At 63.9% G+C, this 220,958-nt stretch carries 220 protein-coding genes, 2 tRNA genes and 3 pseudogenes (2 of these 225 running past the window's edge); 95 read left to right on the top strand and 130 right to left on the bottom strand.

What is annotated here, in order from left to right:
- Together AC07Y0_RS11935 and AC07Y0_RS11930 are read right to left on the bottom strand one after the other, a co-directional pair.
- A protein-coding gene (locus tag AC07Y0_RS11935) for an ArnT family glycosyltransferase (RefSeq protein ID WP_498677465.1) crosses the window boundary here: on the bottom strand, positions 1-374 show its 5' portion. The gene continues 1,123 nt to the left of window position 1, outside the view; 374 of the gene's 1,497 nt are visible here — the first part of the coding sequence; its start codon is at positions 372-374; the stop codon falls past the left edge of the window.
- A 1-nt stretch (position 375) separates the two neighbouring features.
- Positions 376-1,380 (bottom strand): glycosyltransferase family 2 protein, encoded by a 1,005-nt coding sequence (locus AC07Y0_RS11930; RefSeq protein ID WP_498677463.1) that lies wholly within the window; start codon positions 1,378-1,380, stop codon positions 376-378.
- Between the two features lie 90 nt (positions 1,381-1,470).
- Here AC07Y0_RS11930 and AC07Y0_RS11925 point away from each other — a divergent pair, with 90 nt between their 5' ends.
- Complete coding sequence (locus tag AC07Y0_RS11925; protein WP_498677461.1) at positions 1,471-2,445, top strand: lysylphosphatidylglycerol synthase domain-containing protein; 975 nt, start codon at positions 1,471-1,473, stop codon at positions 2,443-2,445.
- A 65-nt stretch (positions 2,446-2,510) separates the two neighbouring features.
- Here AC07Y0_RS11925 and AC07Y0_RS11920 read toward each other — a convergent pair whose 3' ends face one another.
- The 3 genes from AC07Y0_RS11920 to AC07Y0_RS11910 all read right to left on the bottom strand — a co-directional run bounded on the left by AC07Y0_RS11920 (position 2,511) and on the right by AC07Y0_RS11910 (position 4,499).
- A complete protein-coding gene (locus AC07Y0_RS11920; protein WP_498677459.1) occupies positions 2,511-4,013 on the bottom strand; it encodes an AMP nucleosidase in 1,503 nt (500 codons plus the stop codon).
- 118 nt (positions 4,014-4,131) lie between these two features.
- The gene (locus AC07Y0_RS11915; protein WP_498677457.1) at positions 4,132-4,308 is read right to left on the bottom strand and encodes a hypothetical protein; all 177 of its coding nucleotides are present in this window, start codon (positions 4,306-4,308) and stop codon (positions 4,132-4,134) included.
- A gap of 23 nt (positions 4,309-4,331) precedes the next feature.
- Complete coding sequence (locus AC07Y0_RS11910; protein WP_498677453.1) at positions 4,332-4,499, bottom strand: hypothetical protein; 168 nt, start codon at positions 4,497-4,499, stop codon at positions 4,332-4,334.
- A gap of 185 nt (positions 4,500-4,684) precedes the next feature.
- Between AC07Y0_RS11910 and AC07Y0_RS11905 the strand changes: the two genes are divergently transcribed.
- Positions 4,685-5,377 (top strand): glutathione S-transferase family protein, encoded by a 693-nt coding sequence (locus AC07Y0_RS11905; protein WP_498677452.1) that lies wholly within the window; start codon positions 4,685-4,687, stop codon positions 5,375-5,377.
- 75 nt (positions 5,378-5,452) lie between these two features.
- On the opposite strand, the gene AC07Y0_RS11900 is transcribed toward AC07Y0_RS11905, so the two are convergent.
- Positions 5,453-5,794, bottom strand: coding sequence for a DUF2147 domain-containing protein (locus tag AC07Y0_RS11900; RefSeq protein ID WP_498677450.1), 342 nt, complete (start codon positions 5,792-5,794; stop codon positions 5,453-5,455).
- Between the two features lie 538 nt (positions 5,795-6,332).
- Here AC07Y0_RS11900 and AC07Y0_RS11895 point away from each other — a divergent pair.
- Positions 6,333-6,599, top strand: a complete 267-nt coding sequence (locus AC07Y0_RS11895) for an SEL1-like repeat protein (protein WP_115670620.1) — start codon at positions 6,333-6,335, stop codon at positions 6,597-6,599.
- Between the two features lie 172 nt (positions 6,600-6,771).
- On the opposite strand, the gene AC07Y0_RS11890 is transcribed toward AC07Y0_RS11895, so the two are convergent.
- Together AC07Y0_RS11890 and AC07Y0_RS11885 are read right to left on the bottom strand one after the other, a co-directional pair.
- Positions 6,772-7,881 (bottom strand): pyridoxal phosphate-dependent aminotransferase, encoded by a 1,110-nt coding sequence (locus AC07Y0_RS11890; RefSeq protein ID WP_498677448.1) that lies wholly within the window; start codon positions 7,879-7,881, stop codon positions 6,772-6,774.
- Positions 7,882-8,010: 129 nt separating this feature from the next.
- On the bottom strand, positions 8,011-8,394 hold the full coding sequence (locus AC07Y0_RS11885) for a PilZ domain-containing protein (protein ID WP_498677446.1): 384 nt from the start codon (positions 8,392-8,394) through the stop codon (positions 8,011-8,013).
- Positions 8,395-8,642: 248 nt separating this feature from the next.
- On the opposite strand from AC07Y0_RS11885, the gene AC07Y0_RS11880 reads away from it, so the two are divergent.
- Together AC07Y0_RS11880 and AC07Y0_RS11875 are read left to right on the top strand one after the other, a co-directional pair.
- Positions 8,643-10,196 (top strand): right-handed parallel beta-helix repeat-containing protein, encoded by a 1,554-nt coding sequence (locus tag AC07Y0_RS11880; RefSeq protein WP_498677445.1) that lies wholly within the window; start codon positions 8,643-8,645, stop codon positions 10,194-10,196.
- 97 nt (positions 10,197-10,293) lie between these two features.
- Positions 10,294-10,746, top strand: a complete 453-nt coding sequence (locus tag AC07Y0_RS11875; protein ID WP_498677443.1) for a host attachment protein — start codon at positions 10,294-10,296, stop codon at positions 10,744-10,746.
- 80 nt (positions 10,747-10,826) lie between these two features.
- Here the strand turns inward: AC07Y0_RS11875 and AC07Y0_RS11870 are convergent, their stop codons facing one another.
- Positions 10,827-11,174: a hypothetical protein gene (locus AC07Y0_RS11870; RefSeq protein WP_498677441.1), complete on the bottom strand. Its 348-nt coding sequence runs from the start codon at positions 11,172-11,174 to the stop codon at positions 10,827-10,829.
- A gap of 338 nt (positions 11,175-11,512) precedes the next feature.
- Between AC07Y0_RS11870 and AC07Y0_RS11865 the strand changes: the two genes are divergently transcribed.
- Complete coding sequence (locus AC07Y0_RS11865) at positions 11,513-11,953, top strand: glyoxalase superfamily protein (RefSeq protein WP_028736192.1); 441 nt, start codon at positions 11,513-11,515, stop codon at positions 11,951-11,953.
- A gap of 27 nt (positions 11,954-11,980) precedes the next feature.
- Here AC07Y0_RS11865 and AC07Y0_RS11860 read toward each other — a convergent pair whose 3' ends face one another.
- Positions 11,981-12,136 (bottom strand): hypothetical protein, encoded by a 156-nt coding sequence (locus AC07Y0_RS11860; protein ID WP_498677439.1) that lies wholly within the window; start codon positions 12,134-12,136, stop codon positions 11,981-11,983.
- A 12-nt stretch (positions 12,137-12,148) separates the two neighbouring features.
- Here AC07Y0_RS11860 and AC07Y0_RS11855 point away from each other — a divergent pair, with 12 nt between their 5' ends.
- Positions 12,149-13,366: an NAD(P)/FAD-dependent oxidoreductase gene (locus AC07Y0_RS11855; protein WP_498677438.1), complete on the top strand. Its 1,218-nt coding sequence runs from the start codon at positions 12,149-12,151 to the stop codon at positions 13,364-13,366.
- A gap of 13 nt (positions 13,367-13,379) precedes the next feature.
- On the opposite strand, the gene AC07Y0_RS11850 is transcribed toward AC07Y0_RS11855, so the two are convergent.
- The 3 genes from AC07Y0_RS11850 to AC07Y0_RS11840 all read right to left on the bottom strand — a co-directional run bounded on the left by AC07Y0_RS11850 (position 13,380) and on the right by AC07Y0_RS11840 (position 17,948).
- Positions 13,380-15,218: a methyl-accepting chemotaxis protein gene (locus tag AC07Y0_RS11850; RefSeq protein WP_498677435.1), complete on the bottom strand. Its 1,839-nt coding sequence runs from the start codon at positions 15,216-15,218 to the stop codon at positions 13,380-13,382.
- Positions 15,219-15,702: 484 nt separating this feature from the next.
- Entirely contained in the window at positions 15,703-16,632 is a 930-nt protein-coding gene (locus AC07Y0_RS11845) for a tyrosine-type recombinase/integrase (RefSeq protein WP_498680222.1), read from the bottom strand.
- Positions 16,633-16,913: 281 nt separating this feature from the next.
- Complete coding sequence (locus tag AC07Y0_RS11840; RefSeq protein WP_498677433.1) at positions 16,914-17,948, bottom strand: porin; 1,035 nt, start codon at positions 17,946-17,948, stop codon at positions 16,914-16,916.
- Between the two features lie 649 nt (positions 17,949-18,597).
- On the opposite strand from AC07Y0_RS11840, the gene AC07Y0_RS11835 reads away from it, so the two are divergent.
- Positions 18,598-18,688 (top strand) — tRNA-Ser (locus tag AC07Y0_RS11835).
- A 217-nt stretch (positions 18,689-18,905) separates the two neighbouring features.
- Positions 18,906-19,901 carry a porin gene (locus AC07Y0_RS11830; RefSeq protein WP_498677431.1) on the top strand — a complete coding sequence of 332 codons (996 nt, stop codon included), beginning with the start codon at positions 18,906-18,908 and terminating at the stop codon, positions 19,899-19,901.
- 152 nt (positions 19,902-20,053) lie between these two features.
- Here AC07Y0_RS11830 and AC07Y0_RS11825 read toward each other — a convergent pair whose 3' ends face one another.
- Both AC07Y0_RS11825 and AC07Y0_RS11820 read right to left on the bottom strand, forming a co-directional pair.
- Positions 20,054-20,938, bottom strand: coding sequence for an alpha/beta fold hydrolase (locus tag AC07Y0_RS11825; RefSeq protein ID WP_498677429.1), 885 nt, complete (start codon positions 20,936-20,938; stop codon positions 20,054-20,056).
- A 78-nt stretch (positions 20,939-21,016) separates the two neighbouring features.
- Complete coding sequence (locus tag AC07Y0_RS11820; RefSeq protein WP_498677426.1) at positions 21,017-23,083, bottom strand: lytic transglycosylase domain-containing protein; 2,067 nt, start codon at positions 23,081-23,083, stop codon at positions 21,017-21,019.
- A 222-nt stretch (positions 23,084-23,305) separates the two neighbouring features.
- Here AC07Y0_RS11820 and dapA point away from each other — a divergent pair, with 222 nt between their 5' ends.
- The 3 genes from dapA to AC07Y0_RS11805 all read left to right on the top strand — a co-directional run bounded on the left by dapA (position 23,306) and on the right by AC07Y0_RS11805 (position 25,239).
- The gene (gene dapA, locus AC07Y0_RS11815; protein ID WP_454745285.1) at positions 23,306-24,190 is read left to right on the top strand and encodes a 4-hydroxy-tetrahydrodipicolinate synthase; all 885 of its coding nucleotides are present in this window, start codon (positions 23,306-23,308) and stop codon (positions 24,188-24,190) included.
- 150 nt (positions 24,191-24,340) lie between these two features.
- Positions 24,341-24,820, top strand: a complete 480-nt coding sequence (gene smpB / locus AC07Y0_RS11810) for an SsrA-binding protein SmpB (RefSeq protein WP_454745286.1) — start codon at positions 24,341-24,343, stop codon at positions 24,818-24,820.
- 2 nt (positions 24,821-24,822) lie between these two features.
- On the top strand, positions 24,823-25,239 hold the full coding sequence (locus AC07Y0_RS11805; protein WP_498677422.1) for a DUF3830 family protein: 417 nt from the start codon (positions 24,823-24,825) through the stop codon (positions 25,237-25,239).
- A 73-nt stretch (positions 25,240-25,312) separates the two neighbouring features.
- Here AC07Y0_RS11805 and AC07Y0_RS11800 read toward each other — a convergent pair whose 3' ends face one another.
- On the bottom strand, positions 25,313-26,827 hold the full coding sequence (locus AC07Y0_RS11800; RefSeq protein ID WP_498677420.1) for a methyl-accepting chemotaxis protein: 1,515 nt from the start codon (positions 26,825-26,827) through the stop codon (positions 25,313-25,315).
- Between the two features lie 366 nt (positions 26,828-27,193).
- The gene (locus AC07Y0_RS11795) at positions 27,194-27,775 is read right to left on the bottom strand and encodes a LabA-like NYN domain-containing protein (RefSeq protein ID WP_498677418.1); all 582 of its coding nucleotides are present in this window, start codon (positions 27,773-27,775) and stop codon (positions 27,194-27,196) included.
- A gap of 298 nt (positions 27,776-28,073) precedes the next feature.
- Here AC07Y0_RS11795 and rpoZ point away from each other — a divergent pair, with 298 nt between their 5' ends.
- The 9 genes from rpoZ (at position 28,074) to era (ending at position 35,471) form a co-directional block, all read left to right on the top strand.
- Positions 28,074-28,475 carry a DNA-directed RNA polymerase subunit omega gene (gene rpoZ, locus AC07Y0_RS11790; RefSeq protein ID WP_454745289.1) on the top strand — a complete coding sequence of 134 codons (402 nt, stop codon included), beginning with the start codon at positions 28,074-28,076 and terminating at the stop codon, positions 28,473-28,475.
- A 94-nt stretch (positions 28,476-28,569) separates the two neighbouring features.
- Complete coding sequence (locus AC07Y0_RS11785) at positions 28,570-30,792, top strand: RelA/SpoT family protein (RefSeq protein WP_498677415.1); 2,223 nt, start codon at positions 28,570-28,572, stop codon at positions 30,790-30,792.
- Between the two features lie 140 nt (positions 30,793-30,932).
- Positions 30,933-31,505, top strand: a complete 573-nt coding sequence (locus tag AC07Y0_RS11780) for a hypothetical protein (RefSeq protein ID WP_498677414.1) — start codon at positions 30,933-30,935, stop codon at positions 31,503-31,505.
- A gap of 156 nt (positions 31,506-31,661) precedes the next feature.
- The gene (locus AC07Y0_RS11775; RefSeq protein ID WP_498677411.1) at positions 31,662-31,814 is read left to right on the top strand and encodes a DUF3563 family protein; all 153 of its coding nucleotides are present in this window, start codon (positions 31,662-31,664) and stop codon (positions 31,812-31,814) included.
- A 131-nt stretch (positions 31,815-31,945) separates the two neighbouring features.
- On the top strand, positions 31,946-32,524 hold the full coding sequence (locus AC07Y0_RS11770; protein ID WP_498677409.1) for a DUF2062 domain-containing protein: 579 nt from the start codon (positions 31,946-31,948) through the stop codon (positions 32,522-32,524).
- Between the two features lie 32 nt (positions 32,525-32,556).
- On the top strand, positions 32,557-32,961 hold the full coding sequence (gene acpS, locus AC07Y0_RS11765) for a holo-ACP synthase (RefSeq protein ID WP_498677408.1): 405 nt from the start codon (positions 32,557-32,559) through the stop codon (positions 32,959-32,961).
- A gap of 99 nt (positions 32,962-33,060) precedes the next feature.
- Complete coding sequence (gene lepB / locus AC07Y0_RS11760; protein ID WP_498677406.1) at positions 33,061-33,798, top strand: signal peptidase I; 738 nt, start codon at positions 33,061-33,063, stop codon at positions 33,796-33,798.
- Entirely contained in the window at positions 33,795-34,517 is a 723-nt protein-coding gene (gene rnc, locus AC07Y0_RS11755; protein WP_498677404.1) for a ribonuclease III, read from the top strand. The genes lepB and rnc overlap by 4 nt, the downstream gene beginning before the upstream one ends.
- A 9-nt stretch (positions 34,518-34,526) precedes the next feature.
- A complete protein-coding gene (era, locus tag AC07Y0_RS11750) occupies positions 34,527-35,471 on the top strand; it encodes a GTPase Era (RefSeq protein ID WP_498677401.1) in 945 nt (314 codons plus the stop codon).
- Positions 35,472-35,478: 7 nt separating this feature from the next.
- Here era and AC07Y0_RS11745 read toward each other — a convergent pair whose 3' ends face one another.
- Positions 35,479-36,579 carry an AbrB family transcriptional regulator gene (locus AC07Y0_RS11745; protein WP_498677399.1) on the bottom strand — a complete coding sequence of 367 codons (1,101 nt, stop codon included), beginning with the start codon at positions 36,577-36,579 and terminating at the stop codon, positions 35,479-35,481.
- A gap of 184 nt (positions 36,580-36,763) precedes the next feature.
- Here AC07Y0_RS11745 and recO point away from each other — a divergent pair, with 184 nt between their 5' ends.
- The gene (recO, locus tag AC07Y0_RS11740; RefSeq protein ID WP_498677396.1) at positions 36,764-37,537 is read left to right on the top strand and encodes a DNA repair protein RecO; all 774 of its coding nucleotides are present in this window, start codon (positions 36,764-36,766) and stop codon (positions 37,535-37,537) included.
- Here recO and AC07Y0_RS11735 read toward each other — a convergent pair.
- The 6 genes from AC07Y0_RS11735 to AC07Y0_RS11710 all read right to left on the bottom strand — a co-directional run bounded on the left by AC07Y0_RS11735 (position 37,465) and on the right by AC07Y0_RS11710 (position 45,080).
- Complete coding sequence (locus tag AC07Y0_RS11735; RefSeq protein WP_498680337.1) at positions 37,465-37,716, bottom strand: hypothetical protein; 252 nt, start codon at positions 37,714-37,716, stop codon at positions 37,465-37,467. The genes recO and AC07Y0_RS11735 overlap by 73 nt on opposite strands.
- A 400-nt stretch (positions 37,717-38,116) precedes the next feature.
- Positions 38,117-39,337, bottom strand: a complete 1,221-nt coding sequence (locus tag AC07Y0_RS11730) for an MFS transporter (protein WP_498677394.1) — start codon at positions 39,335-39,337, stop codon at positions 38,117-38,119.
- 176 nt (positions 39,338-39,513) lie between these two features.
- Entirely contained in the window at positions 39,514-40,521 is a 1,008-nt protein-coding gene (locus AC07Y0_RS11725; protein WP_498677390.1) for a flagellin N-terminal helical domain-containing protein, read from the bottom strand.
- Positions 40,522-40,732: 211 nt separating this feature from the next.
- On the bottom strand, positions 40,733-41,581 hold the full coding sequence (locus AC07Y0_RS11720) for an MOSC domain-containing protein (protein WP_498677389.1): 849 nt from the start codon (positions 41,579-41,581) through the stop codon (positions 40,733-40,735).
- 10 nt (positions 41,582-41,591) lie between these two features.
- Positions 41,592-42,245: an HD domain-containing protein gene (locus tag AC07Y0_RS11715; protein WP_498677387.1), complete on the bottom strand. Its 654-nt coding sequence runs from the start codon at positions 42,243-42,245 to the stop codon at positions 41,592-41,594.
- Between the two features lie 69 nt (positions 42,246-42,314).
- Positions 42,315-45,080, bottom strand: a complete 2,766-nt coding sequence (locus tag AC07Y0_RS11710; protein WP_498677386.1) for a DUF2339 domain-containing protein — start codon at positions 45,078-45,080, stop codon at positions 42,315-42,317.
- A 231-nt stretch (positions 45,081-45,311) separates the two neighbouring features.
- Here AC07Y0_RS11710 and nadA point away from each other — a divergent pair, with 231 nt between their 5' ends.
- The 4 genes from nadA (at position 45,312) to AC07Y0_RS11690 (ending at position 49,819) form a co-directional block, all read left to right on the top strand.
- On the top strand, positions 45,312-46,391 hold the full coding sequence (nadA, locus tag AC07Y0_RS11705; RefSeq protein ID WP_498677385.1) for a quinolinate synthase NadA: 1,080 nt from the start codon (positions 45,312-45,314) through the stop codon (positions 46,389-46,391).
- A 35-nt stretch (positions 46,392-46,426) separates the two neighbouring features.
- Positions 46,427-48,019: an L-aspartate oxidase gene (locus tag AC07Y0_RS11700; RefSeq protein WP_498677383.1), complete on the top strand. Its 1,593-nt coding sequence runs from the start codon at positions 46,427-46,429 to the stop codon at positions 48,017-48,019.
- Positions 48,020-48,041: 22 nt separating this feature from the next.
- Positions 48,042-48,947 carry a carboxylating nicotinate-nucleotide diphosphorylase gene (gene nadC, locus AC07Y0_RS11695; RefSeq protein WP_498677382.1) on the top strand — a complete coding sequence of 302 codons (906 nt, stop codon included), beginning with the start codon at positions 48,042-48,044 and terminating at the stop codon, positions 48,945-48,947.
- 245 nt (positions 48,948-49,192) lie between these two features.
- Positions 49,193-49,819: an EF-hand domain-containing protein gene (locus AC07Y0_RS11690; protein WP_498677380.1), complete on the top strand. Its 627-nt coding sequence runs from the start codon at positions 49,193-49,195 to the stop codon at positions 49,817-49,819.
- Between the two features lie 31 nt (positions 49,820-49,850).
- Here the strand turns inward: AC07Y0_RS11690 and AC07Y0_RS11685 are convergent, their stop codons facing one another.
- The 9 genes from AC07Y0_RS11685 to AC07Y0_RS11645 form a co-directional block, all read right to left on the bottom strand.
- Positions 49,851-50,735, bottom strand: coding sequence for a mechanosensitive ion channel family protein (locus tag AC07Y0_RS11685; RefSeq protein ID WP_498677379.1), 885 nt, complete (start codon positions 50,733-50,735; stop codon positions 49,851-49,853).
- Positions 50,736-50,840: 105 nt separating this feature from the next.
- Entirely contained in the window at positions 50,841-51,812 is a 972-nt protein-coding gene (locus AC07Y0_RS11680; RefSeq protein ID WP_498677378.1) for an NUDIX hydrolase, read from the bottom strand.
- The gene (locus tag AC07Y0_RS11675; protein WP_498677376.1) at positions 51,809-52,342 is read right to left on the bottom strand and encodes a tyrosine phosphatase family protein; all 534 of its coding nucleotides are present in this window, start codon (positions 52,340-52,342) and stop codon (positions 51,809-51,811) included. The genes AC07Y0_RS11680 and AC07Y0_RS11675 overlap by 4 nt, the downstream gene beginning before the upstream one ends.
- Entirely contained in the window at positions 52,339-52,968 is a 630-nt protein-coding gene (locus tag AC07Y0_RS11670) for an HD domain-containing protein (protein WP_498677375.1), read from the bottom strand. Before AC07Y0_RS11670 ends, AC07Y0_RS11675 begins: the two co-directional genes overlap by 4 nt.
- A 3-nt stretch (positions 52,969-52,971) precedes the next feature.
- Complete coding sequence (gene ygfZ, locus AC07Y0_RS11665) at positions 52,972-53,811, bottom strand: CAF17-like 4Fe-4S cluster assembly/insertion protein YgfZ (protein WP_498677374.1); 840 nt, start codon at positions 53,809-53,811, stop codon at positions 52,972-52,974.
- A 120-nt stretch (positions 53,812-53,931) separates the two neighbouring features.
- Positions 53,932-54,690 (bottom strand): hypothetical protein, encoded by a 759-nt coding sequence (locus AC07Y0_RS11660; protein WP_498677373.1) that lies wholly within the window; start codon positions 54,688-54,690, stop codon positions 53,932-53,934.
- Positions 54,691-54,710: 20 nt separating this feature from the next.
- Positions 54,711-54,968, bottom strand: coding sequence for a hypothetical protein (locus tag AC07Y0_RS11655; protein ID WP_028736157.1), 258 nt, complete (start codon positions 54,966-54,968; stop codon positions 54,711-54,713).
- 99 nt (positions 54,969-55,067) lie between these two features.
- The gene (locus AC07Y0_RS11650) at positions 55,068-55,505 is read right to left on the bottom strand and encodes a TIGR02301 family protein (protein ID WP_498677371.1); all 438 of its coding nucleotides are present in this window, start codon (positions 55,503-55,505) and stop codon (positions 55,068-55,070) included.
- A 58-nt stretch (positions 55,506-55,563) separates the two neighbouring features.
- Positions 55,564-55,983 carry an NUDIX hydrolase gene (locus tag AC07Y0_RS11645; RefSeq protein ID WP_498677370.1) on the bottom strand — a complete coding sequence of 140 codons (420 nt, stop codon included), beginning with the start codon at positions 55,981-55,983 and terminating at the stop codon, positions 55,564-55,566.
- Positions 55,984-56,134: 151 nt separating this feature from the next.
- On the opposite strand from AC07Y0_RS11645, the gene AC07Y0_RS11640 reads away from it, so the two are divergent.
- Positions 56,135-56,899, top strand: coding sequence for an SOS response-associated peptidase (locus AC07Y0_RS11640; RefSeq protein ID WP_498677368.1), 765 nt, complete (start codon positions 56,135-56,137; stop codon positions 56,897-56,899).
- Positions 56,900-56,902: 3 nt separating this feature from the next.
- On the opposite strand, the gene AC07Y0_RS11635 is transcribed toward AC07Y0_RS11640, so the two are convergent.
- The 3 genes from AC07Y0_RS11635 to AC07Y0_RS11625 all read right to left on the bottom strand — a co-directional run bounded on the left by AC07Y0_RS11635 (position 56,903) and on the right by AC07Y0_RS11625 (position 58,797).
- The gene (locus AC07Y0_RS11635; RefSeq protein ID WP_498677366.1) at positions 56,903-57,040 is read right to left on the bottom strand and encodes a hypothetical protein; all 138 of its coding nucleotides are present in this window, start codon (positions 57,038-57,040) and stop codon (positions 56,903-56,905) included.
- A 186-nt stretch (positions 57,041-57,226) separates the two neighbouring features.
- Positions 57,227-58,078, bottom strand: a complete 852-nt coding sequence (pssA, locus tag AC07Y0_RS11630; protein ID WP_498677364.1) for a CDP-diacylglycerol--serine O-phosphatidyltransferase — start codon at positions 58,076-58,078, stop codon at positions 57,227-57,229.
- A gap of 20 nt (positions 58,079-58,098) precedes the next feature.
- Positions 58,099-58,797, bottom strand: a complete 699-nt coding sequence (locus AC07Y0_RS11625) for a phosphatidylserine decarboxylase (RefSeq protein ID WP_498677363.1) — start codon at positions 58,795-58,797, stop codon at positions 58,099-58,101.
- A 238-nt stretch (positions 58,798-59,035) separates the two neighbouring features.
- Here AC07Y0_RS11625 and AC07Y0_RS11620 point away from each other — a divergent pair, with 238 nt between their 5' ends.
- Positions 59,036-60,322 carry a sensor domain-containing diguanylate cyclase gene (locus AC07Y0_RS11620; RefSeq protein WP_498677362.1) on the top strand — a complete coding sequence of 429 codons (1,287 nt, stop codon included), beginning with the start codon at positions 59,036-59,038 and terminating at the stop codon, positions 60,320-60,322.
- Between the two features lie 33 nt (positions 60,323-60,355).
- Here the strand turns inward: AC07Y0_RS11620 and AC07Y0_RS11615 are convergent, their stop codons facing one another.
- Both AC07Y0_RS11615 and AC07Y0_RS11610 read right to left on the bottom strand, forming a co-directional pair.
- Entirely contained in the window at positions 60,356-62,251 is a 1,896-nt protein-coding gene (locus tag AC07Y0_RS11615; RefSeq protein WP_498677359.1) for an ABCB family ABC transporter ATP-binding protein/permease, read from the bottom strand.
- Between the two features lie 129 nt (positions 62,252-62,380).
- On the bottom strand, positions 62,381-64,408 hold the full coding sequence (locus tag AC07Y0_RS11610) for a LysM peptidoglycan-binding domain-containing protein (RefSeq protein WP_498677357.1): 2,028 nt from the start codon (positions 64,406-64,408) through the stop codon (positions 62,381-62,383).
- A 155-nt stretch (positions 64,409-64,563) separates the two neighbouring features.
- Between AC07Y0_RS11610 and AC07Y0_RS11605 the strand changes: the two genes are divergently transcribed.
- Positions 64,564-65,184: an LOG family protein gene (locus AC07Y0_RS11605; protein WP_498677355.1), complete on the top strand. Its 621-nt coding sequence runs from the start codon at positions 64,564-64,566 to the stop codon at positions 65,182-65,184.
- A 12-nt stretch (positions 65,185-65,196) separates the two neighbouring features.
- Here the strand turns inward: AC07Y0_RS11605 and AC07Y0_RS11600 are convergent, their stop codons facing one another.
- The gene (locus tag AC07Y0_RS11600) at positions 65,197-65,526 is read right to left on the bottom strand and encodes a DHCW motif cupin fold protein (protein ID WP_498677354.1); all 330 of its coding nucleotides are present in this window, start codon (positions 65,524-65,526) and stop codon (positions 65,197-65,199) included.
- Between the two features lie 49 nt (positions 65,527-65,575).
- Positions 65,576-66,490, bottom strand: coding sequence for an EamA family transporter RarD (gene rarD, locus AC07Y0_RS11595; protein ID WP_498680221.1), 915 nt, complete (start codon positions 66,488-66,490; stop codon positions 65,576-65,578).
- A 146-nt stretch (positions 66,491-66,636) separates the two neighbouring features.
- Here rarD and AC07Y0_RS11590 point away from each other — a divergent pair, with 146 nt between their 5' ends.
- Positions 66,637-67,527 (top strand): protein-L-isoaspartate O-methyltransferase family protein, encoded by an 891-nt coding sequence (locus tag AC07Y0_RS11590; protein ID WP_498677352.1) that lies wholly within the window; start codon positions 66,637-66,639, stop codon positions 67,525-67,527.
- A 37-nt stretch (positions 67,528-67,564) separates the two neighbouring features.
- Here the strand turns inward: AC07Y0_RS11590 and AC07Y0_RS11585 are convergent, their stop codons facing one another.
- The gene (locus AC07Y0_RS11585; protein WP_498677347.1) at positions 67,565-68,470 is read right to left on the bottom strand and encodes a LysR family transcriptional regulator; all 906 of its coding nucleotides are present in this window, start codon (positions 68,468-68,470) and stop codon (positions 67,565-67,567) included.
- Positions 68,471-68,576: 106 nt separating this feature from the next.
- On the opposite strand from AC07Y0_RS11585, the gene AC07Y0_RS11580 reads away from it, so the two are divergent.
- Together AC07Y0_RS11580 and AC07Y0_RS11575 are read left to right on the top strand one after the other, a co-directional pair.
- Positions 68,577-69,752, top strand: coding sequence for an MFS transporter (locus AC07Y0_RS11580; protein ID WP_498677345.1), 1,176 nt, complete (start codon positions 68,577-68,579; stop codon positions 69,750-69,752).
- A 42-nt stretch (positions 69,753-69,794) separates the two neighbouring features.
- Positions 69,795-70,829, top strand: coding sequence for an aldo/keto reductase (locus AC07Y0_RS11575; protein WP_498677343.1), 1,035 nt, complete (start codon positions 69,795-69,797; stop codon positions 70,827-70,829).
- A 25-nt stretch (positions 70,830-70,854) separates the two neighbouring features.
- Here AC07Y0_RS11575 and cimA read toward each other — a convergent pair whose 3' ends face one another.
- The 9 genes and pseudogenes from cimA to AC07Y0_RS11530 all read right to left on the bottom strand — a co-directional run bounded on the left by cimA (position 70,855) and on the right by AC07Y0_RS11530 (position 78,188).
- A complete protein-coding gene (gene cimA, locus AC07Y0_RS11570; RefSeq protein ID WP_498677341.1) occupies positions 70,855-72,471 on the bottom strand; it encodes a citramalate synthase in 1,617 nt (538 codons plus the stop codon).
- A 156-nt stretch (positions 72,472-72,627) separates the two neighbouring features.
- The gene (gene pip, locus AC07Y0_RS11565) at positions 72,628-73,587 is read right to left on the bottom strand and encodes a prolyl aminopeptidase (protein WP_498677339.1); all 960 of its coding nucleotides are present in this window, start codon (positions 73,585-73,587) and stop codon (positions 72,628-72,630) included.
- A gap of 2 nt (positions 73,588-73,589) precedes the next feature.
- On the bottom strand, positions 73,590-74,081 hold the full coding sequence (locus AC07Y0_RS11560; RefSeq protein WP_498677338.1) for a GFA family protein: 492 nt from the start codon (positions 74,079-74,081) through the stop codon (positions 73,590-73,592).
- Positions 74,082-74,084: 3 nt separating this feature from the next.
- Positions 74,085-74,549, bottom strand: a complete 465-nt coding sequence (locus tag AC07Y0_RS11555; protein WP_498677335.1) for a GFA family protein — start codon at positions 74,547-74,549, stop codon at positions 74,085-74,087.
- A 127-nt stretch (positions 74,550-74,676) separates the two neighbouring features.
- Positions 74,677-75,162, bottom strand: coding sequence for a GFA family protein (locus AC07Y0_RS11550; RefSeq protein ID WP_498677333.1), 486 nt, complete (start codon positions 75,160-75,162; stop codon positions 74,677-74,679).
- A 441-nt stretch (positions 75,163-75,603) separates the two neighbouring features.
- Positions 75,604-75,777, bottom strand: a pseudogene (locus tag AC07Y0_RS11545) (CysS/YqeB C-terminal domain-containing protein); the annotation flags it as partial.
- 8 nt (positions 75,778-75,785) lie between these two features.
- Positions 75,786-75,929 (bottom strand): annotated as a pseudogene (locus tag AC07Y0_RS11540) (cysteine--tRNA ligase); the annotation flags it as partial.
- A gap of 309 nt (positions 75,930-76,238) precedes the next feature.
- Positions 76,239-77,564: pseudogene (cysS, locus tag AC07Y0_RS11535) on the bottom strand (cysteine--tRNA ligase); the annotation flags it as partial.
- Between the two features lie 222 nt (positions 77,565-77,786).
- The gene (locus AC07Y0_RS11530) at positions 77,787-78,188 is read right to left on the bottom strand and encodes a hypothetical protein (RefSeq protein ID WP_498677332.1); all 402 of its coding nucleotides are present in this window, start codon (positions 78,186-78,188) and stop codon (positions 77,787-77,789) included.
- Positions 78,189-78,509: 321 nt separating this feature from the next.
- Here AC07Y0_RS11530 and AC07Y0_RS11525 point away from each other — a divergent pair, with 321 nt between their 5' ends.
- Both AC07Y0_RS11525 and AC07Y0_RS11520 read left to right on the top strand, forming a co-directional pair.
- Positions 78,510-79,766 carry a GGDEF domain-containing protein gene (locus AC07Y0_RS11525; protein ID WP_498677330.1) on the top strand — a complete coding sequence of 419 codons (1,257 nt, stop codon included), beginning with the start codon at positions 78,510-78,512 and terminating at the stop codon, positions 79,764-79,766.
- A gap of 126 nt (positions 79,767-79,892) precedes the next feature.
- Positions 79,893-80,606, top strand: a complete 714-nt coding sequence (locus tag AC07Y0_RS11520; RefSeq protein ID WP_498680220.1) for a glycoside hydrolase family 25 protein — start codon at positions 79,893-79,895, stop codon at positions 80,604-80,606.
- A 9-nt stretch (positions 80,607-80,615) separates the two neighbouring features.
- Here the strand turns inward: AC07Y0_RS11520 and AC07Y0_RS11515 are convergent, their stop codons facing one another.
- The 5 genes from AC07Y0_RS11515 to alr all read right to left on the bottom strand — a co-directional run bounded on the left by AC07Y0_RS11515 (position 80,616) and on the right by alr (position 86,362).
- On the bottom strand, positions 80,616-81,356 hold the full coding sequence (locus tag AC07Y0_RS11515) for an SDR family NAD(P)-dependent oxidoreductase (protein WP_498677328.1): 741 nt from the start codon (positions 81,354-81,356) through the stop codon (positions 80,616-80,618).
- An 18-nt stretch (positions 81,357-81,374) separates the two neighbouring features.
- On the bottom strand, positions 81,375-82,865 hold the full coding sequence (gene purF / locus AC07Y0_RS11510; RefSeq protein ID WP_454745339.1) for an amidophosphoribosyltransferase: 1,491 nt from the start codon (positions 82,863-82,865) through the stop codon (positions 81,375-81,377).
- 127 nt (positions 82,866-82,992) lie between these two features.
- Positions 82,993-83,604: a CvpA family protein gene (locus AC07Y0_RS11505; RefSeq protein ID WP_498677326.1), complete on the bottom strand. Its 612-nt coding sequence runs from the start codon at positions 83,602-83,604 to the stop codon at positions 82,993-82,995.
- A gap of 87 nt (positions 83,605-83,691) precedes the next feature.
- Positions 83,692-85,095, bottom strand: coding sequence for a DNA repair protein RadA (gene radA / locus AC07Y0_RS11500; RefSeq protein ID WP_498677324.1), 1,404 nt, complete (start codon positions 85,093-85,095; stop codon positions 83,692-83,694).
- A gap of 103 nt (positions 85,096-85,198) precedes the next feature.
- Complete coding sequence (gene alr, locus AC07Y0_RS11495; protein WP_498677322.1) at positions 85,199-86,362, bottom strand: alanine racemase; 1,164 nt, start codon at positions 86,360-86,362, stop codon at positions 85,199-85,201.
- A 93-nt stretch (positions 86,363-86,455) separates the two neighbouring features.
- On the opposite strand from alr, the gene AC07Y0_RS11490 reads away from it, so the two are divergent.
- The 3 genes from AC07Y0_RS11490 (at position 86,456) to AC07Y0_RS11480 (ending at position 88,388) form a co-directional block, all read left to right on the top strand.
- On the top strand, positions 86,456-87,313 hold the full coding sequence (locus tag AC07Y0_RS11490; RefSeq protein ID WP_498677320.1) for an AraC family transcriptional regulator: 858 nt from the start codon (positions 86,456-86,458) through the stop codon (positions 87,311-87,313).
- Positions 87,314-87,384: 71 nt separating this feature from the next.
- Positions 87,385-88,089 (top strand): AzlC family ABC transporter permease, encoded by a 705-nt coding sequence (locus tag AC07Y0_RS11485; protein WP_498677317.1) that lies wholly within the window; start codon positions 87,385-87,387, stop codon positions 88,087-88,089.
- Positions 88,086-88,388, top strand: a complete 303-nt coding sequence (locus AC07Y0_RS11480) for an AzlD family protein (RefSeq protein ID WP_498677315.1) — start codon at positions 88,086-88,088, stop codon at positions 88,386-88,388. The genes AC07Y0_RS11485 and AC07Y0_RS11480 overlap by 4 nt, the downstream gene beginning before the upstream one ends.
- 6 nt (positions 88,389-88,394) lie before the next feature.
- Here the strand turns inward: AC07Y0_RS11480 and AC07Y0_RS11475 are convergent, their stop codons facing one another.
- The 7 genes from AC07Y0_RS11475 to AC07Y0_RS11445 all read right to left on the bottom strand — a co-directional run bounded on the left by AC07Y0_RS11475 (position 88,395) and on the right by AC07Y0_RS11445 (position 94,553).
- Complete coding sequence (locus AC07Y0_RS11475) at positions 88,395-89,891, bottom strand: replicative DNA helicase (protein ID WP_498677313.1); 1,497 nt, start codon at positions 89,889-89,891, stop codon at positions 88,395-88,397.
- Positions 89,892-90,219: 328 nt separating this feature from the next.
- Positions 90,220-90,795, bottom strand: coding sequence for a 50S ribosomal protein L9 (rplI, locus tag AC07Y0_RS11470; RefSeq protein WP_454745346.1), 576 nt, complete (start codon positions 90,793-90,795; stop codon positions 90,220-90,222).
- A 24-nt stretch (positions 90,796-90,819) separates the two neighbouring features.
- On the bottom strand, positions 90,820-91,791 hold the full coding sequence (locus tag AC07Y0_RS11465) for a DUF2232 domain-containing protein (protein WP_498677311.1): 972 nt from the start codon (positions 91,789-91,791) through the stop codon (positions 90,820-90,822).
- Between the two features lie 195 nt (positions 91,792-91,986).
- Positions 91,987-92,235 carry a 30S ribosomal protein S18 gene (gene rpsR / locus AC07Y0_RS11460; RefSeq protein WP_028736123.1) on the bottom strand — a complete coding sequence of 83 codons (249 nt, stop codon included), beginning with the start codon at positions 92,233-92,235 and terminating at the stop codon, positions 91,987-91,989.
- 24 nt (positions 92,236-92,259) lie between these two features.
- Positions 92,260-92,715, bottom strand: coding sequence for a 30S ribosomal protein S6 (gene rpsF, locus AC07Y0_RS11455; RefSeq protein ID WP_028736122.1), 456 nt, complete (start codon positions 92,713-92,715; stop codon positions 92,260-92,262).
- Positions 92,716-92,988: 273 nt separating this feature from the next.
- The gene (locus AC07Y0_RS11450; RefSeq protein WP_498677309.1) at positions 92,989-93,501 is read right to left on the bottom strand and encodes a ClbS/DfsB family four-helix bundle protein; all 513 of its coding nucleotides are present in this window, start codon (positions 93,499-93,501) and stop codon (positions 92,989-92,991) included.
- An 8-nt stretch (positions 93,502-93,509) separates the two neighbouring features.
- Complete coding sequence (locus AC07Y0_RS11445) at positions 93,510-94,553, bottom strand: aldo/keto reductase (protein ID WP_498677307.1); 1,044 nt, start codon at positions 94,551-94,553, stop codon at positions 93,510-93,512.
- Positions 94,554-94,780: 227 nt separating this feature from the next.
- Here AC07Y0_RS11445 and AC07Y0_RS11440 point away from each other — a divergent pair, with 227 nt between their 5' ends.
- The 8 genes from AC07Y0_RS11440 (at position 94,781) to gmk (ending at position 101,908) form a co-directional block, all read left to right on the top strand.
- Positions 94,781-95,266 carry a DUF3592 domain-containing protein gene (locus AC07Y0_RS11440; protein WP_498677306.1) on the top strand — a complete coding sequence of 162 codons (486 nt, stop codon included), beginning with the start codon at positions 94,781-94,783 and terminating at the stop codon, positions 95,264-95,266.
- A gap of 116 nt (positions 95,267-95,382) precedes the next feature.
- Entirely contained in the window at positions 95,383-96,327 is a 945-nt protein-coding gene (fabD, locus tag AC07Y0_RS11435; protein WP_498677304.1) for an ACP S-malonyltransferase, read from the top strand.
- A gap of 34 nt (positions 96,328-96,361) precedes the next feature.
- Positions 96,362-97,099 (top strand): 3-oxoacyl-[acyl-carrier-protein] reductase, encoded by a 738-nt coding sequence (gene fabG, locus AC07Y0_RS11430; protein WP_028736117.1) that lies wholly within the window; start codon positions 96,362-96,364, stop codon positions 97,097-97,099.
- Positions 97,100-97,379: 280 nt separating this feature from the next.
- Positions 97,380-97,616, top strand: coding sequence for an acyl carrier protein (locus AC07Y0_RS11425; protein WP_028736116.1), 237 nt, complete (start codon positions 97,380-97,382; stop codon positions 97,614-97,616).
- Positions 97,617-97,734: 118 nt separating this feature from the next.
- The gene (fabF, locus tag AC07Y0_RS11420; protein WP_498677303.1) at positions 97,735-98,994 is read left to right on the top strand and encodes a beta-ketoacyl-ACP synthase II; all 1,260 of its coding nucleotides are present in this window, start codon (positions 97,735-97,737) and stop codon (positions 98,992-98,994) included.
- Positions 98,995-99,110: 116 nt separating this feature from the next.
- Positions 99,111-100,331, top strand: coding sequence for an endolytic transglycosylase MltG (gene mltG, locus AC07Y0_RS11415; protein ID WP_498677301.1), 1,221 nt, complete (start codon positions 99,111-99,113; stop codon positions 100,329-100,331).
- A gap of 22 nt (positions 100,332-100,353) precedes the next feature.
- Positions 100,354-101,244: a YicC/YloC family endoribonuclease gene (locus AC07Y0_RS11410; protein WP_498677299.1), complete on the top strand. Its 891-nt coding sequence runs from the start codon at positions 100,354-100,356 to the stop codon at positions 101,242-101,244.
- Positions 101,245-101,248: 4 nt separating this feature from the next.
- On the top strand, positions 101,249-101,908 hold the full coding sequence (gene gmk / locus AC07Y0_RS11405) for a guanylate kinase (RefSeq protein ID WP_498677297.1): 660 nt from the start codon (positions 101,249-101,251) through the stop codon (positions 101,906-101,908).
- Positions 101,909-102,061: 153 nt separating this feature from the next.
- Here gmk and betC read toward each other — a convergent pair whose 3' ends face one another.
- Together betC and AC07Y0_RS11395 are read right to left on the bottom strand one after the other, a co-directional pair.
- Positions 102,062-103,549 carry a choline-sulfatase gene (gene betC / locus AC07Y0_RS11400; protein ID WP_498680219.1) on the bottom strand — a complete coding sequence of 496 codons (1,488 nt, stop codon included), beginning with the start codon at positions 103,547-103,549 and terminating at the stop codon, positions 102,062-102,064.
- A gap of 43 nt (positions 103,550-103,592) precedes the next feature.
- The gene (locus AC07Y0_RS11395) at positions 103,593-104,489 is read right to left on the bottom strand and encodes a choline ABC transporter substrate-binding protein (RefSeq protein ID WP_498680218.1); all 897 of its coding nucleotides are present in this window, start codon (positions 104,487-104,489) and stop codon (positions 103,593-103,595) included.
- A gap of 162 nt (positions 104,490-104,651) precedes the next feature.
- Here AC07Y0_RS11395 and AC07Y0_RS11390 point away from each other — a divergent pair, with 162 nt between their 5' ends.
- Positions 104,652-105,602 (top strand): choline sulfate utilization transcriptional regulator, encoded by a 951-nt coding sequence (locus AC07Y0_RS11390; protein WP_498677295.1) that lies wholly within the window; start codon positions 104,652-104,654, stop codon positions 105,600-105,602.
- An 18-nt stretch (positions 105,603-105,620) separates the two neighbouring features.
- On the opposite strand, the gene rsmA is transcribed toward AC07Y0_RS11390, so the two are convergent.
- The 7 genes from rsmA to AC07Y0_RS11355 form a co-directional block, all read right to left on the bottom strand.
- Positions 105,621-106,448 carry a 16S rRNA (adenine(1518)-N(6)/adenine(1519)-N(6))-dimethyltransferase RsmA gene (rsmA, locus tag AC07Y0_RS11385; protein ID WP_498677293.1) on the bottom strand — a complete coding sequence of 276 codons (828 nt, stop codon included), beginning with the start codon at positions 106,446-106,448 and terminating at the stop codon, positions 105,621-105,623.
- A complete protein-coding gene (gene pdxA / locus AC07Y0_RS11380) occupies positions 106,448-107,473 on the bottom strand; it encodes a 4-hydroxythreonine-4-phosphate dehydrogenase PdxA (RefSeq protein ID WP_498677291.1) in 1,026 nt (341 codons plus the stop codon). The genes rsmA and pdxA overlap by 1 nt, the downstream gene beginning before the upstream one ends.
- A 12-nt stretch (positions 107,474-107,485) precedes the next feature.
- The gene (locus AC07Y0_RS11375) at positions 107,486-108,424 is read right to left on the bottom strand and encodes a SurA N-terminal domain-containing protein (protein ID WP_498680217.1); all 939 of its coding nucleotides are present in this window, start codon (positions 108,422-108,424) and stop codon (positions 107,486-107,488) included.
- A gap of 150 nt (positions 108,425-108,574) precedes the next feature.
- Complete coding sequence (locus AC07Y0_RS11370) at positions 108,575-110,932, bottom strand: LPS-assembly protein LptD (RefSeq protein ID WP_498677289.1); 2,358 nt, start codon at positions 110,930-110,932, stop codon at positions 108,575-108,577.
- Positions 110,932-112,014 carry an LPS export ABC transporter permease LptG gene (lptG, locus tag AC07Y0_RS11365; RefSeq protein ID WP_498680216.1) on the bottom strand — a complete coding sequence of 361 codons (1,083 nt, stop codon included), beginning with the start codon at positions 112,012-112,014 and terminating at the stop codon, positions 110,932-110,934. The genes AC07Y0_RS11370 and lptG overlap by 1 nt, the downstream gene beginning before the upstream one ends.
- Positions 112,011-113,189, bottom strand: a complete 1,179-nt coding sequence (locus AC07Y0_RS11360; protein ID WP_498677287.1) for an LptF/LptG family permease — start codon at positions 113,187-113,189, stop codon at positions 112,011-112,013. The genes lptG and AC07Y0_RS11360 overlap by 4 nt, the downstream gene beginning before the upstream one ends.
- Positions 113,190-113,298: 109 nt before the next feature.
- Positions 113,299-114,075, bottom strand: a complete 777-nt coding sequence (locus AC07Y0_RS11355; RefSeq protein WP_498677285.1) for a phosphatase PAP2 family protein — start codon at positions 114,073-114,075, stop codon at positions 113,299-113,301.
- Positions 114,076-114,292: 217 nt separating this feature from the next.
- On the opposite strand from AC07Y0_RS11355, the gene AC07Y0_RS11350 reads away from it, so the two are divergent.
- Positions 114,293-115,801 carry a leucyl aminopeptidase gene (locus tag AC07Y0_RS11350; protein WP_498677283.1) on the top strand — a complete coding sequence of 503 codons (1,509 nt, stop codon included), beginning with the start codon at positions 114,293-114,295 and terminating at the stop codon, positions 115,799-115,801.
- Between the two features lie 20 nt (positions 115,802-115,821).
- Complete coding sequence (locus AC07Y0_RS11345; protein WP_498677281.1) at positions 115,822-116,271, top strand: DNA polymerase III subunit chi; 450 nt, start codon at positions 115,822-115,824, stop codon at positions 116,269-116,271.
- A 49-nt stretch (positions 116,272-116,320) separates the two neighbouring features.
- On the opposite strand, the gene AC07Y0_RS11340 is transcribed toward AC07Y0_RS11345, so the two are convergent.
- The 5 genes from AC07Y0_RS11340 to AC07Y0_RS11320 form a co-directional block, all read right to left on the bottom strand.
- Positions 116,321-116,920, bottom strand: coding sequence for a TadE/TadG family type IV pilus assembly protein (locus AC07Y0_RS11340; RefSeq protein WP_498677279.1), 600 nt, complete (start codon positions 116,918-116,920; stop codon positions 116,321-116,323).
- Positions 116,917-117,429 (bottom strand): TadE/TadG family type IV pilus assembly protein, encoded by a 513-nt coding sequence (locus AC07Y0_RS11335; protein WP_498677278.1) that lies wholly within the window; start codon positions 117,427-117,429, stop codon positions 116,917-116,919. The genes AC07Y0_RS11340 and AC07Y0_RS11335 overlap by 4 nt, the downstream gene beginning before the upstream one ends.
- Positions 117,430-117,439: 10 nt before the next feature.
- Complete coding sequence (locus AC07Y0_RS11330) at positions 117,440-118,783, bottom strand: TadE/TadG family type IV pilus assembly protein (RefSeq protein WP_498677276.1); 1,344 nt, start codon at positions 118,781-118,783, stop codon at positions 117,440-117,442.
- A 297-nt stretch (positions 118,784-119,080) separates the two neighbouring features.
- Positions 119,081-120,970, bottom strand: coding sequence for an ABC-F family ATP-binding cassette domain-containing protein (locus AC07Y0_RS11325; RefSeq protein WP_498677273.1), 1,890 nt, complete (start codon positions 120,968-120,970; stop codon positions 119,081-119,083).
- A 131-nt stretch (positions 120,971-121,101) separates the two neighbouring features.
- Positions 121,102-122,190, bottom strand: coding sequence for a GGDEF domain-containing protein (locus AC07Y0_RS11320; protein WP_498677271.1), 1,089 nt, complete (start codon positions 122,188-122,190; stop codon positions 121,102-121,104).
- A 349-nt stretch (positions 122,191-122,539) separates the two neighbouring features.
- On the opposite strand from AC07Y0_RS11320, the gene AC07Y0_RS11315 reads away from it, so the two are divergent.
- A complete protein-coding gene (locus AC07Y0_RS11315; RefSeq protein WP_498677269.1) occupies positions 122,540-122,839 on the top strand; it encodes a hypothetical protein in 300 nt (99 codons plus the stop codon).
- 1 nt (position 122,840) lies between these two features.
- Positions 122,841-124,436: a methyl-accepting chemotaxis protein gene (locus tag AC07Y0_RS11310; RefSeq protein WP_498677267.1), complete on the top strand. Its 1,596-nt coding sequence runs from the start codon at positions 122,841-122,843 to the stop codon at positions 124,434-124,436.
- An 82-nt stretch (positions 124,437-124,518) separates the two neighbouring features.
- On the opposite strand, the gene AC07Y0_RS11305 is transcribed toward AC07Y0_RS11310, so the two are convergent.
- On the bottom strand, positions 124,519-125,028 hold the full coding sequence (locus AC07Y0_RS11305; RefSeq protein ID WP_498677265.1) for a DinB family protein: 510 nt from the start codon (positions 125,026-125,028) through the stop codon (positions 124,519-124,521).
- A 150-nt stretch (positions 125,029-125,178) separates the two neighbouring features.
- On the opposite strand from AC07Y0_RS11305, the gene AC07Y0_RS11300 reads away from it, so the two are divergent.
- Positions 125,179-125,862 carry a glutathione S-transferase family protein gene (locus AC07Y0_RS11300; protein WP_498677263.1) on the top strand — a complete coding sequence of 228 codons (684 nt, stop codon included), beginning with the start codon at positions 125,179-125,181 and terminating at the stop codon, positions 125,860-125,862.
- A gap of 22 nt (positions 125,863-125,884) precedes the next feature.
- Here the strand turns inward: AC07Y0_RS11300 and AC07Y0_RS11295 are convergent, their stop codons facing one another.
- On the bottom strand, positions 125,885-126,433 hold the full coding sequence (locus AC07Y0_RS11295) for a YbhB/YbcL family Raf kinase inhibitor-like protein (protein ID WP_498677261.1): 549 nt from the start codon (positions 126,431-126,433) through the stop codon (positions 125,885-125,887).
- 44 nt (positions 126,434-126,477) lie between these two features.
- Complete coding sequence (locus AC07Y0_RS11290; protein ID WP_498677259.1) at positions 126,478-127,344, bottom strand: AraC family transcriptional regulator; 867 nt, start codon at positions 127,342-127,344, stop codon at positions 126,478-126,480.
- 172 nt (positions 127,345-127,516) lie between these two features.
- On the opposite strand from AC07Y0_RS11290, the gene ndk reads away from it, so the two are divergent.
- On the top strand, positions 127,517-127,939 hold the full coding sequence (gene ndk / locus AC07Y0_RS11285; protein WP_115670708.1) for a nucleoside-diphosphate kinase: 423 nt from the start codon (positions 127,517-127,519) through the stop codon (positions 127,937-127,939).
- 72 nt (positions 127,940-128,011) lie between these two features.
- On the opposite strand, the gene AC07Y0_RS11280 is transcribed toward ndk, so the two are convergent.
- Together AC07Y0_RS11280 and AC07Y0_RS11275 are read right to left on the bottom strand one after the other, a co-directional pair.
- Positions 128,012-128,521 carry a hypothetical protein gene (locus tag AC07Y0_RS11280; protein ID WP_498677258.1) on the bottom strand — a complete coding sequence of 170 codons (510 nt, stop codon included), beginning with the start codon at positions 128,519-128,521 and terminating at the stop codon, positions 128,012-128,014.
- Complete coding sequence (locus AC07Y0_RS11275) at positions 128,518-129,069, bottom strand: CGNR zinc finger domain-containing protein (protein ID WP_498677256.1); 552 nt, start codon at positions 129,067-129,069, stop codon at positions 128,518-128,520. Before AC07Y0_RS11275 ends, AC07Y0_RS11280 begins: the two co-directional genes overlap by 4 nt.
- A gap of 58 nt (positions 129,070-129,127) precedes the next feature.
- On the opposite strand from AC07Y0_RS11275, the gene AC07Y0_RS11270 reads away from it, so the two are divergent.
- Both AC07Y0_RS11270 and AC07Y0_RS11265 read left to right on the top strand, forming a co-directional pair.
- The gene (locus AC07Y0_RS11270) at positions 129,128-130,021 is read left to right on the top strand and encodes a branched-chain amino acid ABC transporter permease (protein WP_498677254.1); all 894 of its coding nucleotides are present in this window, start codon (positions 129,128-129,130) and stop codon (positions 130,019-130,021) included.
- A gap of 152 nt (positions 130,022-130,173) precedes the next feature.
- Entirely contained in the window at positions 130,174-130,923 is a 750-nt protein-coding gene (locus AC07Y0_RS11265) for a class I SAM-dependent methyltransferase (protein WP_498677252.1), read from the top strand.
- A 9-nt stretch (positions 130,924-130,932) separates the two neighbouring features.
- Here the strand turns inward: AC07Y0_RS11265 and AC07Y0_RS11260 are convergent, their stop codons facing one another.
- The 5 genes from AC07Y0_RS11260 to AC07Y0_RS11240 all read right to left on the bottom strand — a co-directional run bounded on the left by AC07Y0_RS11260 (position 130,933) and on the right by AC07Y0_RS11240 (position 135,179).
- Positions 130,933-131,391 (bottom strand): molybdenum cofactor biosynthesis protein MoaE, encoded by a 459-nt coding sequence (locus AC07Y0_RS11260; RefSeq protein WP_498677251.1) that lies wholly within the window; start codon positions 131,389-131,391, stop codon positions 130,933-130,935.
- Positions 131,392-131,433: 42 nt separating this feature from the next.
- Positions 131,434-131,688, bottom strand: a complete 255-nt coding sequence (gene moaD, locus AC07Y0_RS11255; RefSeq protein ID WP_028736085.1) for a molybdopterin converting factor subunit 1 — start codon at positions 131,686-131,688, stop codon at positions 131,434-131,436.
- Between the two features lie 2 nt (positions 131,689-131,690).
- Positions 131,691-132,272, bottom strand: coding sequence for a CDP-diacylglycerol--glycerol-3-phosphate 3-phosphatidyltransferase (gene pgsA, locus AC07Y0_RS11250; protein ID WP_028736084.1), 582 nt, complete (start codon positions 132,270-132,272; stop codon positions 131,691-131,693).
- Positions 132,273-132,390: 118 nt separating this feature from the next.
- Complete coding sequence (gene uvrC / locus AC07Y0_RS11245) at positions 132,391-134,415, bottom strand: excinuclease ABC subunit UvrC (RefSeq protein ID WP_498677250.1); 2,025 nt, start codon at positions 134,413-134,415, stop codon at positions 132,391-132,393.
- Positions 134,412-135,179, bottom strand: coding sequence for an SDR family oxidoreductase (locus AC07Y0_RS11240; protein WP_498677249.1), 768 nt, complete (start codon positions 135,177-135,179; stop codon positions 134,412-134,414). Before AC07Y0_RS11240 ends, uvrC begins: the two co-directional genes overlap by 4 nt.
- Positions 135,180-135,543: 364 nt before the next feature.
- On the opposite strand from AC07Y0_RS11240, the gene AC07Y0_RS11235 reads away from it, so the two are divergent.
- On the top strand, positions 135,544-136,185 hold the full coding sequence (locus tag AC07Y0_RS11235; protein WP_498677247.1) for an outer membrane protein: 642 nt from the start codon (positions 135,544-135,546) through the stop codon (positions 136,183-136,185).
- Positions 136,186-136,263: 78 nt separating this feature from the next.
- Here AC07Y0_RS11235 and AC07Y0_RS11230 read toward each other — a convergent pair whose 3' ends face one another.
- Positions 136,264-136,860, bottom strand: a complete 597-nt coding sequence (locus AC07Y0_RS11230) for a glutathione S-transferase (protein WP_498677246.1) — start codon at positions 136,858-136,860, stop codon at positions 136,264-136,266.
- A gap of 51 nt (positions 136,861-136,911) precedes the next feature.
- Positions 136,912-137,571, bottom strand: coding sequence for a ribonuclease T2 family protein (locus AC07Y0_RS11225; protein WP_498677245.1), 660 nt, complete (start codon positions 137,569-137,571; stop codon positions 136,912-136,914).
- Positions 137,572-137,657: 86 nt separating this feature from the next.
- Between AC07Y0_RS11225 and AC07Y0_RS11220 the strand changes: the two genes are divergently transcribed.
- Positions 137,658-138,611 (top strand): lysylphosphatidylglycerol synthase domain-containing protein, encoded by a 954-nt coding sequence (locus AC07Y0_RS11220; protein ID WP_498677244.1) that lies wholly within the window; start codon positions 137,658-137,660, stop codon positions 138,609-138,611.
- Between the two features lies 1 nt (position 138,612).
- Here AC07Y0_RS11220 and AC07Y0_RS11215 read toward each other — a convergent pair whose 3' ends face one another.
- Positions 138,613-139,017 (bottom strand): hypothetical protein, encoded by a 405-nt coding sequence (locus AC07Y0_RS11215; protein ID WP_498677242.1) that lies wholly within the window; start codon positions 139,015-139,017, stop codon positions 138,613-138,615.
- A gap of 80 nt (positions 139,018-139,097) precedes the next feature.
- The gene (locus AC07Y0_RS11210) at positions 139,098-139,973 is read right to left on the bottom strand and encodes a 23S rRNA (adenine(2030)-N(6))-methyltransferase RlmJ (RefSeq protein ID WP_498677240.1); all 876 of its coding nucleotides are present in this window, start codon (positions 139,971-139,973) and stop codon (positions 139,098-139,100) included.
- Positions 139,974-140,048: 75 nt separating this feature from the next.
- Here AC07Y0_RS11210 and AC07Y0_RS11205 point away from each other — a divergent pair, with 75 nt between their 5' ends.
- Both AC07Y0_RS11205 and AC07Y0_RS11200 read left to right on the top strand, forming a co-directional pair.
- Positions 140,049-142,163, top strand: coding sequence for a molybdopterin-containing oxidoreductase family protein (locus AC07Y0_RS11205; RefSeq protein ID WP_498680215.1), 2,115 nt, complete (start codon positions 140,049-140,051; stop codon positions 142,161-142,163).
- Positions 142,160-142,759, top strand: a complete 600-nt coding sequence (locus AC07Y0_RS11200; RefSeq protein ID WP_498677238.1) for an NUDIX domain-containing protein — start codon at positions 142,160-142,162, stop codon at positions 142,757-142,759. Before AC07Y0_RS11205 ends, AC07Y0_RS11200 begins: the two co-directional genes overlap by 4 nt.
- Before the next feature lie 89 nt (positions 142,760-142,848).
- Here AC07Y0_RS11200 and AC07Y0_RS11195 read toward each other — a convergent pair whose 3' ends face one another.
- A complete protein-coding gene (locus AC07Y0_RS11195) occupies positions 142,849-143,790 on the bottom strand; it encodes an omptin family outer membrane protease (protein WP_498677236.1) in 942 nt (313 codons plus the stop codon).
- A 240-nt stretch (positions 143,791-144,030) separates the two neighbouring features.
- On the opposite strand from AC07Y0_RS11195, the gene AC07Y0_RS11190 reads away from it, so the two are divergent.
- The gene (locus AC07Y0_RS11190; RefSeq protein ID WP_498677234.1) at positions 144,031-144,816 is read left to right on the top strand and encodes an SDR family NAD(P)-dependent oxidoreductase; all 786 of its coding nucleotides are present in this window, start codon (positions 144,031-144,033) and stop codon (positions 144,814-144,816) included.
- 3 nt (positions 144,817-144,819) lie between these two features.
- Here the strand turns inward: AC07Y0_RS11190 and purN are convergent, their stop codons facing one another.
- Both purN and purM read right to left on the bottom strand, forming a co-directional pair.
- A complete protein-coding gene (gene purN / locus AC07Y0_RS11185; protein WP_498677232.1) occupies positions 144,820-145,476 on the bottom strand; it encodes a phosphoribosylglycinamide formyltransferase in 657 nt (218 codons plus the stop codon).
- On the bottom strand, positions 145,473-146,546 hold the full coding sequence (gene purM, locus AC07Y0_RS11180) for a phosphoribosylformylglycinamidine cyclo-ligase (protein WP_498677230.1): 1,074 nt from the start codon (positions 146,544-146,546) through the stop codon (positions 145,473-145,475). Before purM ends, purN begins: the two co-directional genes overlap by 4 nt.
- Before the next feature lie 224 nt (positions 146,547-146,770).
- Between purM and AC07Y0_RS11175 the strand changes: the two genes are divergently transcribed.
- The 5 genes from AC07Y0_RS11175 to AC07Y0_RS11155 all read left to right on the top strand — a co-directional run bounded on the left by AC07Y0_RS11175 (position 146,771) and on the right by AC07Y0_RS11155 (position 152,888).
- On the top strand, positions 146,771-147,895 hold the full coding sequence (locus tag AC07Y0_RS11175; protein ID WP_498677229.1) for an AI-2E family transporter: 1,125 nt from the start codon (positions 146,771-146,773) through the stop codon (positions 147,893-147,895).
- Positions 147,896-148,609, top strand: a complete 714-nt coding sequence (gene hdaA / locus AC07Y0_RS11170) for a DnaA regulatory inactivator HdaA (RefSeq protein WP_498677226.1) — start codon at positions 147,896-147,898, stop codon at positions 148,607-148,609. It begins immediately after the preceding gene.
- Between the two features lie 63 nt (positions 148,610-148,672).
- Entirely contained in the window at positions 148,673-150,865 is a 2,193-nt protein-coding gene (locus tag AC07Y0_RS11165; protein WP_498677225.1) for an RNA degradosome polyphosphate kinase, read from the top strand.
- A 12-nt stretch (positions 150,866-150,877) separates the two neighbouring features.
- Entirely contained in the window at positions 150,878-152,398 is a 1,521-nt protein-coding gene (gene ppx, locus AC07Y0_RS11160; RefSeq protein ID WP_498677223.1) for an exopolyphosphatase, read from the top strand.
- Between the two features lie 184 nt (positions 152,399-152,582).
- Entirely contained in the window at positions 152,583-152,888 is a 306-nt protein-coding gene (locus AC07Y0_RS11155) for a RhiA family protein (protein WP_498677222.1), read from the top strand.
- Positions 152,889-152,960: 72 nt separating this feature from the next.
- Here AC07Y0_RS11155 and AC07Y0_RS11150 read toward each other — a convergent pair whose 3' ends face one another.
- From AC07Y0_RS11150 to AC07Y0_RS11105, 10 genes are all read right to left on the bottom strand, one after another.
- Positions 152,961-154,316, bottom strand: coding sequence for an esterase-like activity of phytase family protein (locus AC07Y0_RS11150; protein WP_498677219.1), 1,356 nt, complete (start codon positions 154,314-154,316; stop codon positions 152,961-152,963).
- A gap of 141 nt (positions 154,317-154,457) precedes the next feature.
- Positions 154,458-155,462, bottom strand: a complete 1,005-nt coding sequence (locus AC07Y0_RS11145) for a DUF2891 domain-containing protein (protein ID WP_498677217.1) — start codon at positions 155,460-155,462, stop codon at positions 154,458-154,460.
- Entirely contained in the window at positions 155,446-156,444 is a 999-nt protein-coding gene (locus tag AC07Y0_RS11140) for a small ribosomal subunit Rsm22 family protein (RefSeq protein ID WP_498677215.1), read from the bottom strand. Before AC07Y0_RS11140 ends, AC07Y0_RS11145 begins: the two co-directional genes overlap by 17 nt.
- A 10-nt stretch (positions 156,445-156,454) precedes the next feature.
- Complete coding sequence (locus AC07Y0_RS11135; RefSeq protein WP_498677214.1) at positions 156,455-156,949, bottom strand: GNAT family N-acetyltransferase; 495 nt, start codon at positions 156,947-156,949, stop codon at positions 156,455-156,457.
- A gap of 4 nt (positions 156,950-156,953) precedes the next feature.
- Positions 156,954-158,099, bottom strand: coding sequence for a ribonuclease D (gene rnd, locus AC07Y0_RS11130; protein ID WP_498677212.1), 1,146 nt, complete (start codon positions 158,097-158,099; stop codon positions 156,954-156,956).
- 127 nt (positions 158,100-158,226) lie between these two features.
- Positions 158,227-159,132: an MBL fold metallo-hydrolase gene (locus AC07Y0_RS11125; RefSeq protein WP_498677210.1), complete on the bottom strand. Its 906-nt coding sequence runs from the start codon at positions 159,130-159,132 to the stop codon at positions 158,227-158,229.
- 100 nt (positions 159,133-159,232) lie between these two features.
- On the bottom strand, positions 159,233-160,636 hold the full coding sequence (locus AC07Y0_RS11120) for a multicopper oxidase family protein (protein WP_498677208.1): 1,404 nt from the start codon (positions 160,634-160,636) through the stop codon (positions 159,233-159,235).
- A gap of 92 nt (positions 160,637-160,728) precedes the next feature.
- The gene (locus AC07Y0_RS11115) at positions 160,729-161,964 is read right to left on the bottom strand and encodes an MFS transporter (RefSeq protein ID WP_498677207.1); all 1,236 of its coding nucleotides are present in this window, start codon (positions 161,962-161,964) and stop codon (positions 160,729-160,731) included.
- A 195-nt stretch (positions 161,965-162,159) separates the two neighbouring features.
- Positions 162,160-162,615, bottom strand: a complete 456-nt coding sequence (locus tag AC07Y0_RS11110; RefSeq protein ID WP_498677204.1) for a cupin domain-containing protein — start codon at positions 162,613-162,615, stop codon at positions 162,160-162,162.
- A gap of 17 nt (positions 162,616-162,632) precedes the next feature.
- Positions 162,633-163,310 (bottom strand): TetR/AcrR family transcriptional regulator, encoded by a 678-nt coding sequence (locus AC07Y0_RS11105; protein WP_498677201.1) that lies wholly within the window; start codon positions 163,308-163,310, stop codon positions 162,633-162,635.
- Between the two features lie 282 nt (positions 163,311-163,592).
- Here AC07Y0_RS11105 and aspS point away from each other — a divergent pair, with 282 nt between their 5' ends.
- Entirely contained in the window at positions 163,593-165,383 is a 1,791-nt protein-coding gene (aspS, locus tag AC07Y0_RS11100; RefSeq protein ID WP_498677199.1) for an aspartate--tRNA ligase, read from the top strand.
- Positions 165,384-165,456: 73 nt separating this feature from the next.
- Here aspS and AC07Y0_RS11095 read toward each other — a convergent pair whose 3' ends face one another.
- From AC07Y0_RS11095 to AC07Y0_RS11085, 3 genes are all read right to left on the bottom strand, one after another.
- A complete protein-coding gene (locus tag AC07Y0_RS11095; protein ID WP_498677197.1) occupies positions 165,457-166,464 on the bottom strand; it encodes a lysophospholipid acyltransferase family protein in 1,008 nt (335 codons plus the stop codon).
- Positions 166,465-166,470: 6 nt separating this feature from the next.
- A complete protein-coding gene (locus tag AC07Y0_RS11090; RefSeq protein ID WP_498677195.1) occupies positions 166,471-167,886 on the bottom strand; it encodes a cytochrome P450 in 1,416 nt (471 codons plus the stop codon).
- A 158-nt stretch (positions 167,887-168,044) separates the two neighbouring features.
- Positions 168,045-169,247, bottom strand: a complete 1,203-nt coding sequence (locus AC07Y0_RS11085) for an aq_1923 C-terminal domain (RefSeq protein ID WP_498677193.1) — start codon at positions 169,245-169,247, stop codon at positions 168,045-168,047.
- A 206-nt stretch (positions 169,248-169,453) separates the two neighbouring features.
- Here AC07Y0_RS11085 and parC point away from each other — a divergent pair, with 206 nt between their 5' ends.
- Positions 169,454-171,730, top strand: a complete 2,277-nt coding sequence (gene parC, locus AC07Y0_RS11080; protein ID WP_498677189.1) for a DNA topoisomerase IV subunit A — start codon at positions 169,454-169,456, stop codon at positions 171,728-171,730.
- Positions 171,731-171,741: 11 nt separating this feature from the next.
- Here parC and AC07Y0_RS11075 read toward each other — a convergent pair whose 3' ends face one another.
- Together AC07Y0_RS11075 and AC07Y0_RS11070 are read right to left on the bottom strand one after the other, a co-directional pair.
- On the bottom strand, positions 171,742-172,131 hold the full coding sequence (locus AC07Y0_RS11075) for a type II toxin-antitoxin system death-on-curing family toxin (protein WP_498677187.1): 390 nt from the start codon (positions 172,129-172,131) through the stop codon (positions 171,742-171,744).
- Positions 172,128-172,349, bottom strand: a complete 222-nt coding sequence (locus tag AC07Y0_RS11070) for an AbrB/MazE/SpoVT family DNA-binding domain-containing protein (RefSeq protein ID WP_028736053.1) — start codon at positions 172,347-172,349, stop codon at positions 172,128-172,130. The genes AC07Y0_RS11075 and AC07Y0_RS11070 overlap by 4 nt, the downstream gene beginning before the upstream one ends.
- A 231-nt stretch (positions 172,350-172,580) precedes the next feature.
- On the opposite strand from AC07Y0_RS11070, the gene AC07Y0_RS11065 reads away from it, so the two are divergent.
- Positions 172,581-173,615 carry an Acg family FMN-binding oxidoreductase gene (locus AC07Y0_RS11065; protein WP_498680214.1) on the top strand — a complete coding sequence of 345 codons (1,035 nt, stop codon included), beginning with the start codon at positions 172,581-172,583 and terminating at the stop codon, positions 173,613-173,615.
- Here the strand turns inward: AC07Y0_RS11065 and AC07Y0_RS11060 are convergent.
- The 4 genes from AC07Y0_RS11060 to hemB all read right to left on the bottom strand — a co-directional run bounded on the left by AC07Y0_RS11060 (position 173,605) and on the right by hemB (position 176,972).
- The gene (locus AC07Y0_RS11060; protein WP_498677184.1) at positions 173,605-174,510 is read right to left on the bottom strand and encodes a DMT family transporter; all 906 of its coding nucleotides are present in this window, start codon (positions 174,508-174,510) and stop codon (positions 173,605-173,607) included. The two genes, AC07Y0_RS11065 and AC07Y0_RS11060, sit on opposite strands and share 11 nt — an antisense overlap.
- The gene (locus AC07Y0_RS11055) at positions 174,507-175,286 is read right to left on the bottom strand and encodes an arginyltransferase (RefSeq protein WP_498677181.1); all 780 of its coding nucleotides are present in this window, start codon (positions 175,284-175,286) and stop codon (positions 174,507-174,509) included. The genes AC07Y0_RS11060 and AC07Y0_RS11055 overlap by 4 nt, the downstream gene beginning before the upstream one ends.
- 137 nt (positions 175,287-175,423) lie before the next feature.
- The gene (locus AC07Y0_RS11050; RefSeq protein ID WP_498677179.1) at positions 175,424-175,882 is read right to left on the bottom strand and encodes an RDD family protein; all 459 of its coding nucleotides are present in this window, start codon (positions 175,880-175,882) and stop codon (positions 175,424-175,426) included.
- 73 nt (positions 175,883-175,955) lie between these two features.
- Positions 175,956-176,972 carry a porphobilinogen synthase gene (gene hemB / locus AC07Y0_RS11045; RefSeq protein ID WP_498677178.1) on the bottom strand — a complete coding sequence of 339 codons (1,017 nt, stop codon included), beginning with the start codon at positions 176,970-176,972 and terminating at the stop codon, positions 175,956-175,958.
- A gap of 132 nt (positions 176,973-177,104) precedes the next feature.
- Here hemB and AC07Y0_RS11040 point away from each other — a divergent pair, with 132 nt between their 5' ends.
- The 10 genes from AC07Y0_RS11040 to ribD all read left to right on the top strand — a co-directional run bounded on the left by AC07Y0_RS11040 (position 177,105) and on the right by ribD (position 186,374).
- Positions 177,105-177,542, top strand: coding sequence for a DUF6163 family protein (locus AC07Y0_RS11040; RefSeq protein WP_498677176.1), 438 nt, complete (start codon positions 177,105-177,107; stop codon positions 177,540-177,542).
- Positions 177,543-177,671: 129 nt separating this feature from the next.
- Positions 177,672-178,181: a transcriptional regulator LdtR gene (gene ldtR / locus AC07Y0_RS11035; RefSeq protein WP_498677173.1), complete on the top strand. Its 510-nt coding sequence runs from the start codon at positions 177,672-177,674 to the stop codon at positions 178,179-178,181.
- A gap of 370 nt (positions 178,182-178,551) precedes the next feature.
- On the top strand, positions 178,552-179,877 hold the full coding sequence (locus AC07Y0_RS11030; protein ID WP_498677171.1) for a L,D-transpeptidase family protein: 1,326 nt from the start codon (positions 178,552-178,554) through the stop codon (positions 179,875-179,877).
- 155 nt (positions 179,878-180,032) lie between these two features.
- A complete protein-coding gene (locus AC07Y0_RS11025; protein WP_498677163.1) occupies positions 180,033-181,526 on the top strand; it encodes an FAD-binding protein in 1,494 nt (497 codons plus the stop codon).
- A 15-nt stretch (positions 181,527-181,541) separates the two neighbouring features.
- Positions 181,542-181,946, top strand: coding sequence for a DUF4383 domain-containing protein (locus AC07Y0_RS11020; RefSeq protein WP_498677162.1), 405 nt, complete (start codon positions 181,542-181,544; stop codon positions 181,944-181,946).
- A gap of 3 nt (positions 181,947-181,949) precedes the next feature.
- Complete coding sequence (locus AC07Y0_RS11015) at positions 181,950-183,023, top strand: hypothetical protein (protein ID WP_498677160.1); 1,074 nt, start codon at positions 181,950-181,952, stop codon at positions 183,021-183,023.
- Positions 183,007-183,342: a hypothetical protein gene (locus tag AC07Y0_RS11010; RefSeq protein WP_498677159.1), complete on the top strand. Its 336-nt coding sequence runs from the start codon at positions 183,007-183,009 to the stop codon at positions 183,340-183,342. Before AC07Y0_RS11015 ends, AC07Y0_RS11010 begins: the two co-directional genes overlap by 17 nt.
- Positions 183,343-183,479: 137 nt before the next feature.
- Positions 183,480-184,769: a serine hydroxymethyltransferase gene (gene glyA, locus AC07Y0_RS11005; protein WP_028736039.1), complete on the top strand. Its 1,290-nt coding sequence runs from the start codon at positions 183,480-183,482 to the stop codon at positions 184,767-184,769.
- A gap of 9 nt (positions 184,770-184,778) precedes the next feature.
- Positions 184,779-185,255, top strand: a complete 477-nt coding sequence (gene nrdR, locus AC07Y0_RS11000) for a transcriptional regulator NrdR (RefSeq protein WP_154720022.1) — start codon at positions 184,779-184,781, stop codon at positions 185,253-185,255.
- Positions 185,256-185,258: 3 nt separating this feature from the next.
- The gene (gene ribD / locus AC07Y0_RS10995; protein WP_498677157.1) at positions 185,259-186,374 is read left to right on the top strand and encodes a bifunctional diaminohydroxyphosphoribosylaminopyrimidine deaminase/5-amino-6-(5-phosphoribosylamino)uracil reductase RibD; all 1,116 of its coding nucleotides are present in this window, start codon (positions 185,259-185,261) and stop codon (positions 186,372-186,374) included.
- 60 nt (positions 186,375-186,434) lie between these two features.
- On the opposite strand, the gene AC07Y0_RS10990 is transcribed toward ribD, so the two are convergent.
- A complete protein-coding gene (locus AC07Y0_RS10990) occupies positions 186,435-187,340 on the bottom strand; it encodes a hypothetical protein (protein ID WP_498677155.1) in 906 nt (301 codons plus the stop codon).
- A gap of 350 nt (positions 187,341-187,690) precedes the next feature.
- Here AC07Y0_RS10990 and ribH point away from each other — a divergent pair, with 350 nt between their 5' ends.
- The 4 genes from ribH (at position 187,691) to AC07Y0_RS10970 (ending at position 192,166) form a co-directional block, all read left to right on the top strand.
- A complete protein-coding gene (gene ribH, locus AC07Y0_RS10985) occupies positions 187,691-188,149 on the top strand; it encodes a 6,7-dimethyl-8-ribityllumazine synthase (RefSeq protein WP_498677153.1) in 459 nt (152 codons plus the stop codon).
- Positions 188,150-188,155: 6 nt separating this feature from the next.
- Complete coding sequence (nusB, locus tag AC07Y0_RS10980; RefSeq protein WP_498677151.1) at positions 188,156-188,635, top strand: transcription antitermination factor NusB; 480 nt, start codon at positions 188,156-188,158, stop codon at positions 188,633-188,635.
- 16 nt (positions 188,636-188,651) lie between these two features.
- Positions 188,652-189,878: an MFS transporter gene (locus AC07Y0_RS10975; protein WP_498677148.1), complete on the top strand. Its 1,227-nt coding sequence runs from the start codon at positions 188,652-188,654 to the stop codon at positions 189,876-189,878.
- Between the two features lie 149 nt (positions 189,879-190,027).
- Entirely contained in the window at positions 190,028-192,166 is a 2,139-nt protein-coding gene (locus AC07Y0_RS10970) for a sodium-translocating pyrophosphatase (RefSeq protein ID WP_498677146.1), read from the top strand.
- Between the two features lie 88 nt (positions 192,167-192,254).
- On the opposite strand, the gene AC07Y0_RS10965 is transcribed toward AC07Y0_RS10970, so the two are convergent.
- Positions 192,255-192,752 carry an outer membrane protein assembly factor BamE gene (locus AC07Y0_RS10965; protein ID WP_498677143.1) on the bottom strand — a complete coding sequence of 166 codons (498 nt, stop codon included), beginning with the start codon at positions 192,750-192,752 and terminating at the stop codon, positions 192,255-192,257.
- Positions 192,753-193,018: 266 nt separating this feature from the next.
- Here AC07Y0_RS10965 and AC07Y0_RS10960 point away from each other — a divergent pair, with 266 nt between their 5' ends.
- The 9 genes from AC07Y0_RS10960 (at position 193,019) to AC07Y0_RS10920 (ending at position 200,713) form a co-directional block, all read left to right on the top strand.
- Complete coding sequence (locus AC07Y0_RS10960; RefSeq protein WP_498677140.1) at positions 193,019-193,564, top strand: ubiquinol-cytochrome C chaperone family protein; 546 nt, start codon at positions 193,019-193,021, stop codon at positions 193,562-193,564.
- 1 nt (position 193,565) lies between these two features.
- Positions 193,566-194,129 (top strand): YceD family protein, encoded by a 564-nt coding sequence (locus AC07Y0_RS10955; RefSeq protein WP_498677138.1) that lies wholly within the window; start codon positions 193,566-193,568, stop codon positions 194,127-194,129.
- Between the two features lie 99 nt (positions 194,130-194,228).
- On the top strand, positions 194,229-195,275 hold the full coding sequence (gene plsX / locus AC07Y0_RS10950; protein WP_498677136.1) for a phosphate acyltransferase PlsX: 1,047 nt from the start codon (positions 194,229-194,231) through the stop codon (positions 195,273-195,275).
- 20 nt (positions 195,276-195,295) lie between these two features.
- Entirely contained in the window at positions 195,296-196,267 is a 972-nt protein-coding gene (locus tag AC07Y0_RS10945) for a beta-ketoacyl-ACP synthase III (protein ID WP_498677134.1), read from the top strand.
- A gap of 108 nt (positions 196,268-196,375) precedes the next feature.
- Positions 196,376-196,714 (top strand): integration host factor subunit alpha, encoded by a 339-nt coding sequence (locus tag AC07Y0_RS10940; RefSeq protein ID WP_498677131.1) that lies wholly within the window; start codon positions 196,376-196,378, stop codon positions 196,712-196,714.
- A gap of 120 nt (positions 196,715-196,834) precedes the next feature.
- Positions 196,835-197,377 carry a MerR family transcriptional regulator gene (locus AC07Y0_RS10935; RefSeq protein WP_498677128.1) on the top strand — a complete coding sequence of 181 codons (543 nt, stop codon included), beginning with the start codon at positions 196,835-196,837 and terminating at the stop codon, positions 197,375-197,377.
- A gap of 90 nt (positions 197,378-197,467) precedes the next feature.
- Positions 197,468-197,544: transfer RNA gene (locus AC07Y0_RS10930), tRNA-Pro, on the top strand.
- Positions 197,545-197,780: 236 nt separating this feature from the next.
- Positions 197,781-199,376: a calcium-binding protein gene (locus AC07Y0_RS10925; RefSeq protein WP_498677125.1), complete on the top strand. Its 1,596-nt coding sequence runs from the start codon at positions 197,781-197,783 to the stop codon at positions 199,374-199,376.
- A 311-nt stretch (positions 199,377-199,687) separates the two neighbouring features.
- Entirely contained in the window at positions 199,688-200,713 is a 1,026-nt protein-coding gene (locus AC07Y0_RS10920) for an extracellular catalytic domain type 1 short-chain-length polyhydroxyalkanoate depolymerase (RefSeq protein ID WP_498677123.1), read from the top strand.
- Positions 200,714-200,828: 115 nt separating this feature from the next.
- Here AC07Y0_RS10920 and AC07Y0_RS10915 read toward each other — a convergent pair whose 3' ends face one another.
- From AC07Y0_RS10915 to AC07Y0_RS10895, 5 genes are all read right to left on the bottom strand, one after another.
- Positions 200,829-200,978, bottom strand: a complete 150-nt coding sequence (locus AC07Y0_RS10915; protein WP_028736023.1) for a hypothetical protein — start codon at positions 200,976-200,978, stop codon at positions 200,829-200,831.
- 70 nt (positions 200,979-201,048) lie between these two features.
- A complete protein-coding gene (locus tag AC07Y0_RS10910; RefSeq protein WP_498677121.1) occupies positions 201,049-201,345 on the bottom strand; it encodes a helix-turn-helix domain-containing protein in 297 nt (98 codons plus the stop codon).
- A gap of 31 nt (positions 201,346-201,376) precedes the next feature.
- Complete coding sequence (locus AC07Y0_RS10905) at positions 201,377-202,516, bottom strand: glycosyltransferase (RefSeq protein WP_498677120.1); 1,140 nt, start codon at positions 202,514-202,516, stop codon at positions 201,377-201,379.
- Positions 202,517-202,540: 24 nt separating this feature from the next.
- The gene (locus tag AC07Y0_RS10900; protein ID WP_498677118.1) at positions 202,541-203,788 is read right to left on the bottom strand and encodes an O-antigen ligase family protein; all 1,248 of its coding nucleotides are present in this window, start codon (positions 203,786-203,788) and stop codon (positions 202,541-202,543) included.
- The gene (locus tag AC07Y0_RS10895; protein WP_498677116.1) at positions 203,785-205,347 is read right to left on the bottom strand and encodes an undecaprenyl-phosphate glucose phosphotransferase; all 1,563 of its coding nucleotides are present in this window, start codon (positions 205,345-205,347) and stop codon (positions 203,785-203,787) included. Before AC07Y0_RS10895 ends, AC07Y0_RS10900 begins: the two co-directional genes overlap by 4 nt.
- Positions 205,348-205,571: 224 nt before the next feature.
- Here AC07Y0_RS10895 and ftsH point away from each other — a divergent pair, with 224 nt between their 5' ends.
- Positions 205,572-207,398 (top strand): ATP-dependent zinc metalloprotease FtsH, encoded by a 1,827-nt coding sequence (gene ftsH, locus AC07Y0_RS10890; RefSeq protein ID WP_498677114.1) that lies wholly within the window; start codon positions 205,572-205,574, stop codon positions 207,396-207,398.
- A 29-nt stretch (positions 207,399-207,427) separates the two neighbouring features.
- Here the strand turns inward: ftsH and AC07Y0_RS10885 are convergent, their stop codons facing one another.
- Both AC07Y0_RS10885 and AC07Y0_RS10880 read right to left on the bottom strand, forming a co-directional pair.
- Positions 207,428-208,570: a glycosyltransferase family 4 protein gene (locus tag AC07Y0_RS10885; protein WP_498677112.1), complete on the bottom strand. Its 1,143-nt coding sequence runs from the start codon at positions 208,568-208,570 to the stop codon at positions 207,428-207,430.
- Positions 208,571-208,573: 3 nt separating this feature from the next.
- Positions 208,574-209,149 carry a polysaccharide biosynthesis/export family protein gene (locus AC07Y0_RS10880; protein ID WP_498677110.1) on the bottom strand — a complete coding sequence of 192 codons (576 nt, stop codon included), beginning with the start codon at positions 209,147-209,149 and terminating at the stop codon, positions 208,574-208,576.
- 205 nt (positions 209,150-209,354) lie between these two features.
- On the opposite strand from AC07Y0_RS10880, the gene AC07Y0_RS10875 reads away from it, so the two are divergent.
- Positions 209,355-211,568: a GumC family protein gene (locus AC07Y0_RS10875; RefSeq protein ID WP_498677108.1), complete on the top strand. Its 2,214-nt coding sequence runs from the start codon at positions 209,355-209,357 to the stop codon at positions 211,566-211,568.
- Here AC07Y0_RS10875 and AC07Y0_RS10870 read toward each other — a convergent pair whose 3' ends face one another.
- Positions 211,569-212,840, bottom strand: coding sequence for a GNAT family N-acetyltransferase (locus AC07Y0_RS10870; protein ID WP_498677106.1), 1,272 nt, complete (start codon positions 212,838-212,840; stop codon positions 211,569-211,571).
- Between the two features lie 148 nt (positions 212,841-212,988).
- Positions 212,989-213,198, bottom strand: coding sequence for a DUF2842 domain-containing protein (locus AC07Y0_RS10865; protein ID WP_028736014.1), 210 nt, complete (start codon positions 213,196-213,198; stop codon positions 212,989-212,991).
- Positions 213,199-213,328: 130 nt separating this feature from the next.
- Between AC07Y0_RS10865 and AC07Y0_RS10860 the strand changes: the two genes are divergently transcribed.
- Positions 213,329-214,432, top strand: coding sequence for a COX15/CtaA family protein (locus AC07Y0_RS10860; protein WP_498677102.1), 1,104 nt, complete (start codon positions 213,329-213,331; stop codon positions 214,430-214,432).
- Between the two features lie 18 nt (positions 214,433-214,450).
- Here the strand turns inward: AC07Y0_RS10860 and AC07Y0_RS10855 are convergent, their stop codons facing one another.
- The 7 genes from AC07Y0_RS10855 to AC07Y0_RS10825 all read right to left on the bottom strand — a co-directional run bounded on the left by AC07Y0_RS10855 (position 214,451) and on the right by AC07Y0_RS10825 (position 219,622).
- On the bottom strand, positions 214,451-215,278 hold the full coding sequence (locus AC07Y0_RS10855) for a DODA-type extradiol aromatic ring-opening family dioxygenase (RefSeq protein ID WP_498677099.1): 828 nt from the start codon (positions 215,276-215,278) through the stop codon (positions 214,451-214,453).
- A 152-nt stretch (positions 215,279-215,430) separates the two neighbouring features.
- Positions 215,431-215,820, bottom strand: coding sequence for a VOC family protein (locus AC07Y0_RS10850; RefSeq protein ID WP_498677098.1), 390 nt, complete (start codon positions 215,818-215,820; stop codon positions 215,431-215,433).
- Positions 215,821-215,860: 40 nt separating this feature from the next.
- A complete protein-coding gene (gene argC, locus AC07Y0_RS10845; protein ID WP_498677096.1) occupies positions 215,861-216,793 on the bottom strand; it encodes an N-acetyl-gamma-glutamyl-phosphate reductase in 933 nt (310 codons plus the stop codon).
- A gap of 68 nt (positions 216,794-216,861) precedes the next feature.
- Positions 216,862-217,815 (bottom strand): agmatinase, encoded by a 954-nt coding sequence (gene speB / locus AC07Y0_RS10840; protein ID WP_498677094.1) that lies wholly within the window; start codon positions 217,813-217,815, stop codon positions 216,862-216,864.
- A 152-nt stretch (positions 217,816-217,967) separates the two neighbouring features.
- On the bottom strand, positions 217,968-218,438 hold the full coding sequence (rpsI, locus tag AC07Y0_RS10835) for a 30S ribosomal protein S9 (protein WP_028736007.1): 471 nt from the start codon (positions 218,436-218,438) through the stop codon (positions 217,968-217,970).
- Positions 218,439-218,440: 2 nt separating this feature from the next.
- On the bottom strand, positions 218,441-218,905 hold the full coding sequence (gene rplM, locus AC07Y0_RS10830; RefSeq protein ID WP_115670779.1) for a 50S ribosomal protein L13: 465 nt from the start codon (positions 218,903-218,905) through the stop codon (positions 218,441-218,443).
- A 291-nt stretch (positions 218,906-219,196) separates the two neighbouring features.
- Entirely contained in the window at positions 219,197-219,622 is a 426-nt protein-coding gene (locus AC07Y0_RS10825; RefSeq protein ID WP_498677088.1) for a PaaI family thioesterase, read from the bottom strand.
- 90 nt (positions 219,623-219,712) lie between these two features.
- Here AC07Y0_RS10825 and AC07Y0_RS10820 point away from each other — a divergent pair, with 90 nt between their 5' ends.
- Together AC07Y0_RS10820 and AC07Y0_RS10815 are read left to right on the top strand one after the other, a co-directional pair.
- Positions 219,713-220,543 (top strand): enoyl-CoA hydratase, encoded by an 831-nt coding sequence (locus AC07Y0_RS10820; RefSeq protein WP_498677086.1) that lies wholly within the window; start codon positions 219,713-219,715, stop codon positions 220,541-220,543.
- Between the two features lie 177 nt (positions 220,544-220,720).
- On the top strand, positions 220,721-220,958 hold the 5' portion of the coding sequence (locus AC07Y0_RS10815; protein ID WP_498677083.1) for a VOC family protein. Its footprint extends 194 nt past the window's final position; 238 of the gene's 432 nt are visible here — the first part of the coding sequence; the start codon lies at positions 220,721-220,723; the stop codon falls past the right edge of the window.

Here is a 220,958-nt window from a genome sequence, read left to right as displayed (position 1 = left end):
CGCTGCGCCTCGAAGCTGACCTGGGGCAGGGTGAGGAGGCCGAGCGTGGCGATGATCGCCAGGTCGCGCGAGCGCAGCACCATGAAGGCGGTCAACCCGAACAACAGGTAGAAGAGGAAGAGGACGAGGTTCTTGAGGACGGACAGCGAGGCGAGCGTCGGTCCGAGCAGCTGTTCGGCGCCGTATTGCAGCCAGTTGTAGAACGGCGGCTGGCTGTCATAGCCGACCGAGAGCCACTGGGCGAGGAAGAGCTGCTGGCCTTCGTCCAGTTCCAGCGAATGCGGCAGGACGAGCCGGACGATCACATTGGCGACGAAATAGACGCCGAGCAGCGCAAACAGCAGAGAGGGCCGCTGGCGCAGCGCGGCGACCATGTCAGGCGTCCTTCTGATAGGTCTTCCGGACGATGTAGTTCTTCGTCGTGTCGTCCGAACGCGCCAGCATCTCGGCGAGAATGCCGGTGGTGATCATCTGGATCGAGGTGAGGAACAGCATGACGCCGACGAGCAGCAGCGGGCGCGTGCCGATGTCTTCGCCGAGGCCGAACTTGACCCAGGCGAGATAGAGCAGGATCAGCGAGCTGATCGCGCCGATCAGAAGGCCGATCGTGCCGAAGAAATGGCCCGGACGCTGCTTGAAGCGCATGAAGAACAGCACCGACAGCAGGTCGAGGAAGACGCGGATCGTGCGCGAAATGCCGTACTTGGATTCGCCGAACTGGCGGGCATGGTGGGTAACCACAACTTCGCCGATGCGCGAGCTCGGCACGACCGAGGCGACCCAGGCCGGGATGAAGCGGTGCATGCCGCCGAGGATGCGGACCTGCTTGATGATCGACGAACGGTATAGCTTCAGGCCGCAGCCGTTGTCGTGAATCTTCACGCCGGTCGCCGCGCCGATCAGGCGGTTGGCACACCAGGACGGGATCTTGCGCAGCACCAGCGCATCCTGGCGCGCCTTGCGCCAGCCGCAGAGCAGGTCGAGATCGCGGGCGTTGAGCTCGGCGACCATGGAGGGGATGTCGTAGGGGTCGTTCTGCAGGTCGCCGTCGAGCGTGGCGATCAGGCGTCCGCGCGCCGCGTCGAAGCCTGCCTGCAGGCCGGAGGCCTTGCCGAAATTGCGCTGGAACTCGACGATCTTCAGATCGAGATCTTCGCGGCCGAGATAGGAGCGGGCAATGCTGAGCGTCTTGTCGGTCGAGCCGTCGTCGATCAGGATCAGTTCCCAGCTCTTGTCGAAGCCCTTCATCGCATCGCAGACGCGATCGATCATCGGGCGGAGGCTTTCCTCCTCGTTCATCACCGGGATGACCAGCGACAGTTCGACGTCGTAGACGGCAGTATCGTCCTGGGTTGGTTGGGAAAGGCGCTCGTACGACATGGCGGGGATACTCCGGAAATGTCTGGCTTTTGTTGTGCCGGTTGTTATAGGAACAAATCAAAGAGTGCAATTCGGAACTTCTCGGACCCCATGCAGACAGACGAGCAGAACAGCCGGCCGTCGGCCTTGGTGCGCCATCGGCTGTCGCTGATCGCTGCCGCTGCGATCCTCGCCTATGCCGCCTTCGTCCACTATGTCTGGGGCTGGGGCTCTATCGTCGCCGAGTGGCGCGCCATCGGCTACGGCACCGTGGCAGCCGTGATCGGCCTCCTCGTCTCCACCTATTTCGTCCGCGCCTGGCGGCTCTACGACTATTTCCCGCAAGAGACATCGGGCCGCTTCGTCGAGCTCTTTCATCTGGCCCAGGTGCACAATCTCCTCAATATCATGCTGCCCTTCCGCAGCGGCGAGACGAGCTTCCCGCTGCTGATGCGCTCCGAGTTCTCCGTGCCCCTGCTGCACGGCACCGCGGCGCTGCTGGTCATGCGGCTCCTCGACCTGCATGCGCTTCTCGCCGCCGGCGGGCTTGGGCTCGTTCTCTCGGCGGAGGCGAAGACCGGCCCGGCACTCGCTTGGCTCGCCTTCCTCGTCGCCCCCATCCCGGCCTTCCTGCTGAAGGGGCCGGTGCTGGCCGCCCTTCGCCCGCGCCTCAAAGGCAAGCTCGCCCGCATCCTCGACGGCATCATCGACGGGCTGCCGAGCGACCTGTTTGCGCTGCTGCGCGCCTGGATGGCGACGGTGGTCAACTGGGGCGTGAAGGTTCTGGTCTTCGCCTGGGCGCTCGGACTGATGGGCGTCGTGCCGCTTTCCGCCACCTTCGGCGGGGCGCTCGGCGGCGAGTTGTCCTCGGTTCTGCCCTTCCATGCCCCGGCCGGCGTTGGTACCTATTCGGCCGGCATCGTCGCCGGCGCCGTCTCGCTCGGCGCGCCGACCGCCGAGGGGGCGATGGACACGCTGGCCCGCGCCAGCATCAACATGCATCTGATGATCATTCTCTCGGCGCTGACCGGCACCGTGCTGTCGCTGGCGCTCAACGAGATAAGGCGCCTCAGGGCCGGCCGTTGAGCGGCCCGCCCTGATATGATCTTCCCGTCATCCCGGGTCTGGTCCCAGGATCGGGCTAGTGACTGCTACTGGAAAGCCGTCTCGAAGAAGCTGCGCAGCTTGCGCGAATGCAGCTTCTCCTTCGGCATGGCGCCGAGCTTCTGCAGGGCGCGGATGCCGATCTGCAGATGCTGGCTGACCTGCGTCTTGTAGAAGGCGGTCGCCATGCCTGGCAGCTTCAGTTCGCCATGCAGCGGCTTGTCGGAGACGCAGAGCAGCGTGCCGTAGGGCACGCGGAAGCGGAAGCCGTTGGCGGCAATGGTCGCCGATTCCATGTCGAGCGCGATCGCCCGCGACTGCGACAGACGCTTCACCGGCCCGCGCTGGTCGCGCAGTTCCCAGTTGCGGTTGTCGATGGTGGCGACCGTGCCGGTCCGCATGATGCGCTTCAGCTCGAAGCCCTCGTAGCCGGTGATCTCCTCGACAGCGTCCTCCAGTGCCAGCTGCACTTCGGCCAGCGCCGGGATCGGCACCCAGACCGGCAGGTCGTCGTCGAGCACATGGTCCTCGCGCACATAGGCATGGGCCAGCACGTAGTCGCCGAGACGCTGCGAATTGCGCAGGCCCGCGCAGTGTCCGAGCATCAACCAGGCGTGCGGGCGCAGCACCGCCACATGGTCGGTGATGGTCTTGGCGTTCGAGGGGCCGACGCCGATATTGATCATGGTGATGCCGGCGTGACCCTTGCCCTTGAGGTGATAGGCCGGCATCTGCGGCAGCCGCCCGATCGCCACGCCTTCGCTCGGCTCGCTGTGACCCGGAAGCGTGACGAGGTTGCCCGGCTCGATGAAGGCGGTATAGCCGCCGCCGCCGTCTGCCATCAGCTTGCGGGCATAGGCGCAGAACTCGTCGATGTAGAACTGGTAGTTGGTAAACAGCACGAAGTTCTGGAAATGCGCCGCGCTGGTCGCGGTGTAGTGCGACAGCCGCGCCAGCGAATAGTCGATGCGCTGGGCGGTGAACGGGGCGAGCGGCTGCGGCTCGCCGGGCCGCGGGTCGTATTCGCCATTGGCGATCTCGTCGTCGGTGACGGTCAGGTCCGGCGTGTCGAACAGGTCGCGCAGCGGCATGTCGGCAAGCCCGCTGGCGGCCGCTTCCACATGCGCGCCTTCGTCGAAGGCGAAATGCAGCGGGATCGGCGTGGCCGATTCCGACACCACGACGGGGACCTGGTGATTGCGGATCAACAGCGCCAGTTGCTCTTCGAGGTAGTGACGGAAGAGCTGGGGCCGCGTCACGGTCGTCGTGTAGAGCCCCGGCGCGGTCACATGGCCATAGGCGAGGCGGGTGTCAATCTGGCCATAGCTCGTCGTCTCGAGGGTCACCTGGGGGTAGAAGGCACGGTAGCGCCCGGCGATCGGTGCGCCATTGGCCAGCGCTGCAAACCCGTCGATCAGGAAGCTGGTATTGCGCCCATAAAGCGCGGTCAGCGCGTCGACTGCGGCTTTGGCGTCCGTGAAGACCTGCGGCTCGAACGGATCGGGACTGATGAAATTGATGGGGGCGTGGAAATGGATTCGCTTGTTCATGAGTCATTATAGTGGAGACTTCTTGACAAGCAAACGACGTCGTTTGCGCTCTATTCACAGATTAGTACGGTGGGGGCGGATGATCGCGGCGGCGGGCAAAGCCCGTCCGCGGAGACACTCAGCTCATCGACTGGCGCTGGAGGCTGACGAACAGCACGAGGCCTGCGCCGCTCTTCGCAATCTTGATCTCTTCCGACCGGGCGACGCCGACGGCGACGAGCGGGCCGAGAAACAGGCCGGCGGCAAGGGTGCACCGAAGGCAGAGGGCGGCAGTGTGGCGGGCGGAAGCGCGCATGGTGGTGTCCTCGGGAGCAGGGTTCAAAGGGCGGTGTTGCAGAATGCGGCGCCTGCGGGAATGCAGGCGGACGAAACGGAGAAGGAGCGACCGGCCGCGCCGTTGCCGGCGGTCACCAGTCCGGCGACGAGCATCGCGAAGATGGCCATGCCCAGAGTGAAGATCGTCATGCGCCGTGCCAGCTTTTCCATCACCGTTTCCCCCGGTTCGTCGTTTTGATGCTGACGTTATGACGGCCCGGCCCTGAACCGGCGCTGATGCGCCGGTTCATCTGGCATTCAGATCGGTTAAGGGGAATTCACTTGAACATCCGCCGGTCGTGTCTAAGTCTTGGGGACATCCCGCAAACCTTCCCCGACGAACCGGAGAGAACCCGATGACCAAGCCGATCGAACTCTATTACTGGCCCACGCCCAACGGCTGGAAGATCTCCATCATGCTCGAGGAGCTCGGCATTCCCTACGAGGTGAAATACGTCAACATCGGCAAGGGCGAGCAGTTCGAGCCGGACTTCCTGAAGATCGCTCCCAACAACCGCATGCCAGCGATCATCGATCCGGACGGTCCGGGCGGCGAGCCGATCTCGATCTTCGAGTCGGGCGCCATCCTGCAATATCTCGGCCGCAAGTACGGCAAGCTCTATCCCACCGACGAGCGTGCCCGCGTCGAAGTCGACCAGTGGCTGTTCTGGCAGATGGGTGGCCTCGGGCCGATGGCCGGCCAGGCGCACCACTTCCGCCAGTATGCGCCGGAGAAGATCGAGTACGGCATCAATCGCTACACCAACGAGGTGAACCGGCTCTACGGCGTGATGAACAGGCGGCTTGCCGATCGCGACTATCTGGCCGGCGACTATTCGATCGCCGACATCGCCTCGATCGGCTGGGTCGTGCCGCACAAGAACCAGGGCCAGGACCTCGACGACTTCCCGAACCTGAAAGCCTGGTTCGAGCGTGTCATGGCGCGTCCCGCAGTCGAGCGCGGCATTGCCGTGGGACAGGAGAAGCGCAGCAACATCGCCCAGGACGACGAGGCCAAGAAGGTCCTGTTCGGCCAGAAGGCCCGCTGAAGCAAATGCCCAAAAAGAAAGAGAGGCCCGGCAGTCGTCTGCCGGGCCTCTCTCGTTCTTGACGCTTGCTGCGGTTTAGAGACGCGACCAGGTCTGGGTCTTGCAGAAGACCGACATGACGCAGCCCTGCATCTTCAGCGAATTGCCGGATACCTTGCCGGACCCGGAATAGGTCTTGTCTGCGTCCGGATCGGTGATCGTGCCCTTGTAGGCGCCGTCGGCGCCGGCCATCTTGCCGATCTGCTTGCCGGCATGCTTGCCGGTCTTCAGCGTCACGCAGAAGCTGCCGCCGCAAGGCGCGATCTGCGCGGTGGCGCCGCTTGCCGTCTTCCAGTTGCCTTCGATCGGTTCGGCAGCCTGGACCGAGGCGGCCGAAAATGCCAGGGCCGCTGCCGCGGCAACGATGAACATGCGCATTGTGTAACTCTCCTCCCGAAATGAGCCCGAATGCTGAGGGTCCGACACTCCAATGCCGGCATGGCCGCGCCGGACGGGCGCGCTCCATGGGTCAGCGCAGGAAAAATATCTTACGCGGACGTAAAGGTAAATAGCCGTTCCGGGCCTTTACAACCGCGCCGAAAGGCCGGTTTTTCGGCCTCTCCGACAGAGGCTTCAAAAGCCGAGTGCTTTTCTTGGTTATCGTTCGGTTTAAATCGGCGTCTAAAGTTTTCGTAAATTTTGAGGCGAAATCCTTGAGATGCAGGCGTGGCGATGCTTAACGAAAAACCAAGTTTACAAAGCATTTGTACTTTGTTTTCAGCAAATTAATCATGGATTTTAAGCGCCCGTTGAAAGCCTTCCGGCATAGTGAAGTCATCAAACGAGCAGGGAAAACCCGCCGCTCCGGAAGAACCTCCAAGACGCCGCGACAGACGGCCAAGGGTTCCAAAGGAAGGCCTCTCAAGGGCCAGAACAGGGACAGTTTAAACCGTTAGGCTAGACAGGGACAAAACCGATGGCACGCTTTGAAATGCACAATTCCGAAATGGCCACGATGGGTGGCGAAACTCGCGCCGATGTCTTCTGCGACATGGGACTGATGTATGCAACCGGCCGCGGCTGCTCCATCGATCTCGTCTCGGCGCACAAGTGGCTCAACATCGCCGCCATCAAGGGCTGCGAACGCGCCGCGGAACTCCGCGCCGATCTGGCCCAGACGATGAGCAAGGGCGAACTCGCCGAGGCGCTGCGCGCCGCCCGCGAATGGATGACGATGCACTGATCGTCACGATCAATTCCCCGGTATGATACCGGGTTCGACAGACAAGAAAAACCCTGGGAGAGGGGAGCGTGGCGGGGGACCTTTGGACGGGGCCTGAGCCAACACATGAGAACCGCGACCGGCAGGAACAAGGCCGGCGCGGTTCTTTTTATTTGGGCCTAAGACGGCCCGGTCAGAGCGACTTCAGCACCTTGGGCAGCACGTCCTCGAACAGGTCCATGTCGGCCGGCAATCCGGTCGACACGCGGATGCAGCGGTTGAGCGGGGCAACGCCCGGCATGCGGATGAACACGCCATGCTGCATCAGTCCGTCGACGATGGCGCGGGCATGGGTGCCGTCGCGGCCGCAGTCAATGGCGACGAAATTGGTGGCCGAGGCCAGCGGAGCAAGCCCGTTGGTCGTGGCGATCGCGGCGATCCGCTCGCGTGCCGAGACGATGCGCGAAACCACGTCCTTCAGATAGGCCTGGTCGGCAAGGGCGGCGAGCGCCGCCTCGGTCGAAAGCCGCGGCATGCCGAAATGGTTGCGGATCTTGTCGAAGGCAAGAACCGTCTCCGGCGTGCCGAAGGCATAGCCGACGCGTGCGCCGGCGAGACCATAGGCCTTGGAGAAGGTGCGCATGCGAAGCACGTTCGGCAGGTCGATCAGCGCATCGGCCGGCGGCGCCGAGCCGGCGGGCGCGGTCTCGCAATAGGCTTCGTCGAGAATGAGCAGCGTCGTCTCGGGCAGCGCCCGGGCAAACGATACGATACTGTCGGCATCCCACCAGCTGCCCATCGGATTGTCCGGATTGGCGAAATAGACGAGCGGGGCGTTTTCCCGCTTTACCGCCGCCAGCAGGCCGTCGAGATCTTCGCGGTCGTTGACATAGGGCGTGGTGACGAGCCGTCCGCCGAACCCGCTGACATGGAAGTTGAAGGTCGGATAGCCGCCGAGCGAGGTGACGACCGGCATGCCGCGCTCGATCACCAGTCGGACGACCAGACCGAGCAGGTCGTCGACGCCTTCGCCGACGACGATATTGGCCGGGGCGAGACCCATATGAGCGGCCAGCGCCGTTTTCAGGGCGAAATTTTCCGGATCATTGTACTTCCAGATCTCGCCGGCTTTATCGCGGATGGCCGCGAGCACGGAAGGGGCGGGGCCGAAGCCACTCTCATTGGCGCCGATCCGGGCGATGACCGGAAGGCCGCGCTGCCGCTCGATGGCTTCCGGCCCGACGAAGGGCACGGTTGCGGGAAGGGCGCTGATCAAGGGGGTGAAGCGCGAAAAACCGGACATGCTGTTCTTCAGAATCCTGGAAAGATTGAAATCCGGCACACAATAGGTCCAATTGCGCCCTGCGCAAGGGCAGGTCTTGCCGGAAGTGCCGCGTCCGCGGGCACATCTTTCCCCTGTGAAGGGGCGTGCCTAGCGATAGGCGGGAGCGGCGTTCCTCACCTTGTCGCCCATGATGAAGTCGGCGCGCACGATGGAATGAAGGATGTGTTCGGGAATGGGGCAGATGAACTTGACGCCGACGCGGCTGCCGTTGCGATAGACCTCGGCGCAGCCGATCCGGTCGGCGAGCCCGATCACCTGGATATAGTAGTGGGATGAGAGCCCGATCGTCGTGGTGATCTCGAGGGCCGCGCCGCCTTGCGAAATGTCCACCACTTCGCCGCTGCGCATGGTGATGCCGCTCAAGCCCGGGCTGACGGCCATGATGCGCGCCGGGCGTCGGACATAGAACCGCTCCCACTTGCGCTCGTACATTTCCGAACTCACCGCCGCCAGATGTGTTCCATCCTGCATGGCTTCCCCCCCTTTGCGCCTTGCGGCGGTTTCTTGAAGGGGAGGCTGCAGCAAAAGCATTGTCGTGCGGTCAATCAAGACGCTAAGTTTTTATGAATCATCCGTTTTCCAAGGGTAAATTGCATTTCAGGCCGCAGCGCCGGCCTCTCGGTACCCGTGGCGGGGCCGACTGGGCAATTGATCCCGATCATTGTTGAGGGGTTCGCGTCCAACTAGGGTGAGCGACAGGCGATCGGGGAATTTTCACAATGCGTCAGCCGTACAAGGGCTTGTCCCTTGCCATTTTGGGCCTGCTCGCCGGCGCGGTTTGCGGACCGGTCGCGCTTGCGGCTTCGGGCGCCATCCGCAACGGCACGACGGGCGAAACCTTCGACGGTTTGCAGGATGCACTGTCGAGCGCCCGCGACGGCGAGGTGATCGAGGTCTCCGGCGGGCCGCACACGGGCAATTTCCTCATCGAACACCGGGTGTCGCTCAGTGGGCGGGGGCAGGGGGCGGACCGGCCGGTTCTCGACGGCGGGGGCCGGGGTTCTGTGCTGACGATCCGCGCCGAAGGCGTGGTGGTCGAGGACCTGGAGATTCGTCATTCGGGAAAGGGCGACGATCCCTTCTTCTTCTTCTGGGGCGATGCCGGCGTGAGCGTCGCCGCCGATGGCGCGACGCTCAAGAACCTGCGTCTTTCCGGCAATGACTGGGGTGTCGTGATGCTGGGCGGCCGGGGCTCGACGATCGAAGCCTCGCAGATCGAGGACAATGCCCGCGACGGCATCGCGATCTTCGGCGGCCGCGAGCACCGCATCGTCGGCAATTCGATCCTGCGCAACGAGACCGGCGTCTCCATCGACGTGCTGCATGCCGATCGCCGTTCGCCTTTCGCCAGCTTGGGCGATCCGGCTTCGGTCGCCAGGATCGCCGCCGAAAATGCCAAGGCCCAGCGCAGCGAGGATCTGCTCATCGCCCGCAACGAGGTTCGCGGCAATGGCAGCTATGGCATCTCCGCCACCTGGCACAGCCGCCGCCTCACCATCGAGGACAATGTCGTCCACGCGACGGGGATCGAGCGCAAGCATGATGTCGCGCAGATGGAACTGATGGAGAAGACGGCGGCGGCCAGCCTCGGCCTCTCCGGGATCGGCGTGATCGACCGCGAGGCGATCGGCAGCGGCATCTACATCCTGTGCAGCACCGAGGACAGCCTGATCGCCCGCAACCGCGTGTTCGACAACCTCGGCGCTGGCATTTTTGTCAGCGGTTCAGATCGCAACGAGATCCGGGCGAATCCGGTGACGGGAAACGCGAACGGCATCTTTCTCGTCAGTTCGAGCGCCAACCGCATCAACCGCAACACGGTCGCGGACAACAAGGCCGAGGGTATCCGCATCGGCGGCGGCAATCCGCTTGCCACGCCTTCGGCCGACAATCTGCTGACGCTGAATGACATGGCGGGGAACGGAGTCAACGCCTTCGACTCCTCCGGCCGCCGGCTGACGGTCGACGACCTTTCCGGCGTGATCGACAGCCTGCCTTATCCGGAACCGGTCAAGCAGCAGTTGCGCGCCAACCGCTCGGTGCGCGAGGCGATGCTCGGCGCCATGCTGCAAGGCCTCGTTCCCGCCTCGAACCGATGGGACGACGGTGGCCATGGCAATCGCTACGACGATTTCGACGAAACGGCAGAGGGTTTTGTCGACGCAAACGGCGACGGCGTTTCCGAGGCCGGGCGGCCGATCGAGGGTGGAACTGCGATAGACCATCACCCGCTCGATGCGGCGACGGTGGCAAGGTTTTCTGCGGCACCGTGACCAACCGCAAGGTGCGTGGCTCGCCTTGAACGGGCGGTCCGACGGGCCTACTATCAAAACAGAGGTGGAATTGCCTCGCGAAAAAAGGGAGAAAATCATGAGCCGTTTCAATGTTGGCCACAAGTCCTGGGTGATCGTCTGCGACGGTGCAAAGGCACTCTTCCTCCGCAACGATGGCGATGCCGGCCTCGTCAACCTCACGGTCGTCGACCATCAGTCCCAACCCGACGAGGCAAGCCGTGACTTGGGTTCCGACCGGCCCGGCCGCGTGTACCAGTCGCAAGGCACGGCCCGCAGCGCCATGGAGGACACCGACTGGCACGAGCAGGCCGAGGGCGACTTCCTGAAGGACGTCGCCAGGAAGGTCGAGAAACTGGTGGAATCGCATGAGATCAAGGCGATGATCCTGATCGCGCCGCCGCGGGCTCTTGGCCTCCTGCGCGCCGAACTCGCCTCGCTGCCGGAAGGCGTCGTCCGTGCCGAGATCGACAAGGACTTGGTGAAGCTGACCGTGTCCGAGATCGAGAAGCACCTCGCCGCGTTGAAATAGGCAACCGGACAGAAAGAGGCCTCCGGCGCGAACGTCGGAGGCCTGTTGTCTTTGTCGCCGGCCCTGGAGGTCGGCACGCCTCAGAGTTCGAAGGACAGCCGCACGACGTGATGCAGGAATTCCGCATCCATCAGCATGTTGAAGCCGACGGTGACCTTTTCCTCTTCGCGGCGGATCAGCGTGCAGCCGATCTCGTCATGGATGCCGAGGATTTCCAGGAAGAAGTTGCTGGGGACAGGCACGTGCGGGCTGACCTCGAGTTCTGCGCCGTAGAGCGAAATCGAATGAATCAGGCAGCGCAGGTTGTTCTTGGTGCTGAGATGACGGCCGACGAAGATGATCTTGCCGGGGCGATCGATCCTGAACTTCTCGTAGACCCGGTCCTGCGGAATGTTCTGTTTTGCGTCCGGTATGACCTGCAGGGGCATCGCACCCTCCCCGATATTGTTTTTAGGATCCCAATTTAGCGCAACTTCCCTGACGCTTCCTGAACGCTATCGATAAAAATCAAGTCTTGTGCGGCCGCCGGTCGCAGCGTCCCGGCCGATGGGCGGTCTCGGAACGGCCGCGTCACCCGGTCGACTTGACATGAGCCATTTGGCTTTCCATATGTGATCCCGGTTCGAGGCGCCGGCCGCCCGCGGGTGATATGCCCTTGGTGAAGTCCTCTTGAAACATGGAATGAAACCCTTTTGCGCGCATGCGCGATGGGGGCAATGCGGGCTCCCTTCGATCTTTTCGCATGCCATGAGAAAAGAGGTTTGCCATGTCCATGGCCACACTGACGATTGACGAACTGAAATCCCAGGCCCGGCGCCTGCGCGACGCCATGTCCGGCGGCGGCACGCCCGTCACCCATAGCGCCGCACTCGAACTGGTGGCCAAGAGCCACGGCGCGCGCGACTGGAACACCATCTCGGCGCTCGCCGCCCGCAGCGACAATGCAGAGCCGGCACCCGTTGCCGTCGGCGCGGTCGTTTCCGGCGAATATCTCGGCCAGCGCTTTCGCGGTAAGGTGCTTGCCCTGTCGCGGCTGTCGCAGAGCAGCTACTACGCCATCACGCTGCATTTCGACGATCCGGTCGATGTCGTCACCTTCGACAGCTTCTCGGCTTTCCGCCAGCGCGTCACCGCGACGATCGACGCAAAGGGCGTCTCGCCTCGTCACACCTCCAACGGTCGGCCACATCTCGTGCTCGACCTCTGACCCGAAGCCCGGCCCGGTCTGCACACCTCATGTGCCGGCCGGGCCGTTCGCTGCCGAAGCGATGGCGCGGTCCTCGGCAGATCCGCCCTCCAGCTTGACGGGCCGGTATCGGCGCGTTACCCCTTGGCCTTCCTTCTCGCGCGGCCCGAAGCGGCGATCGGCGCGACCTTCCAGAATCGGCATTGGGAGCTTCACGTGACAGGCAGACTGGTCATCATCGGGGCAGGGCAGGCGGCCTTTGCACTGGCAGCAAAACTGCGCGGCCTGAAGGACACCCGGCCGATCACCATTCTCGGTGCAGAAGATTGCCTTCCCTACCAGCGTCCGCCGCTGTCGAAGAAATACCTGCTCGGCGAGATGAGCTTCGATCGCCTGCTGTTCCGCCCCGAATCCTGGTACGGCGAAAACGACGTGGAGATTCGCCTGTCGACCCCCGTCGAGGACATCGACCGCGCCGAAAAGACGGTGCGCCTGTTCGACGGATCGACCATCCCCTATGAAACGCTGGCGATCGCCACCGGTGCGACGCCGCGACGGCTGCCGGAGACGATCGGCGGCAATCTTCAGGGCGTCTACACCGTGCGCGACAAGGCCGATGCCGACCGCCTGGCCGTCGAGATGAAGCCGGGCCGGCGTCTGCTGATCGTCGGCGGCGGCTATATCGGCCTTGAGGCCGCGGCCGTCGCCCGCCATCTCGGGCTGGACGTCACCGTGATCGAGATGGCCGACCGCATTCTGGCCCGCGTCGCGGCGAAGGAAACCGCCGACGCCATGCGCGCCATCCACGTCGGCCACGGCGTCGTCATCCGCGAAAGGACCGGGCTTGGCCGGCTGATCGGCGAAAATGACCGGGTCGTCGCGGCCGAACTGTCGGACGGATCCCGCATCGACGTCGACATCGTGATCGCCGGCATCGGCGTCAATGCCAATGACGGGCTGGCCGCGCGCGCCGGCATCGAGACCGCCGGCGGCATCGTCGTCGACGCCTTTGGCCTCACCTCCGATCCGTCGGTCTATGCCATGGGCGACTGCGCCGTCTTCGACTGGAAGGGCCAGAAGATCCGCCTCGAATCGGTGCAGAACGCCGTCGACCAGGCGGAAGCCGCCGCCGCCGCCATGGCCGGCGGCGTCGAGCCCTATCGGCCAAAACCCTGGTTCTGGTCCGACCAGTACGACGTCAAGCTGCAGATCGCCGGCTTCAATCTCGGCTATGACGAGACCGTGATGCGCCCCGGCGGGCGCGAGGGCAGCCTGTCGATCTGGTACTTCGCCAAGGGCGAATTCATCGCCGTCGATGCGATCAACGACGCCAAGGCCTATGTGACCGGCAAGAAGCTGCTGGAGATGGGCCGCACCCCCGACCCCGCGATCATCGCCGACCCCGGCAGCGAGTTGAAGCTCTTGCTGGCTTAGGTAATGTTGACAATCAGGCGGCCGCCGTATCCTTGGAGGAGGAGGGCTGCGCCTGGACCTTGAAGACCGAGACCTTGTTGCTCAGGCGATCGGCTTCCATGCGGATCGCATGGCTTGCGGCATTGCTCTCCTCGACCATGACGGCATTCTGCTGGGTGAACTGGTCCATCTGGTTGACGGCGCCGTTGACCTCCTCCAGGCCGTTGGCCTGTTCGACGGCCGAGCTGGCGATTTCGGAAATGAGCCGGGCGATCTCGCCGACCTGGCCCACCACCTTGCTCAATGCCTCGCCCGTCTGGTTGACGAGGCTTGCGCCCAGGGCCACCTGCTCGCTCGAGCCGGAGATCAGCTGGCGGATCTCCCGGGCGGCGTCGGCGGCACGCTGGGCGAGCGCCCGCACCTCCTGCGCCACCACGGCGAATCCGCGTCCCGATTCGCCCGCCCGCGCCGCCTCGACGCCGGCATTGAGGGCGAGCAGATTGGTCTGGAAGGCGATCTCGTCGATGACGCTGATGATCTGTTCCATCTGGCGGGCCGACGCCTCGATGCGCTCCATCGCGGTGACCGCCTGGCTCATGGTCCGGCCGCTCTCTTCCACATCGGCATGGGTGTTCCTGACCGTTTCCCTGGCCTTGCTGGCGCCGGCCGAGGTTGCCTGCACCGTCGCGGTGATCTCGTTGAGCGCGGCGGCGGTCTCTTCGAGGCTGGCCGCCTGCTGTTCGGTGCGATGGGCGAGCTGGTCGGCGGCGCTGCTGATGCTGTTCGATCCCTCGCGCAGGCTGCTGACGCCGCCGGAAATATCGGCGATGGCGTCGTGCAGGCGTTTCAATGCGCCATTGTAGTTCACCCGCAGCGATTCGTAGTCGGGCGGGAAGGGCGTGGCGATCGGGCGGGTGAGGTCGCCCTGCGCCAGCTGTTCGAGCGCGGCAGAAAGGTCCTCCACCACGCGGCGCTGCTCGGCGGCCTGCGCCTGGCGTCGCGCTTCGTGCTGACGGCGCAGATCCTCCGCCTCCTGGCGCTGGACGATCGCCGCCCGCGCCATCTCGCCCTGCGTCCTGGCCGACCGCTCGAGCGCGGCGAGCGCCCGGCTGATCGCTCTGGCGCCGCCGGCGCCGCCTGTCTCGCCTTCGCCTTCCCCGTGGCGGGCGGCGAATTCGGCCTTGCGCAGGCCGACATAGAGGATGCCGACCACCTGGCCGTCGCTGAGGATCGGCTCGTAGATCGTATAATAGGCCTCGCCGAGGATCTCGGCCTCGCCGCGAAAGGCCTTGCCCTGGCGAAGCACCGTCTCGATCACCGTTTCGGCGGTCAGGCGCGTGCCGACGGCCCGGCTGCCGTCCGGCTTGGTGACATTCGTGGCGATCCGCAGATCGCCGAGGAAGATGGTGGCCGTGCCGCCGGCCTTTTCGCGCACGGCATCGACGATGGCGATGTCGTCGTTGATGCGCGTCTCGCCATAATAGAGCGCGCCCTCGCGCACCTGAGGATCGCCGCGCTGGCGAAGCTCCGTCTGCAGGATCTGCAGGTTGTTGTCGAGGCTGTGCTGGGCGAGCGCCAGCATTTCCATCTCGGTGGCCCGGGCGGCGGTGTCGAGCAGGGTCGAGGCGATGCCGTCCAGTGACGCCGCGCCGCCAAAGGCAAATCGCCTGGCCGGCTGCACGATCGCGGCGGCGGCGAGCAGGATCGCCATGGCCGCTGCAGCCTGTCCGGCGAGCACCGGCATTCCCAGCCGATAGGCAAGCGGCGGCACATATGCCCACAAGACAGCGCCGAGAAAGAATGCTCCCGCAAGCACCATCGCCGGTGCGAGCGCCGAAAGGCGCGTTGCGCCTCGGCCCTTCAAGATCCTCATGCCACTCCCCCGTGACAAACCGGCGCGACGAGCCATCCCTCCCGGACCAAAGCGCCCGCCGCACGGATTTCAGTCCCCATGATAGAGCGGAAAGCGGCGCGCGGGCCTACCAATCCTTTCGTCGCGGTTTGCCGCCTTTTGGCGCGCTGCGTGGTGCGGTTTCGCGAGGGGTAAAGATGATTCCGAGAAAAAGGTGCCGGCTCACGACGGAGCGAAGGTCGTCGGTGCTGCCGGCGACCCGGATCATCGCCGGGCCTGCAAGTGGGATTGGGCGTGCGGGCTTAGCATAAGACGCGTCGTTTGCGGCTTGCCGGACGGAAGCCTGATGCCTGGCGAAGTCCTGGCACGGCTGCCGGCAGACGTCGGATAGCGATCCCGCAAACGCCGAAAGCGCGTCGGACCCCGAACCGGGGCTCCGACGCGCAACGGACAAGATCACAGCCGCAAGTCTATCGGCAGCGCTTGGCGGGGTCTTGCGCCGGCATCATCTGCCGGCGCTTGCGCGCTCCAGGATCGGTACGCACATTTCGAGGTCGTGCGACGCCAGATGGGCGTAGCGCATGGTCATAGACAGGGTCTGGTGACCGAGCCACATCTGCACACGGCGAATGTCAATTCCGCCCTGCACGAGGCGGGAGGCGCAGGTGTGGCGCAGGATATGCGGCACGACGTCCTTGTCGTCGCCGAGGCCGACGACTTCCTTGGCCTGATGCCAGGCGGTGCGGAAGCGCTGCTGATCGATGTCGCTAAAGGGTCCCGGCTTGCGCCGATCCGAAGCGGCAATCGCCAGAGACGCGCGGCGGGTCAGCGGAACGGAACGGCTGCGGCCCGATTTGGTCACCCAGAAGGTGGCCCTCGTGTCGGTGAGATCGCCCCAGCGAAGGTCGAGCCCCTCGCTAAGGCGGGCCCCGGTATCCACCAGGAAGACGCAGAATCGCGAATAGAGATCCGAATGGGAGCGGATCTGGGAGAACAGGACGCTTTCCTCGTCATGGTCGAGAAAGCGGATGCGTCCCGCGTTCTCTTTCTGTCGCTTGAATTCGGGTAAGCTGTAAACGTCACCCATCTTATACGCCTTTCGCAGTAGTTTGCTTAAGGCCGCCATCTTTCGATTGATGGTGGCATTGCTGTTACCGCGCTTGCGCAACTTGCCAATCAATGAGTCCAGCATCTCCTGGGAGAACGTGGAGAAGCTGGGGAAATCCAAGAGGTCGTGCAACTCCCCGATGAAGTTGGTGACGTTGTATTTGTGGCTGCCGTTGAGCCAAAGGATGTCGCCGTACTTTTCGAAGAGCGCGCGAAGCGATGTCTCGCGCACCTCGGCGAACTTGTTCGTCGAGTTGTACTGGTAGTGAACCGAATAGACCGGCATCTGGGCGTTGCCGCCGAGCGTCTGGAGAGTATTGGCTTCCATTGGGTTCACGCACATGCCTCATAAACGATCGGGCGCGCCTTCGGCGCCCGTCTGACCTCAAGATAGTTATGATTTATAAAAAATATAGGTCGAAATTACGCGCAGCGGGGGAACATGCGGAATTCAGGATAAAGAGTAGCATTTCGGCAACAGCTCTCTACGCCGCCGCCGAAGCCCATATCTCAAGATTTTTGACGCAAACGCCTCTTCGGAATAGCCCGTGTCGGCGGTGAGGTTCGGCCCTGAGGCCGAACCCGATCTCGAAATCCGGCAGACCCGGATTAGAACGAGCGCTGGAGGCGGACGAAGCCGTCCCAAACGCCGTCATCGGCAGCATCTTCGTCGAAGTACTGAACCGAAACCTTGGTGGTGAGGCCTTCCGCGATCTTGTAGTCGAGGGTCAGACCGGCCTTCCAGGCGTCGTTGCTTTCGTCGAACTCGTCAGCCGAAACGAGGCCGTAGTTCCACCAGTACTGGGCGCCGGGGGTCAGGCTGAACTTGTCGTTCAGCTTGATGGCGTACTCGGCAGCGACCGTCCATTCGGATACGTCGTAGTAGGCGTTTGCGCCGGTAGAGTAGATTGCTGCGAGGCCAACGGTTCCCGGGCCGACTTCAGCAAGCAGCTTGGCGCGAACGGCACCGTTTTCGGCTGCAAAGTCGTACGAGCCGAGCAGTTCGCCGGTGATCGCGCCGAAAGTGGCGGAAACCTGGGCTTCGACACCCACGCTGTCGTTCTCGCCGTAGACGTCGAGTCCACCGGTGTAGTTGTCGTTCAGTTCGTCGACGAAGACGCCTGCCGAGAATGCGTCGGACGAGTACTCGTAACCGATCGAGTTGATGCGGTTCGAGCCGAGGTCGTCGGTTTCGCCGGACAGGTCGTTGTCCCAGTAGTTATACATGTAACCGACCTTGAAGCCGGCGGCGGTGATGTAGGCTTCGTCGATCTCGAAGGAGCCGCCGTCATAGTCCTCTTCGGCCCAGGTGCGGAGCGCGATGTAGGAGCCGATCGTGCCGATTTCGGAGTCGTTCTTGGCTTCGATATTCAGCTTGGCGCGGGTACGGGCGTTCAGGCTGAAGTCCTCGCCGTCAGCGTCGTCCTGAACGTTCTGCCAGTCGAGCTGGGCACGAACGTAACCGCTGATCTTGAGGCAGGTTTCGGTGCCGGGGATGTAGAAGTAGCCGGTGCCGAAAGCGTCGCAAACGCGAACGTATTCCATCGGCTCGGGCTCAGCTGCAACGATAGCGTCGGCAGCCTGTGCGCCAGATACTACAGCGAGAGCTGCAGCGGAGCCGAGAAGAAGGCTCTTGATGTTCATTATTGACCTCCAGTCAAGTTTCGTATGGGTCTGGGTTCTTTGGCTGAAGGACAGCATTCCCTGCCCCATCCCCGTCGGTTTTTCAGAAGACGGACGATCCACCGCCTCGCTTCCGAAATTGAAAATACAAAACGCCGACCGTCATGCAATCACCAAACCACCGAAAGCATGGAATCCCATACCCCTTCCCAAAGCCCTGTTGCTGAAAGGACACAAACCGGGGTCCGAACCGCACCGCGCGTTTACACATTATTAAGAAAGCCCTTAGGAAAAAGGCACTTAGCAGGCACGTCGGGGGCCAGGCGGCCCTTCACGAATGGGACTTTATCCCGAAACGGCACAGCTGACTCGCGGGTTTTCCGCCGGTTCCCAAGGGATGCGCGGTCCGATGCCGATCGGAGGAGTCGAACGGATTTGCCCAGTTCGGTCACCGCTATCGGGAAATTTGCGAATCCGAAGCGCCTTCCACCTCCACGATTCGTGAGATTCTGGAGAATCACATTGAAGGTGTTCCGCTTCCTGGGCGACTGGCAGCGGCCGGCCTGCCTGCACCTTTATATAGAGAGATGCCGGAACGGGCCGTGGAAAACGCGGCGGGCGGCGAAAAGGCCTTGCATTCGGCCAACCAAGCAAATAATCAGGCCGGACCGGAGAGGTGGCCGAGTGGTCGAAGGCGCTCCCCTGCTAAGGGAGTATACGTCAAAAGCGTATCGAGGGTTCGAATCCCTTCCTCTCCGCCACTTTCCCCTTGTCGGATCCCCCCAAAGAATTGCTCTGCCTGCGCGGATCATTTGCCGCGCGTTTCGCCATTCGCTTCCGCCGTCGGCCAGGCCTGAAAAAGGGGTAGTAGCCCGACAGGGCACCAAGCAGCCGGCAAAAATCCCCTATGCAATTGATTTTATGTATTTTTATCGATCGCCTTACGTGACTGAAAGTCATAATTGACTGGAGGTCAATATGAACATCAAGAGCCTTCTTCTCGGCTCCGCTGCAGCTCTCGCTGTAGTATCTGGCGCACAGGCTGCCGACGCTATCGTTGCAGCTGAGCCCGAGCCGATGGAATACGTTCGCGTTTGCGACGCTTTCGGCACCGGCTACTTCTACATCCCCGGCACCGAAACCTGCCTCAAGATCGGCGGCTACGTTCGTGCACAGCTGAACTGGGAAAACGTTCAGGACGACGCTGACGGCAACGACTTCGGCCTCGACGCCCGCACCCGCGGCCGCCTCGAAATCTCTGCCAAGAACGACTCGGAAGTCGGCACCATCGGTTCTTTCTTCGCATTCCAGGCTTGGGGTGAAGAAGACGGCGTCAACAGCGGCTTCGTTCTCGATGAAGCCTACATCACCGTTGGCGGCTTCAAGGTTGGTTACTTCTACAACTACTGGGACAACGGCATCGCTGGCGAAACCGACAACCTCGGTTCGAACCTGATCAACTCGATCGGTTACGAGTACTCGTCTGACGCCTTCACCGCTGGCGTATTCATCGACGAACTGTCGGCTTCGGCTGCTGGCGAGAACGATGGTGTTGGCGTAGAAGCCCAGGTATCCGGCACCTTCGGTGTTGCTACCGCAGCTCTGCTCGGCGGCTATGACTTCGCTCGCGAAGAAGGCGCTGTTCGTCTGATCGTAGAAGCCGAAGTCGGCCCGGGTACCCTCGGCGTCGCTGGTATCTACTCCTCGGGCGACAACCAGTACTACGACTTCTCCGAGTGGACCGTTTCGGCTTCGTACGCTGCAAAGCTGACCGACAAGCTGAAGCTGACCCCCGGCGCTGAATACCACTGGGATATCGCTCACGTTGACGGTATCGACGGCTGGGAAGCTGGTCTGACCCTCGACTACGCAATCGCCGAAGGCCTGGCATTCAAGACCTACGCTGGTTACGAAGACACCGACGTTACCGACGGTAACTGGACCGGTTTCGTTCGCCTGCAGCGTTCGTTCTAATAAGATCTCCAGATCTTATAAGGAAAGCCCGATCGAAAGATCGGGCTTTTTCCGTTGTGGGCTCCGCGCAAACCTTGCCGTTCCAAGACCGGCGCCAATCCGCGGTCACACGGCGTGCAGATATGCGCAGTGAGAATGAAAGGTCGAAGCGCCTAGATCGATACGGCGGCGAGGAAGGTCTGCATGCGCTCGGCAATGCCGTCGAGATGCAGGATGGGCGCGTGTCCCTGTCCCGCGACCGTCACCGACGCCATTCCCGGACGCCGCCTTCCCATCTCCGCCAGCGTCTCCGGCGAGAGCAGGCGGGACGTCTCACCACGGACGGCCATCAATGGCATCCCGGCGAAGGCGTCGAAATTCTTCCACAGGTCCGGGAGCGGCTGGCTGAGATCGGCGGCGCGGAACTGCTCGGCGATCGCGGAATCGAAATCCGCCACGATCCGGCCGTCGATCTCGCGGTAGATGGCGTCGGCCATGTCGCGCCAGTCCTGCGGTGCAAGCGCGGGAAAGGCGGGGCCGTGAACCTCCATGAGGATGGCCGCCGCTTCGTCGAAGTTCTCCGGCTGGCGTTCCCGTCCAAGATAGGCCTGGATCTGCTTCAGCCCCGCCACCTCGATCACCGGTCCGATGTCGTTGAGCACGACCGCAGCAATGCGTTCGGGATGGCTGACGGCCAGCAGATACAGGATCAGCCCGCCGCGCGACGTGCCGATGAAGGCAGCGCGGTCGATTGCCAGCGCATCGAGGACGGCGATGACGTCCAGCGCTTCGACCGCGAGCGCGTAACGGCTCTTGTCGGGGTCGCGATCCGACAGTCCCCGGCCGCGCGAATCGATGGTCACCACCTTCGATGGATGAGCTGACTGGGACAGGATCAGTGCAAGCTGGTGAAAGTCGCGCGAATTGCGCGTCAGGCCGGGCAGGCAGACGACCGGCCGTCCGGGCAGGTGTTCGCCGTAGACGCGAACGTGAAGCGAGAGGCCGTCAGCTGTCTCAATGGAGCGACCGCTGAAGCCTTGATGATAGTTCGCTGACATCCCCGTCTCCTGTTTGCATCCCGGAGGGTAGATGTAGCCTGTTTTTCAGCGGCGCCAAAGTCGGAGCCGCCCACAACCTCACCGCCCGAAACGCAGATCGGCGACGATGTCCGCCTTCTGGCCGAGCCGGCTCTTGTAGATCTGGTAGTTTTCCGTGACGCGCTGGACATAGTTGCGGGTCTCCGGGAAGGGGATGCGCTCGATCCAGTCGACCACCTCGTCGATCGGCTTGCCGCGCGGGTCGCCATAGCGGGTGATCCATTCCGGTACGCGCTTCGGCCCCGCATTGTAGGCGATGAAAGTCAGGATGTAGGATCCGCCGAAGTCGTCGATCTGTTCGCCGAGATAATGCGCGCCGAGCGTCGCATTGTAGCCGGCGTCGGTCGTCAGCTTCTCCTTGGAGAAGGCGAGGCCATGGCGAACGGCGACGGCCTTGGCCGTGCCCGGCATGAGCTGCAGCAGTCCGCGCGCATCGGCAGGCGAAACCGCGGCCGGGTTGAAGGCGCTTTCCTGGCGGGCGATCGCATAGGCCAGCGCCTTGCCCGAGCCGGCGATATTGGCATTGGCGGGGATCACCCCGATCGGGAAGGCAAGCGCCGGCACGTTGATGCCGCGGGAAAAGGCGATCTTGCCGATCTGCAGCGACAGATGGTGGTCGCCGGACTGTTCCGCCTTGGCCGTCAGCAGTGCCAGTTCGCCCGGCCGGTCGAGCTGTTCGGCGAGCGCCCGGTACAGGCTCCCCGCCCGCCAGCCGTGTCCGGCCGCCTCGAAGCGTGCGATGGCCTGCACGGCCTCGCGCATGGCAAAGCTCTGGCGATCCTGTTCGCTCGGCGCGGGGTAGGGGATTTCGAGCCCGTTCCGCTTGAGCCGGGCGGCGGCAAGCTGGCCGTAAAAGGTGCTGGTGAAGCGCGACGCCTTGGTGAAATATTCCGGCGCCATGCCGTCGCCGCTCGCCTCCGCGGCGCGGCCCAACCAATACCAGGCGCGCGATGCCGAAAGCGGCTTGTCGGACACCTGCAGGATCTTGCGGAAATGGCCGGCCGCCATGTCGGCGTCCTTGAGCCCTCGCAGCGCGTACCAGCCGGCGTGGAATTCGGCATCCGCCACATCGACGGGACTGGCGGCGAAATGCCGGGCGGCGACCTGATAGGCGGCCTTGAACTTGCCCTGGTCTGCGAGGCCCCGCGCGACGATGCGCTGTTCGTTCCACCATTCCCCGGTATTGACCAGTTTGACCGGATCGTTCGGCGCCTTGGCGATCAGCCTCGCCGCCTCTTCATACTTGTCCTGCCGGCGCAGGTGCTCGATGCGGGCGAAGAGAAAAGCGGGATCGGACTGCCAGCGCGGATCGACGGCGGAAAGCAGGGCCGCCGATTTGGACGACTTGGCCAGCACTGCCGCCCAGGCCTTGTAGAGCGATTGCGCTTCGCCGAGCGACGAGAAGCGTTTCGCCTGCGCCGCGCGGCCGCGATAGAGCAGGTAGTCCATGCGGGCCTTGTGGTCGCCGGCCGAGAGCAGGCCGGAAAACTCCTTGAGGATGCGGTCCTCCATGCCGGTGTCGAGCGCGTCTTCGCGCCACAGCTTGCGCAGCACCTTGGCGGCGCGCTCCCTGTCGCCGGTGGCGCTCAGCGCGCGGGCGAGGATGATCGCGCCCTCGGCGGTCTCGGGCGCGGTCTGGCCGAAGGCGGCGATGATGTCGGCGGCGGCCGGGTTCTCGCGGTAGAGCGCCCGCTCGCTATTGGCGCGGAAGGCGGAAAGCCCCGGCCAGCCCTTGAGTTCGCGCTGGGCACTGGCGATTTCCGACGAGGGGATGTCGCGCATGCCCGACACCGCGATCGACCAGGTCAGCATGTGGCGGTCGAGCCCGTCGGGCATGCGGTTGCGGATGGCCAGCGCCTCGGCGGCCTTCTTGTCGGACAGCGCGTCGAGGCCCGCCTTGAGCAGCGGACCTGCGGGGTTGATGCGGGCGGTGCGCGGAATGGCGCCGGTCACTTCCGGAGAGGGAGGCGAGGCCGCGGCGACCGAGGGCATTTGCGGTTTGAGGGTGGGAACGGGTGCGACATCCGGCGCCGCGCTCGCCGCGGCGCCCAGCAGTGTCGCGAGGGTCAACCCGAAGGCCGATGCGCGGAGAATGGATGTCCTCATCTCGTTTGCCCGCCGGAAAATGCGTATACCCTCCATTAGCCATTCGCGAGATTAACGAAACCTTACCGGGAAGGCAAAAATGCGTCCCCCGAAGGGACGGGAAACCGACACAAAAGCCCGGACACTCGGCTTGTCGCGCCCCTGTCGGCAAAGTATTGTGCGCGCGTTGTAGCCAAGGAATACGGCCGAAGCATGGATGCCGGCCCTGAGGAGTTTTGTTGCATGTTCCAGGGATCCATTCCCGCCCTCGTCACGCCCTTCACCGAAACCGGTGCAGTCGACGAGAAAGCCTTTGCCGCCCATGTGGAGTGGCAGATCGCCGAGGGTTCGAGCGGCCTGGTGCCGGTCGGCACCACCGGTGAATCGCCGACGCTCTCCCATGCAGAGCACAAACGCGTGGTCGAGCTGTGCGTCGAGGTGGCGAACAAACGCGTTCCCGTGATCGCCGGCGCCGGATCCAACAATACCAAGGAGGCGATCGAGCTTGCCCAGCATGCCGAGAAGGTCGGCGCCGCCGCGCTGCTCGTCGTCACGCCCTATTATAACAAGCCGACGCAGAAGGGCCTTGTCGCCCATTTCGCGGCGATCGCCGAAGCCGTGGCGCTGCCGATCTTCATCTACAATATCCCCGGCCGTTCCGTCGTCGACATGAGCCCCGAGACCATGGGTCTGCTCGCCAAGGCGCACAAGAACATTGTCGGCGTCAAGGATGCGACCGGCAAGCTCGAGCGGGTCTCGGACCAGCGCATCACCTGCGGCAACGACTTCATCCAGCTTTCGGGCGAGGATGCGACCGCTCTCGGCTTCAACGCCCATGGCGGCGTCGGCTGCATCTCGGTCACCGCCAATGTCGCGCCGAAGCTCTGTGCCGAGTTCCAGGCGGCGACCCTGGCCGGCGACTACAAGAAGGCGCTCGGCTACCAGGACCGCCTGATGCCGCTGCACAAGGCGATCTTCATGGAACCGGGTCTCTGCGGCGCGAAATATGCGCTGAACCGTCTCGGCCGCATGAGCCGCACGGTGCGCCTGCCGCTCCTGCCGACGCTCGAAGCTTCGACAGAGGCAGCGATCGACGCGGCGCTGAAGCACGCCGGTCTCCTGGCCTGATCGGCCGCACATGGATCAGCGAGGCCGGGCGGTTTCTGCCCGGCTTCTTTTTTTGTGGCGGCCGCTATATTACATATCGACGACAAGAGCCGGACGGATGCCCGCCGCCCGGCCAACAACAAGCATTCCGGGCGGATCGGATTCATCATCATGGCACCCAGAGGCAGCCAGCGCACCGTCAACAAGATTGTCGCGGAAAACCGCAAGGCCCGCTTCAACTACGAGATCATCGACACCTACGAGGCCGGTCTTGCCCTGACCGGCACCGAGGTCAAGGCGTTGCGCGAAGGCAAGGCGAACATCGCCGAATCCTATGCCTCGGACGAGGGTAACGAGATCTGGCTGATCAATTCCCATCTGCCGGAGTATCTGCAGGCCAACCGGTTCAATCACGAACCGCGCCGCCGCCGCAAGCTCCTGCTCAACAAGCGCGAGATCAACCGGCTGCGCCAGGCGATCAATCGCGAGGGCATGACGCTGGTCCCGCTCAAGATCTATTTCAACGAGAAGGGCCGCGCCAAGCTGGAGCTGGCGCTCGCCAAGGGCAAGAAGCTGCACGACAAGCGCGAGACGGAGAAGGAACGCGACTGGAACCGCCAGAAGTCGCGACTGCTCAAGACCGGCGGTTGACCATGCCGGAACTGCTCAAGGTCAGTGTCGGACCGTTCGTCTTCACCGCGCGCTTCGAGATCGAAAAGGCGCCGGAGACCTGCCGGATTTTCAAGAGCTTCCTGCCGTTCCGCAATCAGACGATCCATTCGCGCTGGAGCGGGGAGGCGGTCTGGGTGCCGCTCGGCGATTTCCAGTTCGGCGCGGGGTTCGAAAACCACACCTGCCACCCGTCGCGCGGCGACATCCTGCTCTATCCGGGCGGTTACAGCGAAACCGAGCTTCTCTTCGCCTATGGCAGTTCGCATTTCGCCAGCAAGATGGGCGCGCTGGCCGGAAACCATTTCCTGACGGTCGTCGACGGACGAGAGAATCTCGAGGCCATGGGCAGGATGGTGCTCTGGCAGGGCGCCCAGCCGATTGGTTTCGAAACCGTCTGACGAACCGCGCCCCTGCGGCGCGGCCGTCTGTTTCGCATAAACGCAACGCTCAGCCGCGAGCGATTGCCACCGATCAGGCGGCGTAGCGCTGGCGGTAGTCCTGCGATTGGCGCGGCATGGTGATTTCCTTCGACACGGTGAAGCGCGAGACGAGGTTCGTCAGGTGGTGCGACACCTCCAGCAGCGCGTGGGTCGAGGCATTGGTTTCCTCCACCATGGCGGCATTCTGCTGGGTCATCTGGTCCATGCTGTTGATCGCCGCATTGATTTCGCCGATGCCGGCCGACTGCTCCTGCGACGAGGTGGTGATCGCGGCGATATGGCCGTTGATCGCGTGCACCTGCTGGCCGATCGTGCTGAGCGCCTCGCCCGTCTTGTGAACGAGCGACACGCCACGCGCCACATCCTGCGACGCGCGGTCGATCAGCGTCTTGATCTCCTTGGCCGCAGCGGCAGAGCGCTGGGCAAGCTCGCGCACCTCCTGGGCGACCACGGCAAAGCCGCGTCCGCTTTCGCCGGCGCGCGCTGCTTCGACGCCGGCATTGAGCGCCAGCAGATTGGTCTGGAAGGAGATTTCGTCGATCACGCTGATGATGTGGGTGATCTTCTTCGACGACGCCTCGATGTCGCCCATGGCTTCGACCGCCTGATCGACGACCTTGCCGGAACGGACTGCTTCGTCGGCGGAAGCGACGACCGCTTCGCGTGCTTCCTGGGTGCGCAGCGCCGTCTGTCTTGCGACCGTGGTGATCTGCTCGAGGGCGGCGGCCGTTTCTTCAAGGGCGGCGGCCTGCTGTTCCGTGCGCTTGGCCATCTCGTCGGTCGCCGACGTCAGTTCGCGGGTATTGGATGCCGCGCGCGATGCCTCGGCATAGATGTCCGAGAAGGCTGCTGCGAGCGCGTTGACCGCCGAATTGAAATTGTTGCGCAGCTTGTCGAACTTCGGTGCGAGGTCCTTGTCGATCGTCGCCGTCAGGTCGCCGCTGCACATCCGGCCAAGGGCTACGTCGAGGGCTTCTAGCGCCACTTCCTGCTCGTGCTCCAGCCGATGACGTTCCTCCTCCGCCCGCACCCGTTCCTCCGCCAGCGCGTCGAGATAGACGGTGATCGAATAGTCCATGTCCAGCATGGCGGCCTTCATGATGGTGGTCAGGTTCTGCGCCAGGCGCTTGGCCTTGCGTCCCTGCATGAAGCCCCGCATTTCGTCGGCGATCACCCCCTCCATGATCCCTTCGAGAACCAGTGCGTAGCCGCCGATATACCAGCGCGGCTCGAGGCCGAGGCGGGCGTGGGTGCGGCCGATAGTCGAGACGGCTTCCACATAGTGATTGTCCAGCTTGCCTGAACTGATCAGCGACCAGTGGGCCTCCTGCTTCTGCTTGGCATGGGCGATATGCGCGTCGTTGGCGAAGAAGCGCGCCGTTTCGGGGTGTGACTTGGCGCGCGCGTAGAAATCGTCGAGCGCCGGGCCGATGGCCGTCTTGATCAGAGGCTGGAGGCTGCCAAGGCGCGTGCGCTCTTCGGCATTAAGACCGAGGAAATGAAGACGATCGTTGAGATGGGAGACGGAGCGTTGAGAACCAGACATTGCTATGACCCATAAAAATTTTTGCGTAGAGCTGTCGTGCAGATATGCCGCCCCGGCATGCGTGTAAACTGCCATTGAGGTGACCATCGCGGACGCGATTAACGAAGAATGAAGTATTAGACGTAAATTGATGAAGAGAATGATAATAGTAAGATCTGCAGGGATCTGACGCACGGGCCGCAGGCGGCCACCAGATCGCGAACAGCGTCGAGACAGCAGGGGTTTCCGTCGTCCGCGGTGAAAAACTATGGATTTACAACGGGTTTCGGATTTTTCGCCGGCGGTTCTGCTCAGTCCTTCGGCCCCGATGTGGCGTGGGACCTGCCAATCTTCAGGTGTTGGCGGCCGGTTCGGCGTTTCGACAGATCATTCGCCCATGTCGTTGGCGGGCGCGGGCTCGACCTGGCGCATGGGGCGCTCGCTCGGATCGCGGCCGATTTCCGCCTTGAGCGAGATCAGGTCGATGAAATGGTCCGACTGCCGGCGCAGGTCGTCGGCGATCATGGGTGGCTGGGTTGCCATGGTGGAAACGACGGATACCTTGCGGCCCTTGCGCTGCAGCGCTTCGACCAGGGTGGTGAAGTCGCCGTCGCCGGAGAAGATCACCAGGTGATCGACCGTCTCGGACTGTTCCATGGCATCGATGGCCAGTTCGATGTCCATATTGCCCTTGACCTTGCGGCGGCCCATCGAGTCGATGAACTCCTTCGCCGGCTTGGTGACGACCTTGTAGCCGTTATAGTCGAGCCAGTCGATCAGCGGGCGGATGGAGGAGTATTCCTGGTCCTCGATCAGGGCGGTGTAATAATAGGCGCGCAGAAGATAGCCGCGCTTCTGGAACGCTTTCAGCAATTTCCGATAGTCGATGTCGAAGCCTAGGCTCTTGGAGGCAGCGTAGAGATTCGCGCCGTCGATGAAGAGTGCTATTTTTTCCCGGGGATCAAACATCGTTCTAATATCCTTTGTTGGGAATAGGAGATAGTGATAAAAGACAATCAAAACAAAACCTTGCCTTTTCACTCATGAATACTCCACTTAAATTATGAAATATTCATATAAGAATTATCTAGGGCAGGGAATCTGATATTCCAAGCACGTATAGGTTGAAATTGGCGCGGCGCGCATGCATTTTTTGACCGGCGCTCCGTATGCGGGGCGGCGCCCGGTGACGAAAAACTTGAATTTGCCTTCCATTGATTGTATCGGGCTGCTAAATCCTTAAATTCCCGAGCGCAAAGGACAGGCAATGGCCCGTGTCACCGTTGAAGACTGCATCGACAAAGTAGACAACCGATTCGAGCTCGTTCTGCTCGCCAGCCACCGTGCACGCCAGATTTCGCAGGGCGCGCCGATCACTGTCGATCGCGACAAGGACAAGAACCCGGTCGTGGCCCTGCGCGAGATTGCCGACGAAACGCTCTCGCCCGGCGACCTGAAGGAAGACCTGATCCATTCGCTGCAGAAGCATGTCGAGGTCGACGAGCCGGAACAGGATACCGGCGCGCTGATCAGCGGCGGCACTGTCGCAGCCAAGAACGAGGACGAGGACGAACTGCCGGAAACCGTCAGCTTCGACCAGATGTCGGAAGAAGATCTTCTGGCCGGCATCGAAGGCCTGGTTCCGCCGGAAAAGAGCGACGATTACTAATCGTCAAGTAATCGGGCTCTAGAGTCTCGGAAATTCGGTTTCGTGCGCCAATCCCTGTCGATTGGCGCGCTTTTCGTTTATGGAGCGCCTTGGCATGATGCGGCAATACGAGCTCGTTGAGCGGGTTCAGAAATACAAGCCCGATGCCAACGAAGCTCTGCTCAACAAAGCCTATGTCTATGCCATGCAGAAGCATGGCAAGCAGAAGCGCGCCAGCGGCGATCCCTATATCTCCCATCCGCTCGAAGTTGCCGCCATTCTCACCGAAATGCATCTCGACGAGTCGACCATCGCCGTCGCTCTGCTGCATGACACGATCGAGGATACCAACGCGACCCGCGCCGAGATCGACGAGCTGTTCGGCGAGGACATCGGACGACTCGTCGAAGGCCTGACCAAGCTCAAGAAGCTCGATCTCGTCACCAAGAAGGCCAAGCAGGCGGAGAACCTGCGCAAGCTGTTGCTGGCGATCTCCGACGACGTGCGCGTGCTTCTCGTCAAGCTTGCCGACCGCCTGCACAACATGCGCACGCTCGAGCACATGCGCGACGACAAGCGCGCCCGCATCTCCGAGGAGACGATGGAAATCTATGCGCCGCTCGCCGGCCGCATGGGTATGCAGGACATGCGCGACGAGCTGGAGGACCTGTCCTTCCGCTACATCAATCCGGAAGCCTACGAGACCGTGACCCGGCGGCTCGCCGAGCTGTCGCAGCGCAACGAAGGCCTGATCAAGAAGATCGAGGACGAGCTGCGCGAACTGCTGGTCGCCAACGGCCTGATCAACACGTCGGTGAAGGGGCGCCAGAAGCAACCCTATTCGGTGTTTCGCAAGATGCAGTCGAAGTCCTTGTCCTTCGAACAGCTGTCCGACGTCTACGGCTTCCGCATCATCGTCGACGACCTGCCGTCCTGCTACCGCGCTCTCGGCATCGTGCATACCCGCTGGCGCGTCGTGCCGGGCAGGTTCAAGGACTATATCTCGACGCCGAAGCAGAACGATTATCGCTCCATCCACACCACCATCGTCGGCCCGTCGCGCCAGCGCATCGAGCTGCAGATCCGCACGCGGCGCATGCACGAGATCGCCGAATACGGCATTGCCGCCCATGCGCTCTACAAGGATGGCGAGGGCGGTGGCGACGGCGAGCTTCTGTCGCGCGAAAGCAATGCCTATTCCTGGCTGCGCCACACCATCGAGGCGCTGGCCGAAGGCGACAATCCGGAAGAGTTCCTCGAGCACACCAAGCTCGAGCTTTTCCAGGACCAGGTCTTCTGCTTCACGCCGAAGGGCAAGCTGATCGCGCTGCCGCGCGGGGCCACCCCGATCGATTTCGCCTATGCGGTGCACACCAATATCGGCGACACGACGGTCGGCGCCAAGATCAACGGCTCGATCATGCCGCTCGTCACCCGCCTGTCGAACGGCGACGAGGTGGAGATCATCCGCTCCGGCGTGCAGGTCCCGCCGGCCGCCTGGGAGCAGATCGTCGTCACCGGCAAGGCGCGCGCCGCCATCCGCCGGGCCACCCGCATGGCGATCCGCAAGCAGTATGCCGGCCTCGGCCACCGCATTCTGGAGCGCACCTTCGAGCGGGCCGGCAAGATCTTCTCGCGCGACACCCTGCGCCCGGTCCTTCACCGTCTCGGCCAGCGCGATGTCGAAGATGCGATCGCCGCCGTCGGCCGTGGCGAACTGTCTTCGATCGACGTGCTGCGCGCCGTCTATCCCGACTACCAGGACGAACGCGTCACCGTGAAGCCCTCGACCGACGAGGGCTGGTTCGCGATGAACAGCGCCAACGGCATGGTCTTCAAGATCCCCGGCAAGGCGCGTCCGGGCGAAGGCGAGGCGGCAGCGGCCGAGGATCGCATGCCGATCCGGGGCCTCGGCGGCAATGCCGAGGTGCATTTCTCTCCGGCGGGCGCCGTGCCCGGCGATCGCATCGTCGGTATCATGGAGGATGGCAAGGGGATCACCATCTATCCCATCCAGGCATCCGCCCTGCAGAAGTTCGACGACGAGCCGGAGCGCTGGATCGACGTGCGCTGGGACCTCGACGAGGCCAACAAGTCACGCTTCATGGCGCGCATCATGATCAACGCGATCAACGAGCCCGGCACACTGGCCACCGTCGCCCAGACGATCGCCCGCCTCGACATCAACATCCGCACGCTGTCGATGGTGCGTGTCGCCACCGATTTCACCGAGATGGCGATCGACATCGAGGTCTGGGACCTGCGCCAGCTGAACCAGCTTCTGGTCGAGGTCAAGGAACTGGACTGCATCTCGACCGTCAGGCGCGTTTACGACTGACGGGCGACGGGCCAAGGCGCGGCGGCCCGGCACTGTCGCCACCCCAGGTGATTGATCGCCGGGCTGGGATGAGGCAGTGTGGCAGGAGCCCGGCGAGGGGAGCCCGCCGCGCGGATCGCCTTGTGGGGGAGCTGGTCGTCATGGTGAAATCACGGATTTGCGCACTCCTGCTCACGCTGCCCGGATTGCTCGGTGCCATGCCTTCGATGGCCGGTGAGCGCGAGCAGCGCGTCCTCTACGGGCGCGCGCTGAAGGAGCGGGAGCTCGGTTGGGCCTGCTATGCCCGCCACTATGATGCGCCCCATCTGCGAACCCACCCGGATCAGAACGTCAAGGACATGGCCATGCTCGCCTATCGCCCGGATTGGGCAGGCGCCGACGCCAGCATCCTCAATTTCGAAGCGCGTTTCCGTGACGGCGGCTTGCCCGTCGAGTTTTCCGGCGAATGCCGGACGGCCGCCGACGGCGTTCTTGCCTGCGGCATCGAGTGCGACGGCGGGGAATTCAGCCTGAAGAGCGCGGATGGCGGTTCGATCCTCGTCGACATGCCAGGAGAGCCCGGCCTTTGCGACGGGACGGACGGAATAAGCCGCCCGGGCTTCGGCCCGGATGACAAGCGTTTCCGCCTGGATCGGGTGGACATCGGCGATTGCCGGGGCCTGATCTGGGACGACGAGATCCGCCCGCGCCTGTTGAAAGCCGCCGGCCGGTAGCGCCGCCGAGCGTTAACATGGTTTGCGCAATCTTAAGCCTTCCTTAGGGCGCCATGCAAATGCCGCATGCCTGCGATCCTCTTTCAGATCTGGTGGTTTGTGCGCCGCACAATTATATTCAGCTCACATAAGAGAGAAAGAAAGAGGACAGAGAAAATGTTCAAGCCCCTTCGCAAGATTGCCAAGGCCCTTCGCGTTCCCACTTCGACCGAACGTGAAATGGCTTACCTCAACGGTGCCCGTGACATGGTCGACCTCGAATTTCGCCAGCGCGAAATCGAACGCGGCCTGTTCCGCAGCGGCTTCTAAGAAGCCGACGACGACTGACCGGAGGCGCGCGTGACATAACCGCGCGCCCAGCTGCGGCAAAGGCCGCGGGGCAGGGCAATTCGCTCCCGCCGCCCTTGTCTGTATGGGGCCTCATCCCCTACATGTGACCCATGTCGTTTCGCCGCCGCAAACCCGCTGGAATTGCCGACAAGCTGCGCAGCCTGCTGTGGCCGGCCAAGGGCTTCATGCGCCCGTTCCACTATTTCCGCATGCGGGTCATGCGGCTCAGTGCCTCGCCGCATGCCGTGGCAGCAGGTGTCGCGGCCGGCATCGCGTCCTCCTGGACGCCCTTCATCGGCCTGCATCTCATCGTCTCCGTCCTGCTGTCATACCTAGTCGCCGGCGATCTGATCGCCGCCGCGCTGGCGACGACCTTCGGCAATCCGCTGACCTTTCCCTTCATCTGGGCCGCCACTTGGAAGATCGGCACCTGGATGCTCGGGGAAGGCGATCCGACGATCGGCCATCACCTGGACCTCCACCATCTCTTCAGCAATTTCGGATGGGCCGACCTCTGGGGTCCGGTGATCGAGCCCATGCTGGTTGGAGCCGTCCCGCCCGCCCTGCTCAGCGGCGTGGTCGTCTATGGCCTGACCTTTTATGTCGTGCGCGGCTTTCGCCGGCGGCGGCGCCTGCGCCTTGCCGAAGCGGCGAGGAACCGGCCGGTCCAGGCCGGCGCGGGCATCTGACCTCTCGAAAACCAGGTGAAGCGGAAAAGCCCATGATCATCGGCATTGGCAGCGACCTCATCGACATTCGCCGCATCGAGCAGTCGCTCGAGCGTTTCGGCGAGCGCTTCACCCAGCGCTGCTTCACCGATATCGAGCGCGCCCGCTCCGACGGCCGCAAGAACCGCGCCGAATCCTATGCCAAGCGCTTCGCCGCCAAGGAGGCGATGTCGAAGGCGCTCGGCACCGGCATGGCTCAGGGCGTGTTCTGGAAGGACATGGGCGTGGTCAATGCACCAAGCGGCAAGCCCACCATGCAGCTGACCGGCGGGGCCGCGGAGATCCTGCAGCGCATGATGCCGGCGGGTCACGAGCCGCTGGTGCATCTGACCATCACCGACGACTATCCGCTGGCCCAGGCCTTCGTCATCATCGAAGCGCGTCCTTTGGGCGGCTGATCGCCCGCGAGATTGGGCATTTTCCGCGCCTCTGCCGTTGCCGCAGCGGCGCGAACCGACTAGACAGGGCAGGATTTGCCAGAAAAAGGAAATGACGGCGTGGAAGCTGAAAAGAAGCACAGTGCCCTTTGGGAAAACATCAAGGTCGTCATCCAGGCATTGCTCCTGGCGATGGTCATCCGCACGGTCCTGTTCCAGCCCTTCACCATCCCGTCGGGCTCGATGATGCCGACGCTGCTGGTCGGCGACTACATTTTCGTCAACAAGTTCTCCTACGGCTACTCGAAGTATTCGCTGCCGTTCTCGCCGGACCTGTTCGAGGGCCGCATCTTCGGCAGTGAGCCGAAGCGCGGCGACATCGTCGTCTTCCGTTTCCCGCCAAACCCCAAGATCGACTACATCAAGCGCCTCGTCGGCCTGCCGGGCGATCGCATCCAGGTCATCGACGGCATCCTCAACATCAACGGCAAGCCGGTACCGCGCGCCGAGGACGGCCGCTTCACCTCTGACTACAGCCAGGATCCGGGCACGGACGTGCCGGTGTTCCGTGAGACCATGGACAATGGCGTGAGCTACGACACGCTCGACCAGGAGCTGAACGCCCGCGGCGACAACACTCGCGAGTTCATCGTCCCGGCAGGCCACTATTTCATGATGGGCGACAACCGAGACAATTCGCTCGACAGCCGCTTCGACGTGGGTTTTGTGCCGGAAGAAAACCTGATCGGACGCGCCTCGGTGATCTTCTTCTCGCTCGGCAATGACACCTCGTTCCGCGAAGTCTGGAAGTGGCCGTCGAACATGCGTTGGGATCGCCTGTTCAAGGTGGTCGAATGAAAAGACTGAAGGGGCTCGGCGAGGAGGACCGCACGCGGATCGAAACCGCGATCGGTCACACGTTCGCCGAGAAGCAAAGACTCGACCGCGCGCTCACCCATTCGAGCGCGACGCCGTCGACCAAGGGCGGTGACTACGAGCGGCTTGAATTCCTCGGCGACCGGGTTCTCGGCCTGTGCGTCGCCGAACTGCTGTTCAAGACCTTCCGCAATGCCACCGAGGGCGAGCTTTCCGTGCGCTTCAACCAGCTGGTCAGCGCCGAGGCCTGCGCCACGATCGCCGACGAGCTGGAACTGCACCGCTTCATTCGCACCGGCGCCGACGTCAAGAAGCTGACCGGCAAGGCCATGCTGAACGTCCGTGCCGACGTGGTGGAAAGTCTGATTGCTGCCATCTATCTCGACGCAGGGCTCGAGGCCGCGCGCGGCTTCGTCCTGCGCTTCTGGGAAGAGAAGGCGAGCCGTGCCGATGGCGCGCGCCGCGACGCCAAGACCGAGCTGCAGGAATGGGCGCATGCGAAATTCGCGACGACCCCTGCCTACCGGATTGCCGAACGCGCCGGACCGGATCATGATCCCCGTTTCACGGTGATCGTCGAAATACCCGGCGTCGCCCCGGAAAGCGGAACGGATCGCTCCAAGCGCGCCGCGGAGCAGGTGGCGGCCACGAAGATACTCGAACGCGAAGGCGTCTGGACGAAGTCCACGGACGCAGGCTGATTGGAAACCATGACCGATACCGAAAACCCCTCCGTCGAAGGCGCCGCAGCGGACGAACGCCCGACGCATTCCGGCTTCGTGGCCCTGATCGGCCCGACCAATGCCGGCAAGTCCACCCTGTTGAACCGCCTGGTCGGCGCCAAGGTGTCGATCGTCAGCCACAAGGTGCAGACGACGCGCTCGATCGTGCGCGGCATCGCCATCCATGACAATGCCCAGATCGTCTTCATGGACACGCCCGGCATCTTCAAGCCGCGCCGCAGGCTCGACCGCGCCATGGTGACGTCGGCCTGGGGCGGCGCCAAGGATGCGGACCTGATCCTGCTGCTGATCGACAGCGAGCGCGGCCTGCGCGGCGATGCCGAAGCCATTCTCGAGGGGCTGAAGGACGTGCACCAGCCGAAGATCCTTGTGCTCAACAAGATCGACCGGGTTCGCCACGAGGATCTGCTGAAGCTCGCGGCCAAGGCCAACGAAGCGATCGCCTTCGAGCAGACCTTCATGGTCTCGGCGACGACCGGCTCGGGCTGCACCGACCTGATGGATTTCCTGGCGAAGCGCCTGCCGGAAGGCCCGTGGTACTATCCGGAGGACCAGATCTCCGACCTACCGATGCGCCAGCTCGCCGCGGAAATCACCCGCGAAAAGCTCTTCCTGCGCCTTCACCAGGAGCTTCCCTATTCCTCGCATGTCGAGACCGAGAAGTGGGAAGAGCGCAAGGACGGCTCGGTCCGCATCGAGCAGGTCATCTATGTCGAGCGCGACAGCCAGAAGAAGATCGTGCTCGGCAAGGGCGGTGACGCGATCAAGTCGATCTCGACGGCGTCTCGCAAGGAAATCTCGGAAATCCTCGAACAGCCGGTGCATCTCTTCCTGTTCGTCAAGGTGCGCGAGAACTGGGGCGATGATCCGGAGCGTTTCCGCGAGATGGGCCTCGAATTCCCGAAGAACTGAGGGCGCTTCAGCCTTCGATGCGGCGGGCGACGAATTTCGAGATCGGCCCGCCGAGCAACAGCACCAGAAACAGCCGCGCCGTCTGCAACGCCATGACGAAGGACAGGTCGACCGGCGTCGAGGCGGCGATGATGGCGACCGAATCGAGGCCGCCGGGGCTGGTCGCCAGATAGGCGGTCAGCGGGTCGATGTCGAACTGATGGGTCAGCAAAGCCGCCAGACCGGCGCAGAAGGCGATCAGCACGACGATCGAGGCAAGGATCTGCGGCAGCGCATGGGCCGCATGGCGCAAGATGCGGCGGGTGAAACTCAGCCCGATCTTCCAGCCGAGCGTCGCATAGCCGAGCGCCAGCAGCCAGGGCGGCAGGTCGATGGTGATCAAGCCGGCCGCATGCAGCGCCGCTGTGGCGATCAACGGCAGCAGCATGGTGCCGGCCGGGATTCTCAGCCGTGCGCCGACGGCGCTCGCCGCAAAGGACACCGCCAGCGTCTTGGCGAGTTCCAGCCAGTCGACGGCGGGAAACCAGACGATCTCGTGCACCGCGCCACCCTTGGCGTCGAAGACGAAGGCGGCGACCAGCGAGGCGGCGGAGGCGACGCAGACCACGCGCAGATACTGCATGAAGGCAACGAGGCGGATATCCCCGCCATGGGCTTCGGCCATCAGCATCATCGCCGAGGCAGCACCCGCCGAAGTGCCCCAGACCGCCGTCGTGCCGGGCAACGTACCGCTTCGGGCCATGAAGTAGCCCATCAGGCTGCTGGCGCCGATGACGGCGAGCACGATGGCGAGGAAGATCGGCCAGTCGGCGGCGAAGGTGCTGACGATGCCGCCGTCGAGCGAGCGGGCAATGACGCAACCGAGCAGCGAATGGGCGGCGAAATAGGGAATGCGCGGTATCGACAGCCGCGCGCCGTTGGTCGCCACCAGGATTGCCGCGACCATCGGGCCGAGCAGCAGCGAGCCGGGCAGGTGGATGAGTTGCAGCACCACGGAAAGAACCACCGAGAGCCCGAGCAGGACCAGCCAGCGGACCGGAATGGGAAACTGCGTCAACAGGCCCGGATCGGGGCTATGGTCGGGAGAGCCGGAAGGCGATGGCTGCATTGCGGAAGGCCTGATACGGGGGCGTGCCTGGAACGGGTGCCGTCCCAACTGGTCGTCCCGACTATACCGATTCGCGCGACAGCCGGGCGAAAACTTGGCGAATATCATGTCTGCGGGCACTACAGCCCTCGCCGGGGCCGGTTCGCATCTGTCCCGGCGGCGGCAAATCGGCTAGAACAGAACCATGCAATGGACGGATGAAGCGATATTTCTCGGCGCGCGGCGCCATGGCGAGACGAGCGTCATCGCCGAGGTGATGACGCGTGCGCGCGGCCGGCATCTGGGCATGATCCGCGGCGGCCGCTCGCGCACCATGCAGCCGGTGCTGCAGCCGGGAAATCGCGTCGAAGTGACCTGGCGCGCCAGGCTTGACGAGCATCTGGGCGAGTTCCGCGTCGAGCCCGTCACGCTGCGCGCCGCGCGGCTGATGGAAAGCGCCACCGCCGTCTACGGCGTTCAGGCGCTGGCGGCGCTGCTCCGGCTCCTGCCGGAACGCGAGCCGCATCCGCATCTGTTCGACGCGCTCGATGTCATCCTGGACCATCTGGAGGAGCCGGCGGCAGCCGGCGAACTGTTCATCCGCTTCGAACTCGAAGTGCTGAACGATCTCGGCTTCGGCCTCGACCTCGACCAGTGTGCAGCGACCGGCCGGCGGGACGATCTGGCCTTCGTGTCGCCGAAGACGGGAAGGGCGGTCTGTCGGGAGGCGGGTTCGCCCTGGGCCGACAGGATGCTGGCGCTGCCGGGCTTTCTCAATCCCGGCGCCACCAAGGCCGCCAATGGGGAGAGTCTCGCAGAAGCCTTTCGCCTCACGGGTTTCTTCCTCAATCGGCATGTCTACGAGCCGCGCGGACTGGAGCCCGGCGCGGCGCGCGAGGGGTTCTGTCAGGCGGCGTTGAAGACCCTGCGGGCCGCCCCTGCGGCCGAACCGTTGGCCGCCACCCGGAACATGCCCTGATCGTCCTCGGACTTCTGCAGGTGCTGGTGAATGGCGCTCTGCAATTCGCCGAGATTGCGATAGGTGCCCCCATCCAGTTCGATAACCGGATACTTGACGGCGATGAACTTCAGCCTGTCGCCGTCAGGGATGGTGATCCCGACCGGAATGCCGGCATATTCGATAACTTGCTTTTCCATAACGGTTTCCCCGCCCGCGCATTGCGCGGGCTTAAAAATAATGTGTCGATTGAAGGCTTCAGTGCTTGCGCAGCGTCACATTCGACAGGTGCGTTCGAGGCGATTGCACGTCGCCACGCTCAGCGGGGATTTATGCCAAGGGCGGGCGGCATGATGGAAAACAACACGCATTTCGCTAACCTCCTTGTTGGCAATGGCTTCCGTTGTGAAAGCCTGGCTTGTTTTCAGTGCGTCGGTTTCTCACCGAGCAGGGCAAAGGTAGGTGCGAGACGTTCTTCCGTCAACGGGTTTAGGGAGAAAAACAAAATATAATTCTGTCATGCTCCCGCATTGCAGCAATTGCGGCAAAAAATGATCGTCTCTGCCCCAGTCCTTAAAAAAGCCATCCGGCCGCGCCGCATCAGGCAGCGGCCGCGACGCCACGCTCCACCGGTCGCTCGGCGATCGGCCAGTGCACCACGGCGGCGAACAGCCCGAGCGCCACACCGAGCCACCAGACGCTGTCATACGAGCCGAAACGGTCATAGAGATAACCGCCCATCCACACACCGAGGAACGAGCCGATCTGGTGCGACAGGAAGACGAGGCCGCCGAGAAGCCCGAGATGGCGCGTGCCGAACATGATCGCCACCAGCGCATTGGTCGGCGGCACGGTCGACAGCCACAGCAGCCCCATGACGGCGGCAAACAGCACGACCGAGGCCGGTGTCTGCGGCAGGAGCAGGAAGGCGGTGACGGCGATCGAGCGGCCGATATAGATGAAGGCGAGGAAATAGGGCTTGGAGTAACGCTGGCCGATCACGCCGGCGGCCAGCGATCCGATGATGTTGAAAAAGCCGATCAGCGCCATGGCGATCACCGCATAGCGCGCCTCGATGCCGATGTCGCCGAGATAGGCGGGGAAGTGCGCGGTGATGAAGGCCACCTGGAAGCCGCAGACGAAGAAGCCGGTCGTGAGCAGCAGATAGCTCTTGTGACCAAGAGCCTCCTTCAGGGCTTCGCCAACCGATTGCTTGAACTGGCTTTGCGACTGGCTGCCGGAATTGGCGTTGCCGCGCAGCGGATAGGCGAGCAACGGCACGATCAGCATCATGACCGACATCGCGACCAGGCTGTCCGACCAGCCGAGATTGCTGATCAGCGCCTGGCTCAGCGGTGCGAACAGGAACATGCCGGCCGAACCGGCGGCCGTGCCGAAGCCGAAGGCCATCGAGCGCTGCTCCGGGGTCACGTGCCGGGCAAAGGCGGAGAGGATGACGCTGAACGAGCCGGCGCCGATCGCCATGCCCACCAGCACGCCGCCGCCGATATGCAGCCAGATGGGCGCGTCCGCATGGGCCATCAGCAGCAGGCCGGTGGCATAGAGCAGACCGGACGCGATCAGCACGCGGCTGGTGCCGTATTTGTCGGCAAGCGCGCCGAAGAAGGGCTGGCTGATGCCCCAGCAGAGGTTCTGCAGCGCCATGGCCAGGCCGAAGGTGGAGCGGTCCCAGCCCGTATCCGCCAGCATCGGCAACTGGAAAAAGCCCATGGCGGAGCGCGGACCGAAGGTCATCATGGCGATCAGCGATCCGCTGATGATGATCAGCCAGGGCATGGGGGTGCGGGCGGTCGTGACCATTGAATCGTCTCCTGTGGCAGGCGCGACGATAAAGCGCAGGCAGGGGCACGAAAAGCGTCTTTTCGTGAAGCATCGATAAGCGGATTTGATCGAGGCCAGGTCAAGCGGAAGAAAAACTGAAAGGCGGGGCGAGACTGTCGGTCCGTCTGCCTGTCTTGTCTGCGAGCTCGGCGGCCTTATTGGAAGAGCGACAGAATGCTCTGCGAATTGGAATTGGCGATCGACAGGGCCTGGATGCCGAGCTGTTGCTGGGTCTGCAGCGCCTTGAGGCGGGTCGATTCCTCGTTCATGTCGGCATCGACCAGACGACCGACGCCGGTGTCGATGGTATCGCTGAGGTCGGTGACGAATTCGCTCTGCATGGTGATCCGCGAACTCAGCGCGCCATAGGTTGCGCTCGTGTCGATGGCATATTCGAGCATGGAATCAATCACGGTGATCATCTCGTCCAGTTGGGCGTCGGTGGTGGACGACGACAGCTCCATTTCCGTGACCGTTGGATAGCCGGCGACCGCAGGGCTTGGTGACTTGAGCAGCACCCACCCGGTCACAAGGCCGGCGTCCCAGGCGAAGTTGGGGCTGGTCAGAATGCCGAGGTCGCCGATATGCGCCGACATGAAGTCGATCAGCGCCCAGGTGTCGGACGGCTCCGCGACCTGTGTTTCGTCACGATAATTGAGCTTGATGGTCTCGATCGAGACTGTGCCGTCCGCCGCACGGACGAAGGAGCCGACGAGTTCCTTGTCGATCGCGTTGGCATCGTCCTGCGCCGTCTCGAGATAGAGCCAGTTCTGGCCGTTGAAGCTGGCGGAGGACGATATGCTGATCAACTGGTCCTTGAGTTGCTCGACCTCGGCATTGATCTTGCCCCTGTCGACGCCCGGTTCGCGGGCCGCGACGAACTTCGCCTTGATCTCGTCGATCACGCCGATGGCCGCATCCATGCCGGTATAGGCCGTATCGACCTTGGCGGCGCTCATCGCGAGCGCGTCCTCGACGGCGGAAAGAGCCTTGTTGTCGGAACGCATGGTGGTGGCGATGGACCAGTAGGCTGCATTGTCCGACGCGGTTGCGACCCTGTAGCCGCTCGAGATCCGGGACTGGGTGCCGTCGAGCTTGCTGCTGATCGATCGCAAGGTGTCCAGGGCGGCAATGGCCGAGACGTTCGTCAAAATACTGGTCATGGACGGGCTCAAATCGTGGAAAACACAATCCGACCCGAGGCCCAAAAGTCCCGCCGTCTATTCATGACGGATGAAATGTCGATCCCGGCACTATGAGTAAATACGGTAAAAAATGGATGAATTGCCAGAAGAAATAGCCCGCAATAAACTATAGGCTGCCGCGCGATCATTGCTCCGAAGATTTTCTTCATCCATTGCTGCTGACGTCACTTTACCGTTTTTTGATCGCCCAGCCTTCCGGTCTCTGTGCGATCACCCGCACGGCATCGCCGAGGGCAAGCTGACCCTCGCCGCGCGGCACGGCATTCCAGCCGAACAGCGGACCCGGCACGCGGCGGTCGGCGGACATGCGGATGCGGCCCATCGCCGGCATCGGGTTGGCGCCCTCTCGCGATCCGGAATGCTGGTCCTGCGTGGTCATGATGCAGCGTGCGCAGGGTTTGACCAGATCGAAGCGGATGCCGCCGATCTCGATCGCCGCCCAGCTGTCCTCGGCCCAGGCTTCGTCGCAATCCACCACGACATTCGGCCGGAAGCGCTCCATGCCGACCGATCCTTCCCCGTGGGCGGCCATGTCCGCATTGAGGGCCGAGAGCGAACCGGTCGTGGTGACGAGCACCTGATAGCCGTCGGCGAAGCTCATCGGGCTGTCGGGGCCTGCCCATTCCTTGGTGGCGCTGCGGCTGGCTTCGCCGTCGAAGAACACCAGCTTCACTTCGCGGCCAAACCACTCGGACAGCCGGATGTTGACGCTGTCTTCGGCGACTGCGGCACTGACGATCGATTTCCAGATGGCGACGTCCATGCGTCGCTCGGGATGCGGCGGCGCCACCATCATCTCGCGGCCGTCGGCAAGCGACAATTGCAGGTGCGACGACTGCGGCAGCGCGGTCAGAGTCGCCAGCGCCGGCAGTTCGCGCTGGGTGATGAAATGTCCGGACGGGTCGGTCAGCATCATCCGCCGGTCGCCGGTAAGGCCAAGGGCGTCGACGCGGGCGGCGGGCAGGGCAATGCCGCGGCCGCTCTTCAAGGGATAGATGTTGAGTTCGGTGACGTGCATGTCGTGAGCCTCATATCTCGTCGATGAACTGCGCCAGGACCGTCTTCAGCCGGTCATGGCGCTCGCGGGCCATCAGGCGGCCTGCCTCGGTCTGGAAGTTGTCGGACAGCTTGAACAGCTTGGCGGCAAAATGGTCGATGGCGAAGGCCCGGTCGTCAAGGGCGCGATCCTCGGCCAGCGGGTCGGCCGGATCGTAGAGCGCCGAACCCATGCGCCCGGCGGTGTAGAAGCAGCGGGCGGCTCCGACCATGCCGATCGCATCGAGCCGGTCCGCGTCCTGCAGGATCTTCGCTTCAATCGTCTCGGGCGCCAGCGCGGCGGAGAAGCTGTGGGTGGTGATCGCATCGGCGACGGCGGCAATCTCGCTTGCGTCCCATCCGAGACCGGCCAGGATGGCGCTGGCCTTTTCCGCCGCAAGCTGGGAGGCCTGGGACCGGAGCGGCGAACTCTTCTCGACCGCGACGCAATCATGCAGCAGTACAGCGGCCGCCAGCACGCGGCCGTTGCCGCCCTCCGCGGCATGGATGCGCATGGCGTTGCGGAAGACACGGTGGATATGGGCGAGATCGTGCGAGCCGTCGTCGCCAGACACGGCATGGGCGAGCAGATCGCGGGCCAGTGCCTCATGCGGGGCAAAGGCGGTTTCGCTGAGGCCGTTGGTCATTGCAGGTCCCGATTGGCAGAAGGCAGCGGCGACCATCTAGGGGACCGCGCCCGGCCATGGCAACCGCCTTCAGCCGTTTTCCTCCGCCGTCACGGTCGGTCGGGCCTTCCGGCTGGTCAGGATCTTCTGGTAGAAGAGCCCGATGCCGATCAGCACGACGCCGAGGCCGATGAAGGAAATCGCCCTCAGGACGCCTTCGAGATGGCTCATGTCGATCAGGAAGGCCTTACCGACCGAGATGAACACCAGGACGGCCGAGGCGAGCCTCAGGCTGCGGGCGTCGAATTTCGTGCCGAGCGCCAGAAGACCGACGCCGATGGCAAGCCAGGCGACCGAATAGGTGTAGGTCTCGACCTGCTCGAAGCCCTTCCAGGAGGCGATGAACTCGCCGTGCCAGAAGCGCCGCACCGAGAGCGTGACCCAGGCAAAGCCGAGCACGGCTCCACTGACCGCGAGCGCCGTTACGTAAGGGAGCGGCCGCTTGTCGCGGGCGTAGAAGGCGAGCCCCGCATAGGCGAGGCCGGGCAGCAGGTAGCCGATCAGCAGCAGGTTGACGAGCGGCCAGGCGCCCGTGCTTTCGCCGGTGAGGAACGGATTGAGCGCGAAAAGATGCAGGACCAGCACATTGGCCATCGACAGCACGCCGGCGACCATCGAACCATAGCGGAAGACCGGGCTCGGCGACTTGAGGTCGAGCGTCATCAGGATGCCGGACAGGCCGGTGATCAGCAGCGTGTAGATTGACTGTTCGCCGAGCGTCGGCACGCGGTCGTCGAGCACGCCGCCGTTCATCGCATGGCGGACGAGGATGGCGACCGCCAATAGTCCGAGAAGGCTGGCGAGCCCCTGCAGCGCGTTGCGCACGCGAAAGCCCGGCCAGTTGCGCAATTCATAGGCCGACAGGATCGCCAGGATCGCCGGAATGCCGTAGCCGGGCAGAAGTGCATTGAACAATGGCGTCGTGGAGAGATGTTCCGGCCCGACCAATGTCGGGTCGAACGTGATCCTCGCGAGAACGCAGGCAAGGGCAGCAACCATCATCCAGGGCAGCCCGCTCCATGGCCGTACCCGATTGGCCATCAGGTAGGCGAAGCCGAGGATCGGCAGAAGGATAGTGGTGACGATACCGTCGGTCAGCATGTGCAGGCTGAAGGCGAAGGCGATAAACGAGCCGGCGATCAGCAGGTCGAGGCCGCGGCGAAGGGTCGTGGCGAGCCCGGCGCGGGAGAAGAATTCGGTCGCACCGAGAAGTACGAGGCCGAGCGCGATGCCGTAGAGACCGTGGGTCCAGTCCCGCGCATAGACGCCGTATTGCACGAAGCTGATCGAGGCGATCGTCACCGGCACGGCAGCGGCAATCGCGGCCCAGAGCGTCGAAAGGACGGCATCGGCCGCACCCCGGCGGCGGATGAAGGCGAGGCCGCACAGCAGGAAGACGGCGCCAAGGCCAAGGACTATCGCAATCGACTGTCCCTCCAGGCCGGGGAGCGGTGTGTCGCCGCCAAGGCCGGTGTCGAATCCCTGGACGAGGTCCGTCGTTGCGGCGGCGTTGAGCCCGAGGCAGAGAAGAGCGCCGCATGCGGACACGACGGCTGGCCATCCGGCGCCCCGACGGGCGGCACCGGCGGCTGCAAGCGTCGCGACCAGGGCCGCCATGGCAAACAGCGGATTGAGATCCGCCGCCACGCCGACGGCGACGATGGCAAGCGCCGGAAAGAGCACGGCAAGCGAAACCGACAGCCACTGCCCGGCCGGCTTGCGGGTGAAGGCATGGCCAAGGTTGCGCCAGCTCAGGTGGCAGGCGGCCTGATCCGCGTCGCAGGCACCGGCCGGCCAGACCAGGAGGGCACTGGCAATCATCGCAATCAGCGCCAGCGCCACCGGGGTCAGTTCGACCCCGTCGCTGAACAGGATGTAGACGATCGCCCACAGTCCGAGCCCGGCATTGGCAAGAACCGGTACCACGCGCCAGGATCTCAAGCGCGACGCCGCCGCCGTCGCGACGAGCGAGACGGAGAGGAAGGAAAACAGCGTCCACGGGCTCGGCGACGTGCTGGACACCAGCGCGGGCGTGGCGAGCGACGCGGCGAGCCCGAGACCGGCGAGCGCCTGGCCGTGCAGCAACGACAGGCCGAGCGTGGCGAAGGCAACGAGCGCCAGCAGCAGGAAGGCGAGGGCCGGGCCGATGAAATCGTAGATCCCGTGCGCGGCGTAGATCGCGCCGAACAGGGACAAGGTGCCGGCCGCCGTAAGAATCCCGGGGATCATCGCATTGTCGTAGAGCGCCGCCGCCTGGGGCAGGGCCTTGCGCCGGACGATCTCGCCTCCCGCCACGAGCAACAGGCCGAAGAGGGCGGCGAGCGAAAGCCTGACGCCGGGGCCGAGCAGGCCGCTTTCGATCGAATAGCGCACGAGGAAGAGCCCGCCCAGCGCCAGCGCCAGACCTCCGGCCCAGACGGCCCAGCGTGCGCCGAGATAGGTTTCCAGGCTTTCGTTCCGGGCGGCCGGGGCAAAGACAGGGCTGGATGGGGCAGGCTGCACGGCCGGCTCCTCTGCCGGGGCCTTGGCCACCGTCTGCCCCTCGGCGGTGGCGTCCGCCATCGCTGCAGCCGGCCCGTCTTCCGACAGGGCGGGAGTCTCGCCGATCGCCATCTGCTCGGGCGCATCCATGTTCCTCGGTTCGGCCACCAGTGCGGTTGCGCCGGACGATGTCAGGCGCGCGACCTGCTCCGACAGCGTTCCGATATGCTTCTCCATCGCGTCGATGCGCTTGAAGGCTGTACGGTTGTTGACGAACAGGATGATGATCAGAATGAGCGCTAAAAGTTCAATCATGGGACCTCTCGGCAGCTTGCCGTGCATCGCACGACACTACCTGTTTTCACCGATCCGGAAAGAGAGCATGGTCACCAAACAGGCAGAACCTGCCGGCAGCGTGATTGATCGCCCTTGCAAACCGTCACAAAACTTTCTAAATCATCGTCACCGGCTCTGGCCGGTTTTCTTTGATCCTATTTTTGCTCAATTTGAGCATAAGTCGGTTGCCAACTGGAGAGAGGGTTCGGCATGGCACATATCTCAGGGACCGGCAATCTTGCCCAGATGCGCCAATCGCAGACGGCGGCGGAACGTTTCGGCATTCTGGAACGGCCAGATCTGTCCTTCACCCCGGCGGTGGCAAAGGAAACCGAGCATTTCTACGAGCGGGTCAAGGCCTTCATCCCGGCGATCGAATGGCCGGTCTTCGCGCCCTATATCCACGCCATCAATCGCATCAAGAAGGAACGCGGCGCGGTCATCCTCGCGCACAATTACCAGACGCCCGAAATCTTCCACTGCGTTGCCGACATCAAGGGCGATTCGCTGCAGCTCGCCCGCGACGCGACGCGCGTCGATGCCGACATCATCGTCCAGTGCGGTGTGCACTTCATGGCCGAGACTTCGAAACTGCTCAATCCGGAAAAGACCGTGCTGATCCCCGACGGCCGGGCCGGCTGCTCGCTGTCGGAATCGATCACCGGCGCCGATGTGCGGGCGCTCAAAGCCCGTTACCCGGGCGTGCCGGTCGTCACCTATGTGAACACCTCGGCCGACGTGAAGGCCGAGACCGACATCTGCTGCACCTCGTCGAATGCGGTCGCCGTCGTCGACAGCTTCGAGTCGGACACGGTGCTCTGCATTCCCGACGAATATCTGGCGATGAACGTCGCCAAGCAGACGAAGAAGAAGATCCTCACCTGGCAGGGCCATTGCGAAGTGCACGAACGCTTCACCGCGGAAGAGCTGATGGAATACAAGGCAGCCGATCCCTCGATCGAGATCGTCGCCCATCCTGAATGCCACCCGAGCGTTCTGGCGGTCTCCGACTATGCCGGCTCGACCTCGGGCATGATCGACTATGTGAAGACGAAGCGTCCGGGTCGTGTTCTGCTGGTGACCGAATGCTCCATGGCGTCCAATATCCAGGCCGAGGTGCCAGACGTCGACTTCGTCAAGCCGTGCAATCTCTGTCCGCACATGAAGCGCATCACCCTGCCGAAGATCCTCGACAGCCTGCTCTTAATGACGGAGGAGGTCGTGGTCGATCCGGCGATCGCCGGTCGGGCGCGCCTCGCGGTCGAACGCATGATCAATCTGAAGAATTGACGAGGACCGGCGTCTCGCCGGCGGAGATTGCCTGAATGGCCACGAAACTTGAATCCATGCGCCCGCAATCCTGGCAGGGCGTCGACGACATCGTCATCATCGGCGGCGGCCTGGCGGGCCTGTTCTGCGCCCTGAAGCTCGCGCCGCGTCCGGTCACCGTGCTTGCCGCAGCCCCGATCGGCCAGGGGGCGTCTTCCGCCTGGGCGCAAGGCGGCATCGCCGCGGCAATGAGCCCCGGCGACACCTTCGAAAAGCACCTTGCCGACACGCTGGCGGCCGGCGCCGGCATCGTCGACGAACGCATCGCCCGCCTGATGATCTCGGAGGGCCCGGACCGTATCCGCGACCTCCTTGCCTATGGTGTTCCCTTCGACCGCGACCTCGAAGGCCAGCTTCTGCTGTCACGCGAGGCCGCCCATTCCGAGCGCCGCATCGTCCGAGTCAAGGGTGACCAGGCCGGCCGCGCCATCATGGAGGCGCTGATCGCCACCGTGCGCAAGACGCCGTCGATCCGTGTGATGGAAGGTTATGTCGTCGAGGAACTGGTGGCCGAGGGCCGTTTCGTTTCTGGCGTCATCGCCCGTCCGGATGCCGGCCAGTCGAAGACCCGGGTCGCCTTTCCAGCGCGCGCCGTGGTGCTCTGCTCGGGCGGCATCGGCCATCTCTACCAGGTGACCACCAATCCGGCTGAAGCGCGCGGCGCCGGCGTCGGCATGGCTGCGAAGGCCGGTGCGATGATCGCCGATCCGGAATTCGTCCAGTTCCACCCGACCGCCATCGACATCGGCCAGGACCCGGCTCCGCTGGCGACCGAGGCACTGCGCGGCGACGGGGCGATCCTGATCAACCGCGCCGGGCACCGTTTCATGACGGACCTGCATGCCGATGCCGAGCTTGCGCCACGCGACATCGTCGCGCGCGGCGTCTTTGCCGAGGTGAAGGCCGGCCGCGGCGCCTTCCTCGATTGCACCAAGGCGGTCGGCGCGCATTTCGCCGATCTTTTCCCCACCGTCTATGCCTCATGCAAGGCGGCGGGCATCGACCCTGTGACCCAGCCCATCCCGGTCGTGCCGGCCGTGCACTATCATATGGGCGGCGTGCTGGTGGATGCCGATGGCAAGACCACGGTCGACGGGCTCTGGGCGGCCGGCGAGGTGACCTCGACCGGCGTGCACGGCGCCAACCGTCTGGCCTCCAATTCGCTGCTGGAGGCGGTGGTGTTTGCCGCCCGGATCGCCGAGAGCATCAAGGGCATGCTGCCCGAATCCTCGCTCTATGAATGGCCGAAGGATGCCGGCGAGAACGACGAACTGGTGACGCTGGAAGACAGCGCCGAGTTGAAGGCGCTGCGCCGCGAGATGTCGGCCCATGCCGGCGTCATCCGCGATGCCGAAGGCCTAAAGGACCTGATCCGCCAGATCGTCCGTCTCGAAGGTATTAACAGGCGCGTCCGCTTCTCCAACATGGCGACCGCCGCCAAGCTCATCGCCACCGCGGCGCTCCAGCGCGAGGAGAGCCGAGGAGGGCACTTCCGTTCCGATTTCCCGGAACCGGTGGAAGCCCTGCGCCGTCGCACCTTCATGACCCTGAAGGATGCCGAGCGCATCGCGACCGACATCGCCGGCTGATCCAAGACAGAGGTAGTATCCGATGACCGAGCCCCTTCGCCCCGTATTGCTCCCGCTGATGGTCGAGGACCAGGTGCGGGCGGCGCTGATCGAGGATCTCGGCCGCGCCGGCGACATCACGACCTACGCAACCATCGGACCGGAAAAGACGGTGCGGGCGGCGCTCAACAGCCGCGAGGACGGTGTGATCGCCGGCATCGAACTGGCGCGCGCCGCCTTCCGGCTTGTCGATCGCTCGGTCGTCTTCGAGGCGAAGGTCGCGGACGGCGATAGGGTAAAACCCGGCGACGCGCTCATCCGCGTCGAAGGCCCGGCGCGCTCCATCCTGTCGGCCGAGCGGGTCGCCTTGAACTTCCTGATGCATCTTTCGGGCGTCGCGACCTACACGGCGCGTTTCGCCGCCGAGATCGCCCACACCCATGCCCGCGTCACCTGCACGCGCAAGACCCTGCCGGGCCTGCGGGCGGTGGAGAAATACGCCGTTCGCCTCGGCGGCGGCTCCAACCACCGCTTCGGCCTCGACGATGCCATCCTGATCAAGGACAACCATATCGCCGTGGCCGGCGGCGTTGCAGCCGCCATCGAGGCGGCCCGAGCCTATGCCGGGCATCTGGTCAAGGTCGAGGTTGAGGTCGACAATCTCACCCAGATGCGCGAGGCGCTGGGTGCGCGGCCGGACGCGATCCTGCTCGACAACATGGCCCCCGACCTTTTGCGCGAGGCGGTTGAGATCAACCGGCTGCATCACGGGCTCTTGAGTGCCGACTATCCGTCGGCCGTCGGTCGCGTGATTCTGGAAGCGTCCGGCAATGTGAACATCCAGACGATCCGCGCGATTGCCGAATCGGGCGTCGACTACATCTCCACCTCGAAGGTCACCATGGCGGCGCCGACCCTCGACATCGGCCTCGATGTGGAAATCGGCTGACAAAAATCAGTTCTTTGGTCTCGGTGGATAGACTTGGATCGCGGTGTTTCTTGTCACACCGCCGACGAGAAATTCCATGAGTTCAAGCATTTGACGTATGTTAGAAGAGACGCAAACTACTTATTGTAGATTATTATTGGTTTTTGACCCTTTACCGCGAATCCCATAGCCCAGAGTCATCCCGTCGGAGGTGTATAGCGTACTGCGGATACAGGCACTTTCAGCCGATACTTACGGGGATTTGTATGACCAGTATTTCTTCGTCGCCGAGCGGCGGTTCTCTGTACTCCACATCGCTTTCGGGTCTCGATACCAACGGTGACGGCATCATCAGTGCCGAAGAACTGGCGGCCGCGGAAAAGTCTTCCGGCTCGCCGCGCACCCAGGATCCGACGGTCGAAAATGAAAGCGCCGCAAGCGGTGTCGCCTCCCAGGTGGCGGGCGGCGTGATGGCCATGTTGCTCGCCAATGCCGGCGGCGCGGCCGATACCGGGGCGGATGACCGTCCGTCCGCCGCCGAGATGTTCGCCAAGATCGATACCGACGGCGACGGCAAGGTCACCGAAGCCGAATTCGTCGCCGCCCGCCCCCAGGACATGAGCGAGGAGGACGCCACGTCCCTCTTCGCCGAACTCGACGGCGAGGGCACCGGATCTCTGACGCAATCCCAGTTTGTCGATGCGATGGAACAGCTGAGGCCGGAAGGCCCGCCGCCTCCGGGGGCCGGTGACACCTCGGACGAGGACGACGATACCGTCAGCCTGTTCGACGTGCTGGATGAGATGAAGCAGGTGATCGCGGCGTATTCGGCCTATGCCAGCAGCAGCGAAGGCGACGGCGGAGAGACCTCGGCAACCGAGCTGTCGCTCTGACGTGGCCTTCGGCCGTCCTTGGTAATCGCGCTTAGGCGTCTTCCCGTTCGGCCGCGGCGTCGGCTGCCGCGAGCCCCGGCAAACGGGCACTGTAGGTCACCTGCGGGAACGGGATGGAGATCCCGTTTTCGTCGAAGGCCTGCTTGACCGATTTGATCATCTGGCGCGATGTCGGCCAGAAGTCGGCGGCGCTGGTCCAGTACCATAGCGTCGGCACCACGGCGCTTTCGGCCAGTTCGTTGACGAAGGTGTCGACCGGCGGGCTCTTCAGCACGCGCTTGTCCTTCTCCGCCAGCTCGCGCATCAGGCGTTGGGCAAGATCGATGTCGTCGTCATAGCCGATACCGACCTTCAGCTCGAAGCGGCGTGTGGTCTCTCGGCTGAAATTCGTGATCGGCACATTCCACAGGATCGAGTTCGGCGCCAGCCGGTAGAGCCCGTCGGGCGTCTTGAGTTCGGTGGCGAACAGGCCGATCTCGCGCACCGTCCCGGAAATATTGCCCGTCTCGATATATTCGCCCACCCGGAACGGGCGAAGCACCAGCAGCATGATGCCGGCGGCGATGTTCTGCAGCGTCCCCTGCAGGGCAAGACCGATGGCGAGGCCGGCGGCGCCGAGGGCGGCGATGATCGAGGCGGTCTGCACGCCGAATTGCCCGAGAACGGTCACGAAGACCAGCAGCAGGGAGGCATAGCGGATGACATTGGCGAAGAAGCGGGCCAGCGTCTCGTCTATGCCCCGGACATGCAGCAGACCCTCATGCGCCCAGCGGCTGAGCAGCGAGGCGAGCGTCCAGCCGATGGTCAGCAGCAGCAATGCGCCGACGATCGAAAACGAATACTGCACGGCAAGCGCGCTCGCCTGGCTGAGCGCCGTGCGCGTGGCGATGATGACTTCGCTGGCCTGCTGTTCCATCCTTCGGTCCACTCCTTCACGTCGAGATGCGTCTAGGGGCTAGATGGGGCAGGACCCCTCGGGGTCAAACGCAAGGGGGGGATTGGCAGGATCTGCGGCCTCGGCTCAGCGTCCGCCGAGCTTGAGGCCTGGCGCCGGCCGCTCCTCGAGAATCTGGCGGCGGAAGCGGAAAAGCGCCGCTGGCCGGCCGCCGGTCGCGAGCGTTTCGCCGGTCGGTTCGACCAGTTCGGCGCCCTCGACCAGGCGCCGGAAATTCTGCTTGTGCAGGTGCCGGCCGGAGATCGCCTCGACGGTTACCTGCAGTTCGGTGAGCGTGAACTCCGGCGCCATCAGTTCGAAGACCACCGGGCGATACTTGATCTTGCCGCGCAGCCGTGCAAGCGCGGTCGCGGCGATCCGCCGGTGGTCGAAGCGCATGGCGATGCCGATCGGCTCCGACACGCGCCGCGCCGCGACCCGGCCGTCGAGCACGGCTTCTTCGACCAGTCCTGCCTCGTAGAGCAGTTCATAGCGTTCGAGAACCCGCTCTTCGTCGAAGGGAAAATCGTCAAGCCCGAAGGCGAGCTTCAGCCGCGATCGGCGCGACGGTCGCATCTCCGCCTTGTCCTCGCTCGGGTCTTCCTCCGCCCATTGCGCAAGCGCGGGCAGGATCACCCGGTCGATCACCGCGGGCCGGCCGTGGCGCCAGTCCTCCCAGGGCAGGTAGCTGTACCAGTCGCGCCAGTGCGCGCCGACCGCATCAAGGCTCGCCTCGCGGGCGGTATCCATGCGGGTCAGCGCCAGATAGCCGACCGATACGACATGCGGGCCGACGTCGCCCGCCATCTTGTGCCGGCCCCGATCGCCGAAGGTGTAAAGCTGTTCGATATAGCCCATGTGCAGTTCGGTCTGGGCGGTGACCGTGGTGCGCAGCGACATCTCCATCGTCCGGTGGCGAACGGGGTCGAACGGGCCGAAGGGCAGGCCTTCGAGGCGGCTGGTCGGGTCGTTCACCACCAGGATGCGCGGATTGCCGCCGGTGACCGCGACGATCGCTGCATTGAGGCCGATCTCGACGGATGTGGTCCGGTCCGTCATGGGGTTTCCGTCGCGGCTGGCACAGACAGAACGAAGGGCGCATCGCCGTCGGCATCCGCGCCGCGACCGATCGCCTTGACCGCGGCCTTGAGGCGTCCGCCACGGCCAAGCAGGCTGTCGCCGATTTCGATCAGGCGGGAATTGGGGGTGGCAAAGGGCGAGGCGGCCCGCAATCGTCGCGCCAGCGCTTCGTCGTCGTCTTCCGGGGCGACGGCAAGGCTGGCGATCAGGGCGGCCGCCGGCGAGCGCGACACGCCCATCCAGCAGTGGATGAGGAGCGGTGCGCTCTGGTCCCATGTGCGGGCAAATTCGATGATCTCGAGCACATGACGCTCCTGCGGCGCGATCAGGTCGCCGGTGCCCGCAAAGGTGATGTCGTTGACGCCGAGCTTCAGGTGGCGGTCGGCGGAGATCACCGCGGGGCGGTGAAAATCCTGCTTCTCGGCCATCAGCGTGATCATCTCGCGCGCCTTGTGGCGAACGGCGAGTTCGGCGATGCGCGACAGCGGCGAGACGACGATCAGGCTCATGTGGACACCTTTGGGCGCACCCCGCGCGCAGCCTCGATGGCCTCGAAGCGATCAAGGAACAGCGCCTGGGCCTGGTAAGCCGGCAGCGGCGCGATCAGCAGGCTGTCGCGGGCGATCCCGCGCGGCTGCCCGAAGAATTTGCGGGCTTCCACCTCGGCAAAGCCGGCAAGTTCGGTCGCTTCGAAATAGGCGGAAATGGTGTCGGCCTTCTTGATCTGGTCCTTCAGCGCGCGGGTCGGATGCGCCGGTAGGCCGAAGCGCAGGTGGATCGCCGCCTCCAGCCGCTTCTCCACCAGCTTGTAGCCGCCGCCGACCACGGCCTTGAACGGCGAGATCATGTCGCCGATCACGTATTCCGGGGCATCGTGCAGGAGCGCCACCTGCATCTCGTTCGGCGTGGCCTTGGGATTGAGGCGGCGGAAGATGTCCTCGACGATCAGGCTATGCTGGGCGACGGAAAAGGCGTGATCGCCCTTCGTCTGGCCGTTCCATCGGGCAACGCGTGCGAGCCCGTGGGCGATGTCGGAAATCTCCACGTCGAGCGGCGAGGGATCGAGCAGGTCGAGCCGCCGTCCGGACAGCATGCGCTGCCAGGCGCGCCCCGAAAGTGCGGCGGCCTCGGCCATGGCTCAGCCCTCCTCGGCGGCGCTGGTGGGAAAGGCAAGCCCGGTCCAGGACGGAAGCGACAGCGAGACGGCGGTCTCGCCCGCCAGGATCGGCGTGGCGGACGCGATGGCCTCGCCGGCGCGGTCGATGCGAACGATGGCCAGGCCACGATTGCCGGCGACCGTGCCGAGCGTGCCGATCGGTTTGCCGCCGGTCAGTAGTTCCGTGCCGGCGGCGGGCAGGGCGGCGTCTGCGGTCACCACGACCACCCGGCGCCGCGCCGTGCCGCGATGCTGCATGCGCGAGACCACTTCCTGGCCGACATAACAGCCCTTCCGGAAGGAAACGCCGCCCGTCAGGTCGAACAGGACGTCGTGGGGAAAGGCATCCTGAAGGGCAAAGTCGGAGCCGGATTCGGCGATACCGGCAAGCACGCGCAGCGCGTCGTAGCCCTGCGCGACCTCAGCCTGTCCGCCGCCCGGTTTGCGCGTGACCCGGACGCCGGCAACGGCGAATCGGTGATCCACGAGACCGGCTTCGTCCGCATCCTCGCCCCATGCGACGGTCACGCCTTCCGGATCGAGCGCCACGATCTCGACAGCGGCGCGGAGCTTGTACATGGAGAGCCGCTTGATCAGCGCCTCGCGCTGGCTGGCGGTGGTGTCCAGCACAAATCCGTCGCCGTCGCGCGCGATGAGAAAGTCGAACAGGATCTTGCCCTGCGGCGTGAGAAGCGCGCCGGGCCAGGCCTCGCCCGGGGGCAGCGCCGCGATGTCGGTCGTTACCAGATTGTGCAGGAAATGCTCGGCATCGGCACCGGATACCTGGATCAGTGCACGGTCGGGCAGGGAGGCTGCGGGCATCGTCGTTCCCTTCCGGTTGGTCGATGCCCGAGAGTTAGAGCATCGCATCGCAAAAGGGAATCGATTCCAGCCGTCCGGCGGCAAATGATCCACGCCGAAAATTGCGTCGCCAGGGGGAACTCAGTCGCCAGCGGTGAAGAATTTCCACTTGCCGTCCGGCGTGATGCCGATGCGGAAGAAGTTGTAGTTGCCGAGTTCTTCCATTTCGGCGAAGTCGCCCGCGGTGACGATGCGCAGCAGTTCGACCTTCTCCGGCGGCGTCAGCATAGCCGGCGCCTTCTCGGCGAAGTAGGGCCAGACATAGGTCTCGTTCGGCGTGCCGACGTCGATCCGCACGAAGCCGGTCGACAGGATGTCGATCAGGATGGCGAGGATTTCGACGCCTTCGTCGTCGCCCGACAACTGCTTGAGTGCGGCGACCGGATCGGCATCCTCGCTGGTCTCCATGAGGATCTGGGTCTGGTTGGGGCCGGGATTCATCAGCGCCCGCAGCTGCTCGATGTCACCCGAAGCGGCTGCTTCGATCATCTGTTCGCGCAGGTGGCGCACCGGCTCGGGCGCCTTGGTGATGTCGTAGATGACCTCCGGCGGCGGCTCGTTCGCCTCGGCATTGGCGGGAGGCTGTTGCGTCTCGGGCTTCTTGATCAGCGGATCGGGATCGGGAATGCCGGTCAGGCCGGGATCGGGAAGCTCGTCGACCTTCTCGTCCTCGGCCGGCGTTTGCGGGGCTGCCGGATCTTGCTGGGGAGCGGGAATAGGCGGGATGTCGGAAAGGGCCAAGGCTGGCCGCATGGCGCCGACCGTCAGGCCGACGGCCAGGGCAACGGAAAGGAGGGGCACGAGGCGATCGCGCCGCAAGAGCTTCAGCCTGCTATGCATCGCAGTGCCTCTGGATCTTGTTACTGAACACGACGTTCGGGCGAAAATTCGCCGGCAAGCATGCGGCTGCGCAATGATTCGAGCACCGCTTCGGCGCCGTTTTCACCATGGATGCGGATGGTCTCCCGCATCGCCAGCGCGAAGGCGGCGTCGGCAATGATTTCCGGCTCGATGCCATCCGCGATGCCGTCGGCCCAGGCCTCGTTCTGGTATTCCAGCGCGGCCTGCGTCTTTTCATGCACGATCATGTCGTCGATCTCGTTGCGGCGCGGTTCCATGGTCATTCCCCGAAGCGTAGTCCTTACTCACCTGTTAATGACACTATCAGCCTTTTGTCAAAACGACACGGCCCGAGACCAAAACAGGTGAATTAATCGTTAATTTCCATAGCGGGCAGCGATTTCGACGGCGAGTGTTGCGCCTTCGTTACGGTAGAAGCTTTCGGCGGCGATCGCCGATGCGGTGCATGTGGTGTAGACCGAGGCGAACGAGCGGTATCCGCGATTATAGGCGGAGACCATGCGGGCGCGCCGTTTCGGTTCGGTCGCGGTCTCCGTATCCACGAGTTTCTGCATGGCCTCGCGCCACTCCGGCTCGCTTTCCGTGTTGCAGAGATTGCGCAGGTAGTGCACTGCGCCGATGATCTCCGACAGGCGGGCCAGCTTGTCGTCGTAGGGAGCGGGCTTCTCCGTCGATTCGGGCGTGGCTTCCGGTGCGGCGGGTGCCTCGGGCGTCTGGGCACTGGCCGGCAACGAACCGAGGGCAAAGGCGGCAGCCACGAAGAAGACCTTGGCGGAAAATCCTGTCGCGCGCATGCTCTGCCTTGTCGTCGCTGCGGTAAAGTCGTCGGCGATCGAAGCGCCGTGCCTTTGTTTATCCCGCTTCGCCGCCCCTGACCAGCCTCTCGACGCAGGCGCGCACGCTGTCGGGGACCGGCAGGCGGGCGATCTCCTCAGGCAGGAACCAGCCCGCTTCGAGCGCATCGTCGTCGGCGACGGCGACCGTTTCGGCCGCCGCCTCGACGCGGAAGACGGAAAGCAGGAAATGGCTTTCCGGCATGCCGTCTTCGGGCAGCAGTTCCAGCGTTTCGAAGAGGCGAGCCTCGCGCCCCTCCAGTCCCGTCTCCTCGAACAGTTCGCGGATGGCGGTTTCCTCCGGCGTCTCGCCGGGCTCGGCCCGCCCGCCGGGAAAGGCGAAGAGATCGGCGGCCGGCGGATTGCGCCGGCGCACGAGCAGGAAACGGCCTTCGCGTTCGACGATGGCGGAAGAGGCAAGGCGAGGGCGAGTCTGCATGAACCGGATCTCCTGGGGGCTGTCGACGTGCACAGGGGCGCGGCGGAGAATCGACGGTCTGACTATCGCCAGTCTTTCCCGGGCTCGCAAGCGCCGCGGCGGCGCCCGCCCTTGCCTTGACCGGTCTGGCGGCAAGTGCGATGGATTTGCCATGTGCGGACGTTTTTCACTGACGGCGACACCTGAAGAGGTTCAGGAGTTCCTCGGGCTGCTCGAGCTCGAAGGGTTTCCGGCGCGTTACAATATCGCGCCGACCCAGCCGATCCTGGTCGTCGTCGCCGGCGATCGCCCGGAGGCCGGAAGCAATCTGCCGGACCGCAAGGCGGTGCTCGTCCGCTGGGGCCTGATACCCGGTTGGGTGAAGGATCCGAACGATTTCCCGCTGCTGATCAACGCACGCTCGGAGACGGCCATCGGCAAGGCCTCATTTCGCGCCGCTATGCGGCACCGGCGCGTGCTGGTTCCGGCATCCGGCTTCTATGAATGGCACCGGCCCGCCAAGGACAGTGGCGAGAAATCGCAGGCCTACTGGATCAAGCCGCGCCACGGCAAGATCGTCGCCTTTGCCGGCCTGATGGAGACCTGGTCGTCGGCCGACGGATCGGAAGTCGACACCGGTGCCATCCTGACGGTCGGTTCCAACCGCACGATCGGACGCATTCACGACCGCATGCCGGTGGTGATCAAGGCGGAGGATTTCGAACGGTGGCTCGACTGCAAGAGCGCAGAGCCGCGCCACGTCGCCGATCTGCTGGTGCCCGCCGAGGAGGATTTCTTCGAGGCGGTGCCCGTGTCCGACCTCGTCAACAAGGTCAAGAATACCGGACCGGAGGTGCAAGCCCCGGTCGGGGAAAGCCTGGTCGTGGCCGAGCCGGAGAAGAAGTCATCGGGCGGTGGCCAGATGAGCCTGTTCTGAGCCTCAGGCGACGGCCTTCTTGGCCGGCTTGCGCTTCAGCATCAGCGCTGCGGCGATGACAGCCTTGAGGCCGAGCGGCCTGTAGAGGGAGTCGAGATTCGGGTTCGCCGGCTTCGCCTCGGCGGGGGCCTTGGTGGTCATGTCGTGCTCCTGACGTGTTTCCTGGGTATTTTCTGATTTTTGTTTTTTTGCTCTATTCGAGCAGATCACGACAAAAGCGTGGCGCAAACCATGACGCAAATCAATTTTGATCAGAATCGGCCATGTTTCGCGAGGAATGATCGATTCTTTCGGGAAAATTCTGCCGTTTCGCTGAGAAAACGCGCCTCAAAGACCCCGATCGATCTCCGAAAGGCCCTTTTCTGGAGCTTCCTCGCCGATAGTCAGCGTGCCGTAGCGGCGGTGCCAGGAGCGGGCGCCGAAGGGCAGCGAGAGAAGATAGCCGAGCACCGTCAGCGATAGCACTTCCCAGGTGAAGCTCATCAGCAGGGCCACGTAGAGCACCACGCCGAGAATCATCGGCAGGACGAGATCGCGGCGGATGCGGCTGGTCTCCGACTTTCCCGACCACACCGGCAGGCGGCTGACCAGCAGATAGGCGATCAGGATGGTGTAGACGGCACCGGCGAAGGCGACGGGTGCGCTCGGCGGCACGCCGAGAAAGCCGAGATAGACCGGTAGCAGCACCAGCATGGCGCCGGCCGGGGCCGGCACGCCGACGAAGAACTCCGACTGCCACGGAACCTTGGTCTCGCGTTCGGCCATGACATTGAAGCGGGCCAGGCGCAACCCGGCGGCGATCGCGTAGATCAGCGCCGCGATCCAGCCGAAGGAGCGGGCCTGGTCGAGGATGAAGACGTAGAGGACGAGGGCGGGGGCAACGCCGAAATTGACGATGTCGGCCAGCGAATCCATCTGCGCGCCGAATTTCGACGTCGCCTTCATCATGCGCGCGATGCGCCCGTCGATGCCGTCGAGGAAGGCCGCGGCGAGCACCATCATGACCGCCAGTTCGTAGCGGTTCTCGAAGGCCAGCCGAATTCCGGTCAGGCCGGCGCAGATGGCCAGCACGGTGATGAGGTTCGGTACGAGCAGCCGCAAGGGGATCTCGCGAAGGCGAGGGCCGCGCGCGCGATCATTGTGCCCGTTCTCTTCGGCCGACGGCTTTGGCGTCTGCATGCGGCTTGTCCTTCCTGACCTCAGCTGCGGCGGCTGACGACGGGTCCCTTGGCCGAGCCGAACTCGGCGATCACCGTCTCACCGGCAATGGCGGTCTGGCCGATGGACACGCGCGGTTCCGCGCCGGCCGGCACGAAGACATCGAGGCGCGAGCCGAAACGGATGAGGCCGAAACGCTCGCCGGCAGCCAGCGGGTCGTTCGGATTGGCCCAGCAGACGATGCGGCGTGCGACGAGGCCGGCGATCTGCACGACGCCGATTTCGCCGTGGCTGGTTTCGATGACGAGGCCGTTGCGTTCGTTTTCTTCGCTCGCCTTGTCCAGCTCGGCATTGAGGAAGCTGCCCTCGCGGTAGACGATATTGACGATGCGGCCACGCACCGGCGAGCGGTTCACATGGCAGTTGAAGACGTTCATGAAGATCGAGATGCGCAACATCGGCTCGGTGCCGAGATGCAGTTCCTCTGGCGGAACGGTCATCTGGATGGCGGAGACGCGACCATCGGCCGGGCTGACGACGAGATCGTCATCCTGCGGGGTGACCCGTTCCGGATCACGGAAGAAATAGGCGCACCACAGGGTCAGTACCATGCCGATCCAGAAGAGCGGCTCGAATATCCAGCCGAGGATCAGGGACGCCACGAAGAAGATGGCGACGAAGGGGTAGCCCTCCTTGTGCACAGGCACGATAGCCTTACGGATACTCTCGAACAGATCCATGAAAAACCCCGTTTCGCTGCAAAGGATCGACGTGGCTGACTACCCCGAAAGCGCGCCGGGGGCAATGCTCAAGCCACCGAAACCGAAGGACGCGGCAAATGGCGTCATAGCCTGACCATTTTTGGTAGTTGGGGCGCCATGCACCTTCCGTCAACATTTACCCCCCCAAATGGTGGGTCAAAACTGCAGGCTTATCCTGCAGCGATGCATTACCGCCGCCTTGAAATCGGAAGAGCAGTTGTCCAGTATTGAACAGAGTTCGATGTGGCAGGCCGGTGCGAAGGAGGACCGCGAGATCTTCTGGCTTGCCGTCGATAGCCGTCCGATACCGCCGCTTCTGGCCGCGCACGGCGTGACCGCGCCCTTGTCCATCGAAATTCCGGAAAGGCCGATCGCATATTTCGTGCCCGTGGCGATTGAACGCCTGGGCAATGCGGTGCGCGAACTGCGCCGCACCCTGGGCGAACATGCCTATCTCGTCATCGCTGCGGAAAATCTCAGTGGCGGCTGGATCGAGCGTGCCATTGTGCTCGGCGCCGACGATGTCGTCGATCCGACTTCGGCCGATGATATCGCCGTCTGCCTGGCCCGCACACGGCGGGCGCTCGAGCGAGTCCGCGCCGCCTGTCAGGAACGCGGCCATCTTGCCATTGAGCGCGACTACCTGCAGGCCTGCATCGACAATCTGCCGGCGCCGATCTTCTTCAAGAACGCCGACGGCATCTATGTCGGCTGCAATGTCGCCTTCGCTACCTTCATCGGCCGGACGCCCGACACTGTTGTCGGCCGCTCGGTCTTCGAAGTGGCCCCCGAAGCGCTGGCGAGCCGCTATCAGGCGGCCGACGACGAGCTTCTGCAGCGCGGCGGAACCCAGGTCTACGAGAGCGAGATTTGCCATTCCGGCGGAACGAGCCGCCATGTCGTCTTCCACAAGGCGGCGATGCAAGGCGGCGACGGGCGCGTGCGCGGTATTGCCGGAGCGATCCTCGACATCACCGACCGCAAGATGCTCGAAGCGCGATTGATCGAAGCTGCCGAGCGCGATCCGCTGACCAATGCCTATAATCGGCGCAAGTTCTTCGAGCTGGCCGACCAGATCGTGCAGCGGACAGCCGGTGATGGCCACCCCCTGGCCGTGGCCGTCATCGACGTCGACCAGTTCAAACTGATCAACGACCGGCTGGGGCACGCGGAGGGCGACAACGCCCTGCGGTTGATCGCCAGCGTGCTGGAAGAGGCGATCGGTGAGGGCAATGTCATTGCTCGGGCGGGCGGCGAGGAATTCTACGCGCTGTTCCCGAACGCATCGATCCATGACGCCGAACGCATTGCCGACCGGATGCGGGTCGAAGTCGAGCGCAGTTGCCGTCATGCGGCCCTGTCGGCCGTGGCCGGTACGGTCAGTATCGGTCTGGCCGGCTTCTATCCACTGGAGGAGACCCTGGACGAGGCCCTCAAGCGCGCCGACAACGCGCTCTATCTCGCCAAGAACAGCGGCCGCAACCGCATCTGCGTCGCCGGTTAGGTTCGAGCCGCCGGGCGATGAGGGCGACTTGCCTCAGGATGCCGGGGGCTTGCGCACCACCACGCCGAGTTCGTCGCTCTCGCGGACCTGCCGCAGATGTTCTTCCGCCTGGGTCGCTTCGCGCTGGCGGTTCCACATCGAGGCATAGAGGCCCTGCTTTTCGAGCAGCGCGGCATGGGTGCCGCGCTCGGCGATCTCGCCACCCTTCAGCACGATGATCTCGTCGGCATTCACCACGGTCGAGAGCCGGTGGGCGATGACCAGCGTCGTGCGGTTCTTCGACACCACGTCGAGTGCCGCCTGGATTTCCTGTTCGGTCGTCGTGTCGAGCGCCGAGGTCGCCTCGTCGAGGATCAGGATCGGCGGCGCCTTCAGCACGGTGCGGGCGATCGCGACGCGCTGCTTCTCTCCGCCCGAGAGCTTCAGGCCGCGTTCGCCGACCTTGGTCTGGAAACCGTCCGGCAGGTCGGTGATGAAGTGGCCGATCTGCGCGACCTCGGCGGCCTGGGCGATGTCGGCATCGCTGGCGGAGGGGCGCCCGTAGCGGATATTGTAGGCGATCGTGTCGTTGAACAGCACGGTGTCCTGCGGAACCATGCCGATCGCCGATCGCAGGCTCTTCTGGGTGATGTCGCGCACGTCCTGGCCGTCGATGGTGATCGAACCCTGCTGGATGTCGTAAAAGCGATAGAGCAGCCGCGAGATCGTCGACTTGCCAGCGCCCGACGGGCCGACCACGGCGACCGTCTTGCCGGCCGGCACCTCGAACGAGATACCCTTGAGGATGGGGCGCTGCGGATCATAGGCGAAATGCACGTCCTTGAAGGCGATCGCGCCGCCCTGGCGGATGGAAAGCTCGGTGGCGCCGGGCTTGTCGACAACTTCGGCATCCACTTCCAGAAGGTCGAACATCTGCTCGATGTCGGTCAGTCCCTGGCGGATTTCGCGGTAGACGAAGCCGATGAAATTGAGCGGGAAGGAGAGCTGCATCAGCATGGCATTGACGAAGACGAAGTCGCCGATCGTCTGCTGGCCCTGCTGCACGGCGATGGCCGACATCACCATGACGACGGCGGTGCCGACGCCGAAGATCACGCCCTGGCCGAAGTTGAGCCAGCCGAGCGAGGTCCAGACCTGGGTGGCCGATTTCTCGTAGCGCGCCATCGACTGGTCGAAGCGGCTGGCCTCCATCTCCTCATTGCCGAAATACTTGACGGTCTCGAAGTTGAGCAGCGAGTCGATCGCCTTGGTATTGGCGTCTGTGTCGCTGTCGTTCATCGCCCGGCGGATGCCGATGCGCCAGTCGCTGGCGCGGATGGTGAACCAGATATAGGCCCAGACGGTGAAGGCCGTGACGGCGAGATAGGAGAAGCCGTAGCTCCACCAGAAGATTGCCGCCGTCAGCAGGAATTCGATCAGCGTCGGGATCGAGTTGAGGATGGTGAAGCGGACGATCGTCTCGATGCCCTTGGTGCCGCGCTCGATGATGCGCGACAGGCCGCCGGTCTTGCGCTCCAGATGGAAGCGCAGCGACAGCCGATGCATGTGCACGAAGGTTCGGTAGGCGAGCTGGCGCACGGCATACTGGCCGACGCTGGCGAACAGCGCGTCGCGCAGCTGGTTGAGGCCGACCTGCGCGATGCGGGTGAGGTTGTAGACGATCACCAGCGCCACGGCGCCGAGCAGGAAGGTGGGCAGGATGCCCGCCATGTCGAGCTTGCCGTTCAGCGCGTCGGTCGCCCATTTGAAGAAATAGGGGACGAGGATCAGTACGAATTTCGAGACCAGCAGGAAGATCGTCGCCCAGACGACCCGCAACTTGAGGTCCAGCCGGTCCCGCGGCCACATGTAGGGCCAGAGGTTGACGAGCGTGCCGAGCGGGTTGCTGCTGTCCGCCGAAACCGTCTTCTTCTTGTTGTTGTCAGCCATTCCCGTCCGCCCTTGAAACCGTCTTTAGCGCAAAAGGCGGCGACTCCTTCGGAGCCGCCGCCTGGTTCGCAGATAGGCCTTCGCTTCGCCCAATGCAATGTCCGGGCGGAGAAAGTCCCCGCCGTCTGTTCAGTTGACCGGCTCGCCGCTCAGCCGCTTGCGATGGATCTCTTCGGCGTTGGGAAGCGCTTCGCTCGGGACCTGGAAGACCTGGCCCGGCTCGATCAGGTCCGGGTTGCGGATCTGGTTGGAGTTGGCGAGGTAGATGGTCGTGTAGCGCACGCCCTGGCCGTAGAGGCGGCGCGAAATCTGCCAAAGCGTGTCGCCGCGACGGATGATCACACTGTTGCTGCTCTCGGTCAGCGGCTCCTGCTCGATCGTCTTCGGCTCGGCCGGTACCGCTGCAGTGTCCTGCGTGGCGGCCGGCGCTGACGGCGCAGTCGTTGCTTCAGCCCCGGCCGACTTTGCCAGGTCAGGCGAGGGCGCGACCGGCGAAAGCACGGCCTCGATCAGCGCGGCGATCTTCGGCAGTTCGGTACCGACCTCCTCGATATCGCTCGGCAATGCCTGCACGGCTGCAAGGGCCTTGCCAGCCTTTCCGGCCGTGGCGGCGACGAACTCGGCGAGCGGGGCAGCCGCGATGGTGGCCGGACGGAAATCGGCAATCGATTTCAGGCCGATCTCGGTGGCCGAACGCGCGGCGGCGAGTTCTTCGAGCGCCGGCTTCTTGCCGTCGGCATACAGCCCCTGCAGCAGGGCAAACGCCTGGCCGAGCGATCCGCGCAGCTTTTCGAAGGCGGCGAGGTCGACGGGCACCATGGCGCCGCCCTGTCCGGATGCCGTCTGGCTGTTTTGCGCGACGACGGATACCTGCTCGCCCTCCGGTCGGTCGAACGGCACGGAGGCACGCACGACGACGGTGCCGTTGGCGTCGAGCAGTTCCGCCCGGATCACGTGGGCGCCGACGGAAATCGGCACCTCGCCATCGACGACGAAATGGCCGCTGGCATCGGTAACGACGGTGCCGATCAATGTCTCGTCGGCAAAGCCGCGCACGCTGCTGCCGACGGGGGCCTTGCCGGCCACGAAGATGCGGTTGCCCTCGATCTCGACGGCGGTGACCTGGATCTCGGCCGGTTGCGCGGCGGGCGCGGTCCCGGCCGGCGCCGTGGACGGCGCGGTCGCGGTCTCGGCAGGTGCTGCCGCCGGATTGTCCGCCGCCGGTGCGGTCGCGCTCGCGGCGACGCGCTCCTGCTTGGCGCCGGAATTGACGCTTTCGGGAAGGGTGATCAGGCGGCTTGCCTCGCCGGGCTTGGAAACCATGGCGAGCAGTTTGCCGTTCGGATCGGCGGGAACGGAGATGGTCGCGACCTCGTCCGAGGTGAGCGCCTTGCCGTCCGTGCCGGTCGCCTTGAGTTGCAGGCTGTGGTCGCCCGGCGGCAGCGGCTGGTCGAGCACGGCGGCGAAATCGCCGCTCGGGTCGACGTCGAGGGTGGCGATCACCTTGTCGCCGGAAACGATCTCGAGCTTCGAACCCGGAGCGGCATTGCCGGCGATCACGGTCGAGCCGTCGGGCTCGACGCGCAGAACGTCGAAGCGCGGCAGGCCGGCATCGGCCGCCGCGTCAGATGCTGCGGCCGGGGCGGCAGATGCGGGTTCAGGTGCCGTGTTGCCCGTCAGCGCGCTTTCGATGGCGGCGATGAGACTTGCGGCCTTGGCCGGATCGTCGGGCAGCGACTCGATGAGGGCGAGGGCCTTGGAGGCGTCTTCGCGGGCCTTCTTCATCGCCGTGTCGAGCGTAGCGTCGATTCCGGCAGGAATGTCGAGGGCGGCGAGCGCCGAAACCGCAGCCCGGGCGACGCCCTTGGCGGTGGCGAAAGCATCGGCCGCCGGCGTGCGGCCTTCGGCAAACAGCGCCTTCATGGTGGTCACCGCGGTGGTGGCCTCGGCCTTCAGCCGGTCCATTTTCCCGGCGGCCGTCTTGGCGGCGTCCGTAACCGTGGTTTGCGCCTTGTCAGCAGCGTCCTTGGCCGTGGTGACGGCCTGCGAGGCATCGTCCTTGACCGGCGAAACGCGCGGCAGGACGAAGAACACCATCAGCAGGGTTGCAACGCCGAGCACCAACAGGGCCACCCAAACGGCGCGGTTTTTCATCATCATCAGTCTCCGGGCGGAACAGCCGCCATATTCTTTAAAATTGCTAGCCCTATCTTTCGGCTTTCACAAGCGTTCTCAAGGGATTCCGGATTGTGGCGAACAGGTTTCCGTCAATTTTGTTGACCTCGCCGCCGCTCCATAGTCATCTTTCGGACATGACTGAAAAAGCATCCTCGATTCGATCCGTCTGCGTCTATTGCGGTTCCCAGCCCGGTCGCGATCCTGCCTACATGGCAGCCGGCCGCGCGCTCGGCCGTTCGATCGCGGCGCATGGCATGCGTCTCGTCTATGGTGGCGGCACCAAGGGCATAATGGGGGCGGTCGCCAGCGGCGTTCTTTCGAACGGCGGTCAGGTGACCGGCATCATCCCGGAATTCCTCGTCGACATGGAGGCCACGCGCCATTCCCTCGGCCAGCTGGACGAGCTGATCGTCACCAGGGACATGCATGAGCGCAAGCATGCCATGTTCGAACGCGCGGATGCCTTCGTGACGCTACCGGGCGGTATCGGCACGCTGGAAGAGATCGTCGAGATCATGACCTGGGCACAGCTCGGCCGGCACGAGAAGCCGATGGTGTTCGCCAATGTCAACGGTTTCTGGGATCCGATGCTCGAACTGGTGCGCCACATGCGCGAGCAGGGCTTCATCCACACCGCCCACAGGGTCCAGCCCATGGTGATCGCCGAGATCGATGAGATCGTGCCGGCCATCCTCGAAAAGCTGGAAACGGTCGCCGACCTCGACGGGGTCGATGAGGTCATTTCCCGGCTTTGAAGCCGGGGTCGGTCAATCGACGATGAACAATTTGGCGCCGACCTCGGTGGAGGAGCGGTGGGGTTCGGCATTGTCGGCGACCTGATAGCTCATGCCCGGCTTCAGCACGAAGACGCGACCATCGGCAAGCTCGGTCGTCAGTTCGCCCTCGAGGCAGAGCAGGACGTGTCCCTTGACGCACCAGTGATCGGCCAGATAGCCGGGCGTGTATTCCACCATCCGGACCCGGATCGGGCCGAAATGGCGCGTGCGCCAGGTGGCAGCGCCCCTCTCGCCCTTGTGCTCTGTCGCCTCGACCGTGCTCCAGTCGGTGGTGCCGAAGGGGATGTCCGCCATCTGCATCGCATGTCTCCATTCGGTTTCGCCGACGCGTCGCGCGGTCTTCCGCCGCTCAGCGATTGCGGTATTCGCGGATCATCGGCCAGGAATAGGTGATCAGCCCGGCCCAGATGAACAGGAAGGCGATGAACTTCGTCTGGCCGAAGGGTTCGTGGAACACGAAGACGGCGGTGATGAAGACCATGGTTGGGGCGATATACTGCATCATGCCGATCGTCGACAGCCGGAGCAGTTTCGCTCCGTTGGCGTAGGTCATCAGCGGAATGGCCGTGGCTATGCCGCTGAAGATCAGCAGTCCGATGTCGCTTGCCCCGTTGCCGTTGGCGAGGTGCCCCGTACCACTCAGCTCGACAAACAGAATGTAGAGGCAGGCCGGCACGGAGAGGATCAGGATTTCGAGGAAGAAGCCCTGATTCGGGCCGATCGGCAGCGTCTTGCGGAAGAAGGCGTAAAAGCCCCAGCTGAAGGCGAGCGCCAGCGAGATCCACGGCAGGCCGCCGGCGTCATAGGTGAGGATGGCGACCGCGATCGCCGCCAGAAGGATGGCGACCTTCTGCGGCAGCATCATGCGTTCCTTGAGCAGGATGGCGCCGATCAGCACCGAGATCAGCGGATTGATGTAATAGCCGAGCGCGCCCTGCAGGGCATGGCCCGACGTGATCGCGTAGACATAGACCAACCAGTTGACCGTCACCAGGCTCGCCGTCACCAGCGCCATGGCGAGCATGGACGGCGTACGGATCGCCTTCCACACGTCGCCGCTGCGCCTGAGCAGCAGCAGGATCACGGCGGTGATCGGCAACGACCAGATGACGCGATGGGCGACCACTTCCATCGGCGGAATATGCGCCACGAGCTTGAGGTAGAGCGGCAGGAAACCCCACATGAAATAGGCCGCAAAGGCGAACGCGAAGCCGCGTGCGCTGTCCTCGTTCTTCAGTGCCGGGGCGATCTCTTCGCTCATGATGCTCGCATCCTGATCAATATCTGGGCATGCGGGTTAGCCGATGACTTGCGAATGAGCAAATTCATTCGGGTGAACAATGGCTGATTGCTTTTGATGCGTGCTCGCGGCAGATTTGCACGCGGGGGGCGAGCAGATGGAGGAGAATCATGCTTGCCGGTTCGACGACGGAGCAGCGTCGGCACTATGCGGTGCGAATGCTGCAGAAGGCGGGCGTGCTCGAGGACGGCCCTCTGGCGAGCGCCTTTTCCCATGTGAGACGTGAGGACTTCCTCGGGCCGCCGCCCTGGCTCATCCAGGAACACGGCGGCTATCACGAATCGCCGTCGCAGGATGTCGCGACCCTCTACGAGGATGTGCTGGTGGCGCTCGACGCGCCGCGCGGCGTCAGCAACGGCAGCCCGTCCCTGCATGCGCTGGCCCTTCATTCGCTGGCGCCGAAGCGCGGCGAAACCGTCGTGCACGCGGGCGCAGGCGCGGGCTATTACACGGCCATCCTGGCGGAACTCGTCGGTCCTGAGGGACATATCCTCGCGATCGAGTACGACACGGCGCTCGCCGAGCGGGCAAGGGCCTGCCTTGCGGATCGTGGCAATGTCGAGGTGGTCTGCGGCAATGCCGTGGAATGGCCGAGGGAAGACGCCGACATCGTCTACGTCAACTTCGCCGTCGACCGGCCGGCCGATCCGTGGATCGAGCGACTGAAGCCGGGCGGGCGACTGCTGTTTCCGCTCGGCGTGCCGCACTTCGAGTGCAAGGGCAAGGGACCGGAATACACCGCCATGGCCGGCTTCCTCCTGGTGCGGCGAGAGGCGCCGGGTTACGCCTCCCGCTTCATCGAAGGCGTCTCCTTCGTCTGGGGCGAGGGCGTCGCGCGGTCGGACTGGGCTTGCCATACACGGCTTCGGGCCGCCTTCGCCGACAACTGGCGGGCGGTTCAGAGCCTGCGCTGGAAGGGCGTTGCGGACGAGGACGAATGGTATTCAGAGCCCGACTGGGGCCTCTCCACCCACGCGCTGGCCGTGGCCGCGGCGGAGTGACGGCAGGGACCGAATGTCGGCCGGCCGTCGTTCGCGATCACGAGACCCGGCCGTGCTCGGAGAGAAAGTCGAGCATCACCCGGATGCGGGCGGGCAGGTGGCCGCCCTGGCCGACATAGACCGCGTGGAAGGCTTCGCTGACCCGGGTACGCGGATCGTCGAGCACCTGGACCAGCCGGCCGGCGGCGATGTCGTCGCGCACGGTGAAGGCGGCGAGCCGCGCCAGTCCGGTACCGCCGATCGCCAGGTGACGCAGCGCCTCGCCGTCGCTGGCGCTGACGCGGCCGACCGCCGGCACCGGAACGATGGCGTCGCCCTCCGGAACCTCCCAGTCGGACAGCGCCCGGACATAGCCGAAACCCAACCGGCAATGGCGCTCCATGTCGGCGGCGGTCCGCGGTTCGCCGTGACGCGCCAGATAGAACGGCGACGCGACGATCACGAGCGCGGTCTCGCCGAGCTTGCGGGCGACCAGGCTGGAGCTCGCCATCGGCCCGGCACGAATGGCGATGTCAGCCCGTTCCGCCAGCAGGTCGACCACCTGGTCGGTCTGGACGATCTCCACGGAAATGCCGGGATGGGCTTCCAGGAAGCGAGAAAGCACCGGCGCGAGGATATGCGTGCCATAGGCCGCGCTGGTGTTGATGCGGATCAGGCCGCGCGGATTGTCGAGCGAGGCTGCACTCTTCTCCGCCTCGTCGATGTCGGCGAGGATGCGCACCGAGCGCTCGTAGAAGACCTGGCCTTCCGGCGTCAGCAGCAGTTTGCGGGTCGAGCGATTGACCAGCCGCGTGCCGAGCCGGGTTTCCAGCCGCGCGACGAGCTTGCTGACGGCTGAAGGCGTCATGCGGCAGGCGCGGGCGGCGGCGGAAAAGCCGCCTCGTTCCACCACCTGCACGAAGACTTCCATCTCGCCGGATCGATTGATGTCCTGTCGGGCCATGATGTGACTTCAGTTCACATATATTGTTCTTCTCGGCATACTATTTCACCGAACCGCATCTGTCTATCTGGAGAGCCTAACGGCACCAGATAGAGGATGTCTCTCCATGCCCCTTGCCCTTTATGCTCTCACCGCCGGCGCCTTCGGGATCGGCGTCACCGAATTCGTCATCATGGGATTGCTGATCGAGGTCGGCCGCGATCTCGGCATCTCGATCGCCACGGCCGGCCTGCTGATCTCCGGCTATGCGCTCGGCGTGGTCGTCGGTGCGCCGATCCTCACCGCCTTTGCCGGGCGGATGAAGTCGCGCACCATACTTTTGCTGCTGATGGTGGTCTTCACCATCGGCAATGCGGCCTGTGCGCTGGCCCCGAACTTCGAAGCGCTGATGGTCGCCCGCTTGGTCACGGCGCTGGCCCACGGCACCTTCTTCGGCGTCGGCTCCGTGGTGGCGACCAGCCTCGTCGCCGAGGACCGCCGCGCCTCGGCCATCGCCGTCATGTTCACCGGGCTTACGGTCGCCAACATCGTCGGCGTCCCGCTCGGCACCTGGCTCGGCCAGGAATATGGCTGGCGAATGACGTTCTGGGCGGTTGCCGTCGTCGGGGTCATAGCCTTTGCCGTTCTCGCCATCTTCCTGCCGAAGGAAGACGCCGCGGCGGACAAGACCGAGAAGGGCACGTCCCTCTCGGTACTGTTCAGCGAACCGGTGGTGACCAGCCTCGCCATGACCGTGCTCGGTTTCGCCGCGGTTTTTGCCGTCTTCACCTTCATCGCGCCGATCCTCACCCAGGTCAGCGGCTTTGCCGAGACGGCCGTCTCGCCGATCCTGCTGCTGTTCGGGGCCGGTCTGGTCGTCGGTAACCTGCTCGGCGGCCGCCTGGCCGACCGCAATCTCGACCGCGCTTTGATCCTGTCGCTGGGCGGGCTCGGCGTCGTGCTGGTCGCCATGGAAATGCTGATCGGTTACCCGTTCGCCGCCGCGGCCATGGTCGGCCTGCTCGGTGCCGCCGGCTTTGCCACCGTTGCGCCGCTGCAGCTGCGCATCCTGCAGAAGGCCAGAGGCATGGGGCAGGCGCTGGCCTCCAGCCTCAACATTGCCGCCTTCAACCTCGGCAATGCGATCGGCGCCTGGGTCGGCGGGCTTACCATCGAGCACGGTCCGGGCCTTGCCCATCTGCCGATCGTCGCCGCCATCTTCCCCGTTGCGGCCGTCGGACTCGCCCTCGTCGCCATGCGCCGCGAGCAGCGGGGCCTGGATGCGGCGCCGGCCAAGGCCTGAACCACACCCCACCAACGCATCAACTATCGAAAGGACACTGTCATGGAATATCGTCGCTTGGGAGCTTCCGGCCTGCGCGTGCCGGCCTTGAGTTTCGGTGCCGGCACGTTCGGCGGCTCCGGCCCGCTCTTCGGCGCCTGGGGCAATACCGATGTGACCGAGGCGCGGCGGATGGTCGACATCTGCCTCGAGGCCGGGGTCAACCTGTTCGACACGGCCGACGTCTACTCGGCCGGCGCCTCGGAGGAGGTACTCGGCCAGGCCATCAAGGGCCGGCGCGGCGACGTGCTGATCTCCACCAAGACCGGCCTGCCAATGGGCGACGGCCCGGCGGAGTGGGGCACGTCCTCGGCGCGCCTCGTGACCAGCGTCGACGCCGCCCTGCGCCGCCTCGGCACAGACTATATCGACCTCCTGCAGCTTCATGCCTTCGACGCCTCGACCCCGGTCGAGGAGGTGCTGTCGACCCTCGACCGGCTCGTCGCCGCAGGCAAGCTTCGTTATGTCGGCGTCTCCAATTTCGCCGGCTGGCAGATCATGAAGTCGCTGGCTGCCGCCGAAAAGCACGGCTGGCCGCGCTACGTGGCCAACCAGGTCTACTATTCTCTGGTCGGCCGCGACTACGAATGGGACCTGATGCCGCTCGGCCTTGACCAGGGCATCGGCGCGATGGTCTGGAGCCCGCTCGGCTGGGGCCGTCTCACTGGCAAGATCCGCCGCGGCAGCCCGCTGCCGAAGCAGAGCCGCCTGCACGAAACGGCCGCCTTCGGCCCGCCGGTCGACGAAGAACGGCTCTACCGTGTGGTCGATGCATTGGACGTCATTGCCGAGGAGGCCGGCAAGACCGTGCCGCAGGTGGCGCTTAACTGGCTGCTGTCGCGCCCGACCGTCTCTTCGGTCATCATCGGCGCCCGCAACGAGGAGCAACTACGCCAGAACCTCGGTGCCATCGGCTGGACCCTGACGGCCGAACAGATCGCCGCGCTCGACGCCGCCAGTGTGACGGACGCCGCCTATCCGCATTTCCCGTACTATCGCCAGGAAGGCTTCGCCAGGCTCAGCCCGCCGGCGGTGTAAAACGCCGTGTGCAGATCGCCGCCGTTCACTCGGCGGCGATCTTGCCGGCCAGCTCACGGTTCTTCATCAGCTTGTAGACGATCGAATCCATCAGCGCCTGGAACGAGGCGTCGATGATGTTTTCCGACACGCCGACGGTCCACCAGCGCACGCCGGTATCGTCGGTGGACTCGATCAGCACGCGGGTGATGGCTTCGGTGCCGCCGTTGAGGATACGCACCTTGTAGTCCGCGAGTTCGAGATCGGCGATCTCGGCCTGGAATTTGCCGATGTCCTTGCGCAGCGCGAGATCAAGCGCGTTGACCGGGCCGTCGCCTTCGGCGACCGACATGACGGCCTTGCCGTCGATCACCATCTTCACGACGGCTTCCGACACCGTTTTGAGGCGGCCATGGCTGTCGAAGCGGCGCTCGACCATGACGCGGAAGCTCTCGACCGAGAAGAAGTCCGGCACGCTGCCGAGCGTGCGGCGGGCGAGAAGCTCGAAGCTCGCATCCGCGCCCTCATAGGCATAGCCCGACGCCTCGCGCTCCTTGACGATCGAGATCAGCTTGTCGAGCCGCGGATCCTGTTTGTCGACGTCGATGCCGCGCCGCTTCAGCGCATTGATGAAATTGGCCTTGCCGCCCTGGTCGGAGACCATGACCTTGCGGAAATTGCCGACGCTTTCCGGTACCACGTGTTCGTAGGTGCGCGGGTCCTTCAGCAGCGCCGAGGCATGGATACCGGCCTTGGTGGCGAAGGCTGACGCCCCGACATAGGGTGCCTGATGGTCGGGCGAGCGGTTGAGCAGCTCGTCGAAGGCGTGCGACAGCCGGGTGAGCTCGACCAGCTTGTCGGTGTCGATCGCCGTTTCGAAGCGCGACGCATAGGTCTCTTTCAGACAGAGTGTCGGGATGATCGTCACCAGATTGGCGTTGCCGCAACGTTCGCCGATGCCGTTCAGCGTGCCCTGGATCTGGCGCACGCCGGCTTCCACGGCGGCCAGCGAATTGGCGACCGCCTGGCCCGTGTCGTTGTGGGCATGGATGCCGAGCGAGGCGCCGGGAACGCCGGCGGCGATCACCGCCTGGACGATGTCGCGGATCTCCGGCGGCTGGGTGCCGCCATTGGTGTCGCACAGCACCACCCAGCGTGCGCCGGCGTCATAGGCCGCCTTGGCGCAGGCCAGAGCGTAAGCGGGATTGGCCTTGTAGCCGTCGAAGAAATGCTCGCAATCGACCATCGGCTGCTTGCCGGCGGCGGCGACCGCCTCGACGCTCTCGCGGATGCTGTCGAGATTTTCGTCGTTGGTGCAGCCGAGCGCCACTTCGACGTGATAGTCCCAGGTCTTGGCGACCAGGCAGACCGCGTCGCTCTCGGCTTGAAGCAATTGCGTGAGGCCCGGATCGTTGGAGGCCGAGACGCCGGCGCGCTTGGTCATGCCGAAGGCGACGAATGAGGCGCGGCTGGTCCGCTTCTTGGAAAAGAAGGCCGTGTCGGTCGGGTTGGCGCCCGGATAGCCGCCCTCGACATAGTCGAGACCGAACTCGTCCAGCATGGCGGCGATGGCAATCTTGTCCTCGACCGAAAAATCAATGCCCGGCGTCTGCTGCCCGTCGCGCAGCGTGGTGTCGAAGAGGTAGATCTTTTCGCGTGTCATGTGTGTGCCTCCCGAGGCATATGTCGTCTCTTCATTGCGCTGCCCCTCATCCGGCTGCCGCCACCTTCTCCCCGCAAGCGGGGAGAAGGGCCGCGCCGCCGACGTGTCCGTCCCCTCTCCCCGCCTGCGGGGAGAGGGTCAGGGTGAGGGGCTATCTTACTTTTTCCCCGCAAACCGGTCCGTCGCGCGGATCAGCTGGTCGAGGATGCCCGGCTCCAGATAGGCGTGTCCGGCACCCTCGATCAGGTGGAAATCGGCCTTGGGCCAGGCCTTGTGCAGTTGCCAGGCATATTTCGCCGGGCAGGGCATGTCGTAGCGGCCGTGCACGATCACGCCGGGAATGTCCCGGAGCTTATGGGCATCACGCAGCAACTGGCCTTCGTCCATCCACCCGCCATGGACGAAGAAATGGTTCTCGATCCGGGCGAAGGCGATCGCATAGTCGTCCTCGCCGAAATGCGCCTCATAGTCCGGGTTCGGCAGAAGCGTGATGGTGCCGCCTTCCCAGGTGCTCCAGGCGATCGCGCATTCGAGCTGCTTCTTCCTGTCCGTGCCCGTCAGGTAGCGGCGATAGGCGCCCATCATGTCGTGGCGTTCGTGCTGGGGGATCGGCGCCTGGAAGCGCTCCCACTTGTCGGGGAACATCTCCGACACGCCGAACTGGTAGTACCAGTCGAGCTCCGCCCTGGTCAGCGTGTAGATGCCGCGCAGGACCAGTTCCGACACGTGCTCCGGATGTGTCTCCGCGTAGGCGAGCGCCAGCGTCGAGCCCCAGGAACCGCCGAACACCAGCCATTTATCGACGCCCGTCATCTCGCGCAGCCGTTCGGTGTCGGCGACGAGGTGCCAGGTGGTGTTGGCGTCCAGTCCGGCATGCGGGGTCGACTTGCCGCAGCCGCGCTGGTCGAACAGGAGGACATCGTAGAGCTTCGGATCGAACAGGCGGCGCTGCGTCGGGCTCGTGCCGCCGCCCGGGCCGCCATGCAGGAAAACGGCGGGCTTGGCACCTTTGGTGCCGACGCGTTCCCAATAGATCGTGTGGCCGTCGCCGACATCGAGGAAGCCGGTCTCGAACGGTTCGATCTCCGGGTAGAACCCGCGCAAGTCAGTGCTCATGATCAATCCTTTTGCTGCGGCCAGACCGCTGTATCATGGTCGGGATGCTGGTGGTTGCTCCGCGCGATCCGCGCATTTCCGTCCGGCAGGTCCGAACGGTCCGTCGCCTTTTGCGGCAGCGAGAAGAGCTTGTCGAAATAGGAAATCCGCGCCTCCACCCCGTCCTGCGACACGGGCGTGGTGGCTTCCGGATTGTCGAGGCTGCCGATCGTCACGCTGACATAGGGGGAATCGACGGTCTTGAAGAAAAGTGGCGTGCCGCATCTCTCGCAAAAGCCCCGGCGGCAGGGATCGGAGGAGGAAAACCAGCGCGGCGCGCCGCGGGTGATCTCAAAGGTCTCCTCGCGGGTACCGGCGAGCGCCATGAAGAAATTGCCGCCGGCCTTCTGGCACATGCGGCAGTGGCAGAGATGCGGATAGCCGAGCTTGCCGGCGATGCGATAGCGCACCGCGCCGCACTGGCATCCACCGCTGTGGCTCTCGGCTCCGTTCAAGGCTCACTCCTCCTCGGGCGGCCAGACGGCCGTGTCATGGTCGGGATGCTGGTTCGACACCACCGAGGCGAAGAACGCTTCCATCTCCGGTGAGGTCGCCGCCGGCTTCTCGAACAGGTGGTCGATCCAGGGCAGCCGCTTGTCGTGGTTGACCTGCACCTGCGGCTCGATCAGCTCGGGGTGGTCAAATGCGCCGATTGCCAGTTCGATATGCTCGCCGACATGGTAGGTGAGGGGCGTGCCGCACTTGTTGCAGAAGCCGCGCTTGACCTTGGCCGAGGAGCGAAACAGCGAGGGCTGGCCGCGCGTCCAGGTCAGATGCGCATGATCGGCCGTCACCAGCGCGCCGAACAACGAGCCGAAGGCCTTCTGGCACATGCGGCAATGGCAGATCGACGGCCGTCCGAGCTTTTCCGCCCGGAACCTGACCGCACCGCACTGGCATCCGCCGGTGAAAATTCCATCCATTCGATCTTCTCCTAGCGAAGGGCCACATAGGCGACGACGCCGACGGTGATGAGTACGACCACGATGCCCTTGCCGATCAGGCCGTAGAGCAGCCATTTGGGCATCTGCGTATTGGGGTTCTTTTCCGTCATTCCTTGCTCTCCTTCGGCCATTGGCCGCCGGTGTCGTGGTCGGGATGCTGGTAGGATACGATCTCCAGCACGAAGGGCGCCTCTACGGCATCCTCTTCCGTGCGGTGGCCAGGCAGTTCGTGCAGACGGTCGACGAAGCCGATCTTGCCCTCGGTGCCGAACTGCACGATGGGCGGCAGCAGCGACGGATCGTCGAAGGCGCCGGCGGCAATCGCCACGCCGTCGGGCGCCTCGTAGGTCAGCGGCGTGCCGCAATGGCCGCAGAAGCCGCGAAGGGCGAAATTCGACGAGCGGAATTTTTTCGGCTGACCGCGCGTCCATTCGAGCTTGGCGCCCCGCGTCGAGACGAGCGGCGCATAGTAGGCGCCGAACGCCTTCTGGCACATGCGGCAATGGCAGATCGACGAGTCCTTGAGGACGCCCGCGACCCGGAAGCGGACCGCGCCGCACTGGCATCCCCCGGTGTAGGTGGCTTCTGTCATGACGGGTCTCCCGTGCTGATGGCTTTGTCCCAGTGAGGCGGCCGGACATGCAATCGAAGGGCGCATTTCGACGAGGTGTCACCCCCCTCTGCCCTGCCGGGCGTTCGGCACTGCAATCGATTCACTGGATCGATTGCTCGGCTACGCCGACCGTGCCTCACCCCCTCAAGGGGGGAGATCGGCCCCGCGGCGGCCGCTCCGGTCCGCATCAGAACCGGTGAGCATTGCAGAAGGCCAAGAGAGGCACAGCGCCCGAAGTCCCATTCGTGTCCGCGAGTGCCGCGTTTCCAAGGGGGCGGCGACGGCGCAACTTCCCGATCTCCCCCCTTGAGGGGGTGAGGCACGGTCGGCGTAGCCGAGCAATCGATCCAGTGAATCGATTGCAGGGCCGAACGCCCGGCAGGGCAGAGGAGGGTATCGCCAGTCGCCAGAACAGACATCCTACCGCTTGACCTCCCAGGTGGTCACCCGCTCGCCGCTTTCCTTGTCCTTGCGGTCCTCGAGCTGGATGCCCTTGGCCAGAAGGTCGTCGCGGATCTTGTCGGCCTCGGCTTGATTGCCCGCCTTCAGCATTTCAAGCCGCATGTCCACAAGAGCTTGAATGGCCGCAGATAGGTTACCGGTCATTGCTTAAGCTCCCAAGTGGTAACCTTCTCACCAGTGGCTTGGTCTTTGCCATCCTTGAGTTGGATTCCCTGCGCCGAAAGATCATTACGGATCTTGTCGGCCTCAGCGAAGTTCTTCAGCTTGATAAGCTCAAGACGGTGCGCGATGCATTGTTCAATTTCTTGCCTGTCCAGCCTGCTCTCTTCGCTGATGGCTTCCAGAGTGATGGCACCGTGCTCATGCAAAACCACTTTGACCTGATCGCGCGTGAGTTCAGGAAAACGGGTCTGAAAAAGGTGATTGAGCTCAGTTCGGGAGCGATTGCGCGCGTCAAGATCTGTGGCCCAGTTGTAATAGTTGAGCACTAGCGCGCGCGCGTCTTCGAGGGTCTCCGTGTATTTGCTTAGCAGATGGGGACGGGCACTATGCATGAGTGCATCAAAGTATGCGTGCTTGAGGTAGCTTCGGAAAAGGCCAAGCCAAATGAGATTGCTACCTAGCTCATTCGCGGCGATCGGATTCGCTGCTGCTTGTTGCGCCAAATGATCGATATGAACGATAGCTTCCTGAAAATTGAGGTCGTCGGCCAATGCCGCCACCACTTTTGGAGATGGAGAGACAACGGATTCCCCCACATAGAGCCCGTTCTGAAACTCCTCCGCGGCGTAGTTAGTGAAAGCTTTGACCCATCCAGAGAGCTTGTCCCTCCAGAAACCTAGCTTGGCCTCGCTGAAATCAATGGGTTGACGATAGTGGGTCGCCAACATGGTGAGACGGATCACTTCGCCTGGGAACGGCCTCCTCGACTTGCCAGCCAGCAACTCGTTGATGGTGACGAAATTGCCCTCCGACTTCGACATCTTGCGGCCTTCGACCTGCAGGAAGCCGTTGTGCATCCAGACATTGGCCATTACTTCGGTGTCGAAGGCGCAGCAGGACTGGGCGATCTCGTTCTCGTGATGCGGGAAGATCAGGTCCAGCCCGCCGCCATGGATGTCGAACTGGTGCGGGCTTGCCTTGGCGCGCGGCGAAAGCCGGTCCTTGATGTCCTCCCAGAGATAACGATCCGCCATGGCCGAGCATTCGATGTGCCAGCCGGGACGGCCGTGGATGGCCACCGTCTTGCCTTCGAACGTGAAGCTGGCGCTCCAGCCCGGTTCGGTATCGGCCGACTGCTTCCACAGCACGAAATCGCCGGGATTGGTCTTGTGGGCTTCGACCGCGACGCGGGCGCCGGCCTGCTGGTCCTCGAGCTTGCGCTTCGAAAGCTGGCCGTAGTCGGCCATGGAGGCGGTAGCGAACAGCACTTCCTGGCCTTCGGAGCCGGAAGCCACATAGGCGTGCCCCTGGTCCAAGAGCCGCTGGATGATGGCGATCATCTGGCCGATATTGTCGGTTGCCCGCGGCTCGACGGTGGGCTGGAGGCAGCCGAGCGCCGCCACGTCGGCATGGAACTGGCTCTCGGTCTTGCCGGTGACGGCGCGGATGGCCTCGTTCAGCGTCATCGAGCCATCGGCGATCTGCGCGCCGAAGTCGCGCAGCGCCCGGGCGTTGATCTTGTCGTCGACGTCGGTGATGTTGCGCACATAGGTGACGTGGCTTTCGCCGTAGACATGGCGCAGCAGCCGGTAGAGCACGTCGAAGACGATGACCGGGCGCGCATTGCCGATATGGGCGAAGTCGTAGACGGTCGGGCCGCAGACATACATGCGCACGCTGTCGGCATCGATCGGGGTGAAATCGACCTTGTCGCGTGTCAGTGTGTTGTAAAGCTTGAGGCTCGTCGCCATTCCAATCTCCCAATAGCCAAATCGTCCGGCTGGACCGGGTCGTTTGTCATCTGGGACTTGATCAGGAGACGAAAACGGCCGGGCCAGCGTTTGCGCTAGCGAATAATAGTCCCGCAAATAATGCAGATGGTCGTTTTCATGGGGCGTGTTATGGCGCGCGCCGCGCCCGAGGTCAAGAGGCCGGAGCCGGGCCGGATCGCCGCCGCGGCAGCCCCTTCGACACGACCCTCAGGGATAGACGTAGGAGAACGAGGCGCACATGTCGCCGTTGCTTTGCGGCACGTCCTGGGTGTCGAACATGGCGACGATGGTGATGTCGTCCGAGCCCCATGACGCGACGTAGGTGATAGCGCTCGTTCCGCAGAGGGTGTTCCCGTTGAGGAGCTCCGGGGCGCTCGGATCCTTCACGCTGTAGACGGAGGCCGGAACATCTTCGCCGTCGACGACGAAGTGGTCGCCGACCAGCTCATCGAACTCGATCTTCTCGCCATTGGCAAAGACCATCTCGAAGTCGTCCATGCTGATGTCGCCGGTAATGGCGGTCGCGGTCGTGCTCAGGGCCAGCAGATCGTCGGCAAGCGCTGGGCTTACGGCAAGCAACAGGGCGGCGGCATAGGTGAGGGCTTTCATTCGAGATCTCTTCCCGGTTCGACAGTGACGCGCGACGCTAGCCACATGTTCGGGCGAAGGAAAGGCATGGGCCGTTGCCGAAGAGGGGAAACCCGGCGGAAAATCGGAATCAGCCGGACCAATTTTGGCATCAAGGCATGGAGGCAGGACACCGTGCCGTGGTTTCCCGTCGGGGGACGGAGAAGCACCCGGACAGCACGGCGGCGGCAGGCCAGGCGCCCCCCATGTTCCATCGCGTGGCACCTTCGGCGTAAGGGTTTCTCAATGAGCCGTCTTGTAGGATGACGCACAAAGTCTCTTTGAGCGGACACTTTTTGCAGCATGAACCATTTCCTGCATCTTCCGACCATCATGGTAATCCATGCATGTTCGACGTTGATCTCGGCATTGCTGATCGCAAACCTGTGGCGTCAGCGCAGGACCAGCGTGCTGCTTGGCATCCTGACCTTCGCCGCCGCCATCGGTTTTTTCGGGACGGTCGTGCATGCCATGCGTCCCATTGTGCCGTTCTGGATGTCCGCCGGGCTCGCCCCGGGAGCCGGCGCACTGTCGCTGGGCCTGTTCTGGCAGGCAATCGCCGTGTTTGAAGGCAAGCGCCCCAGCTACTTTCGGGCGACGGCCGGAACGCTGATCTGGTTCGTGCTCTATCTGACGCCGATCTTCCACGCCTCGATCATGTTCCGCACGGCCGCCATTGCCCTGATCATGGGTACTTATTCGGTGCTCGGCGGGCGCGAGATCTGGCTCGGCATGCGGCGCGAGCCTCTGCCGTCGCGCAAGCTGGCCGCCGGGGTGCACTGCGCCCGCGGCGCCGTCTGGTACTCGGTGCTTGTCGGTTCGTTGCTGCTCGACCCGGCCTATAAGGCGCCCGGCCAATATGCCGACTGGTTCGTGATGGCATCCCTGCTGCAGACCTTGCTGGTCATGTTGTCGATCATCACGCTGCTGATTCTCGCTCTGGAACGCGACGAACGCGCGAGCCGCCTCGTCGCGGAACGCGATCCGCTGACCAACCTGCGCAATCGCCGCTCCTTCGTCGAGCATGCCGAGGCACTGCTGAAGCGGGAGAGCAATCCTTCGGCGCTGCTGCTCTTCGACATCGATCATTTCAAGCGGATCAACGACACGCACGGCCATGCCGCCGGCGACAAGGTGCTGATGGAATTCGCTGCCACGCTGGAAGGGCGGATGCAGGCCGACTGGCTTCTGGCCCGCATCGGCGGCGAGGAGTTCGCCTGCCTGGTCCCGAACGCCGGCACCGCCGCTGCGGCTGACATTGCCGAGGCCATGCGCCGGGCCGTCGAATTCCTGCACGCGACGATCGACGGGCGGTTCGTCTCGGTGACGGTCAGCGTCGGCGTGGCCGCGACCGACGAGGTGGCACCGAGCCTCGATCCGCTGCTGGCGGCGGCTGATGTCGCCCTCTACCTGGCCAAGGCCGAAGGGCGCAACGCCGTGCGCATCCACCAGCCGGGCCAGTCCCTGCGCGGACTTCTCGCCGGCGACCATATGCCTCCGGCCGCAGCAAACCAGGCGCGGGCCTATGCGCGCGCATCGAGAGCCAACCGTCCCGGTTGAGAACGGCATGTATTCATCCGGCGCCGGAGGTATCGGTGCGGCGCGGAGTCCGTCTGGTCTGAAGGACGCCTTGGAGAGAGGGGTGCCGCGGTGCGCAATTCGGTCAAGGCGATCGTCATCGGTGCGATGATTCTGGGTGCTGCATGGGCGGCCTTCTTGACGTATGAAACCGCCATGACGACCTTTCATCCTCCGTCACTCGAAGACTACCCGATCCAGGGCATCGACGTCAGCCATCACCAGGGCGACATCGATTGGCCGAGGCTGGCTGCAAAGCCGAATGTGCGCTTCGCCATCGTGAAGGCGACCGAGGGGGGCGATTTCAGGGACCGGAAATTCGCCGAAAACTGGCGGCGTGCGGGGGAGGCGGGCATCGTGCGCGGTGCCTATCACTTCTTCACCTTCTGCCGTCCGGGCAGGGACCAGGCGCAAAACGTGCTGGCCACCGTCCCGCCCGATCCGGCCGCGCTCCCGATCGCTGTCGACATCGAATTCCACGGCAATTGCGGCAAGGTGCCGACGGTCGACGAACTGGCGGACGAGCTCAACGCCTTCATGGACACCCTCGGGGGAACGTATCCGGACAAGCCGGTCTTCTACGTTACGCAGGACGTCTACGACCGCTACCTGAAGGGAAACGAGAACCGTTTCCCCAAACACTATCTCTGGCTCCGCAGCATTGCCCGCGAGCCGAAGCAACAGGACTGCGGCCGCTGGTCGATCTGGCAGTTCGCCGACAACGGCACGCTCGACGGCATTCGAGGGCCGGTGGACCTGAATGCCCTGTGCCCGTCGGAGACGGGATTCTCTAGACTTTTCGGAAGGGGTCCAGAGGACTGATCCTGCCAATCACTCCGGCATCCGGTAGTCGACCAGCTTGTTCTCGCGCACGACGAACAGCTTGCCGGTTTCCGTGAGGTCGGGACCGCAGAGCGGTAGGAGCCGGGCGGCGACTTCGGAGGGATGCGGAACGGTGCTCGGATCCTCGCCCGGCACGGCTTGCGCGCGCATGGCAGTGCGGGTGGGGCCGGGGTCGATCGACACGATGCGCAGCGGCAGGCGCTGGGTTTCGCCGGCCCAGGTGCGGGCCAGTGCCTCGACGGCGGCCTTCGAGGCGGAGTAGACGCCCCAGAACGGTCGGCACTTGTGGGCGGCGGCAGAGGACAGGATCAGGGCACGGCCCTGGTCGGACTTGACCAGCAGCGGCTCGACCGAGCGGATCAGGCGCCAGGTGGCGGTGACGTTGATGGTCATCACCTTCTCGAACACCTTGGCCTCGATATGGCCGATCGGCGAGATGACGCCGAGCATGCCGGCATTGGCGACGAGAATGTCGAGCTTGCCCCAGCGCTCGTTGATCGAGCCGCCCAGCGCGTCGATCGCGTTCATGTCTGCAAGGTCGAAGGGAACGAGGGTGGCGCTGCCGCCTACGGCCTTGATCGCATCGTCCAGTTCTTCCAGGCCGCCGACCGTGCGGGCGCAGGCGATCACATGGGCACCCGCCTTGGCGAGCTCGAGGGCGGTGTAATAGCCGATGCCGCGCGAGGCGCCGGTGACGAGCGCGATACGGCCCTTCAAGTCAACTGTCATGATGTCTGTCCTTGGAGCTCAGCCGTTGGTGGCCAGCATGGAAACCTTGCGGCCCATCTTCTCGCCTTCCTTGTCGAGCAGGCGGGTGGGGTAGTCGCCGGTGAAATAATGATCGGTGAACTGCGGAGCAGCGTCGTCGCGCGGCTTGCCGCCGACGGCGCGGTAGAGCCCGTCGATCGACAGGAAGGCGAGCGAATCGGCACCGATATACTTCGCCATCGCTTCCGGCCCGGCATACTGGTTGGCCAGCAGCTTGTCGGCGTCCGGCGTGTCGATGCCGTAGAAGTCGGGATGGAAGATCATCGGTGACGCGACGCGGATATGCACTTCCTTGGCGCCGGCATCGCGGATCATCTGCACGATCTTCAGCGAGGTGGTGCCGCGCACGATCGAATCGTCGACCAGCACGACGCGCTTGCCCTCGATCATCGCCCGGTTGGCGGAATGCTTGAGCTTGACGCCGAAGGCGCGGATCTGCTGCGTCGGCTCGATGAAGGTGCGGCCGACATAATGGTTGCGGATGATGCCGTATTCGAAGGGAATGCCGCTCGCCTGGGCATAGCCGAGTGCTGCCGGCGTGCCACCGTCGGGCACCGGCACCACCACGTCGCCGTCGCACGGGGCTTCGTTGGCCAGGTTGAGACCCATGGCCTTGCGCGTCTGGTAGACGTTGCGGCCGCCGACCACGCTGTCGGGACGGGCGAAATAGACATATTCGAACAGGCAGAGGCGCTCCGGCTGCGGCTTGGCCGGCTTGCGGGCGTCGATGGTGATCGAACCGTCCGGCTGGATCTCGCAGATGATGACTTCGCCGTTCTCCACGTCGCGGACGAACTTGGCACCGATGATGTCGAGCGCGCAGGTTTCCGAGCAGAAGATCGGCTTGCCGTCGAGATCGCCCATGACGAGCGGGCGGATGCCGATCGGATCGCGGGCGGCAATGAGCTTGGTGCGGGTCATCGCCAGCATCGAATATCCGCCTTCCATCTGGCGGATGGCGTCGATGAAGCGGTCGGCCGTCGATGAATGGCGCGAGCGGGCGATGAGGTGCAGCACGACTTCGGTGTCCGAGGTCGACTGACAGATGGCGCCGGTGGCGATGATCTGGCGGCGGAGCGTGAGGCCGTTGGTGAAGTTGCCGTTGTGGGCGATGGCAATGCCGCCCTCTTCCAGTTCGGCGAACAGCGGCTGCACGTTGCGCAACGCCACTTCGCCGGTGGTCGAATAGCGGGTGTGGCCGATCGCTGCCGAACCCGGCAGCTTCGCCAGCGTCGCCGGATTGGTGTAGTGGTCGCCGACCAGGCCCATGTGCTTTTCGGTGTGGAACTGTCGCCCGTCGAAGGAGACGATACCCGCCGCTTCCTGGCCGCGATGCTGCAGGGCATGCAGGCCGAGCGCGGTCAGGGTTGCCGCGTCGGTGTGGCCCAGAATGCCGAACACCCCGCATTCTTCATGGAGCGTGTCGTCTTCGAGACTCCATTCGGAACCGGAAAAAGCTGACTGAGACATGGAAGCAGGCCTTTGCTCGATCGGACAGATGTGCCGGGACGGCTTTAACACGGAAGCCGCCGGTCTGTCCTGATCCGGCGGCGTCCGCTTGTGGATTACAGGGGCGCGGCCGAAGGCCGCAGCCCGGTCAGTTGTTGGCGGCCGGCGCGTCTTCGGCCGGTGCCTGTTCCGCGGGTGCCTGGTCGGCCGGCGCCTCTGCGGCGGGGGCGTCCGCCGCGGGCTCTTCCTTGCCGAGGATGCGGGCGCGGATCTGCGGCTCGATGTCGGCCGGCAGGACGGCTTCGAGCTTCAGCACCAGCGTATCGAGGAACGGCTTGGACTTGGCATTGTTGACCCAGTCCGGGCGATGCTTGACGTCGATCAGCCAGTTCCAGAAGGCGACGGCGACGACCAGCAGCAGGATGCCGCGCGCCGCGCCGAACAGGAAGCCCAGCGTGCGGTCGAGCGCGCCGATGCGGCTGTCGATGATGAAGTCGGCGATGCGGCTGGTGATGAACGAGATGACGATCAGCGCGACCAGGAAGATGATGCCGGCCGAGCCGGCCAGAGCGATGCGGTCGTCGCTGGTGTAGTTCTTCACATAGGGAAGCAGCAGCGGATAGAGGTAGTAGGCGGCGGCAACCGCGCCGGCCCAGCTGGCGATCGAAAGAACTTCGCGCGAGAAACCGCGCACCATGGCGAGCACGGCCGAAAACAGCACGACGCCGATGACAATACCGTCAAAAATCGTAATGGGCATAAAAACCAACTCCAAGACTTGCCGGCCAACGCCTGCTTGTTTGCCATCGCGACCGCTGCCGCCGTAAGCCGGCCAGGCCGGATTGGATCAGTCGCCGGCCTCTTCCGAACGCGCCTTCAGCCGGGAACCGGCAATCCGCGCCACGAGATCGGGCAGGCTCTCGACTTCGTTCCACTTCCCCGCCGCTCCCTTGGGAAGCTCCGACGAGGCTGCGGGCAGTACAGCGGAGGAGAAGCCGAGCTTTTCCGCTTCCTTCAGCCGCTGGGCCGTATGCGCAACCGGACGGACGGCGCCGGACAGGCTGACTTCGCCGAAATAGACGCAATCGGCGGGAAGGGCAAGTCCGGCCAGTGACGAAACAAGGGCAGAGGCGATCGCCATGTCCGCCGCCGGCTCAGAGATGCGGTATCCGCCGGCAACATTCAAGTACACGTCGTGCTGTCCGAGTCGAACTCCGCAATGCGCCTCGAGTACGGCGAGGATCATGGCGAGCCGCGAACTGTCCCAGCCGACCACGGCGCGGCGCGGCGTGCCGAGCGTCGTCGGCGCGACCAGCGCCTGCACTTCGACCAGGACCGGACGCGTGCCCTCCATCCCGGCAAAGACCGCGGCCCCGGGCGACTTGGCATTGCGTTCGCCGAGGAAGAGTTCCGAAGGGTTGGCGACCTCCCGCAGGCCCTTGTCCGACATTTCGAACACGCCGATCTCGTCGGTCGGTCCGAAACGGTTCTTCACAGTGCGCAGGATCCGGTAGTGATGCCCACGGTCGCCCTCGAAATAGAGCACGGCGTCGACCATGTGTTCGACCACGCGCGGGCCGGCGATCTGACCGTCCTTCGTGACATGTCCGACGAGCACCATGGTGGCGCCGGTCTGCTTGGCAAAGCGGATCATCGCCTGCACGCCGGTCCTGACTTGGGTGACGGTGCCGGGCGCGGATTCGGCCGTGTCGCTCCAGAGCGTCTGGATCGAATCGATGATGACGAGATCCGGCCGCTTGCCTTCGGAAATGGTGGCGAGGATGTCCTCGACATTGGTCTCGGCCGCGAGCAGCACTTCGGTGTCGGCGGCGTGCAGACGCTGGGCGCGCAGCCTCACCTGCGCCACGGCCTCTTCGCCCGAGACGTAGATGACGCGGTGGCCCTTGCGCGAAAGGGCGGCGGCCGCCTGCATCAGAAGCGTCGACTTGCCGATGCCCGGGTCGCCGCCGATCAGCACGGCCGAGCCGCGCACGAAGCCTCCGCCGGTCGCCCGGTCGAGTTCGCCCATGCCGGTCGGGATGCGTGGCGCTTCCTCGATCTCGCCGGACAGCGAGGTGAGGGTGACCGGACGGCCCTTCTTCGGCGTCTTGCCGGGACCGGAGCCGATTCCGCCCATCGGGTCTTCCTCGACGATGGTGTTCCACTCGCCGCAGCCGTCGCACTTGCCGGCCCAGCGGTTGTGCACCGTGCCGCAGTTCTGGCAGATGAATTGGGTCTTCGCTTTCGCCATGCTGGAGAATTCCCGTGTCCGCGCCTGAGGCGGAACAAAAAGTGAATATCGATCTCTCAGTTAGGAGAAATCGCGGGAATGCGCAAGCCGGTCACGTGTGTCCTCAAAGGGCGTCGATATAGCGCCGCTCGTAGCGCAGGCCGAGACCGGTCAGCAATTCGTAGCCGATCGTGCCGGCGGCACGCGCCGCATAGTCGAGCGGCATGTTGGCGCCGAACAGTTCGATATAGTCGCCGGCTGAAATTGCGCCGGCCGGCACGTCCGTCACGTCGAAAATCGTCAGATCCATGGTGACGCGGCCGACGACCGGCACCTTGTGTCCGGCAATGAAGCCGAAGGCGCCTGGAATGCCGGTCTCGCGCAACGGCACGCCGCTGCCCGAGAGGGCGCGCAGATAGCCGTCGGCATAACCGGCCGAAACGATGGCCAGCCGGCTGTCTCGGTTGAGCGTGGCGGTGCCGCCGTAGCTGACGGTCTCCCCGGCCTTGGCTTCGCGGATCTGCAGGATGCGGGCCTCGGCGGTCGCCACCGGCCGCATCGGGTTCTGCACGCCGTTGACCGCCTCGCCGCCGTAGAGCGCGATGCCGGGCCGGGTCAGGTCGAAGTGGTATTCGGATCCGAGGAAAGTTCCAGCGGAAGCTGAAAGGCTTGAATCGATGCCTTCGAAGGCGGCGCTAACCCTGCGAAATGATTCCCGTTGCCGGTGGTTCATCGGCGAGGCCGGATCATCGCCGCAGGCAAGGTGGCTGAGCACCAGCACCGGCGACAGGCTGGCCGGACGCGACACGTCGTCGGCGAGCGCCAGCGCATCTTCGAGCGGCAGGCCGAGCCGGTTGAAGCCGGTATCGACATGCAGGGCGCAGGGGTGGTCGCCATGCTCGGCGACCGCCGACATCCAGAAGGCGAGCTGTTCCTGCGAGGCGATGACCGGCACAAGATCATGCTCGAAGAAGACGGCTTCCATGCCGGGCCAGATGCCGGAGAGAACGAAGATCCGCGCCTCGGGCGCATAGGCGCGCAGCGTCGCGCCTTCGGCCGGGACGGCGACGAAGAAATCGCGCGCGCCGGCATGGTAGAGCGTCTGGCCGACATCCTCGATGCCGAGGCCATAGGCGTCGGCCTTGACCACGGCCGCGGTGCGCGCCGTGCCGGAGCGCCGGGCCATGTCCCGCCAGTTGTCTGCGAGGGCGGAAAGATCGATGGTCAGCCGCAGCGGGGCGGCGAGGAATTCATCGGAGGCGTCGGTAAGATCGAAGGCGGCAGACATTTTGAAATCGGGAACCACGTGTCGTGAAAGAACTGGCCGGACCCTAGCACTTTTCTTCAAGACTGGAATGCTCGGAGCGGGTATAATTTTGCAATGCACAATGTTTCGCAGAGGGATGCGGCGAACGACATGCCGCTGACGCCGACCGAACGCACCAGCTTTTGGCGCGACGGGCGATTCGGCGGCATGGAATGTCTGAGCGCCACCTTCCAGACCCACGCCTATGCGCCGCATGCCCACGACACCTTCTCGATCGGCGCGATCGAGAGCGGCAGCCAGATCGCCCGCATCCGCGGCGCCCGCGAAGAGACGGGTCCCGGCTGCCTCTACCTGATCAACCCGGAGGTGGTGCATGACGGGGCGCCCGGTCCGGACGGCTACCGCTACCGGATGATCTATCCGAGCGAGGCGCTGTTTCGTGACGTGCTGGAGGAAGTGACCGGCAAGGCATGCCGCTCGACGCCGAGCTTCGCGCGCGAACTGCCGCAGGATGCCGAGCTGGCACGGGCGTTCCACCGCGCCCACCGGGCACTCGAGGAGAATGTCGGCGCCCTGGAAGCGGAGGAGAGCATGTACAGCGTGCTCGCGGCGCTGTTCCTGCGTCACGGAAGCGAGCAGCGCGCGCCGATCGAGACGCGCGAGCGCACCGCCGTCTGGCGCGCCCGCGACTATCTCACCGAACACTTCGCGACGGATATCGGCCTGGAGGAGCTGGCGGGCATCGCCGGCCTGTCGCGCGCCCATCTGATCCGCGCCTTCCGCAAGGAATTCCACATCACCCCGCATGCCTTCCTGACCGACATCCGCATCCGCCGGGCGCGCGCGCTGCTCAGCCTCGGCCGAAGCCCGGCCGATGTCGCCTTCGCCTGCGGCTTTGCCGACCAGGCGCATTTCACCCGCCATTTCAAGGCGCGCGTCGGCATCACGCCGGGCCAGTTTCGCAAAGCCTGATCACTTTCGTTCAAGACCGGCATGGCCGTCGCCCCTAGAAGGCGCGTCAAAGGGTTTGATGGGAAAGTGGAATGCCGACAGAACACTCATCCGCGCAGGAATTTCTCCAGGGGCTGCGGAGCATGGCGCCGCTCATCATTGCCGTACTTCCGGTCGGCATGGTGTTCGGCGCGGTCGCCGCGACCAAAGGCCTGTCGACGCTCGAAATCATCCTGATGAGTGCACTCGTCTTCGCCGGCGGGTCGCAGTTCGTCGCCATGGACATCTGGACCCACCCGGCCAGCTGGACGGCCGTCGGCTTCGCCGCGCTTCTGGTCAATGTGCGCCATGTGCTGATGGGAGCCTCGATCGCCGGCAAGATGGCGGCCTTCAGTCGCGTGCAGAAGGGCGTCTCGCTGCTCTTCCTCGCCGACGAGATCTGGGCGATGTCGGAATTCCGGGCCCGCGAGGCGCGGCTGACGCCGGCCTGGTATGCCGGTGTGGTCGGGGTCTTCTACCTAGCCTGGGTTCTTGCCGGCGTCCTCGGCGGTCTGCTCGGCCGTTTCGTCGGAGATCCCGCGGTGATCGGCCTCGACTTTGCCTTCCCCGCTGTCTTCATCGTGCTGGTGACCGGTTTCTGGAAGGGCAGGGAGACTGGCATCGTTCTGGTCGCCAGTGCGCTGAGCGCGCTTGCCGTCCATCATCTCGTGCCCGGCGTCTGGTACATCGCGGCCGGTGCGGCCGGCGGCCTGCTGGCGGCAGCCTTCAGAGGTAATCCGCCGGGAGACGTCCGATGAGCCTCGATCTTGCGACGCTTGCGGCGATCCTCGCCATGGCCGGCGCCACGGTGCTGACGCGGCTGGCCGGGCTGGCCGTCCTGAGGTTCGCGACGCTCACGCCGCGTGCGCGGCGCATGCTGGATGCCATTCCGCCCGCGGTGATGGTGGCCGTCGTCACGCCGACGGCGCTTGCGACCGGCCCCGCCGAGAGCCTAGCCTGTGCCGTGACGGCCCTTGCCGCCCTCAGGCTGCCGATGCTCGCGGCCGCCACGGCGGGGGTGGCGACCGTCGCGCTGATGCGGCTTGCCGGTCTTTGAGGTGCCTCACGGCTCCTCGTAGGCGGTGAAGGACGGATCGGCGAGGTCGGCGAAGCGGGTGAATTCCGACTGGAAGGCGAGCTTGACGGTGCCGGTCGGTCCGTGGCGCTGCTTGGCGATGATGACGTCGGCCGTCCCCTTGACCTTGTCCATCAGCGCTTCCCATTCCGGGTATTTCGGATCGGCGAGATCGCGCGGCTCGGCGTTCTTCACGTAGTATTCCTCGCGGAACACGAAGAGCACGACGTCGGCGTCCTGCTCGATCGAGCCCGATTCGCGAAGGTCGGAGAGCTGGGGGCGCTTGTCGTCGCGGCTTTCGACACCACGCGACAGCTGCGACAGCGCGATGATCGGCACGTTGAGTTCCTTGCCGAGCGCCTTCAGACCCGTGGTGATCTGGGTGATTTCCTGCACGCGGTTCTCGCCCGCCTTGCCGGTACCCGTCATCAGCTGGATATAGTCGACCACCAGGCAGTCGAGGCCGCGCTGGCGCTTGAGGCGGCGAGCGCGGGCGGAGAGCTGGGCGATGGAAATACCACCGGTCTGGTCGATGAACAGCGGCACCTTCTGCATCATCTGGCTGCAGGCGACGAGCTTTTCGAAATCGGCCTCGGTGATGTCGCCGCGGCGGATCTTCGACGAGGAGACTTCCGTCTGTTCGGAGATGATACGGGTGGCGAGCTGTTCGGACGACATTTCCAGCGAGTAGAAGCCGACGACGCCGCCGTTCTTCGCCTTGAACGAGCCGTCCGGCATGATCTCGGGCTCGTAGGCCGCTGCGATGTTGTAGGCGATATTGGTCGCCAGCGAGGTCTTGCCCATGCCGGGGCGTCCGGCGAGCACGATCAAGTCGGAACGCTGCAGGCCGCCCATCTTGCTGTCGAGCGACATGATGCCGGTGGAGATGCCGGACAGGTGACCGTCGCGTTCGAAGGCGGCGCCCGCCATGTCGATCGCCTGGGCCACCGCATCGTTGAACGACTGGAAACCGCCGTCATAGCGGCCGTTCTCGGCCAGCGCGAAGAGGCGGCGCTCGGTGTCCTCGATCTGCGCCTGCGGCGGCATGTCGAGCGGCGCGTCATAGGCGATGTTGACGACGTCCTCGCCGATCTGGATCAGCGCGCGGCGAAGCGCGAGGTCGTAGATCGCCCGGCCGTAGTCCTCGGCATTGATGATGGTGACGGCTTCGGACGCAAGCCGCGCGAGATACTGCGCGACGGTGAGATCGCCGACCTTCTGGTCGGACGGCAGGAAGGTCTTGATGGTCACCGGATTGGCGGTCTTGCCCATGCGGATGATTTCCGAGGCGACCTCGAAGATCTTCCGGTGCAGGGGCTCATAGAGGTGATCCGGCTTGAGAAAGTCGGAAACGCGGTAATAGGCATCGTTGTTGACGAGGATCGCACCCAGCAGGGCCTGTTCGGCTTCGATATTGTTCGGCGCTTCCCGGTAATGGGGTTCGGCCGGCTGGATTTGGGCTATCTTGCGCGCAGCATCGTTCATCGCGGGCTACCGTCTTTTCTTCTCGGGAATGTCGATCTTGTTGGCCCTAGGATTTGGCGGCTGGCTCGGTGCGAGTCAACTTCAATCGAGCGCGTCAGACTTGTCCCCGTCTATCCACAGGGGGCCTGAGAGAATCTGCGCATCGCCGATGAAAGAGCTTGCATACCCATTTGCCGCGCGAATCGCAGGACACCATCCAATCATATCCCAAAGGGGTGCCGTCAGCGCAAATAGTTCGCCCCTTGCCGCCCCGCCGCGAAGGTCCTGGCAAAGAAAAACGCCCGGGTCGAAGGACCCGGGCGTTCTGACATGCGGCTCCAGCCGATGCTTATTCTTCGTCGCCGTCGCGGTCAGCGTCCGGATCGAAGAAGTCTTCCGGACGAAGCGCGTCTTCGTCAACGCCGTAGATGGCGTCGGCCGAGGTGAGACTTTCGCCCTTGGCCTGGCGCTCGGCTTCTTCGGCCGAACGGGCAACGTTGAGCTCGACCGAGATTTCGACTTCGGCATGCAGGTGGATGACCACCTTGTGCAGGCCGATGGTCTTGATCGGGGTGTTGAGCTCGACCTGGTTGCGGCCGATGACGAAGTTTTCGGCGCCGAGGATCTCGACGACGTCACGGGCGGCGACCGAACCGTAGAGCTGGCCGGTTTCGCCGGCCGAACGAACGACGATGAAGGACTTGCCGTCGAGAACGTCGGCGACCTTCTGGGCTTCGGCCTTGCGCTCGAGATTGCGGGCTTCGAGCGTTGCGCGCTCGGCGTCGAAACGGGCCTTGTTGGCGGCGTTGGCGCGCAGCGCCTTGCCGAGCGGCAGGAGGTAGTTACGGGCGAAGCCGTCACGAACCTTTACCGTCTCGCCCATCTGGCCGAGCTTGGCGATGCGTTCAAGAAGAATGACTTCCATTTCTCTGTTCCTTTCAGTTTGAGTTCAAGACTTGGAATTATCGGTTCCGGCCTTGCGGGCCGGGGTCAGGGCCACGGTTCGCCGCGTATCGGCGAGCCCGAGGACGAGAATGACGAAGGCGGGGAGCACCATCGGCGTCGCGATGTAGGCGAGAACGAGGACCGGCAGGCGCCAGTCCTTGCCGCGGGTCCGCAGGTGCAGCGAGCCGAAGCCGGCAAGCAGGAAACCCGCGCCGAAGGTGCCGCAAATCGTCGCCCCGATCAGGGCGGGGACGCCGCCGACGAAGCAGGCGACGATGCCGGCGAGAAAGACGAAGGTCGCATTGCGGTTCATCCGCAGCGACGACGGCAGGTCCTCGCGCGGGCGAAGCGCCCGGCCGGACGCGCTGACGACGCGCATGGCGATGTAATAGGCCGCAAACAGCATCAGCACCCACATGCCGCCCTGGACGATCGGCAGCAGCAGCACCATCATGCTCTTGATCTGTTCGACCGAGGCCGGGTCGGCGGCAAGCGTCGGGTCCCGGTCGGCGACCGATGCCATGAGCAGGTCGACCATCTGGCCGGTGAGTTCCGGGCCGTAGCCGATCATCACGCCGAGGAAGATGACGGCCACCGACACCAGCGCGCAGAGATGCAGCAGGATGTCGGAGAGCGGATACCAGGCCAGCAGATCGTCCGGGCCGCCGATTTCGGACGCGGGACGGGCGAGGTTGGCGAGGTGGCTGAGCCAGCCGGCCGGCAGCAGGGTGAAGATCGCCATGGCCAGCGCGAACAGCGGGGAAATGACGAGCGCGCCGATGACAGCCGCGGTGGCGACGGCAGCGATGGCCGCGACATTGCCCCAGCCGAGGCCGACGATCAGCACGGGCAGGGCGGAAGCGGCATAGAGGATGGACGAAAAGGACGGCTGCGCGCTCGCGCCCAGTACGAGCAGGGCGGCGGTGAGACCGGCGATCAGGCCGATCAGCAGCAGTTGTCCATTTACCTGTTTCACGTTCGCTGTCCTGCTGGTTCAAGCAGTTAGGGGAAAAGCCGGATTCAGATCCTGAAGTCCGTCCCCAACATGGGATTTCACCTGAGGTCGTTCATGCTTCGGATGAAGTCGCCCGACCTTGGGCATGGGTTCCGATCCGCGCCCAACGCGGAAGGGAGGAAGCCCGCCGGCAAGGCCGGCAGGCTTCGGATCAAGTTACGCTACGACGTAGGGCAGCAGGCCGAGGAAGCGGGCGCGCTTGATGGCCTGGGCCAGTTCGCGCTGCTTCTTCTGGGAAACTGCGGTGATACGCGAAGGAACGATCTTGCCGCGCTCGGAAATGTAGCGCTGCAGGAGACGGACGTCCTTGTAGTCGATCTTCGGTGCATTTGCGCCCGAGAAGGGGCAGGTCTTGCGACGACGATGGAACGGACGGCGTGCCGGAGCAGAGGATGCATCAGCCATTGTGTTTTCTCCTATTGCTCGAAATTACGCGCGGTCTTCGCGCGGACGACGCTCGAAGCCACCTTCGCGCGGACCACGGTCCGGACGCGGGCCACGATCGCGATCGCCGAAGCTGCGCTCCGGACGGTCGCCGTCACGACGCGGACGGTCGTCACGGTCGCGCTTCTGCATCATGGCAGACGGGCCTTCTTCGTGGGCTTCCACGGCGATGGTCATGTAACGAAGAATGTCTTCGTTGATGCGCATCTGGCGTTCCATTTCATGGATCGCTGCACCCGGAGCTTCGATGTCCATCAGGGCGTAGTGAGCCTTGCGGTTCTTCTTGATGCGGTAGGTGAGGGACTTGAGGCCCCAGTTTTCTACGCGCCCGACCTTGCCGCCATTCGCTTCGATAACACCCTTGTACTGTTCGACGAGGGCATCAACCTGCTGTGCGGACATATCCTGCCGGGCAAGGAATACATGTTCGTAAAGAGCCATTGTAAGCTTTGCCTTTCTTGCGGTTGTCATCACCCGGATCCGGCGCTAAGCCTCAACGACTGCTCCTGTTTGGGAAACCCAAGGCAAGAAAAGCTGTTGTATCGAGACGGTCGAGAGCGGAGACACGGGAGGCCGGAACCTCTCTTGGTTCCTGCGGCATCCTCATCGGATACCGGCCCTCCGTTCAGCCACCAGCCATGAGACCGGGTGTTGTGAACAGCGCGCTTATACGGATTTTCGGCGCGATAGCAAGGTCAATCCCGGAAAAACCGTTCAAACCGCCGCTTTCGCCTTCTTCCACTTGCGGATGCGCGCCCGCGCATTGGCATAGGGCGAGGCGGTGTTGAACTGGATCATGCGCCCGAGCGTCCATCGATCGTACCAGCCGTGACCATAGAGCGCGTCGTTGTCCAGACGCTCGACGAGTGCGACCAGCCGCGCATGGGTCGCTCTCAGTTTGTCGAGGCAGTCGGCAAAGTCGAGGCCCTGCTGGTCACGGTAGAATTTCTGCGCCAGCGCGCCGAGTTCGTTCCATTTGTAGCCCGTCTCCGGAAAGTCCGGCTCCAGGCCTCGGTCGCGCAGTTCGACCCATTTCAGCACCAGTTGTCCCCAACCGTCGAGATAGGCGACGAGGTCGTTGACGCTCATCGTGGTTCCCCGGGCATGGCCTTCCATGCCCGGATACTGCGCTTCCCCGGGGTCGATCGTCGAAAGCTCGGTCTCCAATTTGGCAAAGCCCTGCTGCATCGCGTCCAGAAGTTGGACCTTGTTCGCCGGAACGGCCATGGTGCCGCTCAGATCGGCGCCGGATAGACCCGGTGCACCTTGCCGATCTCCTTCAGGATCTCGCCCGACAGCGTGATGTCGGCGGAACCGATGTCCGTCTTCAACTGCTCCATCGTCGTCGCACCGATGATGACCGAAGCCATGAAGGGCCGTGTCAGGCAGAAGGCGATCGCCAACTGGCACGGGTCGAGGCCGTGCTTTTTCGCCATGTCCACATAGACGCGGACCGCGGGCTCCTGCAGCGGCTGCAGCCTGCCGCCGAGATCGCCGTTGATCGCGCCGCGCGAGCCTGTCGGCTTGCGGCCGTCGAGATATTTGCCACTGAGCAGACCGGCGGCGAGCGGCGAATAGGCGAGAAGGCCGACGTCCTCGTGGTGGGAAAGCTCCGCCATGTCGAGATCATAGTGTCGGTAGAGCAGATTATATTCGTTCTGCACGGTCGCGACGCGCGGCAGGCCGCGCGCCTCGGCCAGCGCGATGTATTTCTGCGTGCCCCAGGTCGTCTCGTTGGAAAGGCCGATGGCGCGGATCTTGCCGGCCTTGACGCATTCGTCGAGCGCCTCGAGCTTTTCGTTCATGTCGGCGAGCGTGCGCTCGCGGTCCTGGCCATAAGGGTTGTAGCTCCAGGCCTGGCGGAAGTGGAAATGCCCGCGGTTCGGCCAGTGGATCTGGTAGAGGTCGATATAGTCGGTCTGCAGGCGCCTGAGGCTGGCATCCACCGCCTCGCGGATCGACGCGCCGGTGATCGGCCTGCCTTCGCGGATATAGGGCCGGCCGGCACCGGCGACCTTGGTGGCGAGCACGACATCCTTGCGCTTGCCGGTTTTGGCGAACCAGTTGCCGATGATCGTCTCGGTCAACGCATAGGTCTCGGGCGAGAGCGGCGTGGTCGGGTAGAGTTCGGCGGTGTCGAAGAAATTGATGCCGTGTTCGACGGCATAGTCCATCTGCTCGAAGGCTTCGGCCTCGGTGTTCTGCGAACCCCAGGTCATGGTGCCGAGGCAGATTTCGGAGACAAGGATATCGGTTCGGCCGAGCCGGTTCATCTTCATGGGAAAGCCTCTATTGGGAAGTTGGCCAGATGCAGGCCGCGAAGTCGTGGCAAAGATAATGGGGAATTGCCATATCGCAAGCGCACAATGATGAACTCCAGCCCTCTCTGGCTCGAGCAACACTCAAGACGAGTGCTTGCACCGAAGGCGCACCTATGCGCTGCAACGAAGCGTTCATTCTTTGCCGATAGCTAGTCAAACCTAGCGCCAAATGCCGGAGTGGGAGAATGCAATACGAGGGGCGGGCAAAACTTGCGTCACATGCCTTTGCGCTGATTTTAGCGGCTCTGTTGATAGGTCTCGTGCTGGCCGTGCATACCAAAAACAAGCGTATTGCCGAGCAACAGCTGACGCATTGGACGACGGCTGTCGCCGAGGTTGAAAAGGCCGAGATTCAGCGGGGTAGACGCAATCGCTCCTGCACCTATCAAATCCTCTATTCTTTCGTGACCGACAATGGCGATACGATGCGTCACCAATCGAAGTTTCCTTGCCAGATGGAAGGTTGGTTTGATCGTGAGCCGTTGCCCATAGCCGAGAAGATCGACATCCTCTACGACAAGGCAGATCCCACCCGGTCGCGGCCGCTGGTTTTGATTCAGGAAGACTATACGTTTGAGTTTCACTACCTCTTTCTCATTGGTATCGTATTGTGGTTTGCCTTCTATCTGCTCGCCAGGAAGGCCATCAGATTTGCCATCAACCTTCCCTAATCTCACTGGGAAGACCAGCTTTGCGCGCAATGCCGGCCAAGGAGTGCACCTCCCCAACACTTGACTCCCAAGGCAAAGATGTGAATGGAGGGCAAAAACCCAAGGGAGTAAAGCCCATGAGCATTGCATTCACATTCCCCGGCCAGGGCAGTCAGGCCGTCGGCATGGGCAAGGAGCTTGCCGAAACCTATGCTGAAGCGAAGGCGGTCTTTGCGGAAGTCGACGAGGCGCTCGGCGAAAAGCTCTCGACCACCATGTTCGACGGGCCGGAAGAGACATTGACCCTGACGGCCAATGCCCAGCCGGCCTTGATGGCTGTCTCGATGGCGGTCATCCGTGTCATGCAGGCCCGCGGCCTCGACCTCAAGTCCAAGATATCCTTCGTCGCCGGCCATTCGCTTGGCGAGTATTCCGCACTCTGTGCCGCCGGCACCTTCTCGCTCGCCGACACTGCGCGCCTCCTGCGCATCCGCGGCAATGCCATGCAGGCCGCCGTTCCGGTCGGCGAGGGTGCCATGGCGGCGATCATCGGCCTTGAGCACGGCGATGTGCAGGCAGTCTGCCAGGACGCTTCGTCTGCCGGCCCCTGCCAGATCGCCAACGACAATGGCGGCGGCCAGCTGGTCATCTCCGGTGCCAAGGCCGCGGTCGAGAAGGCGGCGGCCCTTGCCACCGAAAAGGGCGCCAAGCGCGCCATCATGCTGCCGGTCTCTGCACCCTTCCATTCAGCCCTGATGGGCCCCGCCGCCGTCGCCATGCGCGAGGCGCTGGCCAAGGTCGAGAAGCACAATCCGGTCGTACCGCTGATCGCCAATGTGCGCGCCGCCCCCGTCACCGACGCCGGTGAGATCGCCGACCTGCTGGTCGAGCAGGTGACCGGCCAGGTGCGCTGGCGCGAGACGGTCGAATGGTTCGGCGCCAACGGCGTCACGACACTTTATGAAATCGGCTCCGGCAAGGTGCTGACCGGGCTTGCCCGTCGCATCGACAAGAACCTCAGCGGCGTTGCCGTCAATGCTGCGGCCGACATCGACGCGGCGCTTGCCGCGCTTCTCGGCTGATTGTCTGGATGATCTGGAACAAGGAACTAGGAACATGTTTGACCTGACCGGCCGCAAGGCCCTCGTCACCGGCGCGACCGGTGGCATCGGCGAGGAGATCGCCAGGCAGTTGCACGCCCAGGGCGCCATCGTCGGCCTGCACGGCACGCGCGTCGAGAAGCTCGAGGCATTGGCCGCCGAACTCGGCGACCGGGTCAAGATCTTCCCGGCCAACCTGTCCGACCGCGACGAGGTCAAGGCGCTCGGCGAGAAGGCCGAGGCCGACCTCGAAGGCGTCGACATCCTGGTCAACAATGCCGGTATCACCAAGGACGGCCTGTTCGTCCGCATGCAGGACGCCGACTGGGACAGCGTGCTCGAAGTCAACCTGACGGCCGTCTTCCGCCTGACGCGCGAACTCACCCATCCGATGATGCGCCGCCGCTTCGGCCGCATCATCAACATCACCTCGGTCGTCGGGGTCACGGGCAATCCGGGCCAGGCCAACTACTGCGCCTCGAAGGCCGGCATGATCGGCCTCTCCAAGTCGCTCGCCCAGGAAATCGCCACCCGCAACGTGACGGTGAACTGCGTTGCGCCCGGCTTCATCGAAAGCGCCATGACCGGCAAGCTCAACGACAAGCAGAAGGACGCCATCATGGGCGCGATCCCGATGCGTCGCATGGGCACCGGCGCCGAAGTCGCCTCCGCCGTCGTCTATCTTGCCTCCAACGAGGCGAGCTACATGACCGGGCAGACCCTGCACGTCAACGGCGGCATGGCGATGATCTGATGGATCCTCGCCCGCGGCGCCACGGTTTCTCAATTGCATGTTGAGCAACCGCTGCGGGCGAATTTCTGGCTTTGCGGCGCGGCTAAACCGTGTTAAGCGGGCCATGACTGTGAACAGTCGTCCTGTCATTTAAGACGATTGCTATGCGTTTGATTGCATGGTTGGTTCGTTGAGGCAGGGCTGAACGGGTTTGCCGGGGGAACGAAACGTTCTCCGGTTTGATACAGGGTAGGGAAGTCGTCACGACGGCCCTGAGATTAAGAAGGTCGAGGAAACCGACATGAGCGATATCGCAGAACGCGTTAAGAAAATTGTTGTTGATCATCTCGGCGTTGACGCTGAAAAGGTTGTTGAAGGCGCCAGCTTCATCGACGATCTGGGTGCGGATTCGCTCGACACGGTCGAACTGGTCATGGCCTTCGAAGAAGAATTCGGCGTCGAGATCCCGGACGATGCCGCTGACTCGATCCTGACGGTCGGCGACGCCGTGAAGTTCATCGAGAAGGCTCAGCCCTGATCGATTGCAGGAATAGCGGGACGGCAGCTTTGGCTGACCTTCCCGCCGGGGCCCGCGACATGCGGGCCTTACTGTTTTCTAATGACTTCGACTGCAAGAGTGGGGTGGACTACGGGCGATGAGACGTGTCGTTATCACCGGTACCGGCATGGTATCTCCGCTAGGGTGTGGAACTGAACTGACCTGGTCGAAACTTCTCGCCGGCGAAAGTGGTGCCCGCCTCGTGACCGAATTCGAGGTCGATGACCTGCCGGCCAAGGTCGCCTGTCGTATTCCGACTGGCGATGCCGAGGGCGCCTTCAATCCTGACGATTGGATGGAGCACAAGGAGCAGCGCAAGGTCGACTCCTTCATCATCTATGCGATCGCCGCAGCCGACATGGCACTGAATGACGCCGGCTGGCACCCGAAGACGAACGACGATCAGTGCGCCAGCGGCGTTTTGATCGGCTCGGGCATCGGCGGCATCGAAGGCATCGTCGAGGCCGGCTATATCCTGCGCGACAAGGGCCCGCGTCGCCTGTCGCCCTTCTTCATTCCCGGCCGCCTGATCAATCTGGCCTCGGGCCAGGTGTCGATCCGCCGCAAGCTGCGCGGTCCCAATCATTCGGTCGTCACGGCCTGCTCCACCGGCGCCCATGCCATCGGCGACGCGGCGCGGCTGATCGCGTTCGGCGATGCCGACGTGATGGTGGCTGGCGGCACGGAATCGCCCATCAGCCGCATTTCTCTTGCCGGTTTTGCCGCCTGCAAGGCGCTGTCGACGGCACGCAACGACGATCCCAAGGCCGCCTCGCGCCCGTGGGATCAGGATCGCGACGGCTTCGTCATGGGCGAAGGCGCAGGCATCGTCGTGCTCGAGGAACTCGAACACGCCAAGGCGCGCGGCGCCAAGATCTATGCCGAAGTGGTCGGCTACGGCCTGTCCGGCGATGCCTTCCATATTACCGCCCCCTCCGAGGACGGCGACGGCGCATTCCGCTGCATGACCATGGCGCTGAAGCGCGCCGGCCTTAAGCCGGCGGATATCGACTACATCAATGCCCATGGCACTTCGACCATGGCCGACACGATCGAGCTTGGCGCGGTCGAGCGTCTGGTCGGCGATTCGGCCTCGAAGATCTCGATGTCGTCGACCAAGTCGGCCATCGGCCATCTGCTGGGTGCTGCCGGCGCCGTGGAAGCGATCTTCTCGGCGCTTGCCATTCGCGACAATGTCGCCCCCCCGACGCTGAACCTCGACAATCCCGCTGTCGAGACGGCGATCGATCTCGTGCCCCACAAGGCGCGCAAGCGCGAAATCAACGTCGCGCTGTCCAACTCCTTCGGATTTGGCGGTACGAACGCCTCGCTGGTGCTTCGGCGCTACGAGGGCTGAGCGCCGCGCGAGCACGGTGAAGTCTGTGGATGCCGGGGCGCAAGCTCCGCTTCCACCTGCTTTTTGCCGTATTGCTTGGCCAGACAGCAGCGATACCGAACTGAAGAGGATTGCCGGTGACCGACAATAGCCAGAACAGCGGGGTTTCCTTTGGCCGCGGAGCGGAAACGTCTGCGAAGGGGCCGATCATTCCGAAGTCTCCGACCGAGGCACTGCGGCCCGAGCGCGTTCCCGCGCCGCCGCGCCGGTCGCGCAAGGCGCGCAGCCAGCTGGTGATCTTCCTCAACTTCCTGATGACGATGACAGTGGTAATCTGCGTGATCGCGGTTGCCGTCTTCTTCTACGCCATGTCGGCCTACCAGAATCCCGGGCCGCTCGCGACCAATACCAACTTCGTCGTGCGCACTGGCGCGGGCCTGGCCGAAATTGCCGGCAGCCTGGAGCGCAACGGCATCATCGCCGATGCTCGCATCTTCCGCCACGTCACCTCGACCTACTTGCGGGAGGGCGAAAGCCTGAAGGCCGGCGAATACGAGATCAAGGCCGGGGCCTCGATGAAGGAGATCATGGAACTGCTGAAGTCCGGCAAGTCCATCCTCTATTCCGTCTCGATGCCGGAGGGCCTCACCGTCAAGCAGATGTTCAAGCGGCTGGCGGACGATTCGGTGCTCGAAGGCGAGCTGCCGGCCGAACTGCCGGTCGAGGGTTCGCTCCGGCCTGATACCTACAAATATTCGCGCGGCACCAAGCGCACCGAGATCGTCAGCCAGATGGCTGCGGCGCAGGCCAAGCTGGTCGACCAGATCTGGGAAAAGCGCGATCCGGACCTGCCTTTGAAGACGAAGGAGGAGTTCGTCACGCTCGCCTCCATCGTCGAGAAGGAGACGGGCAAGGACGACGAGCGCGCCCATGTCGCCTCCGTCTTCATCAACCGCATGGCCAAGGGCATGCGGCTGCAGTCCGACCCGACCATCGTCTACGGCCTGTTCGGCGGGGACGGGAAGCCGGCCGACCGGCCGATCTACCAGTCCGACCTGAAGAAAGAGACGCCGTACAACACCTATGTCATCAAGGGCCTGCCGCCGGGCCCGATCGCCAATCCCGGCCGTGCCGCGCTTGAGGCCGTCGCCCATCCGTGGAAGACCAAGGATCTCTACTTCGTTGCCGACGGCACCGGAGGCCATGTCTTCGCCGCGACGCTCGATGAACACAACGCCAATGTGAAGAGCTGGCGCAAGCTCGAAGCGGAACGGGGCGAGGACCCGGGCGCTGCGGTCGACGCGACGCCGGAGACGGATCCGGATGCCGCTGCCGTCAAGAAGAAGAAGACCAACTGATCTCCAGGGCGAGGGTAGGGCGATGGCACTGCAATCCATGACCGGCTTTGCCCGCAGCGAAGGCACCGTCGGGCGGTATCGCTGGGCGTGGGAACTGCGCTCGGTCAACGGCAAGGGCCTGGATATCCGCATGCGCCTGCCGCAGGGCATGGAGACCTTCGAGGGCGAAGTCCGCCGTCTGGTCTCGCAATATGTCACGCGCGGCAATGTCCAGGTCGGACTGACCGTGCAGGTCAGTGAAAACCGCGTCGAGGCGGTGCTCAACCGCGAGACGCTCGACGCCGTGCTGAGGCTGCGCCAGGATCTCGGTGCCGAGCTGGTCGATCCCGCGCCGCTGACGCTCGATGCCCTCCTGTCGATCCGCGGGCTCGTCGAATTCAAGGAGGCCGCCGACGACGTCGACGCGCTCGCCCGGCGCGACGCCGATGTGCTCACCGGCCTGGAACAGGCGGTGCACGCGCTGTGCGAGATGCGGCGGATCGAGGGTGACGCGCTCTGTCGCCTGCTGTCGGACCAGGTGACGCGCATCGAGGAACTCGCGCACATCGTCGAGGCCGACCCGTCGCGCCAGCCGGACGAGATCGCCCGCAAGCTGGAAAGCCAGGTCGCCGCGCTGATCGGCGCTGCCGCGACGCTCGACCGCGACCGGCTCCATGCCGAGGCGGCGCTTCTGGCCACCCGCGCCGATCTGCGCGAGGAAATCGACCGGCTGAAGGCCCATGTCGCGGCCGCCCGCGATCTTCTCGCCATGGGCGGCCCGGTCGGGCGCAAGCTCGATTTCATTGCGCAGGAATTCAACCGCGAATCGAATACCATCTGCTCGAAGTCGAACGCCGTGGCCGTGACCTCCGCGGGCATCGAGTTGAAGGTCGTGATCGACCAGTTCCGCGAACAGGTCCAGAATTTGGAGTGAACCGATGGTAGAGGGCAAGGGGACGGTCATACCGATCGCGCGCCGGGGGCTGATGCTGGTGATCTCGTCGCCGTCGGGCGCGGGAAAGTCGACGATCGCCCGCAATCTGATGGAACGCGACCGCCAGATTGGCATGTCGGTGAGCGTCACCACGCGCCAGCGGCGGCAGAGCGAGATAGAGGGGGTTCACTACCACTTCGTCTCGCAGCGCGAGTTCGAGCGTATGCGCGATTCCGATTCTCTGCTGGAATGGGCCGAGGTTCACGGCAACTTCTACGGCACGCCGCGCGATCCCGTCGAGCTTGCCATGTCGGAAGGCCGCGACATGCTGTTCGACATCGACTGGCAGGGTGCCCAGCAGCTGCAGGACAAGATGAAGGCGGACGTCGTGTCGATCTTCATCCTGCCGCCGACCATGGCGGAATTGCAGTCCCGGCTGCACCGCCGTGCCGAAGACACCGAGGAAGTCATCCAGACCCGGCTTGCCAATTCCCGGGCGGAAATCTCCCACTGGCGCGAATATGACTACGTCATCGTCAACGACGACCTCGATGCCGCCTTCGATGCGGTGCAGTCGATCGTCAAGGCCGAGCGCCTGCGCCGCGACCGTCGCCACGGCCTGTTCGACTTCGTCAGCACACTCGTCACGTCGGACGGGCGTTGACGCCAGAGTCGGATGGTTTCAGGGCATAAATAGGCTCAGGGCTGCGTCTGAGTTGCGATGCCGCCTCTGCCGGCCGTCATTGGGCGGCAACGCCTTTCAGTCCTTCCGGCCGGGAACGGACAAGCGATCCCGGCCGGAAGGCACGCCGCCGCATCATTCGCCGCGCGGGAAGCGCTGGTTCTCCTCGAGCACGTTCAGATCCATGTGGTTGCGCATGTAGCGCTCGGACGCCTTCTGCAGCGGCTGGTAGTCCCACGGGAAGTAGGCCCCGTTGCGCAGCGCCGCATAGACGACGTGGCGCCTAGCCTGGCTTTCCCGCACGGCCGCGTCGTAACGCTTGAGGTCCCAGCGCTTCGTCGCTGCTGCGGAAAGACGCTGGAAGGTCTCGGCATGGGCGGGCTGCCCCGCCAGGTTCCGCAGTTCCTGCGGATCGGCCTCGAGGTCGATGAGGATCGGCGGATCCTGATCGCACAGCGTCAGCTTGAAGCGGCCGTCGCGCAACCCGACCAGCGGCGCGACCGACCCTTCCGCCGCATATTCCATCGGCACGGGACTGCGCGAGCCCTTGCCGGTCGCAAGCGGCAGCAGGTCCTCGCCATCGGTCCAGGCGGCGAGGGCGGACATGTCGATGCCGGCAAGGCGCGCGAGGGTCGGCGTGACGTCGAGCGTCGATACCGGCTGGGCGATCAGCCCGGCCTCGAGACCGGGCGCGCAGAGCATCAGCGGCACGCGGGCGGAGCCCTCGAAGAAGTTCATCTTGAACCACAGGCCGCGCTCGCCCAGCATGTCGCCATGGTCGGAGACGAACAGGATGGCGGTATTGTCCGCCATGCGGGTCCGTTCCAGCACGTCGAGGATCTCGCCGATCTTCTCGTCGACATAGGAGACATTGGCGAAATAGCCGCGCCGGGCCCGACGGATGTCCTCGTCGGTGATGCTGAAGGCGGTGTGGTCGCAGGCATCCATCAGCCGCTTCGAATGCGGGTCCTGGTCCGCGTAAGGGATCGCCGGAACGGTCGGATCGAGCGCCGGGCAGTCCTCGTAGAGTTCCCAGAACTTGCGCCGCGCCACGTAAGGGTCGTGGGGGTGGGTGAAGCTCACCGTCAGGCACCACGGCCGCTCGTCCTGGCCGCGCGACAGATCATAGAGCCGGCGTGTCGCATGGTAGGCGACCTCGTCGTCATACTCCATCTGGTTGGTGATCTCGGCTACGCCCGCCCCGGTGACGGAGCCGAGATTGTGGTACCACCAGTCGATCCGCTCGCCGGGTTTGGAATAGTCGGGCGTCCAGCCGAAGTCGGCGGGATAGATGTCGGTCGTCAGGCGCTCCTCGAAACCGTGCAACTGGTCGGGACCGACGAAATGCATCTTGCCCGACAGGCTGGTCTGGTAGCCGGCATTGCGCAGGTGATGGGCGAAGGTCGGAATGTCGGAGGCGAATTCCGCGGCATTGTCATAGACGCGGGTGCGGCTCGGCAATTGCCCCGACATGAACGAGGCGCGGGCCGGCGCGCAGAGCGGGCTGGCCGTATAGGCATTGGCGAAGCGCACGGAGCGCTTCGCCAGGGATTTCAGATGGGGTGCGTGGAGAAACTCGGCCGGCCCGTCCGGAAACAGCGTGCCGTTGAATTGATCCACCATCAGGATCAGGATGTTGGGACGGGATTGCACGACGCTTTCCTTCTCAGAGCCCGAGGGACGACTTGACGGCTTCGGCACCCGGCTTGCCGTCGAAGGTCGTCACGCCGGCCAGCCAGGGTTCGAGCGCTGCGGGGTTGGCCTTCAGCCAGGCGCTCGCCGCCTCCTTGGAATCCTTGCCGCCGAGGATCTCGCCCATCAGCACGTTCTCCATGCCCACTTCGAACTTGAGTTGCTTGAACAGGCTCGCCGCGTTCGGGCAGGTCTCCGACCAGCCGGTGCGGGCCAGGGTATAAACTTCGGCGCCGCCGTAGTTGGGGCCGAAATGGGCGTCGCCGCCGGAGAGATAGGTGATCTGGAAGCGCTCGTTCATCGGATGTGGAGCCCAGGCAAGGAAGACAACGCCCTTGCCCTCCTTCGTCGCTCGTTCGACCTGCGAGAGCATGGCCTGTTCGCCGGATTCGACGAGCGTCCAGTCCTTCAGCCCGAATTCGCCGGCGTCGATCATCTTCTGGATGTTGAGGTTGGCCGGTGCGCCGGGCTCGATGCCGTAGATCGTGCGTTCGAATTCGTCGCCATGCTTCTCGAGGTCGGCGAAGTCCTTGACGCCCTTCTCGGCCGAGGCGGTGGGCACTGCCAGGGTGAACTTGGCGCCTTCGAGATTCTTGTTGATCACCTCGACCGCCTTGGCGGCGTTGAGATCGTCGATGAAGGCCTGCTGCGCCGGCATCCAGTTGCCGAGGAAGACGTCGATCTCGCCGTTCTTCATCGACTGGTATCCGATCGGCACGGCGAGCGTCTTGACCTCGGCCTCGTAGCCGAGCGCGTCGAGCAGCACCGACGCCACGCCATTGGTCGCAGTGATGTCCGTCCAGCCGGGGTCGGAGAGCCGGATCGTCTGGCAGCTTTCGGCATCGGCGGCCTGAGCTGGTGCTGTGCACATCACCACGGCGATTGCGGCGGCGCCGAGCCAGTAACGGTTCAAGCCTTTGTTCTTGTGCATGTCTTCGTTCCCTCTTTTTTGACATTCGCTAGGTTTATTGAAGCGGAAACTACGATAGGCTGTGAAGCTGGATATTTTCGATGATTGGCATAAAGGTTGTTTATGGCAGATGCGCCGGTGGACCTCGGATGGATGCGCTTGCTGGTCGAGATCGGCCGGCGTGGTTCGCTGTCCGCCGCCGCCCGGGCACGGGGGTTGAGCCAGCCCGCCGTCAGCTATCAGATGCGTCAGCTGGAGCAGAGTTTCGGCGTGCCCCTGCTGCGGCGCCTGCATCGCGGTGTGGCGCTGACGGACGAGGGACGGCGCGTGTTCGACATCGCCGCCCGCACGGTCGCGGAGCTGGACGAACTGGAGCGCGTCATCCGTGCCGCGGGCCACAGGCCGGTCATCCGCCTTTGCACCGACTATGCCTTTTCGAGCCTCTGGCTCATTCCGCGCATGCATGCGTTTCGCCAGTCTCACCCGGAACTGGACCTGCAGATCGTCGCCACGCAGCGCCTCGCCCCCGCCTGGGAGGAGGATTCCGACATCGCGGTTGCCTTCGGATCGCGGGGTGAGTTCGGTCAGGACGGCATCCTGCTGATGCCGGAGCGCGTTCTGCCGATCTGCACGCCGGCCTTTCTCGCAAAGCATGGCCCCTTCGACGAGCCGGACGCGCTGGCGGGGGTGCCGCTCATCCATCTGGATGCGGCCGGACCGTCGCCGTGGTTCGAGTGGACGAGCTATCTGGCCGAGGTCGGGACGGGCCGCAAGGTCGATGCCATGCTCGGCGACATGAGTTTCAATACCTATGCCATGGTCATCCAGGCGGCGCTGGCGGGGCAGGGGCTGGCGCTGGGCTGGCTCGGCCTGGTCGACCAGATCATCGACAGCGGCATGCTCTGCCGCGCCGGAGCGGTTCTGGAGCGCAAGGAGCGCGGCTACTGGCTGCTCGTCTCCAAGGCACGACGCGCAGGCGTGGAGCAGCTGGCGGACTGGCTGGTCGCGGAGGCGAATGGCGGGGTGCCGGGATCGGGCGTCCGGGTTTACCCCACGGTCGCCGGCGGCCAATAGCCAGCCGGCCTATCGCCGCTACAGCAGATTGGCGATGCGGCAGAATTCCTCGACCGAGAGCGTCTCGGCACGACGCGCCGGATCGATCCCCGCCTTGCCGAGCAGCGTCTCGCCACCGAGCGATTTGAGGCTCTGGCGCAGCATCTTGCGGCGCTGGCCGAAGGCGGCCTGCGTCACCCGTTCGAGCTTCTCGACGTCGCACTTCAGCGGTTGCGGCCTCGGCACCAGATGCACGACGGAGGAGGTGACCTTGGGCGGCGGCGTGAAGGCCTGCGGCGGCACGTCGAAGGCCATATGTGCGTCGGTGCGCCATCCGCACAGGACCCCGAGCCGGCCATAATGGTCGTCACTCTCGTCGGCGACGATGCGCAGGCCGACTTCCCGCTGAAACATCAGTGTCATCGACTGCCAGAAGGGCGGCCAGTTGCGCGGCAGCAGCCAGTTGATCAGCAGCTGCGTGCCGACATTGTAGGGCAGGTTGGCGATGATCTTGACCGGACCGTCCGGCGCCATCGCCTCGAAGTCGGTCTTCAGCGCATCGCCCTCGATCACCTCGAGACGTCCGGGATAGTGGTCGGCGATTTCGGCCAGCGCCGGCAGGCAGCGGGCATCGCGCTCGACGGCGATGACCTTCTTGGCGCCGAGCGACAGGATGGCGCGCGTCAGGCCGCCGGGGCCGGGGCCCACCTCGAACACGGTGACACCCTCGAGCGGTCCGGCGGTCCGGGCGATCTTCTGGGTGAGATTGAGGTCGAGCAGGAAGTTCTGGCCGAGCGCCTTGCGCGCGTCGAGCCCGTGGCGGGCGATGACGTCACGCAGCGGCGGCAGTCCGTCGATAGCGGCCATCAGGATTGCGCTTCGCTCGTCCGGCTGATCGTGTCGGCGAGCTTCAGCGCCGCGACCAGGCTGTCTTCGCGGGCGATGCCCTGGCCGGCAATGCCGAAGGCCGTGCCGTGATCCGGAGACGTGCGGACGAAGGGAAGGCCGAGCGTGACATTGACCGAATCGTCGAAGCCGAGGGCCTTGACCGGGATCAGCGCCTGATCGTGATACATGCAGATGGCTACGTCGTAGCGGCGGCGGGCCTCGTCATGGAACATGGTGTCGGCCGGCAGCGGCCCGAAGGCATCGATGCCCTCGCTGCGCAGCTTCATGATGGCCGGATGGATGATGTCCTCGTCCTCATGGCCGATCGCGCCGCCTTCTCCGGCATGCGGGTTGAGGCCGGCGACGGCAAGACGGGGATGGACTATGCCGAAACGGTTTCGGAGATCGGCAGCGACGATCCGGCAGGTCTCGACGATCACCGCCTCGGAAAGCGCGCCGGGGACGTCCTTGATCGGGATATGGATCGTCACCGGTACGGCCCGAACCTTCGGGCCGGCCAGCATCATGACTGGTCGGTAGGTTTCGCCGGTGCGGCGCTGGGCGAGGTCGGCGAGGAATTCGGTATGACCCGGAAAGCCGAAGCCTGCCTCGTACAGCACGGCCTTGGCGATCGGATTGGTGACCATGGCGCGCACCTTGCCGTCGAAGCAAAGCTGCACGGCGGTCTCGATGGCCGCGATGGTGCCCTTGGCATTGGCGACATGAGGCTCGCCGGCCACGACGTCGAAGCCGATCGGGACGGGGAGAACCGGCAGCGCCTTGTCGAACAGGCCGACGGCACCGGCCGCATCCGTTTCCTTGAGCGGAACGTCGAGCTCAAGCTGCCGGGCGCGCACGGCCAGCACGGCAGGATCGCCGATGAAGACGAAGGGCGGCAACTGGTATTCCGCCCGCTTCACCCAGGCGGCAAGCGCTATGTCTGGACCTATGCCTGCCGGGTCGCCCTGGCTAAGCGCAAGAGGAAGATCGTCGGCAGAGGTCATCCGTTTCTCGGCTCAGTTGTTGACGATCTGTGCTTTCGCGCGCAGTTCGTCCAGATATTTCTTGGAGTTCGGATTGTCGTCCTGCTTTTCCTTGCCGAGATCCTCGGCGCGGAACACGACTTCGGCCGCGACGTCGTCGGAGACCTGGCGCTGGTTGCAGATCGCCAGATATTCGACGCCGCGTTCGGTGACGCGCGTACCGGTTGTGCCGCCCTTGGCCTTCTCGATCAGCGGCTTCCAGTCCGGCGGCAGCTCGGGTTCGAGCACGCGGCCGAGATTGCGGATCGACACGTCAAGATAGTTCTTGGCAAAATCCATGGCGCCGTCGCAGCCCGGGAACTTGGCGCGCGATGCTTCGGCTTCGGCCTTGCGCTTGCCGGTAATGCCCTTCTTGGCTGCCGGAACCACGAAGATCACCTGCTTGAGGAAATACTCGGTCGTGACCGGCTTTTCCTTCTTTTCCAGCAGGCGGGTCACGAGGTCCTGGTTGGACAGCCGCCCCTTCGAGCCGTAACGCGCATTCACCAGCCGCGGCCAGCTCATCGTGACGGCAATATAGGCCTTGAAATGCTCGACGCCGACGCCTGCTTGCCCCAGGATCTTGTCCATCTGTTGAGGCGACATCTTGTTGCCCGAGGCGAAACGCGCATAGGCGGCATCGACCTCGGTCGTGCTGACGGACATGCCGACACGGGCAATTTCCTCGCGCTTGAGCGCTTCGTCCACCAATTCTTCCTTGGCAATCTGGTTCAGGTTGCCCTTGCGGCGCTGCAGGCGAAGGAAGGCCACGCGACGCGAGACGTCGCCATTGGTGATCGCGGTCCGGTTGACGACGGCGGCAACCTGGCTCGCTGCCTGCGCGACGCTGACGACGGATGCATCACCCGCGATGATCGCCAGCGCGACTCCGCAGGCGACAAGCATCCGCTTCCCCTTCATTGCAATGGCCATCATCTTCCTTTCCAGCGGGAGCAGCAATGTGCTCATCCCGCCTACGCATAGTCCGGTGAAAGTATAATCTGCCGCACCGATTGCACAATCCGTGCGGCGAAACAATGACGTGAGCCCGCGATAGCGAGGGGTCTTGCTGGCAAACCGGTCTCAGTTGAAGCCGGCAAGCTGCGTATCGCCGATCTTGACGTCGCCCAGCGTGCGGAAGGTCAGCCGCGCGCCGATCGACCAGTCGCTCGCCGATTCCTCTTCCGGGTCGTATTTGTCGGAGTAGACCAGCGAGAAGACCGTGCATTCGTCGGCGTAGGAAATGCCGATGCCCTTGCGATTGATCACGCTCTCGTCGAGGTCCCAGGTGACCGAGCCGAACAGCGACCAGTATTCGTTGACCTTCACCGAACTCGCCGACTGGATTTCGTCGTTGCGTTCCGTGAAGCCATATTCGGGCTGGGCAGCGATCTGCGAATAGGTCAGGCTCGTCTGCAGCTTCTCGTTGGAGAACGAGACGTTCGCATCGGTCCGGCGCAGCGCCAGGGTCCGCTCGTCGAGCCGGACATTGGTGGCGACCGACATGCCGTTCGGCATGTCGACACCGGCCATGCCGACGAAATCGGAGACATCCGTCTCGAGGCCGGAATCGGCTCCAACCTTCACGAGATCGTCGGTGGCAAACGAGTTCAGGCCGGCGATGTGGTAGGACTGGCCGAAAACGCCGCGGACGCCGAAACCATTGTCGAAGGAGCCGGTATAACGCAGGCCGACATTGGCGCGGGTGCCACCCTCGACGCGGTCATAGCCGGAGAACTTGTCGCGCTCGAACAGGTTCGTCGCGTCGAAGACGAAGCTCTGGGCGTCTTCGTTCGGCAGGCGGCCGGCCAACTGCTCGTCGTTGCGGGCATAGATCTGCGCGATCGGCTCGATGATGTGGCTGCTGTTGTTGGTGGTCAGCAGGACCGGATAACGGGCTTCGAGGCCTGCCGTCAGCATATGGCGGGTTTCCGCCGTCTCGATGGTGAAGTCGCCTGTGTAACCGACCGGCGTGTTCACATCGAGGCCGAAGGCGTCGCCCCGCGCGGCGAGCAGCGGCGTCAGTTGCAGGCCGCCAGGAACGCTGAGGGTGCGCTTCCATTCGAGTTCGCCCGACAGGCGGCTCGATGTGCCATCGAGCCCGCGGAAACGCGTCAGATCGTCCACCCCGTCGCCATTGGTATCGACGTCGAATTCGTCGGACTTGAAGCGCGACAGGGCGGTGAAGTTCAGGTTACCCGAGAGCTGGCCGCCGGCGATCGGCTCCGGCGCATAATAGGCGTAGTCGACGGAGGGCAGCACGGTGGGCTGCTGCTTCTCGGCAGTGTTTTCGGTATCGGCGTCCTGGACGTCGAAGTAGTAGCCCCGCATGTCGAACGAGTTGCGCTTGCCGAGACCCGTCAGGTAGACCTGATTGGTATGGGTCGTGTCGTCCAGGCCCTCGAGGCTGTAGGTGCGGGCGAAATTGTTGTCGCTCTGGAACATCACGTCCCAGCCGAAGGTCCAGCGCGGATTGATCTCGAACTTGCCTTCCGAGGCGACCATGCCGCGCAGGTCGCGGTTGGCGTCGCTCGTGCCGGAATCGAAGCTCTCGCGGTGCAGCTGGTCGATGCCGGCGGCGCGCAACGAAGCCGTGCCGTTCTCGAAGCGTTGGCGGATTTCCGCTTCGAGCAATACGCCCTGGCTGGTGAAGCCGGTCGCCTTGACGGTCGCGTCGCGCTGGTTGGAGATGGCGAAATAGTAGGGAACCGTAAGCCCGAAGCCGAGGTTTTCCGAGGTTCGCATCTCCGGGAACAGGAAGCCGGACTTGCGCTTCACCGTATGGTCGGGGACCTCGATCGCCGGCAGGACGGCGATCGTGCGGCCGAACAGCTCGAAGCGGGCCTTTTCCAGCCGCACGGTATGCTTCTGACCGTTCTGGATCACGCGCTCGGCCTTGACCTGCCAGAGCGGGGGGCGTTCCGGATGATCGGCACAGGGCAGGCAGGCGGTGTAGACGCCCTTGTTGAGAATCATGTCCGTGCCGTTCACACGCTCGCCGCTTTCGGCGGCGAGGCGGGTGTTGTCGGTCGTCTCGATTCGGAGCGCCTTGACGAAGCCGTCGGCGAAGTTGTCGGTCACGTCGAGCGTATCCGCATAGATGCGGTTGCCGCCCGGTTCGATCATCTCGATGTTGCCGGTGGCCGTCATGCGGCCGGACTTCTGGTCGTAGACGACCTTGCGGGCAACCATCTGGTAGCCGCCGTAATTGATCTGCACGCCACCGACCGCCGTCACGCGTTCGGCGTCACGGTCATAAAGCAGTTCATTGGCTGCCAGCAGGAGTTTTGCATCTTCGGGAATATCGGTCGCAAGCGAGGCGGCCGGCTGGCTGTCCTGGGCGCGTGCGACGACGGCCGGCGACACCAAAGCGCACACGGCGACTCCCGTCAGCAGGGCTAGGGCTAGCCTTCTGATATTCTCGCGGTCACTTACCGCCACTAACCATCCTCCTGATGAAGCAGGATTGTCGCTCCCAGGGCCATCGCCACGACGACTGGAACCCAGGCCGCGACGAACGGCGGTACGACACCGCTGCTTCCGAATGCTTTTACAAGCACGGTAACCACATAAAGCACGAAGCCGGACAGGATTCCACCCAGAATCACCGAGCGCGACTGGTTGAACCTGCTGAATTTTAATGAAACGGTTGCAGCAATCAGCGTCATTGCGACCAAAAGGAAAGGAAGAGACAGCAGGGAATGGAACTGCGTTTCGAGCGCCTTGGTCGACACGCCGAACGATCTTGCCACAGCGATCTTTCGAGAAAGCTCATAAAAAGCAACGGTCTCCGGTTGCGCCAGACGTTCCTGGACGAATTCCTGTTTCAGATTGGTACTGACTTTGGCTGTGGCGAGCCTTGTGGGTACCTCACCGGGACGGGTTTCGGTCACGTCGGTAAGCATCCAGTAACCATCTTTCAATTTCGCCGAGTGCGCATCCTGTCTCAGGATGATGCGACCGTCGCTGTCGAAATGGATCAGGACGGCGTCGACGAGGAAGGTTCCGTCCTCGAGAACCGTCTCCGCACCGATGATCACGTCGGCCTTGCCGCTGATCTGGCGCAACCACGGCACCGCGTTGGAGGACGGCCGCGCCCCGCTCTCCCGCGAGCTTGCTTCGATCTGCAACGCCTGCCGCTGTCCCCAGGCGGCGAGCGGATTGACGACGAAGGAGGTGGCCAGTCCGACGAGGAAGGCGCCGAGGATGAACGGCGTCATGAACTGCCAGACGGAGATCCCGGCCGCCCGCGCCACCACGAGTTCGGATTTCCGGTTGAGGGCGATCAGCGTCGTCATGCCGACGAACAGCGTGATGAAGGGCATCGTCTGCTGCAGGATGAGCGGCAGGCGAAGAGCCGTTAGCCACAGAAGGCCCCAGACTGAAAAGACGCCGCGCCCGGCAAGCCGTCCGGACGTCTCGCTGAAGTCGATCAGATAGCCGATCGCAATCACACCGGCGAGGAACCAGAGCATCGTCGTCACATAACGGCGGAAGAAGTAGCGGCCGAGTGTGAACATCATGGCGCAGACCCCTTGCCGGATGATTCGCGGCGGGGGAAGTAGGCCGACATCGCGCTCCACAGGCGTGCGCCCGCATGGCGGAAGATGCGCGGGGGGCGCAACTGGCGCCCGCTGAACAGCAGGAAGGCGGAAAGACCACCGCCGATGAGCGGCACGGCGTAAACGAGTGGCACATAGACCGCGTCGCCTTCGGCCAGCTTCACCGCGTAGTTCGACAGCCAGTAGAGCCCGAGCGCGATGGCAAGCGACGAGGCCATCGGATGCAGCCGTGCTTCCCGGTGCGAGCGGGCATTGCCGCAGATGACGAGCGAGATCAGCGCGAACACCAGCGGCATCGCCCAGGTGCTCATGCGGCGATGCAATTCGCTGCGGTATTCGCCGCCGTTTTTCTGCACGTCCGGGTCGTTGGGATCGGGATTGAGCAGGAAGGAGAGGTCGCGGTCGATCGCGTGCAGGCGGGCCTGGCTGCGCGTCTGCGACAGATCCGACAGATCGAAGGAATAGGAATCGAATCGCACGATCGACACTTCGCCCTCGGGCGTCTTGCGCTGTACCTCGCCGTCCTTCATCACCAGCGCCGTTCCGCTCTCGTCGACCGCACCTTCGCGCGCATAATAGATCAGCGAATAGGCGGGATCGCGCGAATCGGCGACGAACAGGCCGCGCAGCACGCGACCCGACAAGCGCTCGGAAATCTGCACGTAGAGACCGTCCTCGATACGGCGGAAGCTCTTCTCCTCGATGACCGTGGACAGGAGGTCGGCATAGGCGGCCGCAATCATCTCGCGGGTGCTGACGCGCAGCTTCGGCTCGACGAAATTCGCCATCAGGAAGGAAAAGACGCTGAGCAGGGCGGCAGCGATCAGCAGCGGCCTGGAGATCGTGCGGCGCGGCGCTCCGGCCGCGTCGATGACCGCAAGCTCCGAATCATTGTTCATCGCCGTCAGCGTCTGCGTAATGCCGATCACGAGCGCGAACGGCAGAACGGCCGGTATGATGGTCGGCAGGATCAGCGTCGCAAGCTTCATGAACGAGCCGACCGACTGGCCGCTGTCGGTCACCAGATTGATTCGCGCCAGCACCTGCGTTGTCCAGATGATCGCCAGCACCGGCAGAAGCGCGGTGAGGAACATCTGGCCGACACGCCGCAGGATGTAGAGTTCGAGAAGCTTCATGCCATTCCCTGGGAGCGCGACGACCGGATCGCGCCCGCGATTGAGGATTGGCTCTCTCTACGACGCTTGCGGCTTTTTGGCGACAGCGCGCCCTCGCTTTTCCTGCGTGTCATGCTGCGTTTTTCCGCACTCGCGTTATTTCGAACACGGCCACGACCAGGGCGAAGACCACGGGTGACGACAGCCAGCCGAGGACCACGTCGGAAAGATAATGGCCCCCGAACGACAGGCGGAAGGCCGGCGTCACCAGCGAGACGGCGATGATTCCGGGCGCCAGCGCAAGGCGGAGCCGCTCCGGTAGCAGCGGGATCAGGCAGATCAGCCATCCCGCGCCGGCGGCCTCGCCGGAAATGAACGAGCAATTGTTGTCGCACTGGCCGGAGAACGATCCGGCCGGCATGAAAGGCAGGTCGCCGCCGAATATGTCGGTCTGGTGCGGCCTCGGGCGGCCGGAATAGCTCTTGAGCAGCAGGTTGACGAGCACGTAGGGGCCAAGGAAGAAGGCGATCAGCGACAGGCCGTAGCGGCGCACCTTCTGCGGCTCGTAGGTGGCGCCGTGGTGTTGCAGCGCCATGACGAGGGCGATCAGCACGACGACCGCCGCCGCGGACGGCGCATAGAACAGCACCTTGCGCAGGAAAAGAAAGAGGCCGTCCAGCCGGTAGGGGAAGTCGCCGCAGACCACGCCCTCGGCGGTCCCGTCGGGGCAGGCGGTCTTCTCGAAGAAGGCAGCGCTCGTCGCAACGTCCAGCGACGGGAAGAAATGGAAGATTGCCAGCAGCAGGCACCAGAGCGTCAGCAGCGCGAGCGCCAGCACGCCGGCGCGATAGGCGTCCGCGTCGCGACGGATCGCTTCGATCAGGGCTTGGCGGTCGGGCTTCGGCAAAGGCGGTTCCATCTCAAGAGGCCTGGCCCCGCCGGGCCGGCGAGGGGCGCGCGGAACCTATCCGCAGTCGCCTTCGCCTGACAAGAGGCTGCGCGATCACGTTCCGTCCATCGGGGATTGTCTCGCGACGTCATCCGGTTTTTCTTGCCTTCGAGGCGGAAAAGGAGAAGATCGCGGTCCGCATCTTTTCTCCCTTCTATCGTCCGTTGGAGTCTCCATGACCGGCAAGATCGACATCAGCTTTTCCAAGTCCCATCGTGTCACCGGGGGTGTCGCCATCCTGCTGAAGACGGTCGAAGCCGAGCTTCCGGCCGGCGTCGCCGACGCCGATCCGGCCGGCATCTTCGGCAAGGCTGCCAAGGTCGCAAAATTCACCGGCAAGTCCATGTCCGTCCTCGACGTCGTTGCGCCGCATGGTTCCGAGGCCGACCGCATGGTCGTCGTCGGGCTCGGCAAGGCAGCCGCGCTGACGGCGCATGACTGGCTGAAGGCCGGCGGCAAGGCCGCGGCTTCCCTCAAGGGCGCGGACAAGGCCACCGTCTTCCTTGACGTTCCCGGTCTGGAAATCTCGCCGAAGGCCGCCGCCGATTTTGCGCTCGGCATGCTGCTGCGCGCCTACAAGTTCGACACCTACAAGACCAAGAAGAAGAACGACAGCAACGGCGACGACGAGGCCAACGCCAACGACAAGGACGTGAAGGTCACCATCGTCACGGCCGACGCCTCCGCGGCGAAGAAGGCCTTCGCCGATGCCGAGGCCGTGGCCGAAGGTGTGGTTCTTGCCCGCAACCTCGTCAACGAGCCGGCCAACGTGCTCGGCCCGGAAGAATTCGCCGATACCGCGAAGAAGCTCGAGGCGCTCGGCGTCGACATCGAGATTCTCGGCGAAAAGGAAATGAAGAAGCTCGGCATGGGCGCGCTGCTCGGCGTGGCGCAGGGTTCGGGGCGTCCGCCCCGCCTGGTCGTCATGCAGTGGAAGGGCGGCAAGGCCAAGGACAAGCCGATCGCCTTCGTCGGCAAGGGCGTCGTGTTCGACACCGGCGGTATCTCGATCAAGCCGGCCGCCGGTATGGAGGAGATGAAGGGCGACATGGGCGGGGCGGCTGCCGTGACCGGCCTGATGCACACGCTCGCTGCGCGCAAGGCCAAGGCCAATGTCGTCGGCATCATCGGCCTCGTCGAGAATATGCCCGACGGCAATGCCCAGCGGCCGGGCGACATCGTCACCTCGATGTCCGGCCAGACCATCGAGGTCATCAATACCGATGCCGAAGGCCGCCTCGTGCTCGCCGACGCGCTCTGGTACTGCAATGACCGGTTCAAGCCGGAATTCATGGTCAACCTCGCGACCCTGACCGGTGCTGTGCTGGTGGCGCTGGGCAACCTGCATGCCGGCCTGTTCTCCAATGACGATGCGCTTTCGGAAAAGCTGCTCGCCGCCGGTCTTGCCACCAACGAGCGTCTCTGGCGCCTGCCGATGGGCAAGGACTACGACAAGATGATCGACTCGAAGTTCGCCGACATGAAGAATTCGAGCGGTCGTCATGCCGGCTCGATCACCGCCGCGCAGTTCCTCAAGCGCTTCGTCAAGGATACGCCCTGGGCGCATCTCGACATTGCCGGCACGGCCATGGCCTCTCCTTCGGATGAGATCAACCAGTCCTGGGGCTCGGGCTTCGGCGTGCGCCTGCTCGACGAGCTGGTTCGCGCCAACTACGAAGCGTGACGCTGGAAGGGGCAGGGGCCTTGGCCGAGATTCTCTTCTACCATCTGACGGAATCGAAGCTCGGGGATGCCCTGCCGCCGCTTCTCGAAAAGAGCGTTGAGCGCGGCTGGAAAGTGGCTGTCCAGACCGCCGATGCCACTCGCCGCGATGCGCTCGACACGCATCTGTGGACCTATCGCGACGACAGCTTTCTTCCCCACGCCACCGATTCCGTCGAGGAGGCGGAGGGCCAGCCGGTGCTGATCACCACCGAACAGGACAATCGCAACGGCGCCACGGTCCGCTTCCTGGTCGACGGCGCCGAGCCGCCGGAAGCGCTCGACTACGACCGCGTTGTCTTTGTCTTCGACGGCCATGACCAGGAACAACTCGAAGGCGCCCGCGGCCAGTGGAAAAAGCTGAAGACCGAGGGCCACAAGCTCACCTACTGGCAGCAAACGAACGAAGGACGCTGGGAAAAGAAGGCGTGAGCGCGGTTCCGGCGACCCGTCGGCGCCGAGGTCGTGTGCGGCTGGCGGCCTACTTGTGTTTGACCGTGTCGCCGACTCGCGGTCGGGCAAAGGCGCTGCTGCTCAACTGGTAGCTGTCCAGGCCCGTCACCTGCGACAGAAGCGAGGTGAAAGTGGTGGTCATCTCGAAATTCACCACGGTCACGACGATCTGCACACCGGGTTCCTTGATCGACGACGGTATATCGACCGGGGACTGTGCGCCGGCGCTGAGCGCATCGGTGTTGTAGCCGTAGGACCAGCTGACGGTCGCCTTGCCCTTGCTGTCGACGTCGAGCACCGAAACCACAACCGTCGCGGGATCCGCGACGAATGGCTCAAGAATGCTGGTTGCTCCATCAAGGAGCGTCTTCAGTTGCTGATTGGACCAGTCCGGCTCCTGCGTGACGATGTCGCTCGTGGTCGTCGCGATCTGGTTGACGCGCCTGTTGACCATCAGGGCCTCGCCCAGATCGAGCGTTGCGGCAAACAACACGACGATGAGCGGCGCCAGAAGGGCGAACTCAAGACCGGACAGGCCGCTGCGGTCCCGCAAGAAGTGTCGGGCAAGCATACGGGCTCGCGGCGTGGAGCGGAGGCCTCGGTGGATGGACTTGTCGGGCATGGTCATTCGAAAGGCTCGTTTCTGAAGAGAGCCGAGGCCGCCAGGGCGTAGGAGCCATCGTCGAGGGTGTGGGCGTCGACCCCGGCAAAGGCAAGCACGCTGTCGAACGGCAGGAAGGCCTGGATCAGCATGTAGTCGCCCGACTCGCCCGCCGAGAAGCTCTCCTCGACGGACATCTTGCCACCCTTCACGGCAGACACGTAGTTCACCGAGGAAAAGTCGGCCATGGCCGTCGTCTTGACCAGCAGGTTGTTCTCGCAGTCGAAGGCGAGCGACATGTTTTCACAGACTTTGGACTTGAAGGTCTCAAGGCTCCAGTTTTCGGTGTTTGCTTTGCCGGTTCGCACCTGCCGCGCGGTCATCTGCAGGGCGGCATCGAGCGAACTGTCGATGAAGAACATGAACGCCACTTCGAGAATGGCGAAGATCAGCGTGAAGAACGGCATGGCCATCAGGCCGAACTCGATGGCCGCCGCTCCCTCTCTATCCCGGATCAGACGCCGGCTCACTCGCATGGCGTTCTCCTCAGTTCGTCAGCCGCACTTTGGCGACGTATTGCTGGAACAGGCTGGAGAGGCCTGCCTCGATCTCGGCGGAGGAATTCGCTTGCAGAAACAGACCCTTGTTGGAAGCGCATGTCTCGAGCGCGGTGGGGACGTAGGCCACGCGGGTGGTGTTGTTGTAGTTGGAGCCGAACGTGCCGGCCCAGGCGCTCTTGAAATTGCTGGATGACATCGTCTGGCCCACCGTGGCATTGTACCCCCAGTCCCATGTCATCGGCAGGTATTCGGTGTAGAGCACGCCGAAGCTCGCCTTGAGATCCTTGATCGGCTTGCACCAGTCCGGATTGAGCGGCGTCACATCCTTCTGCAGCGTGTCGGTGGACGACGGGAAACGAATACCGTAGCTGGTCTGCAGAACCCAGTTTCGCTCGGATTGCACGCCGTCCGTGAGCATGAGCACCAGCTTCAACGGCGAAGCGGCGGTCTTTCCGTCGCCGGCAGTGCCCACCAGCTTCTTCAGCGCAGTCATCGAGTAGTCGAAATAGGTGGCATCCTCGGAGGTCGCGCTGGTCATGCCCTTCTTGTCGTTGCTCAGCACCTTGCGAGCGGTGGTGGTCGAATAGGTCGGCGCAAGCACTTCCGTGGCCGTTTTGCCGACGGTATAGAAGCCGATCTTGATGCGCTTGTGTTCCGTGTCGTAGGTGTCGATCATGTCGAGCACCTCCACCACGGCGTTCATGGCGACATCGGTGCGCAACTGCACGCCCATGGCCTTGGCCAGCGCATACACGGTCGAGTAGTTCTTGTTCTTGTATTTGAAGGTCGCGCCCTCGGACGTGTGGCAGGCAAAGGCGCATCCGGCCTGCGAGCTCAGCAGCGCATTCTGCCCGGCGGTGGTCGCCGCCAGCAGCATCGAGGCCGACTTGTCGAGCACGATATAGACATTCATGTAGGAGGAGCCGGGACCGGCGACGGAGGAACTGACGCTCACGTCGACGCTGTCGATGTCGGCAACCCTCAGCAAGGTGGTCGGGACGGACACCCTGGCCTGCGCGGTGACCTCCTGGCTGTTCGTATCGATGTGGATATCGCTGAGCTCATAGCCTTTGTCGGCAAGGTTGGTCTGTGCTTCGAACCAATTCTGGATTTGTTCTTCAATGGCGTCATTGTCCAGGGTGCCGATGTCCTTGGCGACAGCCAGCAGCGCCGTGTCCAGATCGGCCTGCATCTTGGTGCGGATGTTGTAGGCCCGCACGTAGTCGAGGCTCGTCCCGACCGCAGTGAGGAGCGGCACCAGCAAGAAGGCGAAAGTGATGGCGATGTTGCCGCGGCGGTCGCCGAGGAAGTTGCGAATATTCCAGTTCATACGCATTACCGGGGGTTGGAAGCACATGCCGCGCGAAACGACCCCCTAGTTTTAGCGGGGTTGCCTTACATTTCAGTTAAGTCATGTGGCAAACACGGATCGTGACGCACACCCCGACCCGCGGACGGTGTCGAGGATGAAATGGCGACGCGCAAGGGGAAATGCGGCGGGCCGCCATGGCGCAATATAAAAGCCGTCACGCAATGGCCGGCGCGACGCACAGCCGCCGGCGCGCAGTAGCGCAAGCGTCTCGGCAGTTCGACAAGGCTCTCGGCCTCCTCAGGTCCATTCAGGCCGCTAGCCGGCCATCGCCTCTTCATACTCGGCGGACAGTTCCAGCCACTGTTCTTCCGCAGCGGAGAGCTTGGCGGCCGCCTCGCCGCGCTGCTTGACCTTTTCGGCGGCCTTGGCCGGGCTCTTCTCGTAGAGCGCCGGGTCACCGAGTTCCGCATCCAGCGTGGTGATCAGCTTTTCGAGCTTCTTGGTCTCGGCCTCGATGTCGTTGATCTTCTTGCGCAGCGGCGCGAGCGAGGCCCGCCGCTCGGCGGCCAGCTTGCGCTGGTCGGCCTTGCTCGCCTGGTCGCCTACGGGTTCAGGCTTGTCCTTTTCGTCTTTTTTTTTACCGGAAGAGACGATCAGGCTACGATACTCCTCCATGTCCCCTTCGAAGGGTGAAACCGTGCCGTTGTTGACCAGCCACAGCCGATCCACGGTCGCCTCGATCAGGTGGCGGTCATGGGAGATCAGGATGACCGCGCCTTCATAGTCGTTGAGCGCCGCGATCAGCGCCCGGCGGCTATCGATGTCGAGATGGTTGGTCGGCTCGTCGAGGATCAGCAGGTTCGGCGCATGGAAGGCGGCAAGGCCCATCAGCAGGCGGGCTTTTTCGCCACCCGACAGGTCCTTGGCGGCCGTCGCCATCTTTTCCGTCGCAAGGCCCATCTGCGCGACGCGAGCCCGGACCTTGGCCTCCGGGGCGCCCGGCATCAGCCGGCGCACGTGTTCGACCGGCGTGTCGTTCGGGACGAGATCTTCCAGCTGGTGCTGGGCGAAGAAGCCGATCTTCAGGCTGGGTGCCAGTTTGATCTCGCCGCTTTCGGCTTTCAGCCTGCCGGAGATGAACTTGGCGAAGGTCGACTTGCCGTTGCCGTTGGAACCTAGCAGCGCGATGCGGTCGTCGGCGTCGATACGCAGGTTGATGTTCTTGAGAATCGGCTTGCCGGGCTCGTAGCCGACCGCGCCGCCCGAAATGGCGATGATCGGCGAGGCCGGTTGCTTCTCCGGCTCCGGAAAGGTGATCGGCTGGACATGGTCCTCGATCACCGAGGCAACGGTGCCCATGCGCTCCAGCGCCTTGACGCGGCTCTGCGCCTGCTTGGCCTTGGAGGCCTTGGCCTTGAACCGGTCGATGAAGCTCTGCAGGTGCTTGCGCGCCGCCTCGTTCTTCACCTTGGCCTTGGTCTGCAGCTCGTCGGCTTCTGTCTTCTGCCGCTCGAACTGGTCATAGCCGCCGCGGTAGAAGGTCAGTTTCTTCTGGTCGAGATGGATGATCGAATTGACGGCGGTGTTCAAGAGGTCGCGGTCATGGCTGATGACGATGACGGTGTGCGGGTAGCGCCGCACATAGTCCTCCAGCCACAGGGTGCCTTCGAGGTCGAGATAGTTGGTCGGTTCGTCGAGCAGCAGCAGGTCGGGCTCGGAAAACAGCACCGCCGCCAGCGCTACGCGCATCCGCCAGCCACCGGAAAACGACGAGGCGGGACGCAGCTGCGCTTCGGCATCGAAGCCGAGGCCGGCGAGGATGGTCGCGGCGCGCGCTTCCGCCGAATGCGCGTCGATATCGGACAGCCGCACCTGGATGTCGGCGATGCGGTGCGGATCCGTCGCCGTTTCCGACTCGAGCATCAGGGCCGCCCGCTCCTTGTCGGCGGCCAGCACGATCTCGATCAGCGAATCCTCGGTGCCCGGCGCTTCCTGCGCCACCTGGCCGATGCGCGCATTCTTCGGGATCGACACCGAGCCGCTCTCGGGCGACAGGTCGCCGGTGATGATCCTGAACAGCGTCGACTTGCCGGCGCCATTGCGGCCGACGAGACCGGCCTTGGTGCCGCTCGGCAGCGAGACGCTGGCATGGTCGATCAGAAGGCGGCCGGCGATGCGGGCCGAAATGTCGTTGATGGTAATCATGTCCGCGCTTTTGGCCGATGTGCGGGACAAAGGCAAGCAGCGGGCGGATCGGCGAAGGCCGTGGCCGCCGGAGCTGCGTCGAGGGTGGCATCCGGGCAACAGGCACGCCGCCCGAACGACAGCCTTTGCCGTCAGGCGACGTGACGTCCGCCCGTACGGATGCGCTCCGCCGGATAGCCGGCAATCGGCGCCCGCGGATTGGCCCGCGCGGTGTTCAACGCCGCCTCGGCATGGGCGAGAAGCTGCATCGGCGCATCGGCGTCATGGGTGAGCGCGAAGCCGATCGACAGGCCAAGCCCGCCATGGGTCGAGCCGTGCTCGGTGGCAAAGACCAGATTGTTTTCGACGGCGGCGTGCAGGCGTTCGGCAATGGCGTGCGCGTCCTCGGCCGACACGTCGCTGAACAGGAAGGCGAAGTCGTCGCCGTCGATGCGTGCCACCACGTCGTTCTTCTTGATGGTCTTGCGGAAGATGGTCGCCAGCCTCTGCAGCAGTCGGTTCCCGGCCTCTTCGCCATACTGGTGGTTGATCGACCGGAAGTCGTCGATATCCACGATGACCAGGGCATGGTCCGAAGGCGGCACGTCGTGCCCGTAGAGATCCTCCAGGCGCTTCATGAAGGCGAGGCGGTTCGGCAGGCCGGTGAGCCGGTCCCTTTCCGTCGCGGCCTTGGCCATTTCGGCGGCACGCTTTGCCGCTTCCATCTGCTTCAGTCCGGTCTTCAGCTTCAAGCCAAGCTCGGTTTCGGAATGCAGGAGATCGCTGGCCGCTCCATTAAGGAAATCCAGTTCGGCGATGAGCTCGCCGATGCCGCGGCTTTCGTCTTCGCGGATCGATTTCAGAATGGTTTCAAGTGCCCGCGCGAAGGTCTGCTTGTGCAGGATGCCGAGCGAAATGTGCTCGCCGAGCTTGTCCAGCAGCCCGCTCGCATCCGCCTGCAGCCTTTCTTCGGCGATCCCGCAATGGCCGAGCAGGCGATGCTTCAGGCCAAGCGTGTCGAGAGCGTGCTGGGAGGGGCGCTGGCCGAGTGCCGCGAGCCCGCGCGCCAGGGCAGGATCATGGCCACTCACCGCCTCGTGCACCAGCTCGTAATTGCGCGGAAGGCCGGGAATCCCATGCTTGGCCATATAGCCGGCAATCTTCTGCAGCGGGTCGTGAGCGGCATCGGCCCATGCTTTTGAGCGGTGCGGCTGATCCGGATACTTCGTATCGTTCGGCATGAACATTCCCCTCGTGGTCCGCCGCCTTGGCTGGATCGGCCTGCGGACCGTCGTCGAAACAAGTCTTCGGGGAAACTGTCGCGGTCAAGTATCAGCATTCTATTAAATCGGGCGAAGGATGTGTGGCAACGGTTAACGCCCGCTGAATACGCACTCTCTCAGGTCGTTTCTTTGTGGTTGCTTTGTCCTTGGGTAATAATTTCGGGTCGATCCGATTTAATGAAATCTTAGTTAGCAAGGGATAGTATGATTTTGCAGTGCGACAATTTGGCGGATCTGAACGGATCTCGTCGCAAAGTGACGCCACTGGACGAGGAGCGGTGCGCGCAAGAACGGGGAGCAGCGGCTTATGGCCATCCAGAAGCCGATCGTCTTGGCGAACTTCGCATTCTTCCTGCTGCTGATCGTGGCGGTCTGGGTGCGTCCTGCCGGGCCGTTCGTCCTGGTCGTGACGGATCCGGAAGCCGACGCGAGCGGGAACATGCGGGTGATCGGGGAGGCGGGCGGACGCCTCGTTTGGTCCGGGCGCTATGCATGGGTCTCCGTTGCCCATTCCGATGCGAATGACTTTGCCGGCCGCCTGATGCGCGCCGACGCACTCCTTGTCTTAAACCATGATCTGGCAGTCGGCTGCCTCGAAGGAAATTGACATGCATGCTCTCAATACGCTGCGAGACAAGGCTTCGACGGGTATTGTCGCGCTTCTGTGGCTCAATCTGGCGCTGATCGCGCTTCGCAACGCTCTGCGGGCCGAAGGTTTCGACATCTTCGCGATCATCGCCACGCTGCTGATCGTCGGTTCGGCGACACTCACCTGGATGAAGGATCGCACCGGCGCGACGACCCGCGTCGTCACCTCGATGGCCCATGCGGCAACGGTGGCCGTGCTTGTCTACGCGTTTGCCGGCTCGCCGCTGCAGATCGACATCCACATGTACTTCTTCGCCTCGCTGGCGATCTGTGCGGTCTGGGTCGATTGGCGCGCGATCGTCGGCTATGCGGCGCTGGTCGCCGTGCATCACATTCTGTTGTTCTTCGCCATGCCGTTCGCGATCTTCCCCGGCGAGTCCGATTTCTCGCGAGTGGTGCTGCATGCGGTCGTGCTGATCCTGCAGAGCGGCGTCCTGATCGCGCTCACCCATTCGGTCGTCAGCGCCTTCGTCGCTTCCGAGGCAGCCGTCCAGGCAGCCACGAATGCCGAACGCAAGGCCACGACGATGGCCGAGCAGGCCCGTCAGGCAGACGAGCACGCCGAACAGATGCGCGCCGAGCGCGAGCAGGAAAAGGCCCGCGAAGCCGAAGCGGTCGATTTTGTCGTCATGAAGCTGGACGAGGCGCTCAGCCAGCTCGCTGCCGGCAATCTGTCGCATCGTATCTCGCAGGAATTCAACGGCGAACTCGACAAGCTGCGCAGTTCGTTCAACACCTCTGTCGAAGGACTGGAGTCGGTCATCAGTCAGGTGAGTCAGGTGGTCCGCATCATTCGTGATGGCACCGGCCAGATCGGCGACGCCAACCACGACCTGTCGGCACGGACCGAGCGTCAGGCGGCTTCGATCGAAGAAACCGCAAGCGCGCTGACCAACGTCACCGAAACCGTGCAGCAGACGGCCAAGGTCGCGGAACATGTCGGCCGTCTGGTCGAGCACGCCCGCAGCGGCGCCGAACGCTCCGGCTCGATCGTCACCAATGCCGTCCAGGCCATGGGCAAGATCGAAACGTCCTCGCGCGAAATCTCGCAGATCATCAACGTGATCGACGAGATCGCCTTCCAGACCAACCTTCTGGCGCTCAATGCCGGTGTCGAGGCGGCGCGTGCCGGTGAAGCCGGCAAGGGCTTTGCCGTCGTCGCCCAGGAAGTGCGCGAGCTCCCCCAGCGCTCCGCCAATGCCGCCAAGGACATCAAGGCGCTGATCAATGCCTCCGGCGCCGAGGTCAAGAACGGCGTCGGGCTGGTCGACCAGACCGGCGAGGCGCTGCACGCCATCGCCAACGAAGTCACCGCCATCAGCCTGGAGGTCGAGAAGATCGTGAGCAGCGCGCGCGAACAGTCGACCGGTCTGACCGAGATCGACGCCGCCATCGGCCAGATCGACCGCAATACCCAGCAGAACGCGGCGATGGTCGAGGAATCCTCGGCAGCCATCCAGTCACTTGCCAACGAGGCGTCCGCCCTCGAGCAGCTGATGGTCCGCTTCCAAATATCCGGCAGCGACAGCCATGTACGGCGCCAGCGCGCCGCCTGACCGCTGCATCACATCGCCAAAATTCCGAAGCCGGCGGAGCGATCCGCCGGCTTCTCTGGTTCGGGATCTGGCGCCACCGGGCCTAAAGCCAGGCCTGACCCTTCTGGCGCAGGAAGTAGAGCAGGTCGAGCGCCAGCGAGGGCTTGCCGAGTGCCGTCAGCGTCATGTGGCACTGGCCGCGGTGATGGGTCTGGTGGTTGAAGAAATGCGACAGGCCGGGTGCCAGCTTGTGGCTGACCGGAACGGGATTGCTCACCGGCGTATAGGCGATCGTCGCTTCGAGCTGTTCGTCGCTCAGGTCGTCGACCCAGGTGACGATCCGCTCGTCCTCCGCCGTGCGCGCCGAGGCCAGGTCGGCAAAATTCTCGCAAGGCCGCGCATCGAGCGCTTGGTAGGTCGGTCCTTGCCCGGTGAAGCGGTGAAGCCAGATCCGGTCGGCCACGAGAATATGGCTCATCGTGCCGAAAAGGGAGCCGAAGAAGCCGCCCGCATTGCGGTTCAATTCTTCGTTGTCGAGCTGGCCCGCCGCTTCGTAGAGAAGGGCGTTCGCCCAGCGATTATAGGCGGCGAACATCTGGAAATGCTGGCGCATGACTGTCTCCGATGATTGGGCTCGCGGCATCTTAACCGGGATCGCCACAAGTTGGTTTGATGAAACCGATGAAATTTCCTGATTTGATTGTTGGCAGAATTTGCGTTCGAGTTTGCCGCCACCATCCGCCATCGCCACGAGGAATGACCGATGTCCAGAACGCTCTACACCCTTTGCGGCGCCGACAGCGCCCGCCCGTTCTCGCCCCATTGCTGGAAGACGGTGATGTCGCTGCGCCACAAGGGCCTCGATTTCGCCGAGACGCCGCTGCCGTTCACCGAAATCCCCAAGGTGGAGAACGGCGCGACGAAGATCGTCCCGCTGCTGCGCGACGGCGAGCAACTGGTGGCCGACAGCTTTGCCATCGCCCTCTATCTGGAGGAGACCTATCCGGAGCGGCCGTCGCTGTTTCGCGGCGAGGGTGGCAAGGCCATGGCGCGCTTCGTCGAAGGCTATTCGCAGATGGTGCTGCACACGGCAATCAGCCGCATCGCGCTCCTCGACATCCACGACATGCTGGCACCCGTCGACCAAGCCTATTTCCGCACCAACCGCGAGGAACGCTTTGGCAAGCCGCTGGAACAGGTGGCGCCCGACCGCGCCGCCGAGATCGCCGCTTTCCCGGCCAAGCTCGAGCCCCTGCGTCACATGCTGAAGTTCCAGCCCTTCATCGGCGGTGAGCGGCCGCTGTTTTGCGACTACATCCCGTTCGGCGCGCTGCAATGGCTGCGCATCACCACCGGCTCGATCCACCTGTCCGAAGACGATCCGGCCCGCCTGTGGTTCGAGCGTTGCCTCGACCTCTATGACGGAGAGGCGCGGGCGGTCGCTTGAACGAGGCCGGGCCGAATGTCGTTCAGCGACCGTAGGTGACCGTGATGGAGGCGCGGGCCAGCGCATTCGCATTGGTCATGAAGCCGATCAGCGCGCCGCTCGCGGTCTCGTCGAGTTCGAGCTTGTCGACCGAAAGGGCCGTGACGCTGAAGACATAGCGGTGCGTCTGGCCGGGTGGCGGGCATGCGCCGAGATAGCTGGCAAAGCCTGCATCCGCCCGGCTCTGGATCGCCCCCTTGGGCGCGCCGCCGTCCGGGGTGATCCCGGCATCGAGCGCTTCCACATCGGCCGGGATGTTGAACATCACCCAATGCCAGAAGCCCGAGCCTGTCGGCGCATCCGGATCATAGGCAGTGACGACGAAGCTTCTGGTTCCGGCCGGCGCGTGCTGCCACAACAGCGCCGGCGACACATTACCGCCGTCGCAGCCGAACGTGTTCGAGACCTGCGCCTCGGCAAGACTGCCGCCGTCCTTGAGGTCCGGGCTCGACAGCGAGAAGTCGGCCGCGAGTGCGGGCATGCCGGCAAGGGCGGTCAGGGCGGCGGCGAGGGCGAAGGTTCGGAATGTCATGATCGGGCTCCTTTCGATTGGCAAGCCCGACACTAGTCCAGGGACTATTCGGCCGCGGCTCTGGGGCGCTCGACCTCTGCTCCGGAACGCTCATCCGCTTCCGCCGCGATCCGGATGTCTCGCGGCGAGAGACCGAACCGGGTGCGGAACCGTGCCGCAAACTTCGATGCCGATTCATACCCCACGTCGAGCGCAATGCGATTGATCGGCAGTTCGGTTGCCTGCAGCAGCGCGAGCGCCGTCGTCATCCGCACATCGGCGATCACTTCGGTGAGGCTGGTGTGAAGGAGAGCCAGCTTGCGCCGCAGCGTCTGTTCGCTCATCCCGACCTGGCGGGCAACAGTGCCGGCCGTCCAGTCGCATGCCGGATCGGAGCGCACCAGCGTGCGGATGCGCAGGGCGAGGTTCTCGCGCGCATCGGGCAGCAGGCCGATCCCCAGGGCCTGCAGCCGGATGACCAGTTCACCGAGAATATGACGGTGCACGGCCTCTTCCGTCTCATCCCCTTGCGAGATCGTTTCGCGGGCGCGCTCGAGCGCCTGCTGGAACCCGGTGTCGGGCGCGATGAGCGTCGCCTCGGAGGTCGGCCGGAGTTTTGGCTCGGCGTAAAGCGCCACGAGGCTGGGAGAGAGCACATAGGCGTCGGCATGATAGGCACCATTCGCGCCGACCCCGTTGGTCACCGTGCATTCGAGCCCCTGGGGCAGGAATATCGCCTGTCCCGGTCCTGCGCTGACTTGCGCATGCTCGGTTGCCGCGCGCTTCCAGCCCTGCCTGACGAGGATGATGGCCGGCTGGTCTATATGGAAGTGCCGGAACTGTCCCGTCGAGGCCTGCAGGATCGAGCAGTGCACCGCCATGCCCGGCAGCGCCCGTGTAGAGCGCCGCGTGCTGTCGGAAAGTCTTTGCATGGGCCGCTCCTCCTGATGACCGTTCCTCGTACGCCATGGGCCGGCAGGCGTCGCGTCAGGATGGCGATGATTAGTATGACGCTGGCGTGAAATTCGTCCATCCCCCTTGTTTTCAGGGCCTGAGACGGCTAGAAACCGCCCACTTTCCCAATAGGACAAAAGGACTAGACCGATGGCGATTGAACGCACCTTTTCGATGATCAAGCCGGACGCAACGAAGCGCAACCTGACGGGCGCCATCACCAAGATGCTCGAAGACGCCGGCCTGCGTGTCGTCGCCTCCAAGCGCGTCTGGATGAGCAAGCGCGAAGCCGAAGGCTTCTACGCCGTTCACAAGGAACGCCCCTTCTTCGGAGAACTGGTTGAAGGCATGACCTCGGGCCCGACCGTCGTTCAGGTTCTCGAAGGCGAAAACGCCATCCTGAAGAACCGCGAGATCATGGGCGCCACCAACCCGGCCCAGGCTGCCGAAGGCACGATCCGCAAGACCCACGCCCTGTCGATCGGCGAGAACTCGGTTCACGGTTCGGACGCCCCGGAAACCGCTGCCCAGGAAATCAAGTACTGGTTCTCGGACACCGAAATCGTCGGCTGAATCGGGATTTGAGCTCGGCCGCACAAAGCCTTGCAAAGTCTGACGAACCGGGGTCGAAAGATCCCGGTTCTTTCATTTCGGGCAGGAGAGATCCTGCGCATAGTCGGCGCTGCCGTCGGCTTTGAAGACCTCCGGGTTTTTCGTGTAGACCGGCCCGACCACCAGCGGTTTCGACGGCAGGATCGACTGGTCCTGGCTCGAGACGATGGTCGTCTCGATCGTCTGCAGCTCCCGTCCGCCCGCATCGACGATCCGCATCGAGACCGCATAGGGACGGTCCTTGGCGATGCAGCGCATCGGCGGGCTTTCGACCGTCACCTTCTTCCAGAAGGGAAAGATCTTCGCCCGGGTCACATGCGGCGCGCCGCCGGCCGGGTTCTCGAAGGTCGTCTCGACATAGCTCTCGTCCGGCAGGGTGCCGTTGCGTGCCAGCGTGATGACGGCGGTGGCCTGTGCCACGCGATAGTTGAAGATGAAGACCTTGCCGGAGATGACCAGCGGCTTCTCGATATCGTCGCGCTGGCATCCCGCAAGCGCCAGGATGACGGCGGCGAGGAGCACGGTTTTTCGGTGGGCTGTCACGTCGCGTCTTCCTTTCGTGTCCGCCGATAGTGGCGATTGGCCTTGATGCGGTTGCCGCAGACCGCCATGTCGCACCAGGTGCGGCTGCGGTTCTTGCTGCGGTCGAGAAACAGCCAGCCGCAATTGCCGCAGATCTTCAGGCGATCCGGCTCGGGCGTGGCGGCGAGTTGCAGGGCCGAGCGCGCCGTCGCCGCCTCAAGCGCGGTTTCCGACGATGCGGACCGCAGCATCAGGGCGGCTGCTTCCAGCAGGTCGGCCAGGGTGCGGCGATCGGCCTGCCCCAGAACCTGTGCGCGAAAATGCCGGTCGATCGCCTCGCGCAGGCGCAGGAATTCCTCGGTATTGGATGCTTCGACCGGGGCGATCGGGCCGAAGAGGGCGCGTTCGGCACAGAACTGTTCGGCTGCGGCCGGAAAGGCGGCGAGCTGCTCCTCGACGGCGAAACGGTCGATGCTGCGGGCGCCATCGAAGCGCAGGATCACGCTGTTGGCGACATCGAGCGCCAGCGCGCCACCGGAGAAACGATGCGGGGTCCAGGAAAAGGTCATGCGAAATTATAACTGGTAAAACCGTTTTTGCCAGTTATAAATGCAGAGGGAGGCGATGATGGTCTATCTCTTGCAGCAATTGGCCAATGCCGTGCCGATCGCAGCGCTCTATGCGGCGCTGGCCTTCGGCTATGCGCTGATCTTCGGCATGACACGGCGTCCGGACATCACCTATGGCGCTCTCTTCGCCTTCTCGGGGCAGATCTTCCTGATCTTTGCCCAGTTCGCCTGGGATCGCCTGTTCCTCATCCTCCCTGCCGCCCTCACGCTCGCCGCGGTCGCGTCGCTGCTCTACACGCTGGGCACAGCAGGCGGCATCGCGCGCTACGTGATGCGCCCGCTGCACAGGCATTCGCCGAATGCCGTCATCGTCGCCTCGCTCGCCCTGCTGATCCTGCTGTCGGAATCGACCCGGCTTGCCATGGACAGCCGCGAGATCTGGCTGTCGCCCTTTCTCAACGACCGGCTCGTCTTCTTTCGGCACGGCGAAGCGGAGGTGGGGCTGACGGCCATCCAGCTCGGCAATGCGGCGATCATGGCGGCGCTGGTGGCACTCGGCCATCTGCTCCTGGTCCGCACGAGGGCGGGGCGCGTCTGGCGGGCGGTGGCGGACGATGCCGGTGCCGCACAGCTCTGCGGCGTCAACGCCGACGCGGTCTTCGCGCTGTCCTATCTGTTCGCCGCCTTCGTCGCGACGGTCTGCGCCATCTTGGCCACCTCGTACTACGGCACGATGGATTTCTCCTCCGGTCTGCTGTTCGGCCTGAAAGTGGTGCTGATCGCCGCGATCGGCGGTCATTCCGTGCCGCTGCGATCGGCGCTCGGAGCGGCACTCTACGGGTTCGCCGAGACGCTCTGGGGCTCCTACCTGCCACTCGCCTGGCGCGACATGGCGCTTTTTTCCATGCTGGTGCTGCTTGCCGTGATGTATCGCCGCGAGGCGCGGGTCTGAGCCCTGGTCCAGTATGAGCTTCAGCGCCACCGGCACCTTCCGGTGGACCACCGAGAGGCGCGATTGACGACGGCATTCGGGCGCGCTTTATGGGGGAGGATGCGGCCGGTGCCGGATTCGCGCCCGCAAACGCCAGAGCGCCAGACGGACCCATGAACAGCATTCGCCGGCAATTGATCCCCTGGCTGAAGGTCCTCGTCTCGCAGGGTGTCGTTCTGGCGCTCGTGCTGTGGCTGCGGGAGTCGATCCCGGTCGACGGACCGCTGCTGCTGGTCGCCCAGGGCCTCGCAGCGGCGCTGATCGGCAGGCTGCTCGGCCTGTCGCCGTTCTGGATCCCCATCCAGATCCTGCTGCCGCTCGCCGCCGCCTACAATGCCGTGGTGCCGGCCTGGGCCTATCTCGCCGCCTTCATCGTCTGCGCCCTGATCTACTGGAACAGCGCGTCGGAACAGGTGCCGCTCTATCTCACCAACCGCCGGACCTGGCAGGCCCTGGACACCGTCATCTCCGAGCAAAAGGCGACGTCTTTCGTCGATCTCGGCAGCGGTATGGGCGGCGTGGTCACCTTCCTGGCGGACGCCCATCCGGGGCTGCGCGCCCGCGGCGTGGAAACCGCGCCACTGGTGTTCCTGGCATCGAGGATCCGGCTGATGCTGCGGCGTCTGCCCAATGCCGAATTTGCCTATCGCAGCATCTGGGACGAAGACCTGTCGGCCCATGACGTCGTCTATTGCTTCCTGTCGCCGGTGCCGATGCCGAGGATATTCCTGAAAGCCAAGGCCGAGATGCGGCCGGGCACGCTGTTCGTCAGCAACAGTTTTACCGTGCCGGACGTTGAACCGGATGCGGTCGTCGAGGTCGACGATACGAGAAAGACGCGGCTTTATCTTTACCGGATCTGACCGGGCGGATCAGCGCCACTTGTCGCGGGCGCGGTCGTCCGCATCCTTGGCCGAGACCCAGTCGCCGGCCGTGCCGTCCTTTCGGTGTTCCTTCTTCCAGAAGGGCGCCGAAGTCTTGAGATAATCCATCATGAAACTGGCGCCGTCGAAGGCGGCCTGGCGATGCGGGGCGGTGGCGATCACCAGCACGATCTGCTCGCCTGGCGCGATCCGGCCGAAGCGGTGGATAGCGGTGAGGCCGATCAGGTTGAAGCGGTCGATCGCCATCTCGCCGATGCGCCGGATCTCGGCCTCAGCCATGCCGGGATAGTGTTCGAGTTCCAGCGCCGAAAGCGTGCCGGCCTCATCGCGACAAAGGCCGACGAAGGAAACGACCGCGCCGATATCGGCCCGGCCCTCGGTGAGGGTCCGGCTCTCGGCGGAGAGGTCGAAGTCCTGGCTCTGGACGCGCACGGTCGGCATGGTCATTTCATCGCTTCTCCGGCTTGCATGTCCATGCGGCAAGACATGTCACCCGCCGGTCATCGGTGGGAAGAGGCCGATCTCGCGGGCGCCGGCGATCGGCTCGTCGTGCTCGACATGCTCCTGGTTGATCGCGACGCGGATGGCCTTGGGGAACTGCAGGGCGTTCTCGTATTCCTCGCCAAGGGTCGCAAGATGGGCGATGAGGTCGCCCGCGGTCTTCACATGGGCCGGAAGATCAATCTCTTCCTCCCCCTTGCCGATCCGCTCCCTGACCCAGGCGAAATAGACGAGCTTCGTCATCCTCAGTCCACCATATGCTTCACGCCGGCGCGGAAATAGTCGTAGCCGGTGTAGAAGGTGAGGACGGCCGCGATCCACAACAGCGTGATGCCCATCTCGGTCGTGTAGGGCAGGACCTTGTCGCCGGCCGGGCCGGCCAGCAGGAAGGCCAGCGCAAACATCTGCGCCGTGGTCTTCCACTTGGCAATCTGCGTCACCGGCACGCTGACCTTCAGCGCGGCGAGGTATTCGCGCAGGCCCGACACGAGGATTTCGCGGCAGAGAATGGTGATCGCGGCCCAGAGCGACCATCCGGCGATCGTCCCGTCCGCCGCCATCAGCAGCAGCACAGAGGCGACCAGCAGCTTGTCGGCGATCGGGTCGAGCATCCGGCCGATATTGGAGGTCTGATTCCAGATGCGGGCGAGATAGCCATCGAGATAGTCGGTGATCGAGGCGACGATGAAGATGCCGAGACCGGTCCAGCGGGCGAAGTCCGAACTTTCCAGCCGGCCCTCGATGAAAAAGCACACGACGATCAACGGCACGGCAAGAATGCGCGCGTAGGTCAGGAGATTCGGAATGTTGTAAGCGCGCGAAGCCATGATGCCCTGTCTGTCGGATGATTTTCGAGTGTAGATGACGGTTTCCCGACGCGACCGTCAACACAAGATTTCTTAATTGTTTTTAAGGCGGCGAGCGAGGAAAGCACGGTTGGTGCCGTCAATCTGCGGCGTTTTCGTGGAAATGATTGTAAATAAGCCGGGCCACCGCCTCGGAAATGCCCTCGACGGCCGTGAGATCGGAAACCGCGGCGCGCGACACGGCCTTCGCCGTCCCGAAGTGCTGCAGCAGCGCCCGCTTGCGCGTCGGGCCGATGCCGGCGATCTCGTCGAGCGGGTTCTTCACCATTTCCTTCTTGCGCCGCGCCCGGTGCGAGCCGATGGCGAAGCGGTGCGCCTCGTCGCGCAGGCGCTGGATGAAATAGAGCACCGGATCGCGCGGCGGCAGGGTGAAGTCGGGGCGGCCGAGCGCGAAGAATCGCTCCCGCCCGGCATCGCGGTCGACGCCCTTGGCCACGCCGATCGCAATCACGCAGTCGGCAATCCCGAGTTCGTCAAGGATGGCGCGCACGGCCGTCATCTGGCCCTGGCCGCCGTCGATCAGGATCACGTCGGGCCAGGCGGGGAAGGCGGCATCGGCCGAGTCGTCCGGCGCCACGCTGCGGTCGGGTTTTCCCTCTTCCTTCAGAAGGCGCGAGAAGCGGCGGGTCATCACCTCGCGCATCATGCCGAAGTCGTCGCCCGGGGTGATGTCCTCCGACTTGATGTTGAACTTGCGGTACTGGCCCTTGACGAAGCCTTCCGGCCCGGCGACCACCATGCCGCCCACGGCATTGGTGCCCATGATGTGGGAGTTGTCGTAGATCTCGATGCGGCGGGGCGCGTAGGGCAGGCCGAAGGTTTCGGCGAAACCCTGCAGCAGGCGCCCCTGCGATGCTGTCTCGGCGAGCTTGCGGCCGTGGGCTTCGCGCGCATTGGCCGTCACATGGTCGACGACGTCCTTCTTGTCGCCGCGCTGGGGCACGAGGATTTGCACCCTGTAGCCGGCGCGCTCGGTGAGCGCGGTCGCCAGCAACTCCTGTTCCTCGATCACCTCGGACAGGAGGATCAGCCGCGGGCACGGCTTGTCGTCGTAGAACTGCGCGAGGAAGGCGTTGAGCACCTCGGCGCTGCTCATCTGCGGATCGGCCTTGGGGAAATAGGCCTGGTTGCCCCAGTTCTGTCCGGCGCGGAAGAAGAACACCTGGATGCAGGTGAGCCCGCCCTCGTGGTGGATGGCGAATACGTCCGCCTCCTCGACATTGGCCGGGTTGATGCCCTGGTGGCTCTGCACGTGGCTGAGGCCCGCCAGTCGGTCACGAAACACGGCGGCGCGCTCGAAATCGAGGTTCTCCGCCGCCTCGTTCATCGCCGCTGCGATCGACGCCTTGACGTTCTGGCTCTTGCCCGAGAGGAAGTCCTTCGCCTCGCGCACCAGTTCGGCGTAGTCGGTGTCTGAAATCTCGTGGGTGCAGGGGCCGGAACAGCGTTTGATCTGGAACAGCAGGCAGGGGCGGGTGCGGCTCTCGAACACGCTGTCGGTGCAGGTCCGAAGCAGGAAGGCCCGCTGCAGCGAATTGATCGTGCGGCCGACCGCACTCGCCGAGGCGAAGGGGCCGAAATAGTCGCCCTTGCGGCCGCGCGCGCCGCGATGCTTATAGATCGCCGGTGCCCGGCTGTCGCCGGTGATGAGGATATAGGGAAAGCTCTTGTCGTCCCGCAGCAGAACGTTGAAGCGCGGACGCAAGCGTTTGATAAGATTGGCTTCCAGAAGCAGCGCCTCGACCTCGGTCCGGGTCGTGACGAATTCCATGTTGGCCGTCTCGCGCACCATGCGCGTCAACCGGTTGGAATGGAGGCGGCCCTGGGCGTAGTTGGAGACCCGCTTCTTCAGGCTGCGCGCCTTGCCGACGTAAAGCACGTCGCCCTCGGCATTGAGCATGCGGTAGACGCCGGGGCTGTTGGGCAGCTGCTTGACGAATTCGCCGATCAGTTCGGCGCCGACGAGCCCGGTTTCGTTGATGTTGGTGACGCTCCAGTCGACGCTCAGCACCGCGCGCGGCGCATCGCTCTCGACGACGATGTCGTCGTCTTCTTCCGTCCCGTCATAGAGAATGCCGCCGTCCGGCAGCTTTCCTCCGGTCATTCATTGATCTCCGTCGCACCTGCTCCACGCCAGGCGAGATGCTGTCCGCCATCGAGCGCAATCATTTGGCCGGTGATCGACGGCGTGTCAAAAAGAAAGCGGATCGTCCGGCCGAATTCCCCGAGTTCCGGTCCGCGTCCGAGCGGCAGGGCGTCGATCTGCGCTTGGAAGTCCTCCTGCGCCTGCCGCGCGCTCTTCAGCGTCGGCCCGGGGCCGATGGCGTTGACGCGAATCCGCGGTGCGAAGGCCTGCGCCATGGTGTGCGTGGCGGCGAACAGCGTGGCCTTCGACAGCCCGTAGGAAAAGAATCGCGGCGTCGGCGCCAGCACCCGCTGGTCGATGATGTTGACAATCAGCCCGTCGCGATCGGCCGGAAGATGCTGATACAGCGCCGAGGCGAGGATCGCCGGCGCCCGCACATGCAGGGCGAAATGCTGGTCGAAGATATCGGCATCGAAGGTCTCCGCGCTGTCGTCGAGAAAGACGGAAGCATTGTTGACGAGCAGGCCGATCGGTCCGAGCGCGGCGGCGGCATCCGGCAGCAGCCGGGCCGTGGCATCGAGGTCCCGAAGATCGGCCTGCAATGCGGTCGCCCGGCCGCCCAGGCCACGAATCTCGCCGGCAAGGCTTTCCGCCTCGTCTTCCGAGTGGTTGGCATGCACTGCGATGGCAAAGCCGTGGCTGGCCAAGTCGAGAGCAATTGCGCGCCCAAGTCTCTTTGCCGAACCGGTGATGAGGGCCGTCTTCGGAATGTTGTTTTCCATAGCGATCTGACTTGGTTCTATGCGGTTATGCTTGGCATATAGGATGGCCCGTCGGAGTTTGCATAGGGATTCGCCATTTCTTTTCTTCGCGTTCGGAGGTGTATAATTCGATGCAAGTTCAGTTTAACTGCAATTAGTCTTAGTATAACGGCGTTTACACCTTGTTATGGTTAATGAAAAGTTTGTTGCTGTTAAGCAACATCCAATTTTCGTCACGCATGCGCCACAATGAATTCATATTTCGGCTCTTTCAACTCCTCAATTCACCTCCATGTTTAGTTCGGAACGGGCAGGGATTTACATCGATCGTTCAAGCCGTCGTCGGATTGTTTCTGGCGCGGCTGGGAACTGAAAGGAGACAAGTATGCGTACCCTCACTATGATTCTTCTGGCTTCCGCCACGAGCTTGATGGCGCTTCAGGTTGCCAACGCAGCCGACGCCGTCGACCAGATTCCGGAAGCTCCGGCGGCAACCGAAACCTATGCCGCGCCGACCGGTTGGGGCGGTGCCTATGTCGGCGGCGCGGTCACCTATGACTGGGGCCGTTTCGGTGGCAGCGACGATCGTGACGCCAACGCTGTCGGCGGTACGCTCTACGGCGGTTACAACATGCAGAACGGCCAGATCGTTTACGGTGCTGAAGCCGATGTCGGCTATAACGGCGAAGACGGCTCTGCCGGTGCAGGACTGACCGGCACCCAGGGTGTCAACGGCTCGCTCCGCGCCCGTGTCGGTTACGACATGAACCCGTTCCTGGTCTATGCGACCGGTGGTGTCGCCGCCGCCAACCATACGATCGAGAGCGCGACCGACGAAGACTCCAAGGCCGCCGTCGGTTACACCGTCGGTGCCGGTGTCGAAGCCCTCGTGACCGACAACATCATGGCACGCGTCGAATATCGTTACACCGACTACGCTTCGCGTGACTTCGACATCGACGGTGCCACGGTATCGCGCGGCTTCGACGATCACTCGGTCAAGGTCGGTATCGGCGTGAAGTTCTGATCCGAACGAACGAAGAATACGGAAAAGCCGGGCGCAAGCCCGGCTTTTTCGTTTGCGAGACAGGCTCTTGAAGCCCGATCACGATTGCGGACGGAACCGTCCATACGCCTTGAAGCGCTCGGAGAACTTTCCCGGCCAGGCGGCCAGGCGCGTGCGGCCGTTTTCCCACTCGCCGGGAAAGCGCAGCATCAGATAGCCGAGCAGCGAGGCCAGGGCGAAATGGCCGCCATGCAGCGACTTGCCGAATTTCGGCATGTTGGCGTTCAGATAGTCGAGACTGCGCTCCACCTTGGCCCATTGGCGGTCGATGGCGTCCTGGCTCACCAGTTCCGGCGGGCGGAAGCGCTTCTCGTAGACGATCGCAAGCAGGCAATCGTTGACGCCGTCGCAGAGCGCCTCGAGCACTTCGGCCTCGGTGCGTTTGCTGTCCTTCTTCGGATAGAGCCGCCGCTTCGCGATTCTGTGCAGGTAATGCATGATTGCGCGGCTGTCGAAGATCGCCTGGCCTTCGTCGGTCACGAGGGTCGGGATCTTGCCGAGCGGATTGCTCCCGATCAGTTCGGGCGGGTTGTCGGAGGTGTTGACGACCACGTCGTCGATGGCGATGCCGAGATGGTGAGCCGCCATGCGGACCTTGGCGGAGTAGGGAGAGGTCGGCGAACTGAACAGTTTCATCGGTGTGGTCCTGGTTGTGATTCTCGGTCGGGGAGTCGAGGACTTGTGCCTCTAGTCTATCGGCGGAACGGAGATCCGTCCCTGACGGCAGCCGTTTCCGTCGACCTGGGGGCAGGCGCGGAAGCGAAGTTCCCTGGTCAGGCAGATCTGCACCTCGTCCAGCTTGCCCGCCTCGCAGGTGACGGCGATGCTGCGCGGGCTCAGGCCCTGGTTGACGGAAACGAACTGTCGCTCGATCTCATCCGGCGCGACCCTCGTCTCCTTCGATGTGTGCTTGAGGGCAGGTGGTATCGTCACGCGTTCGAAGGCTTTGCGCATGGCGGAAAAATAGTCCTGCTGGCTGAGGCCCGAACAGGTGCCGTGCTTGCGCCACTGGTGGCCGATCAGGCCCATGGACGGCATGATGTCGAGATACTGGCGTCCGAGGCTCGACGGGACCCGGCCCGGCTGGTCGCTCGGACAGGATTGCGGATAACCCCGCTCGTATTGCGGCCACAGCCCGTGGACGATCAGGCCGAACGCGCGCGCCGCGCCGCACTGGTCGCGGTTCCGTGCCGCCCTCGGGGCGGCACAGAAGGTCGGCGACCAGGAAAGCGAGAGCACGTAGAAATCGAAATCCCGCCCCCGACTGTCGCTGTGCGCCGCAGTCGCCCCGAGCCAGGCGAAAGACGCCAGGAAAAGTCCGAATACGATCCTCGCAGGTTGAACCATTAATCCTTCATCTCCAGAATGGGCAGGCCGCCAGCGGTCTGGCGGCAGCGCGCTCGGTATCGGGGAGAGATGATCGGCAAGACTGGATGACCCTGAAGAAATATTTCTGGCCTGTCGTGGGCGCCGCGACGATCGCGGTATCCGCCTGGCTTCTTTACAAGGAATTGCGTGGGCTGTCACTCGACGACCTGCACGACAGCCTCGCCCAGATACCCACGCATGGCTGGGTCTTGGCCGGTTTGTGTTCGCTGATCGCCTATGCCGCGCTTGCCGGATACGACCGCATCGCGCTGATGCATCTCGACCGCAAGGTCAACTGGCTGTTCATCGCGCTCGCCTCCTTCACCGCCTATGCCCTGTCCCACAATGTCGGCGCCTCGGTCATTTCGGGCGGCATGGTGCGCTACAGGGCCTATTCGTCCAAGGGGCTCAATGCGCGCGAGATCGGCGGTCTGATTGCGCTGTGCTCCTTCACCTTCCTGCTCGGCGCACTGCTTCTCACCGGTCTCGTTCTCGTCTGGGAGCCGGACATCACCGGGCGATTCGGTGACCTCTTGCCGATGGGCGCGTCGACGGCGACCGGCCGCGTCATCCTTGGTCTCGTCGGCCTCTATGCGATTGCCAGCATGCTGCGGCTCCGGCCCCTGCGCATCGGCACCTTCCAGGTCACCTATCCGGCGCCGCCCGTTGTTCTGTCGCAGTTGCTGGTCGGCCCGATGGAACTGATCGGCGCCGCCGGCATCATCTATTTCGCCCTCCCGGAGATCGGCAATCCCGGTTTCGTCGTCGTGCTCGGCATCTTCCTCGTATCGTTCTCCGCAGCGCTGATCTCGCATGCGCCGGGCGGGCTCGGCGTGCTCGAACTGGTCTTCGTCATGGGACTGCCGGAAATGGATCAGGCGGACGTCATTGCCGCGCTGCTGGTGTTCCGCCTGTTCTATCTGCTCATTCCGCTGGCGATCGCGCTCTTGGTCATTCCGATCTTCGAACGGACGCAGTTCCGTGCGGGCCAGGAGCCGGGCGGCGAGGGGGAACCTTAAGTCAACGCAGCGACCTGCAGTGCGCGCCGTAGACGTGCCACGGATCGAGGCCGCTCATGCAGAATTCGACCGACGAGCCGAGGCCGGCATAACCCCAGCCGCTCTCGATCAGGAACCAGAGCTGGCGGCGCTCCCCGTCGGTCGTGGTCACCTTCGCCTGGCAATAGCGCCGCTCCACACGGTGAGTTCCGTCCCGCGGCTCGAGCCGGCTCTCGGAGATGATGTCGAAATCAGCGATCGACAGGTCCATGTCCAGGAAGCTTCGCATGTTCTGGGCAAAACGGCTGGATACCGTCCCGGTCACGTCTTCGCAGGACGGCGTGCCGGCAAATGCCTCGGTCGCGACGGCGAGCGGTAGGAGGGTGGCAAGCGAAAGCGTGGTGCGGATCAGCGATCTGGCGGACATGGAAGCTCTCCCTTTCGCCGTCAGAATGTTGGCAAAGGGGGCCAAGGTCAAGGGAGGAGCCGAGGCGGCGTGCGACCTTCTCAGTCCGCCTGCCGGTCCGTGTCCGTGGTCTCGCCGCGCAGCCAGAAGCAGCGGTGCGACGCATAGCGATCCTGCGCCATGACGCGCTTCAGTTCGGGCAGCGCCGCATGCAGCTCGTCCTTCAGCGTGAAGGGTGGATTGACGACGATAAGGCCGGTGCCGGACAACCCGGTCGTGTCGCGATCACTCTTCACCGAAAGCTCGGCGCACAGCACCTTGGGGATCTCCAGCGCCTTCAGCGCTTCGTGGAAGGCGGCGATCGGCGCGCCCTTCTTGATCGGATACCAGAGGCAATAGACGCCGCCGGGGAAGCGGCGCCAGGCGCGCGATAGCCCGTCGATCAGACGATCGTATTCGCCCTCCTCCTCGAAGGGTGGGTCGACCAGCACGATGCCGCGCTTCTCCTTCGGCGGCAGATGGGCGCCGAGCGCCAGCCAGCCGTCGAGTTCGGTGACGCGCACCTGGTAGTCGCCCTCGAACAGTCGGGCCAGCCGACGGCTGTCGTCGGGATGGAGTTCCATCGCCGAAAGACGATCCTGCGGCCGGAACAGCATGCGGGCGAGCTTCGGCGAACCGGGATAGAGCGTGATCTCGCCCTCAGGGTTGAGGCTGCGGACCGCGTCGAGATAGGGCGCCAGGATCGTGGCGACCGGCTCCGGAAGTTCCGCCTCCATCAGCCGGCCGATGCCCTCGCGCCATTCGCCGGTCTTCTGTGCCTCCTCGGAGGAAAGGTCGTAGAGGCCGATGCCCGCATGGGTGTCGAGCATGCGGAAGGCCTTGTCCTTCTGCTGCAGGTAGACGATCAGCCGCGCCAGCACCGCATGCTTCAGCACGTCGGCGAAATTGCCCGCATGGTAGATGTGGCGATAGTTCATCTGTCGTCCTGATGGGTTCTATGAATTGTCGGAATGGGGCTTTTGAGCCGTCCGGCCATGCAATATACAAACGTCATGAACATCGCGAGCCCTATCCGAACCACTGGTCATACGGTCTGTCCGCACGACTGTCCATCCGCCTGCGCGCTCAACGTCGATCTCGACGCGGACGGTCGCATCGGCCGCGTCCGCGGCTCACCCGACAATAGCTACACGGCCGGCGTCATCTGCGCCAAGGTCGCCCGCTATGCCGAGCGGCTCTATCATCCCGGCCGGCTGCTGACGCCGAAGCGCCGCAAGGGCGCGAAAGGCGAGGGCGCCTGGCAGGAGGTGTCCTGGGACGACGCGCTGGACGAGATCGCCGAGGCTTTCGTCAAGGCCGAAGCGGCGCATGGCTCTGAAGCCGTATGGCCCTACTTCTATGCCGGAACGATGGGCCAGGTGCAGCGCGATTCGATCGAGCGCCTGCGTCACGCCAAGCGCTATTCCGGCTTCTTCGGCTCGATCTGCACCAACATGGCCTGGACCGGCTATGTCATGGGCACCGGCGCGCTTCGCGGTCCGGATCCGCGCGAGATCGCCAAGGCCGATTGCGTCGTCATCTGGGGTACCAATGCGGTTGCGACCCAGGTCAACGTGATGACCCATGCGATGAAGGCCCGCAAGGAACGCGGCGCCAAGATCGTGGTGATCGACGTCTATGACAATGCGACGATGAAGCAGGCCGATCTCGGTCTGATCCTCCGGCCGGGCACCGATGCGGCGCTTGCCTGCGCCGTGATGCACATCGCCTTCCGCGACGGTTACGCCGACCGTGCCTACATGGCGCAATATGCCGACGACCCGGCAGGGCTCGAGGCTCATCTGCAGACCCGCACCCCGGAATGGGCGGCCGCGATCACCGGGCTGTCCGTCGAGGAGATCGAGACCTTCGCCCGCCTGGTAGGCACGACGAAGAAGACCTTCTTCCGTCTCGGCTATGGTTTCGCTCGCCAGCGCAACGGGTCGGCCGGCATGCACGCCGCGCTGTCGGTCGCCACCGTGCTCGGCTCCTGGCAGCACGAAGGTGGCGGCGCTTTCCACAACAACGGCGACATCTTCCGGCTGAACAAGGCCGAATTGATGGGCACGAGCTATGCCGATCCGGACATCCGCATGCTCGACCAGTCGCAGATCGGCCGCGTGCTGACCGGTGACGCCGAGGCCCTGCGCCATCGCGGCCTCGTGACCGCGCTGCTGATCCAGAACACCAATCCGGTCAATGTCGCCCCCGAGCAGCGTCTCGTGAAGAAGGGCTTCCTGCGCGACGACCTGTTCGTCGCGGTGCACGAGCATTTCATGACAGAGACCGCAGAGGTCGCCGACATCGTGCTTCCGGCCACCATGTTCGTCGAACATGACGATGTCTATCGCGGCGGCGGCCACAGCCATATCCTGCTGGGCCCGAAGATCGTCGAGCCGCCGCAAACGGTGCGCACAAACCTCTTCGTCATCGAGGAACTGGCCAGGCGCCTCGGCGTTGCCGACCGCCCCGGTTTCGGCCTCTCGGAATACCAGCACATCGACCACATGCTGAAGGCGAGCGGCTGGCCGGGCTACGACACCCTCCAGGAAGAGCGCTGGTTCGATTGCCAGCCGGAGTTCCGTCAGGCCCATTACCTCGACGGTTTCGGCCATGCCGACGGCAGGTTCCGCTTCCGCCCGGACTGGCAGAACGGCAAGTCGCCGAACAAGCCGCCGGCCAGGCTCGGCAATCTCGGGCCTGTCGCCGCGCTGCCCGAGTTTCCCGACCAGGTCGATCTGATCGAGGTGGCCGATGCCGCGCATCCCTTCCGCCTGGCGACCTCGCCGGCCCGCAACTTCCTCAACTCGACCTTCTCCGAGACGCCGACCTCGCGGGAGAAGGAAGGGAGACCCGAGGTGATGGTCAATCCGGCCGATGCGGCGCGGCTGGAGATCGCAGACGGCGAGGTCGTGCGCCTCGGCAACACGCGCGGGAGCCTGCGCATCCACGCCCGGGTGACCGATGCGGTCAAGCCCGGCGTGCTGGTGGCCGAGGGGCTATGGCCGAACAAGGCGCATCTCGACGGCGAGGGGATCAACGTGCTGACCGGGGCAGATGCCGTCGCGCCGCATGGCGGGGCCGCCTTCCACGACAACAAGGTCTGGCTGGAAAAGGCCGCCGGATGAGCCGCTTCGATCAGATCCGCATCGCCATCCTCAAGGACGAGACCCTGTGGAAGGGTTGGAGCCATTTCCGCCGCATCGTCTTCGACTATATCCGGCCCGACGACAGCAAGGTCGAGCTGGAGTGGGAGGTGTTCGACCGGGGCGAGGCCGTGGCGATCCTGCTCTACGACCCGAAGCGGCGGATCGTCGTCATGGTCCGGCAGTTTCGCATTCCGGTTCACCTGATGGGCGATCATGCCTTCCTGCTGGAAGTGCCCGCCGGCTCGATGGAGCATGGCGAGGACCCGGCGGAAACCGTCTGTCGCGAGGCGATGGAGGAAACCGGCTACGAGGTCGCGGCGCCGCGGCATCTCTTCAGCGCCTACTCCTCACCCGGCGCGGTGACCGAGAAGGTGCATTTCTACTTCGCCCGCATCGAGGCCGCCCACAAGACCGCGGACGGCGGCGGGCTGGCCGAGGAGTACGAGGACATCGAGATCACCGAGTTGCCTCTCGGCGAAGCCATGGCGATGGTCGCCGACGGACGCATCTGCGACGCCAAGACCATCATGCTGCTGCAATGGGCGGCGCTCAATCCGGATGAACTTTTGGCCTGACGGACAAGAATGGCCGCGGATGCGCAAAGGGGGGGCCTCCGCGGCCGGACGGACAGCGCCAGGCGCTGCCCGCCGGGGGCTCGGTATTTCTAGAACCTGCCCTTGAGGCCGAACGAGATCGACATCGCCTGATAGGTCGCACCGGCCGAATCCGAGGAATGGGAGTCGGGGCTTGCACCCGTCGTGTCGACGATCTTCATGTCGCCCCGCGCATGGAACACGCGCTCGAACGAGCCGGTAACGTAGAGCGCCGCCATTTCGTTGAGCTGGTAGTTCGCCGTGACATTGGCGCCGAGCATCGGGGCGACCGACATGCTGTCGAAGAAGCGCAGGTCGCGCATCCAGTGATCGTCGATGTCGTCGATGCCGAAGCTGAGGCCCCCCTGCAGGCCGCCGCTCAGCGTCAGCGCGCCGATCGTATGGGCGCCGTTGACGGCCAGGAAGCCGACCGGGATCTTCTGCTGGTAGCTGATGCCGCGCTCGCCATCGGGGAAGTCGCCGATATCGTCGCGAAAGCCGCCGCTGCTGTAGATGTATGAGCCGCCGTAAGCCGTCCACTTGACGTCGGTGTAGCGGAAGCCGGCGCCGACATCGAAGCTCGTCGTGTCGTTCTCGTAGAAGCCCCGATCGACTTCGACCGAGCCGCTGAAATAGTGGTCGAGCTCGGTGTCGGGATGGGTCGACCGATCGGTCCAGTCGTCGTTGCTGTAGTCCATCCAGTCATAGTCGACCATGTGGCCGTCGCCCCCGGTGCCGACGTTGAAGGCCGCACGGACCTTCCAGTTCTTGTCGATCTGCGCGTCGGCGCCGAGCGTATAGAGCGTCATGCCCTTGGTTTCCCAGTTGAGCTGGCTGAGCTTGTGGGAGCCGTCATAGACGAACTCGCCTGCCTTGACATTGGCAAGGCCGACGCTGCCGTAGAGCGAAAAGGCGCCGTCCGGCGAGGTGAAGAGGTTGTCCGCCGCAGCCGCAAAGGTCGGGCAGAGCGCCAGCCCGGCGAATAGCGCGGTCGTGGTCAACAGTTTGTTCATGCGAAAAGTCCCCCATGTCAGTGAATTGTCCGATGGTCGGCACCTTACGGAAAACGCAAATAGTCTCAATGGTTTGCAGTGGCCATTTCTGGACCTTGTAGCGGCCAAAAATGGGTTCATCCGTCTGCCTGGCGCGTCTGTTTGCCTTGGTGGGCGAAAAGGCCCACTTCGGCGTCGCCCTTGGCGCTTGCGGCGCCGGGTGTTTTTCCCGATGATCGCGCGGTAGGCAGGGAGAGGGAAATGGCGGACGATCGCAAATGGGCTTTGATCACCGGCGCGACGGGTGGGTTGGGGAGCGCATTCGGCCTGGCGCTTGCCAGGCGCGGCTACAATCTCGTACTGACCGCCCGCAACACCGACCTCCTGGAGGCGATGGCGGCGGAACTGAGAAGCCACGGCGGAGAAGTGGTCGTGGAAGTCGCCGATCTGGCCGGGCCGGATGCCTGCTTGCGCCTCAAGCAGGCGCTCGACGCCCGCGGTCTCTTCATCGAGGCGCTGGTGGCCAATGCGGGCTATGGCGTCCAGGGCCGATTCGTCTCGCGATCGCGTGACGCCGAACTCGGCATGATCGACGTCAATGTGCGGGCGCTGACCGATCTTTCGCATGTGTTCGGCAGTGCCATGGCCGAGCACGGCGGCGGGCATATCCTTCTGGTCGCGAGCACCGCCGCCTACCAGCCGGTCCCCGGCTATGCGGTCTATGCCGCGTCAAAGGCCTATGTGCTGGCCTTCGGCCATGCGCTGCGTCGCGAGCTTGCCCGCCGCAAGGTCGTCGTCAGCGTGACTTGCCCCGGGCCGACCGAAACGCCCTTCTGGGACCGGGCCGGACACCGGCTCAACCCCATGGCATCCGCGGTGCTGATGACGCCCGAGGCCGTCGTCGAGGCGAGCCTCAAGGCCCTCTATGCCGGTCGGCCGAGCGTGGTGCCGGGCGTCTCCAACAAGCTCATCACCCTTTCCACGCACCTTTTTCCCCGAAGCCTGCTGGCCTGGGGTGCGTCCTATTTCATGAGCAATGCGAAATAGTCTCTAGACCGAGACCAGGCTCGCCGACGCGTCTCCGGCGTAGCCGGTCCGCACGACGCGGCCGTCGGCGTCCATGCGAAGCGTGCCGTCGGCGAACAGGCGCAGCGCCTGGGCATAGCTGCGGTGCTCGACGGTCAGCACCCGTGCCGCGAGGCTGTCCGACGTGTCGCCGGGCAGAACCGGCACGACGGATTGGGCGACGATCGGTCCCTCGTCCATGCCTTCGGTGACGAAGTGCACGGTGCAGCCGGCCACCATCATGCCGGCGTCGAGCGCCCGCTGGTGGGTGTGCAGACCGGGGAAGAGCGGCAGCAGCGAGGGATGGATGTTGAGGATCCGACCTTGATAGGGACGGATGAAATCGGCGCTGAGCAGGCGCATATAGCCGGCGAGGCAGATGATGTCGGGCGAGAGTGCTGCCAGCGCGGCGAGGATCGCCGCCTCGTGCTCGGCCTTGCTGGCATAGGCACGGCGCTCGAAGACATGCGTGGCGATGCCGCGCTGGGCGGCCTTGGCCAGTCCGCCCGCCGTCGGCTTGTCGGAGATGACCGCGACGATCTCGGCCGGGAAGTCCGGTGCGGCGCAGGCATCCGCCAGCGCCACCATGTTCGAACCGCCGCCGGAGATGAAGACGACGACGCGTTTGCGGGCCGTCGTCATAGAGCGAGCTTGCCTTCGTAACGGGTGCCGGCCTCGCCCTCGGCGCGGGCGATCATGCGGCCGAGCGTCACGACCTTCTCGCCCTCGGCGGAGAGGACTTCGGCCACGCGGGCGGCGTCCTTCTCGGCGACGACGACGATCATGCCGACCCCGCAGTTGAAGGTGCGCAGCATCTCGTTCTGGGCGACGCCGCCGGTGCGCGCGAGCCAGGAGAAGACCGGCGGAACGGTGATGGCGTCAAGGTCGATCGAGGCGGCGAGGTGCTTGGGCAGCACGCGCGGAATGTTCTCCGGGAAGCCGCCGCCGGTGATGTGGGCAAGCGCCTTGAGCGCGCCGGTCTCGCGGATCGCCTTCAGCAGCGGCTTGACGTAGATGCGGGTCGGCTCGAGCAGGGCGGCGCCCAGCGTCTTGGCCGTGTCGAAGGGCGCGGCCGCGTTCCAGTCGAGGCCTGACAGGCCCACAATCTTGCGTACCAAAGAAAAGCCGTTGGAATGCACGCCCGAGGAGGCGAGGCCGAGGATCACGTCCCCCTCGGCAATGTCGCCGGCGGGCAGGAGCTTGCCGCGTTCGGCGGCGCCGACGGCGAAACCGGCCAGGTCATAGTCGCCGCCCGAATACATGCCCGGCATTTCGGCGGTCTCGCCGCCGATCAGCGCGCAGCCCGCCTCGCGGCAGCCGGCCGCGATACCGCCGACGATCGCCGCACCCTGGTCCGGGTCGAGCTTGCCGGTGGCGAAGTAGTCGAGGAAGAACAGCGGTTCGGCGCCCTGGACGACGAGGTCGTTGACGCACATGGCGACGAGGTCGATGCCGACCGTGTCGTGGATGCCGGCGTCGATGGCGATCTTGAGCTTGGTGCCGACGCCGTCATTGGCGGCGACGAGAACGGGATCGGTGAAGCCCGCGGCCTTCAGGTCGAACAGCCCGCCGAAGCCGCCGATCTCGCCGTCAGCGCCCGGACGACGCGTCGAGCGCACGTGAGGCTTGATCTTCTCGACCAGCAGATTGCCGGCATCGATGTCGACGCCCGCGTCGCTATAGGTCAAACCGTTGCGTTCAGACTGGCTCATCTCGTGCCTCCGATGGGTGTCGATATTGCCGGTGGCCATTGCATGAAGAGCCCGGATATGCAAGTCGCGCGACGGGGAAAGCGCGGTTTTCCGGCGTTTTCGCCGTTGCCGTCGCGCTCCTGCGGGTGCGCAGCCTTGACCTTCGCTTTCGGCCTGACCTATCTGGCGTTTCCTGCTAGAAGAGCCGGCAAGGTATGCGGTAGCGAGAAAGAGGAAGGCGGATAATGGTTCAGCACATCAGTGGTAGCGGGCTCCGGCGGCAGGTGCTGTTCTGGGCTGTCGCGCTCTTGGTCTTTGTTTTCTTCCTGATGACCTTCCGCACCATCCTTCTGCCGTTCATCGCCGGCATGGCGCTAGCCTACTTTCTGGACCCCGTCGCCGATCGGCTGGAACGGCTGGGCCTGTCGCGCATCTGGGCGACCGTGGTGATCCTGGTCACCTTCATCGTCGTCTTTGTTCTGTCGCTGATGATCATCATCCCGATCCTGGCGAACCAGTTCAACGAGTTCATCCAGCATGTTCCGGGCTACATCACACAGCTGCAGACCTACATCACCACCACCAATGCCGCATGGCTGCCGGGCTGGCTCGGCACCCAGACGGATGCGCTCAAGGAGAACTTCTCCAAGTATCTGTCCGAAGGCGTCGGTTTCATAGGAACGCTGCTCGGGCAGATCTGGAATTCGGGCAAGGCGCTGGTCGACATCGCCTCGCTGCTGGTGGTCACCCCGGTCGTCGCCTTCTACCTGCTGCTCGACTGGGACCGGATGATCGCCAAGGTCGACGGCTGGATCCCCCGCAACAACGTCGCCGTCGTCCGCGAGATCGCCGCCGAACTCGACAGCACCATTGCCGGCTTCATCCGCGGCCAGGGATCGCTCTGCCTGTTCCTCGGCATCTACTACGCTGTGGGCCTGTCATTGATCGGCCTGAATTTCGGCCTGCTGATCGGCTTTCTCACGGGCCTCTTGAGCTTCATCCCCTATGTCGGCTCGACGGTCGGCTTGGTGCTCGCCGCCGGCGTGGCGCTGGTGCAGTTCTGGCCCGACTATGTCCATCTCATCATCGTCGTCCTCTTCTTCTTCTCCGGCCAGTTCATCGAGGGCAACATTCTCCAGCCGAAATGGGTGGGCAAGAGCGTCGGGCTGCATCCGGTCTGGCTGATGTTCGCTCTCTTCGCCTTCGGTGCGCTGTTCGGCTTCGTCGGCGTGCTCGTCGCCGTGCCGGCAGCGGCGTCGGTCGGCGTGCTTGTCCGCTTCGCCCTGTCGCGGTATCTTGAGAGCGATCTGTACTATGGGCAGCCGGCGAGTGTCGAAGGCGAGTCCAAATCCGGTGTTTCAGAGAAGTAGATGCGTGAAACAATGAAGGCCGGGCCGCGCCGCAGGGCAGCCGAACAGCTGCCGCTCGCTTTCGAGCACGGCACGGCATCCGGCCGCGACGACCTTCTGGTTTCCGACCGTCTGGCGGCGGCCGTGGCGCTGATCGACAGCTGGCCCGAATGGCCGTCGCCGGTGGTGATCCTGACGGGACCGCCGGGCTCCGGAAAATCCCACCTGGCCGAGATCTGGCGCGAGCAGGCCGATGCGACGGTGATCAACCCCATGGCGGGCGGCGGGGTGGCTGAGGCTGCTGCCAAAGGGCCCGTGCTGCTCGAGGATGCCGACCGAACCGGATTCGACGAAGTCGAGTTGTTCCATGTGATCAACAGCGTGCGCGAGCATGGCACGAGCCTGCTCATGACGTCGCGCACCTGGCCTCTGTCCTGGCCGGTGGCGCTTCCCGATCTGCGCTCGCGCCTCAAGGCGGCAACCATGGTCGAGATCGGCAGCCCGGACGAGGCGCTGTTGTCCCAGGTCATCGTCAAGCTTTTCGCCGATCGCCAGCTTAATATTGACGACAAGATCGTCGACTATATCGTGAAGCGCATGGAGCGCTCGTGCGCCGCGGCACAGGAGGTCGTCGATCGAATCGACCGGCTCGCCCTGTCGCGACGGACGAAGATTACACGGGCGCTGGCAGCCGAAGTCCTGGGTGAACTCTACGAGCCTGACGGCACGGAGTGAGCGTCACAGGATTGTCGTCAAACTGTTATAATTGCGGGCACTCCGGCAATTGAGGGATGGGCAATGGATTCTGTGGTGACTGAGACGAATACCCCCGACGTGGTCGTGGGGGAGGCGCCGGAGGATCTGTCCAGCAGCCCCTTGCGCTTCATCAACCGCGAATTCTCCTGGTTGCAGTTCAATCGCCGCGTGCTCGAGGAAACCCTCAATACGGCGCATCCGCTGCTGGAACGCATCCGTTTCCTGTCGATCTCGGCTGCCAATCTCGACGAATTCTTCATGGTCCGCGTCGCCGGTCTCGAAGGACAGGTCCGGCAGGGCATTTCCATCCGCAGCCCGGACGGCAAGACGCCGGCCGAGCAGCTCGACGACATTCTGAAGGAAATCGACAATCTGCAGATGGAGCAACAGGCTTCGCTGGCCGTCCTGCAGCAGTATCTCGCCAAGGAAGACATCCTGATCGTGCGGCCGGCGGCGCTTTCGGCGGAGGATCGCTCCTGGCTGGCGACCGAATTCGAGGAATCCATCTTCCCGGTGCTGACGCCGCTGTCGATCGATCCTGCCCATCCGTTCCCCTTCATTCCCAATCTCGGCTTCACGATGGGATTGCAGCTCGAGAGCCGGCGCACCGGGGAGCCGATGACGGCCCTACTGCGCCTGCCGCCGACGCTCGACCGTTTCGTCCGCCTGCCGGACGACAGGTCGACGATCCGCTACATCACCCTGGAGGACATGGTCGGCCTTTTCATCGACCGGCTCTATCCCGGCTACGAGGTCAAGGGTTTCGGCACCTTCCGCATCATCCGCGACAGCGATATCGAAGTGGAGGAAGAGGCCGAGGATCTCGTGCGCTATTTCGAGACGGCGCTGAAGCGCCGCCGCCGCGGATCGGTGATCCGCATCGAAGTCGATTCCGAGATGCCGGTCGGCCTGCGCCAGTTCGTCGTGCATGAACTGGCCGTTCCCGACAACCGCGTCGCGGTTCTGCCGGGCCTGCTCGCGCTCAACACCATTTCCGAAATCGCCAAGGCGCCGCGCGAAGACCTGCGCTTCGAGCCCTATAATGCCCGTTTTCCGGAACGCGTGCGCGAACATGCCGGCGATTGCCTGGCGGCGATTCGCGAGAAGGACATGGTGGTCCACCACCCTTATGAGTCCTTCGACGTCGTCGTGCAGTTCCTGCTGCAGGCGGCGCGCGATCCAGACGTGCTGGCCATCAAGCAGACGCTCTACCGCACCTCGAACGACAGCCCGATCGTGCGCGCGCTGATCGATGCCGCCGATGCCGGCAAGTCGGTGACCGCACTTGTCGAACTCAAGGCGCGCTTCGATGAGGAAGCCAATATTCGCTGGGCGCGCGACCTCGAGCGTGCCGGCGTGCAGGTCGTCTTCGGCTTCATCGAATTGAAGACCCACGCCAAGATGTCGATGGTGGTGCGGCGCGAGGATGGCAAGCTCAGGACCTATTGCCACCTCGGCACCGGCAACTACCACCCGGTGACGGCGAAGATCTACACCGACCTGTCCTTCTTCACCTGCAACCCGAAGATCGCCCACGACATGGCGAACGTCTTCAACTTCATCACCGGATATGGCGAACCGGAGGAGGGCATGAAGCTCGCAGTCTCGCCCTACACGCTGCGCCCCCGCATCCTGCGGCACATCGAGGAAGAGACCGTGCACGCCCGGAACGGCAAGCCGGCGGCGATCTGGATGAAGATGAATTCGCTGGTCGACCCGGACATCATCGACGCGCTCTATCGCGCCAGCCAGGCCGGCGTCGAGATCGACCTCGTCATCCGCGGCATCTGCTGCCTGCGCCCGCGCGTTCCGGGTCTGTCCGACAACATCCGCGTCAAGTCGATCGTCGGCCGTTTCCTCGAGCACAGCCGCATCTTCTGCTTCGGCAACGGTTACGGCTTGCCGTCGGAAAATGCGCTGGTCTATATCGGCTCGGCCGACATGATGCCGCGCAATCTCGACCGCCGCGTCGAGACGCTCGTGCCGCTCGTCAATCCGACCGTCCATGAGCAGGTTCTTTCACAGATCATGCTGGGCAACTTGATTGACAACCAACAGAGCTACGAGATATTGCCCGACGGAACGTCGCGGCGCATGGAAGTGCGGCCCGGCGAGGAACCTTTTAACGCGCAACACTATTTCATGACCAATCCGAGCCTTTCGGGTCGGGGAGAATCGCTGAAAGAAAGCGCGCCGAAACTGATTGCCGGGATCATCTCCGGCAGGAAACAATAAAACTGGTACTTCATGACAAGATCAGAAGCGCAGGGGCGGTTGCCTGGCATAGCCCCTGTCTCCGTCGTCGACATCGGTTCGAACTCGATCCGACTGGTCATCTATGAAGGCCTGTCGCGAGCGCCGACGGTGCTGTTCAACGAGAAGGTGCTCTGCGGTCTTGGCAAGGGTCTCGCGGCCACCGGACGGATGGACGACGAGGGCGTGGGCCGCGCGCTGAATTCGCTGCGGCGCTTCGGCGCCCTGTCGCGCCAGGCGCGGGCGACCGCGATGTATGTGCTGGCCACGGCGGCTGCCCGGGAGGCGGCGAACGGCCCCGACTTCATCCGCCGCGCCGAGGAGATTCTCGGTCACGGCATCGAGGTTCTGACCGGTGAGCAGGAGGCGCTTTATTCCGCTCTCGGCATCGTCAGCGGCTTCCACGATCCGGACGGCATTGCCGGCGACCTTGGTGGCGGCTCGCTCGAACTCATCGACATCAAGGGGCGCGACCTCGGCACCGGGATCACCCTACCGCTCGGCGGCCTGAGGCTGTCGGAGACGGCCGGCGGCTCGCTCGGCGCGGCGCGGGCCTATGCCCGCAAGCTCATCCGCCCGGCTGCTATGCTGGAGCGGGGCAGGGGCCGCACCTTCTATGCGGTCGGCGGCACCTGGCGAAACATCGCCAAGCTGCACATGGAAATGCGCAAATACCCGCTGCACATGATGCAGGGCTACGAACTGCAGTTCGACGAGATCGCCCAGTTCCTCGACGAGATCATCTCCGGCGCCAGCGTCCGCGATCCGGCCTGGGGCGCGATCTCCAAGAGCCGTCGATCCCTGCTGCCCTACGGCGCGATCGCCATGCGCGAGGTGCTGGACGCCATGCGTCCGGCGCGCGTGTCGTTTTCTGCGCAAGGCGTGCGTGAGGGCTATCTCTATTCGCTTCTGTCGGAAGAAGACCGGGCGCTCGATCCGCTTCTCACCGCAGCCGACGAATTGGCGATCCTGCGCGCCCGCTCGCCCGAGCACGCCCGCGAACTCGCCGACTGGACGGGCCGGATGATGCCGTATTTCGACGTCGCCGAGACCGAAGAGGAAAGCCGCTACCGGCAAGCGGCCTGCCTGCTCGCCGACATCAGCTGGCGCGCCCATCCCGACTATCGCGGCCTGCAGGCGCTGAACATCATCGCCCACTCGTCCTTCGTCGGTATCACCCATCCGGGTCGCGCCTTCATCGCGCTCGCCAACTACTATCGCTTCGAGGGTCTTAACGACGACGGCCAGACCGGTCCGCTGGCGACGATCGCCACCGAACGCCTGCTGGAGCGCGCCAAGCTGCTCGGCGGATTGCTCCGCGTGGTCTATCTGTTCTCCGCCTCGATGCCCGGCATCGTCCACAACCTGACCTTCCGCAAGGCGCAGCGGCCCGATCTCGACCTCGAATTCGTCGTGCCCTCGGCCTATCGCGATTTCGCCGGCGAACGCCTCGATGGCCGGCTGCAGCAGCTGGCGCGCCTGACCGGCAAGCGGCTGGCTTTCCGGTTCGAATAACAGCGGCCGTCGGTCCACTACGCTGCATCGGATGGACTGCATGTATTCGATTGCATTTTATCTGTTATGTTTGTTGCCGTTTAACCACCTGTTTTACAAAGGAAATGCGCCCAGTTCCGGTCGTTGTATTTGCCGGTGTTCGCAATAGTTTGTCGATATTCGACATAACGAGGTGAATACGATCATGACATCCTACAGCATATCGGTCGTCAATAATTCCGGCAGTGGCGCAAACTATACTATCTTCCAGAAGTCGCCGCAGACGACGGACGCCGCGAGCCTGGCCTGGATGACCAAGGCTCCGTCGACCGGGACATCGATCGACTGGACCAAGTCCTACACCTACGATGATTTGTCCTCGGCAGGCGCCCAGACGCCCGCCACGACGAAGCCGTCTACGCAGCAGAACGCGGACGGCAGCTATGCCTACGACCTTTCCGGCAAGGCGCAGAACTGGGAGCCGCCGACGAGCAACGTGCTCTATCTCTGAAGCCACGCTTCAGACGGCAAAAGCCGGCGGGATCTCCCGCCGGCTTTCCTGTATTTGCAGCATTGGACCGGCTTATTTCGCGGCGAGGAATTCGCCGACCTCGAGCAGCACGAATTCGTTGTCGTCCGCCTTGTCGAGCGCGCGGCCGGCCGAGAAGGGCAGGTTGTTGTCATTGCCGACGACGATATGGGTGGCATCGATCACGTCGACATCTTCGATCGTGACGAACGGCATGTCGTAGAAACCTTCGCCGCCGCCCTGACGCTTCCTGTTGTCCGGATCGGCGATCTTCATCAGATCGATGTAGCCGATCTTGCGAACGGCCTTGCCGGCGTTCTCGTCGGTCATCTCGATCTTGTAGATGCGCTTGTGCTTGGCAGGCGTGGCAAAGCAGGTCGGTTCCGGCTTCTTCGGGTCGGCACAGGCCTTGTCGGCCGCGCCGGCGCCGTTGTCGCGCTCGATGACCAGCGCTGTGGTGCCGTCGATCATGTTGAAGTCGCCGATGGCCTCGCCGCCTTCCGACAGCGGATAGAGCCACGAACGGCCGGTCCAGGCCTTGTCGGCGGTGTCGAGTTCGATGATGCGCAGCGCGGTCAGGCCGTCGGCCTTCTCGACGGATCCGTCCTCGAGGAACAGCGGACCTTCGAGCAGGCCGTAGAGTTTGGTGCCGTCCTTCGCCATCGCCATGCCCTCATAGCCACCCGAACGCTTCAGGTTGAAGACAGGCATCTTGGCAGTCGGATTGGCCGGAACGACGAGCGTCGCATTGTCCGGCGACTTCACCTCGATCTCGCCGGCCTTGGTCGGGATCACGTCGGTCAGCTTGCCGTCCTTGCTGAACTTCAGGATATAGGGGCCGAATTCTTCGCCGACCCAGAAGCCGTCGGCCGTGGGCTGGATCGATTCGACGTCGAAATCCGCGCCGGTCAGGTAGCGCTGCGCGGCGCCTTCCATGACGATCGGGAAGGGCGCCTTCTTGTCCTGGTCGGAGAGGAATACGGTTTCGAGGTGTTCGACCTTGCCGGCATCCCAGTCGAATTTGATGTGATGCAGCATCAGCATGGAGTCGGACGAGTTGATCTTGGAGCCGAAGCCGTTGTCGGACAGGCTCCAGAACGTGCCGTCTTCCATGGTCTTGATGCCGGAAAAGCCCTGCATGGCCTGGCCGTCGAAGGGCATCGAGAGCCCCGTCGGACGAACGCCGTCCTTGCCGGGCACGGTGCCGAGGCCCTCCGCGCGCTTGCGGTCGGCGGTGGTGAACTTGCCCGAGGTCTTCAGATGGACCGGAGAGTCGGCCGGGGCGGCGATGATCGAATTGGCCGGCAGGACGGCATGGCTGACGAGCTTGGCCGGAAAGGCGACCTCTTCGGCAAAGGCCGGAGCGGCGAGAAGGAAAAGGCATACGGAGGCAAAGAGATGGTTTTTCATGGCGTCACCGTTTCTGAAAATTGTCAGGACGCGGCATGGTTAGGGAGCGCCCGTGTCAGAGCGATCTCTGTTCTATGAATTTTAGGTGACCGTCCTCCAGCGTGACAGCAACCAGTGGGCGCGCAGTGGCGAAGGATGTCCTCATGCCTCCAGCGCCAGCACGGCAAAGCTCGCCAGCCAGTGCTCGCCCATATAGTCGCCGGCGACATGGGGCAGGGCGGCCTGCAGATGGCGGGCGGCCGCCGCATCCATGATCGTCCGGCGGGCATCCGTCTCTGCGACGGATGCGGCCAGCGACCGCCAGCACCAGGCGCGCGACAGGTTGAGCCCGTCGAGATGGGCGATCTTGCCGTCGGAGCGATCCGACACCGCGGCCGGTGAGAACAAGGTCTCGGGCTCGCTGCTTTCGAGGCCTGGCAGGAAGCGGCCGAACCAGTCGGCAAAATCCGAAGCAGGCAGCAGCCGGTGCATGCATTCCGCCTCGATCAGCGTCGAGGACAGGAAGTCGTCGCCCGAGGGTTCGCCCCAGGCAGGACAATTCTCGTCGTTGCCATACCAGCGGAGCGCCGTCGTGCGCAGCAGATCGATGAAGCTTTCGTCACCAACCGCTTCGCCGTAGTCGGCGGCGAGGCGAAGGGCGAAGGCGGTGTTGTAATGCGTGCCGACCCGCACCGGATAGGTGGCAACCGGCAGGAACGCGTGAAAGCGCGCGACGATCCGCTCCGTCAGCGGCTGCAAGGTCCGGGAAAAGCTGCGGTCTTCGGCCGCCTCCAGTTCCGCGGCGAGTTTCAGCAGCCAGCCCCAGCCATAGGGGCGCTCGAAGCCGCGATTCATCGGGCGATCGAAGGTGGTGCATTCGCCGGCGATGCTCTCGTCCGTCAGCCGGCGAGACAGCAGTGTGCGGATTGCCTCCGCGGATGGCATGTCGGGAAAGCGGTTGAGCAACCGCACCAGCATCCAGTAGCCGTGCACGCAGGAATGCCAGTCGAAGCTGCCGAAGAAGAGCGGATGGGTCGCACGCGGGCCCTGCACCTCGCTTGACCCGGCAAGCACATGGCCAGGCTTGTGCGGATATTCCCGCTCGACATGGCCAAGGGCGATCCGCGCGAAGCGGTCGGCGGTCTCGCGATCAAGCGTCGTCTTCATCGCGCACATTCCCGGTTTCCGGTTCGAAGGCGTCGCCCCAGTCGGCGCGGCGGGCCGCCTTGAATACCGCGCCGTCGCGGCGGCTGACGGTCAGCTCCTCGGCCCGACCGTCGGCGAGACAGAGCTTCAGCCTGGCAAGCCCGCTCGACGTGCGCGGCGGTGCCAGCACGCGGGCGGCCGGCGACGCGGCGGCGTGGCGCGAGGCGGCGATGAAGATGTATTTCTCGTCTTCCCACGGCACTTCGGCCCCCTTGGAAAGCCGGTGAACCCTGGAACGCGCGACCCGGCGCGAGAAATGGCACCAGTCCGGCGCCGCGATCGGACAGGTCTGCGCGTGCGGGCAGGGCGCAACGACCTTGGCGCCCGCATCGATCAGCGTCTGCCGCGCCGCAAGAACGCGCCGCCATCCGGCCGGCGTACCCGGTTCGACGATGATGATGGTGTGCGCGGTGAGATCCCAAAGCCGCTGGACGACATTCGGAATGGCCGTCTCGGCAATCTCGTCCAGCACATAGGCGAGCGTGACCAGGTCGGCCGGTTCGAGCGGCGGGACGGTGCCGGTGATGTCGCCGGCGAGCCAGTCTGTCTTCACGTTCGAGTGATTCGCCAGCGCCGCGCCGACCGATCGGATGGCGGGGCTTGCCTCGACGAGCGTGGCACGATCCAGTTCCGGCCAGGCGTCGCTCGCCGCCCAGAACACCGTGCCGGGTCCGGCGCCGAAATCGAGAAGGCTTGTCGGCTGGAATTCGGGGGAGGCCTCCTCGACCATGGAAAGGGCGGCGCGCACCGCGGCATAGGTCGCCGGCAGGCGGGTGGCGAGATAGGCCTTGGCGGCAAGCTCGCCATCAAGATGGAATTTACCGTCGCGGACTTCCCGTCGATAGCGGTCGGAGAGTTTCTCGCTGGCGCGGGCCAGGCGCTCGATCGGCTCGTGCGCCAGAATCTGCTCAACGGCGGCTCTGAGCGGGGCGGGCAGTTCCATCGGACGGACCTTAACTGCGCGCGGCCCATTCGGGCCACAGCATCGACATCATGACGAGATCGGTCCGCCCGCCGTCCGGCGTGACCACGGCCTCCCGCAGGATGCCCTCGTCCTGGAAGCCGGCCTTGCGATAGACGTTCCAGGCGCGGCCGTTGTCTTTGACCACATCGAGCCAGAGCCGATGCACGGGCGTTGTCGAGAAAGCGTGGTCGATGACGGCGGCCAGCATGCGTGAACCGTATCCGCGTTCCGGCACGGCGACGGCGATGCGCTTGATGCAGATATTGCCGTCGCGGTTGTCGAGTCCGCTCAGGATCGTGAAGCCCACGGGTGAACCGGCCTCGTCCTCGCCGATGAAATAGTCCATCGCCGGATCATCCAACTGCTGCCGATGTCGATCCGCGTCGAACTGGCCGATGAAATGGTCATAGCCCGGCAGCCGCTCGACCTGCATGACGTAGCCGATGTCGTCCGGGGTTGCCCGCCGAAGCGTCACGGCTGTCATCGGATCAGAACTCCACCGCTTCGACGCGCTTGTCGACGAAGCGCAGGCCGACGCCGCCGGAAATGAGCTTCAGGGCGACGTCGCCGAACAATTCCCGCCGCCAGCCATGCATGGCCGGAACGTCGGCACTCTCGCCCTCGGCGGCGATCTTTTCCAGATCCTCGGTATTGGCGATGACCTTGGAGGCGACGCCGTGCTTTTCCGAGGTCAGGCGAAGCAGGACCTTCAGCAGTTCGACCGCGGCCTGGGCGCCTTCGGGCGCATGGCTATGGCGGTTGACATGCGGCATGTCGCTCTTCGGCAGGGCGAGGGCGGCATTGACCTGTTCGATGATCGCGGCGCCCGAGGTCGAGCGTTCCCAGCCCTTGGGGATGGTGCGCAGCCGGCTCAGCGCATCCGTGTCCTTCGGCTGCTGCTGGGCGATCTCGTAGATCGCGTCGTCCTTCAGCACCCGCGAGCGCGGTACATTGCGGTTGCGCGCCTCGCGTTCGCGCCAGGCGGCGACATACTGCATGACGGCGAGTTCCTGCGGCTTGCGCAGCCGCATCTTCAGCCGCTGCCAGGCGTCGTCCGGATGCAGGTCGTAGGTTTCGCGGGATTCGAGGATGGCCATCTCCTCGGTCAGCCAGCCGGCGCGACCCTCGCGGTCCAGCTCTTCCTTGAGCTTCAGGTAGACGTCGCGCAGATGGGTGACGTCGGCCAGTGCATAGTCGAGCTGCTTTTCCGACAGCGGCCGGCGGCTCCAGTCGGTGAAGCGCGAGGTCTTGTCGATATGGACGTTCTTCACCTTCTGCACGAGCTGGTCGTAGGAGACGCTGTCGCCGAAGCCGCAGACCATGGCTGCGACCTGGGTGTCGAAGATCGGATGCGGGATCAGGTTGCCGAGATGGAAGATGATTTCGATGTCCTGCCGCGCGGCATGAAACACCTTGATCACCGAGGTGTCGGCCATCAGCGTGAAAAAGGGCGCAAGGTCGAGGCCCTTGGCCAGCGGATCGACGATCACTTCGAGGTCGGGGCTCGCCATCTGGATCAGGCAGAGTTCCGGCCAGAACGTCGTTTCCCGCAGGAACTCGGTATCGATGGTGATGAAATCCGATTGGGCCAGCTTGAGGCAGGCTTCTTCTAATGCGGCAGTGGTCTCGATCATTGGGGCTCGGTCATGAAATAGAGTTGATCAACCTTAGTTCCCCTTTCGACCGGTGATGTCAATATGAACGGCCCATTGCGCGCCCTCGCAGGGCATTGCCGCACGGCTTTTCGCACGGCTGGACATGTCAGGCCGGATCGGCGGCCGCGATCCCGCGTGCCTTGCGCACCTCGGCGATGTTGGCGCGGTGAACCACTTCATAGGGTTCGAAATAGATGATGCGCCCGGCCGCGATATCCTCGGCAACGAAGTCGCGCAGGGAGAGGCCATCGAGCATGGGGTCTTCGGCGCGATCGACCAGGCGTTGCAGATAGTCGCGATTGGCGTCGATCAGGCTCGGCTCGTAGCCGCCCGAGGCGATCTGCTCGCGCGCGCCGTGGTCCGGCAGGATGCGGCGGATCGGCAAGGTCTTCAGCCGGTTGAGTTCGGCGATATGGGTGGCGATATGCTCGGGCTCGGAGACATAGGTGATGGTATCCTCCAGCGTGTCGCCGGCCAGCAGGATGCCCTCGTCGGGGAGGAAAAGCACGGTGCCGTCGGCGCTGTGTATGTCGAATTGCATCAGTTCGACCGTCCGCTCGCCGAGCGTCAGCGTCATCTGCCTGTCGAACAACCGGTTCGGCATGACGACGGGATTGATCGGCGGCGTCGCGCGGGCGAGCGTCTGGACGTTCTCTTCCAGCGTTCTCGCGGTCAGCCGGTTGGCGATGATCTCGCAGTCGGCGAAGATGGCATTGCCGGCGATGTGGTCGGTGTGCCAGTGGCTGAGCACAAGGCGAATGCTGGTGACGCCCAACCATTCGAGATGGTCGCGCACCGCCCGGGCATGGTCGAGCGAGGTGTGGCTGTCGTAGACGATCGCCTCATGGCCCGAGACCAGCGCATAGGTGGCGATGCCGAGCGAATAGGCGCCATCGTCGAGCCAGTTCTCCGCCTCGGAATGAAGGCGCTTTCCGGCGATCCGGCCGTCGTAATAGGCATAGAGACCGGGATAGGGCTCAAGCACGGTCATGGTGGCGGCGAGATTCGGCAAGGCATGGCTCCTTGTGGCGTGACGGCGCGGCAGGATGGAAACGCCCAGACTATCGCATCCCACGCGACGTCCCGCCAGTTGTCAATTGCCCCGCGGGGTCTCAGACGATGCGCACATAGCCGGTCATCCCGGTCTTCTGATGCTCGATAATATGGCAATGGAACACCCAGTCGCCCGGATTGTCGGCCACCACGGCGAGCTGCACCTTCTCGTCGGGCAGGATCAGATAGGTGTCCGAGACGAGCGGCAGGACCTGCCTCGTCGAGGAGGAGACGACCTTGAAGTTCACGCCGTGAATATGGATCGGATGGGCGTGTGGTGTGACGTTCTCGACGTTGAGCAGATAGGTGCGGCCGAGCTTCATCTCGGCGAGCGGTGCCATGGGATCGGGCGTGTCGCCCGGATAGGGAACCTTGTTGATCGCCCAGAAGGAATAGCCGAGTGAGCCGCAGATCGAATCCTTTGCCGCCTCTTCCGCCGTGGCGCTGAGCACGAGAGGGATCGGCGTCGCATTGGCGAGATCCGGTTCGGCGGCCGGGTTGGCGACCAGGGGCGGCACGTCGCCCAGGCTGCGCTTCAGCGAGGGCCCGACGCTGCGGAAGCTTGCCACGGTCTTCGGCGTCGAGGGGCGGATGTCCTCGAGCGCCACCACCATTCCCTCGCTATCGGGCATGCGGATGACGAGGTCGAGCCGCTGGCCGGGAGAGACCACCGCCATGTCGAGCGGCATGGTGACGGGCACGGGCTGTCCGTCGATCGCCACGATCAGCGCCTCGGCACCGGCGAGCTTCAGATTGTAGAGACGTGTGACGTCGGCAACGAGGATGCGCACGCGCACGAGACCGCCGGAAGGCGCGTCATAGCCGGGGGAGGGCTGCCAGTTGGCGGTGCGCACCGTGCCGAACGTGCCGGACTTTGCCGCATCGCGCGCCTTGAACTGCTCGATGAACTGGCTGTCGCCGCCGAGCCGCCAGTCGCGCAGGTTGAGCGCGATCTCGGCATCGAAGACCGGGTCCTTCGGATCCTCGACGATGAGCATGCCGGCGAGGCCTCTGCCGATCTGGGTCAACGTGTTGCAGTGCGGATGATACCAGAAGGTTCCGGCATCGGGCGGCGTGAAGGCATAGTCGAAGCTGTCGCCGGGATAGACGTAAGGCTGGGTGACGAAGGGCACGCCGTCCATGGCATTGTCGATCCGCAGCCCGTGCCAGTGCACTGTCGTCGGCTCGTCGAGATGGTTGACGAAACGGGTGGCGAATTTCTCGCCGCGCCGGGCGCGAAGCACCGGCGGCATGGGATCGGCACCGATGGGGCCGGTCGCATAGGTCATGACGTTCCGGGTCTTGCCCTTGCCGTCGAGCATGGCCTCGACGATCCGGGCCTCGAGAAGGGCGGGATCGCCAGCGGCAAGCGCCGAAAGACGCGGCGCCAGCGCCATGCCCGCGCCATAGGCACCGGCCACGGCGGAAGCCTTCAACAGATTTCGGCGGGTCAGAATGGCCATGGGAGTCCCCGGGGATTGTCGTCGGGTCCTGTTTAAAGTTGACTTCGGCTTTCAGCAATATGCGAAGGGCGGCCAAACTGCCGCAGGGGCACCTATTCGTCCCTGTCGGAGGGCGGTGCCGCGAGCTTGTTGAAGAAGGTCGAGGTGCGCAGCAGGTTGCGGAAGCGCATGCTGCGTCTCGACGTCGGCACGCCTTCGCGGACCAGCATGCGGCTCAGCGTGTAAACCATGAAGCCGGCGAGCACGACGACCATGTAGATGAACAGCGCGCGCGGTCCGAACCTGTCGAGCATGACGGAGGCGAACAGCGGGCCGATGACCGCGCCGAGCGACCAGAAGAACAGGCTTCCCGCCGAAACCAGCGCATGTTGTCCGGGCGCGGCGTGGTCGTTGGCATGGGCGGAACAGAGCGAATAGAGCGGCATGGCGAAAGCGCCGAACAGGAAGATGCCGACGAAGTTGAGAAAAGCGTTGGTTCCCGCGATGAAGGTCAGGAACAGGCCGGCGGCAAAGGCGCCGAAGGTGGCGATGAGAATGATCAGCCGGCGGTCGAGCTTGTCGGAATAATGCCCGAGCGGATATTGCAGCACCACGCCCGCGAAGATGCCGACGCTCATGAAGGTGGCGATAGACGTGACCGACATGCCGATGCCGTCGGCATAGATCGGCCCCAGCGAACGGAAGCTCGAATTGGTGAGCCCGACGACGATGCAGCCGACGGTCGCCAGCGGCGACACCTTCCACAGCAGTTTCAGATCGAAGCGCACCGCCTCCGGTGGTTCGGGGCTCGATCGGTCGGCAAACGAGATCGGCACGAGCGAAAGGGTGAGTGCCATCGAGACGATCGCGAAGAGTTCGAATCCGCTGATGCCGACGGCAGGGATCAGGTATTGCGCGAGCGTCACGGAGCCGAGGTCGACGAAACGGTAGACGGAGAGCGTGCGGGCGCGCGTGGCATTGGTGACGCGGGCGTTGAGCCAGCTTTCGACCACGGCGAAGAGGCCGGCGAAGCAGAGCCCCTGCAGGAGCCGCATCGTGAACCACGATGCCGGATTGATCGCGAGCAGCATCGAGATCGATGCGGCGGAAGCGATTGCCGCGAGCGCCGAAAAGGTGCGGATATGGCCGATCGAACGGATGATGCGGGTGATGTAGATGCAGCCGATCGCGAAGCCGATATTGTAGCCGGTGCCGATCACCCCGATGGTGGAGGTCGAGAAGCCCTCCTCGAGTGCTCTGAGCGAGATGAACGTGCCCTGCAGGCCATTGCCCCCGATGAGGATGCCGGCGGTGACGAGAAGGGGGATGAGCGGGCGGATCGGCGACATTGACGGATTTTCTGTTCTGTCCGGCGCCCGAATCGTTAGGGGCTCCTTCCAATCCGCATTCTTAGAGGAGCTTCTCCGGCAAGGACAGCGCCGATCGCGGCGCAAGTCATTTCGATTTCGACGGATGCATGTGGACGTGCGGGAAGGGGTGTACGCCTCTTGCCCGCCGCAAGGGGCGTACACCCGCTCAGATGGTCAGCCCAGCATGGAGATGCCGTGGCGGGCACAGGCGCGCTGCACTTCCTCGATCTCGGCAGCGCTTGGAGGCCCCTGCTCGGGAGGCTCGGTCCGGCCGATATCCTTGAAGAACTGTTTCATGCTGGTGTCGACGACGACAAGCATCTCCGCCGGGCCGTTTCCGCTGTTCATGTAGTTATGTGCCTCGCCCGAACCGATCGTGACCACGCTGCCGGCGCCGGCGACGATCTGCCGGGGCGGCACGGTGTCGAACAGGCCGAAGGTGATCTCGCCGTCCAGGACGCGGAAGATCTCGGCGGATTCGTGCATATGCGGCGGCGTCCCGGAGCCGGGCGGCACCATGACCTCGAGAACGCAAAGGTTCCGGCCATCGACATCGCCCATGAAGCGAACCTTGTCGCGGACGACCCAGAGCGCTTCGGCATTTTCGGAGGCTACAAAACTGGCGGTCATTTCAAGACTCCATAAGGTTAGGATTTATTCTTGGCGATGACTGCATCGACAAGCGTTTTGATAGCCCAGGACGCAGCCTCTCCGGCCGTTTCACCGTCCATTCCGGCATAGTCCTTCAGCGTTTCCCAAGCGCCCGCGCTGTAAAGCAGATGCGCGAGTGCCTCGATCTTTTCCGCCTCCTCGGCCGAGACCTGCTTCAGCTCTTCTGCGAGGCAGGCATGGAAGGCCGCGCGGCGGGCAGGAACGGCGCGCAGGCGCATGGCCTGCCCGGCCGGCGTATGCAGGCTCGCCCGCATGATCCCGGCGTTGCGGTCGAAGGCCGGAAAGGCCGTTCTCGGGCCCGAGACCAGTTCATCAAAGGAGGAGGGGCGAGGCTGGGCCTCCAACTGCTCGTTGACAAAACCCCAGAGCGCGTCGAGCAGGGCCTCCTTGTTGGAGAAGTGGCGGAACACGGTGCGGCGCTCGACGCCCGCGGCCGTGGCGATTTCGTCCGTCGAGAAGTCCCCGAAAGGATTGCGCCCGAGAAGTTCCGTCGCTGCAGACAGGATCCTCTCCCGGGTCTCGTGTGCCTGCGCTTCGCGGAGGGGGCTGCGGTATTTGCGTGTCGGTGACAAAGTCGCGTCCTGTCGAGGTGTTGGATGAATTGATGTCACTCTGAGTAACATGAAATAATTCACTGTGTCAATTGGTGTCATTCTTGGTGCTGTGAATTTTTCACCTCTCATTTAGTTCGGGATTCGAAGGCGCCGGCTGTGTCGAGCCTACGGCGTGTCGGTACCTAGACTGTGCGGCGGATGCGGGCGCCATCCCCGGCTGCCCCGTCTGGCAATGTCTTTCGCCGGGCGATGTTCAGGGCACCGCCGCCTCCAGCCTTGACAAATCGGACGGCACGTGCGCTTTTCCGCCCGATTTTCTCTCGGCAGTTCGGGGCGCTTTTCCGCCTTTCTTGCCGGCGCCCAAGTCCAGGATTTAGCAAAATGCATCGTTACCGCAGCCACACCTGTGCCGCTCTCCGCAAGTCCGACGTCGGTTCCACCGTCCGGCTTTCCGGCTGGGTTCATCGCGTTCGCGACCATGGCGGCGTGCTCTTCATCGACCTGCGCGACCACTACGGCATCACCCAGGTCGTCGCCGACCCGGACAGCCCGGCCTTCAAGCTCGCGGAAACCGTGCGCGGCGAGTGGGTGATCCGCATCGACGGCCTGGTCAAGGCCCGCACCGAGGACACGGTCAACAAGACCATGCCGACCGGCGAGATCGAACTCTACGCCCAGGAAATCGAGGTTCTCTCGGCCGCCAAGGAACTGCCGCTGCCGGTCTTCGGCGAGCCGGACTATCCGGAAGACGTGCGCCTCAAGTACCGCTTCCTCGACCTGCGCCGCGACACGCTGCACAGGAACATCGTCAAGCGCACCCAGATCATCTCCGACATGCGCCGCCGCATGGGTGATATCGGTTTTGGGGAGTACACCACGCCGATCCTGACGGCCTCCTCGCCGGAAGGCGCGCGCGACTTCCTCGTGCCGAGCCGCATCCACGAAGGCCAGTTCTTCGCCCTGCCGCAGGCCCCGCAGCAGTACAAGCAGCTGCTGATGGTCGCCGGTTTCGACCGCTATTTCCAGATCGCCCCCTGTTTCCGCGACGAAGACCCGCGCGCCGATCGCCTGCCGGGCGAGTTCTACCAGCTCGACCTGGAAATGAGCTTTGTCACCCAGGAAGATATCTGGGAGACCATCGAGCCGGTCATGACCCAGGTGTTCGAACAGTTTGCCGACGGCAAGCCGGTCACCCAGAACTGGCCGCGCATTCCCTATGACGTGGCGATCCGCAAGTACGGCTCGGACAAGCCGGACCTGCGCAACCCGATCGAGATGCAGGCCGTCACCGAGCATTTCGCCGGTTCCGGCTTCAAGGTCTTCGCCAACATGATCGCCTCCAACCCCAAGGTCGAAGTCTGGGCAATCCCGGCCAAGACGGGTGGTTCGCGCGCCTTTTGCGACCGCATGAACGCCTGGGCCCAGTCGACCGGCCAGCCGGGCCTCGGCTACATCTTCTGGCGTCAGGAAGGTACCGTGCTCGAAGGCGCCGGACCGCTCGCCAAGAACATCGGCGAGGAGCGCACCGAAGCGATCCGCACGCAGCTCGGCCTGGACGAGGGCGACGCCTGCTTCTTCGTCGCCGGCGATCCGGCCAAGTTCTACAAGTTCGCAGGCGAAGCCCGCACCCGCGCCGGCGAGGAACTGGACCTCGTCGACCGCGACCGTTTCGAGCTTTGCTGGATCGTCGACTTCCCGTTCTACGAATGGAGCGAGGAAGAAAAGAAGATCGACTTCGCCCACAACCCCTTCTCCATGCCGCAGGGTGGTCTGGAAGCGCTGGAAAGCCAGGATCCGCTGTCGCTCAAGGCCTATCAGTACGACGCGGTCTGCAACGGCTTCGAAATTGCTTCCGGTTCGATCCGTAACCAGTCGCCGGAACTGATGGTCAAGGCCTTCGAAAAAGTGGGCTTGAGCCAGGCCGACGTGGAGGAGCGTTTCGGCGGCCTCTACCGCGCCTTCCAGTACGGCGCACCGCCGCACGGCGGCTGCGCCTTCGGCATCGACCGCGTCGTCATGTTGCTCGTCGGCGCGAAGAACCTGCGCGAGATCTCGCTGTTCCCGATGAACCAGCAGGCGCAGGACCTTCTGATGAACGCCCCGTCGCCGGCAACCCCGACGCAGCTTCGCGAACTGGCGCTGCGCGTCGTGCCGTCGCCGAAGAAGGACTGAACGGCCTAAAAGACCGACCAATCAAAAAGCCCCGGCAAGCTGTCGCTTCCGGGGCTTTTTGCTGGCCGATCGATCAGGCCTTCGGCAAGGCGTTGTCGAGGAAGAACCACTGGTCCAGATGCTCGCGGATCACCGGTTCGATGGCGTCGTTGAGGAGTTGGATGTCGTCGAGCAGGCGCTCGCCGGACTTCGTCTCCGGCGGCAGCACGATCGGCGGCAGCGCATAGGCCTCGAAGCGGAAACCCTCGGTGCGCAGATTGTACCACGGGCAGAGCGTCGCCCCGGTCATCCGTGCAAGCCGGATGGTCATGGCTAGGTTGCCTTCGAGATGCGGCGGGCGGCCGAACAAGGGGCCGCGGATCTTGCCGTTCACGCCCTCGTCGCAGAAGGCCGAGACGATGCCGCCCTTCTTCAGGACGCTGACGGCGGGGCGGATGCCCTGCAGGCCGGGCGGCAGGAAGTTCAGCCCGTTCTTACGCCGGACGCGATCGGCGATCCAGGCCTTGGCGCGGCCCGGCGGCGGCGTGTAGTTGATGTAGGGCACCAGCCCGACACGGTTGAGGATGATCGGCCCGATTTCCCAGTTGCCGAGATGCATGCCGACAAAGATCACCGGCCCACGACTGGCGGCCTCGACGACCCATTCGATATTGTGAATACCGATTCGTTCGGGATCCCGGTTCAGGCGGTTGATCACCGAGAATTCGGTCATCAGGCGTCCCTGCGTGCGGCAGTTCTCGAGGAAAAGCGCTTCCTGCTCGGCGGCGTTCAGGTGGGGGCACAACTGGGCGATATTGGCCCGCGCCCGCTTCTCCGCGACCTTGTGAAAGCGCGGAATGGCATAGATTCCAAGCCGTGCACCGAAATGCGAGCAGGCATCCATCGGCAGGATTTTCAGGCCGAAGTGACCGATGAGGTGCAGGCCATTCCAGAGATTGTCGCTGATCCAGTAGCGAATGAAGGCCTTTCGCTTGTCTCCGCCTGCCAAGAAATCGGCCAACCCTGGTGCTTCCGGCGGGCGAAATCGCCAGGCCTTGCGCTTGGCAATGCCGGCCTTGGGAGGGGTCTTTTCGTCAGCCATCGGCTCTCATGCCTCCCGTCGATGGAGCGTCACCGGCAGCCCGCCCTTGGGGCGCAGCGTGAGGCGGCAAAGCGGTTCGACCTTGTGGCCTTCGCGAAGCCGCAGGCTGAATTTCTGCGCCAGGATGGCAAGGCACAGGATCGCCTCCGTCTCGCCGAAATGCTGGCCGGGACAGACGCGCGGTCCGCTGGCAAAGGGAATGAAGCTGTAGGGCTTCGGTCGGTTGTCGCCGAGAAAGCGTTCCGGCTTGAAGTGGTGCGGCTGCTCGAACAGGCTCGGTGTGCGGTGCAGCAGCCATGGCACGATCAGGACCAGTGAAGCGGGCTCCACGTCGATATTGCCGATCCGGTCCTTCTCCTTGGTCTGGCGGGCGAGGATCGGCACCGGCGGATAGAGCCTGAGCGTCTCGTTGATTACCGCGCGGCACCAGTCGAGCTTGGGCACGTCGTCGATCGTCGGCACGCGGTCGCCGCAGACGCGGGCGATCTCGTCATGCACCTGCTTCTCGACCCAGGTCGCCTGCGACAGCAGGTACCAGGCCCAGGTGAGGGTGGCGGCCGTCGTCTCGTGGCCGGCCATGAAGATCGTCGCCGCTTCGTTGCGCAGCGCCACCACGTCGAGATTGAGCTCCGGATTGCGCTGTTGGCGGCGGATCAGCAGTTCGACCATGGAACTGTGATCGCCGAGGCCGGCGAGGTGATCCTCGACCACCTTGTCGATCAGACCATGGATGTGCTTTACCGACCGGCGCAGCGAAGGCGTGCGCAGCACCGGCAAGCCCTCGTCGAAGCCGATGAAATAGCCGAGATTCACCGAATCGATCAGCGCCTGGTAGCTCGAGAAGCTGTCGGTGATGGCATCGGCGCTCTCGCGGCCGAGCTGGTTGCCGAACACGCTGCGCGAGATGATCTCGGCGGTGAGCCCCGCCATTTCGTGCAGAACGTTGATCTCGGCGCCGTCGGGCATGGAGCTCCAGCGTTCGACCATCTCGCTCGCCGTCTTCTCCATGACCGGGCCGAAGGCGGGCACACGGTTGCGGTGGACGATGTCGTTGACCAGCGAGCGGCGCTGCTTCCAGGTTTCTCCGTCGGAGATGAACAGGCCGTCGCCCAGCAGGTATTCGAGCGCGCGCCGCATCTGCGGGGACTTGCGCTCGAAGTTGTCGTGGCGGTTGACGACCACGTAGCGGATCAGATCGGGCGAATTGACCAGGACGATCTGCCGGCCCAGAATCCGGATCGAACTGACCTTTTCCTTGAAATCGCCGACGCGCCAGACGGACAGGAAGTCGGTTCGCGCCTGGAGAAGCAGGTTGAGGGGACGATTGGGCTTGCCGCCGTAATAGTCGGCATGGGCCGGCTCGAAGTCGTGCCCTTCGAGTTTTTCGGAGATGTTGACGGGGCGCTGCAGCCAGCCGAGCATGATGTTCCGTTCCGAGAAGAGAGCCGTAGAGGCGATAGATCCCGTGGGCTAGCCTTAGCGGAAGTCGCGCGCCGGTCAATCCTCAAGCGTGGGATATACTGTCGCTCCCGGCCGGGTTCGGCCGGGAGCGCAGATCGGTTCGCGATCGGCGGAAGTCGTTATTCGTCGTTCGCGGTGACGGAGACGCCGAGCAGGGCCGGCACGCTTTCCGGCGCGCCCATCGCAGCTCCCATGATCATCGGGAACGGGACCTCTTTTTCCGGCTCCGCAGTGACGGTGATGTTCTTCGGATCGTCAATGAAGGCGTTGACGGCTTCGGAGACTTCGTTCTGCAGCGCGCCGAGCTTGGCCTGGGCGAGCAGAATCGGCAGCATGCCCTTGACCATCTGCGCCATCTGTTCGCCGTCCGACCCCTGCTGCTTGCCGGCATAGTCGAGGCCGCGCTTGGTGATGCCGGCGTCTTCGAAGCTGATCTGCGCGCTCTTGAAAGACATCTGCTGCATCAGGCCGAACATGGCGATTCCCGCAGCCTGCTGAGCCTGCTCGTTGTTCGGATCGGCCTGCATGGTGCGGGCGGTCTCCTGAAACTGCTTGACCAGATCCATCGTGTAGCCGGAAAGGGCGAGCGACAAGGACAGGCTGCCGATATCCGTAAAGTCGAAGGTATAGTCTTCGAGGTTGATCGTGCCGGACGCCGGTTCCCAACTGCCGCTGACGCTGATGTCGCCATTGACCGTCTGCAGGCCGAGTCCGTCGATCGCGTCCTTGCTATTGGCGTCCTCGACGCTGGTGAGATCCGCTTTGATGCCGGTGACGCTGCCCTCGAACGACAGCGAGCTTTCATCCTCCGCGAGCGAGACCGACCCGCTCGCCTCCGAAATTGCGAAGACCTGCTTGCCGTCATTCGTCACAATGATCGGACCGCTATGGGCTTCCTCATACATCATCAACGAGTTCAGGTCGTCGCCCGTCGTGCTACCGGGGACCCGCACGCCGGCGAGATAGAGGTCCTTGACATTGAAGCTGGTCTTTTCCTCGGTGACGTTGACCTCGGGGAACTCGATGCGGTCGATGTGGTAGGCGCCGCCGTCCTCCGCGGTCACGTCCTGCAGCGTCAGATTGCCTAGCATGATCGACTTTTCCTGCGGGCCCGTGGCAGTGAAGGTCGTACCCTTGAGGACGACGTCATTGCCGTTGACCTCGATCGATTCGGCCTTCAGTACGCCGCTGCCGGCGGAATAGGCGGCGTTGATCTTGGCGAGCAGATCCTGGCCGTCGATGGCGGCGAAGGCCTGACCGGACAGGACGGCGAAGGCGGCGCTTGCCATCAAAAGCCTGGTGGTGGTGCGGAAGTGGGTCATCAAACGGTCCTTTCGTGAAATCGGGGGATTTCGCCACTGAAAATCATTGGTTCCTTTTATATGGGTCCGGTTGGAAACTTCCACCGCTTTCATTCGTGCAAAGCGATCTGCCGTCTTCTCGGTGACGATTGTCACACTCCCGGTAATCCACAGCCGGAATGCCGGGATTCCTTGCTGTTTGCGGTGTTCTCGTCTAGTTGAGGGCCATGGGGAAAAGTCTTATTCCGCCCGGCGACGGCGGCGACCACATACAACCGATCGATCTGAAGGCGGCGCTCGAGGAGCGTTATCTCGCCTATGCCCTGTCGACGATCATGCACCGGGCGCTGCCCGATGTGCGCGACGGTCTGAAGCCGGTGCATCGGCGCATCATCCACGCCATGAGCGAGATGGGCATCCGTCCGAACTCGGCGTTCAAGAAATGCGCCCGTATCGTCGGCGACGTCATCGGTAAGTTCCACCCGCACGGCGACCAGTCGGTCTACGACGCGCTGGTGCGTCTGGCGCAGGATTTCTCCCAGCGCTATCCGGTGGTCGACGGGCAGGGCAATTTCGGCAATATCGACGGCGACAGTGCGGCCGCCTACCGATACACCGAAGCGCGCATGACCGACGTCGCGGCGCTGCTCCTCGACGGCATCGAGCAGGACGCGGTCGACTTCCGCCCGACCTACAACGAGGAAGACGACGAGCCGGTGGTTCTGCCGGGCGCCTTCCCGAACCTTCTGGCGAACGGCGCCTCCGGCATCGCGGTCGGCATGGCGACGTCGATCCCGCCGCACAATGCGCACGAGATCTGCGACGCCGCGCTCTACCTGATCAAGAACCCCGGCGCGACCGTCGAGGAACTGCTGGCCGATCCGGCCAATCCGCAGAAGGGCGGCATCGAGGGCCCCGACTTCCCGACCGGCGGCATCATCGTCGAGAGCCGCGAGAGCATGATCGAGACCTACCGCACCGGCCGCGGCGGTTTTCGCGTCCGTGCCAGGTGGGAGACCGAGGATCTCGGTCGCGGCGGCTACCAGATCGTCGTCACGCAGATCCCGTTCCAGGTGCAGAAGTCGCGCCTGATCGAAAAGATCGCCGAACTGCTGATCGCCCGCCGCCTGCCGCTGCTCGAAGACATCCGCGACGAATCGGCCGAAGACGTTCGCGTCGTCCTGGTGCCGAAGAGCCGGACCGTCGATCCGACCATCCTGATGGAATCGCTGTTCAAGCTGACCGAGCTCGAAAGCCGCATCCCGCTCAACATGAACGTGCTGAGCCAGGGCAAGGTGCCGAGGGTCATGGCCCTCAACGAAGTGCTGTCCGAATGGCTGGCGCATCGCAAGGAGGTGCTCGTCCGCCGCTCGAAGTTCCGGCTGGCGGCAATCGACCGGCGGCTCGAGATCCTCGGCGGCCTTCTCATCGCCTATCTCAACCTCGACGAGGTGATCCGCATCATCCGCGAGGAGGACGAGCCGAAACCCGTGCTGATCGAGCGGTTCACGCTGACCGACAACCAGGCCGAAGCCATCCTCAACATGCGGCTCAGGAATTTGCGCAAGCTCGAAGAGTTCGAGATCCGCAAGGAGCATGAGGCCCTGTCGGCGGAAAAGGCGGAAATCGAGTCGCTGCTCGCCTCCGACGACAAGCAGTGGCAGACGGTTGCCTGGGAAATCGGCGAGGTCAAGAAGAAGTACGCCAAGGCGACCGAACTCGGCCGCCGCCGGACGACCTTCTCGAATGCGCCGGAAGCCGATATCGAGGCCATCCAGCAGGCGATGATCGAAAAGGAACCGATCACCGTCGTCATCTCCGAAAAGGGCTGGATTCGTGCGCTCAAGGGCCACATTTCCGATACGTCGACGCTGACCTTCAAGGAAGGCGACGCGCTTCGCGTGGCGTTCCCGGCGCAGACCACGGACAAGATCCTGCTCATCACCACGGGCGGCAAGGTCTATACGCTGGGTGGCGACAAGCTGCCGGGCGGGCGCGGCCATGGCGAGCCTCTGCGCATCATGGTCGACATGGAAAACGACCAGGACGTGCTGACCGCCTTCGTCCATGTCCCGAGCCGCAGGCTTTTGATCGCCTCGACGGCCGGCAACGGCTTCGTCGTGGCCGAAAACGAGATCGTCGCCAATACCCGCAAGGGCAAGCAGGTGATGAATGTCGGCATGCCGGACGAGACGAAGCTGGTCGTTCCGGTGTCGGGCGACCACGTCGCCGTGGTCGGCGAGAACCGCAAGATGGTGGTCTTTCCGCTGGATCAGGTTCCCGAAATGACCCGCGGCAAGGGCGTTCGCCTGCAGCGCTACAAGGATGGCGGCATTGCCGACATCAAGTGCTTCTCCATGGCCGACGGCCTGACCTGGGAAGACAGCGCGGCCCGCGTCTTCACCAAGACCAAGGACGAACTGATCGAGTGGCTGAGCGACCGCGCAGCCGCGGGACGGACGGTGCCCAAGGGTTTCCCGCGCAGCGGCAAGTTCTCCGGCTGATCCCGACCGGATCAGGACAGCGGAACGGTGTGATCCCTGAGGAAACGCGTAGCGCCTTCCTCATCGATTTCGCCCGCCGCGACGGCGAGCACGAAGGCCACCACCGACGCCTGGTCCGCGTCGATCAGCAAGCCGTTGATGTAGAGGAACGTGAACGCCGCCAGGAATCCGGTTCGCTTGTTGCCGTCGGAAAAGGGATGGTTCCTGACGATGCCGTAGAGATAGGCGGCTGCCAAAGCCAGAACGTCGCTCTCTCCATAAGCTGCCTTGTGAAGGGGCCGCGCAAGAGCGGCTTCGAGCGCGTTTTCGTCCTTGAGACCGGGCAATCCTCCATGCTCCGCGAGTTGTTCGCGGTGCATGACTTCCACGGCTTCACGGGAAAGCCACTTAGGCCCGCTCATTTGGCCAATTCACGCAGAGCGATCCGGTACTTCTTCATGCCTTCGCGCGCTGCCTCCATCTGTTCGGCCAGATCTGCCGGCTCAGGCGTCAGGCGAATGCCGCCATCGGTCTCTTCGACGTCCAGTTTGTCCCCCGCCTTCAGGCCGAGGCGATCGAGGATCTCCTTGGGGATGATGATGCCTTCGGAATTGCCGATCTTGCGGATGATGACGTTCATGGAAACGGTCCCTGTGTTGTAACGGCGTTATAACATGAGCCCGTAAGCTGGTAAAGATCGCGCCAAGGCTCCCGGTGCGGGACGCCGGCCGCTGCGATTGATCGTCGTCAAGGCGGCGCGCACTGGCGGGCCTAAGCTGCGACGCGCAAACGCAGGAGATAGTCCATGCTGACACGACGCGGGATACTGGCAGGCGGGGCGGCGGTTCTGGCCCTTGGCGGGGCCGGGGTGATGCTGTCGACCAGACTGGCAGCGGATCGCTACACCGCTTTCGCCGCGCATCTGCGAGAGCCCCTGAATCCATCCGGCGGCTCCCGCGACCTGATCCGCTATGCGACGCTCGCAGCGAGCGGGCACAACACCCAGCCCTGGCTGTTTCGCGAAAGCGCGCAGGCCATCGCCGTTATCCCCGACGTCTCTCGGCGAACGCCGGTCGTCGATCCGGATGATCATCACCTCTATGTCAGCCTCGGCTGCGCGCTTGAGAATCTGGCAATCGCGGCAGGGGCGACGGGGCGGCCGGGCGAAGTGACGGACGCGGGTGAGGGCGGTGCCATCTTCACCTTCTCGTCGCAGGCCGCAACGGCCGATCCGACGGTCGGGGAACTGTTCCAGGCCATTCCGCTGCGTCAGTCGACGCGCAGCCTGTATGATGGAAAACTCGTATCCGCCGATCAACTCGAAAGGCTGACGAACGGAGCGGCGATCGATGGAGTCGACATCGCTTTGATCACGCAGCGTCCGGCCATCGATCAGGTGCGCGACCTCGTCATCGCCGGCAATGACGCGCAGATGGCCGATCCCACCTTCATACGGGAGCTCAAGGACTGGCTGCGCTTCAGTCCGTCGGCGGCGATGCGGAAAGGCGACGGGCTCTACGCGCCGGCAAGCGGCAATCCGCCCTTGCCGGATTGGCTGGGACCCATCGCCTTCGACTTGGCGTTCAAGCCTGAAAGCGAAGCGGACAAATATGCGCGTCAGATGGATAGCTCGGCCGGTGTCGCCGTCTTTTCGGCACGGGAGGAAGGGCCGGCCGGCTGGATCGCCGTGGGGCGTGCCTGCCAGCGCTTCTGCCTGACCGCCACGGCGTTGGGCTTGAAGACCGCCTTCGTCAACCAGCCCGTAGAGGTGCCGGAATTGCGAGGTGACATGGCAGCATTGGCGGGCTTTGGCGTGCGCAGGACCGATCTCGTCCTGCGCTTCGGTCACGCGCCGGCAATGTCCTATTCGCCACGCCGTCCGGTGGCTTCGGTGCTCATGGCGTGATGCCGGGACGTTGCGCGGCCGCCCGCCCGTTCTGCCGGGCGTGCAGACCCACGAGAGAGTGGGTGAGCAATGCGCCGACAATCAGCGTCCCGCCGATGAGGGTTGCCGTCGACGGCACCTCGCGGAAGATCATCCACATCCAGACCGGCGCAAGCACCGTCTCCAGCAGGTAGAACATGCCGACTTCGGCGGCCGGCAGGAAGCGCGGCGCCGTCGCCAGAAGCCAGAAGGCGACCGGCATCATCACCAGACCATCGAGCAGGGCCCAGCCGGGAGACTGCATGGCAACGCCTTCGGGCCAGGCGAAGAACAGGCTGATGGCGGCGGGAATGGCCGAGGCGAGCAGCGGCACGAAACCCATCGGTTGTCCGGAGGCGCGCGCCGTGGTCAGGCCGGCTGCGATGAGGACGGCTGCGGTTAGGGCCAGCAGGTCGCCGAAGAAATGGCCGGCGGCGAGGCCGTCGCCGACGATCAGCACGACGCCCGCAACCATCGCGCCCATGGTGACCAGCGTCGACCGGCTCGGGACTTCCTTCATGAAGAGCCAGGACAGCAGGGCGGCGAACATCGGCGAGAAGGCGACGATGAAGACGACGTTGGCTGTCGTGGTGTGATAGACGGCGGCGACGAAGGCCATGGTGCTGAGACCGTAGAACAAGCCGGCGAGCAGTCCCGCCCGTCCCGGCACGAACGCTTCACGCCTCCCCAGCACGAGGCGGATGACCGCCATGGCGACGAGGGCCACGACCAGCGTGGACAGGCTGCGCAGGGCAAGCACCGGCCAGAGATTGCCTTCGGTCAGCCGCACGAGGGGAATGTCGAAGGACAGGAAGAGCCCGCCGGCCGTGGCGACGAGAAGGCCGGTGCGGCGCACGGCGTGATGGTCTGGCGTCATCCTAGGTCCGAACGGTCATCGACTTCGTTCGGCTGGTATCGTTCCCATCCCTGGTTGGTCAAGTGCTCCTGCGGCTGGAAGCGGGTCTTGTAGTCCATCTTGTGCGAACCCTTGACCCAGTAGCCGAGATAGACATGCGGCAATCCGAGCGCCTTGGCGCGCTTGACGTGGTCGAGCACCATCATCGTGCCGAGCGAACGTTTGACCATCGTCGGATTGAAGAACGAATAAACCATCGACAGGCCGTCGCTCATCAGGTCGGAGAGCGCCACGGCGATCAGCTCGCCCTTCGGCTGCTGGCTGATGCCGTCACCGGGGTTGCGGAGCCTGTATTCGATCAGCCGCGTCTGGACATGGGTGTCCTCGACCATGATCGCATAGTCGAGCGCCGACATGTCCGACATGCCCCCTTGCTGGTGGCGGTCGTCGAGATAGGTGCGAAACAGCGAGAACTGCTCGGTCGAGGGCTGGGCCGGGAAGACCGTCGAGACGACGTCCTTGTTCGCCGCCTGCACCCGCTTGAAGGCGCGGCCCGGCTCGAACTCGTCCACCAGGATGCGGACTGATACGCAGGCACGGCAGCCCTCGCAGGCCGGTCGGTAGGCAATGTTCTGGGAGCGGCGGAACCCGCCCTGCGTCAAGAGGTCGTTCATCTCCGTGGCGCGCGGCCCGATCAGATGGGTGAAGACCTTGCGCTCCATTTCGCCCGCCAAGTAGGGACACGGCGCGGGCGCCGTGAGGTAGAACTGCGGGGAAGGAGATGCCTGGGTGTTCATTGTTCGCCGGTCAGGAGCCTCTCGCCACGAATATGCGCATTAGCATGGCGCAAGATTGGAAAACGTCAACACTCCGTCACAAAACGATACGCGCCTTGTCCGGGAAGGCGTGGCGGGCCATGCCCGCCACGGGCACATCAGGCTGTGCGGATCGCCGCTGTGCCGAGCAGCAGATCGTGCACCAGGCGCGAGCGTTCGATGAACAGGCCGGCCAGAAGGATGAGCGGCGTCAGCACCGAATTGAGGATCCAGAACAGTGCCAGATGGGCGATGGCCGTGACGAAGTCGATGCGCTGCCCGTCGAGCCGCACCATGGCGATCCCCACGGCCCGCATGCCCGGCGTCGCCTGCGACGGTCCGGCGAGCGACAGGCCGAAATAGAGGCCGGCGACGACGAAGAACAGGATCGGGTAGAGGAGGAAGCCGAGGCCGAGCGTCAGCACGCCCAGGAAGAAGACCAGGACGGCAGCCGGCACCCACAGTGCCGCGACGATCAGATAGTCGATGAGGAAGGCGAAGACGCGGCGCGACAGCACGCCGCTATAGGCGCGCCAGTCCTCCGGTGCGGCGTAGATCGGATTCGGATCGAGGCTCATGGTCGGCTCCCACAGGTGTTTCGACTGTTCCATATGGGGAGATGAAGCCGAAATACAATCGGTCGAGCGGTCCTCAGCCTTGCTTGGCGAGGAATTTCGCCACGTCCATGGCGAAATAGGTGAGGATGCCGTCGCAGCCGGCGCGCTTGAAGCAGAGCAGGGTTTCCAGCATGGCGCGCTCGCCGTCGATCCAGCCATTGGCGGCAGCCGCCCTGATTTGCGCATATTCGCCCGAGACCTGATAGGCGAAGACCGGAAGGCCGAAGGCTTCCTTCATCCGCCAGCAGATGTCGAGATAGGGTAGACCGGGCTTGACCATCAGCATGTCCGCGCCTTCCTCGACGTCGAGGGCGGCATCGCGCATCGCCTCGGTGCCGTTGGCCGGGTCGATATAATAGCTCTTCTTATCGCCCTTCAGCAGCCCGCCGGTCGAGATCGCCTCGCGATAGGGGCCGTAATAGCAGGACGCGAACTTGGTGGCATAGGACATGATGCCGACCGACTGGTGGCCTGCGGCATCGAGGCCGCGGCGGATCGCGCCGATCCGGCCGTCCATCATGTCGGAGGGCGCGATGATGTCGGAGCCGGCATCGGCCTGCAGCACGGCAGCGCGAACGATCTGGTCGACGGTCTCGTCGTTGACGATCTCGTTGCCGCGCAGGATGCCGTCATGGCCATGGCTGGTGAACGGATCGAGCGCCACATCGGTGATGACGCCGATGTTCGGCACGGCTTTCTTGATGGCGGCGGTCGCACGGTTGATCAGGTTGTTGGCTTCGAGGATCTGCGAACCCGTTTCGTCGCGCAGGTTCATCTCGACATTGGGAAAGGTGGCCAGAGCCGGGATGCCGAGGTCTGCCGCTTCCTTCGCGGCTTCGACAGCCTTGTCGATCGTCATGCGGTTGACGCCCGGCATGGCGGCGATCGGCTCGACGATGCCGTCTCCGGGAATGATGAAGATCGGCCAGATCAGGTCGTCGACGGTCAGGCGGTTTTCCTGGACGAGACGGCGGGTCCAGTCGGCCTTGCGGTTGCGGCGCATCCGGCGGTGACCGGTGATGTCGTCGACCAGATGTGTCTTGTCCGTCATGGCGAAGTCCTCGTCCTTGTCTTACGAATAGGGGCTGGATAGCACTTACGGCAGGGATTGCCAAAGCGGAAGACGACGCATGGTCGCGGCGGTAGCTGGCGGCGGCGGGTGCCTTCGGCGTATCCTTGCGCCATGGAACCTGATTCTCCCAGCACACCCAGGCGCAGCCTCACCGAAATCCTGTTCGTGGTCTTCCTGCGAATGGTCGCGGTGGCGTGCCTTTGGTTCGCGCTGCAATACTGGGCCATGCTGGTCGGTTATTCGCTGGGTGGCCGCGCGCGGTTCGACCTGCTGGACCTGCCCTGGAAAGTGGCGGGCACCAGTCTTGCCGTGATCTTCCCGGTCGCCGCGCTCGGGCTGTGGATGGCCGTCTCCTGGGGACCGGTCATCTGGGCGCTGGGGGCAGGGGGGCAGATCCTGATGTACTGGTTGTGGTCGGGCATATTCGGCTACAACAGGCTTGCGATCACCATGCACGCTCTTGTCGCCTTCGTTTATCTGGTGTTTCGCTTGGCGCTCTGGCTCGAAATGCGCCACAAGGGCGAAGAGATAAGGGTTGATTTACCCTGATCGCAGGAGCGGGTTTGGTAAGCCTCTGTTAAGCCTGCGTTTTAAATAGAATTTTATGCGCATTGGATATGGTCCTCACTAAGGCGGGAGAAAACAACAGCCGCCACCCAAACAGTGAGGCAGACCGACATGAACACCAAGATGAAGCCGCAGCCGGCAGCGCTCGATCCCCAGGAAGACGCGATCCGGAATCTGTATCTCGAATCCCTGCACCTCGTTGAACGTCTCCATCGCCGTCTTCTCGACGTCATCAAGGACGAGTTCGACCGCCAGGGTCGCAACGATGTCAACGCCGTTCAGGCTCTCCTGCTCTTCAACATCGGCAATTCGGAGCTGACCGCCGGTGAACTGCGCTCGCGCGGCTATTATCTCGGCTCGAACGTCTCCTACAACGTCAAGAAGCTCGTCGACCTGGGCTTCATCAACCACCAGCGTTCGCGCATCGACCGCCGCTCGGTCCGCATCAGCCTGACGGACGCCGGTCAGGAAGTGGCCGAAACTGTGGCCAAGCTCTATGAGCGCCACATCGGCTCGATCCAGAAGGTCGGCGGCATCGGTTCCGACGAGTTCACCCAGATGAACAAGCTGCTGCAGCGGCTCGACCGGTTCTGGAACGACAGCATCATGTACCGTCTCTGATCCACAAGAGACTGATTTCTGCTGTATTTCCTCCAGTCATACCGCAGCACGAGATGGCGCCAGGTGGCAGAATTGCCCACCATGGCGCCCGCTCGCGTTTCTCCGGCGGCCAAGACGCGGTAGGCTGATGTTTACGGCCAATCCGTCACCCGCAGCGACCGGTGAGATGACGTGTTCGTGAATCGCACATACTCCCCGGAGCCACGAATTGGCCATATTGATATGTGACCCGCCATGCATGCAAAAGCTGCATCTATGTCGTGGCTGAAGCCCGCTGTTTGACACGGCGAGGGGCGTTCATCGTCCATTTGTTAACCATGCCGCCGTAAGGGATGGTATGAGTCGTTCAATTTGGAAAACGGTAGGAAAAATGTCGAAAAAGTCTGGAAACGTTGCCTTGTCGCGCCGCGCCCTTCTTCAGGGGGCCGCAGTCGCTGCCGCCGCCATCGCCGGCCAGGCAGCCGCCCAGACAGCCATCGACGAGGTGATCACGGCACCGAGGCGCGGCAACTGGGACGATCAGTTCGACGCCAAGGCATCGCGCACGGTCGCCGGCGTGACCTCCAATACGCCGATGCTGAGCCCCAACAACTTCATCTACATCCAGCAGGCAATCACCGACTACCAGACGATCGTGGCGAACGGCGGCTGGCCGCAGGTCAATCCGTCGATCAAGCTGAAGATCGGCGCCAATGATCCGTCCGTCCAGCAGTTGCGCCAGCGCCTGATGATTTCGGGCGACCTGCCACGCTCCGCCGGCATGTCCAGCTCGTTCGACTCTTACGTCGACGGTGCGGTGAAGCGTTTCCAGGCCCGTCACGGCCTGCCGGAAGACGGCGTTCTGGGCGAATTCACCTTGAAGGCGCTGAACGTATCGGCCGACACCCGCCTGATGCAGCTCAACGTCAACCAGCAGCGCCTGCAGGCGATGATGAGCAAGCCGCTCGAAAATCGCTACATCGTCGTCAACATTCCGGCGGCCTATGTCGAAGCCGTCGAGGGCGATCGCGTCGCCCTGCGCAACACCGCGATCGTCGGCCGCATCAGCCGTCCGTCGCCGACGCTCGACTCCAAGGTCAGTGACGTCATTCTCAACCCCTACTGGACTTCGCCGCGCTCGATCGTTGAAAAAGACATCGTACCGATGATGCAGAAGGACCCGACCTATCTGAAGCGCAACAGCATCCGCCTGATCGACGGCAACGGTCAGGAAGTCGCGCCGGAAACCATCGACTGGTTCGCCCCGAAGGCGCCGAACCTCATGTTCCGCCAGGACCCGGGCAAGATCAACGCCATGTCCTCGACGAAGATCAACTTCCCCAGCCCGGACGGTGTCTACATGCACGACACGCCGACGCAGGGTCTGTTCAACAAGCTGATGCGTTTCGAATCCTCGGGGTGCGTCCGTGTCCAGAACGTCCGCGACCTCGTCGTCTGGCTCCTGAAGAACACGCCCGGCTGGAGCCGTCAGGAAATCGAACGCGTCATCGCCACCCGCGTCAATACGCCGATCCCGCTGGCCGACGAAATCGGCGTGCACTGGGTCTATATCTCGGCCTGGTCGGCAAAGGACAATATCGTCCAGTTCCGCGACGACATCTACGAGCTGGATGGCAATGCGCAGCTTGCTCTCCAGACCAATATCGGTGTCGAGCAGGTCGGCGGCTCGGTCGAAGAGGACATCCTGCCGCAATAATCGCTTTTAACGTTTTTGAGGCAACGGCCGCGCCCGCCAAGGAGCGCGGCCTCTTTTTGTACCGGCTTGCTGCCGTTGAACGAACTTCGTACAAGGCAGATATTGCCGCGACAGGACGGGCCGCGGGACGATCTGATCAAGCGGGGGACATGCCGGTGGGACCAATTGCGCGCAGGACGGTCCTGATCGGTGCAGGAGCATTGGCCGGTGGTCTGCTGACCCGCGCTGTCGTGCGGCAAGACCGACCGGAGGGCTCCGTCTTTCCAGCCGAACCGATGCCCGGCGAAGGGGACATTCTTAACGATGCCAGCCTGCTGAGCCCGACGCGGGTCGCAGCGCACCTGACCCTTGCGACCGATCGCCGTGAGGCACTGGTCACCAGCCTGCAGGCCGAACTTGCGCAGGCGCGCAGCGCCGGCCGGCCGGTTGTCGTCAGCGCCGCCCGCCACTCCATGGGCGGCCAGAGCCTCATAGCGAACGGCTCCGTCGTCACGCTCGACAAGGGCTGGTTGGAAGCCGACACGCAAAACAAGATCTGCCGGGTTTCGGCCGGCATGCGCTGGAGCGAGGTGATCGCAAGGCTCGACGCCATCGGTTTCTCGCCAAAGGTCATGCAGTCAAACAATGATTTCGGCGTGGCCAGCACCTTTTCGGTCAATGCCCATGGCTGGCCGGTGCCGTGGAGCGCCTTTGGCGGCACGGTGCGTTCAATCCTGCTGATGCTGGCCTCCGGTGACCTGGCGACCTGCTCGCGCTCTGAGAATACCGAACTGTTCAACCTCGCCATGGGCGGCTACGGTCTGGTCGGCGCCATCGTAGAGCTTGAAATGGAGATCGTGCCGAACCGCAATCTGGAGCCGACCTTCGAGCGTTTGCCGGGGGACCAGTTCGGAAAACGGTTCGTCGAGGTGCTGAAATCCGATCCGACCATCGAGATGGCCTATGGCCGCCTCGACGTGACGATCGGCTCCTTCTTCGACGAGGCGCTGCTGATCACCTATCGTCCGGCTAAGGACCAGTCACAACTGCCCGCCGCCAGCGGTTCGGGCATCGTCAGCCATGTCGCGGCAAAGATCTTTCGGGCGCAGCTTCAATCTGACCGCGTCAAAACCCTGCGCTGGGCGATGGAAACCACCATCGGCCCGAGCATGGCCTCGGGCCTTGCCACCCGCAACAGCCTGATGAACGAGCCGGCGGTGACGCTGGACGACGGCGATCCGACGCGCACCGATATCCTGCACGAATATTTCGTCTCGCCGGATCGGTTCGCCGATTTCGTGGCCGCCTGCCGGGACATCATCCCGTCGTCCTACCAGGAACTGCTGAACGTCACCCTGCGTTTCGTCGATACCGATCGTGACAGTGTGCTGGCCTATGCGACCGAGCCGCGGATCGCGGCCGTCATGCTGTTTTCGCAGGAAATGACGGTGCGCGGCGAAGGCGACATGGCGCGCATGACCGCGGCGCTGATCGAACGGGTGCTGGTGATCGGCGGAACCTATTATCTGCCCTATCGGCCGCATGCGCGACCGGATCAGTTCGTGCGTGGCTACGGCCGGGCGGCGGAATTTGCCGCGGCAAAACGCCGGCTCGATCCCGATCTGCTGTTTCGCAACGGGCTCTGGGACAACTATATTGCGGCCCTGTAAGGCCGGGAGAAGACGATGACCAAGCTGCGCTGGATTGCTCTGTTCTATATGGTGGCCCTGCTGGCGGCGGCCAGCCTCAATTACATACCCGGCCTGACGGATGCCGAGGGCCGCGCCTTCGGCATTTTCGCGCTCGATATCTTCGATGATCTGCTGCATCTGGTCTCGGCCCTCTGGGCGGGCATTGCCGCCTATCTCTCCAGCCGTGCCGCTCGCAGCTTCCTGCTTTATTTCGGCATTCTCTATCTCGGCGACGGGTTGCTGGGGCTGGCGACCGGATCAGGGTATCTCGATCTCGGAATCCTCAACTACGGCATCCAGGATTTGCCATTCGGCTTCAAGATACTCGCCAACCTGCCGCATATCGCGCTGGGCGGCGGGGCCGTGTTGTCGGCCTATCTGTGTCGCCGGGAGGCCTGAGGCATGGATTTTCTGTTGCGCGCCTTGAAATGGCTGGTCGGCCTGGCGGCCCTCGGCATCGTGCTTCTCCTGTTGCCGGTCGGTTATGTCGAGACCTTCTGCAAGGCCAATCCCGAGGAGCAAAGTTTCCGGCCGCTGATTACCGAGCCGGAGTTTCAGCGCGCCGAGGCCAACACTTACCTGACCTATCCCGAATGGCATATCGTCTATGCCTATGAAGGGCTTGCCCATGTACTTGCGACCGATGACGAGCATGCCTTCGGCTATCTGCGCAGCGTCACCAGTTTCTGGTCTTCGTTCTGCGCGCTCAATCAGCAAGCCGGCCGCCATGGCGGGGCCGACGGGGCAACCCGTAGCACGATCCATGTGATCGGCGTCAGCTTCACGCTCGAAATGGCGATGAAGGCGGCCTATGAGGAAACGCTCGGCCATCTCTTCGCGCTGGTCCGCGGCCCGGACAAGACGCCGCAGGATCTCTATGCTGCGCGCATGGCCGAGGACTACGGCCGCTTCCTGCATCAGACACCCTGGTACAAATATGATTTCCAGAGCGCCATCGACGGTCTCTGGGCCGAGCCGGTCGACAGCGTGCGCGGCTGGGAGCGCCGGCTGGCGCTGGGCGGTGAATGGAAGGCGAAGGTCGCCTATGCCAGCGCGATCGAGCAGGCCGTGATGGCAACCGGCGAGGCGAAGCTTTCGATCCGCTCGATCGTCAGGGGGCTGCCGGCCTCCGAGCTCACTGCCATCCCCGGTGTGGCAATCCTCCAGGAGACGCCGGCCTATCTGGCCATCGAGACGCCGCGCTACCGGGCCTTTACCGACATCCTGCGGCAGATCGCCGACCGCGGCGGCATGGTCAGTGAAATCGCCGGCAATGACGAAATCATGGTATCGGTAGTAACCGACAGCGCTGACGCCGAGCCCGTCTTCGACAAGGCCGAGGTGATTTCACGCATCCATCGCGATGGTTTTGCCGGTGACCGCCTGCTGTTGAAGGTGACGGTTGCCGATCTGGCGGCGCTGTTTGCCGAAGTGAAGGCCGGGCAGGTGACGCTCGAACATGTCTATGACTATTGAGGCCGGCGCGGGCTCGAGCGGTCGTGCCTTCGGCCTCCGGCTTGTCCGCAGTCTCGCCGTGTTGGTCGCCCTTTTGGCCGGCTGGATTGTCGCCATGGCTGTCGTCACCGCGCTGGCCGGGCCGCTGGTGCCGGCGGTCATCGTCATCGGTCCGACGGCGGCCTCGGGTCTGCCAGAAGGCGCCGGCATGCTTGGCGGCGGTCCGCGCCGCGTGATCGTGACCGGCGAGGCACCGCATTTCGTGCGCAGTCTTTATGCCTCTGGCGCCTGGCTCGTTCTGCCGGCGCTGCGCAACGGTTGCCTTGACCTGGGTAGCTGAGCCGTCGGCCAAAGCTGCAATCTGCGGCCTTTCGGCCGCCCATCGCTCTTTGATGCGCAAATGTCGCGTCCCGTATTGCCCTTGCCGAAGCGGAACGCTAAGACCCCTTTGCATCAACCCGTCAGGAGCCTGCAGTCATGTCGAACACCGATGCCTTCTTTTCCCGTACGCTTGCCGACACCGATCCGGAGATCTTCGGCGCGATCGAGAAGGAACTGGGTCGCCAACGTCACGAAATCGAGCTGATCGCCTCGGAAAACATCGTCTCCCGCGCCGTTCTCGAGGCGCAGGGTTCGATCATGACGAACAAGTATGCCGAAGGCTATCCGGGCAAGCGCTATTACGGCGGCTGCCAGTTCGTCGACATCGCCGAAGAACTGGCGATCGAGCGCGCCAAGAAGCTCTTCGGCGTCAACTTCGCCAACGTGCAGCCCAATTCCGGCTCGCAGATGAACCAGGCCGTGTTCCTGGCACTGCTTCAGCCCGGTGACACCTTCATGGGCCTCGACCTGAACTCCGGGGGGCATCTGACCCACGGCTCGCCGGTCAACATGTCCGGCAAGTGGTTCAACGTCGTGTCCTACGGCGTTCGCGAAGGCGACAACCTGCTCGACATGGACGCGGTGGCCGAAAGCGCTCGCAAGCACAAGCCGAAGCTCATCATCGCCGGCGGCACCGCCTATTCCCGCATCTGGGACTGGAAGCGTTTCCGCGAGATCGCCGACGAAGTCGGCGCCTGGCTGATGGTCGACATGGCGCATATCGCCGGTCTCGTCGCCGGCAACCAGCATCCGTCGCCGTTCCCGCACTGCCACGTCGCCACCACCACGACCCACAAGTCGCTGCGTGGCCCGCGCGGCGGCATGATCCTCACCAATGACGAGGATCTGGCGAAGAAGTTCAACTCGGCCGTCTTCCCCGGCCTCCAGGGCGGTCCGCTGATGCACGTCATCGCCGCAAAGGCCGTGGCCTTCGGCGAGGCGCTGCAGCCCGAGTTCCAGGACTACGCAGCCCAGATCGTCAAGAACGCCAAGGCGCTGTCCGAGACGCTGGTCGCCGGCGGCCTCGACATCGTGTCGGGCGGCACCGACAACCATCTGATGCTGGTCGACCTGCGCAAGAAGAACGCCACCGGCAAGCGCGCCGAGGCAGCCCTCGGCCGGGCCTACGTCACCTGCAACAAGAACGGCATCCCCTTCGATCCGGAAAAGCCCTTCGTCACCTCCGGCGTCCGCCTCGGCACGCCGGCCGGCACGACCCGCGGCTTCAAGGAAGCCGAGTTCCGTGAGATCGGCAATCTGATCGTCGAGGTTCTCGACGGCCTGAAGGTTGCCAATTCCGACGAGGGCAATGCCGTCGTGGAAGCATCGGTACGGGAAAAGGTTGTGGCTCTCACCGGCCGCTTCCCGATGTACCCCTACATGTAAGGAAAGCGCATGCGCTGCCCGTTCTGCGGTTCGGAAGATACCCAGGTCAAGGATTCCCGTCCGGCGGAGGATAATACCTCCATCCGCCGGCGGCGTATCTGTCCCGACTGCGGTGGCCGCTTCACGACGTTCGAACGGGTCCAGCTGCGCGAGCTGATGGTGGTCAAGAAGACGGGTCGCAAGGTCCTCTTCGACCGCAACAAGCTGGTGCGGTCCTTCCAGATCGCGCTGCGGAAACGTCCTGTCGACAACGAGCGCATAGAGCGCGCCGTATCCGGCATCGTTCGCCGGCTGGAGAGTTCGGGCGAGACGGAAATCTCCTCGGAGGAAATCGGCCTGCAGGTTCTCGAAGCGCTGAAGAGCCTCGACGACGTCGGCTTCGTCCGCTACGCCTCCGTCTATCGCGACTTCTCCCACGCCGAGGACTTCGAAAACGTGATCGCCGAGATCAACGCCAAGATCTCCCGCGACAGCGGCGTGGAGTGATCCTTGACCGGGGCGCCCGATGACGAGCGCTTTATGGCGGAGGCCATCCGCTTGTCGCTGCGCCATCTCGGACGCACCTCCACCAACCCGTCCGTCGGCTGCCTGATCGTCAAGGACGGCACAATCGTCGGCCGCGGCGTGACCGCCGAAGGCGGCCGCCCGCATGCAGAGCCGCAGGCTTTGGCCGATGCCGGCGACAGGGCCAAGGGGGCGACGGCCTATGTCACGCTCGAACCCTGTTCCCATCACGGCAAGACCCCGCCCTGCGCCGATGCCCTGATCGCCGCAGGCGTCGCCCGCGTTGTCGTCTCAGTGACCGATCCGGACCAACGGGTCTCGGGCCGCGGCCTGAAGATGCTGGCGGAAGCCGGGATCGCGGTGACGACCGGCGTTCTCGAAGAGGGGGGGCGGCGTGCGCTGGCCGGCTATCTCATGCGCCAGACGAAGGGGCGTCCCTATGTGATTCTGAAACTTGCAGTTTCCCGCGACGGCATGATCGGCCGCAAGGGCGGCGGACAGGTGGCAATCACCGGCCCGGCCGCCCGCGAAAGGGTCCAACTGCTGCGCGCCGAAACCGATGCCATCCTCGTCGGCATCGGCACCGCCCTCGCGGACGACCCATTGCTGACCGTGCGTCTGCAAGGTCTCGAAAACCGTTCGCCGATCCGCATCGTGCTGGACCGCAATCTCGACCTGCCCCTCTCTTCCAGACTGGTTTCCACTGCGCGGGAGGTCCCGCTGATCGTTGTCCGCGGCGTCGCGGACAAAAGCGTTGAAGGCGGGAAGGCCGCCGATATGCTGGCGGCGCGAGAGGCCGCACTCGAGGAAATGGGCGTGGAGGTTCTGGCCGCCGCCGACCTTGCGGGCCTGCTCTTTGCCCTCGGCAGTCGGGGCATCTCGTCTCTGCTGGTCGAAGGGGGCGCGCGCGTCGCGGCCGATTTCCTCGCGGCCGATCTGGTGGACGAAATCCGGCTCTATCGGGGCTCGCCGGAGATCGGAGCCGACTGCATCGCCTCGCCCTTGACCATTAATACAATCCCTCCGCGCTTCAAGCCTCTGCGCAGCCTGCAACTGGGGCCGGACCGGCTGGACGTCTTCGAACGGGCGCAAACCGCCTGACGCAGAAAGGCCCGACTGTCTGACAGCCGGGCCTTGTTCTTGATCGTCGCGTGATGGGGATCAGGCGACGGCGATCAGGTCTTCTTCATCGTCGCGCTGGCGGCCACCGATGGCGGCAGCAACTGCTGCAATGAACGCGCCGATCATCAACGAAAACGCGCCGGCCAGGGCAATGGCGGTCGCCGCCTTCTTGGCCGTATCGGCTGCTTCCCTGACTTCGGTCTTCGCAGCCTCGATATTGGCAAGCGTCTGGTCGACACGAGCCGTGGCATCCGCTTCCGAAAGGCCGGTGCGCGAGGCAACCACCCGATCGAGATAGGCACGGTCGTCTGCCGGCATTTCGCCGCGCAGGGTACCGTTGATGAGGATACGCGAGACTTCCGCGGTAACGCGTTCGTCGGTCTGCACGGCCGGCGGCGTTGCCGGATCGGCTGGGCGCAGGATGGCGTCGGCGAAGTAATCGACCGAGAAGCCGGCACCATCGTCGCTGGCGTTAGCCGCTGCGGTGACACCGGCAGTCCCGGCGGCGCCGACAGCCGTCGCCGTTGCACCGGCAACCGTGCCAGCAGCCGAAGCGATGACCGAGCTCAGCAGTCCGGCGACCAGGATCGTCGAGAGTGCCCAGGACAGGAAGCCATGGGCGGTGTCGCGGAAGAAGACTTCGTCGGTGCGAACGCCGACCCACTTGGTGCGCAGCCGGCCGGTCATGTAGCCGCCGAATGCGGCAGACAGCCACTGGACCAGAACCAGCCAGACCGCCGTTGTCCAGCCGATTGCCTCCAGCGACGCGCTCTCTCCGCTCCACGGCGACACCATGGTCAGGCCGAGGCCGGAACCGATCAGCGTCAGGATGAGGGTGATGGCGGAGGCAGCGAGGGCGCCGGCGATGATGGATCTAAGCGAGACGGCCGAAACCGCGGATTCAACCGGCATCAATGCCGGGGAAGGGGAGACCGGAATGGACATGCAGCCTCCTACCGCCAGAAAAGCATGATGAGAATGATGAACGGGAGCGGAACCCCCAGAAGCCAAAGCAAAATACCGCGACCCATGATCTACCTCCTGTCGGCCTTGCCGATGATTTTTGTTGTACCTCCCGGCCGCGCCAAAGGGACGCGGCGGTCTTCGTAAGAACACCGCGTCGCGCCTTTTGTTCCCCCGCCCAGGAGCTGCCGGTCCGCTCCCCCATTTCCCTGCTCCTTGGGTCCGCTTTCGGCCGCGCCGGTGAAAAACACTTGCCAAGCCCGGTGCGCCGTGGTTTGACCGCGCTTCATCCTGCATTGCGCCGAATTCTCTTGAAAACCGGGGTCGAGATCATGGCTAAGAAGAAATCTGCACCGCATCTCCTGATCGTCGAAGCACGGTTCTACGACGACATGTCAGACGCCCTTCTGGACGGAGCCAAGGCGGCTCTCGACGAAGCCGGCGCCACCTATGACATCGCAACCGTTCCGGGCGCGCTCGAAATCCCGCCGGCGATCTCCATGGCGCTCGATGCCGCCGACGAGGAAGGCATGCAGTATGACGGCTTCGTCGCCCTCGGCATGGTCATCCGCGGCGAGACCTATCATTTCGACATCGTCGCCAACGAATCCTCGCGCGCGCTGATGGACCTGTCGGTTTCCGAATCGCTGCCCATCGGCAACGGCATTCTGACGGTCGAGAACGAAGAGCAGGCCTGGGCACGCGCCCGCCGCTCGGAAATGGACAAGGGCGGCTTTGCCGCCCGCGCGGCGCTGACGATGATCGCGCTGAAAAAGAAACTGGGTAACTGAACGAATATGTCGACGGAAGAAAACCAGCCGGTCAAGACTGCCAACCAGCGGGGCGCGGCGCGCCTCGCAGCCGTGCAGGCGCTGTATCAGATGGATATCGGCGGCACCGGCGTGCTGGAAGTGGTCAGTGAATACGAGACTCATCGCCTCGGCCAGGAAGTCGATGGCGAGACCTATCTGAAGGCGGATGCCTCCTGGTTCCGCTCGATCGTCGCCGGCGTCGTGCGCGACCAGACGGTGATCGATCCGATGATCGCCAAGGCCTTGCAGGACGACTGGGCGCTGTCGCGCATCGACAGCACGGTCCGCGCCATCCTGCGTGCAGGCGTCTTCGAACTGCTCGAGCGCAAGGACGTGCCGGTCCCGGTCATCGTCACCGAATATGTCGAGATCGCCCGCGCCTTCTTCGAGGACGAGGAACCCAAGCTCGTCAACGCCGTGCTCGACCGGATCGCCAAGCAGGTCCGCGGCCCCGCCAAGAAATAATCTCAAGGATCAGGACATGGCCGCTCACGAGTCGCAAGGGTTGGACGGCCAGCTTCGTGCGGCCAAGCGCAACGTGTCGATCCTCACCGTGGCCCAGTCGATCCTCGGATCGGCGGCGCCGTTGAGCTTTTCTGTCGGCGGTCTCGCCGGCTTCCAGCTCCTGGGTGCCGACAAGTCGCTCGCGACAGCGCCCTTGACCGGCTTCAATGTCGGCGTGGCGCTCGGCGCGATCGTCGTTGCCGCCGCGTCGCGTTTCCTCGGCCGGCGCGAGAGCTTCATGGTCGGGGCGCTGATGGGAGCCATCGGCGGTTCCGTGGCGGCCCTCGCACTATTCCGTTCCGAATTCTGGCTCTTTGCCTTCGGCCTGATGCTGATCGGCCTGTCCGGCGGCTTCACCCAGAAGATCCGCTTTGCCGCCGCCGATGCCTCGCCGAGCTTCTACAAGGGCAAGGCCATCTCCTGGATCCTCGCCGGCGGCATCGTCTCGGCCATCGTCGGCCCGCAGCTGGCGATCTGGCTCAAGGACTGGATGGAGCCGGTGACCTTTGCCGGCGCCTTCATGGGTCTCGTCCCGCTGATGCTGCTCGCCATCGTCGTCCTGTCCTTCCTCAAACTGCCCGACACCTCGTCGAAGACCGCCGGCAGCGAACCCGCCCGCCCGCTGCGCGAGATCGTCATGACGCAGCGATTCGTCACCGGGATGATTTGCGGCATCAGCTCCTACGCTCTCATGACGTTCATGATGACGGGTGCCCCGCTCGCCATGGTCGTCGGCTGCGGCTTCTCCTCCGACCTCGCAACGCTCGGCATCCAGTGGCACGTGATCGCCATGTTCGCGCCGAGCTTCTTCACCGGCATGCTGATCACCCGTTTCGGCACGGAAAAGGTCGTCGCCGCCGGTCTGCTGATTCTGATGAGCTGCGCCATCGTCGCCCATATGGGGGTCGAATTGTGGAACTTCTGGCTGGCCCTGGTGCTGCTCGGCATCGGCTGGAACTTCGGTTTCATCGGCGCAACCGCCATCGTCGCCTCGAGCTATCGGCCGCATGAGGCCGACAAGGTCCAGGGCTTCCACGACATCATCCTGTTCGGCACGGTGGCCCTTTCCTCCTTCTCGTCGGGCAAGGTCTTCTCGGCCTTCGGCTGGTCGGTGATGAACCTCGTGATCTGGCCCGTGACCTTCATCTGCCTGATCCTGGTCGTGCTGCAGATGCGCGCAGCGGCCCGCAAGGACCGCGCCTGAACCCGTCCGGCTGCGACACCGCCGGGGCTTGACGTTAGGGAATCCGCAACGCAATCTCGCCGCAAGTCGGGCAGCTTCCGGAGGAGGGGCCGAGCCTGACGTCACCGCCCGCGGGGAGTGAGGCGCGGGCAATACGGGAGGTATTGCGAATGACAGTGCTTTTAGGCGTCATATTTTGCGGTTTGCTGTCGGTGGCCTATGCAATCTGGGCGACACGCTCGGTGCTGGCGGCCGATCAGGGCAATGCCCGCATGCAGGAAATTGCCGGTTATATTCGTGAAGGGGCGCAAGCCTATCTCGCCCGCCAATACCTCACCATTGCAATCGTGGGCGTCGTCGTCTTCGTGGGTGCCTGGTTGCTGCTGTCGGCGACGGCAGCGATCGGCTTCCTCATCGGTGCCGTTCTGTCCGGCGCTGCCGGCTTCATCGGCATGCACGTCTCGGTACGCGCCAATGTGCGCACCGCCCAGGCGGCATCCCAGAGCCTGGCCGCCGGCCTCGACATCGCCTTCAAGTCCGGTGCGATCACCGGCATGCTGGTCGCCGGTCTGGCGCTGCTCGGCGTCTCCATCTACTTCTATGTCCTGACCGTGGTGCTCGGCCACGAGAGCGGCTCGCGTGAAGTCATCGACTCGCTCGTCGCACTCGGTTTCGGCGCCTCGCTGATCTCGATCTTCGCCCGTCTCGGCGGCGGCATCTTCACCAAGGGTGCGGATGTCGGCGGCGACCTCGTCGGCAAGGTCGAGGCCGGAATTCCGGAAGACGATCCGCGCAACCCCGCGACCATCGCCGACAACGTCGGCGACAATGTCGGCGACTGCGCCGGCATGGCCGCCGACCTGTTCGAGACCTATGCGGTCTCGGTCGTCGCCACCATGGTTCTGGCCGCCATCTTCTTTGCCGGTTCGGCCGTCCTCGACATCGCGATGATCTATCCGCTTGCCATCTGCGGCGCCTGCATCATCACCTCGATCATCGGCACCTTCTTCGTCAAGCTCGGCACCAACGGCTCGATCATGGGCGCCCTCTACAAGGGCCTCATCGTCACCGGCGCGCTGTCGATCCTCGGCCTGGGTGCGGCGACCTCGCTGACCATCGGCTGGGGCTCGATCGGCACTGTCGCCGGAATGGACATCACCGGCTGGAACCTGTTCTTCTGCGGCATTCTCGGCCTCGTGGTCACCGCGCTGATCGTCGTCATCACCGAATACTATACCGGGACCAACAAGCGGCCGGTCAACTCGATCGCCCAGGCCTCGGTCACCGGCCACGGCACCAACGTCATCCAGGGTCTAGCCGTTTCGCTGGAATCGACGGCGCTTCCGGCGATCGTCATCGTCGGCGGCATCATCTCGACCTACCAGCTTGCCGGCCTGTTCGGCACCGCGATCGCCGTGACCACCATGCTCGGCCTCGCCGGCATGATCGTGGCGCTCGACGCCTTCGGCCCCGTTACCGACAATGCCGGCGGCATTGCCGAAATGGCCGGCCTGCCGTCGGAAGTGCGCAAGTCGACCGACGCGCTCGACGCGGTCGGCAATACGACCAAGGCGGTCACCAAGGGCTACGCAATCGGTTCGGCCGGTCTTGGCGCGCTGGTTCTGTTCGCCGCCTATTCGAACGACCTGCAGTTCTTTGCCGCCAACAGCGACAAGTATCCGTACTTCGCCAACATGGGCGACATTTCCTTCAGCCTGTCCAACCCCTATGTCGTGGCCGGCCTGATCTTCGGCGGTCTCATCCCCTACCTGTTCGGCGGCATCGCCATGACAGCGGTCGGCCGGGCAGCCGGTTCGATCGTCGAGGAAGTGCGCCGCCAGTTCCGCGAGAACCCCGGCATCATGCTGGGAACGGTCAAGCCTGACTACGGCCGGGCTGTCGACATGCTGACCAAGGCTGCGATCCGGGAAATGATCATTCCCTCGCTGCTGCCGGTCCTCGCTCCGTTGGTCGTCTATTTCGGCGTGCTGCTGATTTCCGGCTCCAAGGCCTCGGCTTTTGCCGCACTCGGCGCCTCGCTGCTCGGCGTCATCGTCAACGGTCTGTTCGTGGCGATCTCTATGACCTCGGGCGGCGGCGCCTGGGACAATGCCAAGAAGAGCTTCGAGGACGGCTTCGTCGACAAGGACGGCGTCAAGCACTTGAAGGGCTCGGACGCGCACAAGGCGTCTGTCACCGGCGACACCGTCGGCGATCCCTACAAGGACACGGCCGGTCCGGCCGTCAACCCGGCGATCAAGATCACCAACATCGTCGCCCTGCTGCTGCTCGCCGTTCTGGCGGGCTGATACTGGGCGAACCATCGCTGGACAAACAAAAAAACCGCGGGAGCAAGCTTCCGCGGTTTTCTTTGTATTTGTGTCTTTCGGCTGGCGCTTACATGCCGCCGAGCATGTTTTTGACGCTGTTGGCTGCGCCTCCGCCACCCGACAGGATCTGTTGCAGGAAGGTGAGGTCCTTGCCGCCCGTGGGGGTGGTGCGCGAGATCATGTCGAAGACCTTGCCGTCCTTCAGCGTGTAGTTGGCGCGCTGCGCAACGACGCCTTCCTTGTCGAAATAGATCGCCAGGATCTGCTGTTCGACCAGCTTCTGCTTCATGAAGGCGACGGCACGCGTGCGTTTCTGCGAAATATAGTAGAAGACTTCGCCGTCGAAGGTGGCGGTCGTCGAAGGCGTGCCGAGCGACAGTATGACCTGCTCGCGGCTCGAGCCGACCGGCACGAGTTCCAGCGCGTCCTGATCGACGACATAGCCGTTGTGAAAGACTTCGGAAGTCGTGCAGCCCGACAGGCTGGCGACCGAAAGGGCGAGGGCGAGGGCAGTGCAGCCGAGAACTTTTCTGTCCGATCCGAGGTACCGCATTTCCAACCACACGTCTCCAATGACTCTAGGCGGCCGCCCGACAGGGTGGGCCGCAAACCTGATGCGCATACCATTGTGGCCTTTCCGGGGACAAAACCTGTACTGCTTGGCCCTTGTTCGGACGAAGCGGCCGGTGACCCGGTGGCGGCCACGAGGATCGGGCCGGAGGGCAGAAACGGCATTGCAATTCACGTCTGCTTCGGTAAACCAGCTTTCGCAATCATGCAACACGACCCGGGGCGGGCGAGCCCGTTCCTTGGTTCTTTTTGGTGAAATGAATGCTATTCGGGTACTTCCGACAGAAAAAGCATAACCGGATCATCGTTGAGCGGCAGTATGCGGCATTGACCGCGACGGCGCGCACGCCGGTATTCTATGCGGAACTCGGCGTGCCCGACACGGTCATGGGTCGCTTCGAAATGCTGTCGCTGGTGCTGATTCTTTATTTTCGACGCACCAGGCAGTCGGCCCGTGGCGGACAGGAGATCGCCCAGGAGATCATCGACGCCTTTTTCGAGGATGTCGACCATTCCATTCGCGAACTCGGCGTCGGCGACCCGGGCGTGCCGAAGCGGATGAAGAAGCTCGCAGGTATGTTCTTCGGCCGGCTCGAGTCCTATGCCGCGGCGCTCGACAAAGATGACGGCTCGCTGTTGGCGTCGGCCCTTCGGCGCAATATATATCCGGAAACGGGCGACGAGGCGCCGAACATGGCCGGTCTCGCCGAATGGATGATGGACGCCGAGCGCAAGCTTCGCGCCCTCGATGAGGAGGTCGTCGAGACCGGTATCGTCCGGCTCGATACCCCTGGAGGATTGCTCTGAGATGAGTTCGCACAAGAAGGACGCCGACGCACCGGCTTTCTCCTATCTGGTGAAGGTCGGCCACGTCTCGGCCAATCCGGTCCGGGTTCATGTCGAGGCGGATGCGCGCGAATGCACGGCGCTGGCCGACGTGTGGCAGGTGGAAGCGGTCAACCGGCTCAGCGCCGATCTGCAGATCAATCGCTGGAAGAAGGACGGCATCCGTATTCGGGGTCAGGTCGAAGGCGAAATCGTGCAGGCCTGCGTCGTGACGCTGGAACCAGTGGTTTCGGAGATCAGGCAGGAAATCGATCAGATCTTCGTTCCCGAGGGGTCCAAGCTTGCCCGCATCGTCACCGACGAGGCCGGCGAATTGGTCCTTGATCCGGATGGGCCGGACCTTCCCGAGACCTTTGTCGGCGACACGATCGACGCGGGTGCCCTGGTTGCGGAATTCGCCGCCCTCGGCATCGATCCCTATCCGAAGAAGTCGGGCGCGCAATTTGCCGGGCATATCGAGAGCAACGAAGCTGACGATCGACGCCCGTCGCCTTTCGCCGTGCTGAAGGACTGGAAAAAGGACTGATCGCAGTCACAACATCGGTGAATTGGGTTGTGCGGTACGGCGAAACCGGTATTTTGGCCGAAATTTCGCCGGGCAGCGAATAAGAAGGATCGGGCATAAGTGATCAGAATTTCTCTTGACGTCATGGGGGGCGACTTCGGCCCTGAAGTCGTCATTCCCGGCGCTGCCAAGGCACTGGAGCGGCATCCCGACATGCAGTTCGTCCTGTTCGGCCAGCAGGAGCGTTGCCTCCCGCTCATTGCCCAGTATCCGAAGCTCAAGGAAAAGTCTGTATTCCATCATTGCGACATCGCCGTCAGCATGGACGAGAAGCCGAGCCAGGCGTTGCGCCGCGGCCGCTATGTCTCGAGCATGTGGCGCTCGATCGAGGCGGTGAAGGCCGGCCAGGCCGACGTCGTCGTCTCTGCCGGCAATACCGGCGCGCTGATGGCGATGGCCAAGTTCTGCCTGCGCACCATGGCGACGATCGAACGGCCGGCCATTGCCGCCATCTGGCCGACATTGTCGGGCGAAAGCATCGTGCTCGACGTCGGAGCGACGATCGGCGCCGACGCCCAGCAGTTGCTCGACTTCGCCCTGATGGGCGGGGCCATGGCGCGCGCCCTGTTCGAGGTCGAGCGTCCGCTCGTCGGCCTGCTCAATGTCGGCGTCGAGGAGATCAAGGGCCAGGAAGAAGTCAAGGAAGCCGGGCGCATGCTACGCGAGGCCGGCCTCGACACCATCGACTACTACGGCTTCGTCGAGGGCGACGATCTCGGCAAGGGCACGGTCGACGTCGTCGTGACCGAAGGCTTCACCGGCAATATCGCGCTGAAGACCGCCGAAGGCACGGCTCGCCAGATTGCCGAATACCTGCGCGCCGCCATGTCGCGCACGCTGCTCGCCAAGATCGGCTATCTGTTCGCCAAGGGCGCCTTCGACAAGCTGCGCGAGAAGATGGATCCCCGCAAGGTCAATGGCGGCGTCTTCCTCGGGCTGAACGGCATCGTCATCAAGAGCCACGGCGGCACCGACGCCGAAGGCTTCGCCGCCGCCATCGATGTCGGCTATGACATGGCGCGCAACGGCCTGACGCAGAAAATCGAAAACGATCTGAAAAAGTATCATGCCCGGCACCCGTCTTCCGCGGGTCCGGAAGCTGCATGATCGACGGGGTAAGGAAGACAATGATCCGTTCTGTTGTTCGCGGTTTCGGGGCGGCGCTCCCGAAGCGGGTGGTGACCAATCGCGAATTGGAGGAGATGGTCGATACCTCCGACGAATGGATCGTGCAGCGCACGGGCATTCGCCAGCGCTACGTCGCCGGCGAGGACGAGACCACCGCCTCGCTTGGCGCCGAGGCCGCCCAGAAGGCGCTCGAAAATGCCGGCCTGACGATCGCCGACATCGACCTGATCATCTGTGCGACCTCCACGCCGGACAACACCTTCCCGGCGACGGCGGTCAACATCCAGAACCGTCTCGGCATGCACCACGGTTTCGCCTTCGACCTGCAGGCCGTCTGTTCCGGCTTCGTCTATGCCGTGTCGACCGCCGACCTGCATATCCGCGGCGGCATGGCGAAGCGGGTCCTGGTCATCGGTGCTGAAACCTTCTCGCGCATTCTCGACTGGACGGATCGCACCACCTGCGTTCTGTTCGGCGACGGCGCCGGCGCCCTGATCCTGGAAGCGGGCGAGGGAGAGGGCAGCAATGCCGACCGCGGCATTCTCACCTCGCAGCTGCGCTCGGACGGCGTCCACAAGGAAAAGCTCTACGTCGACGGCGGACCGTCGACGACCGGCACGGTCGGCCATCTGCGGATGGAAGGGCGCGAAGTCTTCAAGCATGCGGTCGGCATGATCACGGACGTCATCGAGGCGGCCTTCGATGCGACGGGGACTGCGGCGGGTGACGTCGACTGGCTGGTGCCGCACCAGGCCAACCGGCGAATCATCGACGCTTCGGCCAAGAAGCTCGGCATTCCGCTGGAGAAGGTCGTCGTCACGGTCGACCTGCACGGCAACACCTCTGCCGCATCGATTCCGCTCGCGCTTTCGGTCGCTGCGGCCGACGGACGCATCAGGAAGGGCGATCTCGTCATGCTCGAAGCGATGGGCGGCGGCTTTACCTGGGGCGCCGTTCTGCTGCGCTGGTAGCGACGCCACGCGAAATAAAGGATTTTTAACAAGCGCTTGACCGTCACGCCCAAGGGCAATACTCTCTGGCGACTTCAACAAGATCATTGATTTAAGCGGACGAGAACCATGGCCGGTAAGACAGTGACGCGAGCAGACTTGGCGGAATCGGTGTTTCGCAAGGTTGGTCTCTCCCGTACAGAGTCGGCCGAACTGGTCGAAACCGTGATCGACGAGATCTGCAACGCCATCGTCCGCGGCGAAATGGTCAAGCTTTCTTCCTTCGCGACCTTCCAGGTTCGCAGCAAGAACGAGCGGATCGGCCGCAATCCGAAGACGGGCGAGGAAGTTCCGATTTCGCCGCGCCGGGTGATGACCTTCAAGGCGTCCAATGTTCTCAAGCAGCGCATTCTGCGTTCGCATCTTCAGCGCAAGGCGAAGCAGAAGCCGCAGAACCCGGCCAGCTGACCGCGAAAGTCGTGGATCAGTCCAGCCAGCCTGTCGAGTTGCTTGAGACTTCCGGCGTAAATCGTCGAAATAGCTGCGAGTCGCGGCGTTTGCGTGCAATGGCTGTGCAGGAGCGGTAAGATGCAATTGGACAAGAGCCCGGACGCTTTTCGCACCATCAGCGAGGTGGCCGACGATCTCGATCTCCCCCAGCACGTTCTGCGCTTTTGGGAGACACGCTTTCCGCAGATCAAGCCGATGAAGCGTGGCGGCGGCCGTCGCTACTATCGCCCGGACGATGTCGAACTGCTGAAGGGCATCCGCCATCTGCTTTACGACCAGGGTTATACGATCAAGGGCGTGCAGAAGCTCCTGAAGACCAACGGCAACAAGTTCGTGATGGCGGTCGCCACCGGCGATGTCGCCACCATGGAAGCGCTCATGGCTGCCGGGGCGGCGAAGGGCGACGAGCCCAAGCTCGGCCCCCCGGAGGAGGACCAGATCGTCGGCCGGCCCAAGGCCAAGGCCAGCGGACGATTCTTCGGCTTCGGCGGCAGCGACGACGACATGCCGGAAATTTCCGTCGGCAAGGGAAGTTCCGTCGGCAAGGAAGACCGGGCCCTGCTGCAGGAAGCCCTGTTCGATCTGCTGGAATGCAAGCGCCTGCTCGACCAGGTGAGGTGAGGGGCAGCCTCCTCGGCAAATTCGTCGCTTTTACCCCTTGCGTGCCGAAGCCCTTGCCATTATGGAGAACGTGCTTTGCGAAAAGCAGGTCGGGGCGTAGCGCAGCCCGGTAGCGCACTTGACTGGGGGTCAAGGGGTCGCGTGTTCGAATCACGCCGTCCCGACCAATAATTTCTTGATATCCCAGCAGAAATCAGGATGTCGCCTCTGGCGGCTTTCTGCGTTTTTGGGCTTGCTCTCTGAGAAGCCAAGCGCAACGAGCGGTTTGAGGCACCGGCTTTTCCGGGGCCGTGCACCGACCGTTATGGCATTTCGGCGCTTCCCTTCGTGCTCCTTGTATCAGGCCTTACTTTTGACATCACTCATGGGCGATGATCGGTTTCTGTTCCGTCACGAGGTCACGATGTCCTACCTTTCCGTCTACAGTTTTTCCTTCGATCGCTCCAGTCAGACCTTCTATGCGCAGGGGGCTGCCGACTTCCCCTATTACGATCCATCGACGGGCGAGGATCTCAGCGACTGGCGCTTCTCCTCCATGATCGACGGCTATAATGTCGGCTCAGGTTACGGGTTCGGCTATATGTCGTTCACTGCCTTCAATGACTACGTGTCGAGCGGGACACACACGATCTCCGTCACCGCCTACAATGAGTGGACCGGCCAGGCCCTGCGCTGGACCGCGGAACTGGTCAACGACACGCTGGCGCGGGCCGGGCGCTACTATGTCGGTACGACTGGCACCGATATCTACTTCGGCGGTGGTTATGACGACGACATTTATCTCGGCTCGGGCAATGATTTCGCCGAGGGTGGGGCCGGCAGCGACCTGCTCGATGGCGGTTCCGGTGTCGACGAATTGCGGGGCGGATCGGGCGCCGATTTCATCCGCGGCGGTACGGGCGCCGACGGCATGTGGGGCGATACCGGCAATGACACATTCTACGTCGACAACGCCCAGGACAAGGTCTTCGAAGATTCCGGCGAAGGCTATGACCTGATCTACACCAGCGTGAGTTACGCCCTTGCCGCCGGAGAACATATCGAGGGCCTCAGGACCTCGAACGACAACGGCACGGCATCGATCAATCTGACCGGCAACGAACTGGCCAATACGCTGGTCGGCAATGCCGGCGCCAACATCCTCAACGGCCGGGCCGGCGCGGATCGCATGTTCGGCTTTGGCGGCGATGATACCTACATCGTCGACAATGCGGGCGACACCGTCACCGAGACCGCCGGGAACGGCGTCGATCTGGTCAATGCCTACGTCACCCACACGCTCTCGGCCAATGTCGAGATCCTGTCTCTCGAAGGCAGCGCCTCGATCAATGGTATCGGCAATGAACTGGCCAACACCATTCTCGGCAATGGTGGCGCCAACATCCTGAACGGCCGGGCCGGCGCCGACCGCATGTCGGGCTATGGCGGCAACGACACCTATATTGTCGACAACGCCAGCGATGTGGTGCGCGAGAACGCCGGTTCGGGGATCGACACCGTGCAGACGGCGGTCAGCCGCAATCTCGACGCCAATGTCGAGCGCATGACCCTGCTGGGGACTGCAAACCTCAACGCGGGCGGGAACTCACTTGCCAACGTGATTGTCGGCAACTCGGGTGCGAACCGGCTGAATGGCGGCACCGGCAGCGACACGCTGACCGGCGGTCAGGCGAACGACATCTTCGTGTTCAACTCGGCCCTCGGCGCCTCGAATATCGATACCATCACCGACTATTCCAATCCCGGCGGCAACAACGATACCATCTGGCTCGAAAACAGCATATTCACCGCGCTGACGGCGACGGGCGTGCTCGCATCGGCCGCCTTCAAGAACCTCGACCTGGCGGCGGCCGACAGCAGCGACCGGATCCTCTACGATCAGGACCACGGCGATCTCTATTATGACCGCGATGGTTCCGGAACGGCTTACAGCGCAATCAAGATCGCCGAGATCTCGAACTTCGCGACGCTCACCTACACCGACTTCTCCGTCATCTAGGCGGTGCCATTGAGCGTCGTCCCGGCGCGGCGCCGACATCCATGGGTCCCAGCGGGACCCATGGGCGGGTAGGACTTTTGCGCTGACGCCTGCCGAGGGTGGAAACCGGCTCCATCAAAGAGAACAGCAAGAGTGGAAAAAGGACCGCCCTGCAGGGGTTTTCTTGTCCTTTGAAGCTTTTGCCCTATAATTGCTGCATCGCAGCACTATATGAAATTTTGAACGAAGCCCGCCGGATGGGAACCGGAGCGCGCGGCGGGGCTTTACACGGGGAGTGATACTTCGAATTTTCGAGAAGGAATTCCTTTTTCATGCGCCTTAAGATTCCCATGCCGTTGTCCTTCATCCTCGGCCAGCAGAAAAAGCTACAGAAGAAGATCCTGAAGGCGATGCCTTCCTTGCCGCTTTCAGCGCCGGCGCGCACCGTGCGCCCGAGGAAGCCGCGCACGGTGCGCGCGCGCCTGCAGGAGGTCACCGGCTTCGGCACCAATCCCGGCCATCTTCGCATGCTGGAATATGTGCCGCCGAAGGCGCTCAAAGGCGCGCCGCTCGTCGTTGTTCTGCACGGCTGCCTGCAATCCGCCGATGATTTCGACCGGGGCAGCGGCTGGAGTTCGCTTGCCCGCGAGGGCGGCTTCGTGCTGCTCTATCCGGAACAGCGCAAGTCCAACAATCCCAACCTGTGCTTCAACTGGTTCCGGCCGAGCGCCGTCGCGCGCGATCGCGGCGAGTTGATGTCGGTCCGTCAGATGATCGACAATGCCTGCCACCGGCATCATGTCGACAAGAAGCGCATCTACGTTCAGGGTCTCTCGGCCGGTGGGGCCATGGCGTCTGCCCTTCTTGCAACTTATCCGGAACTGTTCGCCGGCGGCCAGATCGTCGCCGGACTGCCATACGGGGCGGCGCGCGATGCGATGTCGGCTCTTTCGGTGATGAATTCCGGGGTCAGCCGTTCCCCGCGCGAATGGGGCGACCTTGTGCGCGCCGTCACGCCGGAGGTAAAGAAGCGGCCGGTGGTCTCGATCTGGCATGGAACGGCGGACCGCGTGGTATCGGTCGCCAACGCCCGTGCCACGCTTGCGCAATGGCTGGATGTCTATGGCCTTGACGAGGCCGACGGCAAAGCCGTGACGATCAAGGGCCAAGGCGCGAGGATCTGGTATGATGCGGCTGGCAAGCCGTTGATCGAGTTCTGTCTGATCGAAGGTCTCGGCCATGGTCTGCCGATCATGTCGAAGAGATCGCCCACGGCAAAGGCGAGCATGCCGTACATGCTGGAGGGTGGCATCAGTGCGCCGACCCATATGAGCCGGGCCATCCTGGCGAGCCGCTGAACCGCCTGCTTGATCTCACGTCATGCCATGAAAAAGCCCGGGGAACCCGGGCTTTTTTTGTGTCCGCAAACCAGTGCCGGCCGTGGCGTGCCGCGCCGGCCGTAGCCAGAGGCCTTCAGTTTTCCTGGATCGTCACGCCGTCGCGTCCGATCGTCATTTCAACGCCCTTGGGCTTCGTCTCTTCGCGATAGAGATAGATGCCGAGGCCTACGACGACCACGGCCAATGCGCCGATGACCAGGTAAAGACCATTGTTCCGATTCATGCATAGCTCCTGTCAGGTGGGATGGGCGATAAATCGGCAGACGCGCATTTGTTTCCTGCGATGGCAGGATTCAGCCGTCATTGGTCGCGTTGAGATTTTCCGGCCGCAGACCTTCGCCGGTGTCGTGGCGTGCGACAAGCCTTACGCCCATGCCGCCCGGCGGACAATCCCCGTCGGCCAGAAAGGCGATGCCCGCCCTCTCCAGTGCGTTGCGAAGCGTGAGCAGCGTCGCCTGGTCGAGCGTGGCTGACTTTTCGTCCTCGACCTGCAGGATCATGAAGGCGGACACACCGCTCTTCGCTGAAAGCTGGTCGACGCTGAAGCCGAGGAGCGCGCGTGCGGCGCGGATTTGTGCCGGTGTGATCATGAGAGGGAATATGGCGGATATGTCGGAAAAATCAATCGCGCGCTTGTCTGTCTGCCAATGCCTGGCGATAGACGTCGAGCGTCTGGTCGACCATGGCGTCCACGCCGTAGCGACCGCTGCGCCCGCGCGCCGCGGCGACCAGTCGCGCGCGTGTTGCCGTGTCGCGGAGTTTTGCCATGGCCACGGCGAGCGGCACAGTGTCGTCGATGTTCGGCACGACGAGGCCGTTGACGTCATCGTCGAGCACGTTCGACGTTCCTCCGACGTCGGTCAGGATCAGCGGCAGGCCGGCTGCGGCGCCCTCCAGCATGACATAGGACATCGCCTCGTAGCGGCTCGTCATGACGAGCACGTCGAGCGCCTGCAAGGCCTCTGAACCGGGCAGGTCCGCATCGATGACGACGCGGTCCGCGATGGCGCCAGCGGCGATCTGACGCCGCACGTCAGATTCCAGTTCGCCGCTGCCGATGATCAGAAGCCGGGCTTCGGGCACGGTCCCGGCGATTGCGGCAAAGGCGGCGATGAGGCGTTCCGGCGCTTTCTGGGCGGAGAGACGGCCGATGAAGCCGAATACCAGGGCATCCTGCGGAATGCCGAATTGCCCGCGGATTTCCGTACGGCGACCACTCGGCATGGTCCCGACCCCGTTGACGACGACCGAGAGCTTGGTCGCGGGAATGCCGAGTCCGAGCGCGTGAGCGTATTCGTTCCCGGAGACGCAGATCAGCCGGTCGGTCAGGAACCGCCCGAGGAGACCTTCGATCGCGCCGAAGACCAGGCGGCCCTTCGACGACAATGTCGGGTCCATGGTGCGGAACGCGTGCGGCGTGTAGATGCGCGGAATATGCGGGCCGGGCAGGCGAAGGCGGGTCAGTGCGCCGGCCTTGGAGCTGTGTCCGTGGATGATGTCGAAGGGGCCCTCGTCGCGGATCAGGCGGTTGAGCGCCCGCCACGAGGCGTAGTCCTTGGGACCCACCGCCCGCAGCATGGGAAGGGCGATTACCTTGGCGAGGTCGAGACCCATCAGTTCGCGAACGAAGCGCGCCTCCGCGCGGACGGGCGAATAGACCGCCGTCACGGTGTGGCCGCGTGCCTTCAGCCCGGCACACAGGTCGACGAAATGGCGGCCGGAGCCGCCGCCGCTCGGTTCGAGCACTTCGAGGATTCGCAAGGGGGGCTCGCTCTTTCGCATGGATCAGGCAGGGGCGGGGCCGCGTCGCAGCATCCGCTGGTGACGCCACTCCAGCGCGCCGCAGCCCCAGACGATGCCGAGCAGCAGGTAGAAATGCCGCCAGTGGTCGGTGTCGATGACATTGCCGATGATCACGTGGCCGACGATGACGATCCAGGCGATCATCAGATAGGGCTGCCAGGGACGATCGCGCAGCAGGAGGCGGAAGCCGATCGTCAGCGTCCAGGCCATCATGGCGATGTAGGAGAGGAAGCCGAGCCAGCCATAGGTGGTGAGCGACTTCAGCCAGATATTGTGCTCGTCCTCGGGGAATATCTCGCTGAACACCATCGGCCCGATGCCGAGCGGGTTTTCCATCATCATGAGGAAGCCGATGCGATGGCGGGCGAAACGGCCGAGATGGCCGCCGTCATATTCCTTCACCAGCGTGGTGCGATCGAGAAACAGGTTGCGCACCTGCTCGAACTGGAGCGCGATCACCACTGCGACCACCAGAAGCACGACGGCCGCCAGCGAGAGCAGGAGGATTTTCAGCCGGAACGCGCCCGTCCGCTCCTTCAGGAGCAGGATGAAGACAAGAGCGATCGCCGAGAACAGGAACAATGCCCAGGCGGCGCGGGAGAACGACAGGAACACGCCGAGCGCGATGACCAGCAGGCCGGCGACCCTGAGCGGCGCGGAGGACAGCTTGCCGGTCAGAAGGCCGTGCATCAGGTAGAGCGCCGGCGCGATCAGGAAGGGACCGAAGACATTGGGGTCCTGGAAGGCACCCTTGGCGCGGTCATAGAGCGTGAAGGCCTCGGCGCCGGGAAAGGCGTGGAAATAGCCGAGGATGCCGAGCAGGGCGGTGACGATGGCGGCCGCCACCCAGGCCTGGAAGATCAGGCGAAGCCGCTGGTGGCGGTCCTCGATGATCGCCGCATAGAACACGGCGGTGAGCGCCAGGAAGGTGGAGACCGCCAGATACATCGGCCCGGTGCCGAGATCCTTCATCACGGTCAGAGACAGGATGCCGCCGACGTTGAAGGTCAGCAGGAAGGCCAGAAGCGGGGCCACGGCGCGCGAGATCTTCAGGCCGAGCAGGAACCAGACGGCAATCTGCACGACCATCAGCAGTTCGTAGGGCGCCGGTTCCGACATGACGAAGCCGGACAGAAAGACGCCGCAGGCCACCATCGCCGAGCCGAGCATCGTCAGGACCGCGATCTGCGGCCTGAACGCTACCGGATGATGGGTGTCGATCGCGCTCAATACGCATTTTCCGTGTTGAGCAGGCGGAACGGCGTCAGGAACAGGATCTTCAGGTCGAACAGCAGCGACCAGTTCTCGATATAGTAGAGGTCGTAAGCCGTGCGGAACTTGATCTTGTCGTCATTGTCCACCTCGCCGCGCCAGCCGTTGATCTGGGCCCAGCCGGTGACGCCGGGCTTGACCCGGTGGCGGGCGAAATAGCCCTCGACGACCTCGCCGTAAAGGCGGTCGCGGGTCTGGGCCATGACGGCATGCGGACGCGGGCCGACGAGCGAGAGATCGCCGCGCAGCACGTTGAAGATCTGCGGCAGTTCGTCGATCGAGGACTTGCGGATGAAGCGTCCGACCGGGGTGACGCGAGGGTCACCCTTGGTCACGGCCAGACGCGCCGTCGGGTCGCTCATTTCCGTGTACATCGAGCGGAACTTCAGCACGTTGATGACTTCGTTGTTGAAGCCGTGCCGCTTCTGGACGAAGAACACCGGCCCCTTGGAGGTCGCCTTGACGGCGATCGCCGCGCCGATGAAGACCGGCCAGAGCAGCAACAGGGCGACGATGCTGAAGAAGATGTCGAAGCCGCGCTTGGCGACCGAATCCCAGTCGCGGATGGGTTTGTCGAGGATGTCGAGCATCGGGACGGCGCCGACATGCGAATAGGAGCGCGGACGGAAGCGAAGGCTGTTCGAATGGGCGGCAAGGCGGATGTCGACCGGCAGCACCCAGAGCATTTTCAGAAGGTGGAGGATGCGCTCTTCGGCCGAGAGCGGCAGCGCAATGATCAGCATGTCGATATGGGCGAGCCGGGCGAATTCCACGAGTTCGGCGATCGTGCCGAGCTTCGGGTAGCCCGCGACCACGTCCGGCGAACGCGCGGAACCCCGGTCGTCGAAGATGCCGCAGATGCGGATGTCGTTCTCCGGCTGCTGCTCCAGCGCACGGATCAGGTCCTTGGCCGGCTTGCCGCCGCCAACGACGACGGCGCGGCGTTCCATGATGCCGTTGCGGGCCCAGCGGCGGATGCCGAAGCCGACGAGGTTGCGTTCGACGAAGAGGAAGGCGAGGCCGAAGCCGTACCAGGAGACGAGCCAGTCGCGGAAATCGAAGCCGCCGGCGCGAAACATGAAGAGGGCAAGCGCGACGAGGGCCGTGGCGAGCGTCCAACTGCCGGCGATGCGCGGCAGGGCACGGAGCGGCGTGCGTAGGGCCGAGACCTGATAACTGTCGGCGATCTGCATGAACAACACGGCGACGGCGGAGCCTGAAAGGCCGATGACCATATCGGTGAAGAAGCGCGAGGACGGGTCGTTGAAGAGAAAATAGTGGACCGCAAGCCCGATCGCGAACAGGCTGACGAGTTCCAGCAAACGCAATTGCCCGGTGATGATCGTGGGTGAATAGTTCTCGTCGCTGAACTGGGTGGCAATCTGCTTTGCCAGCGGATTGATCTCCGCCTCTTCGCCGGGTGCAGGTGCGGTCCCCTTGGCAGCGTCGCCGCTTTCCGAGACCTTCCGGCGCAAGGCGTCGATATCGAACTGTTCCGGCTTTTCCATCTGGTTCATCGCAATATCCCGCTCGTTGACGCGGGAGGATAGTGGAGACTTGCTAAGAAACGCTTGAGAATTGCCGGCGGTGAGCCCGAGGAAGGGCCAAGATTGGTTCAATTCGGCACAGAACAGCCGGAGCGCGCAGTCGGTGCGGTTTGACACGGATCAGCAAAGCGTGAGACGGATCGTGCCATGGGGTGGCTTGGCCGATCGGCCGATGCACAACGGGATGACTGCCTATGGAAAAGAAACACGTCTTCAACTTCAGCTATTTCCTGTTCGCCTTTGCGCTCCTGATGGCCTTCCAGGCCTGGATCGGCTATCGCGACTACACCCAGCTGAGCTACAGCGACATGGTCCGCATGGTCGGCGAGGGCCGCATCGCCTCCGTGACGCTGACCGAAAGCCGGGTCGAGGGCGAATTCAAGGAGCCGGTCGACGGGCGCAAGTATTTCATCGCCAATCGTGTCGATCCCGCGTTCGCCGCCCTGTTCGAAAAGGCCGGCGTCAAGATCACCGGCGCGAGCGACAGCAACTGGCTGACCTCGATTCTCTCCTGGGTCCTGCCGGTCATCGTCTTCTTTGCGCTCTGGTCCTTCTTCTTCCGCGGCATTGCCGAGAAGCAGGGCATGGGCGGCCTCATCAACATCGGCAAGTCGCGCGCCAAGATCTATCTCGAACGCAAGACGGGCGTGACCTTCGACGATGTCGCCGGCATCGACGAGGCGGAGGCCGAGCTGCAGGAAATTGTCTCCTTCCTCAAGGACAAGGACCTCTACGGCCGGTTGGGTGCCCGCATCCCGAAGGGCATCCTGCTGGTCGGTCCGCCCGGCACCGGCAAGACGCTGATGGCACGTGCGGTCGCCGGCGAGGCGGGCGTTCCCTTCTTCTCCATTTCGGGTTCCGAATTCGTCGAGATGTTCGTCGGCGTCGGCGCGGCCCGCGTGCGCGACCTCTTCGAGCAGGCAAGGCAGGCGGCGCCCTGCATCATCTTCATCGACGAGCTGGATGCGCTTGGCCGCGCCCGCAACTCGTTTGGCGGCATGGGCGGCAATGACGAGAAGGAGCAGACGCTCAACCAGCTGCTCGCCGAGCTCGACGGCTTCGACCCGCGCGTCGGCATCGTGCTGCTCGCCGCCACCAACCGCCCGGAAATCCTCGACCCGGCGCTGATGCGCGCCGGCCGCTTCGACCGGCAGGTGGTGATCGACCGCCCCGACCGGAAGGGCAGGGCGGCGATCCTCAAGGTTCACATGAAGAGCGTCACCATAGCGCCCAGCGTCAGCGTTGACGAGATTGCCGGGCTGACCCCCGGCTTCACCGGCGCCGATCTGGCAAACCTGATCAACGAAGCGGCCATCCTCGCCACACGCCGTGGCGCAGCCACCGTGGCCATGGAGGACTTCGTCGCCGCCGTCGAGCGCATCATCGCGGGCGCCGAGCGCCGCAGCCGCATCCTCAACGCCGATGAGCGCCGCCGCGTCGCCTATCACGAAATGGGCCACGCGCTGGTGGCGGCCGGTCTGCCCTCGGCCGATCCGGTGCAGAAGGTGTCGATCATTCCCCGTTCGATCGGTGCGCTCGGCTACACGCTGCAGCGCCCGACCGAGGATCGCTTCCTCATCACCTCCGGCGAGCTCAAGGACCGCATGGTCGTGCTGCTGGCCGGCCGCGCCGCCGAGGATCTGGTGTTCGGCGAAATCTCCACCGGTGCCGCCGACGATCTGGCCAAGGTGACCGACATCGCCCGCGAGATCGTCACCCGCTTCGGCATGGATGCCTCCGTCGGCCAGGCGGTGCTCGAGCCTCAGCGGCAGCAGTGGCTCGACGAGGGCCAGTTCCGGGTGCGGCCGAAGGACTATTCCGAGGAGACGGCGCGCGAGGTCGACCTCGCCGTGCGCAGGATGATTGAGGAATGCTACCAGCAGGCCAAGCAGGCGCTCGAAGGCCGGATCGAGACGCTGAAGGAGGGGGCAAAGCTGCTTCTGGAGCGTGAGACGCTGACGCCTGACGACTATGCGCCGCTGAAGCGGGTGGAGCCGGCATCGAAGCGGGCCGCCGAATAGGTCTGGGGCGGCGCCGGACCCGGTGCCGTTCAGTGCCTGGAGAGGCGCTCGTGATAGAGATCCGCCATCTGCTCGGCCATGGTCGAGGCGGAGAACCTGGCCTTGAAGGCTTCGGGTTCCGGCATGGTCGCGCCGTGCCAGTCCGGCGTGGTGATGGCGCGGACCATGACGCGGGCCAGATCCTGCGCGTCGCCCGGTTCGACCAGCGCATCGCTGTCGGCGCCCAGCACTTCCGGTATGCCGCCGACGCGCGTGGCGATCAGCGACTTGCCGGCGGCAAGAGCTTCCAGAACGATATAGGGCATCGCCTCGGCCCGGGACGGCACGACGATGATGTTCGACATGGTAAAGGCTTCCTTGATCGGCATGGCGGGAAGCAATCCGATACGCCGGCCGAAACCGCGCTGTTCGATCGTCTCGCGATACTTGTCCCGATCCGGGCCGTCGCCGATGATCAGCGCGCTGAGCGGATGCCCGACCAGGCGCTCGGTATGGGCGAAGGCGTCGATGAAGACGTCCGGACCCTTGAGATCGCGCAACATGCCGACATAGATGAAATGCACGCTGTCGGAGCGGGCCGGGATGGCGGCGAAGTCGCGGTCGCTGAGGCCGTTGTAGATCATCCGGTGAGCGCAGCGCGGCACGCCGATCTTCGTCTCGTAGATCCGGCGTTCATAGTCGCAGACGAAGACGATGGCATCCGTCAGGCGTTCGAGGACCCGCTCCGCGGCAAAGACGCCACGTCCGGAGATGGAGCTCTTGTCGAAATGCAGGCTGCCCCCGTGGGGCGAATAGAAGCGGGCAACGCGATACCTTTTCGCCCGCAAGGCTGAGCCGATGATGCGCACCACCGCGCCGCCCTTGGCGCCGTGGCCGTGCAAGACATCTGGCCGCAAACTTTTGATTTCCTTATAACTCTTGTAGAGCGCCGCGACATCGCCGAAGCCGACCGACCGGGCGATCGGCATGCGGTGCAGGCCCAGCGAGAGATACGGCATGATCTGGTCGAACAGGCGATCCTCATGCTCGGTGCCGGTCGTGCTGTCGCACAGGATGCCGACCTGGTGGCCGGCCCGGCTATGGTGTTCGGCGAGATCCCGCACGTGGCGGAAAATGCCGCCCACGGGAGATCGGAAGCAATGGAGGATGCGAAGCGGCGGTGCATCTGGCATGGATCAGAACAGCCGCTCGCGGACATAGATCGTATCGCCGGCCAGGATCGGGTCGGTGATCGGAACGCGGCCGGTCAGGATATTGCCGTTGATCTTGCGGGTGACGTCCACGTCGCGCTGGTTGGCGCGGGTCGAGAAGCCGCCGGCAATGGCGATGGCGTTGAGCACGGTCATGCCCGGGACATAGGAGTACTGACCCGGCTGTCCGACTTCGCCCATGACAAAGATCGAGCGATAGCGATCGATTTCGATGGTGACGTCCGGATCGCGCAGATAGCCCTGCTTGAGTTTCTGGGCGATCACGCCCTCAAGCTGGGAAACGGTCGCGCCGCGGGCCGCTACCTGTCCGACGAGCGGGAAGGCGACGTAGCCGGCCTGGTCGACGGTATAGGTGTTGCTGAGGCTCTGCTGCTCGAACACCGTGATGCGCAGCCGGTCGCCGCTGTCGAGGCGGTAGGGCTGGATCGTTGCTTCGTGGAAGACTTTCGGCACCGGCCGATAGGTCGCACAGCCGCTCATCGCCGCGACGATCGTCGCGACCAAGAGCAACATCATTCCCCTAGTGCCAGCCAGTAACATGCGCCGTCGCGCTCCCGATGCGAGAATTCGATACCGCCGTTATCATTCGGTTAGGGTTAACGGTCGGTAAAGGCGGCATGCATCCAATGGTCTTTCTGTCGATTTCGGCCTCTAGTCAGGGCGCGTGTGCGAGCGCCGCGGCCAATTAACGCTTGGGTTACCATGATCCTTTACATTCCCGCGAGAACTGTACCGGGAGTTGAGCATGTCGAGCGTAAGCAACGGTCACCAGGATGTAGATATCGATCTTGCACAGCTGTTTCGAGCCGTGTGGAAGCGCAAGGCGCGTATCCTGGCGGCGACGGCGCTTGTCGGCTGCCTGGCCTTTGTCGGCGCAAGCATGATCTCGCCCAAATACAGCAGCGAGGCGCGCATCCTGATCGAGCCGCGCGAACCGAATTTCACCACGCAGACCAATGTCCAGGCGTCGACCGAGCCTCTGTCTGACGAACTCAACATCGTCAGCCAGGTGCAGCTCCTGCAATCGGTCGACCTGATCAAGCAGGTGGCGCGCGACCTCAAGCTCTATGAACTGGAGGAATTCGATCCCGACACCAATCCCTCGGCCGTGTCCGACCTCCTGGTCATGCTCGGGCTGAAGAAGAACCCGCTCGACATGGCGCCGGAAGAACGGGTGCTGAAGGCCTTCCAGGAAAAACTGCAGGTCTACCAGGTCGAGAAGTCGCGCGTCATCGGCATCCAGTTCACTTCTAAGGACCCGAAGCTCGCTGCCGCGGTGCCGAACGCCATCGCCAATGTCTATCGCTCGCTGCAGAGCGGTGCCAAGCTGGACAGCAATTCCGAAGCGGCGCGCTGGCTCGAGCCGGAGATCGCCAATCTGCGCGAGAAGGTGAGGGAGGCCGAAAACAAGGTCGCCGAATACCGCGGCAATGCCGACCTGATGCAGGTCAGCGAAACGACGAATTTCTCCTCGCAGCAGCTGAGTGATATTTCCGCCGAACTGGCACGGGTCCGCGGCGAGCGGGCCGATGCCGAGGCCAAGGCCGAGAACGTGCGCAATGCGATCAAGGCCGGCAAGTCGACCGATACGCTGGTCGCCATCACCGGCAACGAGGCGATCCAGCGGCTGAAGGCCAGCGAGTCGGAAATCCGCGGCAAGATTGCCGACCTGTCGACGACATTGCTCGACGGCCATCCGCAGATGAAGGCCCTGCGTTCGCAGCTTGTCGGCATTCGCGAGCAGATCACCTCGGAATCGACCAAGATCGCCGCCGGGCTTGAAAACGACGCGAATGTCGCCCGTTCGCGCGAGACGCAGCTCATCCAGCAGTTGAACACGGTCAAGGCCGACAGCGCACGGGCGGGCACCGACGAGGTCGGCCTGAAGGCGCTGGAGCGCGAAGCGACGGCCCAGAGACAGCTGCTCGAAACTTATCTGGCTCGCTACCGCGAGGCGACGACGCGCCTCGACAAGGGGGCAAGCCCGGCCGATGCGCGCGTCATTTCCAGCGCCGTCGAACCGCATGAAGCGAGCTTCCCCAAGGTCATCCCGATCTCCATCGTCGCCGCGCTCGCCACTTTTGTGCTGAGCGCAGTCATCGTCATGCTCTCCGAACTGTTCAGCGGACGTGCCTTGCGCCCTGTCGGTCCCGTCATGCGCGGGGAAGGGCAGGAGCCCGCGGGCGAGTTCGTTGCCGAGACTGCGAACGAGCGTGCGGCCGCTGCCGTTTCAACGCCGCGTACCGTTGCGGCCCATACCATCCCGGCGAGCCTGCTTTCCGTCGAACCGGACGAGGAACTGGCGGACGCCATGGAGGAGACGCTCGAGCTACGGCCGCAGCCTCAGGCGGAGCCGGAAGACCAGGACGAGTTCTCGGTCGAAGCGGTGGCCAAGTACCTGATCGGTTCGCAGGCACGCATTGCCTTTGCCATCTCGCCCTCGGGCGACGACGGATCGACCGCCACCGTCATGCTTGCCCGCGAACTCGATGAGCGCGGCCGCAAGGTCGTGGTGATCGACATGACCGGTTCGGCTTGCCCGACCTGGCTGATGGCGGCGCGCAAGGATCTGCCCGGCATCACCGACCTACTGTGTGGCGCAGCACCGTTCTCGGAGACGATCCACCCGGATCGCCTGTCCGGCGCCGATGTCATTCCCCAGGGCAACTCGGACGTCCGCCAGGCCATGCGCGGTGCAGACCGCTTGTCGATGATCGCCGACGCGCTGGCCGACGCCTATGACCTGGTCCTGGTGGAATGCGGCCCGGCCAATGCCGAGAGCGTCTCACGGCTTAGCCGTAACGGCGCCCACGAGATCATTCTCTCGGCGCCGAAGCCGGACGAACAGGAACTGGTGGAGATCATGGCCGCCTTCGAGAAGGTCGGCTATTCCGATCTGGTGCTGATGAGCGGTGGCGGCAATAAGCAGCGCAAGGCGGCAGAGCGCAGCGCCGCCTGATCAGTCGTCGGTGCCGGTCGAGCGGACCGGTACTTCGTCGGCATGGGCCCTCAGGCGCTGGATCACCGAATAGAGCTGCGGATTGCCCTTGATCACGGCCTTGGCCCGCGTCACGCCGCGCTGGGCGATCGCCGCCAGGTGGCCGGTTGCGCTGACGGGTAGCAGGATGTCGTGCTGGACCGTCTCGACCGTGCACCAGCGGCGTTTGTAGTCCTGGTCGCCGAGGCCGAAGTCGAACAGGGCCGCACCCTCTTCGCAGCTGCGTTCGATCATCAGCCAGAACAGGAGTTCGCCGGGGCTGGCATCGGCCATGACGCTCTCGTCGATTGAGCCGAACTGGCAGATGACGTGGTCGCCCTTGCGCGACAGGCCGGCGATCGCCGCGATCCTGCCTTCGAACTCCCCCATCAGCCGGATGGCATGCAGTTCGAGCGGCGTATCGTGGCCGCCGCTGTCGGCCTCAAGCAGCAGGCGGAAGAAAGCCTGGGTTTCGGGCGCCTGGAAGACGTTCGGGATGCCAAGCGCCTTGAAGCGGATCGCCTTCTGTTCGAAGAAGGTATCGAGCAGTGCGTTTTTCTCCTTCGGCGTGCGGGCGATCACATGATCGAACCCGCCAGAAGCCTCCAGCCTGCGGCACTGGCTGCGGAATTTCTTGCGCCTGCGCTTGGCGTTCAGCTGGCCGATGGTCTGTTCGAAATCGGCCATCAGCGGCAATTGGAAGGCGTGATTCTGGTTCTCGATGGCCGGCAGGCCCGCCAGCGGATGGCGTTCGCCCCGCCATTCGAGCGGGATGTTGGTCAGGCTGACGAGGTCGGCCTTACCCGAGAGCAGGGTGGCGAGCGCCTGGCTGATCTGGGTCGCCTCGGTCGCCCCTGCACTGGCACGGAACCCGGACGAGAACAGGCCGCTATTGATGTTGTTGAAGCGCGCGCCGATGAACTGGGCGCTCTTGACCATGCTGTGCCGGACGATTTCGAGCGGCAGGATGAAGGCGGTTTCCTCTGCGCGGCGCCCGAGCACGATCGCCAGCGGATTGCGATGGGTCTTCGCCCAGGCGAGGCACCAATCATAGGCCTGGTGCAGCGAGTTGGCGGGATCGGCCTCAAGCCTGCGCCATTCGGCCTCCAGCGGCTCCATGCGGTCGAACAGGCGGATCTCGATATCCTGGCTCATGGTCACACCGCCCTCCTTGAGGCTTGCAGGTGCGCCAGGGCCGGCAGAGGCTGCCGTCACGCGTACGGTGCTGTGAAATTCCAGCGGCGATGTCTGCACAGTCCTTCTCCGACGGACGAAACTCTGCGCGGACCATAGCGAAGGGAGAAGGAAAAATCGGTTAGCGGCGGATGCATCTGCCGGATTACTGCAAGATGCGGTTATCGCCCGGTTAACAGCCGGGGAGACAAGTAAAGCACCAGGCTCTTTACTTGCGGATCGGACCGGCCATCCACTTGATGATCAGCATCGCCGGGAGGATCCAGAGCAGGCCGGAAAGCAGGAAGTAGAGGAAATGCACCCACCACGGCGACGTGCCGAGATAGGCGGATGCGATCGCCGTCGCGAGAATCGCGTATAGCAGGACGAGACAGATGATGAGGATGGTGCCAATGAATTTGCGCAACCTGAGAGGCATCGTCTATCTTCCTTTTCCGCGGCCGGGCGCTTCGCTGCCATGGGTGGGACGCGACCGCTTGCCGCAAACAGCCGGGCTTGTTTTGCACAGCCATGTCATGCAAATCAACTGGCGAAACAAGGATTGACGAATGACAAGCGCGATGACCGTCGACCAAACCGCCGTACGCCACAAGATCGTCCAGCTGGAAAGCAACCGCCGGGCCATCCGCATCTGGCTGGGCGTCGTGCTTCTCACGCTGTTCTGTCTGGTACTGGTCGGCGGCGCGACGCGGCTGACCGATTCCGGCCTGTCGATCACCGAATGGAAGCCGATCCACGGCGTTATTCCGCCGCTCAACGCCGAGCAGTGGGAGGAGGAGTTCCGCCTTTACCAGCGGATCCCCGAGTATTCGCAGATCAACAAGGACATGACGGTCGACGACTTCAAGCGGATCTTCTGGTGGGAATGGGCACACCGGCTGATCGCGCGCGGCATCGGTGTGATCTTCGCCGTTCCGTTGTTTTTCTTCTGGGTGACCGGCCGCATTGAGCGGCGGCTCAAGGGTCCGCTCCTCGGCATTCTGGCACTCGGGGCCTTCCAGGGCTTCATCGGCTGGTGGATGGTGTCGTCCGGGCTCGCCGAACGTGTCGACGTCAGCCAGTACCGGCTGGCGACCCATCTCGTCATCGCCTGCCTGATCTTTTCCGGCTGCGTGTGGATCATGCGCGGGCTTGCGCCGCATTCCGCTGACGAACCGCCGATGGAGAGCTCCCGCACCTGGGCCGCGGCGATCGCGGTCCTCGCCTTCTTCCAGATATATCTCGGCGCACTGGTCGCCGGCCTCGACGCCGGCCTCACCTACAACACCTGGCCGCTGATGGACGGCGCGATCATCCCCGGCGACCTCTTCATTCAGCAGCCAGCCTGGATCAATCTCTTCGAAAATCCGAAGACGGTCCAGTTCGTCCACCGCCTCGGCGCCTACGTGCTCTTCGTCGCGGCGCTCTCGCACATGGTCGGATCGCTGCGGGCCGCACCGGAAACGACCCACGCTCGGCGCTCGGTCGTGCTCTTCCTGCTGATCACCGTCCAGGCGGCGCTGGGCATCACCACGCTCCTTACGCAGGTGCAGCTCCATGTTGCGCTCGCCCATCAGGCGGGCGCGCTGATCGTGCTCGGCTTTGCGGTGGCCCACTGGCGGGGCTTTGTCGGCGCCTATCCGCCGGAAGTGGCGATCGCCGTCCGCGACTGACGACTGCCTGCTCCTGCCTCAGCCGAAGCGGTAGCCCGAATAGGGCTTGCCGCGGAATTCGCCGCGGAACACATGCCGGCCGGCATCCGCCCCCGCCGCCCCGATCGCGACGAAGAGCGGAACAAGGTGATCGTGGTCGGGCACATGGCAGGTGAGCGCGTCCGGGTTTCGGTCCCAGGTCGCGAGCCGCGCGGCGCGTTCACCCGGATCGGCCATCTCGACCGTCTCGGACAGCCAGTCGTCGAAGCGGACCGCCTGCTGCCTGTGCTCAGGCGTATCGCGGAAGAACATCCGCATATTGTGGTAGCTCATGCCGGAGGCGAGGATCAGGACGCCTTCGTCGCGCAGCGGCTCCAGCGCCTTGCCGATCGCCACATGGCTCTCGACGTCGAGCGAGTTTTTCAGCGAAATCATCACCACCGGCACGTCCGCATCGGGATAGGCGACCATCAGCGGCACGAAGACACCGTGGTCGAAGCCGCGGGTCGCATCCTCTGCGGTCGGAATGCCGGCCTTCTCCAGAAGCGCCTTCGCCCGCCGCGCCACCTCGGGGGAACCGGGGGCCGGGTAACTCAGGCGATAGGTTTCCCCCGGAAATCCGGAGTAGTCGTAGAGCATTCCGGGCCGGGCCGCCGTGGAGACGGTCGGAACTGGCTCCCTCTCCCAGTGGCCGGAGGCCACGAGAATGGCCTTCGGGCGGCGACCGATCTCGGCATCGAGCCCCTTCAGGAAGGTATCGAGGTCACCCCAAGGCTTTTTGCCGTCGGGACCAGCCGGAAAATCCATGAACGGCCAGGGACCACCGCCATGGGGGATGAAATAGACCGGAAAACGTTCGCTGCTCATGTCGCGCCTCATTCGTTGCTGGATGACATATAGCGAGCGGCAGGAGGCGTGACGATGCGTCGTTCCGGCGACGAATTGTTCGACGTTTTCGAACGCCAATTCGTCGTGCCGGCACGTGTTGTGAACAATGCTAAGGTAATCGCTCGGACCGGTTAGGCCGGCTTGTGGCAGACCGCCTCGATGTTATGGCCGTCCGGATCGAGCACGAAGGCTGCGTAATAGTCCGGATGGTAGTGCGGCCGCAGTCCGGGTCCGCCATTGTCCCGTGCCCCGGCCGCCATGGCTGCCGCATAGAAGGCATCGACGGCCGCACGGTCCGGCGCGGTGAAGGCGATGTGGATTTGCCCCGTGCTGCGCCCGCCGGTGCCGATCCAGAAGCTCGGCTTGCCGGCGGAACCGTAGCCGGCGCCCTCGTAGGTGCCGCCGGTTTCCGCCGCCGTCACCGCCATGATGCAGGAGGCGCCGATCGACGGCATCACGGCATCGTAGAAGGTCTTTGACTTCGGATAGTCCGAAACGGAGAGTCCGACATGATCGAGCATCGTAGACTCCTTTTCGTCGTTGCGATGCCCTCCGCCGTGATCAGGCCGAGAGCATCAGGTCCATGTTCTGCACGGCAGCTCCCGAAGCGCCCTTGCCGAGATTGTCGAGCAGGGCGACGAGGTTGACATGCGCACCGCCCGGGGTGCCGAAAACGAAGAGCTTCATCGTATCCTGACTGACCAGCTCCTCGGCGTCGACGCGGGCAAGTGCCGCACTCTCCTCGAGCGAAACGACGCTGACGATGTTCTGGCCGGTATAGTGGGCGACGAGGGCGGCGTGAATTGTCCCGATTGTCGTTCCTTCCTTCAGGCCGTCGAGGAAGAGTGGCACCTGGACGATCATGCCCTGGGCGAAGCGGCCCACGGACGGCGAGAAGAGCGGCGCGCGGTCGAGAAGACCGTGAACCTTCATCTCCGGTACGTGCTTGTGCTTCAGCGTCAGCCCGTAGAGGAAATTGTTGGCGGTGATCGCGTCGGGACGCCTCTGGTCTTCCATCTGCGCGATCATCTGCTTGCCGCCGCCGGTATAACCGGACACGGCATTCACCGTCACCGGATAGCCGTCCGGCAGAATGCCGGCAGCCCTCAGTGGACGGATGAGGCCGATCGCGCCGGTCGGATAGCAGCCGGGATTGGAGACATAGCGGGCGGACCGGATCTTCTCCTTCTGCGCCCTGTCCATCTCGGCAAAGCCGTAGGCCCAGTCCGGATGGACCCGGAAGGCGGTCGAGGCGTCGAGCAGCCGCACGTTGTTGTTCGCTGCCGTCATTTCGTAGGCCTGCTTCGAGGCGTCGTCCGGCAGGCAAAGGATCGCGATGTCGGCGCTGTTCAGCAAGTCCTCGCGCATCTTCTCATTGCGCCGCTCCGATTCCGGGATCGACAGCAGCTCGATGTCGCGACGGGCGGCCAAGCGCGTGCGGATCTGCAGACCCGTGGTGCCGTGTTCGCCGTCGATGAAGATCTTCGCTGCCATTTTTCCTGTCCTGTCAGTGCTTTGGATGAGAGTTCGGACTCTGTTTCTGAGTGTGTTGAATCAATGTGTCAGGCGCGTGTCGCAAGCTTTTCCGCGCGCAGACCGAGCATATACATCGCAACCGTCGCGCCAGCAATTGCGGTGATGTCGGCATGGTCGTAAGCCGGCGCCACCTCGACGATGTCCGAGCCGCGGATGTCGAGGGCGCCGAGCTTGCGCAGTACCGAGAGCATCTTCGCCGACGACGGCCCGCCCGCGACCGGCGTGCCCGTTCCGGGCGCATAGGCAGGGTCGAGGCAATCGATGTCGAAGGTAACATAGCAGGAGCGATCTCCGACATGGGCGAGGATCGTGTCCGCGATCACCTGCGCGCCCGTGTCCTCCACTTCCCAGCCGTGGATGATCCGGATGCCGAAATCCTCCGGCGCATGCGTGCGGATGCCGACCTGGATCGAATGGACCGGATCGATGACGCCCTCGCGCACCGCCCGGCAGACGAAGGAGCCGTGGTCGATCCGCTTTCCGTCGTCGTCCCACGTGTCCTGGTGGGCGTCGAAATGGACGAGCGCCAGCGGCCCATGCTTGGCGGCGTGCGCCTTCAGGAGCGGCCAGGTGACAAAATGATCGCCGCCGAGCCCGAGCAGATAGGCGCCCGAGGCGATGATCTTCGCGGCTTCTTTCTCGATCAGGGCAGGGGTCTTCTGGTGATTGCCGTAGTCGAGCAGCACGTCGCCGTAGTCGATGACCGCCATCCGCTCGAACAGGTCGCGCGCGAAGGGGTACTGCGGATCGTTGTCGAAAATCGCCGACGCCCGGCGGATCGCCTGCGGCCCGAAGCGTGCGCCGGGGCGGTTGGAGACGGCGGCATCGAAGGGAATGCCGAGCACGACCGCGTCGACGTCTTTCAACGTCTTGGAATACTTCCTCCGCATGAAGGAGAGGGCGCCGGCATAGGTCGGGTCGGTGGCCGCGCCGCGAATGGTTCTGGCGGTGAAGGCGTTGTCGATGGATTTGCTGACCATGGAATCTCTCGAAGGGGGCGTTGCCGTGTGCTGCAGATATTAGGGGCGGGAGGAGCGAACGCCAGAGCTTTCTTCCGGCGACCGCAGGCAGCACAAACGAAAAAGGCGGAGCCGAAGCCCCGCCTTTCCTGAAATCCGAAATCCGGAAGCGATTAACGCTTGGAGAACTGGAACGAACGACGGGCCTTGGCCTTGCCGTACTTCTTGCGTTCGACGACGCGGCTGTCGCGGGTCAGGAAGCCACCCTTCTTGAGCACGGCGCGCAGGCCCGGCTCGAAGTAGGTGAGGGCCTTGGAAAGACCGTGGCGCACGGCGCCGGCCTGGCCGGAAAGACCACCGCCGGCGACGGTTGCAACGATGTCGAACTGGCCGGTGCGCGCAGCGGCGACGATCGGCTGCTGCAGGATCATCTGCAGGACCGGGCGGGCGAAATAGGTCGTGTAGTCACGGCCGTTGATGATGATCTTGCCGGAGCCCGGCTTGACCCAGACGCGGGCAACGGCGTTCTTGCGCTTGCCGGTCGCGTAGGAGCGGCCTTGGGCGTCGACCTTGCGGACGTGAACCGGAGCAGAGGCTTCCGGAGCGGCCGTGCCGAGATCCTTCAGGGAAGAGAGGTCAGCCATTATCAGGCGCTCCTTACGTTCTTGCTGTTCAGCGAAGCCACGTCGATTGCGACCGGCTGCTGGGCTTCATGGGGATGGTTCGAACCGGCGTAGACGCGCAGGTTCTTCATCTGGCGACGGCCGAGCGGGCCACGCGGAATCATGCGCTCGACGGCCTTCTCGAGAACGCGCTCCGGGAAGCGGCCTTCGATGATCTGGCGCGCGGTGCGCTCCTTGATGCCGCCCGGATAACCGGTGTGCCAGTAGTACTTCTTGTCGGAGTACTTCTTGCCGGTCAGTGCGACCTTCTCGGCATTGATGACGATGACGTTGTCGCCGTCGTCAACGTGGGGGGTGTAGGTGGCCTTGTGCTTGCCACGCAGGCGCATGGCGATGAGGGAGGCGAGGCGACCAACAACGAGGCCTTCGGCGTCGATGATGATCCACTTCTTCTCCACCTCTGCAGGCTTCTGAACGAAGGTAGACATGAGTGATACTTTCCGTTTGGGACCCAGCTTGCCGAGGCGCGCCGGGCGTTTCTTGTTGCTTGATTTCGGGCGCCATAACGCACGAAACAGAAAGCGGTCCCGAAGGCCCGCAGACTGGGCGTTGTATAAGCCGGGGGCTTTTTGCGGTCAAGAGCGGCCGGCTTGGGTTCTGTTCTGAATAGTTGCATAAAAACAATGGCTTGGCTATGTGGTAATATTTTACCGCACAATTGCTATGCCTTTCATGGCGCCCTGCGACCTTGTTTTTTGCCAAACAGCGCGCCGTACCGCTCAGCGCGGCGGAATCGAATAGGTGGCGGTTGCCTGGGCGATCGGGCCGTCGCCTCCGTCCTGGAGCAGCAGCGCGTCGATCACGGCGAGCCGCTTGCCGAGTTTCAGTACCCGGCATTCGCAGAAGATGAGCTGCGGCTTGGGCAGGCGCAGGAAATTGATGTTGAGACTGGTGGTGACGGCCAGCGCCACCGGTCCGATATGGGCCAGCACCGCCGCATAGGCTGCGACATCGGCCAAAGCGAACATCGCCGGACCCGACACGGTGCCGCCGGGACGCAGATGCCGCTCTGACGGATCGAAGGTCATCGTGATGCTGCCAGGCGAGACCTTGGTCACATGAAAGACGCGTCCGTCGGTATGGATCTGCGGAAAGTCCGTCTCGAGAAAGGCATTGATCTCGTGGGCGCTCATGATCGGCTGCATGGGGCAAGTTCTCTATTCGAATGGGCTTTCAAAGGGTGAGCGTTTTATGGCAGGCTTTGGCCCAAGTGCAAACGCCAAGGGAGATCGGTGATGGCGGAGGTTGTGTCGTTCAAGAAGGATGGTGGCGACAGCGGGGTGGGGCCGGTGCTGTCGTCGCGCGACAAGGGCGTCCTGCGCCTCACGCTCAACAATCCGCCGGCCAATGCCCTATCCATCGCGCTGATGGAGGCGCTGCTGGCCGAGCTTGCCGCGGCGGGGGAGGATCCCGACGTGCGCGTCGTCGTGCTGTCGGCAGCCGGCAAGCTGTTTTCCGCCGGTCATGACCTGAAGGAAATGACCGCCCACCGGGCCGACCCGGATCGCGGCAGGGATTTTTTCGAGAAGACCATGCGCCTCTGCGCCGACCTGATGCTGGCGATCACCCATCTGCCGAAGCCGGTGATTGCCGAGGTCGATGGGCTTGCGACCGCGGCCGGTTGCCAGCTGGTCGCGTCCTGCGATCTGGCGATCTGCACGGACACCTCGGCCTTCTGCACGCCTGGCGTCAATATCGGTCTGTTCTGTTCGACCCCCATGGTCGCCGTCAGCCGCGCCGCGCACCGCAAGCAGGCCATGGAAATGCTGTTGACCGGCGAGACGATCGATGCGTCGACGGCCAAGGATTTCGGGCTCGTCAATCGCATCGTGCCTAAACAATATCTCTCCCAGGTCGTCGACAAATACGCGGCCGTCATCGCATCCAAATCGCCTTTGACCCTGAAGATCGGCAAGGAAGCCTTCTATCGGCAGATCGAAATGCCACTTGAGGAGGCCTACGACTACGCCGCCCGCGTCATGGTCGAGAACATGCTGGCCCGCGACGCGGCGGAGGGGATCGGCGCCTTCCTCGACAAACGTCACCCGACCTGGACGGGAGAATGAGCCCTGTTCCGCGCACGGGAGGCGAGGCCACTTCTCGCCTCGGGTCGTTAGTTACATATTAAAATGATTGTAGTTTTAGCTTTTACAACCATGAGCTTACCCTAATATTGACGTGAATGAAAAGTAAACATAAGAAGAACAAAACGGAATTTCGACTCAATATTCAGGAGTGGGACCATGTCGCTCGAACGGCGCATATCGATCGTTACCCTTGGCGTCGCCGACGTGGCCACCAGCACTGCCTTTTACGAACGGCTGGGCTGGAAGAAATCCTCGGCCTCACAGGAAAGCGTGACCTTCATCCAGATGAAGGGGACCGTTCTCGCGCTGTTCGGGCGTGGGGCCCTGGCCAAGGATGCCGAGGTCGCCGATACGGGCCCCGGTTTCTCCGGCGTGACGCTTGCCCACAACGTAT

The sequence above is a fragment of the Allorhizobium sp. GW101-3B10 genome, from assembly GCF_059424725.1.
This window is presented reverse-complemented; position numbering and strand designations above follow the sequence as displayed.

What these genes read in the sequence shown, in the direction of transcription:
- AC07Y0_RS11930 (WP_498677463.1), bottom strand. Translation starts at nt 1,380, where the DNA reads ATGTCGTACGAGCGCCTTTCCCAACCAACCCAGGACGATACTGCCGTC.
- AC07Y0_RS11925 (WP_498677461.1), top strand. Translation starts at nt 1,471, where the DNA reads ATGCAGACAGACGAGCAGAACAGCCGGCCGTCGGCCTTGGTGCGCCAT.
- AC07Y0_RS11920 (WP_498677459.1), bottom strand. Translation starts at nt 4,013, where the DNA reads ATGAACAAGCGAATCCATTTCCACGCCCCCATCAATTTCATCAGTCCC.
- AC07Y0_RS11915 (WP_498677457.1), bottom strand. Translation starts at nt 4,308, where the DNA reads ATGCGCGCTTCCGCCCGCCACACTGCCGCCCTCTGCCTTCGGTGCACC.
- AC07Y0_RS11910 (WP_498677453.1), bottom strand. Translation starts at nt 4,499, where the DNA reads ATGGAAAAGCTGGCACGGCGCATGACGATCTTCACTCTGGGCATGGCC.
- AC07Y0_RS11905 (WP_498677452.1), top strand. Translation starts at nt 4,685, where the DNA reads ATGACCAAGCCGATCGAACTCTATTACTGGCCCACGCCCAACGGCTGG.
- AC07Y0_RS11900 (WP_498677450.1), bottom strand. Translation starts at nt 5,794, where the DNA reads ATGCGCATGTTCATCGTTGCCGCGGCAGCGGCCCTGGCATTTTCGGCC.
- AC07Y0_RS11895 (WP_115670620.1), top strand. Translation starts at nt 6,333, where the DNA reads ATGGCACGCTTTGAAATGCACAATTCCGAAATGGCCACGATGGGTGGC.
- AC07Y0_RS11890 (WP_498677448.1), bottom strand. Translation starts at nt 7,881, where the DNA reads ATGTCCGGTTTTTCGCGCTTCACCCCCTTGATCAGCGCCCTTCCCGCA.
- AC07Y0_RS11885 (WP_498677446.1), bottom strand. Translation starts at nt 8,394, where the DNA reads ATGCAGGATGGAACACATCTGGCGGCGGTGAGTTCGGAAATGTACGAG.
- AC07Y0_RS11880 (WP_498677445.1), top strand. Translation starts at nt 8,643, where the DNA reads ATGCGTCAGCCGTACAAGGGCTTGTCCCTTGCCATTTTGGGCCTGCTC.
- AC07Y0_RS11875 (WP_498677443.1), top strand. Translation starts at nt 10,294, where the DNA reads ATGAGCCGTTTCAATGTTGGCCACAAGTCCTGGGTGATCGTCTGCGAC.
- AC07Y0_RS11870 (WP_498677441.1), bottom strand. Translation starts at nt 11,174, where the DNA reads ATGCCCCTGCAGGTCATACCGGACGCAAAACAGAACATTCCGCAGGAC.
- AC07Y0_RS11865 (WP_028736192.1), top strand. Translation starts at nt 11,513, where the DNA reads ATGTCCATGGCCACACTGACGATTGACGAACTGAAATCCCAGGCCCGG.
- AC07Y0_RS11860 (WP_498677439.1), bottom strand. Translation starts at nt 12,136, where the DNA reads ATGCCGATTCTGGAAGGTCGCGCCGATCGCCGCTTCGGGCCGCGCGAG.
- AC07Y0_RS11850 (WP_498677435.1), bottom strand. Translation starts at nt 15,218, where the DNA reads ATGAGGATCTTGAAGGGCCGAGGCGCAACGCGCCTTTCGGCGCTCGCA.
- AC07Y0_RS11845 (WP_498680222.1), bottom strand. Translation starts at nt 16,632, where the DNA reads ATGGAAGCCAATACTCTCCAGACGCTCGGCGGCAACGCCCAGATGCCG.
- AC07Y0_RS11840 (WP_498677433.1), bottom strand. Translation starts at nt 17,948, where the DNA reads ATGAACATCAAGAGCCTTCTTCTCGGCTCCGCTGCAGCTCTCGCTGTA.
- AC07Y0_RS11830 (WP_498677431.1), top strand. Translation starts at nt 18,906, where the DNA reads ATGAACATCAAGAGCCTTCTTCTCGGCTCCGCTGCAGCTCTCGCTGTA.
- AC07Y0_RS11825 (WP_498677429.1), bottom strand. Translation starts at nt 20,938, where the DNA reads ATGTCAGCGAACTATCATCAAGGCTTCAGCGGTCGCTCCATTGAGACA.
- AC07Y0_RS11820 (WP_498677426.1), bottom strand. Translation starts at nt 23,083, where the DNA reads ATGAGGACATCCATTCTCCGCGCATCGGCCTTCGGGTTGACCCTCGCG.
- dapA (WP_454745285.1), top strand. Translation starts at nt 23,306, where the DNA reads ATGTTCCAGGGATCCATTCCCGCCCTCGTCACGCCCTTCACCGAAACC.
- smpB (WP_454745286.1), top strand. Translation starts at nt 24,341, where the DNA reads ATGGCACCCAGAGGCAGCCAGCGCACCGTCAACAAGATTGTCGCGGAA.
- AC07Y0_RS11805 (WP_498677422.1), top strand. Translation starts at nt 24,823, where the DNA reads ATGCCGGAACTGCTCAAGGTCAGTGTCGGACCGTTCGTCTTCACCGCG.
- AC07Y0_RS11800 (WP_498677420.1), bottom strand. Translation starts at nt 26,827, where the DNA reads ATGTCTGGTTCTCAACGCTCCGTCTCCCATCTCAACGATCGTCTTCAT.
- AC07Y0_RS11795 (WP_498677418.1), bottom strand. Translation starts at nt 27,775, where the DNA reads ATGTTTGATCCCCGGGAAAAAATAGCACTCTTCATCGACGGCGCGAAT.
- rpoZ (WP_454745289.1), top strand. Translation starts at nt 28,074, where the DNA reads ATGGCCCGTGTCACCGTTGAAGACTGCATCGACAAAGTAGACAACCGA.
- AC07Y0_RS11785 (WP_498677415.1), top strand. Translation starts at nt 28,570, where the DNA reads ATGATGCGGCAATACGAGCTCGTTGAGCGGGTTCAGAAATACAAGCCC.
- AC07Y0_RS11780 (WP_498677414.1), top strand. Translation starts at nt 30,933, where the DNA reads ATGGTGAAATCACGGATTTGCGCACTCCTGCTCACGCTGCCCGGATTG.
- AC07Y0_RS11775 (WP_498677411.1), top strand. Translation starts at nt 31,662, where the DNA reads ATGTTCAAGCCCCTTCGCAAGATTGCCAAGGCCCTTCGCGTTCCCACT.
- AC07Y0_RS11770 (WP_498677409.1), top strand. Translation starts at nt 31,946, where the DNA reads ATGTCGTTTCGCCGCCGCAAACCCGCTGGAATTGCCGACAAGCTGCGC.
- acpS (WP_498677408.1), top strand. Translation starts at nt 32,557, where the DNA reads ATGATCATCGGCATTGGCAGCGACCTCATCGACATTCGCCGCATCGAG.
- rnc (WP_498677404.1), top strand. Translation starts at nt 33,795, where the DNA reads ATGAAAAGACTGAAGGGGCTCGGCGAGGAGGACCGCACGCGGATCGAA.
- era (WP_498677401.1), top strand. Translation starts at nt 34,527, where the DNA reads ATGACCGATACCGAAAACCCCTCCGTCGAAGGCGCCGCAGCGGACGAA.
- AC07Y0_RS11745 (WP_498677399.1), bottom strand. Translation starts at nt 36,579, where the DNA reads ATGCAGCCATCGCCTTCCGGCTCTCCCGACCATAGCCCCGATCCGGGC.
- recO (WP_498677396.1), top strand. Translation starts at nt 36,764, where the DNA reads ATGCAATGGACGGATGAAGCGATATTTCTCGGCGCGCGGCGCCATGGC.
- AC07Y0_RS11735 (WP_498680337.1), bottom strand. Translation starts at nt 37,716, where the DNA reads ATGGAAAAGCAAGTTATCGAATATGCCGGCATTCCGGTCGGGATCACC.
- AC07Y0_RS11730 (WP_498677394.1), bottom strand. Translation starts at nt 39,337, where the DNA reads ATGGTCACGACCGCCCGCACCCCCATGCCCTGGCTGATCATCATCAGC.
- AC07Y0_RS11725 (WP_498677390.1), bottom strand. Translation starts at nt 40,521, where the DNA reads ATGACCAGTATTTTGACGAACGTCTCGGCCATTGCCGCCCTGGACACC.
- AC07Y0_RS11720 (WP_498677389.1), bottom strand. Translation starts at nt 41,581, where the DNA reads ATGCACGTCACCGAACTCAACATCTATCCCTTGAAGAGCGGCCGCGGC.
- AC07Y0_RS11715 (WP_498677387.1), bottom strand. Translation starts at nt 42,245, where the DNA reads ATGACCAACGGCCTCAGCGAAACCGCCTTTGCCCCGCATGAGGCACTG.
- AC07Y0_RS11710 (WP_498677386.1), bottom strand. Translation starts at nt 45,080, where the DNA reads ATGATTGAACTTTTAGCGCTCATTCTGATCATCATCCTGTTCGTCAAC.
- nadA (WP_498677385.1), top strand. Translation starts at nt 45,312, where the DNA reads ATGGCACATATCTCAGGGACCGGCAATCTTGCCCAGATGCGCCAATCG.
- AC07Y0_RS11700 (WP_498677383.1), top strand. Translation starts at nt 46,427, where the DNA reads ATGGCCACGAAACTTGAATCCATGCGCCCGCAATCCTGGCAGGGCGTC.
- nadC (WP_498677382.1), top strand. Translation starts at nt 48,042, where the DNA reads ATGACCGAGCCCCTTCGCCCCGTATTGCTCCCGCTGATGGTCGAGGAC.
- AC07Y0_RS11690 (WP_498677380.1), top strand. Translation starts at nt 49,193, where the DNA reads ATGACCAGTATTTCTTCGTCGCCGAGCGGCGGTTCTCTGTACTCCACA.
- AC07Y0_RS11685 (WP_498677379.1), bottom strand. Translation starts at nt 50,735, where the DNA reads ATGGAACAGCAGGCCAGCGAAGTCATCATCGCCACGCGCACGGCGCTC.
- AC07Y0_RS11680 (WP_498677378.1), bottom strand. Translation starts at nt 51,812, where the DNA reads ATGACGGACCGGACCACATCCGTCGAGATCGGCCTCAATGCAGCGATC.
- AC07Y0_RS11675 (WP_498677376.1), bottom strand. Translation starts at nt 52,342, where the DNA reads ATGAGCCTGATCGTCGTCTCGCCGCTGTCGCGCATCGCCGAACTCGCC.
- AC07Y0_RS11670 (WP_498677375.1), bottom strand. Translation starts at nt 52,968, where the DNA reads ATGGCCGAGGCCGCCGCACTTTCGGGGCGCGCCTGGCAGCGCATGCTG.
- ygfZ (WP_498677374.1), bottom strand. Translation starts at nt 53,811, where the DNA reads ATGCCCGCAGCCTCCCTGCCCGACCGTGCACTGATCCAGGTATCCGGT.
- AC07Y0_RS11660 (WP_498677373.1), bottom strand. Translation starts at nt 54,690, where the DNA reads ATGCATAGCAGGCTGAAGCTCTTGCGGCGCGATCGCCTCGTGCCCCTC.
- AC07Y0_RS11655 (WP_028736157.1), bottom strand. Translation starts at nt 54,968, where the DNA reads ATGGAACCGCGCCGCAACGAGATCGACGACATGATCGTGCATGAAAAG.
- AC07Y0_RS11650 (WP_498677371.1), bottom strand. Translation starts at nt 55,505, where the DNA reads ATGCGCGCGACAGGATTTTCCGCCAAGGTCTTCTTCGTGGCTGCCGCC.
- AC07Y0_RS11645 (WP_498677370.1), bottom strand. Translation starts at nt 55,983, where the DNA reads ATGCAGACTCGCCCTCGCCTTGCCTCTTCCGCCATCGTCGAACGCGAA.
- AC07Y0_RS11640 (WP_498677368.1), top strand. Translation starts at nt 56,135, where the DNA reads ATGTGCGGACGTTTTTCACTGACGGCGACACCTGAAGAGGTTCAGGAG.
- AC07Y0_RS11635 (WP_498677366.1), bottom strand. Translation starts at nt 57,040, where the DNA reads ATGACCACCAAGGCCCCCGCCGAGGCGAAGCCGGCGAACCCGAATCTC.
- pssA (WP_498677364.1), bottom strand. Translation starts at nt 58,078, where the DNA reads ATGCAGACGCCAAAGCCGTCGGCCGAAGAGAACGGGCACAATGATCGC.
- AC07Y0_RS11625 (WP_498677363.1), bottom strand. Translation starts at nt 58,797, where the DNA reads ATGGATCTGTTCGAGAGTATCCGTAAGGCTATCGTGCCTGTGCACAAG.
- AC07Y0_RS11615 (WP_498677359.1), bottom strand. Translation starts at nt 62,251, where the DNA reads ATGGCTGACAACAACAAGAAGAAGACGGTTTCGGCGGACAGCAGCAAC.
- AC07Y0_RS11610 (WP_498677357.1), bottom strand. Translation starts at nt 64,408, where the DNA reads ATGATGAAAAACCGCGCCGTTTGGGTGGCCCTGTTGGTGCTCGGCGTT.
- AC07Y0_RS11605 (WP_498677355.1), top strand. Translation starts at nt 64,564, where the DNA reads ATGACTGAAAAAGCATCCTCGATTCGATCCGTCTGCGTCTATTGCGGT.
- AC07Y0_RS11600 (WP_498677354.1), bottom strand. Translation starts at nt 65,526, where the DNA reads ATGCAGATGGCGGACATCCCCTTCGGCACCACCGACTGGAGCACGGTC.
- AC07Y0_RS11590 (WP_498677352.1), top strand. Translation starts at nt 66,637, where the DNA reads ATGCTTGCCGGTTCGACGACGGAGCAGCGTCGGCACTATGCGGTGCGA.
- AC07Y0_RS11585 (WP_498677347.1), bottom strand. Translation starts at nt 68,470, where the DNA reads ATGGCCCGACAGGACATCAATCGATCCGGCGAGATGGAAGTCTTCGTG.
- AC07Y0_RS11580 (WP_498677345.1), top strand. Translation starts at nt 68,577, where the DNA reads ATGCCCCTTGCCCTTTATGCTCTCACCGCCGGCGCCTTCGGGATCGGC.
- AC07Y0_RS11575 (WP_498677343.1), top strand. Translation starts at nt 69,795, where the DNA reads ATGGAATATCGTCGCTTGGGAGCTTCCGGCCTGCGCGTGCCGGCCTTG.
- cimA (WP_498677341.1), bottom strand. Translation starts at nt 72,471, where the DNA reads ATGACACGCGAAAAGATCTACCTCTTCGACACCACGCTGCGCGACGGG.
- pip (WP_498677339.1), bottom strand. Translation starts at nt 73,587, where the DNA reads ATGAGCACTGACTTGCGCGGGTTCTACCCGGAGATCGAACCGTTCGAG.
- AC07Y0_RS11555 (WP_498677335.1), bottom strand. Translation starts at nt 74,549, where the DNA reads ATGGATGGAATTTTCACCGGCGGATGCCAGTGCGGTGCGGTCAGGTTC.
- AC07Y0_RS11550 (WP_498677333.1), bottom strand. Translation starts at nt 75,162, where the DNA reads ATGACAGAAGCCACCTACACCGGGGGATGCCAGTGCGGCGCGGTCCGC.
- AC07Y0_RS11530 (WP_498677332.1), bottom strand. Translation starts at nt 78,188, where the DNA reads ATGAAAGCCCTCACCTATGCCGCCGCCCTGTTGCTTGCCGTAAGCCCA.
- AC07Y0_RS11525 (WP_498677330.1), top strand. Translation starts at nt 78,510, where the DNA reads ATGAACCATTTCCTGCATCTTCCGACCATCATGGTAATCCATGCATGT.
- AC07Y0_RS11520 (WP_498680220.1), top strand. Translation starts at nt 79,893, where the DNA reads ATGATTCTGGGTGCTGCATGGGCGGCCTTCTTGACGTATGAAACCGCC.
- AC07Y0_RS11515 (WP_498677328.1), bottom strand. Translation starts at nt 81,356, where the DNA reads ATGACAGTTGACTTGAAGGGCCGTATCGCGCTCGTCACCGGCGCCTCG.
- purF (WP_454745339.1), bottom strand. Translation starts at nt 82,865, where the DNA reads ATGTCTCAGTCAGCTTTTTCCGGTTCCGAATGGAGTCTCGAAGACGAC.
- AC07Y0_RS11505 (WP_498677326.1), bottom strand. Translation starts at nt 83,604, where the DNA reads ATGCCCATTACGATTTTTGACGGTATTGTCATCGGCGTCGTGCTGTTT.
- radA (WP_498677324.1), bottom strand. Translation starts at nt 85,095, where the DNA reads ATGGCGAAAGCGAAGACCCAATTCATCTGCCAGAACTGCGGCACGGTG.
- alr (WP_498677322.1), bottom strand. Translation starts at nt 86,362, where the DNA reads ATGTCTGCCGCCTTCGATCTTACCGACGCCTCCGATGAATTCCTCGCC.
- AC07Y0_RS11490 (WP_498677320.1), top strand. Translation starts at nt 86,456, where the DNA reads ATGCACAATGTTTCGCAGAGGGATGCGGCGAACGACATGCCGCTGACG.
- AC07Y0_RS11485 (WP_498677317.1), top strand. Translation starts at nt 87,385, where the DNA reads ATGCCGACAGAACACTCATCCGCGCAGGAATTTCTCCAGGGGCTGCGG.
- AC07Y0_RS11480 (WP_498677315.1), top strand. Translation starts at nt 88,086, where the DNA reads ATGAGCCTCGATCTTGCGACGCTTGCGGCGATCCTCGCCATGGCCGGC.
- AC07Y0_RS11475 (WP_498677313.1), bottom strand. Translation starts at nt 89,891, where the DNA reads ATGAACGATGCTGCGCGCAAGATAGCCCAAATCCAGCCGGCCGAACCC.
- rplI (WP_454745346.1), bottom strand. Translation starts at nt 90,795, where the DNA reads ATGGAAGTCATTCTTCTTGAACGCATCGCCAAGCTCGGCCAGATGGGC.
- rpsR (WP_028736123.1), bottom strand. Translation starts at nt 92,235, where the DNA reads ATGGCTGATGCATCCTCTGCTCCGGCACGCCGTCCGTTCCATCGTCGT.
- rpsF (WP_028736122.1), bottom strand. Translation starts at nt 92,715, where the DNA reads ATGGCTCTTTACGAACATGTATTCCTTGCCCGGCAGGATATGTCCGCA.
- AC07Y0_RS11450 (WP_498677309.1), bottom strand. Translation starts at nt 93,501, where the DNA reads ATGGCCGTTCCGGCGAACAAGGTCCAACTTCTGGACGCGATGCAGCAG.
- AC07Y0_RS11445 (WP_498677307.1), bottom strand. Translation starts at nt 94,553, where the DNA reads ATGAAGATGAACCGGCTCGGCCGAACCGATATCCTTGTCTCCGAAATC.
- AC07Y0_RS11440 (WP_498677306.1), top strand. Translation starts at nt 94,781, where the DNA reads ATGCAATACGAGGGGCGGGCAAAACTTGCGTCACATGCCTTTGCGCTG.
- fabD (WP_498677304.1), top strand. Translation starts at nt 95,383, where the DNA reads ATGAGCATTGCATTCACATTCCCCGGCCAGGGCAGTCAGGCCGTCGGC.
- fabG (WP_028736117.1), top strand. Translation starts at nt 96,362, where the DNA reads ATGTTTGACCTGACCGGCCGCAAGGCCCTCGTCACCGGCGCGACCGGT.
- AC07Y0_RS11425 (WP_028736116.1), top strand. Translation starts at nt 97,380, where the DNA reads ATGAGCGATATCGCAGAACGCGTTAAGAAAATTGTTGTTGATCATCTC.
- fabF (WP_498677303.1), top strand. Translation starts at nt 97,735, where the DNA reads ATGAGACGTGTCGTTATCACCGGTACCGGCATGGTATCTCCGCTAGGG.
- AC07Y0_RS11410 (WP_498677299.1), top strand. Translation starts at nt 100,354, where the DNA reads ATGGCACTGCAATCCATGACCGGCTTTGCCCGCAGCGAAGGCACCGTC.
- gmk (WP_498677297.1), top strand. Translation starts at nt 101,249, where the DNA reads ATGGTAGAGGGCAAGGGGACGGTCATACCGATCGCGCGCCGGGGGCTG.
- betC (WP_498680219.1), bottom strand. Translation starts at nt 103,549, where the DNA reads ATGGTGGATCAATTCAACGGCACGCTGTTTCCGGACGGGCCGGCCGAG.
- AC07Y0_RS11395 (WP_498680218.1), bottom strand. Translation starts at nt 104,489, where the DNA reads ATGTGCACAGCACCAGCTCAGGCCGCCGATGCCGAAAGCTGCCAGACG.
- AC07Y0_RS11390 (WP_498677295.1), top strand. Translation starts at nt 104,652, where the DNA reads ATGGCAGATGCGCCGGTGGACCTCGGATGGATGCGCTTGCTGGTCGAG.
- rsmA (WP_498677293.1), bottom strand. Translation starts at nt 106,448, where the DNA reads ATGGCCGCTATCGACGGACTGCCGCCGCTGCGTGACGTCATCGCCCGC.
- pdxA (WP_498677291.1), bottom strand. Translation starts at nt 107,473, where the DNA reads ATGACCTCTGCCGACGATCTTCCTCTTGCGCTTAGCCAGGGCGACCCG.
- AC07Y0_RS11375 (WP_498680217.1), bottom strand. Translation starts at nt 108,424, where the DNA reads ATGGCCATTGCAATGAAGGGGAAGCGGATGCTTGTCGCCTGCGGAGTC.
- lptG (WP_498680216.1), bottom strand. Translation starts at nt 112,014, where the DNA reads ATGATGTTCACACTCGGCCGCTACTTCTTCCGCCGTTATGTGACGACG.
- AC07Y0_RS11360 (WP_498677287.1), bottom strand. Translation starts at nt 113,189, where the DNA reads ATGAAGCTTCTCGAACTCTACATCCTGCGGCGTGTCGGCCAGATGTTC.
- AC07Y0_RS11350 (WP_498677283.1), top strand. Translation starts at nt 114,293, where the DNA reads ATGACCGGCAAGATCGACATCAGCTTTTCCAAGTCCCATCGTGTCACC.
- AC07Y0_RS11340 (WP_498677279.1), bottom strand. Translation starts at nt 116,920, where the DNA reads ATGACCATGCCCGACAAGTCCATCCACCGAGGCCTCCGCTCCACGCCG.
- AC07Y0_RS11335 (WP_498677278.1), bottom strand. Translation starts at nt 117,429, where the DNA reads ATGCGAGTGAGCCGGCGTCTGATCCGGGATAGAGAGGGAGCGGCGGCC.
- AC07Y0_RS11330 (WP_498677276.1), bottom strand. Translation starts at nt 118,783, where the DNA reads ATGAACTGGAATATTCGCAACTTCCTCGGCGACCGCCGCGGCAACATC.
- AC07Y0_RS11325 (WP_498677273.1), bottom strand. Translation starts at nt 120,970, where the DNA reads ATGATTACCATCAACGACATTTCGGCCCGCATCGCCGGCCGCCTTCTG.
- AC07Y0_RS11320 (WP_498677271.1), bottom strand. Translation starts at nt 122,190, where the DNA reads ATGCCGAACGATACGAAGTATCCGGATCAGCCGCACCGCTCAAAAGCA.
- AC07Y0_RS11315 (WP_498677269.1), top strand. Translation starts at nt 122,540, where the DNA reads ATGGCCATCCAGAAGCCGATCGTCTTGGCGAACTTCGCATTCTTCCTG.
- AC07Y0_RS11310 (WP_498677267.1), top strand. Translation starts at nt 122,841, where the DNA reads ATGCATGCTCTCAATACGCTGCGAGACAAGGCTTCGACGGGTATTGTC.
- AC07Y0_RS11305 (WP_498677265.1), bottom strand. Translation starts at nt 125,028, where the DNA reads ATGCGCCAGCATTTCCAGATGTTCGCCGCCTATAATCGCTGGGCGAAC.
- AC07Y0_RS11300 (WP_498677263.1), top strand. Translation starts at nt 125,179, where the DNA reads ATGTCCAGAACGCTCTACACCCTTTGCGGCGCCGACAGCGCCCGCCCG.
- AC07Y0_RS11295 (WP_498677261.1), bottom strand. Translation starts at nt 126,433, where the DNA reads ATGACATTCCGAACCTTCGCCCTCGCCGCCGCCCTGACCGCCCTTGCC.
- AC07Y0_RS11290 (WP_498677259.1), bottom strand. Translation starts at nt 127,344, where the DNA reads ATGCAAAGACTTTCCGACAGCACGCGGCGCTCTACACGGGCGCTGCCG.
- ndk (WP_115670708.1), top strand. Translation starts at nt 127,517, where the DNA reads ATGGCGATTGAACGCACCTTTTCGATGATCAAGCCGGACGCAACGAAG.
- AC07Y0_RS11275 (WP_498677256.1), bottom strand. Translation starts at nt 129,069, where the DNA reads ATGACCTTTTCCTGGACCCCGCATCGTTTCTCCGGTGGCGCGCTGGCG.
- AC07Y0_RS11270 (WP_498677254.1), top strand. Translation starts at nt 129,128, where the DNA reads ATGGTCTATCTCTTGCAGCAATTGGCCAATGCCGTGCCGATCGCAGCG.
- AC07Y0_RS11265 (WP_498677252.1), top strand. Translation starts at nt 130,174, where the DNA reads ATGAACAGCATTCGCCGGCAATTGATCCCCTGGCTGAAGGTCCTCGTC.
- AC07Y0_RS11260 (WP_498677251.1), bottom strand. Translation starts at nt 131,391, where the DNA reads ATGACCATGCCGACCGTGCGCGTCCAGAGCCAGGACTTCGACCTCTCC.
- moaD (WP_028736085.1), bottom strand. Translation starts at nt 131,688, where the DNA reads ATGACGAAGCTCGTCTATTTCGCCTGGGTCAGGGAGCGGATCGGCAAG.
- pgsA (WP_028736084.1), bottom strand. Translation starts at nt 132,272, where the DNA reads ATGGCTTCGCGCGCTTACAACATTCCGAATCTCCTGACCTACGCGCGC.
- uvrC (WP_498677250.1), bottom strand. Translation starts at nt 134,415, where the DNA reads ATGACCGGAGGAAAGCTGCCGGACGGCGGCATTCTCTATGACGGGACG.
- AC07Y0_RS11240 (WP_498677249.1), bottom strand. Translation starts at nt 135,179, where the DNA reads ATGGAAAACAACATTCCGAAGACGGCCCTCATCACCGGTTCGGCAAAG.
- AC07Y0_RS11235 (WP_498677247.1), top strand. Translation starts at nt 135,544, where the DNA reads ATGCGTACCCTCACTATGATTCTTCTGGCTTCCGCCACGAGCTTGATG.
- AC07Y0_RS11230 (WP_498677246.1), bottom strand. Translation starts at nt 136,860, where the DNA reads ATGAAACTGTTCAGTTCGCCGACCTCTCCCTACTCCGCCAAGGTCCGC.
- AC07Y0_RS11225 (WP_498677245.1), bottom strand. Translation starts at nt 137,571, where the DNA reads ATGGTTCAACCTGCGAGGATCGTATTCGGACTTTTCCTGGCGTCTTTC.
- AC07Y0_RS11220 (WP_498677244.1), top strand. Translation starts at nt 137,658, where the DNA reads ATGACCCTGAAGAAATATTTCTGGCCTGTCGTGGGCGCCGCGACGATC.
- AC07Y0_RS11215 (WP_498677242.1), bottom strand. Translation starts at nt 139,017, where the DNA reads ATGTCCGCCAGATCGCTGATCCGCACCACGCTTTCGCTTGCCACCCTC.
- AC07Y0_RS11210 (WP_498677240.1), bottom strand. Translation starts at nt 139,973, where the DNA reads ATGAACTATCGCCACATCTACCATGCGGGCAATTTCGCCGACGTGCTG.
- AC07Y0_RS11205 (WP_498680215.1), top strand. Translation starts at nt 140,049, where the DNA reads ATGAACATCGCGAGCCCTATCCGAACCACTGGTCATACGGTCTGTCCG.
- AC07Y0_RS11200 (WP_498677238.1), top strand. Translation starts at nt 142,160, where the DNA reads ATGAGCCGCTTCGATCAGATCCGCATCGCCATCCTCAAGGACGAGACC.
- AC07Y0_RS11195 (WP_498677236.1), bottom strand. Translation starts at nt 143,790, where the DNA reads ATGAACAAACTGTTGACCACGACCGCGCTATTCGCCGGGCTGGCGCTC.
- AC07Y0_RS11190 (WP_498677234.1), top strand. Translation starts at nt 144,031, where the DNA reads ATGGCGGACGATCGCAAATGGGCTTTGATCACCGGCGCGACGGGTGGG.
- purN (WP_498677232.1), bottom strand. Translation starts at nt 145,476, where the DNA reads ATGACGACGGCCCGCAAACGCGTCGTCGTCTTCATCTCCGGCGGCGGT.
- purM (WP_498677230.1), bottom strand. Translation starts at nt 146,546, where the DNA reads ATGAGCCAGTCTGAACGCAACGGTTTGACCTATAGCGACGCGGGCGTC.
- AC07Y0_RS11175 (WP_498677229.1), top strand. Translation starts at nt 146,771, where the DNA reads ATGGTTCAGCACATCAGTGGTAGCGGGCTCCGGCGGCAGGTGCTGTTC.
- hdaA (WP_498677226.1), top strand. Translation starts at nt 147,896, where the DNA reads ATGCGTGAAACAATGAAGGCCGGGCCGCGCCGCAGGGCAGCCGAACAG.
- AC07Y0_RS11165 (WP_498677225.1), top strand. Translation starts at nt 148,673, where the DNA reads ATGGATTCTGTGGTGACTGAGACGAATACCCCCGACGTGGTCGTGGGG.
- ppx (WP_498677223.1), top strand. Translation starts at nt 150,878, where the DNA reads ATGACAAGATCAGAAGCGCAGGGGCGGTTGCCTGGCATAGCCCCTGTC.
- AC07Y0_RS11155 (WP_498677222.1), top strand. Translation starts at nt 152,583, where the DNA reads ATGACATCCTACAGCATATCGGTCGTCAATAATTCCGGCAGTGGCGCA.
- AC07Y0_RS11150 (WP_498677219.1), bottom strand. Translation starts at nt 154,316, where the DNA reads ATGAAAAACCATCTCTTTGCCTCCGTATGCCTTTTCCTTCTCGCCGCT.
- AC07Y0_RS11145 (WP_498677217.1), bottom strand. Translation starts at nt 155,462, where the DNA reads ATGAAGACGACGCTTGATCGCGAGACCGCCGACCGCTTCGCGCGGATC.
- AC07Y0_RS11140 (WP_498677215.1), bottom strand. Translation starts at nt 156,444, where the DNA reads ATGGAACTGCCCGCCCCGCTCAGAGCCGCCGTTGAGCAGATTCTGGCG.
- AC07Y0_RS11135 (WP_498677214.1), bottom strand. Translation starts at nt 156,949, where the DNA reads ATGACAGCCGTGACGCTTCGGCGGGCAACCCCGGACGACATCGGCTAC.
- rnd (WP_498677212.1), bottom strand. Translation starts at nt 158,099, where the DNA reads ATGATCGAGACCACTGCCGCATTAGAAGAAGCCTGCCTCAAGCTGGCC.
- AC07Y0_RS11120 (WP_498677208.1), bottom strand. Translation starts at nt 160,636, where the DNA reads ATGGCCATTCTGACCCGCCGAAATCTGTTGAAGGCTTCCGCCGTGGCC.
- AC07Y0_RS11115 (WP_498677207.1), bottom strand. Translation starts at nt 161,964, where the DNA reads ATGTCGCCGATCCGCCCGCTCATCCCCCTTCTCGTCACCGCCGGCATC.
- AC07Y0_RS11110 (WP_498677204.1), bottom strand. Translation starts at nt 162,615, where the DNA reads ATGACCGCCAGTTTTGTAGCCTCCGAAAATGCCGAAGCGCTCTGGGTC.
- AC07Y0_RS11105 (WP_498677201.1), bottom strand. Translation starts at nt 163,310, where the DNA reads ATGACACCAATTGACACAGTGAATTATTTCATGTTACTCAGAGTGACA.
- aspS (WP_498677199.1), top strand. Translation starts at nt 163,593, where the DNA reads ATGCATCGTTACCGCAGCCACACCTGTGCCGCTCTCCGCAAGTCCGAC.
- AC07Y0_RS11095 (WP_498677197.1), bottom strand. Translation starts at nt 166,464, where the DNA reads ATGGCTGACGAAAAGACCCCTCCCAAGGCCGGCATTGCCAAGCGCAAG.
- AC07Y0_RS11090 (WP_498677195.1), bottom strand. Translation starts at nt 167,886, where the DNA reads ATGCTCGGCTGGCTGCAGCGCCCCGTCAACATCTCCGAAAAACTCGAA.
- AC07Y0_RS11085 (WP_498677193.1), bottom strand. Translation starts at nt 169,247, where the DNA reads ATGACCCACTTCCGCACCACCACCAGGCTTTTGATGGCAAGCGCCGCC.
- parC (WP_498677189.1), top strand. Translation starts at nt 169,454, where the DNA reads ATGGGGAAAAGTCTTATTCCGCCCGGCGACGGCGGCGACCACATACAA.
- AC07Y0_RS11075 (WP_498677187.1), bottom strand. Translation starts at nt 172,131, where the DNA reads ATGAGCGGGCCTAAGTGGCTTTCCCGTGAAGCCGTGGAAGTCATGCAC.
- AC07Y0_RS11070 (WP_028736053.1), bottom strand. Translation starts at nt 172,349, where the DNA reads ATGAACGTCATCATCCGCAAGATCGGCAATTCCGAAGGCATCATCATC.
- AC07Y0_RS11065 (WP_498680214.1), top strand. Translation starts at nt 172,581, where the DNA reads ATGCTGTCGACCAGACTGGCAGCGGATCGCTACACCGCTTTCGCCGCG.
- AC07Y0_RS11060 (WP_498677184.1), bottom strand. Translation starts at nt 174,510, where the DNA reads ATGACGCCAGACCATCACGCCGTGCGCCGCACCGGCCTTCTCGTCGCC.
- AC07Y0_RS11055 (WP_498677181.1), bottom strand. Translation starts at nt 175,286, where the DNA reads ATGAACACCCAGGCATCTCCTTCCCCGCAGTTCTACCTCACGGCGCCC.
- AC07Y0_RS11050 (WP_498677179.1), bottom strand. Translation starts at nt 175,882, where the DNA reads ATGAGCCTCGATCCGAATCCGATCTACGCCGCACCGGAGGACTGGCGC.
- hemB (WP_498677178.1), bottom strand. Translation starts at nt 176,972, where the DNA reads ATGACGGACAAGACACATCTGGTCGACGACATCACCGGTCACCGCCGG.
- AC07Y0_RS11040 (WP_498677176.1), top strand. Translation starts at nt 177,105, where the DNA reads ATGGAACCTGATTCTCCCAGCACACCCAGGCGCAGCCTCACCGAAATC.
- ldtR (WP_498677173.1), top strand. Translation starts at nt 177,672, where the DNA reads ATGAACACCAAGATGAAGCCGCAGCCGGCAGCGCTCGATCCCCAGGAA.
- AC07Y0_RS11030 (WP_498677171.1), top strand. Translation starts at nt 178,552, where the DNA reads ATGTCGAAAAAGTCTGGAAACGTTGCCTTGTCGCGCCGCGCCCTTCTT.
- AC07Y0_RS11020 (WP_498677162.1), top strand. Translation starts at nt 181,542, where the DNA reads ATGACCAAGCTGCGCTGGATTGCTCTGTTCTATATGGTGGCCCTGCTG.
- AC07Y0_RS11015 (WP_498677160.1), top strand. Translation starts at nt 181,950, where the DNA reads ATGGATTTTCTGTTGCGCGCCTTGAAATGGCTGGTCGGCCTGGCGGCC.
- AC07Y0_RS11010 (WP_498677159.1), top strand. Translation starts at nt 183,007, where the DNA reads ATGTCTATGACTATTGAGGCCGGCGCGGGCTCGAGCGGTCGTGCCTTC.
- glyA (WP_028736039.1), top strand. Translation starts at nt 183,480, where the DNA reads ATGTCGAACACCGATGCCTTCTTTTCCCGTACGCTTGCCGACACCGAT.
- nrdR (WP_154720022.1), top strand. Translation starts at nt 184,779, where the DNA reads ATGCGCTGCCCGTTCTGCGGTTCGGAAGATACCCAGGTCAAGGATTCC.
- AC07Y0_RS10990 (WP_498677155.1), bottom strand. Translation starts at nt 187,340, where the DNA reads ATGTCCATTCCGGTCTCCCCTTCCCCGGCATTGATGCCGGTTGAATCC.
- ribH (WP_498677153.1), top strand. Translation starts at nt 187,691, where the DNA reads ATGGCTAAGAAGAAATCTGCACCGCATCTCCTGATCGTCGAAGCACGG.
- nusB (WP_498677151.1), top strand. Translation starts at nt 188,156, where the DNA reads ATGTCGACGGAAGAAAACCAGCCGGTCAAGACTGCCAACCAGCGGGGC.
- AC07Y0_RS10975 (WP_498677148.1), top strand. Translation starts at nt 188,652, where the DNA reads ATGGCCGCTCACGAGTCGCAAGGGTTGGACGGCCAGCTTCGTGCGGCC.
- AC07Y0_RS10970 (WP_498677146.1), top strand. Translation starts at nt 190,028, where the DNA reads ATGACAGTGCTTTTAGGCGTCATATTTTGCGGTTTGCTGTCGGTGGCC.
- AC07Y0_RS10960 (WP_498677140.1), top strand. Translation starts at nt 193,019, where the DNA reads ATGCTATTCGGGTACTTCCGACAGAAAAAGCATAACCGGATCATCGTT.
- AC07Y0_RS10955 (WP_498677138.1), top strand. Translation starts at nt 193,566, where the DNA reads ATGAGTTCGCACAAGAAGGACGCCGACGCACCGGCTTTCTCCTATCTG.
- AC07Y0_RS10945 (WP_498677134.1), top strand. Translation starts at nt 195,296, where the DNA reads ATGATCCGTTCTGTTGTTCGCGGTTTCGGGGCGGCGCTCCCGAAGCGG.
- AC07Y0_RS10940 (WP_498677131.1), top strand. Translation starts at nt 196,376, where the DNA reads ATGGCCGGTAAGACAGTGACGCGAGCAGACTTGGCGGAATCGGTGTTT.
- AC07Y0_RS10935 (WP_498677128.1), top strand. Translation starts at nt 196,835, where the DNA reads ATGCAATTGGACAAGAGCCCGGACGCTTTTCGCACCATCAGCGAGGTG.
- AC07Y0_RS10925 (WP_498677125.1), top strand. Translation starts at nt 197,781, where the DNA reads ATGTCCTACCTTTCCGTCTACAGTTTTTCCTTCGATCGCTCCAGTCAG.
- AC07Y0_RS10920 (WP_498677123.1), top strand. Translation starts at nt 199,688, where the DNA reads ATGCGCCTTAAGATTCCCATGCCGTTGTCCTTCATCCTCGGCCAGCAG.
- AC07Y0_RS10915 (WP_028736023.1), bottom strand. Translation starts at nt 200,978, where the DNA reads ATGAATCGGAACAATGGTCTTTACCTGGTCATCGGCGCATTGGCCGTG.
- AC07Y0_RS10910 (WP_498677121.1), bottom strand. Translation starts at nt 201,345, where the DNA reads ATGATCACACCGGCACAAATCCGCGCCGCACGCGCGCTCCTCGGCTTC.
- AC07Y0_RS10895 (WP_498677116.1), bottom strand. Translation starts at nt 205,347, where the DNA reads ATGAACCAGATGGAAAAGCCGGAACAGTTCGATATCGACGCCTTGCGC.
- ftsH (WP_498677114.1), top strand. Translation starts at nt 205,572, where the DNA reads ATGGAAAAGAAACACGTCTTCAACTTCAGCTATTTCCTGTTCGCCTTT.
- AC07Y0_RS10885 (WP_498677112.1), bottom strand. Translation starts at nt 208,570, where the DNA reads ATGCCAGATGCACCGCCGCTTCGCATCCTCCATTGCTTCCGATCTCCC.
- AC07Y0_RS10880 (WP_498677110.1), bottom strand. Translation starts at nt 209,149, where the DNA reads ATGTTACTGGCTGGCACTAGGGGAATGATGTTGCTCTTGGTCGCGACG.
- AC07Y0_RS10875 (WP_498677108.1), top strand. Translation starts at nt 209,355, where the DNA reads ATGTCGAGCGTAAGCAACGGTCACCAGGATGTAGATATCGATCTTGCA.
- AC07Y0_RS10865 (WP_028736014.1), bottom strand. Translation starts at nt 213,198, where the DNA reads ATGCCTCTCAGGTTGCGCAAATTCATTGGCACCATCCTCATCATCTGT.
- AC07Y0_RS10860 (WP_498677102.1), top strand. Translation starts at nt 213,329, where the DNA reads ATGACAAGCGCGATGACCGTCGACCAAACCGCCGTACGCCACAAGATC.
- AC07Y0_RS10855 (WP_498677099.1), bottom strand. Translation starts at nt 215,278, where the DNA reads ATGAGCAGCGAACGTTTTCCGGTCTATTTCATCCCCCATGGCGGTGGT.
- AC07Y0_RS10850 (WP_498677098.1), bottom strand. Translation starts at nt 215,820, where the DNA reads ATGCTCGATCATGTCGGACTCTCCGTTTCGGACTATCCGAAGTCAAAG.
- argC (WP_498677096.1), bottom strand. Translation starts at nt 216,793, where the DNA reads ATGGCAGCGAAGATCTTCATCGACGGCGAACACGGCACCACGGGTCTG.
- speB (WP_498677094.1), bottom strand. Translation starts at nt 217,815, where the DNA reads ATGGTCAGCAAATCCATCGACAACGCCTTCACCGCCAGAACCATTCGC.
- rpsI (WP_028736007.1), bottom strand. Translation starts at nt 218,438, where the DNA reads ATGGCTGACCTCTCTTCCCTGAAGGATCTCGGCACGGCCGCTCCGGAA.
- rplM (WP_115670779.1), bottom strand. Translation starts at nt 218,905, where the DNA reads ATGTCTACCTTCGTTCAGAAGCCTGCAGAGGTGGAGAAGAAGTGGATC.
- AC07Y0_RS10825 (WP_498677088.1), bottom strand. Translation starts at nt 219,622, where the DNA reads ATGCAGCCGATCATGAGCGCCCACGAGATCAATGCCTTTCTCGAGACG.
- AC07Y0_RS10820 (WP_498677086.1), top strand. Translation starts at nt 219,713, where the DNA reads ATGGCGGAGGTTGTGTCGTTCAAGAAGGATGGTGGCGACAGCGGGGTG.